220 protein-coding genes, 2 tRNA genes, 5 pseudogenes and 1 riboswitch (2 of these 228 only partly in view) are annotated in these 222853 nt (G+C 72.6%); of the genes and pseudogenes, 120 read left to right on the top strand and 107 right to left on the bottom strand.

Going from position 1 to position 222853, the window contains the following annotated elements; all coding sequences use genetic code 11:
- Positions 1-44: the end of a PTS fructose transporter subunit IIABC gene (locus tag RM590_RS10850; RefSeq protein WP_311704253.1), read on the top strand. The gene continues 1972 nt to the left of window position 1, outside the view; 44 of the gene's 2016 nt are visible here — the last part of the coding sequence; its start codon lies off the left edge, out of view; it ends in the stop codon at positions 42-44.
- Positions 45-83: 39 nt separating this feature from the next.
- On the opposite strand, the gene RM590_RS10855 is transcribed toward RM590_RS10850, so the two are convergent.
- Positions 84-1175: a P1 family peptidase gene (locus RM590_RS10855; RefSeq protein ID WP_311704254.1), complete on the bottom strand. Its 1092-nt coding sequence runs from the start codon at positions 1173-1175 to the stop codon at positions 84-86.
- Between the two features lie 89 nt (positions 1176-1264).
- Between RM590_RS10855 and RM590_RS10860 the strand changes: the two genes are divergently transcribed.
- On the top strand, positions 1265-1954 hold the full coding sequence (locus RM590_RS10860; RefSeq protein WP_311704255.1) for an AMP-binding protein: 690 nt from the start codon (positions 1265-1267) through the stop codon (positions 1952-1954).
- 61 nt (positions 1955-2015) lie between these two features.
- Here RM590_RS10860 and mscL read toward each other — a convergent pair whose 3' ends face one another.
- The 5 genes from mscL to RM590_RS10885 all read right to left on the bottom strand — a co-directional run bounded on the left by mscL (position 2016) and on the right by RM590_RS10885 (position 6203).
- Positions 2016-2558, bottom strand: coding sequence for a large conductance mechanosensitive channel protein MscL (gene mscL / locus RM590_RS10865; protein ID WP_394813857.1), 543 nt, complete (start codon positions 2556-2558; stop codon positions 2016-2018).
- A gap of 108 nt (positions 2559-2666) precedes the next feature.
- A complete protein-coding gene (locus tag RM590_RS10870) occupies positions 2667-3158 on the bottom strand; it encodes an RcpC/CpaB family pilus assembly protein (protein WP_311704256.1) in 492 nt (163 codons plus the stop codon).
- A 222-nt stretch (positions 3159-3380) separates the two neighbouring features.
- A complete protein-coding gene (locus RM590_RS10875) occupies positions 3381-4223 on the bottom strand; it encodes an S-methyl-5'-thioadenosine phosphorylase (RefSeq protein ID WP_311704257.1) in 843 nt (280 codons plus the stop codon).
- A complete protein-coding gene (locus RM590_RS10880) occupies positions 4220-4552 on the bottom strand; it encodes an FmdB family zinc ribbon protein (protein WP_311704258.1) in 333 nt (110 codons plus the stop codon). The genes RM590_RS10875 and RM590_RS10880 overlap by 4 nt, the downstream gene beginning before the upstream one ends.
- Before the next feature lie 82 nt (positions 4553-4634).
- A complete protein-coding gene (locus tag RM590_RS10885) occupies positions 4635-6203 on the bottom strand; it encodes a potassium/proton antiporter (protein ID WP_311704259.1) in 1569 nt (522 codons plus the stop codon).
- A 133-nt stretch (positions 6204-6336) separates the two neighbouring features.
- Between RM590_RS10885 and RM590_RS10890 the strand changes: the two genes are divergently transcribed.
- On the top strand, positions 6337-9036 hold the full coding sequence (locus RM590_RS10890) for a penicillin acylase family protein (RefSeq protein ID WP_311704260.1): 2700 nt from the start codon (positions 6337-6339) through the stop codon (positions 9034-9036).
- Here the strand turns inward: RM590_RS10890 and RM590_RS10895 are convergent.
- Positions 9005-9568 carry a 5-formyltetrahydrofolate cyclo-ligase gene (locus RM590_RS10895; RefSeq protein ID WP_394813858.1) on the bottom strand — a complete coding sequence of 188 codons (564 nt, stop codon included), beginning with the start codon at positions 9566-9568 and terminating at the stop codon, positions 9005-9007. The two genes, RM590_RS10890 and RM590_RS10895, sit on opposite strands and share 32 nt — an antisense overlap.
- Positions 9569-9727: 159 nt before the next feature.
- On the opposite strand from RM590_RS10895, the gene galU reads away from it, so the two are divergent.
- From galU to RM590_RS10930, 7 genes are all read left to right on the top strand, one after another.
- A complete protein-coding gene (gene galU, locus RM590_RS10900; protein WP_311704262.1) occupies positions 9728-10639 on the top strand; it encodes a UTP--glucose-1-phosphate uridylyltransferase GalU in 912 nt (303 codons plus the stop codon).
- The gene (gene glp, locus RM590_RS10905) at positions 10632-11894 is read left to right on the top strand and encodes a molybdotransferase-like divisome protein Glp (RefSeq protein ID WP_311704263.1); all 1263 of its coding nucleotides are present in this window, start codon (positions 10632-10634) and stop codon (positions 11892-11894) included. Before galU ends, glp begins: the two co-directional genes overlap by 8 nt.
- 22 nt (positions 11895-11916) lie before the next feature.
- Positions 11917-12396 carry a cyclic pyranopterin monophosphate synthase MoaC gene (gene moaC / locus RM590_RS10910; protein WP_311704264.1) on the top strand — a complete coding sequence of 160 codons (480 nt, stop codon included), beginning with the start codon at positions 11917-11919 and terminating at the stop codon, positions 12394-12396.
- The gene (locus tag RM590_RS10915; protein WP_311704265.1) at positions 12393-12878 is read left to right on the top strand and encodes a MogA/MoaB family molybdenum cofactor biosynthesis protein; all 486 of its coding nucleotides are present in this window, start codon (positions 12393-12395) and stop codon (positions 12876-12878) included. The genes moaC and RM590_RS10915 overlap by 4 nt, the downstream gene beginning before the upstream one ends.
- A 17-nt stretch (positions 12879-12895) precedes the next feature.
- Positions 12896-13495, top strand: coding sequence for a GNAT family N-acetyltransferase (locus tag RM590_RS10920; RefSeq protein WP_311704570.1), 600 nt, complete (start codon positions 12896-12898; stop codon positions 13493-13495).
- 117 nt (positions 13496-13612) lie between these two features.
- The gene (gene sepX / locus RM590_RS10925; protein WP_311704266.1) at positions 13613-14482 is read left to right on the top strand and encodes a divisome protein SepX/GlpR; all 870 of its coding nucleotides are present in this window, start codon (positions 13613-13615) and stop codon (positions 14480-14482) included.
- 68 nt (positions 14483-14550) lie between these two features.
- A tRNA-Ala gene (locus RM590_RS10930) sits at positions 14551-14624 on the top strand.
- A 91-nt stretch (positions 14625-14715) separates the two neighbouring features.
- Here the strand turns inward: RM590_RS10930 and RM590_RS10935 are convergent.
- The 4 genes from RM590_RS10935 to RM590_RS10950 are packed head-to-tail and all read right to left on the bottom strand — an operon-like array spanning position 14716 to position 20161.
- Complete coding sequence (locus RM590_RS10935) at positions 14716-17058, bottom strand: glycoside hydrolase family 3 N-terminal domain-containing protein (protein WP_311704267.1); 2343 nt, start codon at positions 17056-17058, stop codon at positions 14716-14718.
- Between the two features lie 39 nt (positions 17059-17097).
- Positions 17098-17970, bottom strand: a complete 873-nt coding sequence (locus RM590_RS10940) for a carbohydrate ABC transporter permease (RefSeq protein ID WP_311704268.1) — start codon at positions 17968-17970, stop codon at positions 17098-17100.
- Positions 17967-18812 (bottom strand): carbohydrate ABC transporter permease, encoded by an 846-nt coding sequence (locus RM590_RS10945; RefSeq protein WP_311704571.1) that lies wholly within the window; start codon positions 18810-18812, stop codon positions 17967-17969. The genes RM590_RS10940 and RM590_RS10945 overlap by 4 nt, the downstream gene beginning before the upstream one ends.
- Before the next feature lie 53 nt (positions 18813-18865).
- Positions 18866-20161, bottom strand: coding sequence for an extracellular solute-binding protein (locus tag RM590_RS10950; RefSeq protein WP_311704269.1), 1296 nt, complete (start codon positions 20159-20161; stop codon positions 18866-18868).
- Between the two features lie 172 nt (positions 20162-20333).
- Between RM590_RS10950 and RM590_RS10955 the strand changes: the two genes are divergently transcribed.
- Positions 20334-21398: a LacI family DNA-binding transcriptional regulator gene (locus RM590_RS10955; RefSeq protein ID WP_311704270.1), complete on the top strand. Its 1065-nt coding sequence runs from the start codon at positions 20334-20336 to the stop codon at positions 21396-21398.
- Positions 21399-21434: 36 nt separating this feature from the next.
- Here the strand turns inward: RM590_RS10955 and RM590_RS10960 are convergent, their stop codons facing one another.
- Complete coding sequence (locus RM590_RS10960) at positions 21435-22178, bottom strand: DUF4232 domain-containing protein (protein ID WP_311704271.1); 744 nt, start codon at positions 22176-22178, stop codon at positions 21435-21437.
- Positions 22179-22400: 222 nt separating this feature from the next.
- Here RM590_RS10960 and RM590_RS10965 point away from each other — a divergent pair, with 222 nt between their 5' ends.
- Entirely contained in the window at positions 22401-23486 is a 1086-nt protein-coding gene (locus RM590_RS10965) for a helix-turn-helix domain-containing protein (RefSeq protein WP_394813846.1), read from the top strand.
- Between the two features lie 77 nt (positions 23487-23563).
- Here the strand turns inward: RM590_RS10965 and RM590_RS10970 are convergent, their stop codons facing one another.
- Positions 23564-23989 carry an ankyrin repeat domain-containing protein gene (locus RM590_RS10970; protein ID WP_311704273.1) on the bottom strand — a complete coding sequence of 142 codons (426 nt, stop codon included), beginning with the start codon at positions 23987-23989 and terminating at the stop codon, positions 23564-23566.
- 150 nt (positions 23990-24139) lie between these two features.
- Here RM590_RS10970 and RM590_RS10975 point away from each other — a divergent pair, with 150 nt between their 5' ends.
- Positions 24140-25276 carry an endo-1,4-beta-xylanase gene (locus RM590_RS10975; RefSeq protein WP_311704274.1) on the top strand — a complete coding sequence of 379 codons (1137 nt, stop codon included), beginning with the start codon at positions 24140-24142 and terminating at the stop codon, positions 25274-25276.
- A 35-nt stretch (positions 25277-25311) separates the two neighbouring features.
- On the opposite strand, the gene RM590_RS10980 is transcribed toward RM590_RS10975, so the two are convergent.
- Positions 25312-26463: an MFS transporter gene (locus RM590_RS10980; protein WP_311704275.1), complete on the bottom strand. Its 1152-nt coding sequence runs from the start codon at positions 26461-26463 to the stop codon at positions 25312-25314.
- A gap of 97 nt (positions 26464-26560) precedes the next feature.
- On the opposite strand from RM590_RS10980, the gene RM590_RS10985 reads away from it, so the two are divergent.
- Together RM590_RS10985 and RM590_RS10990 are read left to right on the top strand one after the other, a co-directional pair.
- Positions 26561-27454: a LysR family transcriptional regulator gene (locus RM590_RS10985; RefSeq protein WP_311704276.1), complete on the top strand. Its 894-nt coding sequence runs from the start codon at positions 26561-26563 to the stop codon at positions 27452-27454.
- Positions 27455-27595: 141 nt separating this feature from the next.
- A complete protein-coding gene (locus tag RM590_RS10990; protein WP_311704277.1) occupies positions 27596-28339 on the top strand; it encodes a vWA domain-containing protein in 744 nt (247 codons plus the stop codon).
- Position 28340: 1 nt separating this feature from the next.
- Here the strand turns inward: RM590_RS10990 and RM590_RS10995 are convergent, their stop codons facing one another.
- Complete coding sequence (locus tag RM590_RS10995) at positions 28341-29738, bottom strand: FG-GAP and VCBS repeat-containing protein (RefSeq protein ID WP_311704278.1); 1398 nt, start codon at positions 29736-29738, stop codon at positions 28341-28343.
- 80 nt (positions 29739-29818) lie between these two features.
- Positions 29819-30220, bottom strand: coding sequence for a redox-sensitive transcriptional activator SoxR (gene soxR / locus RM590_RS11000; protein WP_311704279.1), 402 nt, complete (start codon positions 30218-30220; stop codon positions 29819-29821).
- 81 nt (positions 30221-30301) lie between these two features.
- Here soxR and RM590_RS11005 point away from each other — a divergent pair, with 81 nt between their 5' ends.
- Positions 30302-31372 (top strand): nitroreductase/quinone reductase family protein, encoded by a 1071-nt coding sequence (locus tag RM590_RS11005; RefSeq protein ID WP_311704280.1) that lies wholly within the window; start codon positions 30302-30304, stop codon positions 31370-31372.
- Between the two features lie 29 nt (positions 31373-31401).
- Here RM590_RS11005 and trxA read toward each other — a convergent pair whose 3' ends face one another.
- Together trxA and RM590_RS11015 are read right to left on the bottom strand one after the other, a co-directional pair.
- Positions 31402-31731, bottom strand: a complete 330-nt coding sequence (trxA, locus tag RM590_RS11010; protein ID WP_311704281.1) for a thioredoxin — start codon at positions 31729-31731, stop codon at positions 31402-31404.
- Positions 31732-31764: 33 nt separating this feature from the next.
- Positions 31765-32202, bottom strand: a complete 438-nt coding sequence (locus RM590_RS11015; RefSeq protein ID WP_311704282.1) for a MerR family transcriptional regulator — start codon at positions 32200-32202, stop codon at positions 31765-31767.
- Between the two features lie 177 nt (positions 32203-32379).
- Here RM590_RS11015 and RM590_RS11020 point away from each other — a divergent pair, with 177 nt between their 5' ends.
- On the top strand, positions 32380-33498 hold the full coding sequence (locus RM590_RS11020) for an acyltransferase family protein (protein WP_311704283.1): 1119 nt from the start codon (positions 32380-32382) through the stop codon (positions 33496-33498).
- On the opposite strand, the gene RM590_RS11025 is transcribed toward RM590_RS11020, so the two are convergent.
- Both RM590_RS11025 and RM590_RS11030 read right to left on the bottom strand, forming a co-directional pair.
- Complete coding sequence (locus RM590_RS11025; protein WP_311704284.1) at positions 33447-34349, bottom strand: SMP-30/gluconolactonase/LRE family protein; 903 nt, start codon at positions 34347-34349, stop codon at positions 33447-33449. The genes RM590_RS11020 and RM590_RS11025 overlap by 52 nt on opposite strands.
- A gap of 82 nt (positions 34350-34431) precedes the next feature.
- Positions 34432-35076, bottom strand: a complete 645-nt coding sequence (locus RM590_RS11030; protein ID WP_311704285.1) for a TetR/AcrR family transcriptional regulator — start codon at positions 35074-35076, stop codon at positions 34432-34434.
- A 145-nt stretch (positions 35077-35221) separates the two neighbouring features.
- Between RM590_RS11030 and abc-f the strand changes: the two genes are divergently transcribed.
- On the top strand, positions 35222-36835 hold the full coding sequence (gene abc-f / locus RM590_RS11035) for a ribosomal protection-like ABC-F family protein (RefSeq protein WP_311704286.1): 1614 nt from the start codon (positions 35222-35224) through the stop codon (positions 36833-36835).
- A 14-nt stretch (positions 36836-36849) separates the two neighbouring features.
- Positions 36850-37506 (top strand): annotated as a pseudogene (locus tag RM590_RS11040) (Vgb family protein); the annotation flags it as partial.
- 1 nt (position 37507) lies between these two features.
- On the opposite strand, the gene RM590_RS11045 reads toward RM590_RS11040, so the two are convergent.
- Positions 37508-38110, bottom strand: coding sequence for an ArsR/SmtB family transcription factor (locus RM590_RS11045; RefSeq protein WP_311704287.1), 603 nt, complete (start codon positions 38108-38110; stop codon positions 37508-37510).
- Between the two features lie 129 nt (positions 38111-38239).
- On the opposite strand from RM590_RS11045, the gene RM590_RS11050 reads away from it, so the two are divergent.
- Positions 38240-38950 carry a hypothetical protein gene (locus tag RM590_RS11050; RefSeq protein ID WP_311704288.1) on the top strand — a complete coding sequence of 237 codons (711 nt, stop codon included), beginning with the start codon at positions 38240-38242 and terminating at the stop codon, positions 38948-38950.
- A gap of 47 nt (positions 38951-38997) precedes the next feature.
- On the opposite strand, the gene RM590_RS11055 is transcribed toward RM590_RS11050, so the two are convergent.
- Both RM590_RS11055 and RM590_RS11060 read right to left on the bottom strand, forming a co-directional pair.
- Positions 38998-39507 carry an HIT family protein gene (locus RM590_RS11055; RefSeq protein ID WP_311704289.1) on the bottom strand — a complete coding sequence of 170 codons (510 nt, stop codon included), beginning with the start codon at positions 39505-39507 and terminating at the stop codon, positions 38998-39000.
- The gene (locus tag RM590_RS11060; RefSeq protein WP_311704290.1) at positions 39467-39835 is read right to left on the bottom strand and encodes a MazG nucleotide pyrophosphohydrolase domain-containing protein; all 369 of its coding nucleotides are present in this window, start codon (positions 39833-39835) and stop codon (positions 39467-39469) included. Before RM590_RS11060 ends, RM590_RS11055 begins: the two co-directional genes overlap by 41 nt.
- Before the next feature lie 733 nt (positions 39836-40568).
- Between RM590_RS11060 and RM590_RS11065 the strand changes: the two are divergent.
- Positions 40569-40964, top strand: a pseudogene (locus RM590_RS11065) (LuxR C-terminal-related transcriptional regulator); the annotation flags it as partial.
- 77 nt (positions 40965-41041) lie between these two features.
- Here RM590_RS11065 and RM590_RS11070 read toward each other — a convergent pair.
- From RM590_RS11070 to RM590_RS11085, 4 genes are all read right to left on the bottom strand, one after another.
- Entirely contained in the window at positions 41042-41965 is a 924-nt protein-coding gene (locus tag RM590_RS11070) for a S1 family peptidase (protein WP_311704291.1), read from the bottom strand.
- 404 nt (positions 41966-42369) lie between these two features.
- Positions 42370-42654, bottom strand: a complete 285-nt coding sequence (locus RM590_RS11075; protein ID WP_311704292.1) for a SelT/SelW/SelH family protein — start codon at positions 42652-42654, stop codon at positions 42370-42372.
- Positions 42655-42660: 6 nt separating this feature from the next.
- Positions 42661-43056: a DUF2752 domain-containing protein gene (locus RM590_RS11080; protein WP_394813847.1), complete on the bottom strand. Its 396-nt coding sequence runs from the start codon at positions 43054-43056 to the stop codon at positions 42661-42663.
- A gap of 6 nt (positions 43057-43062) precedes the next feature.
- Complete coding sequence (locus RM590_RS11085) at positions 43063-43542, bottom strand: TM2 domain-containing protein (RefSeq protein WP_311704294.1); 480 nt, start codon at positions 43540-43542, stop codon at positions 43063-43065.
- 186 nt (positions 43543-43728) lie between these two features.
- Here RM590_RS11085 and RM590_RS11090 point away from each other — a divergent pair.
- Positions 43729-44717: pseudogene (locus RM590_RS11090) on the top strand (phosphotriesterase family protein).
- A gap of 13 nt (positions 44718-44730) precedes the next feature.
- Here the strand turns inward: RM590_RS11090 and RM590_RS11095 are convergent.
- From RM590_RS11095 to RM590_RS11110, 4 genes are all read right to left on the bottom strand, one after another.
- On the bottom strand, positions 44731-45522 hold the full coding sequence (locus RM590_RS11095; protein WP_311704295.1) for a phosphotransferase: 792 nt from the start codon (positions 45520-45522) through the stop codon (positions 44731-44733).
- Positions 45523-45565: 43 nt separating this feature from the next.
- Positions 45566-46144: a DUF2264 domain-containing protein gene (locus tag RM590_RS11100; RefSeq protein WP_311704572.1), complete on the bottom strand. Its 579-nt coding sequence runs from the start codon at positions 46142-46144 to the stop codon at positions 45566-45568.
- Positions 46145-46231: 87 nt separating this feature from the next.
- Positions 46232-47350 carry an ADP-ribosylglycohydrolase family protein gene (locus tag RM590_RS11105; protein WP_311704296.1) on the bottom strand — a complete coding sequence of 373 codons (1119 nt, stop codon included), beginning with the start codon at positions 47348-47350 and terminating at the stop codon, positions 46232-46234.
- Positions 47347-49953 (bottom strand): bifunctional FO biosynthesis protein CofGH, encoded by a 2607-nt coding sequence (locus tag RM590_RS11110; RefSeq protein ID WP_311704297.1) that lies wholly within the window; start codon positions 49951-49953, stop codon positions 47347-47349. The genes RM590_RS11105 and RM590_RS11110 overlap by 4 nt, the downstream gene beginning before the upstream one ends.
- Before the next feature lie 123 nt (positions 49954-50076).
- Here RM590_RS11110 and RM590_RS11115 point away from each other — a divergent pair, with 123 nt between their 5' ends.
- The 6 genes from RM590_RS11115 to RM590_RS11140 all read left to right on the top strand — a co-directional run bounded on the left by RM590_RS11115 (position 50077) and on the right by RM590_RS11140 (position 57109).
- Complete coding sequence (locus RM590_RS11115) at positions 50077-51585, top strand: CehA/McbA family metallohydrolase (protein ID WP_311704298.1); 1509 nt, start codon at positions 50077-50079, stop codon at positions 51583-51585.
- A 50-nt stretch (positions 51586-51635) separates the two neighbouring features.
- Positions 51636-54566, top strand: coding sequence for an AfsR/SARP family transcriptional regulator (locus RM590_RS11120; protein WP_311704299.1), 2931 nt, complete (start codon positions 51636-51638; stop codon positions 54564-54566).
- Between the two features lie 186 nt (positions 54567-54752).
- Positions 54753-55061 carry a hypothetical protein gene (locus tag RM590_RS11125; RefSeq protein ID WP_311704300.1) on the top strand — a complete coding sequence of 103 codons (309 nt, stop codon included), beginning with the start codon at positions 54753-54755 and terminating at the stop codon, positions 55059-55061.
- Between the two features lie 180 nt (positions 55062-55241).
- The gene (locus tag RM590_RS11130; protein ID WP_311704301.1) at positions 55242-55397 is read left to right on the top strand and encodes a hypothetical protein; all 156 of its coding nucleotides are present in this window, start codon (positions 55242-55244) and stop codon (positions 55395-55397) included.
- A 333-nt stretch (positions 55398-55730) separates the two neighbouring features.
- A complete protein-coding gene (locus RM590_RS11135) occupies positions 55731-56474 on the top strand; it encodes an SDR family NAD(P)-dependent oxidoreductase (RefSeq protein ID WP_311704302.1) in 744 nt (247 codons plus the stop codon).
- A gap of 167 nt (positions 56475-56641) precedes the next feature.
- Positions 56642-57109 carry a hypothetical protein gene (locus tag RM590_RS11140; RefSeq protein WP_311704303.1) on the top strand — a complete coding sequence of 156 codons (468 nt, stop codon included), beginning with the start codon at positions 56642-56644 and terminating at the stop codon, positions 57107-57109.
- A 70-nt stretch (positions 57110-57179) separates the two neighbouring features.
- Here RM590_RS11140 and RM590_RS11145 read toward each other — a convergent pair whose 3' ends face one another.
- Positions 57180-58967, bottom strand: coding sequence for an endonuclease/exonuclease/phosphatase family protein (locus RM590_RS11145; protein WP_311704304.1), 1788 nt, complete (start codon positions 58965-58967; stop codon positions 57180-57182).
- A gap of 120 nt (positions 58968-59087) precedes the next feature.
- Here RM590_RS11145 and RM590_RS11150 point away from each other — a divergent pair, with 120 nt between their 5' ends.
- The gene (locus tag RM590_RS11150) at positions 59088-59705 is read left to right on the top strand and encodes a hypothetical protein (protein WP_311704305.1); all 618 of its coding nucleotides are present in this window, start codon (positions 59088-59090) and stop codon (positions 59703-59705) included.
- 342 nt (positions 59706-60047) lie between these two features.
- Positions 60048-62873 (top strand): AfsR/SARP family transcriptional regulator, encoded by a 2826-nt coding sequence (locus RM590_RS11155; RefSeq protein WP_311704306.1) that lies wholly within the window; start codon positions 60048-60050, stop codon positions 62871-62873.
- Positions 62874-63179: 306 nt separating this feature from the next.
- On the opposite strand, the gene RM590_RS11160 is transcribed toward RM590_RS11155, so the two are convergent.
- Entirely contained in the window at positions 63180-65522 is a 2343-nt protein-coding gene (locus tag RM590_RS11160) for a serine/threonine-protein kinase (RefSeq protein ID WP_311704307.1), read from the bottom strand.
- 274 nt (positions 65523-65796) lie between these two features.
- Here RM590_RS11160 and RM590_RS11165 point away from each other — a divergent pair, with 274 nt between their 5' ends.
- Both RM590_RS11165 and RM590_RS11170 read left to right on the top strand, forming a co-directional pair.
- Positions 65797-66447 carry a TetR/AcrR family transcriptional regulator gene (locus tag RM590_RS11165; protein ID WP_311704308.1) on the top strand — a complete coding sequence of 217 codons (651 nt, stop codon included), beginning with the start codon at positions 65797-65799 and terminating at the stop codon, positions 66445-66447.
- Positions 66448-66546: 99 nt separating this feature from the next.
- Complete coding sequence (locus tag RM590_RS11170) at positions 66547-67683, top strand: flavin-containing monooxygenase (RefSeq protein WP_394813848.1); 1137 nt, start codon at positions 66547-66549, stop codon at positions 67681-67683.
- Between the two features lie 206 nt (positions 67684-67889).
- Here RM590_RS11170 and RM590_RS11175 read toward each other — a convergent pair whose 3' ends face one another.
- Together RM590_RS11175 and RM590_RS11180 are read right to left on the bottom strand one after the other, a co-directional pair.
- Positions 67890-68369, bottom strand: a complete 480-nt coding sequence (locus RM590_RS11175; RefSeq protein WP_311704310.1) for an ATP-binding protein — start codon at positions 68367-68369, stop codon at positions 67890-67892.
- Between the two features lie 186 nt (positions 68370-68555).
- Complete coding sequence (locus tag RM590_RS11180; RefSeq protein WP_311704311.1) at positions 68556-68930, bottom strand: STAS domain-containing protein; 375 nt, start codon at positions 68928-68930, stop codon at positions 68556-68558.
- A gap of 225 nt (positions 68931-69155) precedes the next feature.
- Here RM590_RS11180 and RM590_RS11185 point away from each other — a divergent pair, with 225 nt between their 5' ends.
- Positions 69156-69716, top strand: coding sequence for a sigma-70 family RNA polymerase sigma factor (locus tag RM590_RS11185; RefSeq protein ID WP_311704312.1), 561 nt, complete (start codon positions 69156-69158; stop codon positions 69714-69716).
- Positions 69713-71068 (top strand): zf-HC2 domain-containing protein, encoded by a 1356-nt coding sequence (locus RM590_RS11190; RefSeq protein ID WP_311704313.1) that lies wholly within the window; start codon positions 69713-69715, stop codon positions 71066-71068. The genes RM590_RS11185 and RM590_RS11190 overlap by 4 nt, the downstream gene beginning before the upstream one ends.
- Before the next feature lies 1 nt (position 71069).
- Here RM590_RS11190 and purU read toward each other — a convergent pair whose 3' ends face one another.
- The 4 genes from purU to RM590_RS11210 all read right to left on the bottom strand — a co-directional run bounded on the left by purU (position 71070) and on the right by RM590_RS11210 (position 75500).
- Positions 71070-71942: a formyltetrahydrofolate deformylase gene (gene purU, locus RM590_RS11195; RefSeq protein ID WP_311704314.1), complete on the bottom strand. Its 873-nt coding sequence runs from the start codon at positions 71940-71942 to the stop codon at positions 71070-71072.
- Positions 71943-71966: 24 nt separating this feature from the next.
- Entirely contained in the window at positions 71967-72413 is a 447-nt protein-coding gene (locus RM590_RS11200) for an SCO4402 family protein (protein WP_311704315.1), read from the bottom strand.
- Between the two features lie 50 nt (positions 72414-72463).
- The gene (locus RM590_RS11205) at positions 72464-73984 is read right to left on the bottom strand and encodes a hypothetical protein (RefSeq protein WP_311704316.1); all 1521 of its coding nucleotides are present in this window, start codon (positions 73982-73984) and stop codon (positions 72464-72466) included.
- A 97-nt stretch (positions 73985-74081) separates the two neighbouring features.
- Positions 74082-75500 (bottom strand): transcriptional regulator, encoded by a 1419-nt coding sequence (locus RM590_RS11210; RefSeq protein WP_311704317.1) that lies wholly within the window; start codon positions 75498-75500, stop codon positions 74082-74084.
- 185 nt (positions 75501-75685) lie between these two features.
- Here RM590_RS11210 and RM590_RS11215 point away from each other — a divergent pair, with 185 nt between their 5' ends.
- Positions 75686-76354, top strand: coding sequence for a bifunctional DNA primase/polymerase (locus tag RM590_RS11215; protein ID WP_311704318.1), 669 nt, complete (start codon positions 75686-75688; stop codon positions 76352-76354).
- Between the two features lie 43 nt (positions 76355-76397).
- On the opposite strand, the gene RM590_RS11220 is transcribed toward RM590_RS11215, so the two are convergent.
- From RM590_RS11220 to RM590_RS11230, 3 genes are all read right to left on the bottom strand, one after another.
- Positions 76398-77207, bottom strand: a complete 810-nt coding sequence (locus tag RM590_RS11220; RefSeq protein WP_311704319.1) for a hypothetical protein — start codon at positions 77205-77207, stop codon at positions 76398-76400.
- A gap of 94 nt (positions 77208-77301) precedes the next feature.
- Complete coding sequence (locus tag RM590_RS11225) at positions 77302-78156, bottom strand: alpha/beta fold hydrolase (RefSeq protein ID WP_311704320.1); 855 nt, start codon at positions 78154-78156, stop codon at positions 77302-77304.
- A gap of 245 nt (positions 78157-78401) precedes the next feature.
- Positions 78402-79094, bottom strand: coding sequence for a metal-dependent transcriptional regulator (locus tag RM590_RS11230; protein WP_311704321.1), 693 nt, complete (start codon positions 79092-79094; stop codon positions 78402-78404).
- Between the two features lie 181 nt (positions 79095-79275).
- On the opposite strand from RM590_RS11230, the gene RM590_RS11235 reads away from it, so the two are divergent.
- Complete coding sequence (locus RM590_RS11235) at positions 79276-80031, top strand: SIS domain-containing protein (protein ID WP_311704322.1); 756 nt, start codon at positions 79276-79278, stop codon at positions 80029-80031.
- A gap of 50 nt (positions 80032-80081) precedes the next feature.
- On the opposite strand, the gene RM590_RS11240 is transcribed toward RM590_RS11235, so the two are convergent.
- Positions 80082-81458: a PAS domain-containing protein gene (locus RM590_RS11240; RefSeq protein WP_311704323.1), complete on the bottom strand. Its 1377-nt coding sequence runs from the start codon at positions 81456-81458 to the stop codon at positions 80082-80084.
- A gap of 381 nt (positions 81459-81839) precedes the next feature.
- Positions 81840-82463 (bottom strand): pyridoxamine 5'-phosphate oxidase, encoded by a 624-nt coding sequence (pdxH, locus tag RM590_RS11245; RefSeq protein WP_311704573.1) that lies wholly within the window; start codon positions 82461-82463, stop codon positions 81840-81842.
- Between the two features lie 192 nt (positions 82464-82655).
- Between pdxH and RM590_RS11250 the strand changes: the two genes are divergently transcribed.
- The 13 genes and pseudogenes from RM590_RS11250 (at position 82656) to RM590_RS11310 (ending at position 95618) form a co-directional block, all read left to right on the top strand.
- Entirely contained in the window at positions 82656-83744 is a 1089-nt protein-coding gene (locus RM590_RS11250; RefSeq protein WP_311704324.1) for a citrate synthase 2, read from the top strand.
- An 11-nt stretch (positions 83745-83755) separates the two neighbouring features.
- Positions 83756-84613, top strand: coding sequence for a PhzF family phenazine biosynthesis protein (locus tag RM590_RS11255; protein WP_311704325.1), 858 nt, complete (start codon positions 83756-83758; stop codon positions 84611-84613).
- 43 nt (positions 84614-84656) lie between these two features.
- A pseudogene (locus tag RM590_RS11260) lies at positions 84657-85670 on the top strand (AAA family ATPase); the annotation flags it as partial.
- Positions 85671-85798: 128 nt separating this feature from the next.
- Complete coding sequence (locus RM590_RS11265) at positions 85799-89287, top strand: phage tail protein (protein WP_311704583.1); 3489 nt, start codon at positions 85799-85801, stop codon at positions 89285-89287.
- Between the two features lie 17 nt (positions 89288-89304).
- Positions 89305-90570 carry a hypothetical protein gene (locus tag RM590_RS11270; protein WP_311704326.1) on the top strand — a complete coding sequence of 422 codons (1266 nt, stop codon included), beginning with the start codon at positions 89305-89307 and terminating at the stop codon, positions 90568-90570.
- A gap of 291 nt (positions 90571-90861) precedes the next feature.
- Entirely contained in the window at positions 90862-91362 is a 501-nt protein-coding gene (locus RM590_RS11275; RefSeq protein ID WP_311704327.1) for a hypothetical protein, read from the top strand.
- Positions 91359-92012, top strand: a complete 654-nt coding sequence (locus tag RM590_RS11280; protein WP_311704328.1) for a hypothetical protein — start codon at positions 91359-91361, stop codon at positions 92010-92012. The genes RM590_RS11275 and RM590_RS11280 overlap by 4 nt, the downstream gene beginning before the upstream one ends.
- Before the next feature lie 24 nt (positions 92013-92036).
- The gene (locus RM590_RS11285; protein ID WP_311704329.1) at positions 92037-93131 is read left to right on the top strand and encodes an IS630 family transposase; all 1095 of its coding nucleotides are present in this window, start codon (positions 92037-92039) and stop codon (positions 93129-93131) included.
- A gap of 131 nt (positions 93132-93262) precedes the next feature.
- Positions 93263-93433: a hypothetical protein gene (locus RM590_RS11290; RefSeq protein ID WP_311704330.1), complete on the top strand. Its 171-nt coding sequence runs from the start codon at positions 93263-93265 to the stop codon at positions 93431-93433.
- A gap of 185 nt (positions 93434-93618) precedes the next feature.
- Positions 93619-94062 carry a HEAT repeat domain-containing protein gene (locus RM590_RS11295; RefSeq protein WP_311704331.1) on the top strand — a complete coding sequence of 148 codons (444 nt, stop codon included), beginning with the start codon at positions 93619-93621 and terminating at the stop codon, positions 94060-94062.
- Entirely contained in the window at positions 94059-94706 is a 648-nt protein-coding gene (locus tag RM590_RS11300) for a hypothetical protein (protein WP_311704332.1), read from the top strand. The genes RM590_RS11295 and RM590_RS11300 overlap by 4 nt, the downstream gene beginning before the upstream one ends.
- The gene (locus tag RM590_RS11305; RefSeq protein WP_311704333.1) at positions 94703-95056 is read left to right on the top strand and encodes a hypothetical protein; all 354 of its coding nucleotides are present in this window, start codon (positions 94703-94705) and stop codon (positions 95054-95056) included. The genes RM590_RS11300 and RM590_RS11305 overlap by 4 nt, the downstream gene beginning before the upstream one ends.
- Entirely contained in the window at positions 95049-95618 is a 570-nt protein-coding gene (locus RM590_RS11310; protein WP_311704584.1) for a hypothetical protein, read from the top strand. The genes RM590_RS11305 and RM590_RS11310 overlap by 8 nt, the downstream gene beginning before the upstream one ends.
- Positions 95619-95632: 14 nt before the next feature.
- Here RM590_RS11310 and RM590_RS11315 read toward each other — a convergent pair.
- From RM590_RS11315 to RM590_RS11345, 7 genes and pseudogenes are all read right to left on the bottom strand, one after another.
- Positions 95633-96477, bottom strand: a pseudogene (locus RM590_RS11315) (IS982 family transposase); the annotation flags it as partial.
- A gap of 66 nt (positions 96478-96543) precedes the next feature.
- Positions 96544-98091: a sodium:solute symporter family protein gene (locus RM590_RS11320; protein WP_311704334.1), complete on the bottom strand. Its 1548-nt coding sequence runs from the start codon at positions 98089-98091 to the stop codon at positions 96544-96546.
- A 23-nt stretch (positions 98092-98114) separates the two neighbouring features.
- The gene (locus tag RM590_RS11325; protein WP_311704574.1) at positions 98115-99374 is read right to left on the bottom strand and encodes a glucarate dehydratase family protein; all 1260 of its coding nucleotides are present in this window, start codon (positions 99372-99374) and stop codon (positions 98115-98117) included.
- 202 nt (positions 99375-99576) lie between these two features.
- The gene (locus RM590_RS11330) at positions 99577-100446 is read right to left on the bottom strand and encodes a 3-hydroxybutyryl-CoA dehydrogenase (protein ID WP_311704335.1); all 870 of its coding nucleotides are present in this window, start codon (positions 100444-100446) and stop codon (positions 99577-99579) included.
- Positions 100443-101441 carry a 3-oxoacyl-ACP synthase III family protein gene (locus tag RM590_RS11335; protein WP_311704336.1) on the bottom strand — a complete coding sequence of 333 codons (999 nt, stop codon included), beginning with the start codon at positions 101439-101441 and terminating at the stop codon, positions 100443-100445. The genes RM590_RS11330 and RM590_RS11335 overlap by 4 nt, the downstream gene beginning before the upstream one ends.
- Positions 101442-101525: 84 nt before the next feature.
- Positions 101526-102851 carry a crotonyl-CoA carboxylase/reductase gene (gene ccrA, locus RM590_RS11340; RefSeq protein ID WP_311704337.1) on the bottom strand — a complete coding sequence of 442 codons (1326 nt, stop codon included), beginning with the start codon at positions 102849-102851 and terminating at the stop codon, positions 101526-101528.
- Positions 102852-103102: 251 nt separating this feature from the next.
- Positions 103103-105925, bottom strand: a complete 2823-nt coding sequence (locus RM590_RS11345; RefSeq protein WP_311704338.1) for an FAD-binding and (Fe-S)-binding domain-containing protein — start codon at positions 105923-105925, stop codon at positions 103103-103105.
- Between the two features lie 218 nt (positions 105926-106143).
- On the opposite strand from RM590_RS11345, the gene RM590_RS11350 reads away from it, so the two are divergent.
- The 7 genes from RM590_RS11350 to serC all read left to right on the top strand — a co-directional run bounded on the left by RM590_RS11350 (position 106144) and on the right by serC (position 112729).
- On the top strand, positions 106144-107679 hold the full coding sequence (locus tag RM590_RS11350) for a sensor histidine kinase (RefSeq protein WP_311704339.1): 1536 nt from the start codon (positions 106144-106146) through the stop codon (positions 107677-107679).
- Positions 107676-108104: a roadblock/LC7 domain-containing protein gene (locus tag RM590_RS11355; protein WP_311704340.1), complete on the top strand. Its 429-nt coding sequence runs from the start codon at positions 107676-107678 to the stop codon at positions 108102-108104. The genes RM590_RS11350 and RM590_RS11355 overlap by 4 nt, the downstream gene beginning before the upstream one ends.
- Complete coding sequence (locus RM590_RS11360; RefSeq protein WP_311704341.1) at positions 108101-108457, top strand: DUF742 domain-containing protein; 357 nt, start codon at positions 108101-108103, stop codon at positions 108455-108457. Before RM590_RS11355 ends, RM590_RS11360 begins: the two co-directional genes overlap by 4 nt.
- Positions 108438-109049 carry a GTP-binding protein gene (locus RM590_RS11365; RefSeq protein ID WP_311704342.1) on the top strand — a complete coding sequence of 204 codons (612 nt, stop codon included), beginning with the start codon at positions 108438-108440 and terminating at the stop codon, positions 109047-109049. The genes RM590_RS11360 and RM590_RS11365 overlap by 20 nt, the downstream gene beginning before the upstream one ends.
- Positions 109046-110296 carry a cytochrome P450 gene (locus RM590_RS11370; RefSeq protein WP_311704343.1) on the top strand — a complete coding sequence of 417 codons (1251 nt, stop codon included), beginning with the start codon at positions 109046-109048 and terminating at the stop codon, positions 110294-110296. Before RM590_RS11365 ends, RM590_RS11370 begins: the two co-directional genes overlap by 4 nt.
- Positions 110297-110309: 13 nt before the next feature.
- Entirely contained in the window at positions 110310-111530 is a 1221-nt protein-coding gene (locus RM590_RS11375) for a cytochrome P450 family protein (protein WP_311704344.1), read from the top strand.
- An 80-nt stretch (positions 111531-111610) separates the two neighbouring features.
- Positions 111611-112729 carry a phosphoserine transaminase gene (serC, locus tag RM590_RS11380; RefSeq protein WP_311704345.1) on the top strand — a complete coding sequence of 373 codons (1119 nt, stop codon included), beginning with the start codon at positions 111611-111613 and terminating at the stop codon, positions 112727-112729.
- Positions 112730-112814: 85 nt separating this feature from the next.
- Here the strand turns inward: serC and RM590_RS11385 are convergent, their stop codons facing one another.
- Both RM590_RS11385 and RM590_RS11390 read right to left on the bottom strand, forming a co-directional pair.
- The gene (locus RM590_RS11385) at positions 112815-113648 is read right to left on the bottom strand and encodes an ABC transporter permease (protein WP_311704346.1); all 834 of its coding nucleotides are present in this window, start codon (positions 113646-113648) and stop codon (positions 112815-112817) included.
- A complete protein-coding gene (locus RM590_RS11390; RefSeq protein ID WP_311704347.1) occupies positions 113645-114625 on the bottom strand; it encodes an ATP-binding cassette domain-containing protein in 981 nt (326 codons plus the stop codon). Before RM590_RS11390 ends, RM590_RS11385 begins: the two co-directional genes overlap by 4 nt.
- Positions 114626-114711: 86 nt before the next feature.
- Here RM590_RS11390 and RM590_RS11395 point away from each other — a divergent pair, with 86 nt between their 5' ends.
- Positions 114712-115479 (top strand): TetR/AcrR family transcriptional regulator, encoded by a 768-nt coding sequence (locus RM590_RS11395; RefSeq protein WP_311704348.1) that lies wholly within the window; start codon positions 114712-114714, stop codon positions 115477-115479.
- On the opposite strand, the gene RM590_RS11400 is transcribed toward RM590_RS11395, so the two are convergent.
- Entirely contained in the window at positions 115442-117472 is a 2031-nt protein-coding gene (locus tag RM590_RS11400; protein ID WP_311704349.1) for a TetM/TetW/TetO/TetS family tetracycline resistance ribosomal protection protein, read from the bottom strand. The two genes, RM590_RS11395 and RM590_RS11400, sit on opposite strands and share 38 nt — an antisense overlap.
- Before the next feature lie 408 nt (positions 117473-117880).
- Between RM590_RS11400 and RM590_RS11405 the strand changes: the two genes are divergently transcribed.
- The 12 genes from RM590_RS11405 to RM590_RS11460 all read left to right on the top strand — a co-directional run bounded on the left by RM590_RS11405 (position 117881) and on the right by RM590_RS11460 (position 125011).
- Complete coding sequence (locus tag RM590_RS11405; protein ID WP_311704350.1) at positions 117881-119110, top strand: helix-turn-helix domain-containing protein; 1230 nt, start codon at positions 117881-117883, stop codon at positions 119108-119110.
- Between the two features lie 148 nt (positions 119111-119258).
- Positions 119259-119600, top strand: a complete 342-nt coding sequence (locus RM590_RS11410; protein WP_311704351.1) for a hypothetical protein — start codon at positions 119259-119261, stop codon at positions 119598-119600.
- A complete protein-coding gene (locus tag RM590_RS11415) occupies positions 119597-119818 on the top strand; it encodes a hypothetical protein (protein WP_311704352.1) in 222 nt (73 codons plus the stop codon). Before RM590_RS11410 ends, RM590_RS11415 begins: the two co-directional genes overlap by 4 nt.
- A 254-nt stretch (positions 119819-120072) precedes the next feature.
- Positions 120073-120390, top strand: coding sequence for a hypothetical protein (locus tag RM590_RS11420; RefSeq protein ID WP_311704353.1), 318 nt, complete (start codon positions 120073-120075; stop codon positions 120388-120390).
- A complete protein-coding gene (locus RM590_RS11425) occupies positions 120387-121622 on the top strand; it encodes a WXG100 family type VII secretion target (RefSeq protein WP_311704354.1) in 1236 nt (411 codons plus the stop codon). The genes RM590_RS11420 and RM590_RS11425 overlap by 4 nt, the downstream gene beginning before the upstream one ends.
- Complete coding sequence (locus RM590_RS11430; RefSeq protein ID WP_311704355.1) at positions 121619-122206, top strand: hypothetical protein; 588 nt, start codon at positions 121619-121621, stop codon at positions 122204-122206. The genes RM590_RS11425 and RM590_RS11430 overlap by 4 nt, the downstream gene beginning before the upstream one ends.
- Positions 122206-122841 carry a hypothetical protein gene (locus tag RM590_RS11435; RefSeq protein ID WP_311704356.1) on the top strand — a complete coding sequence of 212 codons (636 nt, stop codon included), beginning with the start codon at positions 122206-122208 and terminating at the stop codon, positions 122839-122841. The genes RM590_RS11430 and RM590_RS11435 overlap by 1 nt, the downstream gene beginning before the upstream one ends.
- Positions 122820-123338, top strand: a complete 519-nt coding sequence (locus tag RM590_RS11440; protein WP_311704357.1) for a hypothetical protein — start codon at positions 122820-122822, stop codon at positions 123336-123338. The genes RM590_RS11435 and RM590_RS11440 overlap by 22 nt, the downstream gene beginning before the upstream one ends.
- 29 nt (positions 123339-123367) lie before the next feature.
- Positions 123368-123583 carry a hypothetical protein gene (locus RM590_RS11445; RefSeq protein WP_311704358.1) on the top strand — a complete coding sequence of 72 codons (216 nt, stop codon included), beginning with the start codon at positions 123368-123370 and terminating at the stop codon, positions 123581-123583.
- A gap of 219 nt (positions 123584-123802) precedes the next feature.
- Complete coding sequence (locus RM590_RS11450; RefSeq protein ID WP_311704359.1) at positions 123803-123952, top strand: hypothetical protein; 150 nt, start codon at positions 123803-123805, stop codon at positions 123950-123952.
- Complete coding sequence (locus RM590_RS11455; RefSeq protein ID WP_311704360.1) at positions 123952-124575, top strand: hypothetical protein; 624 nt, start codon at positions 123952-123954, stop codon at positions 124573-124575. The genes RM590_RS11450 and RM590_RS11455 overlap by 1 nt, the downstream gene beginning before the upstream one ends.
- Positions 124562-125011: a hypothetical protein gene (locus tag RM590_RS11460; RefSeq protein ID WP_311704361.1), complete on the top strand. Its 450-nt coding sequence runs from the start codon at positions 124562-124564 to the stop codon at positions 125009-125011. The genes RM590_RS11455 and RM590_RS11460 overlap by 14 nt, the downstream gene beginning before the upstream one ends.
- 12 nt (positions 125012-125023) lie before the next feature.
- Here the strand turns inward: RM590_RS11460 and RM590_RS11465 are convergent, their stop codons facing one another.
- Genes RM590_RS11465 through RM590_RS11480 form a run of 4 tightly spaced genes read right to left on the bottom strand, consistent with a single transcriptional unit; the run spans position 125024 to position 128662 of the window.
- The gene (locus tag RM590_RS11465) at positions 125024-125665 is read right to left on the bottom strand and encodes a response regulator transcription factor (RefSeq protein WP_311704362.1); all 642 of its coding nucleotides are present in this window, start codon (positions 125663-125665) and stop codon (positions 125024-125026) included.
- On the bottom strand, positions 125658-126989 hold the full coding sequence (locus RM590_RS11470) for a sensor histidine kinase (protein ID WP_394813849.1): 1332 nt from the start codon (positions 126987-126989) through the stop codon (positions 125658-125660). The genes RM590_RS11465 and RM590_RS11470 overlap by 8 nt, the downstream gene beginning before the upstream one ends.
- Before the next feature lie 18 nt (positions 126990-127007).
- Positions 127008-127760 (bottom strand): ABC transporter permease, encoded by a 753-nt coding sequence (locus RM590_RS11475; protein WP_311704364.1) that lies wholly within the window; start codon positions 127758-127760, stop codon positions 127008-127010.
- Complete coding sequence (locus tag RM590_RS11480; RefSeq protein ID WP_311704365.1) at positions 127757-128662, bottom strand: ABC transporter ATP-binding protein; 906 nt, start codon at positions 128660-128662, stop codon at positions 127757-127759. Before RM590_RS11480 ends, RM590_RS11475 begins: the two co-directional genes overlap by 4 nt.
- A 434-nt stretch (positions 128663-129096) precedes the next feature.
- On the opposite strand from RM590_RS11480, the gene RM590_RS11485 reads away from it, so the two are divergent.
- The 4 genes from RM590_RS11485 to RM590_RS11500 all read left to right on the top strand — a co-directional run bounded on the left by RM590_RS11485 (position 129097) and on the right by RM590_RS11500 (position 131567).
- Positions 129097-129264, top strand: coding sequence for a hypothetical protein (locus RM590_RS11485; RefSeq protein WP_311704366.1), 168 nt, complete (start codon positions 129097-129099; stop codon positions 129262-129264).
- Between the two features lie 110 nt (positions 129265-129374).
- Complete coding sequence (locus tag RM590_RS11490; RefSeq protein WP_311704367.1) at positions 129375-130496, top strand: WXG100 family type VII secretion target; 1122 nt, start codon at positions 129375-129377, stop codon at positions 130494-130496.
- Complete coding sequence (locus tag RM590_RS11495; RefSeq protein WP_311704368.1) at positions 130493-131131, top strand: hypothetical protein; 639 nt, start codon at positions 130493-130495, stop codon at positions 131129-131131. Before RM590_RS11490 ends, RM590_RS11495 begins: the two co-directional genes overlap by 4 nt.
- Entirely contained in the window at positions 131118-131567 is a 450-nt protein-coding gene (locus RM590_RS11500; protein WP_311704369.1) for a hypothetical protein, read from the top strand. The genes RM590_RS11495 and RM590_RS11500 overlap by 14 nt, the downstream gene beginning before the upstream one ends.
- Positions 131568-131586: 19 nt before the next feature.
- Here RM590_RS11500 and RM590_RS11505 read toward each other — a convergent pair whose 3' ends face one another.
- On the bottom strand, positions 131587-132621 hold the full coding sequence (locus RM590_RS11505; protein ID WP_311704370.1) for a hypothetical protein: 1035 nt from the start codon (positions 132619-132621) through the stop codon (positions 131587-131589).
- Positions 132622-132782: 161 nt separating this feature from the next.
- On the opposite strand from RM590_RS11505, the gene RM590_RS11510 reads away from it, so the two are divergent.
- Positions 132783-133319 (top strand): hypothetical protein, encoded by a 537-nt coding sequence (locus RM590_RS11510; protein ID WP_311704371.1) that lies wholly within the window; start codon positions 132783-132785, stop codon positions 133317-133319.
- Positions 133320-133413: 94 nt separating this feature from the next.
- On the top strand, positions 133414-134409 hold the full coding sequence (locus RM590_RS11515) for an aldo/keto reductase (RefSeq protein WP_311704372.1): 996 nt from the start codon (positions 133414-133416) through the stop codon (positions 134407-134409).
- Between the two features lie 121 nt (positions 134410-134530).
- Here RM590_RS11515 and thpR read toward each other — a convergent pair whose 3' ends face one another.
- Positions 134531-135052, bottom strand: coding sequence for an RNA 2',3'-cyclic phosphodiesterase (gene thpR, locus RM590_RS11520; protein WP_311704373.1), 522 nt, complete (start codon positions 135050-135052; stop codon positions 134531-134533).
- 35 nt (positions 135053-135087) lie between these two features.
- Between thpR and RM590_RS11525 the strand changes: the two genes are divergently transcribed.
- The gene (locus RM590_RS11525) at positions 135088-135603 is read left to right on the top strand and encodes a GNAT family N-acetyltransferase (RefSeq protein WP_311704374.1); all 516 of its coding nucleotides are present in this window, start codon (positions 135088-135090) and stop codon (positions 135601-135603) included.
- On the opposite strand, the gene RM590_RS11530 is transcribed toward RM590_RS11525, so the two are convergent.
- Positions 135593-136927: an MFS transporter gene (locus tag RM590_RS11530; protein ID WP_311704375.1), complete on the bottom strand. Its 1335-nt coding sequence runs from the start codon at positions 136925-136927 to the stop codon at positions 135593-135595. The two genes, RM590_RS11525 and RM590_RS11530, sit on opposite strands and share 11 nt — an antisense overlap.
- An 81-nt stretch (positions 136928-137008) precedes the next feature.
- On the bottom strand, positions 137009-137452 hold the full coding sequence (locus tag RM590_RS11535) for a MarR family winged helix-turn-helix transcriptional regulator (protein WP_311704376.1): 444 nt from the start codon (positions 137450-137452) through the stop codon (positions 137009-137011).
- A gap of 119 nt (positions 137453-137571) precedes the next feature.
- Here RM590_RS11535 and RM590_RS11540 point away from each other — a divergent pair, with 119 nt between their 5' ends.
- Positions 137572-137850 (top strand): DUF2530 domain-containing protein, encoded by a 279-nt coding sequence (locus RM590_RS11540; RefSeq protein WP_311704377.1) that lies wholly within the window; start codon positions 137572-137574, stop codon positions 137848-137850.
- 76 nt (positions 137851-137926) lie between these two features.
- Here RM590_RS11540 and RM590_RS11545 read toward each other — a convergent pair whose 3' ends face one another.
- Both RM590_RS11545 and RM590_RS11550 read right to left on the bottom strand, forming a co-directional pair.
- Complete coding sequence (locus RM590_RS11545; RefSeq protein ID WP_394813850.1) at positions 137927-138763, bottom strand: endo alpha-1,4 polygalactosaminidase; 837 nt, start codon at positions 138761-138763, stop codon at positions 137927-137929.
- The gene (locus RM590_RS11550) at positions 138751-141912 is read right to left on the bottom strand and encodes a sacsin N-terminal ATP-binding-like domain-containing protein (RefSeq protein WP_311704378.1); all 3162 of its coding nucleotides are present in this window, start codon (positions 141910-141912) and stop codon (positions 138751-138753) included. The genes RM590_RS11545 and RM590_RS11550 overlap by 13 nt, the downstream gene beginning before the upstream one ends.
- A gap of 382 nt (positions 141913-142294) precedes the next feature.
- Between RM590_RS11550 and RM590_RS11555 the strand changes: the two genes are divergently transcribed.
- Positions 142295-143152, top strand: a complete 858-nt coding sequence (locus RM590_RS11555; RefSeq protein ID WP_311704576.1) for a sulfite exporter TauE/SafE family protein — start codon at positions 142295-142297, stop codon at positions 143150-143152.
- Between the two features lies 1 nt (position 143153).
- On the opposite strand, the gene RM590_RS11560 is transcribed toward RM590_RS11555, so the two are convergent.
- On the bottom strand, positions 143154-143903 hold the full coding sequence (locus tag RM590_RS11560; protein ID WP_311704379.1) for a DUF3027 domain-containing protein: 750 nt from the start codon (positions 143901-143903) through the stop codon (positions 143154-143156).
- A 264-nt stretch (positions 143904-144167) separates the two neighbouring features.
- Between RM590_RS11560 and RM590_RS11565 the strand changes: the two genes are divergently transcribed.
- The 4 genes from RM590_RS11565 to RM590_RS11580 are packed head-to-tail and all read left to right on the top strand — an operon-like array spanning position 144168 to position 147677.
- Positions 144168-145565 carry an MFS transporter gene (locus RM590_RS11565; protein ID WP_311704380.1) on the top strand — a complete coding sequence of 466 codons (1398 nt, stop codon included), beginning with the start codon at positions 144168-144170 and terminating at the stop codon, positions 145563-145565.
- Between the two features lie 28 nt (positions 145566-145593).
- Positions 145594-146175 (top strand): hypothetical protein, encoded by a 582-nt coding sequence (locus tag RM590_RS11570; RefSeq protein ID WP_311704381.1) that lies wholly within the window; start codon positions 145594-145596, stop codon positions 146173-146175.
- Positions 146159-146848: a futalosine hydrolase gene (locus RM590_RS11575; protein WP_394813851.1), complete on the top strand. Its 690-nt coding sequence runs from the start codon at positions 146159-146161 to the stop codon at positions 146846-146848. Before RM590_RS11570 ends, RM590_RS11575 begins: the two co-directional genes overlap by 17 nt.
- Positions 146841-147677: a 1,4-dihydroxy-6-naphthoate synthase gene (locus tag RM590_RS11580; protein WP_311704382.1), complete on the top strand. Its 837-nt coding sequence runs from the start codon at positions 146841-146843 to the stop codon at positions 147675-147677. Before RM590_RS11575 ends, RM590_RS11580 begins: the two co-directional genes overlap by 8 nt.
- Before the next feature lie 13 nt (positions 147678-147690).
- Here RM590_RS11580 and RM590_RS11585 read toward each other — a convergent pair whose 3' ends face one another.
- A complete protein-coding gene (locus RM590_RS11585) occupies positions 147691-148074 on the bottom strand; it encodes a cold-shock protein (RefSeq protein ID WP_311704383.1) in 384 nt (127 codons plus the stop codon).
- Between the two features lie 140 nt (positions 148075-148214).
- Between RM590_RS11585 and RM590_RS11590 the strand changes: the two genes are divergently transcribed.
- A complete protein-coding gene (locus RM590_RS11590) occupies positions 148215-148511 on the top strand; it encodes a hypothetical protein (protein ID WP_311704384.1) in 297 nt (98 codons plus the stop codon).
- Here the strand turns inward: RM590_RS11590 and RM590_RS11595 are convergent.
- Entirely contained in the window at positions 148472-149125 is a 654-nt protein-coding gene (locus RM590_RS11595) for an HAD family hydrolase (RefSeq protein ID WP_311704385.1), read from the bottom strand. The genes RM590_RS11590 and RM590_RS11595 overlap by 40 nt on opposite strands.
- An 82-nt stretch (positions 149126-149207) precedes the next feature.
- Here RM590_RS11595 and RM590_RS11600 point away from each other — a divergent pair, with 82 nt between their 5' ends.
- The 4 genes from RM590_RS11600 to RM590_RS11615 are packed head-to-tail and all read left to right on the top strand — an operon-like array spanning position 149208 to position 153080.
- Positions 149208-150248 carry a FecCD family ABC transporter permease gene (locus RM590_RS11600; RefSeq protein WP_311704386.1) on the top strand — a complete coding sequence of 347 codons (1041 nt, stop codon included), beginning with the start codon at positions 149208-149210 and terminating at the stop codon, positions 150246-150248.
- Positions 150245-151297, top strand: a complete 1053-nt coding sequence (locus RM590_RS11605) for a FecCD family ABC transporter permease (protein ID WP_311704387.1) — start codon at positions 150245-150247, stop codon at positions 151295-151297. Before RM590_RS11600 ends, RM590_RS11605 begins: the two co-directional genes overlap by 4 nt.
- Positions 151294-152115, top strand: a complete 822-nt coding sequence (locus RM590_RS11610) for an ABC transporter ATP-binding protein (RefSeq protein WP_311704388.1) — start codon at positions 151294-151296, stop codon at positions 152113-152115. Before RM590_RS11605 ends, RM590_RS11610 begins: the two co-directional genes overlap by 4 nt.
- A complete protein-coding gene (locus RM590_RS11615) occupies positions 152112-153080 on the top strand; it encodes an ABC transporter substrate-binding protein (RefSeq protein WP_311704389.1) in 969 nt (322 codons plus the stop codon). The genes RM590_RS11610 and RM590_RS11615 overlap by 4 nt, the downstream gene beginning before the upstream one ends.
- Positions 153081-153141: 61 nt before the next feature.
- Here the strand turns inward: RM590_RS11615 and pstS (RM590_RS11620) are convergent, their stop codons facing one another.
- The 6 genes from pstS (RM590_RS11620) to RM590_RS11645 all read right to left on the bottom strand — a co-directional run bounded on the left by pstS (RM590_RS11620) (position 153142) and on the right by RM590_RS11645 (position 159342).
- Positions 153142-154218: a phosphate ABC transporter substrate-binding protein PstS gene (gene pstS / locus RM590_RS11620; RefSeq protein WP_311704390.1), complete on the bottom strand. Its 1077-nt coding sequence runs from the start codon at positions 154216-154218 to the stop codon at positions 153142-153144.
- 18 nt (positions 154219-154236) lie between these two features.
- Positions 154237-155016 (bottom strand): phosphate ABC transporter ATP-binding protein PstB, encoded by a 780-nt coding sequence (pstB, locus tag RM590_RS11625; protein ID WP_311704391.1) that lies wholly within the window; start codon positions 155014-155016, stop codon positions 154237-154239.
- A 38-nt stretch (positions 155017-155054) separates the two neighbouring features.
- Positions 155055-156137 carry a phosphate ABC transporter permease PstA gene (gene pstA / locus RM590_RS11630; protein WP_311704392.1) on the bottom strand — a complete coding sequence of 361 codons (1083 nt, stop codon included), beginning with the start codon at positions 156135-156137 and terminating at the stop codon, positions 155055-155057.
- Positions 156137-157108 (bottom strand): phosphate ABC transporter permease subunit PstC, encoded by a 972-nt coding sequence (gene pstC / locus RM590_RS11635; RefSeq protein ID WP_311704393.1) that lies wholly within the window; start codon positions 157106-157108, stop codon positions 156137-156139. The genes pstA and pstC overlap by 1 nt, the downstream gene beginning before the upstream one ends.
- Positions 157109-157226: 118 nt before the next feature.
- Entirely contained in the window at positions 157227-158342 is a 1116-nt protein-coding gene (gene pstS, locus RM590_RS11640) for a phosphate ABC transporter substrate-binding protein PstS (protein ID WP_311704394.1), read from the bottom strand.
- A 241-nt stretch (positions 158343-158583) separates the two neighbouring features.
- Positions 158584-159342 (bottom strand): response regulator transcription factor, encoded by a 759-nt coding sequence (locus RM590_RS11645; protein ID WP_311704395.1) that lies wholly within the window; start codon positions 159340-159342, stop codon positions 158584-158586.
- 600 nt (positions 159343-159942) lie between these two features.
- On the opposite strand from RM590_RS11645, the gene RM590_RS11650 reads away from it, so the two are divergent.
- Positions 159943-160893: a hypothetical protein gene (locus tag RM590_RS11650; protein ID WP_311704396.1), complete on the top strand. Its 951-nt coding sequence runs from the start codon at positions 159943-159945 to the stop codon at positions 160891-160893.
- 51 nt (positions 160894-160944) lie between these two features.
- On the opposite strand, the gene RM590_RS11655 is transcribed toward RM590_RS11650, so the two are convergent.
- Together RM590_RS11655 and RM590_RS11660 are read right to left on the bottom strand one after the other, a co-directional pair.
- Positions 160945-161181, bottom strand: coding sequence for a DUF397 domain-containing protein (locus RM590_RS11655; protein WP_311704397.1), 237 nt, complete (start codon positions 161179-161181; stop codon positions 160945-160947).
- A 9-nt stretch (positions 161182-161190) separates the two neighbouring features.
- The gene (locus tag RM590_RS11660) at positions 161191-162045 is read right to left on the bottom strand and encodes a helix-turn-helix domain-containing protein (protein ID WP_311704398.1); all 855 of its coding nucleotides are present in this window, start codon (positions 162043-162045) and stop codon (positions 161191-161193) included.
- 205 nt (positions 162046-162250) lie between these two features.
- Between RM590_RS11660 and RM590_RS11665 the strand changes: the two genes are divergently transcribed.
- Together RM590_RS11665 and RM590_RS11670 are read left to right on the top strand one after the other, a co-directional pair.
- Complete coding sequence (locus tag RM590_RS11665; RefSeq protein ID WP_311704399.1) at positions 162251-164635, top strand: helicase-associated domain-containing protein; 2385 nt, start codon at positions 162251-162253, stop codon at positions 164633-164635.
- Positions 164636-164685: 50 nt separating this feature from the next.
- Positions 164686-165591 carry an aminoglycoside phosphotransferase family protein gene (locus tag RM590_RS11670; RefSeq protein WP_311704400.1) on the top strand — a complete coding sequence of 302 codons (906 nt, stop codon included), beginning with the start codon at positions 164686-164688 and terminating at the stop codon, positions 165589-165591.
- On the opposite strand, the gene RM590_RS11675 is transcribed toward RM590_RS11670, so the two are convergent.
- Together RM590_RS11675 and RM590_RS11680 are read right to left on the bottom strand one after the other, a co-directional pair.
- On the bottom strand, positions 165584-165928 hold the full coding sequence (locus tag RM590_RS11675; protein WP_311704401.1) for a type II toxin-antitoxin system PemK/MazF family toxin: 345 nt from the start codon (positions 165926-165928) through the stop codon (positions 165584-165586). The two genes, RM590_RS11670 and RM590_RS11675, sit on opposite strands and share 8 nt — an antisense overlap.
- A complete protein-coding gene (locus RM590_RS11680; protein ID WP_311704402.1) occupies positions 165925-166203 on the bottom strand; it encodes a hypothetical protein in 279 nt (92 codons plus the stop codon). The genes RM590_RS11675 and RM590_RS11680 overlap by 4 nt, the downstream gene beginning before the upstream one ends.
- A 179-nt stretch (positions 166204-166382) precedes the next feature.
- On the opposite strand from RM590_RS11680, the gene RM590_RS11685 reads away from it, so the two are divergent.
- On the top strand, positions 166383-166997 hold the full coding sequence (locus tag RM590_RS11685; RefSeq protein WP_311704403.1) for a Uma2 family endonuclease: 615 nt from the start codon (positions 166383-166385) through the stop codon (positions 166995-166997).
- 63 nt (positions 166998-167060) lie between these two features.
- Entirely contained in the window at positions 167061-168722 is a 1662-nt protein-coding gene (locus RM590_RS11690; protein WP_311704404.1) for a DNA repair helicase XPB, read from the top strand.
- On the opposite strand, the gene RM590_RS11695 is transcribed toward RM590_RS11690, so the two are convergent.
- The gene (locus RM590_RS11695) at positions 168662-168886 is read right to left on the bottom strand and encodes a hypothetical protein (protein ID WP_311704405.1); all 225 of its coding nucleotides are present in this window, start codon (positions 168884-168886) and stop codon (positions 168662-168664) included. The genes RM590_RS11690 and RM590_RS11695 overlap by 61 nt on opposite strands.
- Positions 168887-169067: 181 nt before the next feature.
- Between RM590_RS11695 and RM590_RS11700 the strand changes: the two genes are divergently transcribed.
- Both RM590_RS11700 and RM590_RS11705 read left to right on the top strand, forming a co-directional pair.
- Positions 169068-169403: a CU044_2847 family protein gene (locus tag RM590_RS11700; RefSeq protein ID WP_311704406.1), complete on the top strand. Its 336-nt coding sequence runs from the start codon at positions 169068-169070 to the stop codon at positions 169401-169403.
- A gap of 20 nt (positions 169404-169423) precedes the next feature.
- Positions 169424-173500 carry an nSTAND1 domain-containing NTPase gene (locus tag RM590_RS11705; RefSeq protein ID WP_311704407.1) on the top strand — a complete coding sequence of 1359 codons (4077 nt, stop codon included), beginning with the start codon at positions 169424-169426 and terminating at the stop codon, positions 173498-173500.
- Between the two features lie 42 nt (positions 173501-173542).
- Here RM590_RS11705 and RM590_RS11710 read toward each other — a convergent pair whose 3' ends face one another.
- A complete protein-coding gene (locus tag RM590_RS11710; RefSeq protein WP_311704408.1) occupies positions 173543-174481 on the bottom strand; it encodes an aldo/keto reductase in 939 nt (312 codons plus the stop codon).
- A 46-nt stretch (positions 174482-174527) separates the two neighbouring features.
- Here RM590_RS11710 and pdxR point away from each other — a divergent pair, with 46 nt between their 5' ends.
- Positions 174528-175940 (top strand): MocR-like pyridoxine biosynthesis transcription factor PdxR, encoded by a 1413-nt coding sequence (gene pdxR, locus RM590_RS11715; RefSeq protein WP_311704409.1) that lies wholly within the window; start codon positions 174528-174530, stop codon positions 175938-175940.
- On the opposite strand, the gene RM590_RS11720 is transcribed toward pdxR, so the two are convergent.
- Genes RM590_RS11720 through RM590_RS11730 form a run of 3 tightly spaced genes read right to left on the bottom strand, consistent with a single transcriptional unit; the run spans position 175937 to position 176522 of the window.
- A complete protein-coding gene (locus RM590_RS11720) occupies positions 175937-176152 on the bottom strand; it encodes a hypothetical protein (protein ID WP_311704410.1) in 216 nt (71 codons plus the stop codon). The two genes, pdxR and RM590_RS11720, sit on opposite strands and share 4 nt — an antisense overlap.
- 26 nt (positions 176153-176178) lie before the next feature.
- Positions 176179-176319, bottom strand: a complete 141-nt coding sequence (locus tag RM590_RS11725; RefSeq protein WP_311704411.1) for a hypothetical protein — start codon at positions 176317-176319, stop codon at positions 176179-176181.
- Positions 176316-176522: a hypothetical protein gene (locus tag RM590_RS11730; protein ID WP_311704412.1), complete on the bottom strand. Its 207-nt coding sequence runs from the start codon at positions 176520-176522 to the stop codon at positions 176316-176318. The genes RM590_RS11725 and RM590_RS11730 overlap by 4 nt, the downstream gene beginning before the upstream one ends.
- Before the next feature lie 122 nt (positions 176523-176644).
- On the opposite strand from RM590_RS11730, the gene RM590_RS11735 reads away from it, so the two are divergent.
- From RM590_RS11735 to RM590_RS11755, 5 genes are all read left to right on the top strand, one after another.
- Positions 176645-177478, top strand: a complete 834-nt coding sequence (locus RM590_RS11735; RefSeq protein ID WP_311704413.1) for a helix-turn-helix domain-containing protein — start codon at positions 176645-176647, stop codon at positions 177476-177478.
- On the top strand, positions 177475-177684 hold the full coding sequence (locus RM590_RS11740; RefSeq protein ID WP_311704414.1) for a DUF397 domain-containing protein: 210 nt from the start codon (positions 177475-177477) through the stop codon (positions 177682-177684). The genes RM590_RS11735 and RM590_RS11740 overlap by 4 nt, the downstream gene beginning before the upstream one ends.
- Positions 177685-177781: 97 nt before the next feature.
- Positions 177782-177913, top strand: coding sequence for a hypothetical protein (locus RM590_RS11745; RefSeq protein ID WP_311704415.1), 132 nt, complete (start codon positions 177782-177784; stop codon positions 177911-177913).
- On the top strand, positions 177910-179034 hold the full coding sequence (locus RM590_RS11750; protein WP_311704416.1) for a methyltransferase domain-containing protein: 1125 nt from the start codon (positions 177910-177912) through the stop codon (positions 179032-179034). The genes RM590_RS11745 and RM590_RS11750 overlap by 4 nt, the downstream gene beginning before the upstream one ends.
- A gap of 246 nt (positions 179035-179280) precedes the next feature.
- On the top strand, positions 179281-181329 hold the full coding sequence (locus RM590_RS11755; RefSeq protein WP_311704417.1) for a HelD family protein: 2049 nt from the start codon (positions 179281-179283) through the stop codon (positions 181327-181329).
- 4 nt (positions 181330-181333) lie between these two features.
- Here the strand turns inward: RM590_RS11755 and RM590_RS11760 are convergent, their stop codons facing one another.
- From RM590_RS11760 to RM590_RS11770, 3 genes are all read right to left on the bottom strand, one after another.
- Positions 181334-181675, bottom strand: a complete 342-nt coding sequence (locus RM590_RS11760; RefSeq protein WP_311704418.1) for a hypothetical protein — start codon at positions 181673-181675, stop codon at positions 181334-181336.
- Positions 181676-181758: 83 nt separating this feature from the next.
- On the bottom strand, positions 181759-182028 hold the full coding sequence (locus tag RM590_RS11765) for a type II toxin-antitoxin system RelE family toxin (protein WP_311704419.1): 270 nt from the start codon (positions 182026-182028) through the stop codon (positions 181759-181761).
- Complete coding sequence (locus RM590_RS11770) at positions 182025-182297, bottom strand: type II toxin-antitoxin system Phd/YefM family antitoxin (protein WP_311704420.1); 273 nt, start codon at positions 182295-182297, stop codon at positions 182025-182027. The genes RM590_RS11765 and RM590_RS11770 overlap by 4 nt, the downstream gene beginning before the upstream one ends.
- 67 nt (positions 182298-182364) lie before the next feature.
- Between RM590_RS11770 and RM590_RS11775 the strand changes: the two genes are divergently transcribed.
- Positions 182365-182976: an HD domain-containing protein gene (locus tag RM590_RS11775; protein ID WP_311704421.1), complete on the top strand. Its 612-nt coding sequence runs from the start codon at positions 182365-182367 to the stop codon at positions 182974-182976.
- Between the two features lie 22 nt (positions 182977-182998).
- Here the strand turns inward: RM590_RS11775 and RM590_RS11780 are convergent, their stop codons facing one another.
- The 3 genes from RM590_RS11780 to RM590_RS11790 all read right to left on the bottom strand — a co-directional run bounded on the left by RM590_RS11780 (position 182999) and on the right by RM590_RS11790 (position 185659).
- On the bottom strand, positions 182999-184222 hold the full coding sequence (locus RM590_RS11780; RefSeq protein ID WP_311704578.1) for a Cmx/CmrA family chloramphenicol efflux MFS transporter: 1224 nt from the start codon (positions 184220-184222) through the stop codon (positions 182999-183001).
- Positions 184223-184343: 121 nt separating this feature from the next.
- Positions 184344-185126, bottom strand: coding sequence for an aminoglycoside phosphotransferase family protein (locus RM590_RS11785; protein ID WP_311704422.1), 783 nt, complete (start codon positions 185124-185126; stop codon positions 184344-184346).
- A 248-nt stretch (positions 185127-185374) separates the two neighbouring features.
- Complete coding sequence (locus RM590_RS11790) at positions 185375-185659, bottom strand: helix-turn-helix domain-containing protein (RefSeq protein WP_311704423.1); 285 nt, start codon at positions 185657-185659, stop codon at positions 185375-185377.
- A 40-nt stretch (positions 185660-185699) separates the two neighbouring features.
- On the opposite strand from RM590_RS11790, the gene map reads away from it, so the two are divergent.
- Positions 185700-186467 (top strand): type I methionyl aminopeptidase, encoded by a 768-nt coding sequence (gene map, locus RM590_RS11795; protein WP_311704424.1) that lies wholly within the window; start codon positions 185700-185702, stop codon positions 186465-186467.
- Between the two features lie 3 nt (positions 186468-186470).
- On the opposite strand, the gene RM590_RS11800 is transcribed toward map, so the two are convergent.
- On the bottom strand, positions 186471-187883 hold the full coding sequence (locus RM590_RS11800; protein ID WP_311704425.1) for an MFS transporter: 1413 nt from the start codon (positions 187881-187883) through the stop codon (positions 186471-186473).
- A 107-nt stretch (positions 187884-187990) separates the two neighbouring features.
- Here RM590_RS11800 and RM590_RS11805 point away from each other — a divergent pair, with 107 nt between their 5' ends.
- Complete coding sequence (locus tag RM590_RS11805; protein ID WP_311704426.1) at positions 187991-188590, top strand: TetR/AcrR family transcriptional regulator; 600 nt, start codon at positions 187991-187993, stop codon at positions 188588-188590.
- 163 nt (positions 188591-188753) lie between these two features.
- Positions 188754-190052 carry an outer membrane protein assembly factor BamB family protein gene (locus RM590_RS11810; RefSeq protein WP_311704427.1) on the top strand — a complete coding sequence of 433 codons (1299 nt, stop codon included), beginning with the start codon at positions 188754-188756 and terminating at the stop codon, positions 190050-190052.
- Positions 190053-190063: 11 nt separating this feature from the next.
- On the opposite strand, the gene RM590_RS11815 is transcribed toward RM590_RS11810, so the two are convergent.
- Positions 190064-190324, bottom strand: a complete 261-nt coding sequence (locus RM590_RS11815) for a DUF4031 domain-containing protein (RefSeq protein ID WP_311704428.1) — start codon at positions 190322-190324, stop codon at positions 190064-190066.
- A complete protein-coding gene (locus RM590_RS11820) occupies positions 190321-190686 on the bottom strand; it encodes a hypothetical protein (RefSeq protein WP_311704429.1) in 366 nt (121 codons plus the stop codon). Before RM590_RS11820 ends, RM590_RS11815 begins: the two co-directional genes overlap by 4 nt.
- 211 nt (positions 190687-190897) lie before the next feature.
- Between RM590_RS11820 and RM590_RS11825 the strand changes: the two genes are divergently transcribed.
- The 3 genes from RM590_RS11825 to RM590_RS11835 all read left to right on the top strand — a co-directional run bounded on the left by RM590_RS11825 (position 190898) and on the right by RM590_RS11835 (position 193598).
- On the top strand, positions 190898-191737 hold the full coding sequence (locus RM590_RS11825) for a MurR/RpiR family transcriptional regulator (protein ID WP_394813852.1): 840 nt from the start codon (positions 190898-190900) through the stop codon (positions 191735-191737).
- A 24-nt stretch (positions 191738-191761) separates the two neighbouring features.
- Positions 191762-192670 (top strand): N-acetylmuramic acid 6-phosphate etherase, encoded by a 909-nt coding sequence (gene murQ, locus RM590_RS11830; RefSeq protein WP_311704431.1) that lies wholly within the window; start codon positions 191762-191764, stop codon positions 192668-192670.
- 286 nt (positions 192671-192956) lie between these two features.
- On the top strand, positions 192957-193598 hold the full coding sequence (locus tag RM590_RS11835; protein ID WP_311704432.1) for a phosphotransferase family protein: 642 nt from the start codon (positions 192957-192959) through the stop codon (positions 193596-193598).
- A gap of 129 nt (positions 193599-193727) precedes the next feature.
- Here the strand turns inward: RM590_RS11835 and RM590_RS11840 are convergent, their stop codons facing one another.
- The 5 genes from RM590_RS11840 to thrC all read right to left on the bottom strand — a co-directional run bounded on the left by RM590_RS11840 (position 193728) and on the right by thrC (position 198410).
- The gene (locus RM590_RS11840) at positions 193728-194186 is read right to left on the bottom strand and encodes a hypothetical protein (RefSeq protein ID WP_311704433.1); all 459 of its coding nucleotides are present in this window, start codon (positions 194184-194186) and stop codon (positions 193728-193730) included.
- A 101-nt stretch (positions 194187-194287) separates the two neighbouring features.
- The gene (gene groL, locus RM590_RS11845; RefSeq protein ID WP_311704434.1) at positions 194288-195916 is read right to left on the bottom strand and encodes a chaperonin GroEL; all 1629 of its coding nucleotides are present in this window, start codon (positions 195914-195916) and stop codon (positions 194288-194290) included.
- 285 nt (positions 195917-196201) lie between these two features.
- Positions 196202-196405 carry a cold-shock protein gene (locus tag RM590_RS11850; protein ID WP_010035953.1) on the bottom strand — a complete coding sequence of 68 codons (204 nt, stop codon included), beginning with the start codon at positions 196403-196405 and terminating at the stop codon, positions 196202-196204.
- A 434-nt stretch (positions 196406-196839) separates the two neighbouring features.
- Complete coding sequence (locus RM590_RS11855; RefSeq protein WP_311704435.1) at positions 196840-197115, bottom strand: MoaD/ThiS family protein; 276 nt, start codon at positions 197113-197115, stop codon at positions 196840-196842.
- The gene (gene thrC / locus RM590_RS11860; protein WP_311704436.1) at positions 197112-198410 is read right to left on the bottom strand and encodes a threonine synthase; all 1299 of its coding nucleotides are present in this window, start codon (positions 198408-198410) and stop codon (positions 197112-197114) included. The genes RM590_RS11855 and thrC overlap by 4 nt, the downstream gene beginning before the upstream one ends.
- Before the next feature lie 15 nt (positions 198411-198425).
- A riboswitch (SAM riboswitch) is annotated at positions 198426-198565 on the bottom strand.
- Positions 198566-198795: 230 nt separating this feature from the next.
- Here thrC and RM590_RS11865 point away from each other — a divergent pair.
- Positions 198796-199761, top strand: a complete 966-nt coding sequence (locus RM590_RS11865; RefSeq protein WP_311704437.1) for a glucosyl-3-phosphoglycerate synthase — start codon at positions 198796-198798, stop codon at positions 199759-199761.
- Positions 199762-199874: 113 nt separating this feature from the next.
- Complete coding sequence (locus RM590_RS11870; protein WP_311704438.1) at positions 199875-201350, top strand: alpha,alpha-trehalose-phosphate synthase (UDP-forming); 1476 nt, start codon at positions 199875-199877, stop codon at positions 201348-201350.
- Positions 201351-201446: 96 nt separating this feature from the next.
- On the opposite strand, the gene otsB is transcribed toward RM590_RS11870, so the two are convergent.
- From otsB to RM590_RS11885, 3 genes are read right to left on the bottom strand one after another with little or no spacing between them, the layout of a single operon-like run.
- Positions 201447-202274: a trehalose-phosphatase gene (gene otsB, locus RM590_RS11875; protein ID WP_394813853.1), complete on the bottom strand. Its 828-nt coding sequence runs from the start codon at positions 202272-202274 to the stop codon at positions 201447-201449.
- Between the two features lie 10 nt (positions 202275-202284).
- Positions 202285-202548, bottom strand: coding sequence for a DUF3263 domain-containing protein (locus RM590_RS11880; protein WP_311704440.1), 264 nt, complete (start codon positions 202546-202548; stop codon positions 202285-202287).
- Positions 202549-202601: 53 nt separating this feature from the next.
- The gene (locus RM590_RS11885) at positions 202602-203891 is read right to left on the bottom strand and encodes an ABC transporter substrate-binding protein (protein ID WP_311704441.1); all 1290 of its coding nucleotides are present in this window, start codon (positions 203889-203891) and stop codon (positions 202602-202604) included.
- A 196-nt stretch (positions 203892-204087) separates the two neighbouring features.
- Here RM590_RS11885 and RM590_RS11890 point away from each other — a divergent pair, with 196 nt between their 5' ends.
- Genes RM590_RS11890 through RM590_RS11905 form a run of 4 tightly spaced genes read left to right on the top strand, consistent with a single transcriptional unit; the run spans position 204088 to position 208021 of the window.
- A complete protein-coding gene (locus tag RM590_RS11890) occupies positions 204088-205041 on the top strand; it encodes an SIS domain-containing protein (RefSeq protein WP_311704442.1) in 954 nt (317 codons plus the stop codon).
- Positions 205042-205083: 42 nt separating this feature from the next.
- Positions 205084-206043 (top strand): ROK family protein, encoded by a 960-nt coding sequence (locus tag RM590_RS11895; protein WP_311704443.1) that lies wholly within the window; start codon positions 205084-205086, stop codon positions 206041-206043.
- The gene (gene nagA, locus RM590_RS11900; protein WP_311704444.1) at positions 206040-207182 is read left to right on the top strand and encodes an N-acetylglucosamine-6-phosphate deacetylase; all 1143 of its coding nucleotides are present in this window, start codon (positions 206040-206042) and stop codon (positions 207180-207182) included. The genes RM590_RS11895 and nagA overlap by 4 nt, the downstream gene beginning before the upstream one ends.
- Complete coding sequence (locus tag RM590_RS11905) at positions 207179-208021, top strand: class II fructose-bisphosphate aldolase (RefSeq protein ID WP_311704445.1); 843 nt, start codon at positions 207179-207181, stop codon at positions 208019-208021. The genes nagA and RM590_RS11905 overlap by 4 nt, the downstream gene beginning before the upstream one ends.
- Here RM590_RS11905 and RM590_RS11910 read toward each other — a convergent pair.
- Together RM590_RS11910 and cdgB are read right to left on the bottom strand one after the other, a co-directional pair.
- Complete coding sequence (locus tag RM590_RS11910) at positions 208018-208944, bottom strand: carbohydrate-binding protein (protein ID WP_311704446.1); 927 nt, start codon at positions 208942-208944, stop codon at positions 208018-208020. The genes RM590_RS11905 and RM590_RS11910 overlap by 4 nt on opposite strands.
- Before the next feature lie 121 nt (positions 208945-209065).
- Positions 209066-210676 (bottom strand): diguanylate cyclase CdgB, encoded by a 1611-nt coding sequence (gene cdgB / locus RM590_RS11915; RefSeq protein ID WP_311704447.1) that lies wholly within the window; start codon positions 210674-210676, stop codon positions 209066-209068.
- 622 nt (positions 210677-211298) lie between these two features.
- Here cdgB and RM590_RS11920 point away from each other — a divergent pair.
- Positions 211299-211883, top strand: a complete 585-nt coding sequence (locus tag RM590_RS11920) for a flavin reductase family protein (protein WP_394813854.1) — start codon at positions 211299-211301, stop codon at positions 211881-211883.
- Positions 211884-212017: 134 nt separating this feature from the next.
- Here RM590_RS11920 and arfB read toward each other — a convergent pair whose 3' ends face one another.
- Positions 212018-212464 carry an alternative ribosome rescue aminoacyl-tRNA hydrolase ArfB gene (gene arfB, locus RM590_RS11925; protein ID WP_311704449.1) on the bottom strand — a complete coding sequence of 149 codons (447 nt, stop codon included), beginning with the start codon at positions 212462-212464 and terminating at the stop codon, positions 212018-212020.
- 143 nt (positions 212465-212607) lie between these two features.
- On the opposite strand from arfB, the gene RM590_RS11930 reads away from it, so the two are divergent.
- Both RM590_RS11930 and RM590_RS11935 read left to right on the top strand, forming a co-directional pair.
- Positions 212608-213183 carry a TerD family protein gene (locus RM590_RS11930; protein ID WP_311704450.1) on the top strand — a complete coding sequence of 192 codons (576 nt, stop codon included), beginning with the start codon at positions 212608-212610 and terminating at the stop codon, positions 213181-213183.
- Between the two features lie 130 nt (positions 213184-213313).
- Positions 213314-214120, top strand: a complete 807-nt coding sequence (locus RM590_RS11935) for an SDR family NAD(P)-dependent oxidoreductase (protein ID WP_311704451.1) — start codon at positions 213314-213316, stop codon at positions 214118-214120.
- A gap of 7 nt (positions 214121-214127) precedes the next feature.
- Here RM590_RS11935 and RM590_RS11940 read toward each other — a convergent pair whose 3' ends face one another.
- A complete protein-coding gene (locus RM590_RS11940) occupies positions 214128-214796 on the bottom strand; it encodes a pentapeptide repeat-containing protein (protein WP_311704452.1) in 669 nt (222 codons plus the stop codon).
- 137 nt (positions 214797-214933) lie between these two features.
- On the opposite strand from RM590_RS11940, the gene RM590_RS11945 reads away from it, so the two are divergent.
- On the top strand, positions 214934-215938 hold the full coding sequence (locus RM590_RS11945; RefSeq protein WP_311704453.1) for a zinc-binding dehydrogenase: 1005 nt from the start codon (positions 214934-214936) through the stop codon (positions 215936-215938).
- 24 nt (positions 215939-215962) lie between these two features.
- On the opposite strand, the gene RM590_RS11950 is transcribed toward RM590_RS11945, so the two are convergent.
- Both RM590_RS11950 and RM590_RS11955 read right to left on the bottom strand, forming a co-directional pair.
- Entirely contained in the window at positions 215963-218098 is a 2136-nt protein-coding gene (locus tag RM590_RS11950; protein WP_311704454.1) for an alpha-galactosidase, read from the bottom strand.
- Positions 218099-218184: 86 nt separating this feature from the next.
- Positions 218185-218258, bottom strand: a tRNA-Thr gene (locus RM590_RS11955).
- A gap of 251 nt (positions 218259-218509) precedes the next feature.
- Between RM590_RS11955 and RM590_RS11960 the strand changes: the two genes are divergently transcribed.
- From RM590_RS11960 to RM590_RS11970, 3 genes are all read left to right on the top strand, one after another.
- Positions 218510-219643 (top strand): ABC transporter ATP-binding protein, encoded by a 1134-nt coding sequence (locus RM590_RS11960; RefSeq protein WP_311704455.1) that lies wholly within the window; start codon positions 218510-218512, stop codon positions 219641-219643.
- A 208-nt stretch (positions 219644-219851) separates the two neighbouring features.
- On the top strand, positions 219852-220253 hold the full coding sequence (locus RM590_RS11965) for a hypothetical protein (RefSeq protein WP_311704456.1): 402 nt from the start codon (positions 219852-219854) through the stop codon (positions 220251-220253).
- A 181-nt stretch (positions 220254-220434) separates the two neighbouring features.
- Positions 220435-221160, top strand: coding sequence for a nucleotidyltransferase family protein (locus tag RM590_RS11970; RefSeq protein WP_311704457.1), 726 nt, complete (start codon positions 220435-220437; stop codon positions 221158-221160).
- A gap of 19 nt (positions 221161-221179) precedes the next feature.
- On the opposite strand, the gene RM590_RS11975 is transcribed toward RM590_RS11970, so the two are convergent.
- Both RM590_RS11975 and RM590_RS11980 read right to left on the bottom strand, forming a co-directional pair.
- Complete coding sequence (locus RM590_RS11975; protein WP_311704458.1) at positions 221180-222295, bottom strand: CU044_5270 family protein; 1116 nt, start codon at positions 222293-222295, stop codon at positions 221180-221182.
- Positions 222292-222853, bottom strand: partial view of an RNA polymerase sigma factor gene (locus RM590_RS11980; protein ID WP_311704459.1) — the 3' portion only. 53 nt of this gene lie beyond the right edge of the window; the window shows 562 of its 615 coding nt (coding positions 54-615); its start codon lies beyond the right edge, outside the window — the gene reads right to left on this strand; it ends in the stop codon at positions 222292-222294. Before RM590_RS11980 ends, RM590_RS11975 begins: the two co-directional genes overlap by 4 nt.

The raw sequence follows: 222853 nt of genomic DNA on the forward strand, positions 1-222853 counted from the left end.
CGGCCGCCGCGCTTGCCGGTCCCCCGGCCGCGACGCGAGGATGAGATCGCCGGTGCCCCCGGACGCGCGAGGCCGCTCCGGGGTCACCGGTCGCCGTACAGGTCCCGGTAGGCCGGGAACACCCCGCCCGGCGTGTCCACGCTCTCGGCCGCCAGCACGCCCTTGACGACCGCGCGGGCCAGCACGTCCGCGCCCGCCGTCAGCAGCTCGTTGAACGCGAGCGCCGACTCCACCGGAGTGGGGCCCGACGGCCCCGGCCGCCCGCCCGTGGCCAGCGCGAACACCGTGTCGCCGTCAGTCATCAGATGCGCCGGCCGGACCGCGCGCGCCAGCCCGTCGTGCGCCGTCCCCGCCAGCTTCTGCGCCTGCGCCGGGGACAGCGCCGCGTCGGTGGCCACCACGGCCAGCGTCGTGTTCAACGGGGGCCGCTCGGCCGTGACCGCCCTGCGTACCGTCTCCCGCCGCGCGGCGGCCAGCCGGCGGACGGCCTCGGCGTGCCGCTCCGGCTCCGGCGGCACCCGGCCCGGCCCCGCGCCGAAGAGCGCGCCCGAGGCGGGATCCACCGGCGAACCGCCCGCGTTGACCGCGGTCAGCGCGGCGACCGTCACCCCGGAGGGCAGGACCGCGCTGGCCGTGCCGACCCCGCCCTTGAACCCCCCGGCCTTGGCGCCCGTGCCGGCCCCGACGTTCCCCTCGGGGATCGCCGCGCCCGGGCCCCGGGCCGCCGCGTCCTCGGCCGCCGCCCGGCCCAGCGCGGCACCGGGCCGCGCCCGCCAGTCGCCACCCCGGCCGAGGTCGAACAGGACGGCCGCCGGCACGATGGGCACCACCTGCGCCGGATCCGGCCCGATCCGGAAGCCCCGGCCGCGCTCCTCCAGCCAGCCGACCACGCCGGAGGCGGAGTCGAGCCCGAACGCGCTGCCGCCGGTGAGCACGACGGCGTCGATGTGCTCCACCAGGTTCCGCGGGTCGAGCACGTCGGTCTCCCGCGTGCCCGGGCCGCCGCCGCGCACGTCCACCGCCGCCACCGCCCCGCCGCCGTCCGGCGTCAGGACCACCGTCACCCCGGTCAGCCAGCCGTCCCCGACGCGCTGGGCGTGCCCGACGCGCAGTCCCGCGACATCTGTGAGCGCGTCGAGCGGCCCCGCACGGCCGGGCGATATGTCGTCGTCCATGACACATGCGTACCACGCGTCCCCGGCGAACCGCCCACGTACAGCGGACGTTTATCGTTCGTCAATCGCCGGCGGCAAAGCTGCGGGGCATGGCGGGAGATCACGGCGGCCCGGGAGATCACGGCGGCCGGTACGGCGGCTTCGGACCGGCCGATGTGCTCAGCCACGCGCAACTGCTGCGCGAGGGCGAGCGCGCGGCCGGTGCCCTGGCCCGTCTCGGCGTGCGCGCGGGCGATCCGCTGCCCGTGCTGCTGCCGATGTGTCTGGAGTCCGTGGTGGTGACGCTGGCGTGCGTCCGCCTGTCCGTGCTGCGCGTCTCGCTGACGCTGGGGACCCACCCCCGGCTGCTGCGCGAGCGTATCCGCGGCTCGGGGGCGCGGGTCGTGGTCACCGCGGACTCCTGCCAGGCCGACGGCCGGGCCATCGGGGTGAAGGCCGCGCTGGACCGGGCGCTGACCGGCTGCCCCGAGGTGGAGACGGTGCTGGTCGTGCCGCAGCTCGCCCGGCCCGTGCCCTGGCACCCCGGCCGCGACCGGTGGTGGCACGAGGCGCTGGCCGCCGGGACGCTGCCGCCGCGGCCGTATCCTGGCCAGATGGACAACGACTCGCGACCCGGCCGGCCGCAGCCCGACCCGCTGCGCGGTCTGGTCTTCGACGACCCGCTGGAGCGCGGGTCGTCCGACGACTCCGACCAGGGCTGGGGCGAGGTGCCCCCGGAGGACCCCGGCTCGGCCGATGTGGCCCGCTTCCTCCACGAGAAGCCGCCCCACCACCTCTGAGTCCGGGACCACCAGCTCCGAGCCCACCACCTCTTGGCCCGCCGCCGCAGCGGCGGGCGGATCAGGCACCGTCGGCGGGCCTGTCCAGGGAGGTCTCCGGCGGGCCGGAGCGCTGGGCACCCACCGCCACGGCGCCGTTCCCGCCGGTGCGCTGCGCGATCAGCTCGTCCCGGATCTCGGCGAGCAGATCGAGCTCGGTCATCGTGGGCGGCTGCGCCGGGGCCTTCGCCTCCCGGCGGGCCATGTACCGGGTGATCGGCAGAATCATCAGGAAGTAGACGACGGCGGCCGTGATCAGGAAGGTCAGCGAGGCGCTGAGCACCGAGCCCCAGCGGATCGGGATGCCGTCCACGACCTGGCCCGCCTCGTTCACCGAGCAGGGGCCGCGCAGGCAGGACTCGTAGGCGTCCAGGTCCTGGGTGCCGAAGGCGCCCACCACCGGGTTGATAATGCCCTCCACCACGGAGTTCACGATGTTGGTGAACGCGGTGCCGACCACGACGGCGACGGCCAGCTCCACCACGTTCCCCCGCATGAGGAACTCCCGGAATCCCCCCAGCGTCTCCTTGACCCCCGCCACGACGCCCTTCCGCTCCTCCGCCACCGCTCCGCCTCTCACCGACTCCGCACTGCCTGAGCCGCTCACGCTGCAACAGGAGCCGAGGAGCTGTCCAATCCGGCGACCACCTTCCGGGGAACGGCGTGACGACCGTCACCATCGGGCCACCGCCAGCTCGGCCGTCGCGGCGGCTCCGGCCAATTCGGCGGCGGTCGCCGGGGACACGGAGAGGACCAGCAGAGCGCCCCCGGTGCCGTCCCCCGGCTCGGCCCGCTTGCCGTCCGGCACCTCGGCGACCCGGGCCCGCCGCGCCACGACCGACGCCGGCCCGGCGGCCTCGCCCTCCGGGGCGGCGCGGGCGGCCAGCACGTCCACCCGGTCCCCGGGCCGCAGCAGCCGCACCGCGGCGGCGTCGGCGATCCGGACCGGGGCGAGCACCCGCTCCGCGGGATCCGCCCGGCCGGCCGCCGGGCCCTCCCGGGCCGCCGGCGCCGCGGCCACCGGATCGTCGGGCTCACCACGGGGCACGAGGACGGCGGCGGCCACGACGGCGAGAGCGGCGGCCAGCACCCGGCGCCGCCGCCGCAGCGCCCGCCGCAGCCGGTGCCGCCCGCCGCGCGGGCGTACCGGCGCGAAGCCGGGCACGGTCGGCCGAGCGGACGGGGACGAAGAGAGAGGCGCGGCCGACGAGGCCGCCCCGGGAACACGAGGAGTGACGACGCGATTCATGGGACCACCGTGCCCGCTCGCGCCGAATCCCGCTGGGCCCTGTGGACAACCCGGCCATTGTGGAAAACTCCGTCACCCGCCACGGTGACAGCAACCACGCGGACAAGCCCGGCCGACGAGCCGAGCGAAACCGGAAAGCTACGGCAGCGCGATCCCCGGATCCTGGCCGTTCAGCGCGGTGGCGCACAGGCACTCGCGGTCCTTGGGCAGCCGCCCGACCACGTCGAACAGCACGTCACGCAGCCGCCCGACGTTCTCCGCGAAGACCTCCAGCACCTCGGTGTGCGAGACGCCCTCGCCGATCTCCGCCCCCGCGTCCAGGTCCGTGACCAGCGCCAGGGAGGTGTAGCAGAGCTCCAGCTCGCGGGCGAGGATCGCCTCCGGGTGCCCGGTCATCCCGACCACCGACCAGCCCTGCGCGGCGTGCCAGCGCGACTCGGCCCGGGTGGAGAACCGCGGCCCCTCGATCACGCACATCGTGCCGCCGTCGACCGCGTCCCAGCCGCGCTCACGCGCGGTCGCGAGCGCCGCCGCGCGCCCCTCCGGGCAGTACGGGTCGGCGAACGAGACGTGCACGACGTTCGGCTGCTGGCCGTCCCCCCGCGGCACGCCGTCGAAGTACGTCTGGGTCCTGCCCTTGGTGCGGTCCACGAGCTGGTCGGGCACCAGCAGCGCGCCAGGGCCGTACTCGGGACGCAGCCCGCCCACCGCGCACGGCCCCAGGACCTGCCGCACGCCGAGCGAGCGCAGCGCCCAGAGGTTGGCGCGGTAGTTGATGCGGTGCGGGGGCAGGTGATGGCCCCGGCCGTGCCGGGGCAGGAACGCGACCCGCCGGCCGGCCACCTCGCCGAGGAACAGCGAGTCGCTCGGCGGGCCATAGGGGGTGTCGACCGTGAATTCGGCCACATCGTCCAGGAACGAGTAGAACCCGGATCCCCCGATCACCCCTATGTCGGCCCCGGAGTCCGACCCCGCGCTCATGCGGCCGAGGCCGCGGCGCTGGACGAGGACGACGAGGTGGACGACGAGGACGAGGCGGACGACGAGTCGCCCTTCTTCTCGCTCCCGCCGGACTTGTCACCCGAGGACGCGGACGTCTTCGCGGACGAGGCGGGGCTGCTGGAAGAGGAGCTGTTCCGGCTGTCGTTGCGGTAGAAGCCGGAGCCCTTGAACACGATGCCGACCGCCGAGAACACCTTCTTCAGCCGGCCCTGGCACGCGGGGCACTCAGTCAGGGCGTCATCGCTGAACTTCTGCACCACTTCGAGACCTTCGTGGCACTCGGTGCACTGATACTGGTACGTCGGCACGTCATCCTCCTGGCACTCATGGTCATGGAGTGCTAACGACGGTCCATCGTGCAACATTCCGTGCCCCGAAGTCCACTGCCCCTCACTCCCACGCCCGCCGCAGCCCCGTGCTGCCGCCCCCGCCCCCCAGCCAGCCGGCCAGCTTGCCGCCGCGCCCGACGGCGATCAGCCGCCGTTCCACCGCGTCCCGCACCGCGTCGGTGGCCACCACCAGCAGCTCGTCGCCGTGCCGCAGGACGGTGTCCGGCTGCGGCACGAAGCTGTTGCCGTCGCGGACCACCAGCGTGACGGCCGCCTGGGCGGGCAGCCGCAGCTCGCGGACCTCCACGCCGTGCATGCGCGAGGCGCCCGGGATCGTCACGGCCAGCAGATGGCCGCCGAGCCGCTCCAGCGGCGCCGACTCGATCTCGACGTCCACGGCCTGCTCGCCGTCGGCCAGCCGCAGCCGCCGGGCCAGCCAGGGCAGCGTCGGCCCCTGCGCCAGGGTGAAGATCACCACCAGCACGAAGACGACGCTGAAGATCCGGTCGCTGTCCTCGACCCCGCCCACCACCGGGATGATCGCCAGCACGATGGGCACGGCGCCGCGCAGCCCCGCCCACGACAGCAGCGCCTGCTCCTGCCACGGCCTGCGGAACGGCAGCATGCACACCAGCACCGACAGCGGCCGGGCCACCAGCGTGAGCACGCCGCCGACCAGCAGCGCCGGGCCGACGTCGTTCCCCAGCGAACCGGGATCGACCAGCAGCCCGAGCAGCACGAACATCCCGATCTGCGCCACCCACGCCACCGCGTCCGCGAAGCCGCGGGTGGCCGGCCGGTGCGGCAGCCGCGCGTTGCCCAGGATCACGGCGGCCACGTACACCGCGAGGAACCCGCTGCCGTGCAGCAGCGCGCCCCCGGCGTAGGCGAGCACGGCCAGCGCCAGGACGGCGATGGGGTAGAGCCCGGAGGCGGGCAGCGCCACCTGCCGCAGCCCCAGCTCCCCGAGGCGGCCGACGACGAGCCCCACCACCAGCCCGATGGCCAGCTCGATCGCCATCTCGCCGAGCAGCACATACCAGTGCCCGCCCAGGTGGTCGGTGCCGGAGAAGGCCACCACGAGGATCACCACGGGCGCGTCGTTGAAGCCGGACTCCGCCTCCAGCACGCCGGTGAGCCGGCGCGGCAGCGGCACCCGGCGCAGCACCGAGAAGACCGCGGCCGCGTCCGTGGAGGACACCACCGCGCCCATCACCAGCGCCGGTTCCCAGGCGAGCCCCACCAGGTAGTGCGCCGCCGTCGCCGTCACGCCCACGCTGATGCCGACGCCCACGGTGGCCAGCACCGCGGCGGCCGGGATCGCCGGCCGGATGTCCCGCCACCGCGTGCCGAGGCCGCCCTCGGCGAGGATCACGACGAGCGCGGCGTAGCCGAGGACCTGGGTCAGCTCCGCGTCGTCGAACTCGATGCCCAGGCCGTCCCGGCCGAGCGCCATGCCGATGGCGAGATAGAGGAGCAGGGAGGGCAGCCCGCTGCGAGAGATCAGCCGGACCGCGGCGACCGCCACGAGCAGAACCAGGGCACCGGCGAGCAGCAGCTCGTTGAGGCGGTCGACAGTCAGGGGCGCGGTCCTCTCTGCGGGAACGGCTGCACGGTACAGCCACGGCAATTCGCTGCCTTTGCGCCGAATTTACCATCCTATGAACAGCGCGGCCCGGCCGTGTGACTCCCCGTAGGCTCACCTCAGTGGCCGTATGTCTATGGTTGCCTCCTACCGCTCAGCTGCCCTGTGAAGGACAGAGATGCCCGCCAAGAAGCCCAGGCGACGCGGTCGTCTGATCGTGATCGCTCTCGTTCTGCTGCTCGTGGCCGGACTCGGCTACGGCGCTTACTGGAGCGTCAGTACCGTGCGGGCGTCCTTCCCGCAGGTCTCGGGGGAGATCGCGATCGACGGCCTGTCCGCTCCCGTCACCGTCATGCGCGACGGCAACGGCATCCCGCAGCTCTACGCCGACTCCGCCGGTGACCTCTTCCGCGCCCAGGGCTACGTCCACGCCCAGGACCGCTTCTGGGAGATGGACGTGCGCCGCCACATGACGTCGGGCCGGCTGTCGGAGATGTTCGGCGAGGACCAGGTGGAGACCGACGCCTTCCTGCGCACCCTCGGCTGGCACGACGTGGCGCAGGAGGAGTTCGACAACCTGCTCTCCGACGAGACCCGGGCCTATCTCCAGGCGTACGCGGACGGCGTCAACGCCTACTTGGCGGAGCACAGCGGCGAGGAGATCTCCGTCGAATACGCCGCCCTCGGCTTCGTCAACGACTACGAGCCGGCGGAGTGGACCCCGGTGGACTCCGTCGCCTGGCTGAAGGCGATGGCCTGGGACCTGCGGGGCAACATGCAGGAGGAGATCGACCGTTCCCTCCTGGCCGCGCGGCTGAGCCCGGAGGAGATCGAGGAGCTCTACCCGCCCTACCCCTACGACCGCAACAACCCCATCGTGCAGCAGCCCGGCGGCAGCGAGTCGCCCCCCGGGCAGACCCTGCCCGACGGCGCGGACGACGCCCTGGAGGGCGCCTCGACCCAACTGGCCCAGGTCGCCGAGACGCTGGACTCCATCCCCGCCCTGCTCGGCACGAACGGCAGCGGCATCGGCTCCAACTCCTGGGTGGTGCACGGGGATTACACGACCACCGGCAAGCCGCTGCTGGCCAACGACCCGCACCTGTCGCCCTCGCTGCCCGGCGTCTGGTACCAGATGGGCCTGCACTGCAACGAGGTCACGCCGGAATGTCCGTTCGCGGTCTCGGGGTTCACGTTCGCCGGCATGCCCGGCGTCATAATCGGTCACAACGAGCACATCTCCTGGGGCCTGACCAACCTCGGCGCGGACGTGACCGATCTGCGCCTGGAAAAGCTCGACGACGGCAACTATCTGCGCGACGGTGAGCAAGTCCCGTACGAGACGCGGACCGAGACGATCAATGTGGCCGGCGGCGAGCCCCGCGAGATCACCGTCCGCCGCACGGAGAACGGCCCGATCATCTCCGACCGCGAGGAGGAGTACGCCGACGTCGGCGACAGCGCCCCGGTCGACTCCTCCGCCCCCGACCGCGGCGAGGGCTACGCCGTCTCGCTGAGCTGGACCGCCCTGGAGCCGTCCCGCACGATGGACGCCCTCTTCTCGCTGAACGCGGCCACCGACTGGGACCAGTTCCGCGCCGCCGCCCAGGACTTCGCCGTCCCCTCGCAGAACCTGATCTACGCCGACACCGAGGGCAACATCGGCTACCAGGCCCCCGGCCTCATCCCCGTCCGCAACCAGGGCGACGGCCGCTACCCCAGCCCCGGCTGGGACTCCGCCTACGACTGGGACGGCTACGTCCCGCAGGACGCGCTGCCCTGGGAGCTCAACCCGGACCGCGGCTACATCGTCACCGCCAACCAGGCCGTCATCGACGAGGACTCCTACGACTACACGCTGACCGACGACTGGAGCTACGGCACCCGCAGCCAGCGCATCGAGGACCTCATCCGGGCCACGATCGAGGACGGCGGCAAGATCTCGATGGGCGACATGCAGTCCATCCAGTTGGACAACAGCAACGAGATGGCCAAGATCCTCGTGCCGTACCTGCTGCGCATCGACATCGACGACCCCTACGTCCGCGAGGCGCAGGAGCTGCTGGAGGGCTGGGACTACACCCAGGACGCCGACTCGGCCGCCGCCGCCTACTACAACGCCGTCTGGCGCAACCTGCTCCAGCTCACGTTCGGCAACAAGCTGCCCAAGGAGGTCCGCGTCGAGGGCCAGTGCCTGCGCGTGCCCCCGGCCGACGAGTCCCAGCCCCTGGAGAACCCGGACGGCGAGGCCCGGCTGATCACCGAGTGCGGCGAACGTTCCCCCGAGACCGCCCAGCCGGACGGCGGCGACCGGTGGTTCGAGGTCGTGCGCGGCATCCTGGAGGACCCGGACAACGAGTGGTGGCGCGCGCCGGCCACCGACGCCCAGCCCGCCGCCGACAACCGCGACGAGCTGCTGGCCCGCGCCCTGCGCGACGCCCGCTGGGAGCTGACCGCCGAACTCGGCAAGGACATCGACACCTGGAGCTGGGGCCGCCTGCACCGGCTGATGCTCAACAACCAGACGCTGGGCACCGAGGGCCCCGGTCCCGTGCAGTGGCTGCTCAACCGCGGCCCGTGGAACCTGGCGGGCGGCACCGACGCGGTGGACGCCACCGGCTGGAACGCGGCCGGCGGTTACGACATCACCTGGGTCCCGTCGATGCGCATGATCGTCAGCCTGGACAACTTCGACGAGTCCCAGTGGATCAACCTGTCGGGCGCCTCGGGCCACGCCTACCACGCCAACTACACGGACCAGACCGACCTGTGGGCGAACGGCGAGTACCTGCCATGGGTCCACACCCGCGCGGCCGTCGAGGAGCGGGCGGAGAACACCCTGACCCTCACTCCGGCGGGCGCTCCCGGGAGCTCGTGAACCGGTGCACGCCCTCGGGCGTGACCGCGGCGTGCACCGGCCGGTCGTGCGGCTCGGCCGGCAGCTCGTCGACCACCTCGTGCCCGTACACCAGCGCCACCAGCGCGGGCTCGGCGCGGGCGGCGGCCAGCCGGGCCAGCACCCGGTCGTAACTGCCGCCGCCGCGGCCCATCCGCGTCCCGCGCCGGTCCACGGCCAGCCCGGGCAGCAGCACCACGGCGGCCTCGGCCACCACCGCGGCCCCCAGCCGGCGGCCGTTCGGCTCCAGCAGCCGGGTCCGGCCGCCGCGCTCGGACTCCACCAGCCGCCCGGCGCCCTCGTACGCGGCCCAGTCCAGGTCGTCGTCGTCCAGCAGGACCGGCAGCAGCACCCGCACGCCCCGCTCGCGCAGGACGTTCAGCAGCCGCAGCGTGCCCGGCTCCCGGCCGACCGAGACATACGCGGCGACCGTGTCGGCCCCGGCCAGTTCCGGCAGCTCCAGCGCCCGTTCCGCCAGCGCCTCGGCGGCCTGCGCCACCTCGTCGTCCGCCATCGCGGCCCGCACCGCGAGCAAGTCGCGCCTGACTTCCCGCTTAAGTGTCGCCAAGTCATCCACGCTCGCCGTTCACTCCTTTCGTGCCCATCTCTCCCATAACACGACTCACATCGCCAGTACTCGGTGGCCGCAGCCCGGATGGATAAAGTGACCGACATGACGTCACCACGCCCCCGGATCAGCAAGGCTGTGATTCCCGTCGCCGGGCTCGGCACACGGTTCCTGCCCGCCACCAAGGCCACTCCCAAGGAGATGCTGCCGGTCGTCGACCAACCCGCGATCCAGTATGTGGTCGAGGAGGCGACAGCCGCCGGGCTCACCGACGTGCTCATGATCACCGGCCGGAACAAGCGCCCGGTCGAGGACCACTTCGACCGCAACTACGAGCTGGAGGACGCCCTGCGCCGCAAGGGCGACTCCGAGCGCCTGTCCCGCGTCCAGCAGTCCACCGCCCTCGCCACCATCCACTACGTCCGCCAGGGTGACCCCAAGGGCCTGGGCCACGCCGTCCAGTGCGCCGAGCCGCACGTGGGCGACCAGCCGTTCGCCGTACTCCTCGGCGACGACCTCATCGACCCCCGCGACCCCCTGCTCACCAGGATGATCGACGCCCAGGCCGAGCACGGCGGCAGCATCGTCGCCCTGATGGAGGTCGACCCCGAGCAGATCCACCTCTACGGCGCGGCCTCCGTGGAGCCCGTGGCCGACGGCGTCATGCGCGTCACCGGCCTGGTCGAGAAGCCCGACCCTGCCGACGCCCCGAGCAACCTGGCGATCATCGGCCGCTACGTCCTGGACCCGGGCGTGTTCGAGGTGCTGGGCAAGACCCCGCCCGGGCGCGGCGGCGAGATCCAGCTCACCGACGCCCTCCAGACGATGGCCGGCGACTCGTCGGTCGGCGGCCCGGTCTACGGCGTCGTCTTCAAGGGCCGCCGCTACGACACCGGCGACCGCGGCGACTACCTGCGCTCCATCGTCCGCCTCGCCTGCGAACGCCCCGACCTCGGCCCGGAGTTCCGGTCCTGGCTGCGGAGTTACGTCAGCGAGGAGATGCCGCACCTTGACTGACGTCTGGTCGGTGGACGAGCACCGGGACGACGTGCTGCGCGCCGTCCGCCCGCTCGACCCCATCGAGCTCCCGCTCCTGGACGCCGCCGGCTGCGTCCTGGTCGAGGACGTCATCGTGCCCGCCCCGCTGCCCCCGTTCGACAACAGCTCGATGGACGGCTACGCGGTGCGCACCGCCGACGTGGAGTCCGCGTCGGAACGTTTCCCCGCCGTGCTCACCGTCGTCGGCGACATCGCCGCCGGCAGCGGCGAGCTGCCCGTCGTCGGCCCCGGCGAGGCCGCGCGCATCATGACCGGCGCCCCGCTGCCCCCCGGCGCCCAGGCCGTCGTGCCCGTCGAGTGGACCGACGGCGGCACCGGCGCCGGCCCCGCCGACGCCATGACCGGCCGCGACCACGGCCCGGAGGTCCGCGTCCACCGCCCCGCGCGCGCCGGCGCGCACATCCGCGCGCGCGGCAGCGACGCGGCGGCCGGCTCCGTCGCGGTGCCCGCCGGAACGATCCTCGGCCCGCCGCAGCTCGGCCTGCTCGCCGCGATCGGCCGCGCCACCGCCCCGGTGCGTCCCCGCCCGCGCGTCGTCGTGCTGTCCACCGGCAGCGAGCTGGCCGCCCCCGGCGAGCGGCTCGAGCCCGGCCAGATCCACGACGCCAACGGGTACATGCTCACCGCCGCCGCCCGCGACGCCGGGGCCGTCGCCTACCGCGTCGCGGCCGTCGCCGACGACGCCGCCACGCTGCGGGCCACGCTGGAGGACCAGCTCGTCCGCGCTGACCTCGTCGTCACCAGCGGCGGCGTCAGCGTCGGCGCCTACGACGTCGTGAAGGAAGCCCTCGCCGGCCGGGCCGAGTTCCGCAGGCTGGCCATGCAGCCGGGCAAGCCCCAGGGCTTCGGCCTGCTCGGCCCGGCGCGCACGCCGCTGTTCGCCCTCCCCGGGAACCCGGTGAGCGCCTACGTCTCGTTCGAGCTGTTCGTCCGCCCCGCGCTGCGCGCGCTGGCCGGCCACGGCGAGGACGCGCTGCACCGGCCGCGCACCACCGCCCGCCTGGTGACCGACGCCCCGCTCGCCTCCCCCGCCGGGAAACGCCAGTACCTGCGCGGTTCGTACTCCCCGGCCGACCGCACCGTCCGCCCCGTCGGCGGCCCGAGCTCCCACCTGGTCGCCGCGCTCGCCCGCGCCGACGCGTTGATCGAGATCCCCGAAACGGTCACCGAGGCCGCCGCCGGGGCCGAGCTGACGGTGGTGCTGCTGGGCTGAGCGAGGGGTACCGTAGCTCCTCATGAGCACCCCGCACCTCACGCATCTCGACGCCACCGGGGCCGCCCGAATGGTCGATGTGTCGGGCAAGGACGTCACCACGCGCACCGCCAGGGCCACCGGCCGGGTGCTCGTCGCCCCCCGCGTCGTGGAGTTGCTGCGCGGCGAGGGCATGCCCAAGGGGGACGCGCTGGCCACCGCTCGGATCGCCGGGATCATGGGCGCCAAACGCACCCCGGACCTGGTCCCCCTCTGCCACCCGCTGCCGCTCTCCGGCGTCACGGTGGACCTCGCGGTCACCGACGACGCCGTGGAGATCACGGCCACGGTCCGCACCACCGGCCGCACCGGCGTGGAGATGGAGGCGCTGACGGCCGTCGGCGTCGCCGCGCTGACCGTGGTCGACATGGTCAAGGCCGTGGACAAGGCCGCCGTCATCACCGACGTCCGCGTCGAGGAGAAGACCGGCGGCGCCTCCGGGGACTGGAGCCGGGCCGGATGACCGCCGCCTACCGGGCGCTGGCCATCACCGCCTCCAACCGCGCCGCCGCCGGCGTCTACGCCGACACCACCGGCCCGCTGCTGGTGGCCGCCCTGGACGAGCTCGGCTTCGAGGCCGACGGCCCCCGCGTCGTGCCGGACGGCGAACCGGTCGAGGCGGCACTGCGCGAGGCCGTCGCGGCGGGCTACGACGCCGTGCTGACCACCGGCGGCACCGGCATCTCCCCCACCGACCGCACGCCCGAGATGACGCGCCGCGTACTGGACTACGAGGTGCCCGGCATCCCGGAGGCCATCCGCGCCGCCGGCCTGGTCAAGGTGCCCACGGCCGCGCTCTCGCGCGGCGTGGCCGGCGTCGCGGGCCGCACCCTCATCGTCAACCTCCCCGGTTCCACCGGCGGGGTCAAGGACGGCCTGACCGTGCTCCGGCCGCTCCTGCGCCACGCCGTGGACCAGCTTCACGGCGGCGATCACCGGCCGTGAACGCGCATCCGTGGTCCGTGGAGCTGGCGGACGGCGACGTCACCCTGCGGCCCATCCGGCAACGCGACCACCGCGCGTGGCGCGAGGTCAACCAGCGCAACCGCGACTGGCTGCGCCCCTGGGAGGCCACCATCCCACCGCCCCCTCCGGGCCACCTCCCGCCGCGGCGGCCCACGTTCCGGCAGATGGTCCGGCACCTGCGCGGCGAGGCGCAGGCGGGCCGGATGCTGCCGTTCGTCGTCGTCCACCGGGGCCGGCTCGCCGGCCAGCTCACGGTGGCGGGCATCACCTGGGGGTCGATGTGCTCGGCCCACATCGGCTACTGGATCGACCGCGCGGTGGCGGGCCAGGGCGTTATGCCGACGGCCGTGGCGCTGGCCACGGACCACTGTTTCCGCACCCTCGGCCTGCACCGCGTGGAGATCTGCATTCGCCCGGAGAACGGGCCGAGCCGGCGTGTGGTGGAAAAACTGGGATTCCGTGAGGAAGGCGTGCGCCCGCGCTATCTGCATATCGACGGCGCCTGGCGTGACCACCTGGTCTTCGCCCTGACGGCGGAGGAAGTGCCGCAGGGACTGCTGCCCCGCTGGCACCGGCACCGCGCCCCTCAGAAATGAAATACCTGTTCGAATCTTGGTAACAATACGAAGAAATACCTGGGGAGACGTCTTGATCGTGCGACACACCGCGCAATTTGGCAGATGGACTCAACGGAACCCCTCTACGGTGTGAGCGTGAGCAGCAGTGGCCTCATCTTCGCAATGATCGTCGGGGCCTGGGCCGCCTATCTCGTGCCGATGTGGCTCCGCAGACAGGACGAGCTCAACGAGGCCCGCCCGACGGAGCGCTTCAGCACCGCCATCCGGCTGCTGACGCGCGGCAAACGCGCGTCGGCGGCCCCGGCGGCCGACGACGAGGAGCCGGCCGAGCCCGAGGCGGCGGCCCCGGACGTCTCCGCCGATGTCCGGGACTTCGCCGAGCCCGTCACCACGCCCAAGCCGGCCGCCACCCCGAACCCCCGTGCCAAGGTCCTGGCACGGCGCCGCCGCACCACGATGGCGCTTCTCCTCGCCTTCACGCTCGGCGGCATCTTCGCCCTCACCGCCGGCCCCGGCTTCCTGTGGCTGCCCGCGCTGCCGGCCGTGCTGCTCCTCGCCTACGTCGGGCACGTCCGCCGGCGGGAGCGCCGCCGCTACGCCGTCGCCCTGGACCGCCGTCGCGCGGAGGAGGCGGCCCGCCGCCTGCGGGAGCGCACGCAGAAGAGCGCGGAGGCCGTTCCGGAGAAGCCCGCCCAGGCCGTCGTGGAGCAGACGGACCACGCCGAGTGGGTCGACCAGCAGCGCCGCCGCCCCCGCCCCCACGAGGACGACCAGGAAAGCTGGGACCCCGCCCCTGTCCCGCTGCCCACCTACGTGAACGCCCCCGTGGCCCCCCGCACCACACGCGGCGTGGACCTGGAGTCCCCCGACACCTGGAGCGCGGCCCGCTCCACGACGGCGGGCACGCCCCCGGCCCCCCGCAAGGAGCAGCCGAAGGGCCCGCAGCGGACCCCGCTCTTCGACCAGTACGCGGACGAGGACCACCGCAGGGCGGCGGGCGAGTAACCCCCTTAAGCCCCGGGGAACAGATTTCGGCCCGCAGCCTCTCGGGTGCTACAGTTTCCGAGTCGCAAGGGCCTGTAGCGCAGCCTGGTAGCGCATCTCGTTCGCAACGAGGGGGTCAGGGGTTCAAATCCCCTCAGGTCCACCGGCAGGGCCGTTCACGAGACCAGGTGGAACGGACAAACGGGATCCCGTCCGATCATTCCGATCGGGCGGGATCTCGGCGTTTCCGGGGTTCAGGCGCGACGGACCTCCGCGGGGGTGGTCATCACACGGGCGCCCTCGATGACGCGTGGGCCAGTGCCGGTGATCTCGAAGCGGGTGGTGAGGGGGAGGTCCTCGGCGGAGTGGCCGACGGCGAGGGTGAAGGTGCCGGGTTCGACGATGCGGTGGTGGTCGAGGCCGGTGAACGAGGTGCGGTCGGCGTGGAGGTGGAAGGTGACGTGGCAGCTTTCGCCGGGGGCGAGGCGGACGCGGGCGTAGCCGACGAGTTCGCGGACGGGGCGGGTGACTTGCGCGACCTCGTCGGACAGGTAGAGCTGGACGACGTCCTCGCCCTCGCGTGAACCGGTGTTGCGGACGAGGAGGGTGGCGGTGAGGGTGCCGTCGGCGGGGATGGAAGCGGCGGAGAGGGCCAGGTCCTCGAAGGCGAACGTGGTGTACGAGCCGCCATGGCCAAGAGGGTAGAGGGGGGTGGGGTCCAGGCTGGATATGCCCTCGCTGAAGCGGCCCAGGGGTGGGGCAAGGTAGGTGCCGGGCTGGCCGCCGGGGTCGCGAGGGATGCCGACCGGCAGGTGGCCGCTCGGGTTGACGCGGCCCGAGAGCACGCTGGCGATGGCCGGGCCGCCCTCCTCGCCGGGGAGGAACGCCTGCACGACGGCGGTGCAGCGGTCGGCGTACGGCCCGAGGGCGTAGGGGCGGCCGGAGACGGCGACGAGGACGGTCGGGGTGCCGGTCGCGAGGACGGCCTCGACGAGCTGCGCCTGGGCGCCGGGAAGGGAGAGATCCGGGGCGTCGCAGCCCTCGCCCGAGGTGCCGCGGCCGAAGAGGCTCGCCAGGTCGCCGACGCAGAGGACACAGAGGTCGGCGGCGCGGGCGGCTTCCACCGCGGCCGGGATGCCGGAGGTGTCGGGGTCGCGGACGGGGACGCCCGGGGCGTACTCGATCCGGGTGTCCGGGAGTTCGGAGTGCAGCGCCGTCCTGAGGGAGTCGACGCGGATGCCGGTGCCGTGCTCCTCGTAGCGGGACAGCACGTGGTTGGGGAAGGAGTAGCAGCCGAGGAAGGTGCGGGGGTCGTCGGCGCAGGGGCCGAGCAGGGCGACGTGGGCGGGGGGAGCCGTGAGAGGAAGCGTGTCGTGGGGGTTGGCGAGGAGGATCACGGACTTCTCCGCGATCCGGCGGGCGAGGGCGCGGTTGGCCGGGGAGTCGAGATCGGGTTCGGGATCGGGGCCGCGATCGATGCCGGGCTCAGGGATGGGTCGCCAGTCGGGGTCGAGGAGGCCGAGTTGGGTCTTCTGGGTGAGGACGCGGCGGGCGGCGCGCTCGATCAGCGCGTCGGAGACGTCGGCGTCACGCAGGCGGGCGTAGGCGTCGGTGGCGGGGAGTTCGATGTCGATGCCGGCGTGGAGGGCGAGGGCGCCCGAGCTCGCGCGGTCGGGGCTGACGCGGTGCGTCATGTCGAGGAAGGCGATGGCCCAGTAGTCCGAGACGACCGTGCCGGTGAAGCCCCATTCCTCGCGGAGGGTGGTGGTGAGGAGCTGGGCGTGGGCGGCGGCGGGACGGCCGTCGATGTCGGAGTAGGAGTTCATCACGGAGCCCGCGCCGCCCTCGCGGATCGCCATCTCGAACGGCGGCAGGATGACGTCGGCGAACTCGCGCGGCCCGATGGGCACGGGCGCGTGGTTGCGGCCGGCGCGGGCCGCGGAGTAGCCGGCGAAGTGCTTGAGGGTGGCGATGATCCCGCTGGACTGCAGCCCGCGCACGTAGGCGGTGCCGAGCGTGGCGACGAGGTACGGGTCCTCGCCCATGGTCTCCTCGACCCGGCCCCAGCGGTAGTCCCGGACGACATCGAGCACCGGCGAGAGGCCCTGGTGAACGCCGACGGCGCGCATGTCGCGGCCGATGGCCTCGGCCATGGCCTGGACCAGATCGGGTGAGAAGGTCGCGGCCCAGGCGAGGGGGGCGGGGTAGACCGTGGCGCCAAGGGTGGTGAAGCCGGTGAGGCACTCCTCGTGGACGATGGCGGGGATGCCGAGGCGGGTGGCGAAGGTGAGGTGCCGCTGGCGGGCGCGCAGCCGGGCGACCCCGGCGGCCGGGGTGACCGGCTCGCTGCCGAAGACGCGCGTGAGGTGGCCGAGGCCGTGGGCGGTGGCCTCCTCGAAGGTGCGACGGCCGGCGGTGAAGGCGTGCTCCAGCGGCGCGATCTCGCCCCTTCCGGGCCCGGCGGTGGTGTCGGTCGAGGACCACCAGTGGCTGCCGAGCTGGGCGAGCTTCTCCTCTCGGGTCATGGCGGCGAGGAGGGCCTCGACCCGCTCGTGGGTGGGGAGGAGGGGATCGCGCCACAGGGCGGGCTCGGGCATGGGAGGGGTGCTCCTTCGAAGGCGACGGGAGAGGAGAGGTCACTTGCTGAAGCCGGCGGTGAGGCCGGAGACCAGGTGGCGGCGGGCGACGGCGTACGCGGCGAGCATCGGCAGGACCGACAGCACGACCGAGGCCAGCAGGGCGGGGACGTCGGCGGAGAACTCTCCCTCGAAGGCCCACAAGGACAGCGGCAGGACACGGTTGTCCTGGGACTGGGTGAGGACGAGGGGGAAGAGGAAGCCGTTCCACACCTGGAGCGCGTTGTACACGCCGACCGTCACCAGGGCGGGGCGGGTCAGCGGCAACGCCAGGCTCCACAGCGTGCGCCACTCCCCCGCGCCGTCCATCCGCATCGACTCGAACAGCTCGCGCGGCACGTCGCGGAGGAAGTTCACCAGGATGAGGACGGTGAGGGGGATGGCGAAGGCTATCGACGGCAGGGCGATCGCCACGAGGGTGTCGTAGAGCTGGAGCTCGACGATGAGGTAGTAGACGGGGATGATCGCCGCCTGGAGGGGGATGGCGATGCCGAGCAGGATCGCGCGGAAGAGGTTGACGGCGAACCGGGTGCGGCTGCGGACGACGACGTACGCCGCCATCAGCGAGACGGCGAGGGTGACGGCGACCGCTGCGGTGGTGACGAGGACGCTGTTGAGCAAGTAGTGGGCGTAGTCGGCTTCCAGGACGCGCTGGTAGGCGTCGAGGGTGGGGCGGGAGGGGAGGGAGAGCGGGTTCTCCGTGAAGTAGTCCTCGCGGGGGCGGAGGCTGGTGACGACGATGTAGTAGATGGGGAGGATGATGACCGCCAGCCACAGCCAGCCGCCGAGCGCGCCGAGGACGTTGTAGCGCCCGTTCGGCCGGTTCGGCTTGCCGACCCGGCCAACCCCACGGGCGCGGCTGACCCGGTTCATACGCCCTCCCGTTGGCTTTCCATGCGGCTGGCGCCGGTGAAGCGGTTGAGGCCGAGGGCGACGGCGAGGCCGACGGCGGCCAGGACGAGGGCGATGACGCTGGCTCTGCCCATCTCGTACGAGCGGAAGCCCGTCAGGTACATGTCCAGCGGTAGCACGCGGGTGGCGTCGCCCGGCCCGCCGCCCGTCAGCACGAAGATGAGGTCGAAATAGGTCAGCGAGCCGACGATCATCAGCGTGGAGGAGGTCACCATCGTGTACTTGAGCTGCGGCAGCGTGATCCGCCAGAACTGCGTCCACGCGCCCGCGCCGTCGATCCGCGCCGCCTCGTACAGCTCGGCCGGGATCTGGCGGACGCCCGCCTGGTAGATCAGCGCGTGGAACGGGATGAACGACCAGCCGATCACGAAGACCACGACGTAGAGGGCGAGGTCGGGATCGCCCAGCCAGTCCCTCGCCAGCGCGTCGATGCCGAGTGCCGTGCCCGCGCCGAAATTCGGGTCGGCCAGGGCCTGGAAGGAGATGGCGATGCCGGCGGAGCTGAACAGGAGCGGCAGGAAGTACAGGATGGACAGCAGCGCACGGTACCGCTGCCGGCCGGCCGTGAAGACGCCGAGGAGCAGGGAGATCGGCGCCTGGAAGAGGAAGGAGAGCGCGGTGAGCTTCACGGTGAGCCAGACCGCCTCGCGGGTGACGGGGTCGTCGATCGCCTCGCGCCAGTTGTCCAGCCCGGTCCAGGTGGGGTCGTTCAGGCCGTCCCAGGACATGAACGACAGCACCACGACGCCGAGCAGTGGCAGCACGGCGAAGAGGCCGAAGAGGAGCAGGGCGGGCGCCGCCATCCACGGTGTGGGGCCGACGGCGGCGCCCTCCGCGCTCCTCGTGCGCCTCCCCTTCACAGCGTCGCGTCCATGGCCGAGGAGAAGTCCTCGGGTGTGATCTCGCCGAGGAACAGCTTGCTGAGGTTGGTCAGCAGCTCCTGAGCCTGCGCGGGCGGCAGGGCCTGGTCCCAGGAGAGCTGGAAGTGGTCCGCGTCGCGCACCATGCCGTAGACGAACTCCAGGTAGTCGGCGTCGTCGTGCTCGGCGATGCGGTCCTCCAGGCCCGCGACGGGCGGCACGGTGCCGTTGTCGAGCAGCGCGTCGATGTGCTCGTCGTTGAAGAGCTCCTCGTTCAGGTACTCGGTGGCGGTCTCCTGGGACTGGGCGGGCGCGTCGGCGGAGACGGACCAGTAGTTGGAGGGGTTGCCGACGATGTTCGACGGGTCGCCCGCGCCGCCCTCGATGAGCGGGAAGGTGGTGTAGCCGAGGTCGCCGTCGGCGACGAAGTCGGGTGCGTCGTTGACGAAGGTCGGGTAGACCCAGCTCCCCTGGAGGAGCATCGCCGCCGTTCCGGTGTGGACGAGGGCGGCGTCGGCGCCGCCGTCGGCGGTCACGGAGGCGAAGCCGTCGCCGAACGCCCCGGCGTCGACCAGTTCCCTGATGCGGGTGGTGGCCTCGAGGATCGCGGGGTCGGACCAGGCGCCGGGCTCGCCGTCCAGCACGCGCTGGAACACCTCGGGCCCGCCGATCCGGTCGGTCAGGTACTGGATGTACATCAGCTCGGGCCACACGCTCTGCCCGGCCAGCCCGATGGGGGTGACGCCGGTGTCCTGGAGGGCGCCGACGGCGTCGAGCAGTTCCTCCCATGTGGTGGGGGGCTCCACCCCGGCGTCGGCCAGCAGTTGCTCGTTGTAGTAGAGGATGACGGGCTGACTCTGGTTGTTGGGGACGGCGTACGTCCGGCCGTCGATGACGCCGCTCGCGGCGACGGACGGCAGCACGCGGTCCATGACGTCGCTGGTGTCGGCGGTGATGTCGGTGACCCGGCCGCCCTCGGCGTAGTCGGCGAGCGTGCCGCCGGCCCAGGAGAAGATGAGCGTGGGCGCGTTGCCGGCGCCGACGGCCGTGCGGATCTTCTCCTTGTAGGCGTCGTTGGCGTACCACTCGACGCTGATCCGCTGGTCGGGGTGGCCCTCGTTCCAGGCGTCGAACGAGGCGCGGAACGGCGCTTCCGAGCCGCCGGTCAACGCCCATGCGGTGGCGCCGCCGTCGCGCTCGCCGCCGGGCTCGGAGCCGCAGGCGCTCAGCGCCGCCGCGGAGATGACAGCGGCCAGGGCCGCGAGCGTTCTTCCGGTCTTCCTCAGCTTCATCGGGTGAGTCCCTTCTCGACCGACGGGGAAGCCGACAGCGTCAACGAAAAAGTTTCTCGCTGTTTACTGAACGGGCTCGAAACGTAGGGGCGCGAAATCCCGCTGTCAATGGATCGTGCAGCACCTGACAGCGCGAAACTGTTTCGTTGAACGACGTGTACAGTGGCGTTCCATGGCGGGAACGATCAGCGGACGCGCGACCCTGGAGGCGGTCGCGCGCGCGGCGGGGGTCTCCAAGGCCACCGTGTCCAAGGTCCTCAACGGGCGCCCCGGCGTCTCGGCCGAGACGCGCGCCCACGTGCAGCGGGTGCTGCGCGGCGTCGGCTACACCCCGACCACGGGACCGCGCGATTCCGCGCCGCGGTTGGGGGCGGTGCAAGCCGTCTTCAGCCAGCTCTTCGGCCCGTACTCGATGCACATCCTGGACGGTGTGCTGGCGGGCGCCCGGGACCTGGGCGTCGAGGTGGTCACCAGCGTGCTGCGGCCACGCGCCGGAGCGCAGGCGACCACGGAACCGGCCTCGCCCGGCGTCGCGTGGATCGAGGAACTCAGCGCCCGCGGACGGGCCGGGCTGATCGTCGTGACCTCCGAGCTCGCCCCGGAGGAGATCGCCGCCTGCGACCGCCTGGGACTCGGTTTGGTCGTGGTCGATCCGCGCAATCCACTCGACGAGAACGTCGTCAGTGTGGGGGCCACGAACTGGGCCGGCGGCGTGCAGGCGACCGAGCACCTGCTCTCACTCGGCCACCGCCGCATCGCCTACGCTGGCGGGCCCGACCGCTCCGTCCCGGCCCGCGAGCGGCTGCACGGCTACCGCGAGGCGCTGGAGACCGCGGGCATCGCGGTCGATCCGGCGCTGACGCTGCACGACGACTTCGCCGCCGACGCCGGGCGGCGCATGGCCGAGATCCTGCTGGACCGGGACGACCCGCCGACCGCCGTTTTCGCGGGCAGCGACCTCATCGCCATGGGCGTCTTCCAGGCCGCCCGCGCCCGGGGCCTGACCGTGCCCGCCGACCTCAGCGTCGTCGGCTTCGACGACACCTACGGGGCGCCATGGACCGATCCGCCCCTGACCACCATCAACCAGCCGCTGCTGGACATGGGCCGGGTGGCCACCCGCACCGTCCTGCAGCTCGCGCGCGGCGAGACGCCCGACTCCCACCACGTCCAGCTCGCGACCCGCCTGGTGGTCAGGGAATCGACGGCACCGCCCCCGCCGCCCCGCCGGGCCTGAGGACCGGCGGGGCGGCGGGGGCGGGGGCGGTTGAGGTCACCAGACGAGGGCGTCGTCGGGGGCGGGCAGCCAGTAGGTGACGGAGAGATCCGCGTCGACGTAGGCCTCGCCGCCGGGGAGGGGAACGTCCTCCATGTCCCCGACGGCGCTCTGGTCGGCGCCGGAGAACTGGACGCCGAGCGAGGTGGCCGTGTAGCCCTCCGCCTCGTCCCCGGAGAGAACGACAGCGGCGTAGGCGGACTCGCCCGGTGCGATCGCGGTCACGGCCTGGGGCGCGCTCTCGGTGATCCACGGGGCCGGTGAATGTGCGTCGCCGAACCGGAGGTAGGGCCCGTACCAGGCGAAGCACGTCTCGGATCCGGTGTTGGTGACGGTGAGCAGGAGGTGGTTGATCGGGCGCTCGACCGCGGTCACGGTCAGGTCGGTGTCCGAGCCGTCGCAGGGGACCGCGTCCTCTTCCGTGGTCCCGGCTCCGCCTTCGGTCGTTCCCTGCTGACCGGTGTCCGTGTCCTCGGTTTCCGTGTCCTCGGCGCCCGTGTCCTCGGCGCCCGTGTCCTCGGTGTCCGTGTCCTCGGTGTCCGCGTCGGTCGGTTCGTCCCCCGCGCCGCCGGCCGTCGACGTCTCCTGGCCCTCGTCCTGGGTGGCGTCGGGTGCCTGGCTCGCCGAGTCCTGTGCGCCGCGCGCCGGTTCGTCGTCCTGGCAGGCGGTGAGCGACAGCGCGGCGAGGGCCGCGGCGGCGACGGCGGTGCTGGTGCGGCGGCGGAAGGAGAACGAGGTCATGGTGTGCTGCTTTCCGTGTGTGCTGGTGGTGGTCCCTCAGCCGGGCCATCGGCTCCGGTCGGCGGAGCGGCCCTCGGGATGACCTCAGCCTGTGCCGGATTCCGTCCCAACCACCACGGCGGCAGGCGCATTCGGGGGGGCCGGGACATTCGAACCGCCCGTGACCTGGGATGCTGTTTTCCGCCTCGAATGGCCGAATGGGACAGCGAGATGGGGGAAACGATGGGGGCGGGTCCTGAGATCGCAGACGTCGCGTCCCTTCTCAGGGAGTTGAAGAGCCGTTCGGGGATGAGCTACGGCACGCTCGCCAAGCGGTTGCACATGAGCGCCTCGACGCTGCACCGGTACTGCAAGGGGGAGGGGCTGCCGCCCGAGTTCTCGACGGTGGAGCGGTTCGCGCGGCTGTGCAAGGCGACGCCGGAGGAGCTGATGGAGCTTCACCGGCGGTGGATCGCCGCCGACGCGGCACGCGAACGGGCGCGCAGGCCGCCCTCCGCCGTGGCGTCCGAGCCGGGCGTCGCGGTGCCCGGGCCGCCGCCACCGCGGAAGGGGCCGCGACGGCGGCGGGTGGCCGCCCTCGGCGGTGCGGTGGCCGTCGCCTTCGCCGTCGCTCTCGCGGTCAACCTCCTGCCCGGCGATGGCACCGGGGAGGGCGACACGGGCGCCGCCGACGTCCGCGACGACGGCGGGTCGCCCGCGCCGTTCGCGGTGACGACCAGGCCGCACGCGATGGACCCGTGCGAATTCGGCTTCCTTGTCGACGCGCCCACCACCGAGGTACCGCCGCCGCCGTTCGCGCAGGAAGCTCCCGGCTGGGTGCGCGCGCTGGACGCGGTCGTCGCCGACGAGCAGCTCATCGAACTCACCATCCAGGGAACGGAGAACCGGACGGTCGTCCTGCAGGACATGCACGTCCGGGTCGTGGAGATGGCCGAGCCGCTGCCGTGGAACCTGTACGGGGGCTACAGCGCCTGCGGCGGCGGCCCCGTCGAAACCGCCGAGTTCGCCGTGGACCTGGACGCGGCCGCCCCGGAAGTCACCGCCGGACAGGGCCAGGACGACTTCCCGCTCTGGGTGGACGAGGCCGAGCCCCTGGTGCTGTACGTGAACGCGGGCGTCGCCGAGCACGACGTGACGTGGTATCTCGAACTCACCTGGTCGAGCGGCGACGAAACGGGCACGCTGCGCGTCGACAACGGCGGAGAGCCCTTCCGCCTCAGCGCCTCGACCGGGCAGACGCGCTGGTCCTACGTGATCGGCGGCACCGAGTGGTTCGATCCCGGGACGGCCTACGACGCGGAGCAGTGAGCAGGTGACGCTCGCGCGTGGGTGGTTGCCGGACGCGGACCCGACTCCCGCGTGAGGAAGTCCGGTGGTCTCCGGGCTCAGCGCGTGGGGCCCGCGCCGGGGAGGGATGAAGGCTCCGCCGGAGGGAGGGTGGGGCAGGGGTCCGGTACGGGGCTGCCCCGTTTGCGGGCCATGTGGGCTTCGAGCAGGCGGACCGCCAGGCCGTGGCCGGCGTGGAAGGCCATCAGGCGAGGGATGGTGCCGTCCGCGCCGGGGAGTTCGGGGTCGGCGCCGTAGGCGAGCAGCACCGCGGTGCACGAGGCTTCCAGGGGTTTGCCCGACTGCGTCGCACCGTCCGCCTCCACGTCGATCGCGTGGCGGAGCAACGTCATGTCTCCCCACAGCTCATCGGGGTCGGTGCCGGTGTCCAACAAGCGGGTCAGCTCGTCCAGTTGGCCCCGTTCCACGGCGAGGTGCGCGGGCGACATCCCGTGGTTGGCCCATGCGGGGACTTCGCACTCCATGCGGTCATTGAAGCAGGCAAGCGCCGGTTCGTCGGAGAAGTGCGTGCACACCCGTTGACGCCCCGGCTCCGCTGCCCTTAGCGTCCGTGATCAACCTTTCGGAAACCTTCCGGAAATTTTCGGGACAGCAGATCAGATGAGAGACCTTCGATGAGATCCGTTCGCTTTGTCACCGTCGCGCTCGCCGCCTCCGCCCTGGCTCTGCCTCTCGCCGCCATACCGGCCTCGGCCGAGCCGCAGGCCGAGCCGCAGGCCGCGCCGCACTCCAACGCCAAGTTCGACCGCCTGCGCTGGGCCGCCCCCGAGGGGTTCTACGTGGGGACCGCCGTGGCCGGTGGGGGGCATCACCTGGAGCAGGACTACCCGGACCCGTTCACCTACGACCGGGAGTACCGGCGGATCCTGGCCAACCAGTTCAGCTCCGTGTCCCCCGAGAACCAGATGAAGTGGGAGTTCATCCACCCCGAGCAGGACCAGTACAACTTCGAGGCGGCCGACGCCATCGTCGACTTCGCCGAGCGTCACAGGCAGGTCGTGCGCGGGCACACGCTCCTGTGGCACAGCCAGAACCCGGAGTGGCTGGAGCAGGGCGACTTCACCGACGAGGAGCTGCGCGCCATCCTGCGGGACCACATCACCACCGTCGTCGGCCGCTACGCCGGGCGCATCCAGCAGTGGGACGTGGCGAACGAGATCTTCAACGAGCAGGGGCAGTTGCGCACCCAGGACAACATCTGGATCCGCGAGCTGGGGCCGGGCATCGTCGCGGACGCGTTCCGCTGGGCGCACCAGGCCGACCCCGAGGCGCTGCTGTTCTTCAACGACTACGGCGTGGAGAGCGACAACGCCAAGAGCGACGCCTACTACGCCCTCACCCAGGACCTGATGGCGCAGGGGGTGCCCGTGCACGGGTTCTCCGTGCAGGCCCACCTGAGCACGCGTTACGGCTTCCCGGGCGACCTGGAGCAGAACCTGCGCCGGTTCGACGAGCTGGGTCTGGAAACGGCCGTGACCGAGTTGGACGTGCGCATGGACCTGCCGGAGAGCGGCGTGCCCACCGACGCCCAGCTTCGGCAGCAGGCCGACTACTACCAGCGGGCGCTGGATGCCTGCCTGGCGGTGGAGGACTGCAACTCGTTCACGATCTGGGGCTTCACCGACAAGTACTCCTGGGTCCCGGTGTTCTTCGAGGGACAGGGTTCGGCCACGATCATGACCGAGGACTTCGACCGCAAGCCGGCCTTCTTCGCCCTCCAGTCCGCCCTGCGCGAGGCGCGGAACGACTGAGCGGGAGCTGACGGGATCCCGTCCGGCCGGTCCGGTCAGGCGGGATCCCGTCGCGTGGCGAGTACCGGCAGCAGGGCGGCGGCCGCGAGTGCGCCGCCCAGCCACAGGGGGGCGCCCGTTCCCGACAGTTCGGCCGCCCGGCCGCCCAGGAACGCGCCCGTGCCGATCGCCGCGTTGAACACCCCGGCGAACAGCGCGGAAGCCGCCTCCCGCGCGTGCGGGGCCGCGGCCATCATCCAGTTCTGCATCGTGACCGAGACCCCGCCGTAGGCCAGGCCCCACACCACCACCAGGGGCGCGGCGGCGGTCGGTTCCAGCAGCAGGACCGTCGCCGCGAGGACCGTGGTGATCGCCAGGAGCGTCCGGCGCGGGTCGCGTGCCGCGGCCGTGCCGCCGAGGAAGTTGCCCGCGATGCCGGCGGCCCCGTAGACCAGCAGCAGCGCGCCGATCGCCGACGCCCCCAGCCCGTCGGCTCGTTCCAGCACCGGGCGGATATAGGTGTACGCGGCGAAGTGCCCGGTGACCAGCAGCGAGATCACCAGCAGCCCGGTCACCACCGCCGGTGTCCGCAGCAGCGCGGTGAGCGCGCGCAGCCGCACCGGTTCCCTCGGGGGCAGCGGCGGCAGGGTCCGGGCCAGCGCGCCCGCCACGACCAGGGCCAGCGCTCCGGCGGCGCCGAACGAGGCGCGCCAGCCGGCCAGTTCGCCCATGAACGTGCCGGCCGGCACGCCCAGGACCGAGGCCACCGCGATGCCGCTGAAGATCAGCGCGGTGGACCGCCCCACGCGTTCCCGTGGGACCAGGTCGGCGGCCAGTCCCGCCGCGATCGCCCACACGCCGCCGATGCACACCCCCACCAGGACCCGGGCGGCCAGCAGGACCGGGAGTGCGGGGGCCAGCGCGGACAGCACGTTGGCCGCCGCGAGCAGCACCATCAGCGCCACCAGCACGGTCCGCCGGTCCGTCCGCCGGGCGGCGGGCGGCAGCAGCGGCGCGGCGAGGGCCGCGACGAGCCCCGGAACGGTGACGGCCAGGCCGGCCAGGCCGTCGGAGACGCCGAGTCCGTCGGCGACCGGCGTGAGCAGTCCCACGGGCAGCATCTCCGAGGTGACAACGCAGAAGGTGGCCGCCGCGACGGCCAGGACGGCGGCCGGGACGCGGGTGTGGGCCAGGGAGGTATCGGGCATGCCCTCAGCCTCGGCGGCGCGGTGACCGGGAACAACGCCGGACTTCTCATCCTTGAATGAGCTGGGCTCATCGATCGGTGCGGAACCGGGAGGCGGCGTGGGCGGGCTGGAGATCCGCGAGATCGAGTGTTTCCTCGCGCTCGCCGAGGAGTTGCACTTCGGTCGCGCAGGCGAGCGGCTGTATGTCTCGGGGACCCGCGTCAGTCAGTTGCTGAGCGCGCTGGAACGGCGCATCGGCGCGCGGCTCGTCGAACGCACCAGCCGCCGCGTCGCGTTGACGCCGCTGGGCGAGCGTTTCCTGGCCGAGCTGCGGCCCGCCTACGCGGCGCTGCGCGAGACCATCGAGGCCGCCCGCGCGGCGGCTCGCGGAATTTCCGGAAAGTTGCGGATCGGCTTCCAGGGCACGTCGGACGAACGGCTGTTGCGCGCCATCGCGGCCTTCGAGTCCGCGCACCCCGGCGTCACCACGGAGGTGAGCGAGATCCCGCTCGCCGACCCGTTCGGGCCGCTGCGGCGCGGAGAGGTGGACGCGGCGGTCGTGCTGCTGCCGATGGCGGAGCCCGACCTGGTGCTGGGGCCGGTCTTCCCTCCGCAACGACAGACGCTGGCCGTCTCGGTGCGCCATCCGTTCGCCGGCCGGGAGGCGCTGACCGCGGACGACATCGCGGTCACCGACGCGGCCATGATCGCCCCGGACCTCCCGGCCCCGGAGTACTGGCGGCGGGCCCAGGCCCCCACGAACAGGCCGGGCCCCCGCGTCCGCACCCTCCAGGAGGGCCTGGGGCTGGTCGCCGCGCAGCGCGGCGTGATGCTGCTGTGCCGGCCCACGGCGGAGTATCACGGCCGCTGGGACATCGCCTTCGTGCCCGTCACCGGGCTGCCCGACTCGATGCTGGGCCTGGTGACGCGCCGCGACCACGCCGAGGCGCCGCACCTCCGCGCGTTCACCCGGACCGTGCGGGAGCTGACCGGGGGCCGGGTGGGGGTGTGAACCGGGCCCCCCGACTCCGCCGAATCATTCGTGAACGGACGGCACGTCCTGGTCAACTGCCCGTGAATCCGGGGGATCGTGGCGACGGTGGGCGTATCGTGCAGATGTTCCGTTCGCATGTGATCGTCTGGGGAGAGCGATATGACTGGGAACGACTTCGGGGGACGTTCGGCCATCAGTCTGGAGAAGGTGCAGCAGACCGCTCCGGGGCTGGTCAACCTGTACAAGGCCGCGCGGACCTCGCTGGAGAAGTCGGGGCTGTCGGGGCAGCGTGCCGCCGTTTATCTCGTGCTGGACCGGTCCGGCAGCATGAGCGACCACTACCGACACGGCACGGTGCAGCATCTGGCCGAGCAGGCGCTGGGGTTGTCGGCGCACCTGGACGACGACGGGTCGGTGCCCGTCGTCTTCTTCTCCACCGAGGTGCACGGCATCGCCGAGCTGGGGCTGGGCGACTACGCGGGACGGATCGCCGCGCTGCACGCGGGATATGGGCACATGGGCCGCACCAACTACCACCTCGCCATGCAGGCCGTGATCGACCACTACACGGCGTCGGGGGCCACCGATCCGGCGCTGGTGATCTTCCAGACGGATGGCGGCCCCACCTCGCGTTCCGCCGCCGAGCAGGTGCTGTGCGAGGCCGCGAAGCTGCCGATCTTCTGGCAGTTCCTCGGGTTCGGGGACCCGAACAGCAAGCAGTTCAACTTCCTGCGCAAGCTCGACGAACTGCCCGTCCCGCACCGGCGGATCGTGGACAACGCCGGGTTCTTCCCGGTGGGCCCGGCGCCCCGGGACGTGCCGGACGGGGTGCTCTACGAGGCGCTGACGGCCGAGTTCCCGCAGTGGCTCTCGGCCGCCCGCGCCGCGGGGGTGCTGAAGTGACCTACTGAAGGATGCCGTCCACCGCGAGGTGGTCGGCCAACTCCGTCGCGCCGGTGGTGGTGATGCCGCCGGCGCTGCCGGGGAGCCGTACGGAGGGATCGTTCAGGTCGGCCGCGATGTACAGGTCGGCGTAGCCGTCGCGGTTGGTGTCACGCAGGCGCACGTGGCTTCCGAAGCCGTCGTAGCTCTGGGTGGTGCCCGGCACCCCTGGTGTCGAGCGCTCGAACGAGGTCGAGCGGGCGCCGGTGAGGCCGTTGCTCCCGCCCCGGAAGAGATGCACGAAGCCGACGTCCTCGTAGGGCCCGATGTCCTCGCAATACGCGCTGACGGCCAGGTCCTGGTAACCGTCGCCGTTGACGTCACCGGCCGAGACGCTGTAGCCGAAGCCGTCGCCCGCCTCGGGAGTACCGGCCACGTGGGCCGTGCCCTGCGTGAGGCGGGTCGCGGTGGAGGGCCCGCCGGAACCGCCGTACCAGAGGCTCACCTTGCCCTGCCAGTCCGCCCAGCCGAACGAACCGATGGCGGTGTCGCCATAGCCGTCCCTGTTGAAGTCGGCGATTACGCCATCGTTGCCGGTGGCCCGCTGGTCGTGATCGATACGCAGCGCCGGGCCGGAGCGCAGCCTCGAACCGCCGTGGACGTACCAGGCGTCGGTCACCGAGTGGTCGCCGCCGTCGTAGGCCGTGGCGCCGATGATGACCAGGTCCGTCGACGCGTCCCGGTTGACCTTGCCCGCGATCAGGCGCTCGGCCCAGAAGCTGGCGCCGTCCAGGTAGCGGTCGTGCCGGGTGACGGAGCCGAGCACGCCGGAGGTGGTGATGCGGCCCCGGTAGACCCACGTCTCGGACCCGTTGATCGCGGCGAGGTCCGGCCTGCCGTCGCCGTTGAAGTCGCCCGCGGCCAGGTCTTCGCCGAAGGTGCCCCAGGCCATGGGCTCCCGGTTGGGGATGCTGGTGCCGCCGGACAGACCGGTCGAGCTGCCCCACAGGACCTGGACCCAGCCCTGCTGCGTCCGGTCGGCGATCCGCTCCCCCGGGGAGGCGACGGCCAGGTCGGCGTAGCCGTCCCTGTTGAAGTCGGCGGCGGCCCGGACCTCGCCGAACCGGTCGTCGCTCTCGTTCTCGCCGGGGACACCGGGGCTCTGCTGGTGGATGACCTGCGTCCTGGTGCCGGGGCCGGACGCGGTGCCGAAGGTGATCCGCACGGCGCCGGCACCGCCGGCCTGGTCCGACCAGCCGAGGTGGGCGGCGTAGTCGCGGTAGCCGTCGCCGTTGAAGTCGTCGGCGTGGGCCGCCGGGGCCGCGACGGCGGAGGTGGCCGGCAGGACGGGCAGTAAGCCCGACACGGCGGCGGCAGCGGCCCCGAGGACCACCGCCGACCGGAACGTGCGTCTTCGCATCGTGCGTCCTCCGGGAAAAGGAGGTGGGTGACGGCCGTTAAGACTCCGAGTTGATCAACAAGGTTGTACGGCCGCCGAATTCAGGAGACCAGCGCGCAGCCGTCGAACGAGAGGCAGCCACAGCCGGCGCACCGGGCGAAGCGGGCCCGGGTGCGTTCCAACTGCTCGATGCGCGCGTTCAGCCGGTCGCCCCAGCAGTGCGCCGCCCTGGCCCAGACCTCCTCGGTGGGCGCGGCGTTCTCCGGGAGCAGGGCCAGCACGTCGCCGATCGCGGAGAGCGGCATGCCCAGCTCCTGCGAGGCGCGGATGAAGGCGACGCGGCGCAGGGTCTCGCGGCGGTAGCGGCGCTGGTTCCCGCTGGTGCGGCGGCTGCTGATCAGGCCCCGCCGTTCGTAGAAACGGAGGGCCGACGCCGCGATTCCGGTGCGGACGGCCAGCTCACCGATGGTGAGCTCCTCGTCCGCCGGGCGCGATGCTGTCACCCCACCAACCTAGCTTGACCTGAACCATGGTTGACGTTCGAGACTGCCGAAGCGGCGGGGGCGGAGAGCGAGGAGTTGAGCATGAGCACGGTACGGCATGGCACGTTGCCCGACATCACGCGTCCCGGGGTCGGCGCCGTGCTGGTCGGCGAGGGGTCCGGGGCGGACGGGGCGGGCGCCGGCGCGGTGGTCGCCGCGCTGGCGAACGGGCCCTGGCCGGCGGGGCTGCTGGCGTTCGGCGTCCTGCGCACCGGCGACGGCGAACGGGAACTGACCTATGGCCAGTGGACCGACGCGGAGGCCGGGCGGGCGTTCATGGAGCGGTTCACCGCCGCCGAGCAGACGGCGTACGAGCTGTATCGCAGCGGCGCGCGGGAGCACGCGCCGGCGCCCGGGTGCGTGGTGGTGGTCGCGGTGGAGTTCGACGGCCCGGATCGGGAGCGGCAACAGCGGTGGGTGGACGCGGTGTTCGAGGCGCTGGACGCGGAGGCGGAGGCGGAGCCGCATCCGGGCGGCATATCGGCGCATTTCCATGTGAGCGCCGACGGCACCCGCGTGCTCAACTACGCGGAGTGGACGGATGAGGAAGCGCACCGCGCCGCCCTGGCGAGCCCCGCCGACTCGCCCGCCTGGCGCCGGGTCCGGGACTTTCCGGGCGTGGTGGCCGGCGAGGTCACGCGCTACCGCCCGGTCGAGACCGTCGAGACCGTCGAGGCGGAGGACGAGGCGCTGGACAGCCCGACCGACTGGGTGGCCGCCCACGTCCGCCGCTACGTCGAAACGGACGGCCGCGAGGGGCACCTCTACCAGGGCTGGCCGACGCTGCTGCTGACCACCCGGGGCCGGAAGTCGGGCAAGCGACGCCGCACCGCGCTGATCTACGGGCGGGACGGCGACCGTTATCTGCTGGTCGGCTCGAACGCCGGGGCGCCGAGCCACCCCGCCTGGTACCTCAACCTGCTGGCGCACGCCGAGGCCGAGGTCCAGGTCGGGGCCGAGAAGTTCACCGCGCGGGCCCGCACCGCCACCGCCGAGGAGAAGGCGGCGCTGTGGGGGCGGATGACGGAGATCTTCCCGCTCTACGACACGTACCGGACGCGGACCGAACGGGACATCCCGCTGGTGATCGTCGAACGCGTCCCGGCGGGCTGAACGCGGACGCCTTCGCGGGGTGGGCCCGGTCAGGCGAGGCCGAGGTCCTGGACCAGGCGCGCCTTGGAGCGGGCGCCGACCAGGGAGCGCACCGGCTCGCCGCCGCGGAAGAGCATCAGGGTGGGCATGGACAGCACGGAGTAGGCGGCGGTCGTCTCGGGGTTGTGATCCACATTGAGGCTCACGACCTTGAGCTCCCCCGCGCGCTCCCGCGCGAGATCCGCCAGCACGGGGGCGACCATGCGGCAGGGCGGGCACCAGTCGGCGGTGAAGTCGACCAGGACGGGCAGGGACGAGGTGAGCACCTCGTCGGCGAACGTGGCATCGGTGATCTTGGCCAGGCCGGTGGTGGTCGGCATGGGTGTGGGCTCCTTGCGGGGAGGGACCGGCGGTCAGCCGGTCCGGCCGATGGGTCCGGCGCCGTGCGGCGCGAGCTCGCAGCGGGGCTCCGGCACAGCGGCGGGGGCAGGCGTCCCCGCGCCGGTCTCGGCGCGGGTCAGCCGCTCCCGCACGGTGTCCCGGACGGCCTGCAACTGCGCGATGCAGGCGTCCAGTTCGGCGAGCTTGCGGCGGTAGACGTCGAGCGAGGCAGGGCAGGCGTCGCCGCTCGGATGGCCGGCCCGCAGGCACTCCACGAAGGGTCGTGTCTCCTCCAGCCCGAACCCGGAGTCCTGGAGCGTGCGGATCTGCCGCAGCAGCCGCAGGTCGTCCTCGCCGTAGACGCGATGGCCGTTCGGACCGCGCCGCGCGGTGAGCAGGCCCCGGGACTCGTAGTAGCGCAGCGCGCGCGTGGTGGTGCCGGCCCGCGCGGCCAGTTCTCCGATACGCATCGGCACTCCTCACTCCTCCGGGACCGGCTGTCCGTCCTCGTCGTCATCGACGCTACGCCCTGACGCCGACGTCAACGCCAGTCCGCCGGCGCCGCTGCCGCGAGGCGTTAACATACCGCGTACCTACTGAGTATGTATCGCGTATGTATGCCCATCTCGGGACTCCGGAGGAGCACCATGCCCACCCAGTGCGACCAGCGGACGGCACACCGTGAGCCCCGCTGGGACAACCTGCGCTATCTGGCCGGCACCCTGGTCATCTGCATGCACGCGGCGGACACGATCACCGACCGCGACGGGCTGCGCTGGCTGCACATCGCCACCTGGGCGCTGCGCGTTCCGCTGCTCGCCGTGCTGGCCGGGTACTTCAGCCACGCGGCACCACTGACCGGGCGGCGGGCGTGGCGGCTGGTCGAGTCGATCGTCGTGCCGTACCTGCTCTGCCTCGGGCTGCACACCGTGGAGATCGCGCTCATGTCCCGGGCCCGGTGGACGCTTCCGCTCCCCGGCCCGGCGTGGACGCTGTGGTTCTTGCTGTCCCTGCTCACCTGGCGTGCGGCGCTGCCGTGGCTGGCCCGGCTGCGGCACCCGCTGGCCGTGTCGGTGGGGGCGGCGCTGCTGGCGGGCTATGTCCCGGTCATCGGGCTGGAGTTCTCACTGTCCCGGACGCTGGCCTTCCTGCCGTTCTTCCTGCTCGGCTGGCGGCTGCGGCAGGGCCTGTTCGCCCCGGCGCTGCGGGCGGACTGGACCCGCCGGGCCGCGTGGGGCGTGCTGGTCGGCGCGTTCGTCCTGGCGTGGTGCGCGCGGAACGCCGTGGATCTGGAGGCGCTGAAGATGCGCGGCCCCTATGGCGCGGGCGACCCGCTGGAGTCGCCGTGGGCCTGGACGGTGCGGGCCGCCGTCCTCGGCTGCGGGATGGCCGTGGCGCTCAGCGCCGTCCGGCTGGTGCCGACGCGCCGGATCCCGTTCGTGACGACGCTGGGCGCGGGCGGGCTGTCCATGTACCTGCTGCACCCGTTCGTCCTGCGGCCCATCGAGGCGGCGCGGGGCGTCGACTGGGCGCGGTCCTGGGGCGAACAGGCCCTGCTGCTCGCGCTGTCGGCGGCGCTGGCCGCGGTGCTGGCAGCGCCGCCGGTGCGCCGCCTGGCCCGGCCGCTGATTCAGCCGCGGCTGTCGCGGGCCGTGGCGGGCGCCGTCGCCTTCGACGTCCGGCGGCGCGGTCAGCGGCGCGGTCAGCGGCGCGGTCAGCGGCGCGGCAGCGGCGGGAGGCCGGTCACGCTCATGACAAGAGAGTAGAGCGTGGTGGTGGCGGTGATGAAGAGGCGGTTGCGCCGAGGGCCGCCGAAGCGGATGTTGGCGACCGTGCGCGGCACGCGGATGCGGCCCAGCAGCGTGCCGTCCGGGTCGTAGCAGTGCACGCCGTCGTCCAGGGCGGCGGCCCACAGCCGGCCGCGGTCGTCGAGGCGGATGTTGTCGAAGCTGCTCGTCCGGCAGGTGGCGAAGATCTCGCCGTCGCTCAGGGTGCCGTTCTCGCGCACGTCGAAGACGCGGATGTGGCCGGCGCGGCTGTCGGACACGAACAGCTTGCGCTCGTCGGCGGAGAACACCAGGCCGTTGGGCCCGCGGAACCCGTCGGCGACCAGCCGCACCTCGCCGTCGGCGGGATCGACGCGGTAGACGTTGCAGGCGCCGATCTCGCTCTCCGCGCGGTGGCCCTCGTAGTCGCTGGCGATGCCGAAGTCCGGGTCGGAGAACCAGACCGAGCCGTCCGAGTGCACGGCCGCGTCGTTCGGGCTGTTGAGCCGCTTGCTGCCGAAACGGTCGGCGAGCACGGTGAGGGAGCCGTCGTGCTCGGTGCGGGTGATGCGGCGGCTGCCCTGCTCACAGGTGATCAGGCGGCCCCGGCCGTCCAGGGTGTTGCCGTTGGGGTGCCCGGCGGGCGAGCGGAAGACGCCGACCGCGCCGGTGGTCTCGTCCCAGCGCAGCAGGCGGTCGTTGGGGATGTCGCTCCACAGGAGGTACCGGCCGGCCGGCACATAGAGGGGGCCCTCCGACCAGCGGCAGCCCTCGTACAGCGTCTCCAACTGCCGGTCGCCCGCGCCGCACAGGCCCGTCCTGAACCGCTCGTCGAGAACCTCGTACACCATGCGCGCTCCTCGTTCCGTCCTGGCCCCGGCGCGACGGTCTCCGCCGCGGGCGCGACGAGTGGACACCAGGAACGCGGCCGGGTCAACCAGGCGCGGCCGTGAACGCCCCGGCGCGGGCCGCCGCGAGCGCGCCGGCCGCGGCCCGCTCGGCCGTCGCCGCATCCGCCCCCTCGCCGGTGATGAACAGCCGGTAGTACAGCGGGGCCACGGCCATGCGCACCACCTCCTCCGGGTCGGTGCCCGGGGGCAGCTCGCCGCGGTCCACGGCTCGGGAGACCACGGCGGCCGCGGCCCGCTGGCGGCCGGTGAGGAACGCGTGCAGCGCCCGGCCCGCGGCCGGGTCGCGCACGGCCGCGGCCACCAGGGCGCGGGCGACCGGGGCGGTGGCGGCACCGGTGAACCCCGACACCACCTCGGCCGTGATCGCGCGCAGATCGCCGTCAGCCGTTCCGGTGTCGGGCACGGGCCAGGGCTCGTCGCGGGCCAGGTCGAGCGCGTCGGCCGCGAGCGCGGCGGGCGATCCCCAGCGGCGGTAGACCGTCGTCCGGTGCACCCCGGACCGGGCGGCGACGCCGTCCACGGTCAGGCGGTCGAAGCCCTTCTCGGCGAGTTCGGCCAGGGTCGCGCGCCGCACGGCCTCCCGGGTGCGGGCGGTCCGGCCGCCGGGGCGGGCGCTGCCGGGCCGTCGCGACGGGGGCAATTCGGTGGCGTTCGTCGTGTCCTCCATGACATCATGTAGCCTAATGCAACAGCGTCGCGTTTAGCGCGCGAGGCACGGCGGACAGGACAGGACAAGAGGAGCGCGGCAGTCATGGAGCGAGCACGGTCTTTCGCGATGCCGAACCGTTCATCCCTTGCTCCGGAGGCCGCCCTTGTCCGCCCAGCTTGTTCTGAAGGACGTCACCAAGTCCTACGCCGGCCGGCTCGTTCTTGATCACATCTCGCTGACCGTCGCGCCCGGCTCGCGCGTCGGGATCGTCGGGGAGAACGGCTCCGGCAAGTCCACGCTGCTGCGCCTGATCGCCGGGGCCGCCGCGCCCGACGACGGCACCGTCACCGTGGCCGCGCCCGGCGGCATCGGCCATCTCGGGCAGACCCTCGACCTGCCGAACGACCACACCGTGCGCGGCGCCCTGGACACGGCGCTCGCGGAGCTGCGCGCGATGGAGCGGCGCCTGCGGGAACTGGAGGCCGTCCTCGCCGCGGGCGACCCCGCCGGCGACGTGCTCGTCGCGTATGGCGACCTGCTCAACGCCTTTGAGGCGCGCGGCGGTTACGAGGCCGACGCCCGCGCGGACAAGGCCCTGCACGCGCTCGGCCTCGGCGGGCTGCCCGCCGACCGCCGCCTGGGCGACCTGTCCGGCGGGGAACGGGCCCGGCTGGGCCTGGCCTGTCTGCTGACGTCCGCCCCGGAGCTGATGCTGCTCGACGAGCCCACCAACCACCTGGACGCCGCCGCCCTGACCTGGCTGGAGGACCGGCTGCGCGCGCACCGGGGGACGGTGGTCGCCGTCTCCCACGACCGGACCTTCCTGGAACGGGTCACCACCGCCGTCGTCGAGGTCGCGGACGGCGCGGTCACCCGCTACGGCGACGGCTACGCGGGCTTCCTCGCCGGGCATGCGGCGGCCCGGCAGCGGTGGGAGCAGGCGTACGCCGACTGGTGCGGGCAGATCGAGGAGGCGGAGCGGTACGCCGCGACCACCGCGCACCGGGTGGCGCCCGGCCGGGCCATGAAGGACGGCAACAAGATGGCCTACGACCGCAGCGGCGGGCGCGTGCAGAACTCGGTCGCCGGCCGCGTGCGGCAGGCCCGGGAACGACTGCGGCGGCTGCGCCGGGATCCGGTGCCCAAGCCGCCCGAACCGCTGCGCTTCGGCGGCGGCTTCGGCACAGCCGGCGCGCCGAAGGGGACGCTCGCCGAGCTGACGGAGGTCCGGGTCGGCGACCGGCTGCGGATCGCGGACTTCGGCATCGCGGCCGGGGAGCGCCTGCTGATCACGGGCTCCAACGGCGCCGGGAAGTCGACATTTCTGCGGCTGCTCGCGGGCGAGCTCGCGCCCGACTCCGGCACCGTGCGGCGACGGGGCCGCGCCGGCTGGCTGCCGCAGGACCCGGCGCCCGGCGATCCGGCCCGTTCGCTGCTGGCCGCCTTCGCCGCGGGCCGCGCGGGCTGCGAGGAGGAGCACCGCGAACGGCTGCTGTCCCTGGGTCTGTTCCACGCGGAGGCGCTGGACACGCGGGTGGGCGAGCTGTCGGTCGGGCAGCGGCAACGGCTGGCCCTCGCCCGGCTGCTGACCGAGGAAACCGACCTGCTGCTGCTCGACGAGCCGACCAACCACCTCTCCCCCGCCCTGGTGGAGGAGCTGGAACGGGCGCTGGAGGCGTACTCCGGCGCGCTCGTCGTGGTGTCGCACGATCGCGCGCTGTGCGGCCGGTTCGCCGGCGGGCGGCTGCGCCTGGAGAAGGGAGAACCGGTCCGATGACCCAATACCCGGTCGAGATCGAGGAGATCAGGGTGGCCGACCGCGCGGCCGGCCCGTATGCCATCACCACCGGGCCGGACGGGGCGCTGTGGTTCGCCGAGATGAACGCGAACCAGGTGGGCCGCGTCAGCACGGCGGGCGAGATCACCGAGTATCCGCTGCCGGTGCCGGGCGCGTTCCCCTCGGGGATCACGGCGGGGGCGGATGGCGCGCTGTGGTTCACCATGAATCAGGCGGACGCCGTCGGGCGGATCACCGTGTCCGGTGAGGTCACGGTCTTCCCGCTGCCGACGGAGGGCGCCGCTCCGGTCGGGATCGCGGCGGGGGCGGACGGCACGGTGTGGTTCACCGAGATCGGCGCGGGTGCGATCGGACGGATCACCCCGGCCGGAGAGATCACCGAGGTGCCGCTGGCCGACCGCCGGGCGCGCCCGCACGCGGTGGCGGTGGACGCGGCGGGCGACTGCTGGTTCACCGAGTGGGGCGGCAACCGCGTCGGCCGGCTGGCCGCCGGCGGCGGCGAGCCGGTGAGCCACGACCTGCCGACTCCGTCCGCCGAGCCGCACGGCCTGGTCCAGGGGCCGGACGGCGCGATCTGGGCGGCGCTGGAGATCGGCACGCTGGCCCGGCTGTCCGGCCCGGGCGCGGGGCCCCGCCCGGGCGCCCGGTGACTCATTCGACCGAGACCCCGAACCAGCGCAGCGCCACCGGCCTGGCGCTGGGCGCCGCGTCCTCCGGGCCCCGGGAGAAGCGGGCGAGCAGCTCCAGATAGGCGTCGTGGAAGGCGTCCAGCTCCTCCCGGGTGAGGTGGCTGAGGCTGCGCGAACCGCGCAGAAAGGCGTCAGGCTCCGCCTCGTTCGCCAGATAGCGCCGGGCCAGCTCCAGGTCCTCGGCCATCCGCATCCGGTCCAGGGTGGAGACGACCGCGCGCTCGCCGTCGGTCAGCTCCTCCAGCGCGGGCCGGCGCACGTCCAGCCCCCGGACCGCCCGCCACCAGCGCTCGCGTCCGCCGGCGCGCTCGGGAATGTCCTCGATGAAGCCGCCGCGCTCCAGCCTCCGCAGGTGGTAGCTGAGGGTGCCCGTGTTCTCGTCGAGGGCCGCGGCCAGCGTCGTGGAGGTCGCCGGGCCGGAGACGCCGAGGTGGCGCAGGATCCGCTGGCGCAGGGGGTGGGCCAGCGCCTTGAGGGCCGTGGGATCGCTGACGGTCCGCCGCTCCTCGCCCCCCGGCTCCGCCGATTCGGCCGGCTGCCCCGGCTCGTCCCGCTGCTCGCTCATACCCGCACCTTACCGCGCTTTCTTTGCAGAGAAAAGCATGCAGAGCTTTACATGCAGAGGAATGTCTGCAATGCTTCCGGCGGGAGGCGATCGCCTCCCGCCCAGCCACCAGCAGGGGGATGTCCGTCAATGCCTTCACACACTCGCGGCCCGCGCCGCGCCCGCCGCCTCACCGCCGCGCTGTTCGCGCTCGCCCTCGGGGCCGGCGCCGCCCCGGCCGCCCACGCCCACGCCACAGCCGAGGAGCCGGTCCCGGACACCTGGGCCTGCCCGGCGGTCGAGGAGCTTCCCGAGGGCGCCGATCCCGGCGAGTGGCGCTGCGAGGTGATGACCGCGGTCGGGCGGCTGGACCTCGGCCGCGCCGGACTCGCGATCGACGAGCCCATGACCCTGACCTTCGCCGAGGGCCGGCTGGACGGTGAGTTCGCCCAGGTCTTCGGGGAGTTGGACGCCGCTCCGCTGCGGGTGCCGGGGACGCCGCTGACCCTGACTCCGCGGTATGGCGGGTTCTCCGACTTCGAGTCGGACGAGGAGCGGCGGGGTGAGCTGTCGCTGACGTTCGCGCTCGCGGGTCCGCTGGTGCCGCCCGGCTGTTCCATAGGCACCGACGCGCGCCCGGTCCATCTGGTGCTGAAGGAGACCACCGGTCCGGCCGTCGTCTCGGAGGATCCCCTGGTGGTGACGTTCGGCGTCGAGGACAACGCCTTCGCCGTTCCCCGGACTTCGGGCTGCGGTCGCCTGGGCCCGCTGCTGGACGCGGTCCTCGGGCTGCCCTCCCCGGCCGGGGAGAACGGGATCGCGCTGGACGCCGAGGTGACCCTGCTGCCCTACGGCTCCTGAGGGCGGCGGCCGGCCGGGGTGCCGGGACGGCCGGCGCGCGCCACGCGTCAGCCCTCGCGGGCCAGCGCTTCCCGCAGGCGGGCCGCCAGCCCCGCGCTCTCCTCGGGCGACCGGGCCAGCACCCCGTGCTCGGTCATCAGGGCGTGGTACTGCTGCCGCTCATAGGGCACGCCAGGCGGCAGTCCGGCGATGTGCCAGTGCAGATGCGCGTTGCCCTGCTGGCTGCCCAGCGACAGCAGATAGGTCCGCTCCGGCGCCAGCACCTCCTCCACGGCCAGCGCCACCCGGCGCACCACTCCCATCAGCCGCAGATACGCGTCCTCGTCCAACTCCCGGACGACGTGCTCCACATGTGCCTTCGGCGCGACCAGGACCTTCCCCGGCAGGGTGGGCCACCGGTCCAGAAAGGCGATGTGGTCGGCGTCCTCGAAGACCGTCTCGTGGCGGTAGTCGGGATCCCCGGCGAGGAACGCGCAGACGAAGCAGGGGCCCGTCCGCACCTTCTCCTCGTACGCCTCAAGATCGAACCCCACCCGCTCCGGCCCGCCCATCACCATCGCCGCCCTCTCTCCTCGTCCTGATCGCCGTCTCCAGCTCGTCCATCGTCCGCACGAAGGCCGCTTCGAGATCCACCCCGTAGCGGTGCGCCAGGATCAGCACCGACCACAGACAGTCGGCGAGCTCGTGCTCCAGCGCCGCCCGGCCGCCGGGCATGTCGCGGGCTCCCTCCTCCGCCATCACCAGCTTCGCCAGATCGCCCACGTCCCCGACGAAGCCCAGCATGAACTCCTCCCGCGTCCATACCCGGCCGCGCTCGCGCAAGTTCAGCTCGTCATAGAGGTCGTGGACGCGCTGGGCGCGCTCGGTGAGGGCGTCGAGATCCATGCGGCCGACGCTATCCCCGGGCCGGTGGCCCGCGTAGTACCTGAGGGGGACCCGGGGAAATCCTCACCGGTGGGGGCGACCGGGACGCCGGGCGCGGCCTAGCGTTCGGCGTGTGACCCAGTCCGCCCAGAATCCCAGCCTCCGCACCGAACTCCGCCTCGTCCGCGCCGGGTTCAACGGCCTGCGCGAGGACCTGTTCACCGGGGCGTTCGCCTTCCGACCGCTGCCGCCACTGCCCGGCACCTGGCCACTGCTGCGGCGGCTCCCCGAGCCGGGCAGGGCGTACGCGCGCTGGCTGCCGCATGTGGCCGTCGTGACCTTGGGGATCGTCCTGATGATCACGGCGGCGGCCGAGTTGGGCCGGTACGCCGAACCGGCCACCCGGCTGAACGCGCTCACCGTCGGTGTCCCGGTGGTTCTCGTCATCTTCCGCCCGGTGGGCGCCTGGTGGCTGTCCCTCGCGGGCTTCCTGATCGTGGCGAACTTCGGCATCTCGGAGAACTGGCCCTGGCTGATCAGCGCCCTGTGCTCGCACACGCTGGTGATGGCCATGGTCGCGGCCCGGACCCGGCCCCGGGCGGCGGCCGAGATGTGGCTGATCACCACGGCGGCGACGCTCGCGGTGCCCAACCCCGGCAGGGGATATGGCGACAGCTCCCCGTACATGATCGTCCCCTCCGGCCTGGTGCTGCTCACCGTCGCCCTGGTGCGCGGCTGGCTCGACTCGCGGCACGAGGTCGTCTACCAGGCGCTGCGCGGCGGGGCCTCCGGCTTCCTGCTGAAGGACGCCTCCGCCCGCCAACTCGCCGAGGGCGTCCGCGTGGTGGCGGCCGGCGAGGCGTTGCTGGCGCCCACGGTCGCCAAGCGGTCGATCACCGAGTTCGCCCGGCTGGACGGCGGGCCCCGGCCGCCGGCCCGGCAGCGGCTGGGCGATCTGACGGAGCGGGAGACGGAGGTGCTGGCGCTCATCGCCCAGGGCCTGTCGAACGCCGAGATCGCCGCCCGGTTGGTGGTCGCGGAGTCCACGATCAAGACCCATGTGAGCCGCGTGCTGGTGAAGCTGGACCTGCGCGACCGCACCCAGGCGGCGGTCTTCGCCTATGAGGCGCGGCTGGTGACCCCGTCCTGAGCCAGCACGGCAACGTCCCCGCCCGGAGACGTTCCGGGCGGGGACGAGGGGTCACCGGCCAGTGGAGACCGGGAGGATCAGGGGAGCGTCACCCCGTAGGCGCTCGCCGCCTCCACCACCGGCTGGAAGAAGGTCGTGCCGCCGGAGGAGCAGTTGCCGCTGCCGCCGGAGGTCAGGCCGAGACCGGTGCTACCGGACCACAGCGGGCCACCGCTGTCGCCGGGCTCGGCACAGATGTTGGTCCGGATGAGCCCGTACACGATGCCGTCGGGGCCGTAGTCCACCGTCCAGTTCAGCCCGGTGACGCTGCCGCAGTGCACGCCGGTCGTGCTGCCGCTGCGGCAGGCGGACTGCCCGACCACCGGGTTGGCGAACGAGGTGATGGTCCCGCCGCCCAGCACCGTGCTCGGCACGGACGACGGCCGCGGGTCGTACTGCACGAGGCCGAAGTCGTTGCCCGGGAAGCTCGACCCGGCCGTGAAGCCGATCCAGCTCGCTCCGTCGTGCCACAGCGGGTAGGGCGGCGTGGGCCCGTACGGGTCCGCCGTGCAGTGCCCGGCGGTCAGGAAGTAGTAGGTGCTTCCGGACCGGACGTTGAAGCCCAGGGAGCAACGCCAGCCGACGTCGGCGTAGACGGCGTCGCCGCCCTGGAGGTACGTCTCGAACGTGCCCTCGGTGCGCTCGATCGTCAGCGCGCCGGCGAGCGAGCCCGCGCTGCTTCTGATCTTGGCGATCTCGGACCGGGAGACGGTCTCGTCGGCGAGGACGAGGACCGAGTTCGACTCGGCGTCGACGGCCCAGGCGGTGCCGCCGACATCGGCGGCGTCCACCGCCTGGCTGGCCTCCGTCAACTGCGCGGTGCTGAACGTGTCGGCGGAGTCGGCCGCCTGGGCGACGCCCGGCACGAAGAGGGCCGACAGGGCCGACAGTCCGGCGGCCACGGCCAGGGCCCGTAAGCTCCGGGCCAGCCGCCCGCGGGGGTTGGTGCGCTGCGTACTCACTTGCTGCCTCCAGAAGGATTCGTCGATCCGGTGGATGAGCCGATCGTGAGGTGCGCGAAGCGTGGACGACGCGCACAGAATGCACATGCCCACGACAAGCACTGCACCGAATCCTCCCATCGCCGCCGTCATTTCCTAGCGCGCGATCCGGCCACTCCTTGCACGGAGCGTCAGCGCCCGGGTGCGGGGTGTCGCGATCGGTCGCGGTGGCGAACCGCCTCCGCCGCCGGGCCTGCGGCCCGCGCGGCAGGCGGAGTTCGCGGACGCGATCCGCGGCCGGGGAGCCACCGCGCCACTCCGGGCCCAGTTGCCCCGGCCGCCCCCCGACACGCTCCGCTGCCGGTCCGTCACGGATCAGCGCCACGCCGGGCGATGGCCTGAAGTACGCGGCCTCGGAGGCGGGTTCAGCCCTCGCTGTGGCCCAGGCTCCGGCCCGGGGCCACCCGGTCGCGAACGAGGCGCTTGACGGCGGCCGGTTCGGGGAAGCCCTGGGTCCGCCGGTCCCACACCACCTCGTCGTCGACGCTCACCACGAACACGCCGCCGGTGCCGGGCACCAGGGACACCTGGGCGAGCTCCTTCTCGAACGTGCCCAGCAGTTCCTGCGCCAGCCAGGACGCCCGGGGCAGCCAGCGGCACTGCGTGCAGTACTCGATCCGCACCGTCGGCGAAGGTGGAGAAAAGGTCATGGTCGATCATCCCAGCGCGTTGCGCAGCACGGCCCAGGCCACGGCGCTGCCCAGCAGCGCGGCGGACCCGCGGCGGCCGAACCGCGGGCGGTAACGCCGACCGCGCAGGCCCTCGTACAGCCAGCGTCCGCCCACCCACAGGACCAGCGGAACGCCGAGGAGCAGCAGGTACGCGTTGTCCTGGAACGCGGCAGCCAGGTCGCCGTGCAGCATGTCGTAGGTCATCCGGGTGCCGCCGCACGCCGGACAGTCCAGTCCGGTGGCCCAGTTGAAGGGGCAGCGCGGCAGCAACCGGCCGCCCTCATGGGGGTTGGTGCGCCACAGATAGGCGGCACCCGCCCCGCCCGCCGCCAGCGCGGCCAGCGGCGGGAGGGCGGGGTGGGACATCCGCCGGGGCGTCATCCCGGGTCAACTGCTCTTGAGAACGAGGCCCTGGGCGTCGGTGCGGTCCTCGCTCACCAGGAACATGATGCCGTCGATGAGCGCCCAGATACCCAGGCCGCCACAGGTGAAGAGCTGCGCGAGGGCCATGCCGGTGTGGCCGGTGTACCAGCGGCCGGCACCGAAGCTGCCCAGCAGGATCTGGAGCACACCCGCGACGATCTTGGACTTCCCGGAGTATGGCCGCCCCAGCCGGTCGTAGCCGAACGGCGCGTTGGGGTCCGGCGGGTAGCCGCCGGGACCGGGCGGCGGGTAGCCGCCCGGGCCGGGCTGGCCGGGCTGCGGGTAGCCACCGGGCCCCGGCTGACCGGGCTGGCCCGGGTAGCCGTAGCCGGGCTGACCCGGCTGACCGGGCTGGCCGTAGGCGGGCTGCCCCGGCTGACCGGACGCCGGCGGCTGCTGGCCGGGCTGCTGCGGCTGGCTCTGGTAGGGATTCTGGTCGGACATGGTCCCCCCGTGGGGCGTGGATGAGCGGTCTGGCTGCGCCTGTCAGGGGCTGACAGGCACCCGACATACTGCCAGGAGGTGCCGTCTTCCGGACTGCCAGGGCGGAAGTTCGTATCGGAGCGGGCGCCCGGCGAGACGACGGGCACGCTGCCGGACGCCTCCCCAGCGCCACGTAGCCTCGGATCCATGAGCTCCGCCGTGATCAGGACCGTGCTCGGCGACATAGCGGCGACCGAGCTGGGCGTGTGCGACGCCCACGACCATCTCTTCCTCGCCTCCCCGCTGTTGGCCGGTCAGGAGCTGGACGACCCCGCGGCGGCCGTGGCCGAGGCCCGGGCGTTCGCCGAACTCGGCGGGCGGGCCGTGGCGCAGTGGACGCCGTTCGGCATGGGCCGGCGGGCCGGCCGGCTGGCCGAAGTGTCCCGCGCCGCCGGGGTACAAGTGATCGCGGCGACCGTGCTGCACCAGGCGCGGCACTACGCCCCGGCGCTGCTGATGGGGGCACCTCCCTGGGGGCACCTCCCGGACGAAGTCAGGGGGAGGAGTCTGGGGGAGGGTGCGGGACCGGCTCGCCGAACTGTTCGTGGCGGAACTGACCCGGGGCATGCGCACCGACGACGACCCCGACGGCCCGGCGGGCGCGGCCCGGGCCGGGATGATCAAGGTGGCGGGCGCGTTCCACGGCCTCGACGCGCACGCCCGGCACGTCATGTCGGCCGCGGCGGAGGCGCATCACGCGACGGGCGCGCCGATCGGCGTGCACCTGGAGGGCGGCACGGCCGCCACGGACACGATCGAGCTGCTGTGCGGAACGCTGGGTGTGCCGCCGGAGCGCGTGATCCTGGGCCATCTGAACCGTTCGCCGGACACCCAGGTGCACCGGCAGGCCGCCGAGGCGGGCGTGTTCCTGGCGTTCGACGGGCCCTCGCGCGCCCATCACGCCAGCGACTGGCGGCTGATGGACTCGCTGGCGGCGCTAGGGCCACGGCGGGCAGTTGCTGCTGGGCGGCGACACCACGACCGCCGCCGCGCGGTCGGTGGACGGCGAGGGCCCCGGCCTGCCGTTTCTGCTGCGGGGCCTGCGCCCGTGCGTCGAGCGGGAGTTGGGGGCCGAGGTGGCGACGGCGGCGTTCGTCACCAACCCGGCCCGGGCGTTCGCGGTGAAGTGGCAGTAGGCGGCCCGGAGACTCAGCCGAGGAGGGCGCGGGTGAACAACTCCGCGCGTTCCTCGGCATATTCCGCGTCACCGCGCCACGCGTCGCCGTGGCCCTCCTCCCACAGCCGCGCCCACGGCAGCGTCCCGCGCCGCGACTGCTCCCGGAGGAAGTCGTGCATGGAGCGCGAGCGGACGCCCAGCAGCGGCACGAGCGCCCGCCGGTCGGCCTCGTCGTCCAGGCCATAGGCGTCGGCGAACAGGCGCAGCCGCGCGGCGGCGTCCGGATCGGGCCGCTGGTACGCCGCGTTGGCCGACAGCGGCGCGAAGCCGCGCACGGCGTAGGCGATGTCCCACAGGCGGGTGCCGGGGCCGGCCGCGTCCCAGTCGATGAACGTCCAGGTGTCGGTGGCGTCGTCGATCACCAGGTTCCACGGGGCGAGGTCGTGGTGCGCGATGATCTCGTCGCCGTCGGCCGGGATGAGGACGTTCCAGCGGGCGTCGGGCGGCGGCGTGAAGCCGGCCACGGCGTCGTGGAAGTCGCGGATGAGCCGGGCGACGCGGGCGAGCCGTTCGTCGGGGGCCATCAGCGGGAACCGCTCGGGCCACACCGTGGCGCCGGGCGCGAACGTCAGCACCTCCCGGCCCTGTTCGTCGATGCCCAGCGGGCGGGGCGCGGCCGGGTAGCCGGCCTCGTGCAGGTGGGTGAGCAGGGCGTGCACGGACGGCGTCCACGGCCCGGCGGGGCGGCGCACGGTGTCACCGGCGCGCACCACCCCGGCGTTGGCGTTGCCGCCGGTCAGCGGCTGTTCGGTGGTGTTTTTCACGCGCGGAATGATGCCTCGGGGCCGCCGTCCGCTCACCCCCTTTTTACGCCGAGTGCCCGGCGAGCCGCACCGTGTCGGTGGTGCCGTCCGGCCAGGACACCGTGACGCCCTCCGCCGTGAACTCCCAGTCCGGGGCGGGCGGCAGCGTTCCGTCCGGGATCACGCCGAGGAACAGCGCGACGGCGTGCGCCGGGCCGGTCCCCTCGTAGACGGGGGTGGCGCTGTGCCGGCCGAACGCGTTGGCGCCCTCGGCGCGGTGCGGCGTCACCGTGCCGGTGCCGGGCCGCGCCACCAGCGCGCTGGTCAGCCCGGGCGGCAGCGGCATGGCGTCGAAGAGGGCGCCGGTCCACAGCGGTGCGGCGGCGGCGAACCGGTGGACGAGGGAACGGCCCTGGTGCAGCGGGGAGCCGTTCCCCGCGACGAGGTGCGCGGCGTCGGCGAGGAAGAGGCGCAGCCGCTCGCGGTAGCGGTCGGCCAGGCCCGGTTCGGCGTCCGCGCCCGAGACGCGGCAGTACCACAGCGGGTAGAAGTGCATCGCCCAGCCGTTGTAGTGGTCGAAGTTCCGCTCGCCGCCGTCGGTGTACCAGCCGTCGCCCCGGTACCAGGCGTCGGTGGCGGCGATGGCGTACGCGGGGTGAGGCCGGAGTCGTCGGCGGGGATGGTCACGTGGGGGTCGCCTTTCTCACGTCTCGGACCACGCACGGTCCGGTCAGGCGCGGGGGTAGCGCTCCAGCCAGACGCGGGCGGAGTCGCCGGGCCCGTGCAGGGCCGGGCCCTGGGTCATCTCCATCGCGAAGTCGTCGGCCAGTTCCAGGATGGTCGCCCGCCCCTCCAGCTCCGCCAGCCAGGCGGGCGGGAGGGCCGTTTCGCCGTGCAGCGCGCCCAGCAGGTTGCCGCAGATGGAGCCGGTGGAGTCGGAGTCGCCGCCGTGGTTCACGGCGAGCAGCAGGCCGTGCCGCATGTCCTCCGCCACCAGCGCGCAGTACACGCCGATGGCCAGCGCCTCCTCCGCCGTCCAGCCCTCGCCCAGCGACTCGACCCGCTCGGGGCTCGGCATGCCCTGCCGGACCGTGCCCAGCGCCCTCTTCAGCGCCTCCGTCGTCTCGTCGTGGCCCGGCCGGGACTGGAGCTGCACCAGCGCCTTCTGCACCGCCGCGTCCAGATCGTCGCCGCGCACCAGCGCGTGCACGATCGCGGCGAACGCGCCCGCCGCCAGGATTCCGGTGGGGTGGCCGTGCGTCTGCGCCGCGCACTCCACGCCCAACTGGAACACCAACTGCGGCTCCCAGCCGACCAGCAGCCCGAACGGCGCGGAGCGCATCACCGTGCCGCAGCCCTTGGAGTCGGGGTTCTTCGGCTTCTCGACCGTGCCCATCACCGCGTCGCCGAGCCCGCTCAGACAGGCCCGGCCCGGCGCCCGCTGCGCGTACAGCCACTCCTGGCGGGCCAGCCAGCCGTCGCCCGGCCGCCGTTCGTCCGGCCCCCACTCGCGCTGCGTGGTGAACCACCGGCGGTACGCGGCGTGCACGTCCGTCGGCGGATGCCACGCGCCGGTGTCCCGCCGCACATGGGCCCGGATCAGCCCGTCGACCGTGAACATCGTCATCTGCGTGTCGTCCGTGATCGCCCCGCGCCGCCCGTAGGCCGGCACGTAGTCGGTCACGCCGTCGGGACCGTGCGCCTCCCGGATCGCGGCCAGCGAGTCGAACTCGATGCCCGCGCCCAGCGCGTCCCCGATCGCCCCGCCGAGCAGACAGCCCCGGACCCGGCTGCGGAAGTCCTGCTGCTCCGCGCGCCCCCACAGCGCGCCGCCGACCGGCGCGGTCATGCCCCGGCCCCCGATCCGATGACCGGCAGCAGCCGGGGCAGTTGACCGTCGGCGGCCAGGGCCCGCTCGCCGCGCTCGGCGGTGACCTCGCCGTAGGTGGTGGTGCGCAGCCGGGACGGCCGGCCGGCGGCCTCGGCGATGGCGCGCAGGTCGGCCACCGAGCGGTAGGAGCCGTAAGTGGAGCCCGCCATCCGGGAGATGGTCTCCTCCATCAGTGTGCCGCCCAGGTCGTTGGCGCCGGAGCGCAGCATCTCGGCGGCGCCCTCGGTGCCCAGCTTCACCCAGCTCGTCTGGATGTTGGTGATGTGCGGGTGGAGCAGCAGCCGGGCCATGGCCGTGACCGCGCGGTTGTCGCGGGGGGTGGGCCCGGGGCGGGCGATGCCCGCCAGATAGACGGGGGCGTTGGTGTGGATGAACGGCAGCGTCACGAACTCGGTGAACCCGGCCACACCCTTCTCCTCGTTGCCCCGCTGGATCGCGGCCAGCGTCCGCAGGTGTCCCAGCCAGTGCCGGGGCTGGTCCACGTGCCCGTACATCATGGTGGAGGAGGACCGCAGGCCCAGCTCGTGCGCCGTGGTGACGACCTCGGTCCAGGTGGCGGCCGGCAGCTTGCCCTTGGTCAGCACCCAGCGGACCTCGTCGTCCAGGATCTCCGCGGCCGTGCCGGGGATGGTGTCGAGCCCGGCCTCCCGCGCGGCCGTCAGCCAGTCGGTGATCGACATCCCGGTGCGGGTCGCGCCGTTGACGACCTCCATCGGGGAGAACGCGTGGACGTGGATCTCCGGCACCCGCTCCTTCACGGCGCGGACGATGTCGAAGTAGGCGTCGCCCGGCAGGTCGGGGTGGATGCCGCCCTGCATGCAGACCTCGACCGCGCCCACGTCCCACGCCTGCGCGGCGCGCTCGGCGACCTGGTCCAGGGAGAGGGTGTAGGCGTCGGCGTCGGTGCGGCGCTGGGCGAAGGCGCAGAACCGGCAGCCGGTGTAGCAGACGTTGGTGAAGTTGATGTTGCGCGTGACGATGTAGGTCACGGTCTCGCCCACCACGGAACGGCGCAGGTCGTCCGCGACGCGGCAGAGCGCGTCCAGCGCGGGCCCGTCGGCGTGCAGCAGCGCCAGCGCCTGGCCGTCGGTGAGCTTCGTCGGATCGTCGGCGGCCACCGAGAGTGCCTCGCGCACGTCGCCGTCCAGACGCTCCGGGACCATGCCGGGCGCGGCCAGGTCGCGCAGCTCCTCCCAGTCGCCGTACACCTCGTCGAAGTCGTCGCGCCGGTCGCCGGTGCGGCCCGTGGTGTCGATGGAACGGTGCAGGTCCGTGCGGCCGGCGGCGGTCAGCGGCTCGTCCGGCTCCTGCCAGGGCAGCCCGCGCGGGATCGCGTCCTCGCGGGCCAGCCCGGTGTCCGGGTCGGCCAGCGCGGTGACGTGCGGCAGCAGCCTGGGGTCCAGCCAGGGCTCGCCGCGCTTGATGAACTCCGGGTAGATCGTGAGCCGTTCGCGCAGGGTGAAGCCGGCCGCGGCGGTGCGCGCGGCCAGCTCGTCGATGTGCGGCCAGGGCCGCTCCGGGTTGACGTGATCCGGGGTGAGCGGGGAGACGCCGCCCCAGTCGTCGATGCCGGCGCGGATGAGCAGCGCGTACTCCTCGTCGACCAGGTTGGGCGGCGCCTGGACGCGGGCCGCCGGGCCGAGCAGCAGCCGGGTCACGGCGACGGCCGCCGCCAGCTCGGCCAGCTCCGCGTCGGGCATGCCGCGCATGGCCGTGTCGGGCTTGGCGCGGAAGTTCTGCACGATGACTTCCTGAACGCCCCGGTAGGCGCGGGCCACCTTGCGCATCGCGAAGATGGACTCGGCGCGCTCCTCGAAGGTCTCGCCGATGCCGATGAGCAGGCCGGTGGTGAACGGCACGCTGGAACGGCCGGCGTCCTCCAGCACCCGCAGCCGCACGGTGGGCTCCTTGTCGGGCGAGCCGTAATGCGGGCCGCCCGGCTCCGACCACAGCCGCGTCGCCGTCGTCTCCAGCATCATGCCCATGGAGGGCGCCACCGGCTTCAGCCGCTGGAAGTCGGTCCAGGACAGCACGCCCGGGTTGAGGTGCGGCAGCAGGCCGGTCTCCTCCAGCACGCGAACCGCCATCGCCCGCACATAGGCGAGGGTGTCGTCGTAGCCGGCCGCGTTCAGCCACTCACGCGCCTCCGGCCAGCGGTCCTCCGGCTTGTCCCCCAGCGTGAACAGGGCCTCCTTGCAGCCCATTTCGGCGCCCCGGCGGGCGATGTCCAGCACCTCGTCCGGCGACAGGAACATCCCATGGCCGCCCGCCCGCAGCTTGCCCGGCACCGTGACGAAGGTGCAGTAGTGGCAGCGGTCCCGGCACAGCCGGGTGAGCGGGATGAACACCTTCTTCGAGTACGTGATCACACCGGGCCGGCCGGCGGCCTCCAGGCCGGCGTCCCGCACCCGGGCCGCCGCTCCGGCCAGCCGCTCCAGATCGGCGTCCCGGGCCTGGAGCAGCACGGCTGCCTCCGCCACGTCCAGGGCCACCCCGTCCGCGGCGCGGCGCAGCGCGCGCCGCATCGCGTTGGCAGTCGGTACCTGCGCGCTCGTCGTCATTCCACGAGCATAAGAGGGAGCCGAACAGGCGAACACGGCGTCGCCAGCCGTGTACCCGCTCCTTCCTCGTGTTTCTCCCGGACGCCAGCCGCCGATGTGACGGTGGCCACGTCGGACAGCGGCGTGAACCGACGCGAAGTGCTCCGGCTCGGCGCCGCGACGGGCGGGGCCACGGCGATTACCCTGGCGCCGGTGGAATTCGCGCAGGCCCAGGGAACTTCCGGCGACGGCACCGGGACACGCACCGTGCGCGGCCATCTGGCCACCGGCGCACCGGACTTCGTCTATCTGCCCGTCGAAGTGCCGGTCGGCGTACGGCGGATCGCCGTCTCCTACACCTACGACCGGCCGCGGGTCCCGGCCGGCACCCCCGGGAACGCGCTGGACATCGGCGTCTTCGACGAGCGCGGCACCGACCTGCCGGGCCGGGGCTTCCGCGGCTGGTCGGGCGGCTTCCGCACCGAGTTCGCGATCTCGGCCGAGGAGGCGACGCCCGGCTATCTCGCCGGCCCGGTGAACGCGGGCACCTGGCACATCGTTCTCGGCCCCTACACCGTGGCGCCCCAGGGCCTGGACTACGAGGTGACCATCACCCTCGACGCGGGCCCGGCCGGGACGACGCCGCGGCCGGTGTACCCGCCGGAGCGGGCCGCCGGGCGCGGCCGGGCCTGGTACCGGGGCGACTGCCACCTGCACACCGTGTACTCCGACGGCGCCCGCACCCCGGCCGAGGTGGCGGCGGCGGCCCGCGCGGCCGGGCTGGACTTCATCGTCACCACCGAGCACAACACCAGCTCCGGGCACGGCGCGTGGGGCGGCCTGTGGGGCGACGACCTGCTGGTGCTGTGCGGCGAGGAGGTGACCACGCGCAACGGCCACTACCTGGCGCTCGGCATCGACCCCGGCACGTTCGTCGACTGGCGCTACCGGGTCCGCGACGACGCGTACGCCCGTTACGCGCGCCGGATCCACCGGGCCGGCGGGCTGGTGGTCCCGGCGCACGCCCACGCGACGTGCATCGGCTGCTCCTGGAGGTTCGGCTTCCGGGAGGCCGACGCCGTCGAACTGTGGAACGGCCCCTGGACCCCGGAGGACGAGCTGGCGCTGGCCAGTTGGGAGACGCTGCTGCGCGACGGCCGGGCCTGGCTGCCGGCCATGGGCAACAGCGACGCGCACCGGGAGCCGCAGGCCGTCGGCCTGCCGCAGACGGTGGTGCTGGCCGACGACCTGACGCGGCGCGCGATCCTGGACGGCATCGCCGCCGGCCGCAGCTACCTCGCCGAATCCGCCGACGTCGAGCTGGACTTCACCGTCAGCGACGAACACGGCCGGCACGCCGGCATCGGCGAACGGCTCGACGCCCCGGCCGACGCGAAGGTCACGGTACGGCTCGCGGCCTCCGGCGTGCCCGACGGCGTCGTCCGGCTGATCTCCGACCAGGGCGTGATGCGCGGTGAGCGATTGCCCGCCGACGGCCGGGGAACCGTCACGTGGCGGACCACCGTCTCCAACGTCGCACACGTACGGGCGGAGATCCGGCACGCGCCCGCCGACGGAGGCGCGTCCGGACTGCCAGGACCGATGGCCGCGATGACGAATCCGGTCTTTCTCGGGGGCAGCCAGGACCGATAGACTTCAACGTTCGCCCCATACGTTGAAGAGGCAAGAAGACAGAGGACACCATGGTCGTTGGTGAGGGGACCACGGGGGGACACACGCCTACCTTGCACTTCGCCGTGCTGGGACCGGTACGCGCCTGGCACGGAGACCGCCCGCTGCCGTCCGGTTCCCCTCAACAACGGGCCCTGCTCGCCGCCCTGTTGCTGCGCGGCGGACGCACGGCCACCGCGCAGGAGCTCGTCGACGCGCTGTGGGGCGACGAGCCGCCGCAGCAGGCGCTGGCGGCGCTGCGCACCTACGCGTCCCGGCTGCGGAAGGCGTTCGCGCCGCGCACCGGGGTGCTGGTCACCGAGATGGGCGGGTACGCGCTGCGGCTCGGCCCGTTCGACGAGCTGGACGTGGACACCGTCGGCAAGCTGTCGGCGGCGGCCGAGAAGTCCACCGCGACCGGCGAGTTGATGCGGGCGCACGAGCTGTACGGCAAGGCCCTGGAGCTGTGGGACGGCGAGGCGCTGGGCGGCGTGCCCGGCCCGGAGGCCGAGCTCCAGCACGCCCGGCTGGCCGAACAGCGGCTCGTTCTCCAGGAGTTGCGCCTGGACGTGGGCCTTCAGGCGGGGCTGCACGCCGAGTCGGTGTCGGAGCTGACCGCCCTGACGACCCAGCACCCGCTGCGGGAGCGGCTGCGCGAGCTGCTGATGCTCGCGCTGTACCGCAGCGGGCGGCAGGCCGAGGCGCTGGCCGTCTACGCGGACGCGCGGAAGCTGCTGATCGACGAGCTGGGCGTGGAGCCGCGGGCGGAGCTGTCGGATCTTCAGCAGCGGATTCTGAACGCGGACGCGTCGCTGAGTCAGGGGGGCCAGCAGTCGGCCGCCCAGGCGGCCATCGTGCGGCCCGCCCAGTTGCCCGCCACCGTCCCGGACTTCACGGGGCGCGCCGCGTTCGTCGCGGAGCTGGGCGCCCAACTGGCCGCGGCGGGCGGCCGGGTGATGGCCGTCTCCGCGGTGGCCGGCATCGGCGGGGTGGGCAAGACCACGCTGGCCGTGCAGGTCGCGCACGCCGCACGCGAGCACTTCCCGGACGGACAGCTCTACGTGGACCTGTACGGCGCGGGCTCGGCCCCGGCCGACCCGGGGGCCGTGCTGGCCGCGTTCCTGCGCGCGCTGGGCACCCCCGACGCGTCGATCCCGGAGGGCATCGACGAGCGGGCCGCGCTCTACCGTTCGCTGCTCGACGGCCGCCGCGTGCTGACCCTGCTGGACAACGCCCGGGACGCCGCGCAGGTCCGGCACCTGCTGCCGGGCACCCCGGGCTGCGCCACGCTGATCACCAGCCGGGTGCGCATGGTGGACCTGGCCGGGGCGCACTTGGTGGACCTCGACGTGATGAGCCCCGAGGAGGCGCTCACCCTCTTCACCCGCATCGTCGGCCCGGAGCGGGTCAACGCCGAACGGGACGCCGCGATGGACGTCGTGGCGGCCTGCGGGTTCCTGCCGCTGGCCATCCGGATCGCCGCCTCCCGGCTGGCCGCCCGCCGCACCTGGACCGTGACCGTGCTGGCGCGCAAGCTCAGCGACGAGCGCGGCCGGCTGGACGAGCTCCAGGCCGGCGACCAGGCGGTCAAGGCCACCTTCGAGCTCGGCTACGGCCAACTGGAGCGTGAACAGGCCCGCGCCTTCCGCCTGCTGGGCCTGGCCGACGGCCCCGACATCTCCCTGCCGGCCGCCGCCGCCCTGCTCGACCGGTCCCCGGCCACGACCGAATTCCTGCTGGAATCCCTCGTCGACACCTCCCTGCTGGAGTCCGCCGCGCCGGGCCGTTACCGATTCCACGACCTGGTGCGGCTGTTCGCCCGCTCCTGCGCAGAGCGTGACGAGCAGCCCCCGCCGGAGCGGGAGGCCGCCCGGTCCCGGCTGCTTGACTTCTACCTGGCGACGGCGGCCCGGGTGTACGAGATGCAGCGGCCGGGCGACCGGCTCACCGCGCATCTGCACGCGACGCAGTACCCGGCCCTGGAGTTCCCCACGACGGCGTCGGCCGTCGAGTGGCTGTTCACCGAGGCCGACTGCATCCTGGCCTGTGTGCGCAACTCGCCGCTGGGGCCGCAGTTCGGCAAGGCGGCGGACCTGCTGCTGGTCGCGCGGGACCTGTCGGAGTCGGGCGCGTTCTCCCTCCAGTTCGAGCGCGCGGCCAAGGAGACGCTGTCCACCGCGCAGAAGGCGGAGGACGCGCGCACGGAGGGCCGGGCCCACATCGCGCTGGCCCAGGCGGACAGTCACGCGGGACGGTTCGACTCCTCGGAGAACCACGGGCGGCACGCGTTCCTGCTCGGCGTGGTAGCGGACGACCCGGTCAGCCGCTGCCACGCGGCCAACGAGCGCGGCATCGTCGCCCTCTACCAGGGCCAGCACGAGGACGCGGAGGCCCATCTGACGCGGGCCCTGGAGGAGTTCCGCGCGGACGGGAACCGGCCGGGGGAGGCCAGCGTCCTGGGGAACCTCTCCCATGTGAACCTGATGCTCGGCCGCACGGACAACGCCGTCCGCCTCGCCGATCAGTGCATGGAGATCCTGCGGTCGCTCGGCTCCGACCTCCGGCTGGCCAACGGCCAGTACGCCCTCGGCCGCGCCCTTGCCGAGGACGGCCAGCACGAGTCGGCCATCAGCCAGTTCACGCTCTCGCTTGCCACCTTCCGCTCCCACCGCCAGCGCCTCTGGGAGGGCATGACCCTCTTCCGCATGGCCGCCACCCACGTCGCCATGCGCGACGCGGCCCAGGCCGCGACGCTCGCGGAGCAGGCCCTCGCCCAGCTTCGCAACGTCGGCGGCCCCTGGCGCCGCGCCAACGTCCTCGTCGTCCTCGGCCGGGCGCTGGCCGACATCGGGCAGGCCGGGCGCGCGCAGGCGTGCTGGCAGGAGGCACTGCGCACATACGAGGAGCAGGGCAGCGCGGAAGCCGCCGATGTCCGCAACCTTCTGGGCTCCCAGACCGTCTGAGCCTGCAACGGCCACGGGTTCCGGACCGGGGCCGACTCATTCATGGATCGTTTATCGCGGCATGCCACGCTCGGGCGCACCACATCGCCCCTCAAGGGGGTGATGGCGAGGCGGCGTCCGCCCGTGGACCACGGGGGAGTGAGCGGGCGGGCCTGCCGTCCTTTCGGTAAGAAACGGGAGTTGATTGTGAGCGAGAGCCAGTCCAAGGACCCGCACGGGGGCACGTCGGCCGCCAAGGACGGCAAGCCGGACGTCAAGCCACTGGGCGACAGCTGGTCCACCAGCGAACCCGCCACGGCGGACGGCAAGCCCATAACGAAACCGCTCAGCGACAGCTGGTCCACCAGCGAGCCCGCCGTCAAGCCGCTGGGCGACAGCTGGTCCACCAGCGAACCCGCCACGGCGGACAGCAAGCCCACCAAGAAGAAGCCCACCGCCACGCCCCTCGGCGACAGCTGGTCCACCAGCGAACCGGCGGACGGCGAACCGAGCTAGACAGACCGGATCGGACCCGACCCCACCGGCTGTAGCGGCCCGCACGCCGTTGCAGCCGGTTCTTGCTGCGCGAGTTGGGAATCCTAAGGGGATGGAGACGCGCCGGGTCCGTCAGCCGCAACCCCGTCCCGACCGCTCCACGCCCACGGCAAGTGCCACGTGACGTCCTGAGGAGTACCCATGTCCAAAACCCGGAAGATACTCATGGTCTGCGCCGCCGCCCTCGCGCTCGGCCTGGGGTCGACGCCCGCGCTCGCGGCCTCCGACACCGATGTCGCCCCGGCGGCCTCCCTGCCGGGCGACAGTTGGTCGAGCTCCGCGCCGCTGGGCCGGTGAGAGTCCGCCCGTCCGGAGCCGGGCGAGCCCGCAAGGGCCCGCCCATCGGCGTTTATCGCTCGTTTATTGCTCTCTGTCATGCTCATAAGCACCGACCGCACAGGGGTGCGCGGTTGGTCTCCCTCGGGCTGTTCGGCGGTAACGGGGGAGCCGCCGAACAGGCCCGGAGTCGGTGGTCGGCTCGGGCGGCGTGGAGGGGGCGTCGTCCGGGCCGGTGACCGACCCGTTGCCCGGGTGGCCGGAGAGCAGCCGGTGGGGGCCGGCGGCCCCGGCCGCCCGGGTGGAGTCGGCGACCGGCTGACGCCCGGGCCGGGGCCCGGCTACGGTGGCGCCATGACAGCGCTCAAGGGCAAGTCGGCCGTGGTGACCGGGGGTTCGCGGGGGATCGGGCGGGCGGTGGTCGAGCGCCTGGCGCGCGACGGCGCGCGGGTCGTGTTCAGTTACGCCTCCAACGCCGCGGCGGCCGAGGACGTCGAGCGGACGGTCGGCCTCGCGGGCGGCGAGGCCCGGGGCGTGGCCGCGGACTTCACCGAACAGGGCGCCGCCGAGCGGCTGATGGAAACGGCCATGACCCTGCTGGGCGGGCTGGACATCCTGGTCAACAACGCGGCGCTGGCGTTCACGCCGACCCCCTTCGCCCAGCTCACCGACGAGCAGTTCGACCAGGTGATGGGCACCAACGCGCGGTCACCGTTCCATACGATGCGCTATGCCGCCCGGCACATGGGCGACGGCGGCCGGATCATCAACATCTCGACGCTCAACACCGTGCGCCCCTCCCCCGGCATCGCCGCCTACGCGGCCAGCAAGGGCGCGCTGGAGCAGCTCACCGCCGTCGCCGCGATGGAGCTGGGCGCGCGCGGCATCACCGTCAACACCGTGTCCCCGGGCGCCACCGACACCGAGCTGCTGCGCGGCACCAATCCCGCCGCCGCGCTGGAGCGGCTGCCCGCCCGCACCCCGCTGCGGCGGCTGGGGGAACCGGCCGACGTGGCCGACGTGGTGGCCTTCCTGGCCGGTCCCGACGGCCGGTGGCTGACCGCGCAGAATGTGCGCGCCACCGGCGGTCTGGCTTGAATCCGCCGACGAGACGCCCTTTGAACAACCTCGCTTTTGAAAAGCGCGGGGAATCGCAAATCCCCGTGCGACGGTCGCACACAACCACCGCCCGCGGGAACGAGTTTCCGCCGGGGGCGCCCGGGTAATCTCCCACCCCGGAAGCGGATCGAGGGGGCCGGGCAGAGGTGTACACCAATACCGAGCCGGTGCGGATAAGAACCGGCCGTGCCGATGGCACACAGTTCGACGGAATCGCCGAGCCGGGCACGTGCCTGATCGACGAGAACCGGATTCTGCGGTTGTTCAGCGTCGTCCACCCGGACGGCCATGTCGACAACTACCATCTGGAGCACCGGGGTTCCGACTCCTATGAGCGGTTCGAGGCGGTCGCCCGGGTGGCCGGGCTCCTGGGCCTGATGATGGTGGACGGGAAGCTGATCCCCACCCGGGGCGCGGGCCGCCCGCAGCGTTTCGCGGTGTTCGCCGCGAAGCACGGGCTGCACGCCGAGTTGCCGCGGTGGCTGACGAGCCGGGTGCGGGGCGCGCTGCGGCCCGGCGAGTACGGGTATTTCCATACCGCGGCCAACTCGCTGGCCTTTCCCGACACCATCCGGCTGGGCCCGGACACCGGCCTCGCCCCGTTCGGTGAGTGAACGCCGACCGGTCGCCTCAATTCCCCGGAATCAACGCGGAATGGCCGGGGTGACAAAATCCGCCCGGCCGTCAGTCGAGATAGACCGTGACGGCCAGCGGCAGATGGTCGGAGGCCGCCGAGTCCAGCAGCCGGAAGTCGCCGAACGCGATTCCCGCCGCGCCGAAGATCCAGTCCACGCGGCGCGGCGGGGAGGTGGCCGTGTCCCGGTCCGGGTCGCCGATCTCGTCCTGGGCGCTGCGCAGCCCGGCCGCCTCGACGGCGTCGATCTCCCCCGTTCCGGGCCGCGCGTTGAGGTCCCCGGCCAGCACGGTGTGCCGGCCGTCGCCGGTGCCGCGCAGCAGCGGCTCCAGTTGGGCCTGCCGCGCGTCCGGGGAGTCGCCGCCGTCCAGGTGGGTGCCGACGATCCGGGCCTCCTCGCCGTCCGTCAGCCGCACGGTGACGGACGCGTAGGAGCGGTCCATGTCGCCGCCCGCCCGCGGCAGTCCGACAGTCTCGGAGTCGACGACGGGCAGGCTGGTCAGGATGAGGTTGCCGAACTGCCGGTCGGCGGCCGGCGCCCACACGGCCGTCACGTCCAGCCGCCGTTCCAGCCAGTGCGCCAGGTCCAGGCCGCCCGCGCCCGGCCAGCCGCGCGGCACCTCCTGGAGCACCACGACCTGGGCGCCGGAGCCCCGGATGACTTCCAGCAGCGCCTCCGGCGCCAACTCGCCCTCGCCGTCCACCGCGTGATGCACGTTCCAGCTCAGCAGCCGGTACATGCCGCCCGCGGTGTCCTCGGGCAGCGGCGCGGGCCCGCCGCGCAGCGCGTTGGCCAACTGCGGCACGGCCAGCAGCAGGGTGGCCAGGACCACCGGCGTCCAGGCGTGGCCCAGCCGGCGCGGCGCCGCGCCCCGGGTGGCCGCCCAGGCCAGGCCCAGCGCGGCCAGCACGCACAGCGGCCCGGCCAGGAAGCGCAGGTGGAACGCGAGCACCAGCAGCCCGTAGCCGAGCGCCGCGCCCGCGGCAGCCAGGGCGAGATCGAGCAGCGCGCCGCGGCCGGTGCGCAGCCGGGGCATGGCCAGCAGCCGGCGCAGCGCGGCGGGCAGCGCGGCAAGCGCCAGTGCGGCGGCGGGCGCGGCGAGGTCGGGCAGCAGCGTGAACGCGACGGCGGCGGTCAGCAGCGCGGCCGGCGGCGCCCACGGCGGCAGCGGCAGCGACAGCGCGGCCACGCCGAGGACCGAACCTGCCGCGATCGCCAGCCCCGCGGCGACCGACCAGCCGGCCTCCGCCGCCACGAACGCGGGCGAGGCGAACAGGACGGCGTACAGCGCCAGCGCGGGCCCCAGCAGCGCCAGCTCCACGCCGCCGCCCCCGGCGCCCTCCCCCGGCCGCCGGTACAGCTCCCGGGCACCCGCGGCGAGCGGCGCGGCCAGGAGCAGGGCCCACAGCCAGCCGGCCACTCCGCCGTGCCACACCGGGTCCAGCAGGTCCAGCCGCAGCCGCAGCGCCACATCGGCGGCCACCGCCAGCGCCAGCGCGCGGGCCGCGCGCCCGGGCCCGTTGCCCGAGGTGGCGGCGCAGGCACGGACGGTCAGCAGCAGGGCGGCCAGCGCGACCCCGGCGGCGAGCGCCGTCACGGGAACGGTCCGGGCGGCGGGCAGTTGCACGACCAGGCGCGCGAGGGCGAGCACGCCGAGCGCGGCGGGCAGCGCGCGCCGGGGTCCCAGCCACCACACCAGGGGCCCGGCGGGCGCGGCGGCCAGCAGCGCGAACACGGCGCCGGCGACGGATCCGGAGGTGCCCGCGAGCCGCAGCAGCTCCAGGGTGACCAGCGTGGTCACGGCGGTGAGCAGGGGCAGCGTGCGCGTGGGGGTCATGGCCGGTGAGGTTAGTGCCCGCAAGCGGGCCGCCGCCGTTCGGGGTGCGGGCCGGGACCGGGGCACGTAGCGTCGGAAGACGAGCCGGAATACGAACAGCCACACCGAGGGAGGCTCGATATGTGGCGTAACGCGCTTGGATCCGTGCTCGCCGCCATCGCCGCCGCAGCGGCCATCGCCAGTGTGTTCTTCGACTGGTACGGCAGCCGCGACGGACGGCATTTCAAGTGGACGGAGCTGTTCACGGGCGACGGCATCACCGCGGACAACGCGAATCTCATCACCGGGATGTTCCTGCCCATGCTGGTCGTCGCCGCGCTGGCGGTGGCGGCGATCCTGTTGCGCTCGCGGCTGCTGATGCTGCTCGCCGGGATCCTGACGCTGGGCTTCACGATCCTGTGGATGGTGCGGCAGTACCAGGTCGCGGACAACCTGACGATCGGCCAGGGCGGACTGAAGTGGCCCGTCGCCGCCGCGCTGGCGGCCGGGACGCTGCTGCTGATCACCGCAGCGGGGATGGCCGGCCGGCACATCGCGGAACGCCGGGCCGAGGTCGCACCCGCCGCGCCCGCGGCACCCGGACGCCGGGAGTACGAGGGCGCCGAACCGCGTGAGGAGGTGGGCGAGGTGCGCCGCGGCCCCTGGCCGAGGGACCGTGAGGCGCCACCGCCGCCGGAGGGCGAGGCCGAGCCCCGGCCCCGGCACCGGCACCGGCGGCACCGCCGCGACGCCGCGTAACGGCACCGCGCGCGGCACTAGGCCCTGTCCGGCCGGTCTGGCCGGGCCCTTGACTCCCCCAGCTAACGCTGGGAGGTGCCCCCATCGCTACGGCACCTCGCTGCTCCCCCAGACTCCGTCCGGGGGACCCCCATCGACCGACCGGACAGGACCTGGCAGGCGGGGGAGGCGGATACTTGCATGCCGCCTCCCCCGCCCAACGGCGCGTGGGTTCAGTCGCACCGGCCGTACGCCTCGGGGGAACGCACTGGCTTTATAGGCTGGCGGCACCGGCTGAAATCGTGCTGACACGCCACTGAACCCAGGGGCCGCGGCGCGGGGAGGGAGAGAAGCGCGTTGGACGTGGAATTTCGTCTCCTGGGCGCGGTGGGCGTCTGGCGGGGGGAACACCGGCTGGGGCCGGTGACCGCCCAGCAGCGCACCGTTCTGGCCTTGCTCCTGCTCGATCCCGGCCGGGCCGTGCCGGTCGACCGGCTGATCACCGCCTTATGGGGCGACCGGCCGCCCGTCTCCGCGCGCAACTCCGTGCAGGGCTGCGTCTCCCGGCTGCGCCGCACCCTCACCGAGTCCGGGACCGACGCCGAACTGACCACCTCCGCCCAGGGATACCGCCTGCGGGTGGACCGCGACCGGGTGGACCTGCACCGCTTCCGCGACCTGGTCCGGCTGGCCCAGCGCGAGGAGCCCACGCGCGGCCATGAACTGCTCGGCCAGGCCCTGGAGTTGTGGCGGGGCGCGGCGCTCGCCGAGGTCGCCGGCCGCTGGCTGCCCGAGACCGTGGCGCCCGGCCTGGAGGAGGAACGGCTGGCCGCGCACGAGGAGCGCGCCGTGCAGGACCTGCACCTGGGCCGGCCCCAGAACGCCGCCGCCGACCTGTCGGCCCTGGTCGCCGCGCACCCGCTGCGGGAGCGGGCCGTCGGCATCCTGCTGATGTCGCTGCACCAGACCGGTCGGCGGGCCGAGGCGCTGGCGCTGTTCCGGCGGGTGCGGCAGCAGTTCGTCGAGGAGCTGGGCATCGAGCCCGGCGAGGAGTTGCAGCGCGCGCACCAGGCGATCCTGAACGGCGGCGACCCCGCCCGCACGGTCCCGCGGCAGTCGCCCCCGGCCCCCGTCGCCGCGCCGCCCGCCGCCCCCGCCACACCCGCCGTGCCGCGCCAGCTCCCGCCGGACATCGAGCACTTCACCAGCCGCGCCTACGAACTGGAGATTCTGGACGCGCTCGCCCGCAAGGACCGGGTGGGCGGCTCGGGCGCCCCGGTCGTCTGCGTCATCGCGGGCACCGGCGGGGTGGGCAAGACCGCGCTCGCGGTGCACTGGGCCCACCGGGCCCGCGACCGTTACCCGGACGGCCAGCTCTATTTGAACCTGCGCGGGTTCGGGCCGACCGACTCCGCCGTCCCGCCGGCCGACGCGGTGCGCGTCTTCCTGGACACGCTCCAGGTGCCGGCCAGCCGGATACCGGCCGCGTTCGAGGCCCAAGTCGGCCTGTTCCGCGGTCTGCTGGCCGACCGCCGGATGCTGATCCTGCTCGACAACGCGCGCGACTCCGACCAGGTCCGCCCCCTGCTGCCCACCTCCCCCGGCTCCCTGGTCCTGGTGACCAGCCGGAACGAGCTCACCGGCCTCGCCGTGACCGACGGCGCCCACCAGCTCACGCTGGACCTGCTCTCCGCCGCCGAGTCCCGCGAGCTGCTGGACCGCCGCCTCGGGCCGGGCGCGTTCCCCGGCGAGCAGGGCTCGATGGACGACATCATCGCCCTGTGCGCGGGCCTGCCGCTGGCCCTGGCCATCGTGGCGGCCCGGGCCACCACGCAGCCCGCGCTGCCCCTGTCCACGCTGCCCGGCGACGCCTACGGCTCCGGGGACAGCCTGGACGTGTTCGACAGCGGGGACCCCAGCACGGACGTCCGCACGGTCTTCTCCTGGTCCTACCGGGCGCTCAGCCCGGAGGCGGCCCGGCTGTTCCGGCTGCTCGGCCTGGCCGAGAGCCCCGATCTGACCATGGCCGCCATCGCCAGCCTGGCCGGGGAGCCGCTCGCCGTGGCGCGCCGGCTGCTGACCGAGCTGGTCCGCGCCCATCTGGTCGGGCAGCGGTCCCCGGGCCACTACGCCTCCCACGACCTGCTGTGGGCCTACGCCCTGGAGCTGACGCTCGACCAGGACCCGAAGGAGGAGCGGCGGGCCGCGCTGCACCGCCTCCTCGACCACTACCTGCACAGCGCAGTCCCCGGCGACGACCTGCTCAACCCGAACGTCACGGCGCCGATCATGCCCGCCCCCGCCCAGCCGCACGTCACCGTCACGCCACTGCACGACGCGGCGCAGGCCCGGGCCTGGTACGCCGACCAGCTCCCCGCGCTGCTGGCGGCCGTCCGGCAGGCGGCGCATCTGGGGTTCGACGCCCACGCGGCCCAACTCGCCCACGCCAGCCGCGCGTTCCTCTTCCAGGAGGGGCACGCACAGCACCAGGTCACCACGCACCGGATCGCGCTGGACGCGGCGCGCCGGCTGTTCGACCTGCCCGCGCAGGCACTCTCCCACCTCGGCCTGGGCCAGGCGTACCACCGGCTGGGCCAGTTCGACGAGACCGAGGCCCATCTGCTGGCGGCGCTGCGCCTCTACGAACAGCTCGACGACAAGACCGGGCAGGGCAGGACGCACTCCCATCTCGGCCATCTGCGGGACCAGCAGGGCCGGCGGCGGGAGGGGCTGGTGCACGTCACGCAGGCGCTGATCCTGCACCGCGCCTCCGGCCACCGCGCGGGCCAGGCGCAGGCACTGAACAACATCGGCTGGTTCCACGCGGCACTCGGCGCCCATGAGGAGGCGCTGCGCTACTGCGAGAAGGCGCTGGCGATGCAGCAGGAGCTCGGCAACGCCAACGGCCATGCCGCCGCGCTCGACAGCCTCGGCTATGTCCACCACCACCTCGGCCACCACGAGCGGGCCATCGGCTACTACGAACGCGCCCTGGACTGGCGCCGGGGCCGGGAGCGGGTGAGCGAGGCCGAGACACTGGCCCGCCTGGCCGAGGCCCAACTCGCGGCCGGCCGCCGGGAGGAGTGCCTCACCACGCTGCGCCAGTCACTGAGACTGTTCACGGAGGTGGCCCACCCGGGCGCGGAAACGGTCACCGCAAGGCTGGCCGAGCTGACCGCGGACGACTGAACGCCCCGCAAGGAGCACGGGGAACTCGCCCCGCAAGGGGCGCGAGGAACTGCGCGACCAGCCACAAACGACCCGCACCTTCACGCCGGGCGAGGCAGCCCCCCAAGGGGCGCGGGGCTGTGACATCGTGCGGCTCCGCCGCGTGGGCGCGACCAGCCACTGACGGCCGTCACGTTCGCGACCAGGGCCGCACATCAGGGGCGCGGGACCGTGACATCGTGCGGCTCCGCCGCGTGGGCGCGACAAGCCACCTACGGCCCGCACCATCCGCGACGGCCGTACCAGCGAAGCGCCAGCGCGGTAGCGTCAGTTCGCCTGCCGCGTCCCCCGCGCCGCGTCGAGGGCGTAGACGCAGTGGTCCTTGCTACAGGCGAAGACCATGCCGTCGGCCGCCGCCGGGGTACCGGTGATCGCGCCGCCCGTCTCCAGCTTCCAGGTCAGCCGCCCGCTGACGGCGTCCAGCGTGTAGAGGCAGTGGTCCTCGGAGCCGAAGTGCAGCCGGCCCTGGGTGACCACCGGCGAGCCCACGATCGACTCGCCCGCCGCGAACCGCCAGCGCGGGGTGCCGCTGACCGCGTCCAGCGTGTACATCGCGGTGCCGCTGCCCAGGTGCACCAGCCCGTCGGCCACCACCACCGGCTCGACCGACTGCCGGGCCTCGGTGGCGATCCGCCAGCGGTCGTCGCCGGTCGCCACGTCCAGCGCGTAGACCGTGCCCAGGTAGTCCGTGAAGTAGACCCCGGCGGAACGGGTGCTGGGCGACTGGTAGGTCGCCGGGCACAGGATCGCCGCCGGGGCGTCGAACCGCCAGCGCTCGGCGCCGCTCGCCGCGTCCAGGGCCAGCACCCGGGACCCGGCGCAGACGTACACCGCGCCGTCGTCCGTGGGCGTGACCCGCACCGGAACGCCACCCGTCACCGAGGTGTCGCCGACCGGGTACCGCCACATCTCGGAGCCGGTGCGCGCCTCCAGCGCGTAGAGCTGCCCCTCGCCCCACGCGTAGACAACGCCGCCGTGCACCACGGGCGCCGCGTCATGGGTCTCGAAGTCGGCCTGCGCGCCGGACAGCTCCCACAGCCGCTCGCCGGTGCCCGACTCCCACGCCTGCACCCCGCCGCCCCGGGTGGCGGTGATGACGGTGCCGCGCTCGGCGCGCAGCGCGTAGATCCAGGTGTCGGTGGGCACCCGCCAGCGGTCCGAGCCGTCGGTGGAGTCCAGCGCGTACAGGCTGGGGCCGTCGGAGGCGAGCACCCGGCCGCCGGTGACCGCCATCGACCAGGCGACCTCGCGCGTCTTGAACTGCCGCCGCCCGCTGGCCACATCGAGGGCGTGCACCTCGAACGACGTGACGTACAGCAGACCGTCCCGCACGGTGGGCGAACCCCACAGGTCGTTGTTCATCCGGAAGCGCCAGGGCCGCCAGCGCGCCGGGTCGGCCGTGTGGTGCCGCTGCCCGGGGTGCGCCGTGGACGGGCTGACGATGGGCGAGGCGGCGGCCCCGGTGGGCGGGCGCGCCCAGTCCGGCGAGTGCGGCACGAGGTGGTCGCCCGGCGCGGCGGGCTCGCCGCGCTGCGGGCCGGGGCCGACCGGCATCCCGGAGCCGGGCAGCCGCACCGGGTCGTCCGTCGTCCCCGACGGCTGCGGGGCCGGGATGGGCGGCGGCAGCGACGGCGGGGCGGACGGCATCGGCGGCGCCACCGAGGGCGCCGAGACCCCGGCGTGCTGCGCCTCGGGCGCGGGGGTCGGCGTCTGCGGGCTGCGGCCGCGGCGCCGCTCGATCATGGCGACGGCGGCGGGCGGCAGCCACGCCGAGGCGCTGCCGGTGTCGTCGCTCGCGGCGAACAGGTGCGGGGCCAACTGCGCCTGGAGATCGGACGGGGTGGGCCGGTCCTCCGGCTTGTGCACCATCAGCGACTCGATCAACGGGCGCAGCTCGTCCGGGAGTCCGGACAGGTCGGGGCGCTCGCGCAGCAGCATGAAGACGGTCTCGACCGGGTTCGCCCCGTGGTAGGGCGGGTGGCCGGTGGCGGCGAAGACGAGGGTGGAGGCGAGCGAGAAGATGTCGCTCGCGCCGTTGACACTGCGGGAGTCCCGGGCCTGCTCGGGCGACATGTACGCCGGGGTGCCGACGGCGACGTTCGTCATGGTGAGGCGGGTGTTGGACACCCCGGAGGCGATGCCGAAGTCGATGACGCGCGGCCCGTCCTCGACGACCAGCACGTTCGACGGCTTGAGGTCGCGGTGCACCAGGCCAGCGCCGTGGATGGACTGCAACGCCTCGGCGATGCCGGCCGCTAGCCAGCGCACGGCCTGCGCGGGCAGCGGCCCGCACTCGGCGACGATCTCCTCCATGGACGGCGCCGGCACATAGGCGGTGGCCAGCCAGGGCACGGCGGCGCGCGGATCGGCGTCGACCACGGCCGCGGTGTAGAAGCCGCTGACGGCGCGGGCGGCCTCCACCTCGCGCGTGAACCGGACCCGGAAAAGCTGATCCTCGGCGAGCTCGCTGCGCACCGTCTTGATCGCGACGCGACGGCCGGACGCCGAACGGGCCAAGTACACCAGCCCCATGCCCCCGGCGCCCAGCCGGCCGAGCACCTCGAACGGCCCGATCCGCCGCGGATCGTGCTGGGTCAGCTGCTCCACCATGTGCTTGACACCTCCCCGTACGGGCGCTGCTTCGCCGCCCCGTGCAGCATCTCATTGCCACGCGGTACCGCGGACCTCCGAGACGATTCTTCCCCCCGGGGCTGACAGTGGCGAACCCGGGGCCTGGATTGAGCGAAATGTTCGTGTTGCCCCCACCAGCACTGCCTTTCCCCGGCCGCGCCCCCCGGTACGCAAAGAGGCGCGCGGAAGTTCCCGACCCCCGATCGGATGCGATCAAATCGCGCCTTGATCACGCGTCGATAAGCTGACTGGCATGACAGGACAGGTGACAACCGTTGACGGCCGCATCGCCGGCCGGCGCGGCCAGGCAACGCGGCAGAAGCTTCTGGACTGCCTCGGCAAAATGCTGGGGACATCTCCCTACCGGGACGTCAGAGTCATCGACGTGGCCCGTAAAGCAGGCACCTCACCTGCGACTTTCTATCAATACTTCCCCGATGTCGAGGCCGCGGTCCTGGAGATCGCGGAGGGGACCGTGAAGGAGAGTGCCGAGCTCTCCCAGTTGGTGGCCGACCGCTCCTGGGCCGGCAAGGCGGGCCGGGAGACGGCCGAGGAGCTGGTCGACGGCTTCCTCGGGTTCTGGCGGAAACATGACGCCATCCTGCGCGTCATCGACCTCGGCGCGGCCGAGGGCGACCGCCGGTTCGTGCGGATCAGGACGCGCGTGCAGGGCGCTCTCGTCAAGCCGCTGGCCGAGTCGATCGAGGGCCTGCGGGCCAAGGGCCGGCCATCCGGACAGGACGTGTCCCCGGCCGCGGTGGCGGGCTCCCTCGTCACGATGCTGGCGGCGGTCTCCGCACAGCCGAAGAGCCTTCAGGCGCTGGGCGCCAAGCAGGCCGATCTGAAGCCCGCGCTGGCGCAGTTGGTGCACCTGGGCGTCACCGGCCGCAAGCCCGTCAAGTAACGAACGGCGCGCCGCCGCCCGGTTCCTGTCGCCGGACGGCGCGTCGCCCTGCGCGATCGGCCGCCACCCTGCCGGGCCGGGGGCCGCCCCCGTATGCTCATGAACATGCCCATTCCGCCTGTGCACATCATCGGAGCCGGACCCGGGGGGCTCGCCACCGCCGCCGCGCTCGCCGACCGCGGCATACGGGCCGTGGTGCTGGACAAGTCCGGTGACGTGGGCGCCTCCTGGCGCGGGCACTACGACCGGCTGCGCCTGCACACCACCCGCCGCTGGTCCTCGCTGCCCGGCATGCCGATACCCCGCTCCGCGGGGCGCTGGGTGCGCCGCGACGACTTCGTGCGGTACCTGGAGGCGTACGCGCGTTACCACCGCGTGGATCTGGCGGCGGGTGTGGAGGTCTCCCGCGTCGACCGGCCCGGCCCCGACGACGACTGGGTGCTGCACGCCAACGGCGGCCGGCAGTTGCACGCCTCCGCGGTGGTGGTGGCGACCGGCTACAACCACACGCCGCACGTGCCCGACTGGCCGGGCCGCGACACGTTCACCGGCGAACTGCTGCACGCGGGCGCCTACCGCGAGCCGAGCCGTTACGCGGGGCGGGACGTCCTCGTCGTCGGCGCCGGGAACACCGGCTCCGAGATAGCCGCCGACCTCGCGGCGGGCGGCGCCGCCCGGGTCCGGCTGGCGGTGCGCACCACGCCGCACATCCTGCGCCGCGCCACGCTCGGCTGGCCCTCCCAGGCCAGCGCGATCCTCTGCCGCCGGCTGCCCGTCCGGCTGGTGGACCGGCTGGCCCGGCCAGTGGAGCGGATGCTGCCGGACCTGACCGAGTACGGCCTGCCCCGCCCCGAAACCGGCCTCTACTCCCGGGTGCGCGAGGGCGCCATTCCCGTGCTGGACGTGGGCCTGATCCGCGCGGTGCGCCAGCGGAAGGTCGAACCGGTCGGCGCGGTGGTGTCGTTCGACGGCGGCAAGGTGACGCTCGCGGACGGGGAGACCATCAGCCCCGAGGTGGTCATCGCCGCCACCGGCTACCGGCGCGGACTGGAACCGCTGGTCGGCCATCTCGGCGTCCTGGACGGCCGGGGCCGCCCGCTGGTGCACGGCCGCGACACCCATCCCGCCGCCCCCGGGCTCTACTTCACCGGCTACGCCAACCCCATCAGCGGCGCCCTGCGCGAACTCGCCCGCGACGCGCCCCGGATCGCCACCGCCATCACCCGGCGGCTCTGAAGCACCCGGCGGCTCTGAACCAGCACCCGGCCGCGAGGAAGGGCGCCCCTCCCCGCATGGGGAGGGGGCCCCGAACCGGGTGATCCGCACTCGCCGAGGCAACGGCCTCGACGTCCCCTCGCAACGCATCACCCTTCTCCCGCCGGTCCGGCCTCCAACGGCCCGGACGGGACCCTCCCTTAGGGTGATCAAGCAAACACGTCTCGTCAATACCCGGCCGCGACCCTGCTCCCCCGCTCCGATGTCTGATCACCGGCCGGCGGCGGCCCGGGCGGCGCGCAGTCCAGCTCGCACCAGACGCGCTTGCCCGCCCCCTCGGCCTGCCAGCCCCAGCGGTCGGCCAGCACCTCCACCAGCTCCAGCCCGCGCCCGCCCGTGTCCTCGCCCTCCGCGCGCCGGGGCCGCGGCGCGCGGCTGCTGTCGTCCACGACCTCCAGCCGCACCGGAACGTTCCTCCCCCGCGGCGGCACGCGCGCGGTCAGCCGCAGCACGGCCGGGCGGCCGGTGTGCACCACCGCGTTCGTCACCAGCTCGGAGACGAGCAGCACCAGGGTGTCCGTCTGCGCCTCGTCCGGACGGACCGGGAACGGCCGTCCGCTCGCCAGCTCCGCCCGCACCCACCTGCGAGCCCGCCCCACTTCCGTGGGCTCGGGGGCGAGCTCCAACTGCTTCTCCTGCTCCTGCACCGTTCACACCATCCGAACCGGGCGGACAAATCCCCTCACACCGAGGCACAACCCCGGCTGGGGACAGCATGATTGACGGGCGAGTCGGACAACAAGTGCTTCAGGAATATTCCGGCGCAAAGGAGTAAGCGCACGCCAAACTGTGCGACACCCGGGCGGCCCGCTCGAACAGTACTAAGGGTCCACTCAGGCGGACAGCGCGGTGCTCGCGCCGCCCGCGGCGGAGGCCAGATCGGGGTAGCAGTCGAACAGCCGTCGCACGCCCAGCGCGGCCAGCACCCGGTTCACATGGGAGCCGTCCTCCGCGCCCCGGGCCGGCAGAATCAGCCGCAGCTCCCCGGCGCACGAGCGCAGCAGCCGGCGCGCGGCCACCAGCACGCCCACCCCGCTCGAATCGCAGAACAGCACCTCGGACAGGTCGAGCACCACCCGTCGGCGCCCGTCCGCCACCGCCTCGTGCACGTGCTGGCGAACGGTCGGCGAGGTCGCCATGTCCAGCTCACCGACGACGCGCAGCACGATCCACTCCCCCCGCTGCTCTGCCGCCACCTTCAACGCCACGGGTCCGGGCCCTTCCCTCGTCCGTATTCGGCGTGCCTGTCCGCACGAAAAACCGATTCCCTCTCCCCGGCCTGCCCACTTTCCGGGCGGTCACGCGTCCCGGCCCTCAAGGGGCGCGGATCGACGTGCGGGGGCGCGCGCGAACAGCACCGCACACTACATTTGACGTACGCACGGCGCCGAAGGTTGTCGCAAGGGGATACGCGAGCGGGAATTGGGGGCCGCATGGCGCACGAGACGCCACCGCACTGGGACCGGAGCATGCGTGACCGGCTCCAGCGCGGGGAGGCGGCGGCCCTCGCCGAGCTCTACGACCGGTTCGCCTCGCTGGCCTACGGCATAGCCCAGCGCGTTCTCGACGACGAGGAGGACACCGGCCGGGTGACGCGCGAGGTGTTCAGCCGCATCTGGGAGTCGCCGCGCGACTTCGACCCGGACCGGGGCCCGATGCGGACGTGGATCGCCGCCGAGGCCCACCGGCTGGCCGTCGAACGGCTGCGGCTGCGCACCGGCCCGGACAGCGGGACCCCGGCGGAGCAGGCCGAGCAGGTCCGCGCGGCGTCCACCGCCGCCCGGGCCGACTACATCGTCACCGCCATGCCCGCCCCGCTGCGCGACGCGCTCGAACTCACCCGGTTCCAGCGCCAGGACTACCGGCAGATGGCCGACCGCCTGGGCATCACCGAGGCCGAGGCCCGCCGCCGGCTGCGCCTCGGCCTCCAGTTGCTCTCGTCGGCCGCCCGGTACACCAGCGACCCCGAGGACGCCGCGCAGGAGGACGCGTGAGACATCCGCGCCACGACGGCGGCGGTCCGGCGAGCCCCGAACAGTCGGGTGCCCGGACGGCCGGCGCGTCCCGGGTGCCGCCCCCGCGCGGCCGCGGGGTGACCACCGCCGGCCCACGGGAGGTGAACGAGCCGATGAACACGCCCCAGGAGCGGCCCGACCATCAGGAGCTGATGTCGCTGCTCGGCGCCTGGGCACTGGCCGCCTGCTCGGCCGAGGAGGCCGAGCGCGTCGAGGACCACCTCAACGAGTGCGGCCCCTGCGCCGAGGAGGCGCTGCGGCTGCGGGACGCCGCGCTCCTGCTGGAACCGCAGCGCAGTCTCGACCTCGATCCGGCCCTGCGGGCCAAGGTGCTGGCGGGCTGCCTCTCCCGCCGCCCGGCGCGGCTGCCCGTGCCGTCCTGGGCGGCGCCGTTCGACGCGGAGGCGGCCCGGCTCGACGCGCTGCTGAACGACATGGCCGAGGACGAGTGGTACGCGCCGGTCGAGCTGCGCTGGTTCGCCGACGGCCGCTGGACGGGCCGGGACACCACCGTGGCCGGCGTCCTGGACCACCTGCTCGCCGTGGACGGGTTGCTGGCCCGGGCCGTCGGGCTGCCCGATCCGCTCGGCGACGGCCCCGGTCCGGAGACCGAGAAGGACGACGAGGACGACGGGGACGGAGACGACGCGGGGGACGACGGCCCGGTGGCCCGCACCCTGCGCCGCTGGCTCACGGCGTGCGGCGACCCGGCCGGCCCCCGGCGCTCCTGGCTGCCCTGGCGCGAGCAGACCCGGGCGCTGGTGCGCGCCGCGGCCGAACGGGGCGGCCGGGCCGGCGAACGGACGCTGCCGCGCTCGCTGTTCCCGGACCCCGGCCGGTTCCCGGGCCGCGGCGGTGAACTGCCGCTGTCCGACGCGTTCCTGGACCGCGCGTTCGCCTGCTGGATACACGCCGAGGACATCGCCGGCGCGGTGGAGTACCCCTACGAGCCGCCGATGGGCCAGCACCTGCGGCAGTTGGTGGACCTCGCCGCGCGCCGGCTGCCCGGCAGCATCGCCGACCGGCGGCGGGCCGGGCTGGCCGTCTCGCCCGCCCGGCTGACCACGGCCGGTCACCCCGGCCGGACGCTGCACCTGGAGGTGGAGGGCGCGGGCGGCGGCCACTGGTACATCCCGATCGACTCGCCCGTGGCGGCCGTCACCCGCAGCCAGGCCCGGGAGGCGGTGGCCCATGTGGCGCTGGACGACGTGGTGTTCTGCCAGCTCGCGGCGGGCCGGGTGACCCCGGAGGAGGCCGCCTCCGGCGTGGAGGGCGACCCGGCGCTCATACACGACGTGCTGTGCGCCGCCGCCGACCTCTCCCGGCTGTGACTCAGTCGAAGACGACGGTGCGGCGGCCGTTGAGCAGCACCCGGCGCTCGCTGTGCCACTTCACGGCGCGCGCCAGGGCCTGGCACTCCACGTCCCGGCCCACGGCCACCAACTGCCGCGGGGTGAGTTCGTGCCCGACGCGTTCCACTTCCTGCTCGATGATCGGGCCCTCGTCCAGCTCGGCCGTCACATAGTGCGCGGTGGCACCGATCAGCTTCACGCCCCGGGCGTGCGCCTGGTGGTAGGGCCGGGCGCCCTTGAAGCTCGGCAGGAACGAGTGGTGGATGTTGATGATCCGGCCCGGCAGCCGCTTGCACAGGTCGTCCGAGATGACCTGCATGTAGCGGGCGAGCACGACCAGTTCCACGTCCTCGTCCTCCACGATGCGCAGCAGCCGCGCCTCGGCCTCCGCCTTGGTGTCGGCGGTGACGGGGATGTGGTGGAACGGGATGCCGTAGGAGGCGGACAGCTCGGCGAAGTCCGTGTGGTTGGAGACGACGGCCGCGATCTCGACGGGCAGGGCGCCAATACGGGTGCGGAACAGCAGGTCGTTGAGGCAGTGCCCGAACTTGCTCACCATCAGCAGCACGCGCATTTTCTCGTCGCCGCGGTGGAGCTGCCAGTCCATCTGGAACGTGTCACCCACGGCGGCGAAGCTCGCACGCAGCTTCTCCAGGGTGACCGGCTCCACGGCCGTGAAGTGCACCCGCATGAAGAAGAGACCGGTGTCCCGGTCGCCGAACTGCTGGCTGTCCTCGATGTTGCAGCCGGTCATGAACAGATAGCTGGACACCGCGTGCACGATGCCGGGCTTGTCCGGGCAGGACAGCGTGAGCACGTACTGCTCGGTCCGCTCAGGGTGGTCGGTGGTCATGGTGCCCAGCGTGGCACACCCGGCTCACACGGTGCCCAGCGCCTCGGCCAGGGCGTCCAGGGTGCCGGGCGGCGTGTCGGGGTCCTCCCCGTCGTTGGCCGCGAGCCGGACGTGCGCCTCGCGCGCCGCGCGCACGGCCTCCGGCCAGCCGTGGTGCTGGAGGTAGTCCGTCACCGGGGCGTCGGCGCCGACCTGGTGCATGATCCGCAGCACGCGCAGCACGGCGACGTCCACCAGCGCGGCCTCCTGGCTGTCCCGGAAGACGGTGCCGACGTACTTCTCCGCCGACCAGTTGTCCAGCCAGGTGTCCTCGACGAGCCGGTAGACGGCGTCGGTGACGTCGCCGTAGCCGGGAACGCCGGCCACCCAGCAGTTCTGGTGGAACACGGGGTCGGAGAGCATATGCAGCGCCGAGCGCACATTGGCGCGCCAGCGCCACCATGGCATGTCGTTGAGCGGCATGCCTGCCATGGTGGGGGAACGGCGGGCGTGACGGGAAGACTTTTCGGGACTCTGCGCGGTCACAGCTCGGTCGCCGCCCGCTCGGGGAGGCCGTGTTCCCTGGCCAGTGGGTTCCACAAGTCGGCTGCTCGTTCCTTCGCCTCGGTGGCCCGGCCGCTGGCCGCGTCGCCCTGGGAGGCGCGTTCGGTGTGACGAGCCTCACCGCCCCGGCACACGCCGGGGTCGTTCTTCGCCTGGTCCGCCCACGCCGCGTAGTGCTCGTCCGCCTCGGCGGAGGCCCGCCACGCCTCGGTGAGGGCCTGGGCGAGGTCGTCGGCTCCCGGGAGCTGGTCCAGGGACAGCGTCTCCAGCCGGGTCACCAGCCCGTTGCGCTGCTCGGCGGCGGCGCGCAGGTCCTCGGCCGCGCGGTTCAGGTGCCGGCAGGAGCGGATGCCGGCGACGGCGTCGATGACGGAGTCGCGGCTGTTGTTGCTGTCCTCCAGCAACGCGGACAGCGCCTCCGCCTGCTCGGCCGCGGCGTCGGCATCGCCCTCGGGGGCGCCGCCGGCCTCCGGCTCGGTGTCCTCCTCGGTCGCCGGGGCGCTGCTGGCGGTCTCCCGGGGGTCGCCGCCGCCGTCCCCGCCGCCGCTGAGGGCGGCGCCGGCGATCAGCCCGATGACCGCGCAGCCGACGACGACGGCCACCGCGATCGCCACGGGGGAACGCCGTCGTCCGCGGTCGCCGCCTCCGGCGCGGTGGCCGCTGCCCCCGGCGCGGTGACCGCCGCCGTCCGCGCCGTAGTGGTCGGCGCTGTCCCGGAAGAGGCTCTGGAAGTCGTCGGACACCGGGGCCATGGCCTGGGTCTCGGCGATGTCGGGTCTGGCATGGGGTCTGGCGTGCCCGGGCCCGCGCCGCACGCGCAACTGCGTCGTCGTCTCGGAGTCGGCGGGCCCGGTGTCCCGCACGGGCGGGATGAGCTGGGTCGCGCCCTCGGAATCGGCGGGCCCGGTGTCCCGCACGGGCGGGATGAGCTGGGTGGCGTCCTCGTTGTTCCCGGGTGCCGAGCCGGGCCGGGGCGGCGTGGGCTGGTGGGGCAGCGCCCGGATCTGGGTGGTGGTCTCCACGAGCGGGATCAGCTCGGTGGCGGCCTCCTCCGCGGGGGCGGGTGGCGGCGCGGCGGGCATCGCGGGCGTGGCCTGCCTCGGCAGCTCCCCGGCGACGGGGCGCTCGGCGGCGCCGAAGCCGGACGGGGCGGGCGCCGCGGACGGGGCGGGCGGCGGGCTCTGCGGTCCGGCGAAGCCGGGCGCCGCGGGCGGCGCGGGGGGCATGGCCGGGGGCGCGGCCGGCCCGGCGAAGCCGCCCGCCGCCGGGGGCGCCGGCGGCGCCTGAGGCGGCGCGGCCGGGCCCCCGGCCGGCAGAGACGTGCCCCCGGGCTGCTGGGCGTCGGGGCCCCACGGCTGGCCCCAGGGCTGGCCGGGAGGCGGGGCCGCGATCGTCCGGTCCGGCTTGGCGTCGGCCCGGGGGTCCCAGGGCTCGCCGCCGCCGGACGGCAGTATCACGCCCTCTCGGGGCTCGTTGTCCCCTCCGCTGTGGCTGGTCACCCGGGGCTCCTCGTCGCTCGAACGCCGTTCGCCGGGCCACGCTACCGGCTCCACAGGAGCCTCGTGGCGCCACCTCCCGGCCGTCAAGTCCGCCAGGTCACCCGCCGGCCGCCTCCAATTGAAGCTGCCACCGCTCGGTGAACTCCCGCACCAGGGGCTCGTTCCGGTGCGGTTCGAGGCGTTTTCTGAAGTCCGCGAAGTACTCCTCGGCACGCCCCGAACGCAGCCCGCTCAGCAACGAGCCCGCCTCGCCCGCCGTGTGGCACGCCTCGTCCACGCCGCCCTCCTGCAACTGCCCGGTGGCCAGCAGCAGCAGTCCTATCGCGCGGCGCCGTGCCCGGGCCTCGGGGTGGCCGGCCAGCGCCTCGGACGCCCGCTTCTGCACGGCCCGGCCCTGGCCCAGGTCCCGGTGGCAGTGCGCCAGTTCGTCCGCGAGGTACGCGCCGTCGAAGTGGGCGACCCACGGCGGGTCGTCGTCCCGCTCCGCGTCGGCGCCCTCCAGCGCGCCCAGCGCCCCGGCCGCCGCGCGGCGACAGCTCTCACGGTCGCCGAGCTGCGCGTGGCCGCGCGCCTCCGCCGCCAGGAACAGCGCCCCGGCGCGCGGCGTGGCCACCCCGCGCGAGCCCTCCTGCGCGGCCCGGGCGAGCTGGATCACCTCGCGCGGATTGCCCAGTTCGGCCGCGAGATGGCTCATTCCGGCCGCCAGCACATAGCCGCCGAACGCGCGGTCGCCGGCCGCCTGGGCGAGCCGGAGGGCCTGGATGTAGTAGCGCTGGGCGAGGCCGGGCAGGCCGCTGTCCACCGCCATGTACCCGGCGAGCTCGGTCAGCCGGGCCGCGGCGCCGAACAACTCCCGGCCCACCGTGTCCTGGTAGGAGCCGGCGAGCAGGCCGGCCACCACGCTGTTGAGGTAGTGCACCACCACCGGGCGCACATGGCCCGCGCCCCAGCGCCGGTCGAGATCGACCAGCGCGGCGGTGGTCGCCCGCACGGCCGCCACGTCGGCGGCGCCGACCCGGGGGCCCGAGGTGCGGGCCACCTCGGCGTCGGGCGGGGTGATCAGCCAGTCCCGGCTGGGCTCCACCAGCGCGGCGGGCGCCACGTGCGAGCCGCCGGTGGCGTACGGGTGCTGGCTCTCGCCGCTCTCGCGTCTGACGACGTCGGAGTGGAACAGCTCCATGGCCTGCTCCAGGCAGTCGCCGAGGTCGGCGGCGAAGTGCAGGCCGACGGACGAGGTCAACTGCCGGGCGGTGCCCATGCCGATCTCGTCGACCGTCACCGGCCTGCCCAGCTTGCGACCCAGCGCCTCGGCGATGACGTCCGGCGCCCGGCCGCGCGGCTGCTGGCCGCGGATCCAGCGCGCCACGGACGTCTTGTCGTAGCGGAAGTCGAGACCGTGTTCCGCCGCGCACATGTTGACGCGGCGCGCCAGTCCGGCGTTGGAGCAGCCCGCTTCCCGGATGAGGGACAGCAGGCGCTCGTTCGGCTGGCGGGCGATCAGTGGTCTGGCAGTCATCAGCGGCTCCCTTGCTGACGGGCCGTGGGCCTGGCGGATTGGCTCTGACCCGGCAGATCACTGCCCGTCAGATGCCGGATCCATCCCGTATGCCCTGTCAGTGCACCGATGCGCCCCGCGTGCGGGCGGCGCCCGGGGTACCGATGACGGCGCGGCCGTAACCCATGCGGAGCAGTTGAGTTGTCATGGGCGTGGAAGAGACGAGCGGAGTCATCGCGGGAGTCGGCGCCCCGCCCATCCCCGCCCAACAGGGTGGAATCCTGCTGGAATCCGCCCTGCGATACGTCAGGGAACGGCAGTGGGACGTGCTCCCCGGAGCATGGCTGGAGATCGACAACGGAGCCATGCGCTGTTCGTGCGCCGATTTCCGGTGTGATGCGCCGGGCGCGCACCCCCTGCGCCGGGACTGGTCCGTGCTCACCTCGGGCAGCGCGATGATGATCCGACGGCTGTGGTCGCGTGAGCCCCGGGCCTCGATCCTGCTGCCGACCGGGCGGGCGTTCGACGTGCTGGAGGTGCCGGAGCCGGCGGGCTGTCTGGCGCTGGCCCGGATGGCGCGCACGGGCGTCGAGCCGGGCCCGGTGGCGGTCACGCCGGGCGGCAGGATGCAGTTCTTCGTGCTGCCCGGGAGCACGGCGGGCACGGACGAACTGGTGCGGCGGCTCGGCTGGTCCACGGCGGCGCTCGACCTGACGCCGCTCGGCGAGGGCTGCTTCGTGGCCGCGCCGCCGACCCGGCTGGGCCGGGGCGGCGTGGTGCGCTGGGTGAACGAGCCGACCCCGGCGAACCGCTGGCTGCCGGACGCGGCCGAGCTGATCACCCCGCTCGCCTACGCCTGCGCCCAGGAGAAGTGACCGGCCGCCCCCCGGGATCCCGGGGGGCGGCCGGGCGCGGCGCTCAGACCGACGCGAAGTCGCCGGTGCGGAAGTCCGCGACGTCCAGGACCAGGTCGGCCGGGGGCTCCTCGAACTCGACCGGCTCGTTGAACTGGCTCAGCTCCATCTCCATCTGCATGCCGTCGGACTCGCCGCTCAGCAGGAGCGGATAGGGCTCGCCCTCGGCGGCGACCAGGATCGTGGTGGTCTCCCCGGCGGAGTCGGTCCCGGTGATGGCGACGACCGGAACGCCGTTGTGCTCCGTCGGCCCCTCCGCCGCCGTCATCTCGTCACCGGAGTCGTCCCCCAGGTCGGCGAAGAGATCGTCGAGCGAGCAGGCGCCGGCCATCTGGGCCATCTCCGGGTCGCTGGTGGAGCCGTACAGATAGCTGCCGTCCAGCAGGCTGACGAGCGCGGGGTCGGCGGTCCCCATGCCGTTCGTCCAGAACTCGCTGTCCGGCTTCATCCAGACTTCCTCGCCGTCGCGCATGAGGATCTCCACAGAGCCCATGCCGGGCTGGGTGATCGTCCCCTCGCAGGACCCGGCGCGGTCCAGGTGCAGGTCCATGCCGAAGGCCGCGGTGTCGCCGAGCATGGTCATCCGCACCGAGTCGGCCGACAGAAGCGCCTCCTGGGCGCGGTCCGAGATCTCCTGGGGCGTCAGGCCCTCCAGCGAGCCCGCGTCGCCGCCGCCCTCGCCGCCGCCCGAGCTCTCGCTCTCCGTGCCCCCGCCGGGCTCCTCGAACGGCGAGGTGCCGTCGCCCCCGCCACAGGCGGCCGTCAGTGCCACCAGCCCCGCGACCGCCACGGCCGCGCGCATCCGGCGTGCCATCGATGCCATCGTGCATCCCCCTTGTGAACATGTCCCCGATTTCCGCCGTCATCATCGCACAGCGATGCGACAACGCCCCGGCCGCTGCCGGAGGTCAGCGGGACGCCAGGGCGTCGCCCAGGAAGGAGCCGACGATCTCCCGCCATTCATCGGGGCGTTCGAGGTGAACGAGGTGACCGGCGTCCGGAACGTCCGCGTACCGGCCCCGGGGCAGGACGCGCACCATCTCCTGGGCCTCCGCGCGGCCCAGTTCGCCGTTCAGGCCGCGCACGACCAGCGCGGGGCAGCGCACCAGGACCAGTTCGTCCCAGTGCGCGTCGCGCACCCAGCCCTCGCGGGCCGCGAGCATCTGGCGGCGGGAGAACCCGGGGCGCCAGCCGTCGGCCCGCTCGGCCATCACCTCGGCGAAGAACTCGCCGCGCACCGGCCGGGGGCCATCCAGCGTGGGGTCCTCCTCGCCGAACCAGCGCCGGACATCGGCGAGCGAGGCGAACGGCAGCGGCCAGGAGGCGAGCCACTTGCCCCACTCGCGCCGCGACCGGGCGCCGAGCGCGGCGGCCCGCATGTCGCAGATCACCACGGCGCGCACGAGTTCGGGCCGCCGGGCGGCGAGCTGCCAGGCGGTCAGCGCGCCCATGGCGTGGCCGATCAGCACGACGGGCGCCAGGCCCAACTGCACCACCGCGGCCGCCGCGTCGGCGACGAAGGCGTCGCGGTCGAACGGGCCGGCCGCCGGCTTGTCGCTGCGGCCGTGGCCGCGCTGGTCGAGGGCGACGGCGCGGAAGCCGCGTTCGCCGAGCCAGCGGGCGGTGCCGGCCCAGTGCGCGGCGCGCCCCAGCAGGCCGTGGAGGAGCAGCACGGCGGGCCGAGCCCCCGTCGGCGGCTCGGCGAACTCCCATGCCGCGAGCCGGATTCCCCCCTGTCCGACCACGTCGAAACGCCGCACCATGCGTGCCTGCCCCCTTCCCCGGCCCCGGTCCCGCACCGCATATCAGGGGCCACGATATCGAATGCCAGTTCGAACATGGCGCGAATACCGCGCGCCGACCCCCGTTTCGAGTGACAGAAGGAGACAGAAGCTACGAGAAGGGGTGACCGCCCCGGAGGGCCCGGGGCCCCGCGGCGGTCACCGGGGTGGGTGCGGGCCGGCCACCCGGGGCGGCCGGCCCACCCGGTCTCCGCGCGCCACGCGCCTCACCCCTTGGCGACGAACACGTGCATGGCCACGTCGTGCGCCAGCTCGGCCGCCTCGCCCCCGCTGCCGACCTGCACCGCGCCACCCGGCCCCGCGGTCACGCTCACCGAGGCGCCCGGCTGCACGCCGGCCCGGCGCAGCGTCTGCATCACCGCGGGGTCCGTCTGGATCGGCTCGCCGATGCGCCGGACGACGACCGTCTTCCCGCCGTCCGCGTCGAGGTCGGCCAGCGCGACCATGCCCTCGCCGAGGAACGGGTCCGGGTCGCCCTTCTCGCCCAGCTCGGCCAGGCCGGGAATCGGGTTTCCATAGGGGGACTCGGTGGGGTGGTTCAGCAGCTCCAGGACGCGGCGCTCGACCGCGTCACTCATGACGTGCTCCCAGCGGCAGGCCTCCGCGTGCACCTGCTCCCACTCCAGGCCGATCACGTCGACCAGGAGACACTCCGCGAGGCGGTGCTTGCGCATCACCCGCTGGGCCAGCCGCCGTCCCTCGTCGGTCAGCTCCAGATGCCGGTCCCCGGCGATGGTCAGCAGGCCGTCCCGCTCCATCCGGGCGACCGTCTGGCTGACCGTGGGACCGCTCTGCTCCAGCCGCTCGGCAATGCGGGCACGCATCGGGACCACCCCTTCCTCCTCCAGCTCCAGGATGGTGCGGAGGTACATCTCGGTGGTGTCGATGAGTCCGGACATAAGTGCCCCTAGATATCTCGTGCGGTGGCCCTGCTCCAATTCTGACGCACCGCGCCGACAACGGATCCCGTTACGGGCGACCGGATGCCCGCGTATTGACATCGCAGTGGTCTGGACCACTACGGTGGCCCCAGCGGAAACGCCTCCGCCCCGTCACGGTCAGCAAGGGGACGCACCACACATGAGCGAGAGCACGCTCGCCGGCCAGTTCTTCGACGCCGCCATCGGCCTGCTGCGCGACGCCCGGGAGAGCCAGGCGGCGGCCATCGCCGGCGCCGCCGACCTGATCGCCGGCACCGTCACGGCCGGCGGCAAGCTGTTCGCCTACGGCGCGGGACACTCCTCCCTCCCGGCGCAGGACCTGGTCTACCGGGCCGGTGGCCTGGCCCTGGTCAACCTGCTCACGGTGCCCGGCACCACCGGCGTCGACGTGACCCCGGCCACCCTCGGCAGCGCCCTCGAACACGTCGGCGGCCTGGCCGCGGCCACCCTCGACAGCAGCCCGGCCGCCGCCGGCGACCTGCTGATCGTCATCTCCCTGTCCGGGCGGAACACGCTGCCGGTGGAGCTGGCCCGGCACGCGCGGCAGCGCGGGCTCACCGTGCTCGGCGTCACCTCCGTCGCCTACGCCACGGCGACCGTCTCCCGGCACCCCTCCGGCACGTTCCTCAAGGACCACTGCGACCTCGTCCTGGACAGCGGCATCCCGGTCGGCGACGCGACCCTCACCGGCGAGGGGATCGGCGCGCCCTTCGCGCCCGCCTCCACGGTGGTGACCTGCGCGCTGCTCCAGGCCGCCGTCGCCGAGGCCGCCGGCCGGCTGGCGGCCGGCGGCACCGAGCCGCCCCTGCTGCGCTCCGCCAACGTGGACGGCGGCGGCGAGTGGAACGAACGCGTCTTCGCCGAGCACGCCGACCGGATCCTTTGGCGACGCTGACTCCGGCGGCGCTGACTCCTGCGGCGCTGACCGGCACCCGCCGCGGCGGCTCAGCACGCCCCGGCCAGCCGGCCCATGTCCACGGCCGCGGCCACCCGCAGCGCCACGTCCTCGCCGTACGCCGCGTCGGCCCGGTCGAACGGGCGCCGTCCCGCCCCGCGCAGGAACGTCACCACCCCCAGTCCGCGGCCCCGGCTGCGCAGCACCACGCACAGCGCGTGCTCCGCCTCCTTGGGCCAGCGGTGCTCCACCGCCCACCCCGACCGCGCCACACCTCCCGTCGCGCGCACCGGCACGCCGCGTTCCAGCGCCTGGAGCGCGGGGTGGCCGGGCCGGTAGCGCACCGCCACCCCGGGCGGCGCGGCCGCCCCGGGGAACGTGCCCGGGCTCTCCGCGATCCGCACCAGCCCGGGCGCCTTCCCGGCGATGTCGAGCAGCGCGTGCTCGGCGAACCCGGCCAGCGCGTAGTGCAGATGGAGCACCGCGGCCTCCATCGGGTCCTGGCACTCGCCGGCGGCCCGCGCCGCGCGGCTCAACTGCCCGTCGCGGAACGCCCGGCGCGCGGCGTCCCGGGCCACCCGTCTGGAGCGGGTGACGTCCTGGAACACCCAGGCCACCCCGAGCGGCGCCGGCTCACTGGTCAGCGGCGTGCCCAGCCGCAGGAAGCCGCTGAGCAGGCAGCGGCGCGGCCCCCCGGCCGGCGGCGCCGGCACGCCGAACCCGTCGTCGTCCGAGCCGTCGTCCAGCAGCGTCAGCCACAGCTCGACCGGCACGTCCGGCGCCTGGCCGGCCAGCGTGTGCTCCAGCGCGCTCTCCAGTTCCTCGATCCCCGGGCCGAAAAACTCCGCCAGCGGCTCGCCGAGCATGTCCACGGCCGTCACGCCGAGCGCCCGCGCGGCCTGCTCGTTGGCCGCGACCGTGCGCAGGTCGGCGTCGGTGATCAGCACCGCCCAGGAGGAGTCGGCGAGCAGCGCCTCGCTCAGCGCCAGGTTCCGTTCGAGGTCGAGCTGGGCGTGCACCTCGCTGAACGCGCAGTACACGCCGGTGGGGTGGCCGTCCGCGCCGCGCACGGCGGTGGTCTGCGCCCGGACCAGCACGCGGCCGCCGTCCCGCCGCAGCAGGGGGAACTCCTGCGCCTGGCGCGCGTCCGCGCCGGCCTCCGGCCGCAGCACGCCGAGCAGTTGGTCGCGGACGTCGGCCGCGTCGGCGTCCCGCACGGCCCAGCCGCCGAGCCCGTCGCGGCCCACGGCCTGCTCCCGGGACCAGCCGAGCAACTGCTCGGCCCGGCGGTTCCAGTGGGTCACCCGGCCGCCGGTGTCCACGGCGAACAGGGCGGCGTCCATGCCGTCGAGCAGGGCCGACAGCAGGCGGTCATCGGATACGAGGTGCGAAGCGAGGTGCGCGGACTGAGTCTCGGAAGTGGTCACCTGATACCCCCAGCACAGGAGAATGAGCGCCGGTCGCGTGCGCCGGACCATTCAACTGCATGGTGACGTCCGTCACATAGGGATTCATCCAATCTCGTTGCCGCACCGAAATTCGGTTGTGGTGTCCCCGGGGCCCCGCCTAACGTACGGGGTACACGAGAAGGGAGGTGGTTCGGCAGATGTATGACAACCGGACGCGTGAGGTGACTGCGGCCTAGCGGTCGCGTCCCACGTGGCGCCGGCACCGCCGGCCAATCCCATGCAGTCACCCGATCCGCGGGCCGCCGGTAACGTCCGGCCGGCTCCCCGGCGGGCGCCCACCGCGCCCCCTGGGGAACCAGGCCCGCGGATCGCTTTTTTATGCCCTGCCGCCGCCCCGGCTCAGGGGCACAGCCGCTCGACGGCCCAGCCGCCGGCCTCGCGCACATAGCGCAGCCGGTCGTGCAGCCGGTTCTCCCGGCCCTGCCAGAACTCCAGCGACTCGGGCACCACCCGGTAGCCGCCCCACTGCGGCGGCGCCGGCACGTCCTCGCCCTCCGGGTAGCGCTCCGCCAGCTCCGCGTACATCTGGTCCAGCCGGTCCCGCGAGGCGACCGTGGACGACTGCTCGCTGGCCCACGCCCCGAGCTGGGAACCGTGCGGCCGGGTGCGGAAGTACGCGGCGGTCTCGGCCCGCCCGGTGCGCTCGACCGAGCCCGAGACGATCACCTGCCGGGCGATGGGGTGCCAGGGGAAGAGCAGCGACGCGAACGGGTTCGCCTCGATCTCCTGGCCCTTGCGGGAGCCGTAGTTGGTGAAGAAGACGAAGCCCCGCCGGTCGAACTGCTTCAGCAGGACCGTGCGCGAGCTGGGCCGGCCGCCGGGGGTGGCGGTGGCGACCACCATCGCGTTCGGCTCGTGGAGCCCGCCGGCCACGGCCTCGGCGAACCAGCGCTCGAACTGCTCGAACGGGTCGGCGGCGAGGTCCTTCTCGTCGAGCCCGGCGTCGCGGTACCGGGCGCGCATCGAGGCGGGATCGAGCTGAGGGCTGGGGAGGCTGTCGGCGTTCTCGGCGTGGGACACGCGCCATATCTTGCAACATACGGCTGACAGTGGTGGACGCAGCGCGATATTGCCCCGAGCTCTGCGGCTCGCGGACACCCACCGTTAAGGTGACCGCCTGACTTACCGCGCTTACCGTGCACAAGGAGCAAGCTGATGTCCGATTTCGTGCCTGGGCTCGAAGGTGTCGTCGCGTTCGAGACAGAGATCGCCGAGCCGGACCGCGAGGGGGGCGCGCTGCGGTACCGGGGCGTGGACATCGAGGAGCTGGTGGGGCACGTGCCGTTCGAGCAGGTGTGGGGCCTGCTCGTCGACGGCTCCTTCACCCCCGGGCTGCCGCCCGCCGAGCCGTTCCCGATCCCGGTCCACTCCGGCGATGTGCGCGTCGACGTGCAGTCCGCGCTGGCGCTGCTGTCGCCCGTGTGGGGGCTGCGCCCGCTGCTCGACATCGACGTCGCGCAGGCGCGCGAGGATCTGGCGCGCGCCGCCGTCATGGCGCTCAGCTTCGTCGCGCAGTCCGCGCGCGGGGCCGGGCTGCCGATGGTGCCGCAGCGCGAGATCGACAAGGCCGACGGCATCACCGAGCGCTTCCTGCGCCGCTGGCGCGGCGAGCCCGACCCCCGGCACGTGGCCGCGCTCGACGCGTACTGGACGTCCGCGGCCGAACACGGCATGAACGCCTCGACGTTCACCGCCCGCGTCATCGCCTCCACCGGCGCCGACGTGGCCGCCGCGCTCTCCGGCGCGGTCGGCGCGATGTCCGGGCCGCTGCACGGCGGCGCGCCCTCGCGGGTGCTCGGCATGATCGAGGAGATCGAGCGCACCGGCGACGCCGAGGGCTATGTCCGCCGCGCGCTGAACGCGGGCGAGCGCCTGATGGGCTTCGGGCACCGCGTCTACCGCGCCGAGGACCCCCGGGCGCGCGTGCTGCGGCGCACGGCGCGCGAGCTGGGCGCGCCGCGGTTCGAGATCGCCGAGGCGCTGGAACGGGCCGCGCTGGCCGAGCTGCGGGAGCGCCGCCCGGACCGGGTGCTGGCCACCAACGTGGAGTTCTGGGCGGCGATCGTGCTGGACTTCGCCGAGGTGCCGGCGGCCATGTTCACCGCGATGTTCACCTGCGCGCGGACGGCGGGCTGGTCGGCCCACATCCTGGAGCAGAAGCGCACGGGCCGGCTGATCCGCCCCTCGGCCCGCTACGTGGGACCGCCCGCGCGCGCCCCCCGGGATGTCACCGGGCACGCGTAGTCTCGCCAGATGTGAACCACACGTTTTTCATCGCCGACGTCTTCACCGAGCGCGCCTTCGGCGGCAACCAGCTCGCCGTCCTCCCCGACGCCCGGGGCCTGTCGACGGACCAGATGCAGGACATCGCCCGGGAGTTCGGGTTCTCCGAGACGAGCTTCGTGCTGCCGCCCGAGGACCCCGCCCACACCGCCCGCGTGCGGATCTTCACCCCCCGGGCGGAGCTGCCGTTCGCGGGCCACCCCACGGTGGGCACCGCCGCGGTGCTCACCGCCCGGCGCGGGGTGGCCGGGCCGCGGCTGCTCTTCGAGGAGGGCGTCGGCGTGGTCGCCGTCGACGTCTCCGGCAGCCATGCCCGGCTGACGCTCACCGCCCCCTACGAGACGCCCGGCCACGCCCCGGACCGGGCGGCGGTGGCGGCGGCGCTGTCGCTGTCCGGGACGGACATTCTGGACTGCTGGTTCGGGGGCGTCGGCCTGCGCTTCTGCTATGTGCGGCTGACCGGCCCCGAGGCCGTGGACCGCGCCGTGCCGCGCGGCACCCTCGGTGACGCCTGGGCCGACACGCTGTACGTCTTCGCCGGCGAGCACCGCGACGGCGGCCGGGTGTACTCCCGCTGCCTGATCCCCGACCACCCCGAGGATCCGGCCACCGGCTCGGCCTCGGCCGGTCTGGTGGCGGCGCTCTGGCACCACGAGCCGCACCCCGACGGGACCCGCACGCTGCGCGTCGAGCAGGGCGTGGCGATGGGCCGCCCCAGCGACATCGAGGCCACGGCGACGGTGGAGAACGGCCGCCTGGCGTCGGTCTCGGTCGGCGGCCACTCGGTGATCGTCGCCGAGGGCACGCTGTCCGTGCCGGAGAGCGCCTAGCTAGGACTGACGAGCCGACGAGCCACACCGGGAGGGGGACACCATGGACACGCCCGACACCGACGCGCTGCCCGCCGCCACCGCCGCCGTGCTGGCCAGGCTCGACGCCCACGCCGCCGACGACACCGACCCGCCCCCGATCCCCGCGCCCCGGGGCCCGTTGGCCGCCGTCGCCGCCTGCTTCGACCTCACCGAGTTCGAACGCGCCGTCCTCCTCCTGGCGGCGGCCGCCGAACTCGACGCCACCACCGGGCCTCGCTGCGCCGCGGCCGCTGGCGACTGCGAACGCCCGCACCCCACCTTCTCCCTCGCCCTCGCCGCCCTCCCCGAGCCGCACCGGAGCGCCCTCACCCCGGTCGCCCCCCTGCGCCGCTGGCGCCTGATCGAACTCGACGACGAGACCCGGCTCACCACCACCCGGCTCCGCGTCGACGAACGCGTCCTCCACCTCATCGCCGGCACCCCCTACCTCGACAGCCGCCTCCACGGCCTGCTGCGCCGCACCGCCGCCCCCGCCGAGGCCGAACTCCCCGACGCCTACCGGCGCGCCGCCGACGCCGTCGCCGACGCCTGGACCACCGCCGGGGCCGGCGAACCACCGCTCGTCGAACTCGTCGGCGGCGGCCCCCAGAGCCGCGCCGAACTCGCCGCCGCCGCGGCCCGCCGCGCCGGCGACGACCTCGACGCCACCGAGCTGGACTGGCGGGCCGGCCTCGTCGAGGCCCGCATCGGCCTCGACGAACTGGGCCGGCGCATCGAACCCCAGGCCACCTGGGACGAACTCGTCTTCCCCGAGGGCCAGCTGACCATCCTCCGGGAGATCGTCGCGCACGTCAGGCAACGCGGCACCGTCTACCAGGAGTGGGGCTTCGAGTCCGTGCTGCGCCGCGGCCTCGGCGTGACCGCCCTGTTCGCCGGCGGCTCAGGCACCGGCAAGACGCTCGCCGCCGAGGTCCTGGCCAACGAACTCGGCCTCGACCTCTTCGTCATCGACCTCTCGCAGGTCGTCAGCAAGTGCATCGGCGAGACCGAGAAGAACCTCCGCCGCGTCTTCGACGCCGCCGAACGCGGCGGCGCGCTGCTGCTGTTCGACGAGGCCGACGCCCTCCCGTCCAGGCACCCCACGCCCTCGGCACCCTGCGCGCCGGCCGCGACCTGGGCGCGGTCAGCCTCCCCCACGAGCCGATGGAACGCGAGGCCGAGGCCGGCGCACACTCCGTCGAAGCCGATGTGGCCCCGACCCCGGCCGTCACCCCCGGCTGGCTCCGCTACGCCACCGTCGACGCCGACCGCGACCGGACCGAACGCCTCGACCCCGCCACCCTCGTCGACCGCCTCACCGCCGACATCATCCGCTCGCTGCGCGGCGACCCGACCGACGCCTCGGGTCGCGTCCGCCTCCAGCTCGCCCGCTTCTCACCCGAGGTCGAGCAGTCGGTGCTCGACCGCCTCGAACAGCGGCTGCCCACCCCCGACTGGGAACGCGTCATCGACCTCGTCGACGACGTCGAGGAGAACGGCTCCCTCGGCCCCGGTGTCTCCCGGGCCCCGGAGCCCATCGAGGACTTCATCGAGCAGTGGCACCGCGACCGGGAGCGGGAGGAACAGGCCGAACGCGACGACCGCGAACGGGACGAGGCGGTCGGCGAGGACGCCGAGCAACGCGAGGAGCAGGCGGAGGAACCGACCCCCGTCCCGAAACCCGAGCCCGAACGCGAACCGGAGCCTGATCCCGACCCCGCCCCCACCCGGGTGCCGCCATCACCCACCGCGGCGCCCCAGCCCGTGCCCGAGCCCGATCCCGCCGACCCGGCGCCTCCCGCGCCATCCCAGGCGGAGCCGGCTCCCGCACCCGCCCCGGAACCGGCGGCCGAGGCTCCCGTGGCCGCGCCGGCCCCGGTCCCCGCCGCCCGAGCGGCTGGCGGGGGCGGGGGCGGCGCGCCGGCGGGCGGCGGTGGACCGGCCACCGCCAAGAGGGAGGCTCCGCCGCCGGACGTCTCCCGGGCCGCTCCCGAGGCGGCGCTGGCGACCACGGGCGGCCTGAAGCCCCACCAGATGGCGCAGACCCTCCGCGGCGTCGACTCGGCCGTGGGCAACACGGTCGGCCAGGAGCGGACCGCTCTCGAGGAGTCCCCGCCGTCCATGGAACGGCCATCCCGTGCTCCGCAGACCCTCCAGGGCGATCCGACCGTCTCGCCGCCCGGTGAGTACACCGGCGACAAGGTCGAGAAACTGGACGCGCCGGCCGGCGAGACCCCCGAGGTGGAGGGCGACCAGGGCCCGACCGGTGAGACGCCCGGCGAGGACATGGAGCCGCCCGGCTTCTTCGAGACGGTCGGCGGGGTCATCGGCGGCCTCATGGGCGCCGTCGGTATCGATCTCGGCGGCCTCACCGACGCCCTTGGATCCCTCCCCACGACCGACGACGGGCTGACGGACGCGAAGGTCGGCCGCGCCGCCCCGGTACCGCTCGAAGACGACACCGACCCGGAGCGGACCGACGAGCAGCAGAGCGAACTCAAGGACAAAAGCACGGAGTTGAAGACCCAGGGCCGTCAGGACGCGGCCCAGCCGATGGGGGAGGACCAGATCTTCCCCACCGTGCCCGGCGAGACGCTGACCGGCGCGGTCGCCGGCGGCAAGGGCCAGGATCCACAACAGCAGGGCGGCGCGGCCGGCGGGCCGGCCAGCTCCCAACTCCCCGCCGACGTCCTCGGGGCCGTCGCCGAGCACGAGCAGGGACCGCAGATCCAGGCGGCGTTCGGCCAGGGCCAGGAGCGGATGCTCACCGAGAAAACCGCCAAGGACGAGGGCTTCCAGACCTCGCAGGCCGAGCACGACCAGCGGGTCCAGGCCGAGATCGAAGCCAACAGCAGCGAGCAGGAGAGCGTTCGCACCGGCGCGGCCACCGAGGTGGAGGACGCCCGCCAGCAGTGGCAGCAGGAGCAGGACGAACAACTCGCCGAGGTCGAGGAGGAGAGCGGCGCCGAGAACGAGCGGGTCCAGGGCGAGATCGAGGACAAGAAGACCGAGCCCGACGAGGAGGTGGAGACACAGACGGAGGATGAGAACGAACGGATCCAGACCACCAAGACCGAGGCCGAGGAGGAAGCCCAGAACACGCGCGACGAGGGCGAGGAGGAGTCGGGCAACTGGCTCAGCGAGGCGATCGACTGGATCAAGGAGCAGTTCAACAGGCTCAAGAACGCCATCGTCGACGTCTTCAACGCCGCGCGCGAGGCCGTCGTCGTCATCACCGAGGAGTTCAAGCAGACCGTCTTCGACCTGATCGACGCGGCGCGCACCTTCATCGTCACCGCGATCGACGTCTTCGCCGACATCCTGATCGGCCAGGGCGACATCCTCCTCGCCGGCTTCCCCGAGCTCCGGGACAAGTGGCGCGACACCATCAACGGCGCGCGCGACGCGGCGATCGACACGGTGAACGACCTCGCGGACGGCCTGAAGGAGCGGATCGGCTCCTTCCTCGACGACCTGGCCGCCGGCCTCACCGCCCTGCTCGACGTGCTGGAGGCCGGCCTGTTGGCCGCGGTGGACGTCGTCGAGGGCGTCGTCACCACGGCCATGGAGATCGCCGGCGGACTCCTCAGCGCCTACGGCGACCTGGCCGTGATCGCGGTCGACATCATGGCCGACCCCGGCGGCTGGATCGGCAAACTCGGCGCCTCGGCGGAGGACGGCGCCAAGAACCACCTCTTCAACGAGATCCAGAAGGGCGTCAAGCAGTGGGTCGCCGAGAAGATCCAGGAGATCCTCGGCCTCGACCAGGAGACCTTCCAGCTCCTCATCAACGGCGGCATGACCGCGGAGGAGATGGTCGAGATGGCCTGGGAGGCGGCCCTCCCCCAACTCCCGGTCATCATCGGCGAGCTGGTCATCACCAAGGTCGTCGCCAAGCTGATCCCCGGCGCCGGCTGGATCCTGGCCATCCTTGACGCCATCCAGACGGCGATCGGCACGCTGGGCGCGATCCTGCGCGCCTTCCAACTCGTGTTGGCCTTCCTGAAGGCGGTCAAGGGCGGCGGCGCCGGCAAACAGTTCGCCGTGGCCGTCGCGGCCGGCGTGGTGGCCCTTCTGGAGCTCATCTACCAGGCCCTGGTCAGCGGCATTGCCAAGTACATGGGCAAGGTGACCGGCCGCCTCAAGTCCCGCGCCAACGGCATGAAGCGCGACGGCGGTCCGAACGGCCGCGACGAACAGGACCGCCGCGAGACGGACCGCACCCAGCAGCAGGTCCGCCACGCCGAACAAACCATGCGGACCCCGCCCCCACCCACCCGCCCTCGCCCCCTCGCCGCCCAGAACCGCCCCGTCCCACCGAACGCCGTTCAGAGAACGAGCCGACCAATCGCCGTCGCGAGGACGAGGAAACCCCGCAACCACGCCGAACCTCACCGCGCCGCCCCCGCCCGGCCCCGCGCCGCCCGCGCCGGTCGCCAGAGGACCGGGCGCGCCAACGCGACCGCGCGACGGTGCGCGAAACCCTGGACCGCGTCCGCCGCCAGAACCGCCGCCGCGACGACCGCGACCGTCGTCGTGACGATGACCGGACCCGCCCCCGCGACCGCGCGCGTCCCCCAGGCCCCGATCGGAACCGCGGGAGACCACGCGACACCGTTCGTACCCGCGACGAGAACCGCCGCCGCCCTCTGAACAACGACGCCCGCCGCATGCGGGACGCCTACACGCGCCGCCGGGACCGGCTGCGGGAGCATCAACGCACCCGCGAGCAGCAGCGAAGGCGAGAGCGCGATGCCCGTCGCCAGCGGGAGAACTCCCCAGCGTCGAAGGACGATCGCCTGCGTCGCGTCGTCGCGCGGATCCGCCGCAGGATCACGCGCATGCTGAGAGCCGGAGTCCGGGGAGGGATCCTCCGCGGCGCGTTGGCGGCCATGCGGGTGTGGTACCGCCTCAGTCAGTTGGCCGTGCAAGGAGCGGATCGGTTCCAGATTCACGCTCGCCTCAATCCCGGCACGGTGGTGGTCGGCGGCGTGACCGTGGGAGAAGAGGAGATCCTTCGTTTCGTCCGGCAGGTGGCGAGTGAGATACTGGAAGCCGACAAAACCCGTCGCGGCGCGGATGACATTGGCAGACGGCAGCGCACCGAAAAACGGGTCATGAACCAGGCGACGGGCACCGTGGAGGACGTTCCGGTGTATCCGCTGCGCCGCGGCGTGAGTCTTGCCTCGTTGCTGCGGTACGCGAAGGACCGCTTGCCGTACCAGCCCGGTTCGAAAGAGATTATTTCTCTTCCCGGGGGCCAGGAGGTGCGGCGTCAGCAGTGGTGGAAGCCGATTCGTGAGCTTCCGCCCGAGGTGAACAAGCTTGTCTATGAGATGCGGGACCGAAAAAGAGTGGGGGCGCCCCTCAAGTACGACGAGCTGGCGCAACTGCTCAAGGCGGCTGGCCAGGGCGGAAAGTTCAGGGCCAGGTTGCTTGCCAGGCAGATCCAGCGCGCGATGCGGGGGCGGCCGGTGCGCGGTCCCGGTGCGACTCATGCCGCGTTCCACGCCGTCTTGATGGTGGTGCAGGAAGGACACCGCGATCCGGGATCTTCTCCTCTGGTGACCTCTGCCATGGCCATGCAGATTATGGCTCGAACGGGTGACGTCGACCAGAGCCTTGGGATATTCCGCCTGGGTTCAGCGGTTCTCAGCCTGGTATGTTCAGGCTTACCGACTATGTGGAACGCGAGGGGCGCGGGCAGGCGCTTCTGGGGCCGAATGGCCAGCCCGTCGGGCCAGGGCGGGAGGCGGAGGAGTGGCGGCGCCTGGTGGAGCGCGGGCGAGGCGTTCGGCGAGCGGCCGCAGGCAGAGACACGGCGTATGAGAACGCGCAGGAGCGCCGGCCGGCAAGCGAGATTCGACAACTCATGGAAGGGGTGGCCAGCGAAGCAGCGAGAAGCGCGAGTCAGATGGATCACGCCGAGCAGGTGATGAGGCGGGAGGTACAGATCATTGAGACGTGGGCGCGAGTACTCGACATCAAAGTGACGGTCGAAACGGAGAGTGAGAAGAAGCGTGAACTCTTCCGGATCATTCGTACGCGGATGCATCAGATCAGGCCTATGGCATTCCGGCGGCGGAGATAGCGCAGGCGCAGCAGAGAGCGGACGGCGGGTGACATCGGTGGATTTTCGATCCAGAAGGTACCTTCTTGAACCTCGTGCCAACGCCGAGGACGTGGCCGCTGTTGCTCGGACCCTCCGCTGGCCGCTGATAGGTGAGATGCCGGAAAACGCGGATCGACTGGAATCCCATGAAGTGATCTGGGGTAAGAGCGGTGATTTGACACTGCACTACCAGGAGGATGTGCTGACTCGTAGCCCGGCTGCTTTCGTCACGGGGGAGGATCAACGCCGCGTCCAGGTTGCGTCGCGGATTCTGGAGCAACGGCTCAAGCCGGCAACGACTGAAGAACTCCTTGAAGCGGCAGAGGCCGTGCGCCCCTCTCCGGCTGACTATATGCTCGCCATTTTGCGTCTGGGTCTCGGTGCTCCAGTCGATTTTGATCAGCGCTTTTTTGATCAGGTACGAAACGCCATGCGCGACACGGAGACTGGTGTCCGGTACGCGGCAGTCTGGGCGACCTCCTATGTCGAGTGGCCGCAGTACGAACCACTGCTTGTTCGGGCTTCAGAGCACGACCCTTCCGAGAAGGTCCGCGGCGATGCGGCGGTCGTGCTCGCCGCCTATCGGTCACTCCATGAGGAGGGCGATGGATCATGACCCGCTACGCCGACATACCCAAGCCCATCAGGTCCGGGATCGTCATCGTCGATCCGCAGCGCGGCACGCCCCAACGCATCATCGTCCTTCAGTTCAACCCCGACAGCCTGGAGCGGACGCTCGCCCTGCAGACGGCCGGTGCCGAGGGCGCCGGGGATCGGACCGAGGCGTTGCGGCTCAAGAGGCCGGCCGTCGAGACGTGGAAGTTCACGGCCGAGATCGATGCCGCCCGTCAGCGCCCTGAGATACAGGAACAGGCGCGCGGTGTGAACGTCGACGTCGGAGCGAGGAGCGCTCAGGAGGTGACATGTATCAAACAATGCCCTTCAGTCAACGTGGGGGTGTGGGGCATCGGGCAGGCCGAGTACGACGAGCGTAAAGAGGCCGGAGCGTTACTCCCTGGCCAGACGAGACCGTGGTATCACTATGGCGGGAGGCAGGGTCCGCAGGGATTTCGTGATGATGTGATCGAAAATATCGTGCAGTCGCTCTCGTTGAACGGACTCCTGCTGGAAGACGGACTCGAAGAGGTGACGTACGAGAGTCTGCGCCGAAAGTTCCGCGAAATGCTGACTGATCCAGGGGTGGGGGCGCCAAATATTCAGCACCGACGAGCTCTAGTGTTGCGTGAAGCCGTTTGCGTGACTTGAGCTGGTCGATCTCGTTGGTGGTGCGTGAAGCTTTCTTCTGAACAGGTCGCTGAGTTACGGGCGTTGGCGGGTAGTCGTGATGTGCCGGCGGTCTTGGCGTTGAGGGCGCGAATCGTGTTGTGGGCTGGCGAGGGTCGGCGACGGAAGGACATCGCCGAGTGGGCGGGGGTATCGGCTCCGACCGTCGACCGGTGGAAAAGGCGGTATGCCGAACTCGGGCTGGCCGGACTGGAGGAACACAAGCGCGGTGCTCCACGTGTGCAGGTTCCGCCCCGAGTGCGTGGCCGGGTGATCGCGCTGACCAGGATGTCCCCGCCGATGGAGACGGGACTGTCGCACTGGTCGACCCGGAGCCTGGCCGCGTATCTCAAGCGATCCGAGGGCATTTCGGTGTCCTGGCACTACATTGCTCGCGTTTGGCGGGAGGAGAACCTTCAGCCGCACCGCTCGGGCACGTTCAAGATCTCCAAAGACCCGGCTTTCGCGGAGAAGGTCGCCGATGTCGTCGGACTGTATCTGGATCCGCCCGGGGGTGCCGTGGTGCTCTCGGTGGACGAGAAGACGCAGGTCCAGGCTCTGGATCGGACCCAGCCCGTCCTGCCGGTCACGTTCGCCGCGACGGAGAAGCGGACCGCTGATTATGTTCGTCACGGCATCACGAACCTCTTCGCCGCCTTGAACGTCGGCACGGGTGAAGTGGTCGGCGAGTGCCACCCGGTGCGGGATACCGGGAACTTCCTGGCGTTCTTGAAGAACGCGGTGAAGCCTCATGCGGGCAAGGAGATCCATGTCGTCCTGGACAATCTCTCGATCCACACCGCCCCCGCGGTCCGGGAGTGGCTGGACGAGAATCCTCATGTCCACTTCCACTTCACCCCGATCGGCTCGTCCTGGCTCAACCAGATCGAGATCCGGTTCGGGATCATCACCCGCCAGTCGATCCGCCGAGGCACGTTCCCCAGCGTCGCCGCACTGGTCACCCAGATCCGCAACTACATCGACGCCTGGAACATCAACGCCAAGCCGTTCACCTGGACGGCCACCACCAACGAGATCCTGGCGAAGGTCCGCCTCGCCCAACGCAACGTCAAGAAACTCGTCGCCAACAACTCGAAGTAGCCACAACGGCATCACGCGACACTAGACAGGAGCGACGCCAGGTCGCTAACGACAGGAGGAGGGAACGGCAGGGCATTTTGGGGAGGAATGAGCGGAGGACTCGCGGGAAAGAAGGCAACAGGGTTACCACGGTGCGGCGCTACGTGAGCGGCGTGGAGCTTGCCGAGCGTGATATACGCTATATTCAGGCGTGGTTGAATGAATTCACGGTTGAAATATCCGACGATGTGACTCCGGCTCAAGCGAAGGAAATGGTTTTTCGGCACATCGAGGAACAAGTTATGTCCACCTACGGGCTTTGACTTCAGGATGAGTGGAAGGAGAGGGAGGGCGAGTGGGGTCGGTAGTCGTGTATAGAAGTCGAAGGTACGTCTTTCGGCGTCGAGAGCTCGGTCTGCAGGCTTGCGAGCGAATCTCTGAGTGGCGTGGATGGGCTGGGCGTGGGCTTCGTGGCGGGGATGGAAAATCGAGGGAAGGTGTTTGGAGGGTGGATGGCGAGACGAGTTTCCATTGCGTGGAAGACGTAGTCTCTGGTGAGACCTGCTGCTTCTTCCGGGGGCGAGACCGAACTGCGGTCGACGACTCTTATCGGTCGATCGAAGGGGAGGTGGACGCCTGGTCCCATCCTGAGTTGCTTCAAGAGATCTACAGCGACATCCCCGCCCTTGAAAAAGTTGGTGCGATCTTCCGTTTCGGCATTGGGGCCCCTCCGGAGTTCGATCAAGACTATTTTGAAGCATTCTCTATTGCGCTGCGTGATGAAAACCCGATGATCCGTGCTGCCGTCGTGCGGACGGCCTCCTATATGGAATGGCCTGATCTTCTTCGCGATTTGCGTACATCCGCCGTGAACGACTCTGATATGCGAGTTCGAGGGGAGGCGCGGAAGGTGATCGAAGCATTCGAGCGCGTAGGGATTCGTGAATCGTGACCCGCTACGCCGACATACCGAAACCCATCAGGTCCGGGATTGTGATCGTCGATCCGCAGCGCGGTACGCCCCAGCGCGTCATCCTCCGGTTCAACCCTGACAGCCTGGAGCGGGCGCTCGCCCCGCGGGCGGCTGGGGTGGAGGGTGCCGGGGATCGGACCGAGGCGTTGCGGCTGAAGGGGCCGGCCGTCGAGACGTGGAAGTTCACGGCGGAGATCGATGCCACCGACCAGTTGGATGTGGCGGCGCTCGAGGGGATTCATCCGCAGCTGGCCACGCTGGAGATGCTGGTGAACCCGACCTCCGTCCAGCTCAGGAACCTGGAGGCCCTCGCCGCGGCCGGGACGCTCGAGATCACGCCGATCGAGGCGCCGTTGACCCTCTTCACCTGGGGGAACAAGCGCGTGCTGCCGGTCCGCCTCACCGAGGTCGCGATCACCGAGGACGCCTTCGACGTCGATCTCAACCCGATCAGGGCGAGCCTGTCCATCGGGCTGCGCGTGCTGACCGTCAGTGATCTGCCCACCGGGCACCGCGGCTACGAGCTGTATCTCGCGCACCTCGCGCAGAAGGAGAGGCTGGCGGCCACCGTGGCCAACGGCCGGCTCGCCGCGCTCGGGCTCAATGGAGGGGGAGTCCTGTGACCGACGACCGCTTGCTCGACACGGCCCTGCCCGCCGTCACCAACTACCCACGCTCCAGCCGGTATCACGGCGTGGAGACCGCCGTGCACACCACAGCCGACGGGCGGGAGGTGCCGTATCTCAAGCGGAGGCTGATCCCCAAGGAACCAGCCGACGACACCATCGAGAACGTCCCGCACACCGTCAGCGTCGGCGAGCGGCTCGATCTCCTGGCCCACCACTACTTCGGCACCGCCGCCCCGTGGTGGCGCATCGCCGACGCCAATGCCATCGTCGACCAGCGGGAGTTGACGGACACCCGGGGGGAGCGGATCAGCATTCCCCTTCCCGGAGGGGGTCCGCATGGTTGACGAACCGGTCCGGCGCGGGCCCATTCACCTCACGCTGCGCATGGGGGCGGGGATCGCGCGCCCCGTGCCGCGCGAGGTGACGGACGCGCTGCTGTCCGCGCAGGTCACCATGAGCGCGGGCGAACGCAGCGGGTTCCAGCTGTCCTTCGACCTGTCGAAGCGCGGCGTCATCAACACCCGCCTGCTGCCGGACGGGTTCTTCGACCCCAGGACCAGGGTCGTTCTCTCCACCACCATCCAGGGCACGCCCACCGTGCTCATGGACGGGGTCCTGATCCGGCAGGAGGTCGGGATCAGCAACCAGCCCGGGCAGTCCACCCTCACCGTCACCGGCGAGGACCTGACCGTGCTGATGGACCTGGAGGAGCGGCAGGGCGTGCCGTTCCCGTCCAGGGGGCCGGCGGCCCGCGTCTCGCACATCCTCTCGCGGCCCGAGTACGCCCGGTACGGAATAACCCCGCAGGTGATGCCGGAGCTGATCACCCAGATGCCGGTGCCCACCCGGCGCATCGACTTCCAGACGGGCACCGGCCTCGCCCGCATCACCGATCCAGATGAATGAGTCCGATGTCTTCGGTGGTCATACGCGATCAGCGAGCGTTTGACGGGGCGTCGGTCGTCCAGTTGTGCCAGATGGCGACGGCCAGGGCCAGCAGGCGTTGTCCGGTGCGTGCGAACACGCCGGCCTGGGTTCCGCCGCCGTGCTGTTCGAGGCCGAGCCGGCCCTTGAGTGTGTCGGTGATCGCCTCGATCCACCGCCCAGCCCGGGCGATCTTCCCGTGCCGCGTGAGGTTCGTCCCCCCGGTCTGGCCTCACGGGGTGGGCGCCGAGCCGTTCGGTGACGAACGCTTCGAACTCGCGCCCGGCGAAGCCCCTGTCGGCCAGGATCACCTGGCCGGTGCGGATGAGATGGTGGTCGCGTCCAGCAGCGCGGTCATCACCCCCCGCTCCCCGATCTCGGGATGGGCCGGGCACCAGGTCACCGGCATGCCCTCGGCCGTGGTCACCAGGCAGAGCCGCAAGCCCCAGAAGAACCGGGAGTGGCTGCGGCAGTAGCCGTAGCCAGCATGTCCGGCCAGGTCCGAGCGGTGGAGCCGATCAGCCGCAGGCCGTCGTGCCAGGTCGGTACCTGCCGGGCCAGGGCTTCGATCACCGAGGAGATCAGCGCTCCGGCGGCGTTGAGGCGCTTGGTGTGGCCGGACCGCTGGGGCAGGTAGCGGAACAGACGCCCCCGCCGGGCATGGACGAAGCGGGTCCAGTGCCGGGCGGAGGGGAATCCGAGCAGGACCTGTGCGACGGCCAGGCACAGCAGTTCCGCGTCCGACAGTTTCGGGGGTCGCCCGGTCCGGCGAGAACGGGGCCACATGGTCGTCAACGAACACGTACAGTACCGTCAGAAGGGCGCCCGGATTCGTCATCACACACGAGCCAACGGACGCCCTTCGCCATAGTCGCGGCCAGCACAATCATCGGACTCATTCATCTAGCTAGGTGGCCGGGACGGAGTCCTCCGTGTCCTCCGCGTTCTCCTTGGCCAGGGACCGGGCGGCCGGGGCCGAGCCCGTGTCGTCCGGGTCGGTGTTGAGGGAGTCGATGAGCCGGTCGCGTTCCTCGTTGCCCTCCGGCTTGAGCAGGCCGAGCCCTATATAGAGGACAAGCGAGGTGAGGAGCGGCAGGCCGACGATGGCCGCCTGGGTGGCGTCCTCGACGATGTACCGGACCACGTACCAGACCGCCAGGCCGCCGGCCCATGAAGTGATCGCGGCGGTCGGCCCGTTGCGGCGGAACCAGGGCAGCAGGCCGAGCATCAGCGGGATGGAGATCGGGCCCATGGTGGCCGCCACCAGCTCGACGACGGTGTCCAGCACGAACCCCTCGCCGCCGGTGGCGATCGCGATCGTCATGCTGACCGACACGAACAGCACCGTGGTGACCCGGGCGAACGTGAGCTGCGCGCGCTCGGACAGCTCCCGGACGCGGGGCGTGATCACCGGGGCGATGTCGCGGGTGATCACGGCGGTGATGACGTTGGAGTCGGAGGCGACCATCGCCATCGTGTGGGAAAAGAACCCGGCGAGCATCAGGCCGATCAGCCCGGCCGGCAGCAGCTCCTTGGACAGCGCGATGTACGACTCCTCGCCGTTGGACAGCCCCGGCACGATCAGCGGCGCGGCGATCATCGGCAGGAAGAGGATGAGCGGCCAGATCAGCCACAGCGCGCTGGACAGCAGGGCGGAGCGGCGGGCGGCGGAGCCGGACGGCGAGGCCATGTAGCGCTGCGCCAGGTTCCACATGCCGCCGTTGTACTCGAAGGTCTTGACGAACAGGAACGCGATGATCAGCCAGGTGGTGACGGATCCGGCGACCGGGTCGCCGCGACCGTCGGGCAGGTCGCCCCACATGGAGAAGGGGAAGTCCGCGCCGAGTTCGGCCATGACGGCGATCAGCATCGCGATGCCGGCGACGGCCTGGATGACGAACTGGCCCATGTCGGTGAGGACATCGGCCCACAGCCCGCCGACCGCCATGTAGGCCATGGTGGCGATGCCGGTGAAGATGATGCCCCACTCCAGCGGGATGTCCGCGAAGCCCTGCAACAGCACGGATATCGCGACCCACTTGGCGGCGATGTCCACGACCTTGAGGGCGGCGCCGCTGTAGGCGAGGACCTGCTGGGTGGGCAGGTTGTAGCGGCGGGCGAGGTATTCGAGCGGGGACTTGACGTCGTGCTTGGCGCGCAGCCGGTTCCAGCGGGCGGCGAAGAGGAACGCGCCGACGCCGACGCCCAGCCCGATCGTGAGCGGCCACCAGAAGTAGACGGTGATTCCGTCGTTGTAGGCGACGGCTGCGAAGGCGACGAACATCACCGCGCTGTAGCCCGACATGTGGTGCGAGATGCCGGACAGCCACCAGGGGATCTTGCCCCGCGCGGTGAAGAAGTCGGCCACGCTGTGAACGCGGTTCTTCGACCACCAGCCGATGGCTACCACCACGAGGAAGTAACCAGCGACCACGATCCAGTCCAACGCGGACATCGCGGCTCCTAAAGGGGAGGGGATTACCAGTGGGCGCGTTTCGGCGTGAACTCCGGGTCGAAGCGGCGCATGTACGCGGTGTCGTCGCGCCGCCTGATGCCGCAGGAGAGGTACTGCTCGTGCATGACGGCCAGGGCGTCCCGGTCAAGCTCGATGCCGAGGCCGGGCCCGTCGGGCACCGGCACGGCGCCGTCGACGAAGCGCAGCGCGCCGGGAGCGATGACGTCCTGGCCGTCCTGCCAGGGGGTGTGGGTGTCGCAGGCGTGGGTGATGTTGGGGGTGGCGGAGGCGAGGTGGGTCATGGCGGCCAGGCTGATGCCGAGGTGGCTGTTGGAGTGCATGGACAGCTCCAGGCCGAACGTGGCGCACAGCGCGGCCACTTGAGTGGAGCGCAGCAGCCCGCCCCAGTAGTGGTGGTCGGTGAGGAGCACGCCGATCGCGCGCCGCGCGATGGCGGGCGGCAGATGGTCGTGGGTGACCACGCACATGTTGGTGGCCAGCGGCATCGGCACCTCGGCGGCGACCTCGGCCATGCCCTCGATGTCGGGCGCGGGGTCCTCCAGGTACTCCAGCACGCCGTCCAGCGCCTTGCCGATGCGCATCGAAGTGGCGGGCGTCCAGGCGGCGTTGGGGTCGATGCGCAGCGGCAGGCCGGGGAACGCGTCGCGCAGCGCGAACACCGCCTCGGCCTCCTGGTCGGGGGGCAGGACGCCGCCCTTGAGCTTGATGGAGCCGAAGCCGTACTCCTCGATGAACAGCCGGGCCTGGGCGACGATGCCCTCGGGGTCGAGCGCGGCGCCGAAGCGGTCCTCCTCGGCGCCGGGGTGGCCGGCCCACTTGTAGAAGAGGTAGGCGCTGTAGGGGACGGAATCCCGGACCGGGCCGCCGAGCAGATCGGCCACGCGCAGTCCGGCGGCCTTGCCGCGGATGTCGAGGCAGGCGACCTCGAACGGGGAGAAGACGGCGTCCACGGTCTTCTGGTTGGAGCCGGCCCCGGTGAGGCCGTGCTGGTCGGTGACGACGTTGGCACCGACGGAGGCGGCGACGCGGGCGTACAGGTCGTGGTGGGCGTGGACACTGGCCCCGGTCAGCTCGGTGGCGGCGGCCCGCAGGCGTTCCAGGTGGGAGAGGTCGCCATAGGTCTCGCCCAGCCCGCTGACCCCTTCGTCGGTGACGACCTCGACGACCGTGCGCAGCGCCCAGGGCTCGTGCACGCCCATGGCGTTCAGCAGCGGGGGATCACGGAAGGCGACGGGGGTGAGATGGATCTCGCGTATGCGCATGGCCCAGCCGTTCATATATTTGAACAAAGGACATTCTCATGAACAGACTTCGTCACCATAGGAGCGCCCCCCAGGCGCGTCAAGACTCTGAACCGCCTCGCCTCCGCCCGCCCGGGCACAACGCGAACCGGCCGTCCGGATGTCTCCGGGCGGCCGGTGAAGGCGCGGCGTCGCTGCCGCGAACAGCTCAGTTGTGGGGCCGTCAGCCGTACGCGTAGAAGCCCTGCCCGGTCTTGCGGCCCAGCAGGTTGCCCTCGACCATGCGCACCAGCAGCGGCGGCGGTGCCAGGTGCGGCTCGCGGAACTCGGCGTACAGCGCCTCGGCCACGGACAGGATGATGTCCAGGCCGATCATGTCGGCCAGCTCCAGCGGCCCCATCGGATGCGAACAGCCCGAGCGCATGCCCCGGTCGATCACCGCGGGCTCGGCGAACCCGGACTCGGCCATGCGGATCGCCGAGATCACATACGGGACCAGCAGCGCGTTGACCACGAACCCGGCGCGGTCCGGGGAACGGACCACCTCCTTGCCGAGCGTGCCCATCACGAACGCCTCCATGCGGGCGGTGACGGCGGCGTCGGTCAGCAGCGAGCCGGTGATCTCCACCAGCGGCAGGATCGGCACCGGGCTGAAGAAGTGCGCGCCGAGCACCTGGCCCGGCCGGTTGGTGGCCCGGGCCAGCCGCATGACCGGGATCGAGGAGGTGTTGGAGGCGAGGATCGCCTCGGGGTCCTTGAGGACCTTGTCCAGGACGCCGAAGAGGTCCGCCTTGGCGGCCTCGTCCTCCCGGATGGACTCGATGACGAGCTGACGGTCGGCCAGCCCCTCCAGGTCGGTGGTGAACGAGATGCGCGCCAGCGCCGCGTCCCGCTCCGCCTCGGTGACCTTCCCCCGGCGCAGCGCCTTGCCGAGCGAGGCGGCGATCCGCTCCCGGCCGCGCTTCGCCGACGCCTCGCCGGTCACCGCGACCCGGACGTCGAGCCCCGCCTTGGCGCACACCTCGGCGATGCCCGAGCCCATGAGACCGCAGCCGACGATCCCCACCCGGTCGACGGCGGCCGGCGCCGTCATGCCGCGCCCACCCAGCGCATCAGGCCGGCGCCGATGGACATGCCGCCGCCGAAGGTGCCGATCAGGACCAGCTCGCCCTCCTTGAGGTGGCCGGCGCGGTTGGCCTCGTCGAGGGTGAGGGCGGCCGAGGCGCTGCCCACGTTCCCGTACCGCTCCAGGGTGCGGTGGGTGTGCGCGCCCGCCAGCCCGGCGCGGTTGACCATCTCGGTGAGCAGCACGCCGTTGGGCTGGTGCGGAACGAAGTGCTGGACGTCCGACAGCGCGACGCCGTTGCGGGCGCATATCTTGTCGGCGACCGGCGGGAAGTTCTCCATCACGAAGTCGCGGACGTCGCGGCCCTCCATGCGGAAGAAGTGACCGCCCGCGGCGATCGTCTCCGGCGAGGTGGGCACGCGGCTGCCGCCCGCCTCCACCCGGATCAGGTTGTGCTTGTCGCCGCGGCTGCCCAGCTCGAAGTCCAGGAAGCCCAGGCCCTCGGGGGCGGCGCCCACGACGGCGGCGCCCGCGCCGTCGCCCAGGAGGACGGCGGTGCGGCGGTCGGAGAAGTCCAGGATGCGGGAGTAGACGTCGGCGGCCACCACCAGGGCGTGCGAGCCGGGGCGGTGCGCGACCAGGCTGTTGGCCAGGGCGAGGCCGTAGACGAAGCCGCTGCACACGACGTTGATGTCCAGGCAGGCGGCCGAGTCGGCGCCGAGCGCGCGCTGCACGTGGTAGGCAGTGGGCGGCTGCGGGGAGTCGGGGGTGGAGGTGGAGACGATGAGGTAGTCGATCCGGTCCGCCGTCAGGCCCGCGCGCTCCAGCGCGCCGGTGGCGGCGTGCACGGCCAGGTCGGAGGTCGCCTCGTGGTCCGCCGCGTAACGGCGGCCGGCTATCTGCGTCTTCTTCTCGATCCACTCCTCCGGCACGTCCACCCGCGCGGCCACCTCGCCGTTGGTGACATGCCGTTCGGGCACATACGAGCCCGTACCGAGGATCCCGATGGTCTGCTGCGTCATGAACTCTGACCTTCCGTGAGGCTTCCGTGAGACTTCCGTGAGCTGGAGATTTCTCAGTGGCCGGCGGGGCGCTCGCGGGGCCGGTCAGAGCTTCCGCAGGGGGTTGAGACGCGCGGCGCCGATCTTCTCGCGCAACTCCGGGTCGGTGACCCCGAGTCCCTCCCGCGGAGCCATGCACAGGACGCCGATCTTCCCCATGTGCTGGTTGGTCTGGACGAGCCGGGCGGCCTCGCCCGTCTCCGCCAGCGAATGGACCCCGGACAGGATGGGGGACACCTTGCCGAGGCCGAAGAGCCGGCTGCACTCCGCCTGTTCGTGCAGGTTGGCGGCGTGGCAGCCGAGGATGCGCTTGGAGTTCATCCACAGGTAGCGGTTGTCGTACTCGTGCGTGTAGCCGGTGCTGGAGCCGCAGGTGACGACGGTGCCGCCGCGGCGCACGACGAAGACGGAGATGCCGAACGTGGCGCGGCCGACGTAGTCGAAGACGACGTGCGGGTCCTCGCCCACCTCACGGCGGATGATCTTGCCCAGTCGCTTGCCCTGCTCGATGGTCTTCTCCGGCGTGGGGTCGCCGTCCAGGCCGATCTCCGCGCGGTTGACTACGGCCTCGCAGCCCAGCGCGCGGGCCGCCGCCGCCTTGGCCTCGGAGCTGACGACGCCGACCGGGATGCCGCCGGCGCTGCGCACCATCTGCACGGCGAACGCGCCGAGTCCACCGGTGGCGCCCCAGACCAGGACGATGTCGCCCAGCTTGATGCGGGCGCCCTTGTCTCCGATGAGCATCCGGTAGGAGGTGGACGCGGTCAGCATGTTGCTGCCCGCCTCCTCCCAGGTGAGGTGCGCCGGCTTGGCGATGAGCTGGCTCGCCTTGACCACCGCGTAGTGGGCGAGGCCGCCGAAGTTGGTCTCGTAGCCCCAGGCGCGCTGGTTCTCGCTGACCATGCTGTCGGCGTGCGTGGCCGGCTCGTGGTCGTCCACCTGGATGCAGGAGACGACGACGTGGTCGCCGGTCCCCCACCGGCTCACGCCGGCGCCCGCGCGGACGACGACGCCCGCCGCGTCGGAGCCGATGACCTGGTAGGGCCGGTCGTGCCGGGCCGCGAAGCCGCCCAGCCTGGCGTACCGCTTCAGGAAGTTGAACGTCGGCAGCGGTTCGAACGTCGCGGACCAGACCGTATTGAAGTTGATCGAGGAGGCCATGACCGCGACGAGTACCTCGTCGGGCGCGAGCTCGGGCATGGGAACCTTGCCGACCCGGATCGACTTCCGCACGTCCTTGTCGGCGACTCCGTCGAACATCCCGACATCGGCGGCGCTGATATGCGCGGCGATATATTCGTCGGGCACGGGGTGACGGTTCAGTTCCTCGGGTGTCGCGCCCGAGAGCAAAGCTTCAGCCAGCGAATCCATGGCAACTCTCTTTCTTTCTCTCGGGCATGCTTCGACTATTGCCCGGCCCGCACGACAGTGTCAAGGGTGAGCAACCCCACTGACGTGGGACGAGAGACGTTGAGGAGGCCATTGTGCGGCGGATTTAGCGCACCTTCAGGAATGCCTTTATGAATTCATGCAGCGCCCCTTTAGCGCGGCTTTAGATTCCCCTCGGAAAGTGCCTTCTCGATCATGCCGCGAGCCGGGTCCGACGCAAAGTGCCGCGGCGTTCACAGTGCCTCGGCCAGGACTTCGGCGAAGTGCCGGGCCCGGTGGCCGCCGAGCTGCTCCAACTGGGTGCGGCACGAGTAGCCGTCGGCCAGCAGCACCGCGTGGGGCGCGGCGGCGCGGACGGCGGGCAGCAACTGGTCCTCGGCGCAGGCGACCGACACCTCGTAATGCCCCTTCTCGAAGCCGAAGTTGCCCGCCAGGCCGCAGCAGCCCCCGGACAGCTCGCCGGTCAGGCCCGCCCGTTCCCGCAGCCGGCGGTCCGCGGCGTCGCCGAGCACGGCGTGCTGGTGGCAGTGCGTCTGCCCGGCGACGGTCCGGCTCAGGCGCGGCGGCTCCCAATCCGGCGCGAGCTCCTCCAGCGTCTCGGCGAACGTCCGTACCCGGCCCGCCAGTTCGGCGGCGCGCGGGTCGTCGGGCAGCAGCTCGGGCAGATCCGTGCGCAGCGCGGCGGCGCACGGCGGCTCCAGCACCGTGACGGGCAGCCCGGCCGGCACCCGCGCCAGCGTGCGGCGCAGCACCGCGCGCGCCTGGTCGAGCTGGCCGGTGGAGACATAGGTCAGCCCGCAGCACACGGACTTGGGGGGCAGCGCGGCGCGCAGGCCCGCGGCGGCCAGCACCCGGACCGCGGCGCTGCCCGCCTCGGGGGCGAGGTGGTTGGTGAAGGTGTCGGGGAACAGCACCACGTTCGGCTCGCCCGGGCCCGCCAGCGCGGCCCCCTCGGCGCGCCACCACGCGGTGAACGGCCGCCGGGGCAGCGGCGGGATGGCGCGTTCCGGCGCGATGCCGCCGGCCCGTTTGGCGAGCGCCGCCAGCGGCGGCACCCGGACCGCCGCGTTGGCCAGCGGCGCCAGCCGCAGCGCGGCGGCCAGGCCGAGCCAGCGCGGCAGCCGGCCCATCGCGTAGTGCGCGGCGGGGCGGCGGCGCCCGGCGTAGTGGTGGTGCAGGAACTCGGCCTTGTAGGTGGCCATGTCGACGCCGACCGGGCAGTCGCTGCGGCAGCCCTTGCAGGACAGGCACAGGTCCAGCGCGTCGAACACCTCCGGCGCGCGCCAGCCGCCGGTGATCACCTCGCCGGTCAGCATCTCGTGCAGCAGCCGGGCACGGCCCCGGGTGGAGTGCTTCTCGTCGCCGGTGGCCCGGAAGGAGGGGCACATGACGCCCGCGCCCGTGCCCGTCTCCCGGCACTTGGCGACGCCCACGCAACGGCGCACGGCGGCGGTGAAATCGCCGCCGTCCTGCGGGTAGGCGAACGCGACGGGCACCGGCTCCCCCGGCAGCCCGGCGAAGCGGAGGTGGTCGTCCAGCCGGGCGGGGTGGGCCAGCACGCCCGGGTTCAACTTCCGGTCCGGGTCCCACAGGTCCTTGAACCGGCCGAAGACGCCCACGAGTTCGTCCCCGTACATGCGGGGCAGCAGCTCCGCACGGGCCAGCCCGTCGCCGTGCTCGCCGGACAGCGAGCCGCCGTGCGCGACCACCAGCTCGGCCAGTTCGGCGGAGAACTCCCGGAACCGCGCGACGCCCGCCCCGGTCAGCAGGTCGAAGTCGATGCGGACATGGATGCAGCCGTCCCCGAAGTGCCCGTACGGCATGCCGCGCAGCCCGTGGTCCCGCAACAGCCCCCGGAACTCCCGCAGATACGCGCCCAGCCGGGCCGGCGGCACCGCGCAGTCCTCCCAGCCGGGCCACGCCTCGCCGCCGTCCGGCAGCCGGGTGGCGAGCCCGGAGGCGTCCTCGCGGATCCGCCACAGCGCGCGCTGCGCCAGCGGGTCGGCGAGCACCGCGTCGCCGGTGGTGCCGTCGGCCGCGGCCCGGCACAGCGCGGCGGCGGCCGCCTCCGCCTCGCCGGTGTCCGCCCCGCCCATCTCCACGAACAGCCAGGCCGCGCCGGGCGGCAGGGCCGCCCGCGCCGCCTCGCCGACCAGGTCGGCGGCCATGCCCTCGACCGTCAGCGGCCCGTGCGCCAGCAGCCCGGCCGCCGCGTCGGCCGCGACGGACTCGTCCGGGTAGCCGAGAACGGCCAGCGCCCGCGCCGCCGGGGCCGCCACCAGCCGCACGGTCGCCTCGGTGACGACGCCGAGCGTGCCCTCCCCGCCGATGAAGGCGCGCGCCCAGTCCCGGCCCTTCTCCGGCAGCAGCTCGTCCAGGGCGTAGCCGGAGATGCGGCGCGGCAGCTCGGGGAACCCGGTGCGCAGCAGGGCCAGTTCGCCGGTCACCAGCTCCTCGACGGCGGCCCTCAGCGGCTCCGGCACGCCGTCGCCGCCGCGCGCGAGGCGGGCGCGGTCGCCGCGGTAGGTGAGGACGTCCAGCTCGCGCACGTTGTCGGCGGTGGTGCCCCAGGCCACGGAGTGCGCGCCGCAGGAGTTGTTGCCGATCATGCCGCCGATCGTGCAGCGGCCGTGCGTGGAGGGGTCCGGGCCGAACGTCAGCCCGTGGTGCGTGGCCGCGGCCCGCAGGTCGTCCAGGACCACGCCGGGCTGCACTGCCGCGGTGCGGGCGCCGGGGTCCAGGGACACGATCCGGTTCATGTGGCGGGTGAAGTCGAGCACCACCCCGGTGCCGGTGGCCTGTCCGGCGATGCTCGTGCCGCCGCCGCGGGGCACCACGGGCGTGCCGTGGGCGCGGCAGACGGCGAGGGCCGCGGCCACGTCGGCCGCGTCGTGCGGCGCCACCACCCCGACCGGAACGCGCCGGTAGTTGGAGGCGTCCATGGTGACCAGCGCCCGGCTGGCCGCGTCGAACTCCACCTCGCCGGCGACGGACGCGCGCAGCGCCGCCGCCAGTTCACTCACGTATCCCGTACCTGATGCCGTGCCTGATCCCATGACCGACAGCCTGCACCGTTTCGCCGTCGCCCGCGCGCTGGGCGCACCGGCCACGCAATGTTCGTTCTTGCACGGTAATGCGCAGAAGCAACATCGTTCTCTATCACAGCCTTTGCCTACGAGCGCAATAACGCCCCTATAGTGTTGCGGAATTGACAGTTCACCCCGCGTTCCTCCGTGCTCCCCGTCCCTACAGTGTCCAAGAGGTACCCCGGCTTATGACGGAGCGTCCCCCCCTGCGGCAGTCGCTGCTCGCTCTCCTCATCTCCGTAAGCGTTACAGGATTGGCCTGGTTGGGGGCGGTTTACGCGGCCCCCGAGTCGTTCCGCAGAGAAATCGCCTGGGGCGCGGGCGCCGCCGCCCTGCTGCTGACCACCGCCGTGGTGACCGCGACCCGGGCGCTGGGCACCGGCGCCGTGCTGCGCGACCGGATCGCCGAGCTGGAGGCCGAGACCGCGCGGTTCGCCGACGAGACCGTGCCCGCGCTGACCGAGCGGCTGCGCGAGGGCCTGTCGGCCGACAGCGCGCTGGCCGCCGTCGAGCAGCCCGGGAGCGAGGCCCTGCGCCGCGTGCTGCGCACCCACGCCGCCGAGGTCCGCCGGGGCGAGGCGGCCAAGTCGGCCGCACTGGCGGCCAGCGCCAACGCCGCCGGCCGCATGCAGGCCCTGGCCACCAGCATGCTCGCCGACCTGCGCGAGATGGAGCACCGGCACGGCGACGAGACCGTGCTCGGCGACCTGCTGCACCTCGACCACCGCACCGCCCAGGCCGGGCGGCTCGCCGACAGCATCGCCGTGCTCACCGGCGCCCGCTCCGGCCGCCGCTGGGCCAAGCCGATCGTGATGGAGAGCATCCTGCGCGGCGCCATGGGCCGCATCGCCGGCTACCAGCGCGTCCGGCTGCACTCGGCCGTCGACGTCGCCATCGCCGGGCACGCCGCCGAGGGCGTCATGCACGCCCTGGCCGAACTCCTGGACAACGCCGCCAACTTCTCGCCGCCCACCGCCGAGGTCCACGTCTACGCGGAGGAGGTGCCGGCCGGCGTCATCCTCACGGTCGAGGACAGCGGTCTGGTGATGAGCGAGGTCGCGCTGCGCCGCGCCGAACGCGCCGTCTCCGGCGAGTCGCTGGACCTGAGCGCGCTGTCCGGCACCCGGCTCGGCCTGGCCGTCGTCGGCTGCCTCGCCCGCAAGTACGGGCTGAAGGTGTCCTTCCGGCCCTCCGCCCGCGGCGGCACCGGCGCGCTGCTGATGATCCCGCAGGACCTCGTCAGCCGCCCGCGGCCCACCGCCGTGCCGGCCCCCGAGCCCGCCGCCCGCGTCCCGGCCCAGGGCCGCGGCAAGGCCCCGGAGCCGGCGGGGGAGCCCACGCCCGAGAGCGAGACGCCGACCGGGACCGGGCCCGAGCCGGAGAACGAGTCCGAGAACGAACGCGAGGCCGAGCACAAGGAAGAACGCGAGAACGAGACCGCCGAGGCGCCGCCCGCCACCGCCGACCACTCCCCCGCTGCCGACGACGACCTCGTCGAGTACAGCGACAGCGGACTGCCCAAGCGCCGCCGCGGGCGCACCCTCGCCGGCGCCCATCCGCAGGGCACCCCCAAGCCGCCGCGGCCAGCGTCGTCCGCGGCTCATTCACCGGCGGAATCCGCCGCCCGATTCGGCGCCTTCCGCAGCGCCGTCCGGGGCCGGGGCGACACTCCGCCACAGGCACCCGCAACGCCGACTTCCCACCCGGAGGACGACACCCCATGACCGCATCCACCACGGGGGCATCGCTCAACTGGCTCCTGGAGAGCCTGCTGGCGCGCACGCCGGGCGCCCGGCACGCGCTCGTGCTCTCCCGCGACGGTCTCAAGCTCTGCCGCACCCCGGAGCTGTCCGAGGACCAGGCCGACCAGTTGGCCGCCATCTCGGCGGGGATCCAGAGCCTGTCCCACGGCGCGTCCATGGAGTTCGGCGACGGCACGGGCGGGGTTCGCCAGTCCATGACCGAGTTCTACGGCGGAATCCTGTTCATCGTGGAGGCCGGCGACGGAGCCCACCTCGCGATCGTCGCCGAGGACACCGCCGACGTCGGCCTCATCGGGCACAACATGAACGAACTCGTCGAGCAGCTCGGGGAATACCTCAGCGCCCCGCCCCGGCAGGAGTTCGCCGAAGGCGGCGGCACGGCATGAGCCGCCCGGGCCGGGACGACGAACCAGACCGGCTGTACACGCTCACGGGGGGCCGCAGCCGCGCCGAGACGGACGCCTTCGACCTGGTCACGCTGGTGGTGAGCGAGTGCGAGCCCGCCCCCGGCATGCAGTCCGAACACGCCCGGATCCTGCGCATGTGCACCAGCCCGACGGCCGTGGTGGAGATCGCCGCCGACCTCCGCCTGCCCGTTTCCATCGTGCGGATCCTGCTCGGCGACCTGCTCGCCCTGGGCCGGATCACCGCACGCCACCCGCGCACCGCCGCGAGCGCGGCAGACCTACCCGACATCGACCTCCTTGAGCAGGTACTCGTTGGACTCCGCAACCTCTGACCGCCCGGCCGCCCGCACCCCGCTGGGCCGGGCCACGAGCAACGGCCTGAAGATCGTGGTCGTCGGCGGCTTCGGCGTCGGCAAGACCACCATGGTCCGCTCGGTCAGCGACATCCGCCCGCTGAACACCGAGGAGATCATGACGCAGGCGGGCCAGGGCATCGACGACCCCTCCGCCGTGCGCGGCAAGACCTCCACCACCGTCGCGTTCGACTTCGGGCGCATCAGCCTGAACGAGCAGACCGTGCTCTACCTCTTCGGCGCCCCCGGCCAGGAACGGTTCTGGTTCCTGTGGGACCGCCTCTTCGCCGGCACCCTGGGCGCGGTCGTCCTGGTGGACACCCGGCGGCTGGCCGACTCCTGGTACGCAATCGACCGGCTGGAGCACCACGGCACGCCGTTCATCGTCGCCCGCAACGACTTCGGCGGGCCGGCCCACACCACCGAGCAGGTCCGCGAGGCCCTCGACCTGCCCGAGCACATCCCGCTGATCGACTGCGACGCCCGCTCGCGCCGTTCCAGCAAGCTCGTGCTGATCACCCTCGTGGAACACCTCCACTCCCTCTCCGCCGCCCGGGAGCCCGCATCGTGACGACCGCCAAGCCCCAGCAGGCCCCCACCGCCGCGCCCGGCGCGGTGCCGCTGAGCGGACCCCGGTTCCACACCGACCCGGCCCGGCTCTACCGGGAGATGCGGCAGGAGCACGGCCCGGTGGTCCCCGTCGTGCTGCCCGGCGACATCCCGGCCTGGCTCGTCGTCGGCTACCGCGAACTCCACCACGTCACCGGGGACACCACCCTGTTCACCCGCGACATGGGCCTGTGGAACCAGTGGCCGAACATCCCCGACGACTGGCCGCTGCTGCCCATGGTCAACCGCCGCCAGCCGTCGATCTACTACACCGTCGGCGCGGAGCACCAGCGGCACGTCGACATGGTGGTGCCCGCGCTCGAAGCCGTCGACCCGTTCGAGCTGCGCCGGCACGCCGAGGAGATCGCCGACGCGCTCATCGACGCGTTCTGCGGCCAGGGCGAGGCCGAACTCATCACCGGCTACGCCAAGTTGCTGCCGATCCTGGTGCTGGGCCGCATCATCGGCTTCCCCGACTCCGAGGGCCCCGAGCTGACCCGGGCCATCAACGCGCTGGCCGACGGCGGCGAGGACGCCATCGCCGCCCACCGCTACGTCCAGGACGCGATGAGCCGGCTGCTGGCGGCCAAACGCGCCGCCCCGGGCGCCGACGTCGCCTCCCGCATGCTGGCCTGCCCCGGGTTCACCGACGAGGAGTACATCCTCGACCTCACGGCCATCACCGCCGCCGGCCACCTGCCCACCTCGGACTGGATCGGCAACTCGCTGCGCCTGATGCTCACCGACGACCGCTTCGCCGCCTCGCTGTCCGGCGGCCGGCACAGCGTCGGCGAGGCCATGAACGAGGTGCTGTGGGAGGACACCCCCACCCAGATCCTGGCCGGCCGCTGGGCCTCCCGGGACACCTCGCTGGGCGGCCAGCGCGTCCAGGCCGGGGACATGCTGCTGCTCGGCCTCCAGGGCGCCCACGGCGACCCGGGGATCCAGGGCGAGGGCCAGGCCACCACCGGTGGCAACAACGCCCACTTCTCGTTCAGCCACGGCGAGTTCCGCTGCCCGTTCCCGGCGCAGGAGATCGCCGAGGTGATCGCCCGCACCGGCATCGAGGTGCTGCTCGACCGGCTGCCGGACATCGACCTGGCCGACCCGTCGCAAACGCTCACCCGGCGGCCGTCCCCGTTCCTGCGCGGTATGACGGCCCTGCCGGTCCGGTTCACCCCGACCTCCGCCCTAGGCAGCGCACGATGACAGGAGTGACGTTATGACCTGCCCCGTCGTCCGGCTCGACCCGCTGGTCGGCGACCGGCCCGGCGAGACCCGCCGGCTCACCGGGATCGCCCCGCTGGCGCGCGTCGAACTGCCCGGCGAGGTGACGGTGTGGACCGTCACCAAGCACGCCGAGGCCCGCCGGCTGCTCACCGACCCCCGGCTGGTGAAGGACATCAACCAGTGGGACCTGTGGCAGCGCGGCGTGGTCACCCGCCAGTGGCCGCTCATCGGGATGGTCGACGCCGGCCGCAGCATGTTCACCGTGGACGGCGCCGAGCACCGCCGGCTGCGGGCCAAGACCGCCCAGGCCATCACCGCGCGGCGCGTCACCGGCATGACCCCCTATATCGAGTCCGTCACCGCCCGGCTGCTGGACGAGCTGGCCCGGGCGGGCTCGGGCGGCCGGCCCGTGGACCTCAAGGCCGTCTTCGCGCTGCCGCTGCCGATGGCCGTGGTCAGCGAGCTGATGGGCGTGGACCACGCCGAACACCCCCGGCTGCACCGCCTCTACAAGGCGTTCTTCAGCATGCTGACGCCGCAGGACGAGCGGCTGGCGGTCATCGGGGAACTGGACGAGTTCTTCACGAAGATGGTCGCCGACAAGAAGGCCCACCCCGGCGACGACCTCACCAGCGCGCTGATCCTGGCCGACGAGGGCGGCGAGCCGCTGACCGACGAGGAGGTCGTCGGCAACCTCAAGGCGATGGTCGCCGCCGGGCACGAGACCACCATCAGCCTCATCACCCACGCGGTGCGCGCCCTGCTCAACAACCCCGACCAGCTCGGCCTGGTCCGCTCCGGCGCCATCCCCTGGGAGACGGTGGTCGAGGAGACGCTGCGCTGGAGCACGCCCGCCTCGCACCTGCTGATGCGGTTCGCCACCGAGGACATCCAGGTCGGCGACACGGTGATAACCAAGGGCGAGGGGCTGGTCATCTCCTACAGCGCCATCGGCTGGGACGCCGACCAGCACGGCCCGACGGCCGACCGTTTCGACATCACCCGGCCGGTGCCGATCCGGCACATCAGCTTCGGCCACGGGCCGCACATCTGCCCGGGCGCCTCGCTGTCCCGGCTGGAGGCCCGGATCGCGCTGCCCGCCCTGTTCGAGCGCTTCCCCGGCCTGACCCTGGCGGTGCCGGACTCCGAGCTGCGCAATATGCCCATCGTCACGCAGAACGACCTGGCGGAACTGCCCGTTCTGCTGGGCTGACGTTCCCCGGGCATCCACGGGGTGTCCACGTCACGAGCCGGATGTGCGGTTTCGGCGTCCGAGGGACTACGCTCCGGCTCGTGGCCGATATCCAGATTCCCGCTGACATCAAGCCCGCCGACGGCCGGTTCGGATCGGGCCCCTCCAAGGTGCGCACCGAGGCGCTCGCCGCCCTGGCCGCGACCGGCAGTTCCCTGCTCGGCACCTCCCACCGCCAGGCCCCGGTCAAGAACCTGGTGGGCAGGGTCCGGGAGGGCGTGCGCGAGCTGTTCTCGCTGCCCGACGGGTACGAGGTCATCCTCGGCAACGGCGGCTCCACCGCGTTCTGGGACGTCGCGACGCACGGGCTGATCGAGGCCAAGTCGCAGCACCTGTCCTTCGGCGAGTTCTCCTCGAAGTTCGCCAAGGCCGCCAGCAAGGCGCCGTGGCTGGACGAGCCCACGATCGTCTCCGCCAACCCGGGCAGCCACCCCGTGCCCCGCGCGGAGCGCGGCGTGGACACGTACGGCCTCACCCACAACGAGACCTCCACCGGCGTGGCCGCGCCGGTCCGCCGCGTCCCCGGCGCGGACGAGGGCTCGCTGGTACTGGTGGACGCCACCTCAGGCGCGGGCGGGCTGCCGGTGGACATCGCCGAGACCGACGTCTACTACTTCGCCCCGCAGAAGTCGTTCGCCGCCGACGGCGGCCTGTGGATCGGGGTGTTCTCCCCGGCCGCCCTGGAGCGCGCGGACCGGATCGCCGCCTCCGGGCGCCACATCCCCGAGTTCTTCTCGCTCCCCACGGCGATCGACAACTCCCGGAAGAACCAGACCTACAACACCCCGGCGCTGGCCACCCTGTTCCTGCTGGCCGACCAGCTCGACTGGATCAACGGCCAGGGCGGCCTGTCCTGGGCCGTCGAGCGCACGGCCGACTCCGCCGCGCGGCTGTACGGCTGGGCGGACAAGTCGGAGGTCGCCACCCCCTTCGTGACCGAGCCGGAGCAGCGCTCCCAGGTCGTCGGCACCATCGACTTCGCCGACGCGGTGGACGCCGCGGCGGTCGCCAAGGCGCTGCGCGCGAACGGCATCGTGGACACCGAGCCCTACCGCAAGCTCGGCCGCAACCAGCTCCGCGTCGCGATGTTCCCGGCGGTGGACCCGGCGGACGTCGAGGCCCTGACGCGCTGCGTCGACTATGTGATCGAGCGCCTCTGACGGCGCGTCCTCGACACGAACGGAACGGGCCCGGCGCGCCTGAGGCCCTGTCCGGCCGATCTTGCCGGGCCCGTTCCGTCGTCTGTCACCTGCCGAGGGCCTGGTACCGGCGCACGGCCAGCGGCAGGAAGACCGCGGTGATGACCAGGGGCCAGACGACGGCCATCAGCATCGCGTTCTCCTCGATCCAGCTCCCCCCGGTGGGCAGCGGGTTGCCGTAGAGGTCGCGGATCGCGTTGGCCGTCGCGGAGACCGGGTTCCACATGGCGATCGTGCCCAGCCAGTCCGGCATCATCGTCGGCGGCGTGAAGACGGACGAGATCATGCCGAACGGGAACGCGACGGCGAACAGGTTGCCCGCGGTCTCCTGGTTCGGCGTCAGCAGGCCGAGGTAGACGCCGATCCAGATCAGCGCGAACCGCAGCAGGAGCAGCAGCAGGAACGCGTACAGCGTCGCCGCCACCGAGCCGTCCGAACGCCAGCCGACGACCAGGGCGATGGCCGCCATCACGGCGAGGTCGAGCGCCGCGTGCAGCACGTCGGAGACGCCCCGGCCGGTGACGACGGCCGAGGGGGCCATCGGCATCGAACGGAACCGGTCGGTGACCCCGCGCTCCTTCTCCACGACCACGGCCATGGCAGTGTTCATGAAGCCGAAGGCCATCGTCATGGCGAACATGCCGGGCAGCGCGTAGTCCTCGTAGTCCATACCGTCGCCCACGTCCATCGCGCTGCCGAAGACGTAGACGAACAGCAGCACGGAGACGATGGGGAAGCCGAGCTGCCAGGCGATCATGGACGGCTGCTTGACCAGATGGGTCAACTCCCGCCGGACGATGGTCCAGCAGTCCGCGACCGCCCAGTACATCCGCCGCTCCGGGCCGTCCCGGTCGAGCGTGGGGGGTGTCGTCGTGCTCATTCCGCGCTTGCCTCGCTTCCGTTCCCCTTCTCCTTGCCCGTCAGCCGCAGGAAGACCTCGTCCAGCGTGGGCCGGCGCAGCCCGATGTCCGCGACGCTCGCGCCGGCGTCCTGCAACGTCCGGGCCACCTCGGTCAGCGCGGCCACCCCGTCGGCGACGGGCGCGTGCACGCTGAGCCGTTCCTCGTCGGTCTCCGGGCCGACCCCGCGCGTCACCCGGGCCACGGCCTTGACCGCGACCGGCAGATCGGCCGGGTCGGACAGGACGACCTCGATGCGGTCCCCGCCCACGGCCCCCTTGAGCCCGGCCGGGGTGTCCTCGGTGATCTTCCGGCCGTGGTCGATGACGACGATGCGGTCGGAGAGCTTGTCCGCCTCGTCCAGATAATGCGTGGTGAGCAGGACCGTCGTGCCGACCGCCGTGAGACCGCGCACCGCGTCCCACACCTCGCTGCGCCCCCGCGGGTCGAGCCCGGTCGTCGGCTCGTCCAGGAACAGCACCTCGGGCGCCAGGATCATGCTGGCCGCCAGGTCCAGCCGCCGCCGCATGCCGCCGCTGAACGTCTTGACCTGCTTGTCGGCCGCCTCCACCAGGCTGAACTGCGCCAGCAGTTCCTCGGCCCGCCGCGCCGCCGCGGCCTTGTCGAGGTGGAAGAGCCGGGCGAACATGCGCAGGTTCTGCCGGGCGGTGAGGATCTCGTCCACCGCCGCGTTCTGCCCCGTCATGCCTATCCGGCGCCGCACCTTGCGCGGCTCGCGCCGCACGTCGTGGCCGCCCACCTCGGCCCGGCCCCCGTCGGCGCGCAGCAGCGTGGACAGGATTCGCACCGAGGTGGTCTTCCCTGCGCCATTGGGCCCGAGCAGCCCGCACACCGTGCCGCGCCGCACGGCCAGGTCCAGGCCGTCGAGGGCGACCTTGTCCCCGTATCGCTTGCGCAGTCCCTCGGCGACGACCGAGTACTCGGAATCGCGCGCCATGCCATCCCCTCCAAACTGGGTACACCGTACCCTGAAGAGCGTACACCGTACCCAGAAAGTGTCGAGCCCTTAGGATGGCCAGCACCATGACCACGGCACACAGCGGAAGCGGCGACATCAGCCGCAGCCTTGAGCTCATGTGGCAGGGCCGGGAGCGCCCCAGCCGAGGCCCCAAGCCCGGGCTCACCCTGGAGCGCATCGTCGCCGCCGCCGTGGACCTCGCCGACCGGGAGGGTCTGGCGGCGCTGTCCATGCGCAAGGTCGCCGCCGAGCTGGGCGTGGGCACGATGTCCCTTTACCGCTACGTCCCCGGCAAGGGCGAGCTGCTTGACCTGATGCTCGACCACGTCATCGCGCCCGGCCCGGACCTGGAGGAGCACCGGGGCAAGGACTGGCGCACCACGATGCGGGTGGTCGCCGAGGGCACCTACAGCCTCTACCTGGACCACCCCTGGCTCCTCCAGGTCAACCAGTCCCGCCCGCTGCTCGGCCCCAACGCCCTGCTCGGCTTCGACTTCGCGCTCGCCGCCCTGGAGGGACTGGACCTCACCGGCCAGGAGAAGATCGGCGTCATCATGGCCGTCGACTCCTACACGACGGGGATCGCGCGGCACTATGTGCTCCTTCGGCAGGCCAACGAGGAATCAGGTCTCACCGACGAGGAGTTCTGGGCGGCCCAGGCCCCCCTCATGGAAACGGCGCTGGCCAGCGGCTGCTATCCGCACGTCTTCGCCCTCCCCGACGACACGTTCAGCGCGACCCCCGAGGAGATGGTCGAGTTCGGGCTGGCCCGCGTGCTCGACGGCATCGAGGCGTTCATCGAGGCCAAGTCCCGGCCCAACGCGTCTGGTTGACCGCCGCCACGCCCCCGGCCAGGCTGCGATTGGACAAGAAGCGCAGGTACTCCTCGCGGTTGAGCGGGTTCCCGTCGAACCGCTCGCGCCGCGGGAACGCGCCGCGCACCGGCCGGTCGCGCCCCGGCCGCGACCACAGCGCCCCCTCGCCATGGGTCAGCCCGGGCAGCGCCGCCGTCAGCCGCGGCACCGTCCGGGCCGGCAGCTCCGCGCCGATCAGCCAGACCGACCCGTTCTCCACCGACCGGGTGACGTCCGCCCCCAGCGCGGTCAGCTCGCCGACGACGCCGCTGAGCGCGTCCTCCGGCACCTCGATCTCCAGCGCCTGGCACGGCTCGTACACTCGGGTGCCGGCTGCCCGCAGCGCGCGCAGCAGCACCATCGGCGTGACCCCGCGGAAGTCGGCGGCCACGCTCGACGGGGCGTCGTAGCCCACCTCGATCAGCGTGACGGTGCAGTCGGCCACCTCCCAGCCGTACAGGCCCTGTTCGAGCGCGCGCAGCGCGGACTCCTCGATCGCCCGGTGGAACGCGCGCGGCAGCGCGCCCCATTCGACGTCCCGCTCGAAACGGATCCCGGCGCCGGTGGCGGCCGGTTCGACGCGCAGCCCGACCGTGGCCCAGAAGTCGTGGCCGCCCCGGCGATCCATCGCGATCAGCGCCTCGCCCGCCGCCAGCGGCCGTTCGACATAGACGGGAGTGATCGGCTCGAACTCCGCCTCGACGCCGAAGTCCCGCCACAGCCGTTCCCCGATGACCTCGCGCTGCACCGCGCCGTACAGCAGCACCGAGGTGCCGCCGCCCCCGGCGGGCCGGGTCCGGATGAACGGGTCCTCGTCGGCCAGGCTCGTCAGCGCCGCGTGCAGCCGGATCTCCTCCCCGGACCGCCGGGGCCGCACCACGGTCTCCAGGCTCGGCGGGGAGAAGTGCTGACGCTGCTCGGCCGCGCCGCCCAGCCGGTCGCCCACCCGGATCGCGGGCAGCCCGCGCAGCCTCGCGATGCTGCCGGCCACCAACCGGCGCTCGGCGGGCGGCCGTTGCGGCGCGGTGAGGATATCGAGCCGGGAGATCCGCCCGGTGAACGCGGCTGCCGCGCCGCTCGGCTCCCGCCGGGTGAACGTGACGCGCTGCCGCTCCCGCACCTGCCCGGAGAACAGCCGGAGATACGCGATCTTGTCGCCGCCGTCGGACCGTTCGATGGCGAAGACGGTGCCACGCGCCTCCCCGCCGGGGTCGGCGGCGGGCGGGCGCAGCCAGGCCCGGATCCCCTCGGTGAGCTGCCGCGCGCCCTCCCCGGTGAGCGCGGACCCGAAGAAGACGGGGTGCACGAGCCCGGCGGCGGTCTGCGCGGCGAGCAGTTCCCCGACCTCCGCCGCCGAGGGCGGCGCTCCGTCGACGAGCCGCGCCAGCAGGTCGTCATCGCACTCGGCGAGCACCTCGGCGACCTCCCCCCGCACCCCGGCCGCCGCCAGCGACCGCCCGACGGCCCGCGCGTGCGGGGTGCCCGCGTCGACCACGGTGCTCAACGGAACGACCCGCGGCGCGAGCCGCCGGCGGATGTCGGCGAGCAGGCTCTCGTAACGGGCCCCCATCCGGTCGATCTTGTTGACGAAGATCACCGTCGGCAGCCGCAGCCGGGCCAGGGACTTCATCAGCACCCTGGTCTGCGCCTGCACCCCCTCGACGGCCGACAGCACGAGCACCGCGCCGTCCAGCACGGACAGGGCGCGCTCGACCTCCGCGATGAAATCGGGGTGGCCGGGGGTGTCGACGAGGTTGACCTGCAGATCCCCCACGGCGAACGCGGCGACAGCCGAACGAATGGTGATCCCACGCTCGCGCTCCAGCTCCCCGGCATCCGTCCGGGTGCTGCCGGCATCCACACTCCCCAGCTCGGAGATGGCACCGTTGTCGAAGAGCAGCCGCTCGGTGAGGCTGGTCTTACCTGCGTCGATGTGGGCAAGAATGCCAAGATTCAAGGTCTGGTCGGGCACAGAGGTCCTCGGAAGTCAGGGAAGGGGAACACAGCAGCTCGACTACTCCGAGGCAACGCCGCATCTCTCTCTCCCTCGCTCCGTGAACCGACGTCAGAACGGCACGGAGGCTACCCCACCCGGCCCGCCCCGGCACGGCATTTCCCAGCCTCGCCGCGCCCGCCACCGCGCGGCCCGGACGGTCCGGGCCAGCTGCTGGCGCTGGGGCGCGCCGCCGGACTGGATTCCCCGTGGAAGGCTGGACAGATCCGCATCAGCCTCAATCTCGGGGACGGCAAGGCGTTAGCCAGCGGACGTACCCGGCACCGGAGCCGGGCGCCTAAAGGTGAACTCACGCGCCAACCACCGCAATCGGACATGCGGGCATACCCTGGCAGCAAGAGCAGCGCTACGCGCCGGGGAGCGATGATGACTGATGGTGATCTTCCTGCGGAGTTGACGCCGGGTGAGCGCATCCGCGACATGCGCGAACGCCGGGGCATGTCGCGCCCGGTACTCGCCGGGCTGGTGGGCCGATCGGCGGACTGGCTGAAGAAAATCGAGAACGGCGATCGGGAGATCCGGTCCCTGCCCATGCTGATCCGGCTCGCCGAAGTGCTTCGCGTGGGCGACCTCTCCCAGTTGACCGGCAGCGACATGCCGATGCCCGTCGACGCCTGGGGCAAGCTCTCCCATCCCGGAGTCACCAGGCTGCGCGAAGCCATGCACTTCTCTTTGCTGCGTTCGTCCGATGTCGAGCCGACGAACGTCGACGAGTTGGCGGGGCGGGTCCGGCAGGCGTGGACGACGTGGCACTCCTCCACACACCAGCGCTCCGAGGTGGCCGCCCTCCTGCCCCCCCTCCTCACCGACTGCCACTCGGTCGCGCGGTCGAGCGAAGGCGCGGACAGGCGGCGGGCCTTCGCCACGATGGCCGAGGCGTATGCCCTGGCCCAGCAGTACGCCGCACACACCACCGAGCCGGAGTTGTACTGGCTCACGGTGGACCGGGCGCGGATGGCCGCCGAGCAGTCGGACGATCCGGTCGCGCTCGCCGCCGCCGCCTGGATCGTGGGCAACGGCCTCCGCGAGAGCGGGCACACCGAGGAGGCGCTGCGACTGGTCTCGGAGGCGGTGGATTCGCTGCGCCCTCGACTCGACTCCGGGCCGCACATTCTGCGCGGCACCTATGGCGCCCTGTGCCTCCACGCCGCGATCACATCCGCCAAGGAGGGCCGCGAGGGCGACGCCTGGCGCTGGTGGGACGAGGCGGACCGAACCGCCAAGCGGATGCCCGATTACGCACATCCGTGGACGATGTTCGGCCGGGGCAACGTCTCCGTTCACGCCGTATCGATCGGCGTCGATCTGCGAACTCCCGGCGCCGCGCTCAAGCAGGCCGAGGCCACCGTCCCGGAATCCATTCCCTCGGTCGAGCGCCGCTCCCGGCTGTACCTGGATGCCGCACGCGCTCAATGGGCCCGCAAGGAACACTCCGGCGCGTTGCAGTACCTCAACGTCGCGTTCAAGCTGTCACCGGAAGCGGTGCGTTACGTCCCATCCGGGCGCGCGCTCGCCCAGGACCTCGCCCGGAAGTCGACCGGCGCCCTGCGAGCCGAGGCCGTGGCCCTGGCCGAAGCCGTCGGCGTCGCGCCGTAGGGCCATCTCAGCCCTCGTGCGGCAGGGGGACAGTGTGTCCCCCTCGCCACCCGGCGGCGCCCCTACAGTCGGTCATCGTTCCGTTACAGGACCCCCGCGACGGTTGGCGCCGTCCGGGGGCGTGGCCAACGCTGTCGGGAGCGTCAACGTGCCGAACCCTATCGTCCATTTTTGCGATCCGGCCGAGGCCGAGCAGTTGAATCCGGACCGCTGCTGCCGACTCTGCACCCGCCCGGGGGACTTCGGTCGCATCGACCCGGCGGCCCCGCACTCCGGCCTGTGCCCGGCCTGCCGGGCCGCCGCGCGGCCGACGCGGGCCGGGCTTGAGCGGGCCGTGGTCCTCGTCGCCGGCCAGACCCTGGCCGCCGCCGAGGCCCTACCGCTGTCGCGGGCGACCCCGGAGGAACTGACGTTCCACCTCTGCTCCCTCAAGCGCAGCCTCACCAGCGTCCTGCAACTCCTCGAACCGGCCGAGGCGGTGATCCCGTGACCGGCGTCCTGATATCCATCGAGATCGACGCGGCCACCGTCCGCCGCGGCGACCAACTCACGATCGGCGGCCAGATCTTCACCGTCGCGGACATGACCGCCCTCCCCCGCAACGGCAAACGCCTGCACTTCACCACCGGCGATTCCCTCACGCTCCGGCCCACCACGATCCTGTGGGCCGCACGGCGCGTGAACCCCCGCAGGCTTCGGGGCAGATGACCCGGAAGCGGACAGCCTCACGTGCGTGAGCCGGGCGAGTCGGCCCTGAGTTCCCGGCGACCCCTCATGACCCATGTGACTCCCCTCACACAACCCCGGATATCTCTCGATCAGTGAGTAATCAGTCCACTACGGTTGGGTCAACCAGGCGGTCTGGGAGGGGACTTGGGCCGTCGGCACGTTCCCGACGCCCGGGCAGCGCCGCCCGCGTCGCGTTCGCGCCATTCGAGATTCAAGGGGGAGGGGACCCTCGCATGGCTGCAAGCGATCTGTATCTCGACTATGACAACCTGCGCGCCACCCGGGACAACATCAGAAACATCGCCGAGTTGATGGAACGGCCCTGCCGCGCCCTCGCCGAGGCGGAGGGATCGGCGATGGGGGTGACCCGGCTCGTCAACCGCATGGATGACTTCAGTGACGAGTGGGAGTACGGCATAGGCCAGCTCGGCGAGTTCGCCGACGCCGCCGCCAACGCCCTCGATGAGGTCGTCCGCGCGTTCCAGGGCATCGACGAGGGACTGGAGGAGTCCCTGAACGGCAGCGGCTCGGGTGGAGCGATAGCCGTATGAGCTGGTCCATTCCCGTCGCGCCCTCGCCTGAGCAGGAAGCCGACTACCCCGCCCTGGGCTTCGTGCCCTGCCCCGGCGACCACCCCACCGCCAGCCGCGTCGCCCAGGACATGCGCCAGACCGCCACCACCCTGGGCGACATCGTCTACATGCTCAACTCCTCCGCCGGCACCAGCGAATGGCGCGGCCGGGCCGCCGACGCCTTCCGCGAGAGCTTCGACGACGACTTCCGCCCCAAGGTCGAAAAAGCCCGCGACTCCTTCTCCCGCGCCGCCGGCGCACTGGAGGACTGGGCCGACCACATGCTCGAAGCCCAACAAGACGCCCGCAACCTCGAAGCAGAAGCCCAAGAGGCCCAACGCGCCCTCGCCGCACTGCCGGAGCTCATTCCCGTCAACCCCTTCGCCCCACCCGACGAAGAACCAGACGAAGCGGCCCAAGCCGAACGCGCCCAGCTCGAACGCGACCACGAACAGGCACAGCAGCACCTCGACGACATCCGCAGCCGCGCCAGCACGCTCGCCATCGACTACACCGAATACGGCGAAACAATCGCCGACCGCCTCAACGAAGCCGGCGACATCGCCCCCAACAAACCCGGCTGGCTCTCCAGCATCGGCGACGCCATCGGCGACATGCTCGACACCCTCCAGGACATCGCCACCGACGTCCTCCACAACATCGGCAACTGGATCCGCGAACACGCCCAATCCCTGGCCAACATCGGCGACTTGCTGTCAGCCATAAGCACACTGTTCGGGACGCTGGAGTGGGTCTTCGCTATCGGGGCAATCCCACCACCGCTGACACCCCTGCTGGGTCCCGCCGCACTTGCGATGGAGGCGCTGTCACTTGCTTTCAATCTTGGGGCATTTGCCGCGCATGGAACTGCCCGCCTCGCGGGGGCAGAAGTCTCCGGGCGCACACTGACACAAGATGCCTTGGGCTCTCTCCCCTTTGTGGGCACGATCGGGAGAGGAAGCAGGTTCGCCGCCGCGATAGGGAGCAGCGCTGCGGCCGACGGGCTAGCGGATGCAGCGCAGCTGGACAGCCTGCTGGCCACCGTCGAAGACCCATCGGCCTTCGGATACCTCAAGCCGCAAGATCTGAGGCAGGCTGCGCTGTCCTTCGGTCCTCTGGGGTTGAACGGGGGCGCTCTGTGGGTCGGGTTCGAGAATGCCTGGAACGCGGAGCTCCAGGAGCCCCGCCAAGAGACCGAGGAGAGTCGATGACCGTCACAGGAGATCAGGATATCGTCGCGCGCTTCGACGGTTCGGATCGTGTCGCCGTCCATAGCCGCGACCCCTTCAGGGTTATGGCCATTGCCCATGAACTCGGCTACTCCCTGCAACACTTCAGGTTCACCACGGGCGGCACCCCGAGTCGCATGATCTTCGTGCGGGACGACAGCCCGACAGCCAGGCATCGCGCGGCGTGGACCGACTACTACATCCAATCCCTGGGCTCCTGGCGCGCAGGATGCTGGCCTCCCAATGTGCCGCCATCGGCCATCGACCCGGAAAAGGCCGCAGGATTACGTCTCGCTGTCCATCTGCATGAGAAGTACCGTCTAGTACCACCCATGCTGGTCCTGGGTGCATTGTGCGCTGGATCACCGCTACTGGCCTGGAATGCATGGGGCAGCACCGTGCCCGTGGCCATCTTCCTTGCGCTGTTCGCCCTTTCCGGGTTCGCACTGCTGTGGCTTCCCGGCTACAGCCGTAAGGTATACACCCGGTACCTGGCTGATCTGGAGCGTTTCGATCAGGAGCAACGGTTCTACCCACCCAACACGGAGCAAGGGAGGCCTGCTTGATGCTCGTCCACTTCGACGTTCCGCTGGGATTTTCCAGCATGCCCATGGGCATGAGCATGGAGCAGAGCCAGCTCTATCTCCGGGAGCGTCTTCGCGATGCGGGAGAGATGGCCGCCGAAATCGAACCGCAGGCAGCGCGGCGGATCCATGACATCTCGCATCTCCTCAACCAGGCCGGTGTCATCTACGCGGGCGGAAGCCTGGGAAGAGTCGGCGATCAGCCCTCCGTGGCCACACTGCTGATCACAGCTCAGAATTTCTCCTACGGCTCCGACACCAGAATCGCCGCCGAGGGGGCCATGCTCGCCTTCACCGCCGCCCGTGGCAAGGACTGGACCGGGCAGGTCTACGACCTCCCCTGCGGGCCCGCCGCCCTGGCCATGGGAATACGCGCACAGCCTCTTCCACCGCCGGAGGAATCGGCTGATCCCGCCTACGCTCCGGTAGCAGAGTTACATGCCTTCGTCCCGGTCCCCGACCACGCCACCGCGGCCGACCAGTACATGCTGACGGCAACGTTCACGACGCCTAGCGTCCAGCACTGGGAGGTCTACATGCCACCCATGGTCGAGTTGCTGCGTAGCATCACCTTCGAAGAGCAAGCCAAGGCGACATGCCCCTCGACAAGTTCGTGATCCAGGACAAGGCCGCGCGCAAGGTCGCCCGGGCCAACCCCCATGACCGGCCGCTCTTGACCTTTCAGGCCACAGCCGGCGCGATGCGGTGGCTGGGGGAAGTCGGGGAATGGTTCTCCCAGGTGGTCTGGCTGATCACCTTTCCCACCCAGCGCCTCTTCACCATCGCCCTTACCGAGCACTCCGTCGTCTTCATCCGCACCGGCCGCATATTCACCAGAATCAAGAACATCAAGTATGTGATCCCCCGTGCGCAGGCGGCGACGCTGGTGCATGACGTGAAGATCGACCCGCTTGGCGACACGTGGTTCGCCTTCAAGTTCCCGCGGAAGAGGCGGCTGAGGCGACTCACCGTCGACGGCGAATGGGACCAGGAGTTGCACTATTTCCTGGCGGCCCTCGGCCATAAACCGCCGATGGCTAGGCGAACGCACCGTTTCCCCCTCCTTCTTGCCGTTCCGGAGCAAGTGCCGCAGCCCCAGCACCGCCCCGCGTGAAACGCCGACGAGGAAGAGCGACAGGAGCGATGACGCAGCAAATCCAGGATCACAGCACTGTCGCGCGATTCGACGGGTCAAGCCCGGCCGAATTCACCGTGGCGGGATCCTCCCCGGCAAAGATCGCGGCCATTGCACATGAATTCGGTTACACACTCACCAAGTATGAGTTGGCTTTCCGCGGGCCGTCCGTTCTGGCATTCGAACGTGACGACCGCACGGAAGCCCGACACCGTGCGGCGTGAACGCAGTACTACTGCCAGAACACGGGCACGTGGTGGTCGGGGTGCTGGACGCCGAACGCGCCGGAGGGATGGATCACTCCAGAGAAGGCCGCCAATATCCGCCTTGGGCTGCATCTTGGCCGCAACAACGGAGCAGCATTCATCAGGCCACTAAGCGTCGTTATCAGCGGCGGCGCGCTCTATACTGCCTGGGCATTACGCGACTTTGTTCTGGCGGTGGTGCTCCTCATCCTAGTCGTCGGCCTCTCCGCACTGAGCATGCTGCGGCTGCCCAAGTACGCACAGGCGAAGCGAGCCGAGTACTTGGCGAAACTGGAACGCTTCGACCAGCAACAGATCTACCCGGCCGGCCATGAGGGGAGTCCCTGATGCACACCTACTTCGATGTCCCGGACTTCTTCACCGGCTTCCCCGTCGGCATGACGGCCGAGGAGACGTACGCCTACGCGCACACGTACATCGATTCCCTGAAGCCGGAAGGCGAGGAAGCCGAGCAACGGATTCTACGCGAGATCCGTGGCTTATCCGAAATCCTGATGCAAACGGGAGCCCTCTACGCGGGCGCCGCGGTGCAGGTGATCGGCAATGAACCCTCGCTGGCGACGCTGACCGTCACCGTCCAGGGGTTCCGGTACGGCGACGACGCCCGGATCGCTGCCGAGGGGGCCATGCACAGCCTCATTGCGGCCCGAGGCCGGGAGTGGACGGGCCAAGTCCGCGACCTGCCCTGCGGCCCCGCGGCAATCGTGACGGGCACCCGCGCCCACCGCGTTCCAGCCGACGAGACGACCCAGCTCCCCGTTGCTGAACTCCAGGCGTTCGTCCCCGTTCCGGAACACCAGACACTTCCGCAACAATGCATGCTCACGGTCACGTTCACCACCCCCAGCATCCGCCACTGGCAGGCATACATGCCGTCCGTGGTGCGCCTGCTTCGCAGCATCACGTTCACGACAACGGCGAGTGAGGAGAGGCCTCATGCCCTTTCGTAAGGAAGACATCCAGGCCGCAGCCTGGAGGATGATCGCCCAGGCGAATCCAACCGACCGGCCGCTGGTGACCTTCGTGGCAACCACCGGGCGAACCGGATGGCTTGGGGAAGTTGGCGGGTTACTGTCCGGAGTCGTGGCAACGCTCACTCTCTTCAGCCGACGGATGTACACCATCACCCTCACCGAGCAGGCCGTTGTATTTATCAAGACCGGCCAATTCACCACCGACCTCAAGTACATCAAGTGGGCGATTCCACGGGCCCAGGCGGCGGCCTCGGTCGGCGAGGTGCGCATCGATCCCTTGCGAGACAGGTGGATCGCCTTCACACTGCCCGGAAAGCGAAAGCCGAACCGCCTCACCGCCGACCGCCAATTCGACGGCGAGATGCGATACTTCGTCTCGATGCTGACGAACCCCAGCCAGATGGGCAGATGAAAGCCCGGGCCATCAGCCCCGGCCAAGGATTCCCTGGTCGTATCCGGCCGCGACGGCGGCGGCTCGGTCTTTGGCGCCCAACTTGCGGTAGATGTGCGTGAGATGGGTCTTGACGGTGGCCTCGCTGATGAAGAGCTCGGCCGCGATCTCGCGGTTGGATGTGCCTCGGGCGACCAGGGCGAGGATCTCGCGCTCGCGGGCCGAGAGGGTTTCGTCGGCGGGCGCGGCCGGGTCGCGTATGGCGCTGACCAGCCGGGAGGCGACAGCCGGGGAGAGGACGGTATGCCCCTCGGCCGCTGCCCGCACGGCCGCCAGGATCTCGTCGAGGGGCGCGTCCTTGAGGAGGTAGCCGGTCGCGCCCGCCTCGATCGCGGGAAGCGTGTCGGTGTCCGTGGAGTACGTGGTGAGGACGAGGACCCGGGAACGCGGGCCGCGGCGCGCGAGTTCGGCGATGGCCTCCACACCGCTGCCACCGGGCATGCGCAGGTCCATCAGGACGACATCCGGCTGGAGTTGGAGAGCCAGGTCGACGGCCTCGGCGCCGCCGGATGCCTCCCCGATCACGGTGAAGCCGGGGGCCGCGGCGAACATGCCGCGCAGCCCGTCCCGTACGACGGGATGGTCGTCGACGATCAGCAGGGTGATGTCACTCATGACGCACCAACGGTACGCGGACGGAGATCGCGGTTCCCTCGCCAGGTGAGGATTCCACGGCGACGGCCCCGGCCAGCCGTTCGGCGCGGGCGCGCATGCCGGCGAGTCCGAAGCCGGCGGCGTGGGTGCGGGCGGGGAGCGCGGCCGGGTCGAAGCCCTGGCCGTCGTCGCGGATGTCCAGGGTGACCTCGTCGCCCATGAAGGAGAGGGTGACGCCGGCCCGGGTCGCACCGGAGTGGCGTTCGGTGTTGGCCAGAGCCTCCTGGGCGATGCGCAGAAGGGTGGCGGCGACCTCGTCGTGGAGGGGCTCCTGGGTGCCGGTGGTGGTGAATCGGGCGGTGATGCCCGTGCGTTTGGACCAGACGGCCAGAGTCTTCTGCAACGCGTCGGGGAGCAGGTCGTGCTCCAGGGCGACCGGGCTGAGGTTGTGCACGGAGTGGCGGGCCTCGCCAAGGCTGCGCCGGGCGAGGTCGACGGCACGCCGCAGGTGAACGCGGGCCTGTGCGGAGTCGGCGGTGCCGAGAGCGGCCTGGAGCTGGGTGATGATCCCGGTCAGGCCCTGGGCGATGGTGTCGTGGATCTCGGCGGCGAGCCGGCGCCGCTCGTCGGCGACGCCCGCCTCGCGGGCCTGGAGGAGGAGTTGGGCCTGAAGGGCGGAGTTCTCGGCGAGCGCCTGCTCCAGGCGGGCGTTCGCGCGGGCGAGTTCGGTGATGGTCGCGGCGCGTTCGGCGGCCTTCTCGGTCTCCCTGGCGCTGAGCTGGAAGAAGACGAGGGCGAGACCGGCGTTGACGGTGAACAGGCCGCCGAAGGCGATCCACTGGAGGGTGGATGAAGGCGGCAGCCCGCCGGACTGGGAGCCGGCCACGGGGACGGCGACGGCGAGCAGTCCGGCCCGGGTGACGGCGGGCCGGGGTGGCAGCAGGTGGACGGCGTCGAAGTAGCCGACGCAGGCGTGAACGGCGAAGAGAGGATTGAGCCAGGTCAGCGCGTAGCCGAGCGCGGTGCGGAGGAGAAAGTAGCTGGTGGAGGCGGCGCTGGGGGCGCCGGGGACGGGAACGGACCGGGTGGCCTGGACCGTGGCGGCCGCGCCGGTCGGCAAGTGAGCGGCGGCGGGGCGGACAGCGGCCAGGAGGGCGCGCTGGTGGACGGTCCACCACAACTGGAGGGCGAGACAGGCCACGATCAGGACGCCGGCGGCGACCCGCGACGAGCCGGTCATGAACTCTTCGGCCGAGCTGCCGGCGAGGACCGTGGCGAGGGCGAGGAGAAGGTACGGGCCCCAGCGATAGAACTGCTGCCAGCGTTCCTCGACTGTCATCGTCATCTCGTTACGCGCTCTCCGTCACTCCCAGCGGAACCAGCGGACCGCCGTCGCCGTCAGCACGACTGTCCACAGCGCCATCACTCCGAGCGCGAACCAGCCGGGCCGGACGCCGCCCGCGGCTTCGTCGAGCGCCTGGGAGGCGGCACCGTACGGGGTGAACTGGATGATCTGCCGCAGCGTATCGGGCATGGCCTGGACCGGGATGTAGACACCTGCGGTGAAGATGGTCGGGAAGAAGGCGGCCGTGCCGACCGCGGTGGCGGTCTTCTGGGTACGGGACACCGCGCAGACCGCCGCGCCGAGGGCGAGGCCGCAGGCCGCGGCGAGCAGCAGGGCCAGTGTGTAACCAGGGATGTTCCCGGGCAGAGCGACGTCGAACGCCAGTCGGCCGACCGTGATCACGAGGACGGCGGAGACGAGTGCTGCCGCGGCGTGCAGGGCCAGTTGGGCGGTGAGGAGGGCGGCCGGGCGGACCGGAGTGGTGGACATCCGGCGCAGGATGCCGCACTCCCGGTATCCGGCGAGGACCGGCGGCATGGCCTGGAGCCCGGCCATGATCAGGGCGAAGAGGACTGATACGGGAACGTAGACGTCGATCACGCGGCGGCCGCCGTCGAGGTCGGCGGAGGGCTCGCGGAAGGATGGGACGAGACCGAGAATCACCAGGAGTATGGTCGGTGCGGCCATCACCCAGAACAGGGCGCCAGGTTCGCGGGTGAAGAGCCGGGCCTCGGTGCGCAGGACGGCGCGGGTGGCGGTGGCGCGGGTCATGGCTGGTCGGTTCCCGTCAGGTCGAGGTAGGCGTCGTCGAGGGTCGCGTCGGTGACGCGCAGGCCCCGTGCGGTGACGGCGCGGCGGGCCAGCAGCGAGATGAAGGCGTCGACGGTGGCGTCGGTGCCGGTCACAACGGTCCGCCCGTCCGCGGATGTCACGGTCAACGCGCCGGGAAGGGCGAGGAGTTCGGCCTGTTCCAGCGGGGTGTCGGCGGCGAAGGCGACGGTCCGGGAGGCGGCCGTCCCGTCGATGAGCCCGGCGGGGGTGTCGACGGCGGTGACCCGGCCCTTGTCGATCACCGCGATCCGGTCGCAGAGGCGCTGGGCCTCCTCCATGAAGTGCGTGACGAGCACGACGGCCACGCCGTCGGCCCGAATGTCTTCGAGGAGCTCCCAGGTATCGCGCCGGGCGCGCGGGTCGAGCCCGGTGGTGAGCTCGTCAAGGACGACGGCGCGCGGGTTGCCCACGAGGGCGAGCGCGATCAACAGCCGCTGTCGCATCCCTCCGGACAGCTTGCCGAACCGGGTTCGCAACTGCCCTTCGAGACCCAGCCGCTCGACGAGGACACGCCAGTCCGCCGGCCGCTCGTAAAAGGAGGCATACAGGTCGAGCGCCTCGCCGGCGGTCAGCTTCGGCTGGAGCTCGCTCCGCTGGAGCTGGACGCCGAGCAGCCGGGTGACTTCCTCGTGCCGGGCCACAGGATCGAGCCCCGCTACCCGTACGAGTCCCGCGTCAGGGGCACGCAGGCCCGCGACGCACTCGACGGTTGTGGTCTTGCCGGCGCCGTTGGGCCCGAGGATTCCGAAGATCTCCCCCTCGTCGACGGTGAAGGAAACACCGTCAACGGCCCTCCTGCCGCCGTAGGACTTGCGCAGGTCCTGAACTTCGATCACGGGCATGCCGCAAGGATCGCGGGGGCGGGCGGCGTGGGGTATCGGCCATCACGCTCGGCCTGCGATCAACCGATCGGTTGATGGTGGTCCGCATGACACCCCCGCTCAATGTGACTCACGTCACACATCCCTGGACATCTCTCGATTGCCGAGCAAACACTCCACTACGGTGGAATCAACAGCTCGGCTTAGGGGGGAACTTGAGCCGCGGAGAGATTTTTCTGGACGCCCGGGTATCACCAACCCGCGTCGCGTCCGCATCGACCGGACCAAGGGGGAGGGACCCTCGCATGCCTGTATCTGATTTGTATCTCGACTATGACAACCTGCGTTCTGCCCGCGATAACGTCAGGAATATCGCCGAGTTGATGGAACGGCCCTGCCGCGCCCTCGCGGAAGCCGAGGGGTCGGCGATGGGGGTCGCTCGACTGGTGAATCGTATGGATGACTTCAGCGGCGAGTGGGAGTACGGCATAGGCCAGCTCGGCGAGTTCGCCGACGCCGCCGCCAACGCCCTCGACGAGGTCGTCCGCGCGTTCCAGGGCATCGACGAGGGACTGGAGGAGTCCCTCCACGACGCCAACCTGGGTGGGGCGATAGCCGTATGAGCTGGTCCATTCCCGTCGCGCCCTCGCCTGAGCAGGAAGCCGACTACCCCGCCCTGGGCTTCGTGCCCTGCCCCGGCGACCACCCCACCGCCAGCCGCGTCGCCCAGGACATGCGCCAGACCGCCACCACCCTGGGCGACATCGTCTACATGCTCAACTCCTCGGCCGGGACGAGCGAATGGCGCGGCCGGGCCGCCGACGCCTTCCGGGAGAGCTTCGACGACGACTTCCGCCCCAAGGTCGAAAAAGCCCGCGACTCCTTCTCCCGCGCCGCCGGCGCGCTGGAGGACTGGGCCGACCACATGCTCGAAGCCCAACAAGACGCCCGCAACCTCGAAGCAGAAGCCCAAGAGGCCCAACGCGCCCTCGCCGCACTGCCGGAGCTCATTCCCGTCAACCCCTTCGCCCCACCCGACGAAGAACCAGACGAAGCGGCCCAAGCCGAACGCGCCCAGCTCGAACGCGACCACGAACAGGCACAGCAGCACCTCGACGACATCCGCAGCCGCGCCAGCACCCTGGCCATCGACTACACCGAATACGGCGAAACAATCGCCGACCGCCTCAACGAAGCCGGCGACATCGCCCCCAACAAACCCGGCTGGCTCTCCAGCATCGGCGACGCCATCGGCGACATGCTCGACACCCTCCAGGACATCGCCACCGACGTCCTCCACAACATCGGCAACTGGATCCGCGAACGCGCCGCCGACCTGGTGAAATTCGCCGACGTGCTGCTCACCTTCGCCAGTGTCTATTCAAAGATCGCCAGGGTGCTGGACGCGGTGGCCCGCATGATTCCGCTGCCGCAGGCCCGTCTCTATCTCGACGCGGTTTCCAAGGGGCTTCGGATGTCCGCGTTGACGCTGCGGATCACCGCGGGGCTGGCCTACGGCGCGGCTGAATGGGGCGGCGCCGATGTCGATTACCCCTGGGAGGATCTGGAGTTTCCCTGGGACGCCTCGTTCTGGGAAGGCAGTTACGACACCCGCCCCATGGAAATGGACGGATTTCAGTTCCAGGGCGGCGCGATCGAGCCCACCACCGGCGAGTCCCAGGACGTACAGTTCGCACCCGCACAGACCTCGCGAGCCGGCCTGGCGGGCGCCGTGAACGCCGATGACGCGCGGTACCTCGGGTTGAACGATCCGCCGCCCACCGCCATCGCCCTCCCGAACGCGCCGCTCCAGCAGAGTTTCGACAGCGCCTGGAACGCGGGTGAGGCCGCATGATGTCGGCGCGTTTCGAAGTGTCCGACGGCTTCCGGGCACTGCCGCTGGGGATGAGCGCCGACGAGGCGCTCACCTATGTACGGCAACGGATCGGCAACCCCGAGTTCGGCGCGGAGGAGGTGGACCGCAAGGTCATCGGGGTGGTCCACACCCTGTCCCGGGGACTTCGCGCCGCCGGAACCCTCTATGTGGGCGGCGCGCAGCGGATCATCAACGGCGAGCGCTCGCTGGCGACCCTGCTGGTGGCCGCGCAGAAGTTCGCCTACGGCGACGACCGCGCCGTCGCGGCCGAGGGCGCCATGCAGGCGCTCGTCGCGGCCCGTGGCAAGGGCTGGACGGGCAGCGTGTACGACCTGCCCTGCGGCCCCGGCGCGGTGGTGATGGGCGGGCACGAGCACCCCATCCCGCCACTGGAATCCGGCAAGCCCACCCTCAACCTGCCCATGGCGGAACTGATGGCGTTCGTCCCCGTACCGGACGACCCCTCGCTGTCCCATCAGTACATGCTCACGGCCACGTTCACCACCCCGAGCATCCGCCACTGGGAGGCGTACATGCCCGCCATGGTGAGGCTGCTGCGCAGCATCACGTTCACGTCGACCGCGAGTGAGGAGAGGCACCGTGGCCCTGAGTAAGGAGAGCATTCAAGCGGAGGCCTGGCGGATGATCGCCCAGGCCAATCCGACCGACCGGCCGCTGGTCACCTTCGTGGCCACCACCGGGCGCATGGCCTGGCTGACCAACCTGGGCGGCTTCTTCTCCGCGGTGCTCGACACGTTCACGCTGCTCACCCAGCGGAAATACACGATCACCCTCACCGAGCAGGCCGTGGTGTTCATCCGGACCGGCCAGGTCACCTTCAAACTGAAGAACATCACCTGGGTGATTCCGTGGTCCCAGGCGGCGGCCTCGCTCGGCGAGGTGCGGATCGACCCGATGCGGGACCGCTGGATCACGTTCAAGCTCCCCGGCAGGCGGACGGCCAACCGCCTCACCGCCGACCGCCAATTCGACGGCGAGATGCGCTACTTCGTCTCGATGCTGACGAACCCCGGCCAGATGGGCGGGTGAACGCCCCCGTTCACTCCGTTCACCCCTTCTTCTTTCCGCTCACCGACAGATACCGCACGCCGAGAATGATCAGGACGCCGACGATCAGCGTGCTCGCTGTGCCGGTGGAGATGCCCTCGTCGTCCTCCTCGTCGCGCCCGCCCGCGGCGTCGGAGTCGGAGTCGGAGTCGGACTCCTCCTCCGGAGGCGAACTCTCGCGGGCACTCTCCGGCAGCAACTCACCGGCCAGTTCCACCGGTTCGACCTCGCTGTTCTCGTCCTCGCCGCCGAACATCAGCGTCCTGCCGTCCGGCGTGAACGTCACCGATTCACCCTGCATCGGGCCGCCGGGGATCACCCTGCGGTCGATCGGCTCCGGCGTGCCGTCCGGCGTCCAGCGGTACATCTGCGCCGTGAAGTAGCCGCGCAGCATCAGGCGCGTGCCGTCCGGGGAGAACGCGCCGTCCGTCACCCACACGTCGATGTCGGCCACCCGCTGGAACGCGTTGACGCCCGCCTCCGTCAACTGCGCCGGGCCTGCGTACAGCGCGCCGCCGCCGTCCTCCTTCTTGCTCGCGATGTAGACCCGGCCCGTCTCCGGGTGGACCATCAGCGCCTCGGCGTCGCGCGGGCCGTCGTCGTACGTCGCCGTGTACACCGTGGGCGTCACCGTGGCGTCGGCCAGGGTCTCCGGCTCGGGAATGCGGTAGATCCACACCTCCGACCAGCCGCCGTCGTAGTTGTCGCCGATGTCGCCGATGTAGAGGTCGCCCTCCGGGCCCAGGGAGATGGCCTCCAGGTCGCGGCCCTCGACGCCGGCCAGCGTCACGGTCGCCAGCGTGTCGCCCGTCGTGCCGTCGATGGCGTAGATGTTGGGGGCGGTGTCCTGGTCGTTGTGCGTCCAGTACACGTCGGCGTGGCGGTGGCTGGCCTGGAGCCCGCTCGACTCGGTGATGCGCGGGTCGTTGATGTGGAACGCCGGGGGCGCGTCGGCGGCGGCGGGCGCGGCGACGGACAGCGGCGCGAGCAGCGCGCCCGCGAGTACCGCCCCGGTGAGCGTGGGCCAAGTGGGCATGCTCCCAAGCCTGCCACCCCGGGCGCCAACCGAGAGACGGCGCTCGAGATGGGGAGTTCCTGAGCCCAGGAAGCGAGCATTCCGCAGAGATAAGATCTGCATAAGAGGCATAGCGGTCAAGCACGTTGCGGCCGGGATTCAGCCATCCTTACGTTCTGCCCATGAGTGGATACGGTCAAAACTATTCCGCACCGGCTGCGGCGCCTGCGGGGGGCGCCGTAGCCGACGCGTTCCCCAAGCAGCCCATCATCGCCGGGATTGCCGGCGCCGCGCTGGCGTTCCTGGGTTCGTTCCTCGCCTGGACCACCGTCGAGGGCGCCGAGGGAGGCATGTCCGCCGGGTCGGAAACGGTCGGCGGCATGGACGGCGACGGCATGTTCACGCTGATCACCGCTCTGCTGGCCATCGGGCTGTTCGCGTTCGGCCTGGTCAAGCGGAACGCCATGGCGGCGGCGGGGGCCGCGGTGCCCGCGCTGATCGCGCTCGTCTTCGCCGTTCTCAACGTGCTCGACCCCGAGCGGCTGGCCCGCACCTACGTCGAGGACGAGGCCGGTGGTCAACTGACCGGCGAGGACCTGGACATGGTCATGGAGAGCTTCGAGTTCTCCACGGCCTTCGGCCTCTACGTCGTCCTCGTCGGCGCCCTCGTCGCCGTCGGCGCGGGCGTCTTCGCCGGGGTGAAGGGCCGCTCGGCATAACCAACCCCACATAACGCGGATGAGGCCGCGACGTCCCCGTGGACGTCGCGGCCTCTCTTGCCTGGAGCGCACTCCACGGCGTTGGCTGGCACCCATGAAGTACACACAGCTCGGACGCACGGGTCTCAAGGTCAGCCGACTGGTCCTGGGGACCATGAACTTCGGGCCGTTCACCGACGAGGCGGACGCCCACCTCATCATGGACGCGGCGCTTGACGAGGGAATCAACTTCTTCGACACCGCCAACGTCTACGGCTGGGGCGAGAACAAGGGCCGCACCGAGGAGATCATCGGCACCTGGTTCGCCCAGGGCGGCGAGCGCCGCGACAAGGTGGTGCTGGCCACCAAGGTGAACGGGAACATGGCGGGCGACGGCCCGGCCTGGCCGAATCACGACAAGCTGTCCGCGGTGAACATCCGCCGTGCCGTGGACGCCAGCCTCAAGCGGCTTCAGACGGACTACATCGACCTGTACCAGTTCCACCACGTCGATCGGGACACGCCGTGGGAGGAGATCTGGCAGGCCATCGACGTTCTGGTGCAGCAGGGCAAGATCCTCTACGCCGGCTCGTCGAATTTCGCCGGCTGGCACATCGCCCAGGCCAACGAGGCCGCCGCCCGGCGCAACTCCCTCGGGCTGGTCAGCGAGCAGTGCCTGTACAACCTGGCCGAGCGCCGGGCCGAGATGGAGGTCATCCCGGCCGCCCAGGGCTACGGCCTGGGCGTCATCCCGTGGTCGCCGCTGCACGGCGGGCTGCTCGGCGGCGCCATCCGCAAGGAGCGCGAGGGCGGCTCGGGCCGCAGCGCGGGCGGCCGCGCGGCGGAGGTGCTGGCCGACCCCGCGCAGCGGGCGCAGATCCAGGCGTACGAGGACCTGGCCGACAAGCACGGCCTGGCCCCCGGCGAGCTGGCCCTCGCCTGGCTGCTGACCCGGCCCGGGGTGACCGGGCCGATCGTCGGGCCGCGGGTGCGCGAGCAGATCGACTCGGCGGTGCGCGCGGTGGAGCTCGACCTCGGCGAGGACGTGCTGTCCGCGCTGGACGAGATCTTCCCGGGCCCGGGCCAGTCCCCGGAGGCGTTCGCCTGGTAGGCGGGAACGAGCGGACCCCGGCCGCGGCGCTATCCGAGCACCGCGGCCAGGGCCACCACCGCGAGCAGCACGACAAAGCCGGTGGTGACGATGCGCGAGCGGGTCTTGGCGTTCACGGTACTTACGGTACGCCCAGCGGCCAGGCGGCCTGCGACGTGTACCGGTGGTCGTCCTCGCTGCGCATCAGGACCAGTGCCCGCGCCGTCCAGCCGGTGCCGGCGAAGCCGGCGAGCGCGGCGGTCCAGGGGGTGAGCGGGGGCTCGCCCCGGCCCCGGGCCAGCGTGAGGTGCGGGCGGTACTCGTCGTGCGTGCCGACGCCCGGGCCCACGGCGGTGGCGAGGCTGACCAGGTCGGCCGTGGCGCCCCCGACCCCGGCCCACAGCACGCGGTCGCCGAACGTCCCGCAGCCGGTGAGCCGCAACGGGAACGGCTCGTGCGTGAGCGCCGCCTCGGCCAGCCGCGCGTACAGCCCGGGCAGTTGCCCGGGGTCCGTCTCGCCGTAGAAGGCGAGCGTGATGTGCCAGCCGTCGGGCTCGGCCCAGCGCAGCCGGTCGGCCTCGGGCAGCGCGCGCGACTCCCGCACGGCAGTTTCGAGTTCGGCCACCGCCTCGGGCGGTGGCAGTACAGCGGCGAACAGTCTCATCCGCACCTCCCCCGACACGTTCTAGCATGAGCCGCATGAAGATCAGACAGGGCGGAACGGACGACCTTCCCGTGATACTCGGGATGCTCGACGGCGCGGTGGAATGGCTGGTGGCCCGCGGCCGCACCGGGCAGTGGGGCACGGAGCCCTGGTCGGCCCGGCCGAAGGCCGTGGAGCGGGTCGGGGAGATCGTGGCGTCCGGCACCCCGTGGCTGGCCGAGATCGACGGCGTACCGGCGGGCACGATGACGCTGACCCCGGACCCGACGCCCTATGTGGCCCCGGCCGACGAGCCCGAGGTGTACGTCCACCTGCTGGTCACCGACCGCCGCTTCGCGGGCCTCGGCGTGGGCGCGGCGCTGCTGGCGCACGCCGTGGCCGAGACCCGCCGACAGGGCATCGAGCTGCTGCGCGTCGACTGCTACGCGGGGGACGACGGCCGGCTCGTGGAGTACTACAAGAGCCAGGGCTTCACCTCCACCGAGCGCGTCCTGGTCGGCGACTGGCCGGGGCAGGTGCTGGCCCAGCGCGTGCCGCCTGTCACGCCGTAGCGGTCAGCTCCTCCGGGTCGCGTGGCACCAGTGCCACGCCGCGCCGGCCGGCTCGCAGGCTGATGCGCAGCCGCAGGCCGCCTATCCGGGCGAGCACCAGCGCGACGCCGACGGCCGCGGTGGCGCACACGAGGCCGCCGGCCAGCAGTCCGATCCGGGCGCCGTACGTGTCGGAGAGCCAGCCCATCAACGGCCCGCCGAACGGGGTGCCGCCCACGAAGACCATCATCATCAGGCTGATCACCCGGCCGCGCATGGCCGGGTCGCTGTGGAGCTGTATCCCGGCGTTCGCGGTGACCTGGAACGTCATGGCCACCACGCCGACCACCGGCATCAGCAGGGCGAAGATCAGGAACGTGGGCGCCGCCGCGGCGATCATCAGCAGCACGCCGAACAGCACGGCCGCGGCCACCGTGAACCGCATCCGCCTGCTGCCGCGCCGCGCGGCCAGCAGCGCGCCGGCCACCGAGCCGATCGCCATCAGCGAGTTCAGCAGGCCGTAGGTGCCCGCGTCGGCGTGGAAGACCTGGTCGGTGAAGGCCACCAGCCAGATCGGGAAGTTGTAGCCGAAGGTGCCGACGAACCCGAGCAGCACGATGGGCCACAGCAGGTCCGGGCGGCTGCCGACGTACCGCAGCCCCTCGCGCAACTGCCCCTTGCCGCGCGGCGCCCGTTCGACCGGGGACAGCTCGGAGGTGCGCATCAGCAGCAGGCCGGTGATCGGGGCCATGAACGACAGCCCGTTGGCGAGGAAGGCCCAGCCGACGCCGACGGAGGTGATCACGACGCCCGCGACGGCGGGGCCGATCAGCCGCGCGGACTGGAAGTTGGCGGAGTTGAGGGAGACGGCGTTGCGCAGCAGGCCCGGGCCGACCATCTCGGAGACGAACGCCTGGCGGGCCGGATTATCCACGACGGTCGCCAGGCCGACGACGAGGGCCAGCGCGTAGACGTGGTACGCGTGAACGCTGCCGCTGAACGTCAACGCGGCGAGCGTCAGTCCGCTGAGGCCCAGCACCACCTGGGTGCCGATCATCAGCTTGCGCTTGTCGAAGCGGTCGGCGAGGACGCCGCCGTAGAGGCCGAAGAGGAGCATCGGCAGGAACTGGAGCGCCAGCGTGATGCCGACGGCCGCGGCGGAGCCGGTCAGTTCGTGCACGAGCCAGTCCTGGGCGATGCGCTGCATCCAGGTCCCGATGTTGGACACCGACGAGCCCAGGAAGTGGATCCGGTAGTTGCGGACGCGGAAGGAACTGAAGGTGGATGTCTTGTCGGTCGTGGTCAGGGATGCGGGTGCGGAGTCTGCTCCGGGTCCCGGACTCAAGGGAAACACTCCTTCGTGCGGTCTGTGCTGTCTCTCGCGGTGGGCGCGGCGGGCGCGCGGCGGCGCGCCCGGGAGAAGCGCCTAGAGGTGCGCGAGCTTGTGCAGCACCGGCGCCGCGGCGCGCAGCGCTGCCCACTCCTCCTCGTCGAGCTCGCCGACGAGCTGGGCCAGCCAGGCGTTCCGCTGGCCGCGGCTCGCCTCCAGCATCTCCTCGGCCTGGTCGGTGGCGGCGACGACCTTCTGCCGCCGGTCCTGGGGGTGTGGTTCGAGCCCGACGAGGCCCCGGTCCTGGAGCAGCGCGATGATGCGGGTCATCGACGGCGGCTGAACGTGCTCCTTGCGGGCCAGCTCCCCCGGGGTCATGGGGCCGCAGCGGGCGAGGGTGCCCAGCGCGGACAGCTCGGCGAGGCTCAGGGTCCGGTCCGCACTGAGGTGGCGCAGACGGCGCGAGAGCCGCAGCACGCCGATGCGCAGTGTGTTGACCGCGTCGGCGTCGTCCGGGCCGTCCAGCATCGCGTTGGGCATGGGCACCACCCTCTGGCTCATTAGCTTGCCTAACGAAATATAGGACGATCGTCGGCCGATGTACATTCCCCGGGGGCCATTCGAGTGATGCGTGAGACACCCCCAGGTAGGCTGCGGGCATGCGCCTCGGTGAGTGGACCAACGGAAAACGGGAGGCACCCGAGCCCCTTGAGGGCAACGTGGTGGCCACCGTTCTCGTCGGCACCATCGCCTGGGCCGCGCTGTTCGTGGTCCAGTTGCCCTTCTACTCCTGGTACGCCGACCACGACCACACCTGGTGGCTCTGGACCTGCCTGACCGGCGCCGGCCTCGGCGTCTTCGGCCTGTGGTACGTCCGCCGCCGCGAGGCCGCGATCCAGGCGGCGCGGGCCCGGCAAGACCGGCCGGACAGGGCCTGATCGAAGAGATCCAGGTCGTACATGGCGCGCGGCGCCGAGAGGTCGCAGGGCTCGGTGATCTGCGCCCGGCGCGGCGTCAGGGGCACGTCTCCCGCCAGGCGTCCAGGTCGAGGTTCTTGGCGAGCGAGCTGAGGCCCAGGGGGGTGGTGACCGGGCAGAACTCCTCGGGGGACAGGGCGTATTCGACGTGGAATACGGCCTTGCCCGCCTCGATGAACGGGGTCAGCGCCTCGCACTCGCCGAACTCGGCGCACTCCTCGTTAACGGCGAAGTCGAACTCGTCGACCAGCTCGGGTATTTGCGGCATGTCGTTCTTCAGGCCCACCGACAGGCCGCGTTCATGGGCGAGTTCGGCGATCATGCGGTTGTAGGCGAGCTGGTCGGCGGCCGTCAGGGGGAAGCCGGTCTCGTTCAGGTGGCCGTCGAGGAGGTCGGGTTCGACGGCATCGAAGCCCTTGTCGGCGCACATGTCGAAACGCTCGGCCATCAGCGGGCGCAGCGCGTCCAACCGGCGGATGTCCAGCCAGCGTTCGCCCTCCCAGCCGTTGCCCTCGCCGAGCAGTCCGGCGGGGAACGCGTCCCGGTCGGGGCGGAAGTCCTCCCAGGCGCCGGCGTTGATGTAGCAGATGACGCGGACGTCGCGCGCGCGCAGCGCGGCCACGTCCTCGGCGGTCGACTCGAAGCCGTCGATGTCGTACACCGGGACGTCGACGGTGAGGTCGAGCGGGCCGCTGAGCTGCCACTGCCAGTCGGTGCCGGGCGCGGGCCGCCACAGTTCCGGCTCGGCCTCGGTTTCGGCCTCGGTTTCGGCCGACTCCTCCGGCACCGGAGGGGAGGCGGCGGAGCCGGAGCAGGCGGTCAGCGCCAGCAGCGACACGGCGGCCAGGGCCCCGCGTGCCGTCAGTCGAACCACCGGGCGGTCTCCAGCTCGTCCGCCCGCGAGGGGTCCTCCAGCAGGGCGGCCAGCTCGAACCGGCGCGGCCACTGCCCGGTGGCCCAGGCCAGCCCGGCGGCCAGCCCCTCGACGGTCGCCGCGTGCAGCGTGCCGTCGGCGCTGAGGCGCCAGTCCAACTCGACGGCGGAGATGACCAGTTCGTCGTGCTCCACATAGGTGGCGGGCGTTCCCTCGCCGAGCAGCGCGCGGGCCGCCGCGGGCACCTCCCGCTCGGTACCGGAGGCGGGCGGCTCGGCCGGCAGGGCGGCGCCGAGCGGGCGCACGTCGAGCACGGCCGCCAGGGCGGCGGCCCGGTCCGGCGGCACCGGCAGCAGCGCGCGTCCGGTGGCCAGCGGCAGCAGGTCGGGAGCGTCGGCGACCAGGGCGTCACCGGCGGCCACCACGGTCGGCACGCCGTCCACCACGGCCCGCAGCTCGTCGGGGAGCGTCACGTCGTCCGGGTCCAGCTCGGCCAGCAGGGCGTACAGGCCGTGCAGTTGGGCCGAGGTCACCGGGCGGTCGGGGTCGGCGAGGCGGGCCAGCAGGTCGGCCGCGCCGCCCGGCTCGGCGAGCAGCGCGCGGGCGGTGGTGCGCACCCCGAGCGCGTGCAGCACCTCCTCGTCGACGTCCGCCGTGTCCGCGTCCTCGTACAGGTGGGCGAGCAGCGGGTCGCCGTCCGCCGCGCGCAGACCGGCCGGGCGGCGGCCGTCCAGGATGGGCGCGCCGCGCAGCCACCAGGCCGTGTACGAACGGGCGCGCTCGATCGTGCCGTCGGGCATCCGGACGCGGACGGCGGCGGTCAGCGCCGTGCGGAACGGCGGCCGGGCGAGCAGCCCGAGCACCTGGGGCCAGGCGTCGTCGGCGACGAGCTCCAGGTCGCGGACGGCCAGCACCTCGGCGGCGACGGGCGGCAGCGCGGCGTCGGGCAGCGCGTCGAGCGTGTCCTCGCACCACACGTCCACCGCGTCCAGCAGGCCGATGTCGTCGGGCTCGGCGAAGTCGGCGTCGCGCGGCTCCAGTTCGTCCGGGTCCAGGACCACGTCGGTGGCCCGTATCAGCGCGAAGTCGCCCTGCACGCCCACCGCGGTGAGCGGCTGTTCGCCCCAGCGGGCGGCCAGCTCCGGGTCGCAGGCGGCGAGTTCACCCTCGCGGATGATCCGCTGGAACACGCTGTCCGGGTAGACCAGCTCCCCCGCCGGGGTCAGCTCGCCGTCCTCGTCGGGCAGCGCGAGGGCGGCCAGCCACGGCTCGTCGCCCGGCCGCAGCCCGGCGTCGCGGACCAGCGCGAGGACCGTCTCGGCCAGCTCGGCGGCCGGGATGGCGTCCTCGTCCCACACCTCGACGTCACCGGAGGCGGCGACGGCCGCCCGCACCTGCGAGGTGGCGAGCACCGCGCGGGGCGTGGCAGGGGCGGCACCCAGCTTCTCCAGCAGCGGGTGGGCGGCATCCGGGTGGGCGACCTTCAGCCCGAGCCGGTCCAGCTCGGCCGGGTCGGTGCCGGGCACCGGCAGCAGCACGCGGCGCGGGCCGATGGTGGTGCGGCCGCCCCCGGCGGCCGCGCCCCCGTTGCCGGGGGGACCCTCACTGGCCAGCGGAACGGGCAGTCCGGTCAGCAGCTCGGGGTCCACACCGGCCAGCGACTCGTACAGCCGCCACCACCAGCTCGGCGGGCGCTCGACGCCGGCCAGCCGGTCGATGATCTCGCCGAGCGAGACGCGGGCCACCTCCAGCACCCGCAGCTCGGCGCGGCGCTCCAGCCCGGCGGGCAGCAGCACCGGGAACAGCTCGGCCAGCACGGCGACGGTGTCCGCGCCGGCGCGTTCCACGAGCTCGGCCTCGGTGGGGCGCAGCGCGACGGGCACCTCGGCCTCGGGCTCGTCGGTGCCGGGGGCCGCCGCGGCGCTGGGCAGGAACGCGGTGGTGGGCAGCCGGTCGAGCAGCAACGCCCGCAGCCGGCCGTCGAGTTCGCCCCGGCCCAGCGGCCCGGGCACCAGGCTCAGCGTCTCCTCGGTCACCGGCCGCCAGTCGGCGAGCAGCGCGGTGAAGGCGTCGGCGGCGCGGGCGAGGAGGAAGTCGGTCAGCGGGCCCGGCGCGACATGGCGGCGGGTGGGCTCCAGCGGGAAGGTGGCGATGAGCAGGGCGGGCAGGCCGAGCGCGTCGTCGGTGGGGGTTGGCGCGTGCACCACGGGCGCGCTGGGCGGCGGGGCCGGGGCGCCCTCGGCGTCCACCGGAACGGCCCAGGTCACCGACCAGTGACGGCGTTCCCGTTCCTCCAGCGGCCGGTCGGCCAGCAGCTCGGGGTCGGCCTCGCCGTTGGCGGTCGACACCCGCCAGCGGGTGGAACGGACCGCGCTGCCGGCCGGCCCGGGCTCCTCGGTGATCTGGGTGTAGGGCCCGAACTGGCGGCGCGTCAGGGTCCGCGGCACGCCCGCCACCTCGACGGTGACCTCGTCGAGGCCCGGCAGCGTGAGCAGCAGCGTGTCGTCCACCGCGTCCAGCAGCCGGGCCGCCAGGTCCTCGGCCGCCGCGTCGCGCAGCGGCAGGATGACGGCGGTGTCATAGCCCTCGGGGACCTCGGCCCCGGCCAGCGGCAGCGGCAGCCGCAGCAGCGGAACGGCGTGCCGCTGGCCGGCCCGGCGGTCCAGCTCGGCGAGCAGCCGCGGGGTGTCGGCGGCGGCGGCGCGGGCGAGTTCGCCGGCCTCGGTCAGCGACCAGCGCACCCCGCCGGCCCGGCCGGTGATGGCGGGCTCGTCGCTGACGGTGAGGACGGCGGCGAAGCCGACGCCGAACCGGCCGACGCCGCCCTCCGCGTCCCGCTTGGCGGAGGCGCGCAGCGTGGACAGCGACTCCACGCCCGCCGCGTCCACCGGCGCCCCGGTGTTGGCTGCGGTCAGCACCCCGTCGGCCAGCGTGAGCCGCAGCCGGCCGGGCAGCCCGGCGCGGGCGGCGGCGTCGGCGGCGTTCTGCGCGAGCTCGACGACCAGCCGGTCGCGGTAGCCGCCTCTGGCCAGGTCCTCCTCGGCGTTGGCGTCCTCCCGGAAGCGCGCCGGGGAGCCGGTCCACGCGGTGAGGACGCCGTGCCGCAACCGCTGGGTGTCGAACGGGTCGTCGCTGCTGTCGGTGGTCACGGGAGCGACAGTACCGGGTGCGGGCGCGCGCGACGCCGCCTCGGGCGGCGCCCCGGCTAATGGGAGGCGAACGGGCCGCCGCCGATGCTACGTTCGGCCGTCGATGACCGACATATCGCTCCTGCTCGTGGCGGGTGCGGCGGTGTTCGCGGGGTCGGCGGTGCAGAGCGGGCCGGGGTCCGTCTTCAAAGGGGGCGTCCGGCCACCCGCGGCGTCTGGCGCGTGCGATCGCAAGGCGCCGGATCGCAGCTCGTACTTGGTCGTACTCGCGCGATTCGGCAACGCAGCGAGCGTGCGTGCCTGGGGGTACCTCCCGCTTGCGGGGGAGCGTCGCGGGTAGGGCGGCCTCTTTGAAGACGGGCCCCAGCTCGGCCTGGGCCTGATCGCCGCGCCCGTCGTCGCGTTCGCCGCACCGGAACTGCTGCCCGGTGCCCTGGTGGTCACCTCGATGACGCTGCCGACGCTCACCGTTATCACCGAGTGGCGGCACATCCACTGGCGCGGCCTGGCCTGGGGGCTGCCCGCCCGGGTGCCGGGCGCGCTGGCCGGGGCGTGGCTGGTGAGGGTGCTCGGGCCGCGCGCGCTGGGCGCGGTGGTGGGCGTGATGGTGCTGCTGGCGACGGCGGCCTCGCTGTGGTCGGCGCGGGTGCGCATCCGCCCGGCGTCGCTGCTGACGGCGGGCGCCGTGTCGGGGCTGACGGGCACGGCCACGTCCATCGGCGGGCCGCCGCTCGCGCTGCTCTACCAGCACGAGCCGGCCGCCCGGGTGCGGGCCACGCTGGGCGCGTTCTTCTTCTTCGGCGCGGCGATCTCGCTGGCCGCGCTGGCGCTGGCGGGCGAACTGGACGGCGAGCAGATCCGGGCCGGGCTGCTGCTGACGCCGTTCGTGCTGGCCGGGTTCCTGGCGGGAAGGCCGCTGCGCACGCGGTTGGGTCCTGCCCGGTCGGTCTTGTCGGATCAGTCCGCGTCGTCAGACGCGGTGCGCCCCCAGGCCCTTGGGGGCCTGGGAGGTACCCCCCGCAAGGCGCCGGATCGCCACTCGTACTTGGCCGTACTTGGGCGATTCGGCTGGGGGCACCTCCCAGCGTTAGCTGGGGGAGCAGCGAGGTGCCGTGTATGGCGGCGCGGGCCCGGCAAGACCGGCTGGGCAGGACCCCCGGGCGCGGGCCCGGCGCGCGGCGCGCTGCTGGCGACGGTGGCCGCCTCCGGGGCCGCCCTGATCCTGCGCTCGCTGGCGTGAACTAAAGCGGGTCGGCGCCCATGTGGTCGATCACCGGCGGCGCCGGCGGCTGCGGCTCGGGCATCACGGCGGCCTCGGAGTGGCCGCCGCAGCCGTAGGACAGCGAGACCACGTGCCCGTCCGCCGGGGAGTACTCGTTGGCGCACACGCCGAACGCCTGCCGCAGCGCCCCCGCCATCGGCACCAGGAAGCCGCAGCTCACGCAACTGGCCGGGGCCGCTTGGGCCATCGGCGTCTCGGCGCCCCAGCCCTCCGCCCAGCGGTCGGCGGCGTCCTCCGTCCCGAACCAGGACAGCACCCGGCGGCGGCCCAGCCCCACTTCGTTCAGGACATCGGTGATCCCGCCGCGCTCGGCGGCCTCGGCCTCGGGCGCCTCGGCCAGGAACCCGGGCGCCAGCCGCGCGTCGTCCGGCTCGGTGGGCAGCAGGTCGCCGGGGCCCAGGTCGCCCGGGCGCAGCCGCTCGCTCCACGGCACCCACTCGGGCGCCAGCAGCGCGTCCGGGCCGGGGGTGAGCGCGACTTCGTCGACGGTGACGTAACGGGCCCGGGCGGCGCGGGCGACGGTGACGGACCAGCGCCAGCCGGGGTAGCCGGGGTCCTCGCTGGCGAACAGGTGGGTGACCAGCCGGTCCCCCTCGGCCACCGCGCCGAGGTAGGAACCCAGCGGCTGCGGGTACGCGGCCTCGGCCGCGGCCTCGCGGGCAAGGTCCACCGCCTCGGCACACAGCCGGTCCGGGGTTCGGCTTCGCATCCCAGCACTCACAAGAATTCACTCCTACGCCGTCGTCGGTGCGGGCGCCTGGTGGCGATCGGAGCCGACGGAGCGGACACTGGACCGCTACGACGTCGCGCTGAACGAGGCAAGGCGCACCGTTGGCCCACGCTACCGCACGCCCCGGGCGGCGGGTGCGTGGGCCGCGACGCTCCCGGGACGGCGCCGCGCGCGCCGTAAACCCCTGTAAAGGGGACGCGAGAAGCAGGAACCGGGCAAGGTTCTGGCCTTAGGCTTGCAGCCGTGGCCGCAGGCAGCTCCTCCGACACCAAGAGCGGGTCCGGCTCCGGGGTCTTCCACCGGGCGGTCCGCGCGACGGGCCGTGCCCTGCCCGCGGTGCCGCTGGCCGTCGGCCGCCGCATCCGGCGCGTCACCCACGCCCACGGCGCCGGCGAGTCCGGGCTGGCGAAGCTGATCGAGCTGCACGCGGTGCACTCCGCGGGCGACATGCTCATCACGATGGCGCTGGCATCCACCATCTTCTTCTCGGTGCCCACCGACGAGGCCCGCGGCCGGGTGGCGCTGTATCTCGCCATCACCATGGCCCCGTTCGTCCTCCTGGCCCCGGTGATCGGCCCGCTGCTGGACCGGCTGCCGCACGGCCGCCGCGCGGCCATGGCGGCGGCGCTGCTCGCCCGGGGCGGGCTGGCCCTGGTCATCGCGGCGGCCGTGGTCTCCGGGGGGCTGGAGCTGTATCCGGCGGCGCTGGGCGTGATGGTGTGCTCCAAGGCGTACAACATCGTGCGCGCCGCGGTCGTCCCCCGGCTGCTGCCGTCCCGCATCTCCCTGGTGAAGGCGAACGCCCGCATCACCCTGACCGGCCTCATCTCCGCCGGCGCCGCCGCGCCGGTCGGCCTCGGGCTGAACGCGATCGGCGAGCGGTGGCCGCTGTACGGGGCGTGCGTGGTCACCGTCGTCGGCGCGTTCCTCTCCTTCCGGCTGCCGCACCAGGTGGACCTGGCGCGCGGCGAGCGCACCGTGCACCTGGCGGAGCTGGCCGAGGCCAGGCGCGCCAAGTCCCGGGACCGGGACGAGGGGCGGCGCGGGGTGCTGCGGGGCGTGGACTCGCCGGTGTTCAAGGCGCTGATCGCGAACGCGTCGCTGCGGGCGCTGTCGGGTTTCCTGCTGTTCTTCATGGCGTTCCTGCTGCGCAGCGAGTCGCTGCCGGGGCTGACCGCCGCGTTCTCCCTGGGCGTGGTGGGGGTGGCGGCCGGCACGGGGAACGCCCTGGGGAACCTGCTGGGGAACTGGCTGCGCGACCGCGCCCCGGAGCGGATCCTGCTGGTGGTGCTGCTGCTGGCGCTCGCGTGCACGGTGACGGCGGCGGTCAGCTATCTGACGGTGACGGTGGTCGCGGTGTGCGCGGCGGCGGGCATCTGCCAGGCGCTGGGGAAGCTGTCGCTGGACGCGATGATCCAGCGGGACGTGCCCGAGGTGGTGCGTACGTCCGCGTTCGCCCGTTCGGAGACCTCGTTGCAGATGGCGTGGGTGGCGGGCGGCGCGATCGGGATCGGGCTGCCGCTGGAGGGCACGCTGGGCATGGCGGTCGCGGCCGGGATCGTGGCGGCCGGCGCGCTGCCGTCCCTGGGCAGTCTGCTGTCCGCGGCGCGGCGCGGCACGCCGCACCCCCGCGTCAGATGACCGGCGGCCTGCGGGTTAACCTGCCCGCATGACTGCGTTCGCCACGAAGCGGGGCCGCCGGGCCGTCCGTACCACCTTCGCCGCCGGCACTGTTTCGCTGTCGCTCCTCGCGCTGTCGGGGTGCCAGGAGCCCAGTCCGAACGCGCACTTCACGCTCGGTTCGGCCACCTCCTCGCGGGAGACCGCGGACGACTGCTACGCGCACGGCGAGGACCTGAGTGTCGACCGGGTCCGGGAGTGCCTGGACAGCGACGAGGACGTGCCGGTCTTCACCACGCAGGCCGGGGACACGTTCCGCATCGGGGTGGACCCGGAGATCGCGGACACCGGCTGGCTGCTGTTCTTCAACGGCCTGCTGTACGACGCGAATCCCTTCACCACCACCTATCAGACGTTCGACGTCGACGAGATCCAGCAGCGGGACCGCGACCGGAACCAGACCCCGGGCACGCTGCCCGAGGCGAGCGACATCCGGGTCGTCGTCGCCCAGGTGGGCGAGGACTACGACGCGGAGGAGATCTGGTCCTCCTCGTCCCAGGAGCAGTACGAGGAGCGGCTGTTCGGCTCCTTCGAGGGCGTGTGGAACGCCGATCTTGAGCCCGAGGACTGACGACGGCCCGCCGCTGCGGGTCCTGGTGGTCACCGCCGTCCCGCCCGAGCGCGACGCGGTGGTGAACGGCCTGAACGCGGCGCCCGCCTGGCTGGTGACCGAGGTCCTGGCCGCGGGCGTGGGGCCCGCCGCCGCGGCGGCCGGGACGGCCACCGCGCTGGCGCTCGCGCCCGAGCCCCACGACCTGGTGATAGCCGCCGGCATCGGTGGCGGCTTCGCGCCGGCCGCCGGCGTCGGCGGCACGGTCGTCGCCTCCTCGATCGTGGCCGCCGATCTGGGCGCCCAGACTTCCGACGGCTTCCTCGACGTGGCCGAACTCGGCTTCGGCGTCGCCGCCCACGAACCGCCCGAGGGCCTCGCCCGGGCGGTCGCCACCGCCACCGGCGCCGCCCTCGGCCCGGTGCTGACCGTGAGCACCGTCACCGGCACCGCCGAGCGCGCGGCCGAGCTGGCGAAGCGGCACCCGGGGGCGGCGGCGGAGGCCATGGAGGGGTTCGGGGTGGCGACGGCCGCGGCGCCGGCCGGTGTTCCGGTGCTGGAGATCCGCTGCGTGTCCAACGCCGTGGGCCCCCGGGACCGCGCGGCCTGGCGCATCCCCGCCGCGCTGCGGGCGCTGACCGACGCGTTCGCCGCGCTGCCGCCCGTACTCGACACCTGGAGGGACCGTGGCTGACGCGCTGCGCATCTCGTACTCGCCGTGCCCCAACGACACGTTCGTCTTCCACGCCTGGGCGCACGGCCTGCTGCCCGGGGCGCCGCCGGTGGAGGTGGACTTCGCGGACATCGACATCACCAACGGCCTGGCCGAGCGCGGCGAGGGCGACATCCTCAAGGTGTCCTACGCGGTGCTGCCCTGGGTCCTGGACGAGTACGCGTTGCTGCCCTGCGGCGGCGCGCTGGGCCGGGGCTGCGGGCCGCTGGTCCTGACCCGGGACGCGGCCGGGCCGGCGAGCCTGGCGGGGAAGACGGTGGCGGTGCCGGGCGAACGGTCCACCGCCTACCTGCTGTTCCGCCTGTGGACGGCCGAGCACGTGCCGGGCGGGGTCGGCGAGGTGCGGGTGCTGCCGTTCCACGAGATCATGCCCGCGGTGCGCGACGGCCTCGTGGACGCCGGACTGGTCATCCACGAGGCGCGGTTCACGTATCAGCGGTACGGGCTGCACCGGCTGGCCGACCTGGGCGAGTTCTGGGAGGGGACCACGGGGCACCCGATCCCGCTGGGCGCCATCATCGCGAAGCGGTCGCTGGGCGCCGAGCGGCTGGCCGCGATCACGGACGCGATCACGGCCTCCGTCCGGCACGCCTGGGCGGACCCGGCGGCGAGCCGGGCCTATGTGCTGGAGCACGCCCAGGAGATGGACCCCGAGGTCGCGGACGCCCATATCGGCCTGTATGTCAACGAGTTCACCGCGGATCTGGGCGAGGCGGGGTACGCCGCGATACGGGAGCTGCTGACGCGCGCGGCCGACGAGGGGCTGGTGCCCGCGGTCTCGGGAATCTAGTCCGGTGCCCGGCTCAGACGTCGAGCTGGTCGGCGACGGCGCGCAGCATGCCGGCGATCTTCCGGCCGCTCTGCCGGTCCGGGTAGCGGCCCCGTTCGAGCTGCTGGGACACGCCGTCCAGAAGCGTCGTCAGATCCTGGACGATCGAGGCCAGCTCGTCGGGCTTGCGCCGCTGCGCGGCGGCGACGGACGGCACCGGGTCGAGCAGCGTGACCGACAGCGCCTGGTCGCCGCGCTGACCGGCCACCACGCCGAACTCGACGCGCTGTCCGGGCCGCAGGGCCTCGACCCCGCTGGGCAACGCTGAGGAGTGCACGAAGACATCGCCGCCGTCGTCACGGGAAAGGAAGCCGAAGCCCTTCTCGCTGTTGAACCACTTGACCTTGCCGGTAGGCACGTGTCCTCGTTCCTCGCACTCGTCCATAACAATGAGGCGGGCCACCCGACCCGCCACGTCCCAGGCTAATCGCCCTCGGCCCGGTGACAAGATGCCGCCGGGCCGTTTCGGAGGATCACTGCCCCCGGCGCGCGGCGAGTATGCGCGCCTGCGACCCTGGAGGGGTGAGTGACAGGAGCCCGGCGAGCCCGGGAGACGTGCTGGTGCGGGTGGGCGCGGTCGTGTTCGGCGTCGGCGCGCTGGCCACGATGGTGACCGTGATCCCGCTGTTCATCGGGGCCGACCCGCTGCCGACCGCCGCGTATGTCGTGTCGATGCTGATGGGCGTCGGCTTCGCCATCGCGGCGGCCGGGCTGCTGCGTTCCGTCGCGCACCAGCGGCGGGTGGCCCGGGCGGGTCAGACGGGCCGGACGGCGGGGGCCGCCTCGGCGAGGTAGCTCTCCAGCCAGGCCGGGAAGCCGGTCAGGTCGGGCAGCACCACGTCCGCGCCCGCGGCGTTCAGTTCCGCCGCGGCGCAGGGACCGGTGGCCACGGCGACGGACACCGCGCCGGCGGCCTTCGCGCCGCGCACGTCGCCCACGTGGTCGCCGACGTACACCGCGGCCTCGTGCGCGCGCAGCGCCTCGGCCTTGGCCTCGGCCCACAGGGAGCCGATGACGGCGTCCGGCTCGAACCCGAGGTGCTCCATGTGGAGCTTCGCGTTGGGCTGGTACTTGGCGGTGACGACGATGGACCGGCCGCCGTGGCCGGTGACCGCGGCCATCGCCTCCCGGGCGCCGGGCAGCGCGGTGGTGGCGCGGATCGCGTGGGTCACATAGATCTCGCGGTAGCGGTCGCCGACGGCCGGTATGCGGTCGGCGGGGAACCAGTACGCCAGCTCCTCCTCCAGCGGCGGCCCGAGGCGGGTGACGACCAGCTCGGCGTCGATGAACACCCCCGTCTCCGTGGACAGTGCCTCCATGGCGGTCCTGATGCCTGGCCGGGAGTCGATGAGCGTCATGTCGAGGTCGAATCCAACGGTCAGCGTGGGCGTCTGGGGAGAAAACGGCATAGGGCCATTGTGCCTGGAGCACATGCGTACACTTAGGCTCGCCTTACCTAAGCCCCGCCCGAAGTGACCGACCGAGGAACGCATGTCCGCCGCCGCTCCCCCGCTTCCGCACGCCCAGCGCGGCGCCCCGGCCGCCACCCGGCGGCTCGGCTGGCTGTGCGCGGCGGGCGCCGCGGTGGCCGTCGCGGTGGTGCTGAGTCTGGCGCTCGGCAGCCGCTCGCTGTCCCTGGACGAGCTGTGGCGGGCGTTCTTCACCGGCGGCGAGGGCCCCGGCACGGAGGTCGTCCGCGAGATGCGGGTGCCGCGCACGCTGGTCGGACTGATGGTCGGCGCGGCGCTGGGCCTGGCGGGCGCGGTGATGCAGGGCCTGACGCGCAACCCCATCGCGGAGCCCGGGATCCTGGGCGTCAGCCAGGGCGCGGCGGTCGCCGTGGTGCTGGCCATCGCCTACGCCGGGGCGCACGCGCTGACCGACTACGTCTGGTACGCGTTCGCCGGTGCCGGCCTGGCGGGGGTGGCCGTCTACGCCGTCGCGGCGCGCGGCCGGGGCGGGGCGACGCCGGTGAAACTGGCGCTGTCGGGCGCCGCGATCAACGCGCTCCTCGTCTCGGTGACGATGGGCGTGCTGACCACGCGGTCGGCCACGCTGGACGAGTTCCGGTTCTGGCAGATCGGCTCGCTGTCGGGGCGGGACGCCGAAATCGCCGGGCAGATCTGGCCGTTCCTGCTGGTCGGCACGGTGCTGGTGCTCGCGGCGGCGCGCGGCCTGGACGCGCTGGCGCTGGGCGAGGACGTGGCGCGGGGCCTCGGGCAGAACGTGGCGCTGGTGCGGATCACCGGCGGCCTGGGCGCCACGGTGCTGACCGGCGCCGGGGTCGCGGCCACCGGCCCGATCGCCTTTGTGGGCCTGGCCGTTCCGCACCTGGCGCGGGCGCTGGTGGGCGGCGGCCACCGCTGGCTGCTGCCGATGTGCGCGCTGCTCGGGCCGGTGGTGCTGCTCGTCTCCGACGTGCTGGGCCGGCTGGTCTTCCCGCCCTCGGAGGTGCCGGCCGGGGTGATGACGGCGCTGGTCGGCGTGCCGTTCCTGGTGTTCCTGGTGCGCCGTTCGGGAGTTCGCGCATGACCGCTACGACGTCGGCCGGCTATGCCGTCGCGCGGGGACGGCGTGCGTCGTTCCTGGTGCACCGGCGGGCCTCGGTGGTCGCCGGGGTGCTGGCGCTCGCGCTGCTCGGGGCGTGCCTGGCCGCGCTGTGTCTGGGCGAGTCACCGGCCGCGCCGGACCAGGCGATACGCGTGGTGTTCGGGCTGTCCTCCAGCGAGGAGTTCGTGGTGGGGGCGCTGCGGCTGCCGCGGCTGACCGTCGGGCTGCTGGTGGGCGCCGCGCTCGGGGTGGCCGGGGCGCTGATCCAGACCGTGGCGCGCAACCCGCTGGCCAGCCCCGACATCATCGGCGTCACCCATGGCGCCGCCGCCGTCACCGTCGGCGCGATGACCTACGGCCTGGCCTCGGCGGCCGTGCTGCCGTACTGGTCGGTCGCGGGCGGGCTGGCCGCCGCCGGGCTGGTGTACGTCTTCGCCTGGCGCGGCGGGCTGCACGCGGCACGTTTCGTGCTCATCGGCATCGGCTTCGCCGTCGCGCTGCGCTCGATCACCCAGCTCTTCCTCACCAAGGGCGACTACCAGGTCGCCCAGCAGGCCACCGTGTGGATGACCGGCTCGCTCAACGGGCGCGGCTACACGGAGGCCGAACCGCTCGCCTGGGCGCTGCTGTTGCTGCTGCCCGCCGTGCTGTGGGCCGCCCGCGCGCAGCGGTCGGTGGTGCTGGACGACGACACCGCGACCGCGCTGGGCGTCCGGCTGGGCCCGGTGCGGCTCGGCCTGGCCACCCTGGGCGTGCTGCTCGCCGCGCTGGCGACGGGCGCGGCCGGGCCGGTGGACTTCGTGGCGCTGCTCGCGCCGCAGATCGCGCGGCGGCTGACCCGGACCGCGCAGATCCCGCTGCTGTGCTCGGCGCTGGCCGGCGCGTTCATCACCGTGGCGGCGGACGTGCTGGCGCGGACGCTGTTCTCCCCCACCGAGCTGCCGGTGGGCGTGGTCACCGCCGCGGTCGGCGCGCCGTACCTGCTGTGGCTGATCGTCAACAACCGCTCCTCCGGAGGCCGCTCCTCATGACTTCCCGGCTCGGCGCCCGCGGGCTGACCCTCGGCTACGACGACGCGCGGACCGTCGTCGAGGGCTTGGACCTGGAGATCCCGGACGGTCAGGTGACCGTCATCGTGGGCCCCAACGCGTGCGGCAAGTCCACCACGCTGCGGGCGCTGGGGCGGCTGCTGAAGCCCCGCGGCGGCTCGGTGCTGCTGGACGGTCAGGAGCTGGCGCGGATCCCGACCCGGCGCATCGCGCAGGCGATCGGGCTGCTGCCGCAGTCGCCGGTGGCGCCCGAGGCGATCACCGTGGCCGACCTCGTCTCGCGCGGCCGGCAGCCGCACCAGCGCTGGTGGCAGCAGTGGTCCCAGGAGGACGAGCGGGCCGTGACCGAGGCGATGGCGCGCACCGATGTGACGGAGCTGGCCGACCGGCCGGTGGACGAGCTGTCCGGCGGTCAGCGGCAGCGGGTGTGGATCGCGATGGCGCTGGCCCAGGAGACGGACCTGCTGCTGCTGGACGAGCCGACGACGTTCCTCGACATCGCCCACCAGGTCGATGTGCTCAATCTGGTCAGGCAGTTGGAGCGGACGGTGGTCACCGTGCTGCACGACCTGAACCAGGCCGCCCGGTACGCCGACTTCCTGGTGGCCATGAAGAACGGCCGGATCGTGGCCCGCGGCCGGCCCGGGGACATCGTCACGGCCGACCTGGTCGCCGAGGTGTTCGGCCTGGTCGCCGTGGTCGTCCCCGACCCGGTCACGGGCTCCCCGCTCGTCGTCCCCGGCGCGCCCGTCCCGGCCCCGGGCGCATCCCCCGAGAAAGAAGAGGCAACACCACAATGAACCGCCGTATCACCGCCGCGGCCGCCTTCGCGCTGACCGCCGCGCTCACCCTCGCCGCCTGCGGAGACGACTCCGACAGCGGTGGCGACACCGGCAGCGGATCGGGCGAGGGCGGCACCCGCACCGTGCAGACGGCGATGGGCCCGGTGGAGGTGCCGGAGAACCCCGAGCGCGTCGTCGTGCTGGACACCGGCGAGCTGGACACCGCGATCACGCTGGGCATCACGCCGGTCGGCGCGGTGGAGACGGACACCGGGACGATGTTCCTGGACTACCTGCCGCAGGACCAGTTGGAGGGCATCGAGAACGTCGGCGCCATCACCCAGCCCAACCTGGAGGCGATCAACGAGCTGAACCCGGACCTGATCATCGGCAGCAAGATCCGCGACGAGCAGCGCTACGACGAGCTGTCGCAGATCGCCCCCACCGTCTTCACCGAGACGGTCGGCGCGCCCTGGCAGGAGAACTTCCTGCTGCACGCCGAGGCGCTGGGCAAGTCCGAGGAGGCCGCGGCCGTCGTCGAGGAGTACGAGGCGCACGTCGCCGAGGTGACCGAGGCGATCGGCGGCCCGGAGGCCGCGGCCGGGACCGAGGTCAGCATGCTGCGCTTCATCGAGGGCGGCAACACCCGGCTGTACGGCGAGGAGAACTTCATCGGCACGATCCTGTCGGACGTCGGCCTCGGCCGCCCGGCGATCACCCAGGAGGCCGAGAACGGCTTCGCGGTCGAGGTGAGCCCCGAGCAGGTCGACCAGGCCGACGGCGACATCATCTTCTACACCTCGTACGGCTCCACCGAGGGCTCGGGCGAGGACGAGGCGGTCGGCGGCCCGCTGTGGGACGACCTGACGGCCGTGCAGAACGAGCGTGCCTTCCGCGTCAACGACCAGCTCTGGTTCCTGGGCATCGGCTACACCGCGGCCGACCAGATCCTGGACGAGCTCCAGCAGCACCTCGCGGGCTGAACCCTCAAGTCCCTTCGGGGGAGGCGCCGTTGAATCGACGGCGCCTCCCCCGGCGGCGTTCCTACCGGGAGTCGATCCGCTGGATCTCCTCGATCACGCGGTCCTTCAGCTCCAGGTTCATCGGGGCGTAGCCGAGGTCGCCCGCGGCGGCGTCGGCCGTGGCGTCCGTCAGCGTCCAGGTCCAGAAGTCCCGCAGCAGCGCGGCCGTTTCGTCGTCGTAGCCGCACTCGTAGGCGAAGATCCAGTTGGCGCCGGTGATGGGGTAGCCCGCGCCGCCGATGTCGTCGATGGAGAACTGGAAGTCGTCGGGGATCTCGGCCTCCTCGGAGGCGGCCGTGGTGGCGTCCAGCGTCGGCTCGACGGCGACGCCGTCCTCGTTGACGATCCGCGCGGTGGCCAGGTCGTTGCTCAGCGCGTAGGACTGGTTGACGTAGCCGAGGCCGCCGGAGTTCTCGCCGACGGCGCGCGCGACGCCCTCGTTGCCGTCCCCGCCCAGCGTGTCGGGGTGCCAGTCGATGTCCGTGCCCTCGGCGTACTCATCGCCCCAGAACGGGACTTCGGTGGTGAGGTAGCGGGAGAAGACATAGGTGGTGCCGGAGCCGTCCGAGCGGTGCACGGGCCGGATCTCCTCGGCGGGCAGGTCCAGGCCCGGGTTGAGCTCGGCGATGGCCGGGTCGTCGTAACGCGTGATCCGGCGGTCGTAGATCCGCGCGAGCACGTCGGCGGTGAGGACCAGACCGTCCAGCGCGTCGTCGTTCAGGGCGACGACCACCGCGCCGAAAACCACCGGGAACTGCACGGCCGGGCAGCCCCGGACATCGCCCGCGATCGCCAGCTCGCTGCCCTGGAGGTAGCGCTCGGAGGAGCCGAAGTCCACGGTGTCGGACAGGAATTGCTCGATCCCGCCGCCCGATCCGACCGCCCGGTAGTCGATCGTGGCGCGGGTCTCGACGTGGGTGCTGTAGTAGGCCGTCCACTCGTCGAACAGCGGCGCGGGGAACGTGGCCCCGGACCCCGTGAGCTGGCCTGAGAGCGTGCCCCGGGTGACGGCGGACCCGTCGTCGGTCCCGGAGCAGCCGCCGAGGAGGAGGACGGCCGCCGCGGCGGGCGCGGCGGCCCTCACGAGCCGGTTCCGCATGGTGCCGGGCTCCTCGCCTCAGCCGAAGCGGCCGGAGACGTAGTCCTCGGTGGCCTGGTTGGCCGGGTTGGTGAATATCTTCGTGGTGGCGTCGATCTCCACCAGCCCGCCGGGCTCGCCGATCGCCTTCAGGTTGAAGAAGCCGGTGACGTCGCTGACCCGCTGCGCCTGCTGCATGTTGTGGGTCACGATGACGATGGTGTACTGCTCCTTCAGCTCCGTGATCAGGTCCTCGATGGCCTGGGTGGAGATCGGGTCCAGCGCGGAGCACGGCTCGTCCATCAGCAGCACGTCGGGCGCCACCGCGATGGCGCGGGCGATGCACAGGCGCTGCTGCTGGCCGCCGGACAGGCCGGAACCGGGCCGGCTCAGCCGGTCCTTGACCTCTTCCCAGAGGTTCGCCGAGCGCAGCGACCGCTCCACGAGCTCGTCGAGGTCGGCGCGCTTCATGCGCTTGTTGTTCAGCTTCACCCCGGCCGCCACGTTGTCGTAGATCGACATGGTGGGGAACGGGTTGGGCCGCTGGAACACCATCCCGATGTGCCGGCGGACGCCCACCGGGTCCACGTTCGCGCCGTACAGGTCCTGGTTGTCCATCAGGACCTTGCCCTCGACGCGCGCCTTGGGCACCAGCTCGTGCATGCGGTTGAGGGTGCGCAGGAACGTGGACTTGCCGCAGCCCGACGGGCCGATCAGGGCGGTGACGGACCGGGGCTCGATCGTCATCGACACGCCCTGCACGGCGAGGAACTTGTCGTAGTAGATGTCGAGGCCCTTGACCTCGATGCGCTTGGCCACTGTGCTTCGCTTCCTTTTCCGGGTCCGGTGGGGGGCCGCTAGCTACGGGTCTTCGGGGCGAACAGGCGGGCGATGAGCCGTGCCACGAGGTTGAGCGCCATGACAATGAGGATCAGCGTCAGCGCCGCGGACCAGGCGCGGTCGTAGAACGCCTCCCTGGCGAAGCCGGGCGCGGTGGAGTACTGGGTGTAGGAGAAGACGGAGAGCGTCGCCATCCGGTCGTCGAACGGGTCGAAGTTGTCCGCCCGGGTGATGCCGACCGTGATGAGCAGCGGGGCCGTCTCGCCGATGACGCGGGCGATGGCCAGCGTGACGCCGGTGGCGATGCCGGCCAGCGCGGTCGGCAGGACGACCTTGACGATCGTGCGCCACTTCGGCACGGCCAGCGCGTACGACGCCTCGCGCAGCTCGTTCGGCACGAGCTTGAGCATCTCCTCCGCGGAGCGCACGACCACGGGGATCATCAGCACGCTGAGCGCGACCGAGCCCATGAAGCCCATGCGGATACCGGGGCCGTAGAACAGCTCGAACAGCGCGTAGACGAAGAGGCCCGCCACGATCGAGGGAATGCCGGTCATCACGTCGACGAAGAACGTGATGGCGCGGGCGAGCCGGCCCCGGCCGTACTCGATCAGGTAGATCGCGGTCATCAGGCCGATGGGCACCGACATCAGCGCGGCGATGCCGGTGATGATCAGGGTGCCCATGAGCGCGTGGTGGGCGCCGCCGCCCTCGTCGATGACGCCGAGCATCGAGTTGTTGAAGAAGTCGGCGTCGAACCGCTCCAGGCCGTTGTCGATGACGGTCTGGATCACCGATATCAGCGGCAGCAGCGCCAGCAGGAACGCCGAGGTCACCACGGCTGTGACAAACCGGTCGAAGGCCCCCCGCGCGCCCTCGACCCGGCGGGCCCAGGTGTAGATGACGGCCGTGTAGCCGACCGCGGCCAGGATGCCGCACAGCGCGGCGCCGGCGCCGGCCAGATAGAGCGCGCCGCCGGCCAGCACGAACGCCAGCAGCGTGAGCGGCGCGGCCCGGCGCGGCAGCGAACCGTGCGTCAGCGGCATCTCGTTGAGCAGGGCCGCCGGGTCCTTGTCCAGGGAGGTGGTCGGAGTGGACATCAGTTGGCTCCCGAGAAGTCGCGACGCCGGTTGATCACCGCGCGGGCCCCCATGTTGACCAGGAGCGTGACGGCGAAGAGGACGAGGCCGGAGGCGATCAGCGTGTTCACGTCGAGCCCGGACGCCTCGGGGAAGGACAGCGCGATGTTCGCCGCGATCGTCGACGGGTTGTCGCTGCTGATCAGGTCGAACGAGACCGTCTCCCGGTTCGCGGACAGGACGATGGCCACCGCCATCGTCTCGCCCAGCGCGCGGCCGAGGCCGAGCATCAGTCCGCCGACGATGCTGGAGCGGCCGAACGGGAGGACCGACATGCGGATCATTTCCCAGCGGGTCGCGCCCAGCGCCAGGGACGCCTCCTCGTGCAGCCGGGGTGTCTGGAGGAACGCCTCCCGGATCACGGCGGTGGCGATCGGCAGGATCATGACGGCGAGCACGATGGTGGCGACCAGCATGGTGCGGCCGGTCGCCGAGGCGGGCCCGTCGAAGAAGGGGATGAAGCCGAGGTTGTCGGCCAGCCACTCGGTGGGCCCGACGGTCAGCGGCGCCAGCTCGAAGAAGCCCCACAGGCCGAAGATGATGCTGGGCACCGCGGCCAGCAGGTCGATCAGGTAGCCCAGCAGGGAGGCCATGCGGCGCGGCGCGTAGTGCGTGATGAACAGCGCGATCGCCACTGCCAGCGGGGAGGCGATCAGCAGCGCGAAGAACGCCGACAGCAGGGTGCCGAAGAGGACCGGCCAGATGTAGAGGACGATGCCGTCGCCGCCGTCGATCCGGTCGGAGTCGGCCGTCAGCGCGGGCCATGCCTCGGCGACCAGGAACGCCGCGACGCCGGCGAGGATCGCGAGGATCAGCACGCCCGCGCCGACCGCGGAGCCGGCGAAGAGGCGGTCCCCCAGCCGCTGCGGCGCTCCCCGGGTGCGCGTGCTCTCGTTGCTGGGAGGCCGCGTGCTCTCTTTGGTGGGAGGCACTGTCTCTTCCCTTCTCAATGACGGATGGTGAGGCCGGTTTCGGGTGATGGGCGGGAAGCCCCAAGGTCCGGGCGGCCTCCGTGCGGAGGCCGCCCGGACCGGACGGGGGCCGGGTGGCTCAGCCCGCGGAGATGGCGTCGACGGCGGCCTGGAACTCGGTCCGCAGCGTCTCGGACAGCGGAGCCGAACCGGCGGACTCGGCGGCGGCGGCCTGGCCCTCCTCGCTGATCATGTAGGTGAGGTACCCGCGCACCAGCTCGGCCTTGGCCTCGTCGTCGTAGGTGGCGCAGGCCATCGCGTAGGACACCAGGACGATCGGGTACGTGCCGGCCTCGGTGGTGTCCCGGGCCAGGTCGTAGGCGAAGTCGTACTGCCCCCGGCCCTCGACGCGCTCGGAGACCTCCAGCACGGCGGCGGCGGCCTCCGGCGAGTAGGAGACGAACTCCTCGCCCACGCCGACCGCGACGGTGCCGAGGTCGCCGGCCTGGCTGGCGTCGGCGTAGCCGATGGTGCCGTCGCCGCCGGAGACGGCCTGGACGACACCGGAGGTGCCGTTGGCGGCCTCACCGCCGGAGACCGGCCACTCGTCGCTGACCTCGTGCGGCCAGGCGTCGGGGGCGGTGGCGGACAGGTACTCGACGAAGTTCTCGGTGGTACCCGAGGGGTCGGAGCGGTTGACCGGGGTGATCGGGGTGTCCGGCAGCTCCACATCGGGGTTGTCGGCGGCGATCGCCTCGTCGTTCCAGGTGGTGATCTCCTGGTTGAAGATCCCCGCGATGGTCGCCGGGCTCATGTTGAGCGAGTCGACGCCCTCCAGGTTGAAGATCACCGCGACCGGCGAGACGTACACCGGGATCTCGACGACCTCCCCGCAGCGCTCCGTCGCGGCGGACAGCTCGCCCTCCTCGTCGTCCAGGTAGGCGTCGGTGCCGCCGAAGTCGGTGCCGCCCTGGACGAACTGCTCACGGCCGCCGCCCGAGCCGACCGGGTCGTAGTTGACCGTGACGCCCGGCTGAAGGGCGTTGAAACCGGCCTGCCAAGCGGCCTGCGCGGCCTCCTGGGAGCTGGCGCCCGCACCGGAGATGGTGCCGGACAGCTCCGCCGACCCCTCGCCGCCGTTGCCGCCGGTGTCCCCGCCGCCGTTGCCTTCCTCGTTGTCGCTACTGCAGGCCGTGACCAGGGCCAGGGCGGACACCGCGGCTATCGCGGCGCTCTTCGCGCGCCAGTTGCGCATGGCCGATGCTCCTTGTTCATGCCCAGCCGGTCCGGCCGGGTTCAGAGGACTTGAACGTGTCGGTCAGAACGTAGGAGTGGGCGGCGAAGCAGCGAGAACCAGAAGGTGAACAGAAACGTAGGTTCGCTGGAACCGACAGTTTCACAAAAAGTGTTGGAATCGTTAAGGAACGAAGCTCCCGAGAGAGATCGGGAACGCCCACCGGCCCGGTGGCGCTCCACCGGGCCCGGGCGCGGTCTGATCAGCTCGCGGGCGGCACCAGGCGGTAGCCGACTCCCCGCACGGTCTGGATGATCTCGGGGTGGTGCGGGTCGTCGCCGAGGCGCTCCCGCAGGCGCCGAATGTGAACGGTGATGGTGTTGGAACGGCGGGCACCCTCGCCCCACAGCTCCGCACGAATCCGGTCACGCGTGATGACCTTCTCGGCGTTCAGCATAAGCAGGTGCAGCAGCTGGAACTCACGCAGCGGCAGCCGCGCGGTGGGCACCCCGTGCATCCGCACCTCGTACGTGCTGGGGTCCAGCGTCAGCGGCCCGCAGACCAGCGGCTGGTCCCAGCCGCGGTTCCCCCGGTCGGCCAGGCTGAGCAACTGTGCCACCTCGCGCGGCCGGTAGGGGCGCGCCACACAGGCGCTCGCGCCGGCGGCGAGCGCCGGGCCGACCTGCGCGGTGTCGTCCGGGCCGACGCCCAGCACCACCGGGATGGACAGCCGCCGCCGCACCAGGCGCAGCACGGTCGCGCCGTCGATGACGGGCAGGTCGGCCGAGACGAGCAGCACATCGGGCTTGCGCAGCCCGGCCTCCAGCAGGGCGGCGGCGCCGTCCCCGCAATGCACCACCGACACCTGATACTTGGCGAGCTGGGCGGTCAGCCCCTGCCGGATGCGCTCGTCGGCGTCCGCGAGCAGCACCACGGGGTTCGACCCGAGCGGTATCCGCGCCTGCCCGGGCACCTCCGGGTCGGTCGCCGGGAGCATGCCGTCGTCCACGTCGTCGTCCATTCCGCCACCCGGGAAAGGTCGTCTCGGCTGCGTCGTGCTCAACCAGGCGCCCATGGCGCTCTCCCTCGCTGTCGATGTCGGCAGTGAAGAACGCGGTGCGGTCTTCAGGCCCGGGCCGTGGCGGTGCGCGTGCCGCGTCGGGCCGTGTTGAAAGTCGTCAGGGCGGTGACCATGCTCCGGCTCCCGGGAAGCGTGAATGCGGTGTCCGACTGGGACGTTCACCATGTAACGAGCCGTGGGTAGCGGGTTGTACGGCGTTCGGTGAACCCCCGATGAACAACGGCGTTCTCTCAGGTTTTGACCACGAAAGCCCGCCGTAAGGGGGCGCGCCCCCAAGGGGCGCGGGGCTGTGACATCGTGCGGCTCCGCCGCGTGGGCGCGACCAGCCAGTGACGGCCCGCACGTTGGCGACCGAAGCGAGGCGCTCACCGCATCGCGACCGGCCGGATCGGGGCCACGGTTCGCGCCCCGTCAGGGGCGCGGGGAACTGCGCGATCAACCCCAGACGGCCCGCACTTTCCTGACCCAGGCCGTAACCCCAACCGCCACACCCGCGGAGCGCATAGCATTCGGGGCACAAGCCGAAGCAGGGGCAGTGGTGTGGGAATCGAAGGCGAACAGCTCGTATTCGACTATCTGAGCCGGGTCGGCGATCTGGCGCACGGCACCAGCATGTCCGCGGCGGAGCGGGCGTCTCTGGTGAACAAGCTGCGGGACGAGATCGGCCGGCAGCGGGCGGCGGCGGGCGGCGCCGAGAGCCGTGCGTCGGTGCGGCGGATCCTGGGGAAGATGGGGCGGCCCGAGGACGTGGTGGCCGCTGCCGCCGGGAATCCCGCGCGGCCGGCCGAGCCGGCGCCCATGCCGCGCCCCCGGCCGGCGGAACGGCCCGTGGAGCGACCGGCGGAGCGCCAGGCGGAACGGCCCGTGGCGGCCCCGCCCCCGGCCGGGCCCGAAGTGCCGCTGGCCGGACCGGCGTTGACGGACGACGACGACACGTTCTGGCCGGACGGCCGGATCGGGCGGTTCGTCGGTGGCATCGAGGTGCCCGCGATGCTGCGGCCCCCCACCGGGCCGAGCGAGGCCGAGGCCGACGCGGAGGCCGGGGAGGAAGGAGAAGAGGAAGAGGCACCCGTCGAGGCCGCCCCGGCGAAGGCGCCCGCGCGGCGGACCCGCGTCCTGAAGTCCGCGCTGAGCGGCAAGCGCGTCGGCGGCCCGGTCGAACTGGCGGGCGTCGCCCTGCTGTTGGCGGGCACCGTCGTGGGCTCGATCTATGTGCTGGGGCTGGGCTGGCTGCTCGCCTACTGGTCGCCCCGGCTCAGCCGCCGCCAGGCGCAGTGGGCGACGTTCGGCATGCCGAGCCTGGTGGGCGGCGGCTATCTGCTGTGGCTGCTCGGCCGGGCGGGCGGCTACTGGGGCGCGACGCTCGAAGAGGGCGACGCCGAGGCCGCGTTCGCCGACCACTGGCCCTGGCTGGTGCGGGGCGCGGCCCTGGCCAGCGCGGCGTTCCTGCTGTACCGGGCCCGCCGGCCCCGGCCCCCGGCCGGGGAGTGACCCGACCGCGCCACCGCGGCGGGCCCGCGTTCATCGGGCCCGTCGTCTCGTTCACTCGCGCCGGGCGGCGGTCAGGCGGTCGAGGCGGCCGGCCTTCACCTCACCGAGCAGCGCGGCGAGCCGGGCCGCGCTGGTCAGCACGGCGGACCGCGGCGCGTCGGACTCCCGTAACAGGACCCCCGCGCCGCACCGGGCCAGCTCCACGCAGTTCTCCCCGCCGCCCCCGGAGTAGGAGGAGCGCTGCCACCGGACGGGGCGCAGCACGGTCGCGCCGAGCGGTGCGGGCATCGTCGCCTCTCACAGTTCTCTCGCGATGTGGTGAACGAGCTGCCGGGACTCCTCCGCGTCGAGCGAGACCTTGCGGGCGCGGGCGAAGAACGAGCGGTACGCGAGGAGGTCGGCCTCGGCGTCCAGGAACACGCCGCCGATGGCCGTGTCGATCTGGATGGTGTCGAGCTGCGGCACCACGCCGGTCGTGTAGAAGACGGGCTGCACGGCCTCGAAGAAGTCCTCGTTGGTGAACGGGACCACGCGCACCGTCACGTTCGGCCGCTCGGAGGCCGCCATGAGGTAGTCGAGCTGTCGGCGCATGACCGCCCGGCCGCCGAACCGCATGCGCAGCGCCGCCTCGTGGATGAAGACATCGAACGGCGGCGGGTCGTCCCGCTCCAGGACAACCTTTCGCCGCATGCGGAACTCGGTGCGGGTGTCGATCTCCTCTGGGGGCAGCTCCGGCAGCGCGCCGCGGAAGAGCGCGCGGGCGTAGTCCTCGATCTGGAGCAGGCCCGGCATGGTCACGGTCTGCATGATCTGCATGGCCACGAGATGGTGTTCCAGCTCCGCCACATTGAGCGCGCCCGGTGTAAGGATGCCACGGTACTCGTCCCACCAAAATTGCCCGCGATGCTCTCGCGCGATCGCGCAGAGGGCGTCCAACAGGGCTTGGTCGGAACAGGAGTAGAAGGTTGCCAGCTTCCTGATGCGCTCCTCGCTGACGCCGATCCGGCCCGACTCTATGTGGCTGATCTTCCCCTGGTCGGTGCCGAGCATCCCCGCGGCTTCCCGGGCCGTTCTGCCGGCGCGCTCCCGCAGTTTTCTCAACTCCGCGCCCAGGCGCGCTTGTCGGGCGGTCGGATTCTCCCTCGGCGGCATCGCGTATTCGGTCCTTCCATCGGCTGGTCCCCGAGTCTGCCGCGCGCTCACCCCCTGAGTCCACTCGCCTACACACGCACGCAATCGCACATATGCCACGGTGCAAGGTTGCCCCGCGGGCGCGCCGCTCCTTTGTGTGGAGTTCAACGTGGCGTCGCGCGACGTCCCGTGCGCCCCGCGCCCCCCTGCCGGTACCGTTGGTCGGATGACCGGCACCAGCCCCCGCACCCTCGCCGACGAGCTGCGCTCCCGCTCCGACGCGGAGCTGGCCGGGCTGCTGCGCACCCGGGCCGACCTGCTCTCGCCGCTGCCCGGCGACCTCTCGCAGCTCGCCACCCGCGCCGGGACGCGGACCTCCGTCCTGCGCGCCCTGGAGCGGCTGGATACGTTCACCCTCCAGACCGCCGAGGCGCTGGCCGTCGCCCCCCAGCCCTGCCCGTTCCCCGTGCTGGCCGGGCTGCTGCCCGGCGGCGAGCACCGGCTGCCCGAGGCGGTCGCCGGCCTGCGCGCCCGCGCCCTGCTGTGGGGGAAGCCGGAGTCCCTGCGGCTGGTGCGCACCGCGCGCGAACTCCTCGCCCCGGCCGCCGCCCGGGCCAGCGGCACCGGCCTCGGCCCCACGCTCGCCGAGACGGCCGCGGGCATCTCCCCCAGCCGCATGCAGGACCTGCTCACCCGGGCCGGGCTGCCGCCCACCCACGACCCGGTGAGCGCGCTGAACGCCCTGACCGCGCTGTTCGCCGACGCGCCCCGGCTGGCCGCCCTGCTCGACGAGGCGCCCAAGGCGGCGCGCGACGTGCTGGACCGGCTCACCTGGGGCCCGCCCTACGGCGAGGTGACGGCCCAGCCCGGCCCGCATGTGCGCTGGCTGCTGGACCGCGGCCTGCTGATGCCCACCGCGCCGGGCACCGTTGTCCTGCCGCGCGAGGTCGCGCTGCACCTGCGCGGCGGCCGGGCGCACCGCGAGCTGCGCCCGGATCCGCCCGAGCTGACTGTGGCCGCGCGGTTCGACGCGCCGACCGTGGACGCCGCCGCGGCGGGCGCGGCCTACACGGCGCTGACCCGCGTCGAGGAGCTGCTGACCGCCTGGGAGAACGAGACGCCCACCGTGCTGCGCTCCGGCGGGCTCGCGGTGCGCGACCTCAAGCGGCTGGCCGTCACCCTGGACGTGCCCGAGCCCGAGGCCGCGTTCTGGCTCGAACTCGCCTACGCCGCCGGCCTGCTGGCCTCGGACGGCGCGGCCGACGAGCGGTTCGCGCCGACCCCGGAGTACGACGCCTGGCTGGGCCGGCCGCCCGCGCTGCGCTGGCTGCGGCTGGCCACCGCGTGGCTGGCCACCACCCGCGTTCCCGGCCTGGTCGGCACCCGCGACGGCAAGGGCCGGCTGCTGGCCGCGCTCGGTCCCGGCCTGGACCGGGGACCGGCCGCCGAACTGCGGCTGCGCACGCTGCGGCTGCTGGCCACGCTGCCACCGGGCCACGCCCCCGGGCCCGCCGCCGTCCAGGCCCGCCTGGACTGGGAGCTGCCGCGCCGCCTGCCCGCCCAGCCGCGCGCCGAGTTGTGCGCGGCGGCGCTCGCCGAGGCCGAGCGCCTCGGCGTCACCGGGCGCGGCGCGCCGGCCTCGTACGCCCGGCCGCTGCTGACCGAGCCGCCCGGTTCCGCGGAGGCGGCCGGGCTGCTGGCGCCGCTGCTGCCGGAGCCGCTGGACCACTTCCTCGTCCAGGCCGATCTGACCGCCGTCGCCCCCGGGCCGCTGGAGCGGGAGCTGCGGGCGGCCATGGCGCTGGCCGCCGACATCGAGTCGCGGGGCGCCGCCACCGTCTACCGATTCACGCCCGAGTCGGTGCGCCGCGCCCTGGACGCCGGCTGGACCGCCGCCGAGCTGCACGACTTCCTCGCCGCCCGGTCCCGGACGCCCGTTCCGCAGCCGCTCAGCTACCTGGTGGACGACGTGGCCCGGCGGCACGGCCGGCTGCGCGTCGGCGCCGCGGGCAGCTATCTGCGCTGCGACGACGAGGCGCTGCTCACCCAGGTGCTGGCCGACCGCCGCGCCGAGAGCCTGCGGCTGCGCCGCCTCGCGCCGACCGTGCTCGTCTCCGACTCACCGCCGGGCATCCTGCTGGAGCGGCTGCGGGAGTTCGGCCTCGCGCCCGCCGCCGAGGGCGCCGAGGGCGCGGTGGTCACGCTGCGCCCCGAGCCGCACCGCACCCCGCTGCGCACGGCGCCCGAGCCGGCCCCGGACACCCCGCCCACCGCCGACGACGGGCTGCTGGCCGCCGCGGTGCGCGCCATCCGCGCCGGCGACCACGCGGCGGGCGCCGGCCCGCGCGCGCCGGGGGCGCGCGTGCAGCAGCCGGCCGGGCCGCCGCCGCGCACCCCGGCCGCCGCCACGCTCACCACCCTTCAGGCGGCGGCCCGTTCCGGCTCGCCGGTGTGGATCGGCTACGTCGGCGCGGACGGCGTCGCGACCCAGCGGGTCCTCGCGCCGGTCCGCGTCGAGGGCGGCTTCGTCACCGCGTTCGACCACACGGCGGACGAGGTGCGGACGTATCCCCTGCACCGGATCACGGGCGCGGCGGAGCTGTCGGAGTAGGCGAAGCTGTCGGAGTTCCGGGAGCTGTCGGAGTAGGGGGAGGCACCCACATGATCACCATTCCGCGCGAACTGGCCGACGCGCACGCCCAGTACAACGGCGACGCCGGCCGGGCCTGGATCGCGGCCCTGCCCGGGCTGGCCGAGCGCATGCTGGACCGGTGGGGCCTGCGCCCGGCCGGCCCGGTCCGCAGCGGCGTGGTCGCGCTCGTCCTGCCGGTGACCGACGCGGACGGGCGGCGGGCGGCGTTGAAGCTCCAGCCGGCGGACGACGAGACCGGCGGCGAGCCGCTGGCGCTGCGCGCCTGGAACGGGAACGGCGCGGTGCGGCTCCTCGCGCACGACCCGGACTCCGGCTCGCTCCTGCTGGAGGCGCTGGACCCCGACCACTCCCTGGACGGCATCCCGGACACCCTCACCGCCCTCCGCCCGCTGACCGAACTGCTCGGCCGCCTGTCCGCGACCCCGCCGCCCCCCGGTCTGCGCCACCTGCGGGACATGGCGCACCGGATGGTGGCGCGGACCCCCGACGCCCTGCCCCGCCTCGCCCGCGACGACGAACGCCGCCTGCTGGCGGACTGCGCCGCGGCCACCCGCGAACTGCTGACGGAACCGGGCGAGGCGCTGCTGCACTGGGACCTGCACTACCAGAACGTCCTGGCCCCGCTCCCCGGCACCGAGCGCGGCGAGCCCTGGCTGGCGATCGACCCCAAGCCCCTGGTCGGCGACGTGGGCTTCGAACTGCTGCCCGCCATCCACAACCGCTTCGACCCCGACGAGACGCTGCGCCGCTTCGACCTGATGACGGGGATCCTGTCCCTGGACCGCGCCCGCGCCAAGGGCTGGACCCTGGCCCGCGTCCTCCAGAACTGCCTCTGGTCCCTCACCGACGGCGACTCGGCCCTGCCCCCCGTCCAGAAATCCGTCGCCGAGGCGCTGCTCACCCAGCTCAGTTGAGTTCGAGCACGTCACGGACCCGCATCTCGACGGCGCGCAGTTCGGCGGGAGCCAGCAGGCCCATCAGCCGACGCAGCCTCGGCTTGCCCACCGTGTGCAGCTCGGTGCAGTTGACGTACGACTCGGCGTACTTCTTCAGCCCGCTCTCGGGTCCCACCGGCACGTGAGTCTCCTGCGGTCCCGGTGTTCCCATGATCAGGACGACGGTGACTCCCGCGAGCCGACGCGAGATCCGGTTCGCGGTGAGGACCACAGCGGGGTGCGGGCCGATCTGCGCGGGGAACGCGCAGGCCCACACCTGGCCTCGCAGCGGCGGCAGGCTGGTGGGCGGCCTCACCACTCGGCCTGGTCGGCCGCCGCCAGGTCGGCCTCCGTCACCAGCGCGTCCGTCACCGGGAGCGGGGGCTCGGCGTCGGCGTAGAACTCCGCGATGCGCTGCGCGGCCTGGATCTGACGGGCCTCCCGGTGCAGGAGCCGGATCGCCTCGCGCAGCGCCTGCGAGGTGGTTTCGAGGCCCAGCATCTGCATGGTCTCCCGCAGATCCGCCCAGTCCTGAGCGGACAACCTGACCTGTGCCGGTGCAGTGCCGGCCGTCTCCGCCGGGTGTCCCACGTCCCGCCTCCCGCGTCGCGTCTTACAGCCGCAATACAGCATAGCCCGGCCGGGAAGGCGAGCGAGCCGAACCGGGCCGCCGTGTTCCGCGTCAACCCGGAAACGCCCCGCTCACCGGTACGGCGGACGTATCGTCGTCATCAAGACTGCGGACCGCGCACACGTCCACACTCGGAGCCATGGGAGCAGTGATGACCGCCGAACGGCAGGAACAGGCCACAGCGGAGAACTGGATGTTCCCGCCGGAGGACGGCTGGACCTACCACCAGGTCAGGGACCTGGAGCTGCCCTTCGACTGGGAACTTGTGGACGGAATGATCGTGCCCCGAGGCATGACGAAGCTGTGGCACAACAGTGTGCGGGATGGATTCCTCGTCAATCTGCGTCAGGCACGTCGCGATCCATACGCCGTGGTCAGTGAACAGTGCGTCCTGGTCGACGAGCAGAACCCCCCCAAACCAGACGTGGTCGTCTTCGACAAGACGGGCCTGACGTACTTCGATCTCGAATGCGTCCCCGTGGCCGCGGTGTCCCTCATCATCGAGGTGGTCTCGCCCGGCTCCCGGCAGGACGACCGGGTTCGCAAGCCCGCCCTGTACGCCCAGGCCAAGGTGCCCTACTACTGGCGCGTCGAACGCGAGCGCGACGACCAGATCGCGGTGCACGAGTTCTGGTACCACGCGAGGCTGAAGGAGTACGCCCCGCCGCCCGAGAACTGGCTTCACCGCGACAAGCTGGTCACGGAGAAGCCGTTCCCCGTGGAGATCGATCTCCGGGCCCTGACCGATTTCTGAGCGCATCCGGCAGACTGGAGTCTTGGCCAGATTCCGGCGGGCGGCGACAGGAGAGACGCGAGCGTGAGTGGGCCCCTCATCGTGCAGAGCGACAAGACGCTGCTGCTGGAAGTCGATCACGAGCAGGCGGAGGACTGCCGGCGGGCCATCGCGCCGTTCGCCGAGCTGGAGCGGGCGCCGGAGCACATCCACACCTACCGGGTGACGCCGCTCGGCCTGTGGAACGCGCGGGCCGCCGGGCATGACGCCGAGCAGGTCGTGGACGCCCTCGTGACGTACTCGCGCTACCCGGTGCCGCAGGCCCTGCTCGTCGACGTCGCCGAGACCATGGCCCGTTACGGACGGCTCACCCTCGTCAAGCACCCGGCGCACGGCCTGGTGCTCCAGGCCACCGACCGCATGGTGCTGGAGGAGGTGCTGCGGTCCAAGCGGATCAAGCCGCTGGTCGGCGCGCGCATCGACCCCGACACCGTCATCGTGCATCCCTCCGAGCGCGGCCAGATCAAGCAGTCGCTGCTCAAGCTGGGCTGGCCGGCCGAGGACCTGGCCGGCTATGTGGACGGCGAGGCGCACCCCATCGACCTGCGGCAGGAGGGCTGGCACCTGCGCCCGTACCAGGAGCAGGCGGTGGCCGGTTTCTGGCACGGCGGCTCGGGCGTCGTCGTGCTGCCCTGCGGCGCGGGCAAGACGCTGGTCGGCGCGGGCGCCATGGCCACCGCGCGGTCGACCACGCTGATCCTGGTCACCAACACCGTCTCGGCCCGGCAGTGGAAGTCGGAGCTGGTGCGCCGCACCTCGCTGACCGAGGACGAGATCGGCGAGTACAGCGGCACCCGCAAGGAGATCCGCCCGGTCACCATCGCCACCTACCAGGTGCTGACCACGCGGCGGAAGGGGATCTACCCGCACCTGGAGCTGTTCGACTCCCGGGACTGGGGCCTGATCATCTACGACGAGGTGCATCTGCTGCCCGCGCCGGTCTTCAAGTTCACCGCCGATCTCCAGGCCCGCCGCCGGCTCGGCCTGACCGCGACGCTGGTCCGGGAGGACGGCCGCGAGTCGGACGTGTTCTCACTCATCGGCCCCAAGCGCTTCGACGCGCCCTGGAAGGAGATCGAGGCGCAGGGCTACATCGCGCCCGCCGACTGCGTGGAGGTGCGCGTCGACCTCACCGAGTCCGAGCGGCTGGCGTACGCGATGGCCGAGCCGGAGGAGCGGTACCGGTTCTGCGCCACCACCGACTCCAAGCGCCGCGTCACCGAGGCACTGGTCCGCCGCCACGAGGGCGAGCAGACGCTGGTCATCGGCCAGTACATCGACCAGCTCGACGAGCTCGGCCGACAGCTCGGCGCGCCCGTGATCAAGGGCGAGACGAGCAACGCGCAGCGGGAGAAGCTGTTCGACGCCTTCCGCGCCGGGGAGCTGTCCGTCCTGGTGGTCTCCAAGGTGGCGAACTTCTCCATCGACCTCCCGGAGGCGACCGTCGCCATCCAGGTGTCGGGCACGTTCGGCTCGCGCCAGGAGGAGGCGCAGCGGCTCGGCCGCGTCCTGCGGCCGAAGGCGGACGGACACGAGGCCCGGTTCTACTCGGTGGTCGCGCGGGACACGATCGACCAGGAGTTCGCCGCGCACCGGCAGCGTTTCCTGGCCGAGCAGGGCTACGCCTACCGGATCGTGGACGCGGGCGAACTGCTCGCGGCGGGCGAGGAGATGGACGACGCGTAACGCGGCGCCTCCTCCTCCACCCGGCCCAGCACGACCACCTCGAACGCGGCGCTCGCCATGACGCCGACCGCGCGCAGCGCGGTCCCCAGCAGATGCACGGTGCCGGCCACGGCGGAGGTGTGGGTGGAGCTGACGCCGGCCGGGTGAACAGTCGCGGTACTCATGCCTCCAGGCTGCCTCCGCCCACCCCCACCCGGCATCGGCCCCCGGACCGATCACGGCCCCTCCGCCCCTCCGCCCTGCGGGCGAGAACCCCCTAGGGAAACGGGCCACCCGGATCAGGGTTGGCGCGACGCACGGGCGGTAAGCATTCCGGCACGCGGGGGCGTGAGCGGAGGGGGAGCGATGCGCAATCTGGCACGGGTGCCGTTGGACGGCGGGGGCGCGATCCTCTTCGAGGCGGACCCCGACCTCACGGGACCGGTGAAGGCCGGCCGCGTCGGGGAGGCCGTGCGCGATCTGCCGCACACGCTGCGCGGCGCGCTGGCCCCGGTGCGGGACACGGCGCGCACGGTGCTGGAGCAGCTGCGGGAGGCCGGCCCGGACGAGGTCGAGGTGGAGTTCGGGGTGGACTTGTCGGCGGAGGCCGGAGTCGTCGTCACCAAGAGCCAGGCCGCGGTTCACCTGAAGGTGCGCGTGCTGTGGCGGAGCGGCGAGCCGACGACCGGGGACGCCGGCTGACACTTCCGAGGGGGGCGGAGATGGACGGAGCTGACGGCCGTTCGCCGCTGGCGGCGGCCACGGTCCAGGTCATCGGCCGGGACGGCGGGGTGGCCGGGGCGGGGTTTCTGGCCGCCGGAGGCGTCGTGTTGACGTGCGCGCATGTGGTGCGCGCGGCCGGGATCGGCCCCGGCGGTGAACTGACGCTCGCCTTCCCGGGGTTACCGGGTGCGCCGCGCCTGCCGGGCACGGTGCTGGCGGAGGGCTGGCGGTCGCGGGACGCGGAAGATGTCGCGGTGGTGCGGCTGGCCGGGGCGCCGCCGGGGGTCGCGCCCCTGGCGCTGGGTGCGGCGCGCGGGTGCCGGGGCCACCGGGTGGCGTCGTTCGGCTTCCCCGCCCAGGCCCCGCCCGGTGGGCACTTCGGCTACGGGGAGGCCGGCGACCTGCTCGGCGGGGACGGCCTCCTCCAGTTGTCCCGGGCCAACGACCTGACGACCGGCTTCAGCGGCGGCGCGGTCGTGGACGAGGTGACCGGCCTGGTGATCGGGATGGTGACGTCGATCGCCGCACCGGACCCGCATCTGAAGGGCCAGGACATCGCGTACGCGACCCCGGCGGAGGTGCTGCGGGAGGTCTGGCCCGAGCTGACCGAGCGGCGGGTGACTCCGTACCGGGGCCTGGAGCCGTTCACGGCCGAGCACGCCGAGTGGTTCAACGGCCGGGCGGCGGCGGTGGAGAAGGTGCTGACCGGGCTGGACGGACAGGGCCGGGTGCTGCTGCTGGGCCCCTCGGGCTCGGGCAAGTCGTCGCTGATCCAGGCGGGCGTGCTGCCGAAGCTGGCCGGGGGACGGCTGCCGGGCGGCGACCGGTGGCTGCCGGTGCTGGCCCGCCCCGGGCGGGATCTGCCCGCGGAACTGGCGCGCGCCGGGCTGCCCGGCGCCGCGACCGACGGCGTCGTCGCGGCGGCGGAACGCCGACTGGCGGCCGAACCCGGCCGCCGGCGCGTGCTGTTGGTCATCGACCAGTTGGAGGAGCTGCTCACCCAGCCGGACGCCGCCGCGGTGGCCTGGGCCGCGGACCAGCTCGCGGCGGCGATCCGCGCCCGGTCCGTGCTGCGCGTCGTCATGGTGCTGCGCGACGACTTCTATCCCCGGCTCGCGGCCCTGGCTCCGGAGTTGCTGGAGGCCGCGGAGCCGGGCGTGGTCCATGTCCCGGCACTGCTGACCGCGGACGAGCTGCGCGACATCATCGTGCGGCCCGCACACGCGGCGGGCGCCCGTTTCGAGGACGGTCTGGCGGAACGGATCATCGCCGATCTCATGGCGGAACGGCAGACGCCGGTGACCGTGCTGCCGCTGCTTGAGGTAACCCTGACCCAGCTCTGGGAGGACCGCCGCGACGGCCGTCTCACGCACGCCACCTACCACCGCAACGGCGCGGTCACCGGCGCGCTGAACGCCTGGTGCGACACCGCCCTGGCGGACCTGCCCGCCGCGCACCGGCCCCTCGCCCAGCGCACCCTGACCGCGCTGGTGCGCCCGGCGGACGAGGCCCAGGCCATTCCCGCCACCCGCCGTCAGGTCCCCCTCGACGACCTGCGGGCACTGGCCGGCGAGGGGCCGTTCGACGAGGTGCTGGCCGCGCTGGCCCGCCACCGGATCGTCATCACCCGCGCCGGCCGGGACGGAGGCCCGCCGACCGCCGAGCTGATGCACGACGCCCTCATCCGCGACTGGCACGAGCTGCGCGACTGGATCGCCGCCGACCACCAGTTCCAGGCGTGGCTGCTGCGCGCGGGCGACCGGCACGCGAACTGGCAGCGCAGCGGCCTGCCCGGCGACCTGCTGGACGGCACCGACCTCGACGCGGGCCTGGCCTGGTCGCGGCAGCGCGGCCTGCCCGACGCGATCGCCGCGTTCGTGGCCGCGAGCCACCAGCGGCAACGGGCGGCGGCTCGCCGCACCCGGCGGCTCAACGCGGTGCTGGCCTGCCTGCTGGTGCTGGCCCTCGCGGCGGCCGGGCTGGCGTTCTGGCAGCAGGAGCGGGCCGTCTCCGCCCGCCAGGACGCCGAGGCGGAACGGGAGATCGCCCAGTCCCGGGAGCTCGCCGCCCAGTCGGCGGCGCTGCTGGAGACCGACCCCGACCTCGCCTCACTGCTGGCCGTCCAGGCGTATCGGACGCACCCCACCGAGGAGGCGATCGAGAGCCTCTACACGGCGGCCGGCCTGCCCCTCCGCGCCATCTGGGACGACCCCATCGCGAGCACGGAGTCGGTGGCGTTCAGCCCGGACGGCACCTTGCTGGCCACCGGGGACTGGGAGGGCGAAGTCCGGGTGTTCGACGCCGCGACCGGGGAGTCGGGGCGCGCCTTCGGCGAGGGCGGCCGGATCTACCAGATCGCGTTCAGCCCGGACGGCACCACGCTCGCCGCGGCGGACTACGACAAGGTGCGGCTGTTGGACGTCGACACCGGCGAGGAACGCAGCCCCCTGGAGGGCGAGGAGTTCGCCGACGTGTACGCCGTCGCGTTCAGCCCGGACGGCAGCACGCTCGCCGGGGCCGGCCCGGACGGAACGGTACGCCTGTGGGAGCCGGCCACCGGCGACATCCGCCGTACCCTCGGCCACGGCACGGTCCTGCACTCGGTGGCGTACAGCCCCGACGGCACCGTCCTCGTCACCGGCGACGCCGAGGGGACGGTCAGCCTGTGGGACGCGGCGACCGGCACCTTGTCCGGCACGCTCACGGGCCATACCGGCACGGTGAACGCGGTGGCGTTCAGCCCGGACGGCAGCGTGCTGGCCACCGCCGGGGACGACGGGGCCGTACGGCTGTGGGACCTCGGCGCCGGTGCGCCCTCGGACACCCTCTTCGGCGAGGGCGGCCCCGTGACGTGGGTGGCGTTCAGCCCGGACGGCAGCACACTCGCCACCAGCCACCGCGACCGGTTCGTGCGTCTGTGGGACGTCGGCACGGGCAACGTGCGACAGGTCCTGCCCCACGGAGAGAGTTCGGCGACGTTCAGCCCCGACGGCACCACGCTCGCCGCCGGCGGCCCCGAGGAGACACTGCGGTTGTGGAACGTCGCCGGCGGGAGCACTGTTCTGACCGGCCACAGCGAAAACGTGCAGTCGGTGGCGTTCAGCCCCGACGGCGCCCTCCTGGCCACCGGCAGCGATGACAGCACGGTGCGATTGTGGGACCCCGCGACCGGCGAGGCCCGCGAGACCCTGACCTCTCCGGATCCGGGCGCCATCACGGAGATCGCGTTCAGCCCGGACGGAACCACCCTCGCCGCCGGAGGGATGGACGGCCTGGTGCGGTTGTGGGACACCGGGACGGGTGAGATCCGCGGCACCCTCTCCGCCGACACCGACGCGGTGTCCGCGCTGGCCTACAGCCCCGACGGCAGCACCCTCGCGACCGCCGGCCGGGACGGGGTGAAGCTGTGGGACACCGCGACCGGTGACACCCGCGACGTTCTCACCGACGAGGGCGACGGCGGTGGGGTCCGTTCGCTGGCGTTCAGCCCGGACGGCACCACCCTCGCGACCGGCGGCTGGGACGGGGTGAAGCTGTGGGAGATCACGACCGGTGAAGTGGCCGACACCCTGGCCGGAATGAACTCGCTCTACTGGGTCGCGTTCAGCCCGGACGGCACCACCCTGGCCGTCGTCGAGCAGGATCTCCCCGGCAGCAGCGGCCTCGGCGGGGACGCGACCCTGCGGCTGTGGGACCTCGCGTCGGGCGAGACGAGGGACATCCACAACAGCGGCACCCAGCGGGTGAGCAGAGCGGCCTTCAGTCCCGATGGCCACACCCTGGCCACCGTCGGCTCGGACGGCCCGGTACGGCTGTGGGACGTCCGGACACTGGAACTGCGCGACACCCTCATCGGCCACACCGATCTCGTGACCTCGCTGGCGTACAGCCCCGACGGCACCTTCCTGGCCACCGCCGGCTGGGACTTGACCGTCCGGCTGTGGCGCGAGATGGCCCTCCCCGCCCCGGAGGAGGCGATCACCCACATCTGTGGTGTCCTCGGCCGGGATCTGACCTCGGCCGAACGAGCCGCCTACCTGCCGGACCAGTCGGCCGAGCCGGTCTGCGGCGGGTGACGCCACCACCGCTCCGGACCTGCGCGCGGCCGTCCTCCGGGATCACACCGCGGAGTCCAGACGTTCCCGCTGCTCCGCGGTCAGCTCAAGCGACACCCCCGCGATCGCCTCGTCCAGTTGCCCGACCGAGCTGACGCCGATGATCGGCGTGGTGGCCGGGGTCCCGGTCAGCCATGCCAACACCACCTGGTTGCGGTTCGTGCCGGTCTCGGTGGCTATCTCGTCGAGCGCCGCGAGGCGGCGGGTGGTGCCGGGGTGGTCGTACTCCGCCGGCAGGGGCTTGTCCGCGCGGGTGTAGCGGCCGCTCAACAGCGGTGTGTACGCCCACAGTTCCATGTCGGGGTGGTGCTCCAGGTAGTGGCTCACCTCGTCGGTGACCGCGCCGAACCGGTGGGCCACGGTGGGGCGGGTCCCGGGGAGCGGTTGCAGGTACGTGTGGTGCTGCTGCACCGCGGTGAAGCCGGTCCGGCCGTGGGTCGCCGCGATCTGCCGGGCCCGTTCGATCTGCCAGACCGGGTAGTTGGAGCAGCCGAGGCGGCCGGCTGTGCCCGCGGACACCAGCTCGTCGAAGGCGGCGACCGTCTCCTCCAGCGGTGTGGCCGGATCGGGCATGTGGGCCCAGAACAGCTCCACATGGTCGGTGCCGAGGCGGCGGAGACTGCCCTCGATCCCCTTCTTGATGACCCCGGCCGCCAGGCCCTCGGCCTTCTCCGGGAATCGCCCGGCCTCGGTGGGCTCGCAGCCGACCTTGGTGCTGAGCTTGACGCGGTCACGGACGCCCGGCCGGCTCGCCAGCCAGCGCCCGAGCAACGCCTCGCTCTGCCCGCCGAAGCCGGTCGGGTCTTCCCAGAACGCGTAGCAGTTGGCGGTGTCGATCCAGACGCCTCCGGCGTCCACGAAACGGTCCAGGATCTCAAACGACCGCTGTTCGTCCGTAGCCGTGCCGAACAGCATGGCTCCCAGAACCAGGTTGTCAATCATGTCCCTCACGGTAGGCGGATTCGGATCGGCGGTACGCTCCAATCCTGTGGCTGTTTCCCAGACCAATCTCGCGTGGGCGACGCTGCTCGACCTCGGCCCGCCGGAACGCGGCCGGCGCCGCCTGAACGATCGCCTGGCTCACGCGCTGCGCACCGCGATCCGCGACGGCCGGCTGGCGGAGGGCGCCGCCGTGCCGCCGAGCCGGGCGCTCGCCGAGGAACTCGGCTGTTCCCGCTGGGTCGTGACGGAGGCGTACGGCCAACTCATCGCCGAGGGCTACCTCGCCGCCCGGGTCGGTTCCGCCACGCGTGTGTCATGGTCACCGGAGACGCCGCAGCCGCAGCCGCACGCCCCGAGCGCACCCGCGCGGCCCTCGATCCGGTACGACCTCGCGCCCGGCCTGCCCGATCTGCGCGCCTTCCCGCGCCGCCGCTGGGCGGACGCCGTGCGGGCGGTCACCGGCTCGGCCGTCCACTACGACCTCGGCCTGCCCGACCCCGCCGGGCACGCGGTGCTGCGCGGCACCGTCGCCCAGTACCTGCGGCGCTCGCGCGGCGCGGACGCGGGCGCCGCGTCCGTGTCCGTGTGCGCGGGCGTCACCGACGGCCTGGTGCGCACGTGCCGGGCGCTGCGCGCCCGGGGGATCGCCGACCTGGGGACGGAAGACCCGGGCTGGGGGCGGCTGCGGGACGCCGCGACGAGCGCCGGCCTGCGTGTGCACCCGGTGCCCGTGGACCACGACGGCCTCCGCGTCGACGACCTCGCGCGAACGCCCGCCCGGGCCGTCGTCGTCAGCGCGGCCCACCAGTTCCCCACCGGCACCGTGCTGTCCCCGGCCCGCCGGGCAGGACTGGTGCGCTGGGCCCGCGAGGTGGACGGCTTCGTCATCGAGGACGACTACGACGCCGAGTTCCGCTACGACCGGCACCCGGTCGCCGTCATGCAGGGCATGGATTCGAGCCGCGTCTTCCTCCTCGGCTCGGTCAGCAAGACGCTGTCGCCGGCCCTCGGCCTGGGCTGGCTGGTCGCGTCACCCGCGCTGATCCCGGCGCTCCGGGCGGCCAATCCCGTCGCCGCCGCGCCACCCGTGCTGGACCAGCTCGCGCTGGCCACCTTCATCGACCGCGGCTGGTACGACGCCCATCTGCGCGCGGCGCGGCGGCGGTTCCGCTCCCGCCGCGACCTGCTGGTACGGACGCTGGGCGCCCAGGTGCCGGAGGGCCGGGTCGCCGGCACCGCCGCCGGGCTGCACATCCTGCTCCACCTGCCGGACGGCACCGACACCCGCGGCACGGTCCGGGCCGCGGCCGCCACCGGGCTGCGGCTCGTGGACCTCGACGACTACCGCGCGCATGGGCCGGGTGAACGCGCGCTCGTCCTCGGCTACGGCAACATCACCGACACCGAGATCCCCCCGGCCGTCGCGCTCCTCCGCAAGGCGTTGCGCTCGGAGCGCTAACGGAGCGGCGGCCAGCGCCGCAGGCGCCAGCGTGCGTCGATGCGGCGGCCGGCCCACAGCGTGGTCCGGGGCTTGAGCGTCAGCGTCTCCCCCGAGGCGAACACCAGCCGCTTGCCGCCGCCGGGCAACGCGACCATGTCCAGAACGGGAAAGACCTGGCCGCCGATCATGATCTGGTCCCCGCGCAGCACCGATCCCGCGTGTATCTCCACCGAAACGACCACCTCGGACACCCGCGTCACCGCCCCTCGAGATGCGCGCGGATCCGCTCGTTCAACTCGGCGAGCTGCGCGGTCAGATCCTCGATGACCACCTCCGGAGGCGGCGGCACCTCCTCGGGCCGGTCCTCCTCCTCCGGCTCGATCACCGTCCCGGTCACCGCAGCCCCTCCCGCAGCGCGGCGGCCAGCCGCCGGGCGGTCTCCACGTTGCAGCGCCCCAACTCCACCAGCGTGTACGTGCACACATCCGGAGCCGTCACCGCGTCCAGCCCCAGCGAGGGCAACGTGATCCCCCGGGCCGCGAGCGCCTCGCGCAACTCCCGCAACGCCAACTCGACGGCACTTGGCCTGTGTTCGGTCATCGGTCGCCACCATCCTTCCTTCGTGTCTTTGTGTGACGAAGTGCTCACAGCCTGACGCCTGGACGGCTACGGTGACAGCCTCTGAAAGACGCAACAGCACTGGCACGGAGGTGTGGTGAGCTGTGGTCAACAAGAAACCGCTCGATCCCAAGGAGTCGCCCGCCGCGTTCTGCGGTGCGCAGATGCGCGCCAAACGCGAGGAGGCCGGGCTGACGCTGGATGTCCTGGGCATGCGGGTGTTCACCGGGCCCAGCTACTTGGCCCAGCTTGAACGCGCGGAGCGGAAGCTCCAGCCCGACCTGGGCCGCCTGCTGGACAAGGAGTTCAATACCGGCACCTTCTTCCACGACCTGGCGTGGGCGATCAAACGGGCGTCGCGGCACGCCGAGTACTTCGCGCAGGTGGCGGAGCTGGAGAAGGTGGCCGAGTCCATCCTTGAGTACTCGTCCGTCGTCGTCCCCGGCATGATGCAGACGGAAGGCTACGCCCGGGCGGTCATCGAAGCAGCAAACCCCTTCGGCCCGGCGGACCGGGTGAACGAGCTGGTCAGCGCCCGCATGGAGCGCGCCCACCGGTTCCGGGAGACGGGCAGGCCCTGGTACTGGGCGGTGCTGCCCGAGGCCGTCATCCGTTCCCAGTTCGGCGGCCCGGCCGTAATGCGCGAGCAACTGCTGCATCTGGCCACGGCGATGCAGGAGCAGCGGGCCATGATCCAGATCTTTCCGCTGGCCTCGCCGGTCCCCTCTCCGCTGACGGAGACGCTCCGGATCATGGACTTCCCCGATGCCCCACCGATCGTCTACTTCGAGACCTCATACGCGGGGACGCTCATCGACGATCCGACGATAATCGCCAAACAGCGCCGCGCCTACGATTGGCAGCGGGCCGCCGCGCTCTCGCCGGACGCGTCGCTCGACCTGATCGAATCGGTAGCGAAGGACCTCAACGAGCCATGACCCCAGACTTGAGCGCCGCCACCTGGCGCACCTCCAGCTACAGCAACGGCGACGGCGGCAACTGCGTCGAGGTCGCCGACGGCGTTCCCGGAGTCATCCCCGTCCGCGACACCAAGAATCGATCCGCAGCAGCACTCTTGATCCCCACCACCGCCTGGACTCCGTTCATCGAGGCCACGAAGAACGGAACATTCCCCGCGCATTGAGCAGCGCTCAACGCGCATCTGCTCTCTGCCGTGCGCCCCCCACGCCTCGGTACCGTCACGTGAGTACGCAGGTCAGGACGGAGAGGAAGGCGGAAGGATGGCAGGCCAGGAGGGCGGAAAGCACGAGGGGCCCAAGGCACCGCTGGTGCCCATGCCGTTGCCAACGCCGCATCCGGATGGCAACACGCCTGCGGGCGGCGGGACACATCGCAAGGACGACAAGAAGTGAGAACGAGCGCGTCGGCCGTCTCCGGGTGGCGGGATGCGGCCCGGGCCGTGCCGCGCGCGGCTTTTCTGCCTGAGCGTGTGTGGCCATTCGACCAGGGCGGCGGTCGGCACCGCTTTGTGGACCGCGCGGCCGACCCCGATGCCTGGCACGCGGCCGCCGAGGCAGACGTGCCGATCACCACACAGTGGGACGACGGTCGGCACAACGGTGACGCCCCCGGAGACCTCCCGACATCTTCGGCGTCCCAGCCAAGTCTGGTGCTGAGGATGCTGGACATGCTGGACGCTCATCGTGCCGAGCGCGTTCTCGAAGTGGGCACCGGCACAGGCTGGAACGCCGCTCTGCTCGCGCACGCGCTGGGGGACGAGGCAGTCACCAGCGTGGAGGTCGACGCGACCGTCGCGGCCAGGGCCCGCCGGGCCTTGGCCGCGGTGGGGCTGGGCCCCCGGGTGGTGACCGGGGATGGAAATGCCGGGTGGCCACCCGGCGCGCCCTACGACCGGATGATCGCGACGTACGGACTGCGCCGCATCCCCTGGGCCTGGGTGGAGCAGATGAGGCCCGGCGGGGTGATCGTCGTGCCGTGGGGCACACCGTGGAGTCCGGCGGACGCGCTGGTCCGCTTGGTCGTCGCCGAGGATGGTGCGTCGGCGAGCGGCCAATTCGCGGATGATTTGGTGCAGTTCATGAAGGCACGGAGCCAGCGCCACACGGTGGAGCACGCGACGTACGTGTCCGGGCCCTGGCCCCACGGCGCCGACGAAAGCGCCACCGCTCTGGGGCCGGAGGTTATGACCGGCGGCTCTTACGATCCGGCGCTGTTCGTTCTCGGCCTGCTGGTCCGGCAGTGCGCGCTGGCCGTCGGCACCCAGGATGACGGCACCACCGTGGCCTGGCTGTACGGCCTGGGCGGCGATGCGTCGTGGGCCGCGGTGGGCTGGCGCTCGGGGACGGACGGCGGAGAGGTGTATCAGCACGGGCCGCGGCGCCTGTGGAGCGAGGCCGAGGCGGCTCTGGGGTGGTGGCGTCGCCGGGGGGAGCCAGGCCCCGGCCGTTTTGGGCTCACCATCTCCCGAGAGGGCGAGCACATCTGGCTGGACACCGGCGTCCCGCTCCCGTGACGCGGAAGCGTCAAACCGGCCCGGCGCTGTTCATCCCCACCACCGCCTGGGCCCCGTTCGTCGAGGCCGCGAAGGGCGGGGCCTTCACGGCTCGTAATTGATTTGCGCCCCGGCGCGTGCACGCCTAGGCTCGCGTGCTTCCCCCTCCTCCCGGGCCGCCGTTCGTCGCGTGCGCGGGGTTGGAGCCGACCGGTCGGCAACCGGTCGGCGTGCTCCCTGACCCCGTCGTATCCCGGAGGCCCCGCCGTGTCCGCCCGTTCCCCTCTCGACGACGAACGTGACCACCTCGCCGCGTCCCGCGCGGCCCTGCGCGCCATGCGGGCCGATGCCGAGGCCCTGGACATCCGGGATGTCACGGCGAACTGGGTCAACGCCGAGGTGCTGGCCTCGGAGATCGGGCTGCGCATCAAGTCGCTGGCCGACCTGGCGGGGACGCCGTTGTTCTTCGGGCGGCTCGACTACTCGGAGGCGCTGGACGAGGACGGCGAGGCCGGGCACCGGTTCTACATCGGGCGGCGGCATGTGCACGACGCCGACGGGGACCCGATGGTGATCGACTGGCGCGCGCCGGTGTCGCAGCCGTTCTACCGGGCGTCCAAGCAGGACCCGCAGGGGGTGGAGCTGCGCCGCCGGTTCGGGTACGAGGGCGGCGAGCTGACCGCGTACGAGGACGAGCGCCTCTCCGATCCGGCGGAAGAGGCGAAGACCAGTGCCCTTCTCCAGCGCGAGATCGAACGGCCGCGCGTCGGGCCCATGCGGGACATCGTGGCGACGATCCAGCCGGAGCAGGACGAGATCGTGCGTTCGCCGCTGTCCGGGACGGTGTGTGTGCAGGGCGCGCCGGGCACCGGGAAGACCGCAGTGGGTCTGCACCGTGTGGCGTATCTGCTCTATTCCCACCGGGAGCGGCTGGCGCGCAGCGGCACGCTGGTCATCGGGCCGAACCGCTCGTTCCTGCGTTACATCGAGCAAGTGCTCCCGGCACTGGGTGAGTTGGAGGTCAAGCAGGCCACCGTGGACGAGCTGGTGGCGCACGTCGAGGTGCGGGGCGTGGACGGCGCGGCGGCGGCCGGGATCAAGGGTGACGCGCGGATGGCGGAGGTGCTGCGGCGGGCGGTGCGGTCGGGGGTGCGGATGCCCACCGAGGGGCTGGTGGTGGTGCGCGGCTCCCGGCACTGGCGCGTTCCGGTGTATGAACTGGAGGAGATCGTCCGGGAGTTGGCGGGCCGGGACATGCGGTACGGGTCGGCGCGGGAGGCGTTGCCGCAGCGGATCGCGCACGCCGTTCTGGTGCGCATGGAGGCGGCGGGCGAGGCGCCGGACGACCGGGTGCAGAACGCGGTGGCGCGCACGCCGGCGGTCAAGGCGGTGGTGAAGGAGTGCTGGCCGCTGGTGGATCCGGCGAAGCTGGTGCTGCGGCTGCTGTCGGACGGCGACTTCCTGGCCGAGCACGCCGAGGGGATCCTCACGCCGGAGGAGCAGAAGGAGATCCTGTGGGAGCGGCCGGCCCGGAGCGTGAAGTCGGCGCGCTGGTCGGCGGCGGACGCGGTGCTGATCGACGAGGCGCGGGATCTGGTGGAGCGGACCGGTTCGCTGGGGCATGTGGTGCTGGACGAGGCGCAGGACCTGTCGCCGATGCAGTACCGGGCGGTGGGGCGCAGGTGCAGCACCGGTTCGGCGACGATCCTCGGCGACATCGCGCAGGGCACGACGCCCTGGGCGACGGAGAGCTGGGCGGCGGCGCTGGCCCATCTGGGGAAGACCGACGCGGTGGTGGAGGAGCTGACGCAGGGCTTCCGCGTGCCGCGCGAGGTGATCGCGTACGCGTCGCGGCTGCTCCCGGCGATAGCGCCGGAGCTGTCGGAGGCGACGTCGGTCCGGGAGGCGGCCGGGTCGCTGGAAGTGCGGCTGGCGGCGCCGGGCGGGCTGGACGCGGCGGTGGTGGCGGCGTGCCGGGAGGCGCTGGAGCGCGAGGGGTCGATCGGCCTGATCGCGGCGGACGCGCGGGTGCCGGCGCTGGCCGGGGCGCTGGCGGAGGCGGGACTCACGCATCTGGCGCCGGGTCAGGAGACGTCGGCCGACGCGCGGCTGACGCTGGTGCCCGCGTCGTTGGCCAAGGGTCTGGAGTACGACTACGTGGTGCTGGACGACCCGGCGGCGGTGGTGGACGGCGAGCCGGACGAGCGGACCGGACTGCGCCGGCTGTATGTGGCGCTGACCCGGGCGGTGTCCGGACTCACGGTGGTGCACGCGGCGCCGCTGCCGGACCTGCTGGCGACGGCCGCCGCGGCCTGATCCGTCAGCGCACTTCGATCCGGGTGTTGAGGGCGACGCCCGAGCCGGGAACGTAGCCGTGGCACGGGCCGATCGACGAGCTGGTGCTCTCGGTCGGGCTGACCGTGACCCAGGGGCCCTCGTAGGTGCCGATGTAATTCGGGTACGACGGGTTCGGGTAGGTGTCGTAGCAGTCGGCGACCGCCCGGAAGGTGAAGTCGCCGGCCCCGGCCGGGCACGTCACCTGGCCCCAGCCGATCTGACAGTCGGCGGGATCGGCCACCGCACCGGGCGCGAACACCACCCCGCCACCGAACGCGGTCGCCGCCGCCAGTGCCACACCGGTCATGATCCGTGCACCACGCATCACGCGCCTCCTTTTGGTCGAAAACCGACGCCAGAGTGATATCGAACGCGTTCGAAGGCAAGTCCCCGGACGTGGCGAGAAGTTCACCGTCGACGGTAGACGTCGCGCCGGTTGCCGACGCGCACGACGAGGACGACGAGATCGCCGTTGTCCACCGAGTAAGCGACGCGGTAAACCCCCACCCGGAGCCGGTAAAGCCCCTCATGACCGGCCAGTTTCTTGACGTCGACGTCCTCGCGGTACGGGTCGTCGCCGAGTGCTGTCAACGCGGCCAGGATGCGCATTGCGTCGGGCTGGGAAATGACCCGGAGCTGCCGCCGGGCCGCAGTGGTGAAGCGGAAGGCGTATTTCATGCGGCAGTCTGGTCCCGGCCGCCGTCCTCGCCGAACAGATCGGCCAGCAACTCGCCCAGTCCGACAGTCTCCTCACCGCGGTGGGCCTCGGCTTCACGGGCGAGAAGCTCGTCCGCGGCGTCCTCCAGCGCCTCGTACTCGTGGATGGGCACCAGCGCCGCCACAGGAGTGCCGTTCCGGGTGATGACCGTGGCGTCGCCGCTCTCCGCCCGGTCGATGAGTGCGGACAGCCGGGCGCGGGCTTCTCGAACACTGATGGTGTCAGCCATGAGGCCAAGTGTACACACGCACGCGTACACAAGGGCGGTGTCCACGCGCCCGGGCGACAATGGCCGCATGGCCGCTGACCACGACACCCTGCTCGCCGGATTCGCCGCGCTCGCCGGGCCGGGGGCCCGGGATGTGGGGGAAGAGCTGCTGGCGCGGTGGGGCGAGCCGCACCGGCACTATCACAACGTCGCGCACCTCGCCGCCGTGCTGGAACGGCTGGAGCCGCTGCGGGAGTACGCCGACGATCCGGTCGCGGTCGCTCTGGCGGCCTGGTTCCACGACGCCGTCTACGACCCGTACGCCTCGGACAACGAGGAGCAGTCCGCCGCGCTCGCCGAGCAGCTGCTGCCGCCCGGGCCCCGGCGGGCGGAGGTGGCGCGGCTGGTGCGGCTCACCGCCGGGCACGACCCGGCCGACGGCGACCGGAACGGCGCGGCGCTGTGCGACGCCGACCTCGGCGTGCTGGCGGAGCCGCCCGCGCGGTACGCGGCGTACGCGGCGGCCGTCCGCCAGGAGTACGGCTTCGTGTCGGACGAGGACTTCCGCGCGGGCCGGGCCGAGGTGCTGCGCCGGCTGCTGGTGCTGCCCCGGCTGTTCCGCACGCCGTACGGGGCCGAACACTGGGAGGCCACCGCCCGGTTCAACATGCACGGCGAGCTGGGCCTGCTGACCGGCTGACCCGGCCCGCGCCGTCGGCCGTTCACCCGTCCCGGGAACCGGCCTCCACCAGCGAGCCGGCGCGCGGCGGGTTCGTGGCGACCACCAGCGCCGGGCGGCCGGTGGCCCGGGACTGGAGCCAGGCGCCGACCAGCGCGGCGAGGACCAGCCCGGCGCCGAGCCAGGCGGTCCACGCGTAGCCGAGCCCGGCGCTGATCACCAGGCCGCCGGCCCAGGGGCCGACGGTGTTGCCGGTGTTGAACGCGGAGGTGGCGGTGGCACCGGCCAGGGTGGGCGCGCCGGCGCCGGCGACGTTGAAGATGCGGGCGTTCAGGCCGGGCGCGCACAGGAACGCGGCCAGGCCGAGCAGCGCGGACAGCGTCACGGTGGCGACGGCGTTGTGGGCGGTGACGGCGACCAGGGCCAGCACGGCGGCGGAGGCGGCCAGGCCGGTGTAGAGGGTGCCGAACATGTGCGCGTCGGCGAGCCGGCCGCCGAGGATCGTGCCGGTCAGCGCGCCGACGCCGTACAGCACCAGCACGACGGGCACCCAGCCCTCGCCGAGGCCGGTGACGTCGGTGAGCAGCGGGGCCAGGTAGGAGAAGAAGCAGAACGTGCCGGCCGCGAACAGCGCGGTGGTGGCCATGGCCAGCCACACCTGCCCGTCCCGGTAGACGCGCAACTCCTCGCGCAGCGGGGTCCGTTCGGCCGCCGAGCCGGGCTCGGTGCGGGGCACGAAGGCCAGCACGCCGACCAGCCCGGCGGCGGTCATCAGGGCCACCGCCCAGAACGCCGCGCGCCAGCCGAGGCTCTGCCCGAGGACGGCGCCGCCGGGCACCCCGGCGATGTTGGCGATGCTGAGTCCGCCGATCATGACGGCCATGGCGCGGGCCCGGGCGTCCACCGGCACCAGCGAGATCGCGACGGCGGCGCCCACGGCCCAGAAGCCGGCGCACGCCAGCGCGCTCACCACCCGGCAGACGAACAACACCCCATACCCCGGCGCGAGCGCCCCCACCACATGCCCGAGGCCGAAGACGGCGAGCAGGCCGACGAGCGTCTGCCGCCGGGGCAGCCGCTGGGTGGCGGCGGCGAGCACGGGGGCGCCCACGACCATGCCGATGGCGAACGCGGATATGAGCAGACCCGCGGTGGGGATCGACACGTCCAGGTCGTCGGCGACTTCGGGCAGCAGCCCGGACAGCATGAACTCCGAGGTCCCGAGGGCGAAGACGGCGGCGCCGAGGACGTAGACGGCAATGGGCAGGCGTGTGGAAGAGAGAGCGGGCACGACCCGCACAACGAGTCGGGTCCTAAACGCATTCCCCGCGTTCCCGACCGAAATCGCCTTGACAGTTGACCGAAACCGGGCCGTCACCCGGCGGCCACTACGCGAAGAGGTACCGGTGCGCGGTGCTCCACGCGACCCTGTCGTCCAGCTCCCGCAGATAGCCCTCCGCCGCCCAGGTGGCCTGCGGCTCCCGGCCCGCCGCGGCGAGGCGGCGGCACAGGTCGGCCGTTCCCCGCTGGACCTCGATGACGGCGTCGACCAGGCCGTCCGCCGAGGCCAGGCCATACGCGGCGCGGAAACGTTCCAGGCGGCCGCGCCGGTCGGGCGGGGCCGGGTACCGCAGCCAGCGCACGGCCTCGGCGTCGTCCCGGAAGGGGGCGGTGTACTCCAGCGCGTAGGCCACGTCGTGCAGCGGCGGCGCCGGCCGGGCGTAGTCCCAGTCGATGAGACCCACCGGGCGGCCGTCCCGCCAGACCACGTTCCACGGACCGAAGTCGCCGTGGCAGACGACCTCGCCGTCACCCGGCGCGCCGGGCCCGGTGACCCAGACGGCGCCGGGCGGCGGCACGAAGCCGGCGACCGCGTCGTGGTACTCGCGCAGCAGCCGGGCGAACGCGGTCAGCCCCGCGTCGTCCACCACGGGCGCCCACCCGGCGGGGCCCGCCTCCCCGGGGATGTGACTCAGCACCTCGCGCCCCTGCTCGTCGATCCCCAACACCCGTGGCGCGTAAGGGAATCCGACGGCCGCCAGATGGTCGAGCAGCGCGTGGACCGCGGGCGTCCACGGCTGCACCGGCCGCCGAACGGTGTCCCCGATCCGCACAACACGCCGGTGCGGCTGGTCCTGGAACACCTCGTCGACCGAAAGGTCACCAGTCATGCGCGAAATGGTGGCAGACACGCCGGAGCCCCGGCCATCGCTTTACGACGGCGGCACCCCATCAGGGGCGCGGGGCCGTGACATCGTGCGGCTCCGCCGCGTGGGCGCGACCGGCCACGGACGACCCGCGCGCTCGCGACGGCCGCGCCCCATAAGGGGCGCGGGGAACTGCGCGACCAGCCACGCACGGCCCGCACATTCGCGACGGAGGCGCCCACAAGAGACACGGGGCCGCGGAGCGCCGAAGCTCAGGCCGAAAGCACCTGCACCTGTTCCTCCCGACCGACATCGCCCGCCGCGCACGCCGCGGCCAGCTCGTCCAGGGACACCTCCAGGGCGGCGGCCAGCGCCGCCACCGTGAAGAAGGCCGGAGTCGGCGCCCGCCCGGTCTCAATCTTGCGGAGCGTCTCCGCGGACACCCCCGCCGCCGCGGCGACCTCCACCATGCTGCGCTCGCCCCGCGCCTCGCGCAGCAGCGCGCCGAACCGCTCTCCGCGCTGCCGTTCCCACGGGGTCAAAGGAGTTCTCACCATGCCCGTGATACTAATACCGGTATAAGAATTGGAGGGAAACATGGTGGAGATCAAGACCGACGCGGCACTGGACGCGATGCGGGAGGCCGGTCGTGTCGTGGCCCGGGCACTGGCCGCCGCCCGGGAGGCGGCCAGGGTCGGGGTGTCCCTGCGCGAGCTGGACGAGGCGGCCCGCACCGTGCTGGCCAAGGCCGGGGCCCGCTCGCCGTTCCTCGGCTACCGGCCGTCCTTCGCGCCCACCCCCTTCCCGGCGGTGATCTGCACCTCGGTCAACGACGCGGTGGTGCACGGCATCCCCACCGACTACCGGCTGCGCGACGGCGACCTGGTCAGCGTGGACTGCGGCGCGGAGCTGGACGGCTGGACCGGGGACGCCGCCATCAGCTTCACCGTCGGCACCCCCCGGCCCGCCGACCTGGACCTGATCGACGCCACCCAGCGGGCCCTCGACGCCGGCATCGCCGCCGCCACCGTCGGCCACCGCCTCGGGGACATCGCCCACGCCATCGACACCGTCGCCAGGGCGGCCCGCTGCGGGATGCCCGCCGACTTCGGCGGCCATGGCATCGGCCGCCGCATGCACGAGGACCCCCACGTGCCCAACCGGGGACGCCCCGGCCGTGGCTTCCCCCTGCGCCACGGCCTGACCCTGGCGATCGAGCCGATGTTCATGGCCGGGGGACGCGACGCCTACCGCACGGGGACCGACGGCTGGACCCTGCTCACGGTCGACGGCAGCCGGGCGGCCCACATCGAGCACACGATCGCCATCACCGAGGAGGGTCCCCGCGTCCTGACGCTGCCCTGAGTCTCAGCGCCGACGCGGGAAGACGGCGATGAGCAGCGCGCCGAGCAGGACCAGGCCCGCGTTGGCCGCGACGGCGAGGCGCACGCCGGACAGGACGGCGTCGGGGGTGTCGGCGCCGAGCGCGGTGGTGCGGGCGGTCACGATCGTGCTCATGACCGGGATGCCGAGGGTGATGCCGACCTGCTGGGTCATCGTGGCGAGGCCGGTGGCCAGGCCCTGTTCGGAGTCGGGGAGGCCGGAGGTGGCGGTGATCATGAACCCGACGATGACGAGCATGTTGCCCACGCCGCCGATGAACGTGGCCGCCAGCAGCAGCCAGATCCACCCATTGGCATTCCCGAGGGCGATCAGCGACAGCGTGGCGGCGGCCTGGACCACGCCCCCGGTGACGATCGTGGCGCGAGTGCCGAGGCGGCCGGCGGCCCGGCCGCCGAGGGTGCCGCCGACGACGGTGCCGATGCCGAGCACGCCGAAGGACAGGCCGGTGGCCAGGGCGGAGTGGCCCAGCACCTCCTGGAGGTAGAGGGTCAGCAGGAAGACCAGCGAGGTCTCGGTGACGAACGCGATGAGACCGGCGGTGTTGCCCCAGATGACGCTCGGGCGGCGGAGGATGCGAACGGGCACCAGCGGCGCGGGGGAGCGCTTCTCGATGTGCCAGAAGACGACGAGCGCCGCGGCGCCCGCGCCCAGCGCGGTCAGCGTGCCGGGCGCCGTCCAGCCGGCCTCGCCCGCCCGGGTCAGCCCGTAGACGAGCGCGAGCAGCCCGCCGGTGACGGTGATGGCGCCGGGCACGTCGAGGCGGGGGCGGTCGGCGGGCCGGGAGTCGGTGAGCGCGCCGGGGGCGAGGATGAGCACGGCGGCGGCCACGGGGACGTTGATGAGGAACGCCCAGCGCCAGGAGAGCAGGTCGGTGAGCAGGCCGCCCAGGACGGCGCCGGCCGTGAACCCGGCGGACATCAGCGCCCCGTTGAGCCCGAGCGCGCGCTCCCGCAGCGGGCCCTCGCGGAAGGCGGTGGTCAGCAGCGACAGCCCGGCGGGGGTGACGGCGGCGGTGGCCAGGCCCTGGAGGACGCGGGCGGTCAGCAGCACCTCGGGCGAGGTGGCCAGCCCGCCGAGCGCGGAGGAGGCGCCGAGCAGCGCCATGCCCGCCAGGAAGAGCCGCTTGCGGCCGAAGAGGTCGGCGATCCGGCCGAAGAGGAGGGTGAACCCGGCGGCCGTGAGCGCGAACGCGGTGGCGATCCACTGCAACGAGCCCAGGGAGAAGTCCAGGCCCGCACCGACGACCGGCAGGGCCACGTTGAGGATGGAGAAGTCCACGGCGATCATGAACTGCGCGCCGAGGAGGAGGGTGAGAACGAGCCGCTGGCGGCCGGTGAGCCGGTCCCGCGCGGGGCGGACGGCGGTCGGGGTGGACATCGGGCGTCCCTTCCGGGGAGCGAGAACTAACGGGACCAGAGACCCGTTAGCCTGAACGGGGACGACCGTAGCAGAGCATCAGCGCTAAAGGGAACTGGAGACCCGTTATGACCGAACCCGGAACCGTGCGACCCGGCGGGCGCACCGCGCGGGTGCGGGCGGCCGTGCTCGAAGCCGCCGGGGACGCCCTGGCCGAGCGGGGCTTCCCGCATCTCGACCTCGCCGATGTGGCGCGCCGCGCCGGGGTGGGCAAGACGACCGTCTACCGCCGCTGGGGCACCACCACCGCGCTGGTCGCCGACCTGCTGGCGGACATGGCCGAGCAGTCGCTGCCGCGCACCGAGACCGGCTCCCTGCTCGACGACCTCCGGGCCAACGCGCAGCTCGTGCGCCGCACGCTCGCCGACCCCCGGCAGGGCGCGCTGTTCAAGGCGGTCATCGCCGCCGCCACCTGTGACGAACGGGCCGCCGAGGCGCTGCACCGCTTCTACGCGATCCGGGTGGACGAGTGGGCGCCCTGCGTCGAACAGGCCGTGGCACGCGGCGAGTTGCCCGAGGGAACCGATCCGGGCGAGGTGATCCGCGCCGTCTCGGCGCCGCTGTACTACCGGCTGCTGGCCGGCGGTCAGCCGCTGGACGAGGCGGCGGCCGAGCGCGCGGCCGGGGCCGCCGCGGCGGCGGCCCGGGCCGGCGCCTACGCCCGTTGACGCCGCGTCAACTTCCCTCTACCACAGTGTGCGGACGCGAATCGCCGCCACCCCCGGCGCCGGGCGAACGCCGCGTCTGCTGTACGGTGACGGCCTTCACTCGGGGGTAACTCACCGCCGCAATGCGGTAGTTCAGTAACATTCACACTGAGAGAGGGCCACAATGGCCACACATACACGGGGATTCTTCACACGCCGGTGCGTCGCGCTGGCAATCGCCACCACCGGGGGACTGCTGCTCGCCGGCTGCGGGGGCGGCGACTCGGACGGCGGCGACGGCAACGGCGGCGACGCCCCGGACAACGCGCTGACCGAGCTGTGGCAGAGCGAACCGACGCCGGGGGCCAACGAGGACGGGGTGGCGTCCACCGCGCTGTGGGCCACCGAGAGCACGGTCGCCGAGGTCACCGACGGCGGAGTGCGGAGCCTGGACGCCGCCGGCGGCGAGGTCCGCTGGGAGCTCACGGCACCGTCGGGCGTGGGCGAGGTGTGCGCCGTGTCGCCCACCACGAACGCCGAGGGCATCGGCGCGGTCATGTACAACGCGGCGCCCGGCGAGGACAGTTGCGGCATCCTGGCGGTGGTGGACTCGGACGCCGAGGGCGCCGAGCCGCTGTGGACCCAGGACCTGACGCCCGAGGACGGCCTGATCTCGTTCGTCGGCGTGACGGTCGCGGACGACGTCGTCTCGGTCAGCCTGGGCGGCAAGGACATGCACCAGTTCACGGTCGCGGGCGAGGAGCTCCCGCCGCCCACGGTGCCCGGCGGCACCGACTGCCAGGACGGCGCCCGCTGGGCGGCCGGGGGGAACTACCTGGTGGCCGTCGCCCAGTGCGACATCTTCGAGGAGGTCTACCAGTTCACGGCGTTCGACGCGGCCAGCCGCAGTGAGCTGTGGACCCTCCCGGAGATGCCGCTGGAGTACGAGGGCGTGGCCGAGGTCATACCCGGCGGCGAGCACCTGACCGTGCTGACCACGGCCGGCCAGCTCGTGACGTTCGACGAGAACGGCGAGGTGCTGTCCGAGATCGTCGAGGAGGTCGAGGGCGGCGAGATCGACCTCATGTTCGGCCCGCAGTGGGCCTCCGTCCAAGGCCAGGTGATGTTCGCGTTCGAACTCGCCAGCGATGACCGCCTGGGCTTCGACCTGACCACCGGCTCCGAGCTGTGGCGCGAGGCGTTCCCCGCGCCCACCACGCTCGGCGGCGGCGACGGCCGGGTCCTCGCGGTGTACGGCGAGGAGGCCGGCGCCGAGGCGGAGTGGTACCAGCACGTGGCGGCGCTGGACCCGCAGGAGGGCGCGCAGACGCTGGTGGGCGTGCTGCCCCGGATCGAGGGCGCGTCGTTCACCTCGCCGTCGACCCTCTCCGTGCTGGGCTCCACCCTCTATGTGACCTATGAGGTCGAGGGCGAGACCGGCGAGGTCACGATGCGGACCGCCGCGTACGAGCTGCCTGCCTGATCCTGGCGGGCTCAGCGGCGCTTGGGCCGGCGCAGGCCGGCCTCGCGCAGCCGGCGCACCAGCTCCCTGCTGCCGACCTCCACCGCGCCCAGCGCGACGGCGTCCCGGTAACGCTCCTCGGGCACGTCGTAGTGGTCCCGGTCGAAGGCGCGCGGCGGGGAGCCCAACCGGGCGGCGAAATCGTGCAGTTCGGCGAAGGACACGTCGCTCGCCAGGTGCGACCACAGCCGCCCGTGCCCGGGCCACGCGGGCGGGTCGATGTACACGGTCACCGGCGCGCCCCGGCCAGCGAGCCGACGGCGGCCACGGGGCGCCCGGTGACGCCGCACACCCAGTGCGGGTCCTCGCCGAGCTCCGGCTCGACGTCCAGCGCGTGGAACTCCTCCTCGGCGCACAACGGGCACAGCGGCCAGCGCCCGCGCGTGGCCAGCAGCGCGTCCTGGATGTCCTGGGCCAGCAGCCCGGTGACGAAAACCGCCCCCGCCGGCCACTGGTCGCACCACCAGCGGCGGTGCGAAACTGCCTTCTCCAGCATGGAGACTTCCTCCGGGCCGGCCACCCCGTCCGCCGCGAGATCGGCCAGTACCAGGGCCCTCCCCCGATGCAGGGCCTCTTCCGAAGTGGGCTGTTCCATACCGACCATTGGACCAGAGTTCTGGCGGTTTGCCGACCCGCCCGGCCACCTGGGAGGGCTTGACGGACATCTCTTCCGAAAATACGTTTCAGACGTGAGGAATGCCATGAAGGAAAATTTCGTCCGGCGGACCGGCAGACCCCGACCCGTCGCCGTGGCGCCCCGACCCGCTCCTCCCGAGCCGGGCGCGCTCGCCGCGAAGGTGCGAACCATGGCGCCTTCCATGACCCGTTCCATGCAGCGCGTCGCCGAGACGGTCGCCGGTGACCCGGCCGGCTGCGCCGCGCTCACCGTCACCGGCCTCGCCGAGCGCACCGGCACCAGCGAGGCCACCGTCGTGCGCACCGCCCGGCTGCTGGGCTACCCCGGCTACCGCGACCTGCGGCTGGCCCTGGCCGGCCTCGCCGCGCAGCAGGCGTCCGGCGCAGCCCCCGCCGTCACCGCCGACATCTCGGTGGACGACCCGATGAGCGAGGTCGTCGCCAAGCTCACCCAGGACGAACGGCAGACCCTCGCCGACACCGCGGGCGCCCTCGACCTGGCCCAGTTGGAGGCGTCCGTCGGCGCGCTGGTCTCCGCCCGCCGCATCGACGTCTACGGCACCGGCGCCTCCTCCCTGGTCGCCCAGGACCTGGCGCAGAAGCTGCTGCGCATCGGGCTCATCGCCCACGCGCACGCGGACCCGCACCTGGCCGTCACCAACGCCGTTCAGCTCCGCACCGGCGACGTCGCCGTGGCCATCACCCACTCCGGCCGCACGGTGGACGTCATCGAGCCGCTCCAGGCGGCGTTCGACCACGGGGCCACCACCATCGCCGTCACCGGGCGGCCCGACGGCGAGGTGACGCAGTACGCCGACCACGTGCTCACCACCTCCACGGCCCGCGAGAGCGAGCTGCGGCCGGCCGCGATGTCCAGCCGCACCAGTCAACTGCTGGTGGTGGACTGCCTGTTCATAGGCGTCGCGCAGCGCACTTACGAGAGGGCGGCGCCCGCGCTGCACGCCAGTTACGAGGCCCTGGCCCACCGTCACTCGCCACGTGAACGCTAATCACCCACCGGAGAGCCGCTCCCGATGTCCACCGAGTTCGATTCGCTGACGACCGAGGCGTACCGCCCGGAGCTGGCCGAGATCGACCAGCGCTCCACGCTCGACATCGCCCGCACGATGAACGCCGAGGACGCCCTGGTCCCCGGCGCCGTCGCCACCCAGTTGCCGCGCATCGCCGCCGCCATCGACGCGGCGGCGGAACGGATGGCGCGCGGCGGCCGGCTGCTCTACCTGGGCGCGGGCACGGCCGGGCGGCTGGGCGTGCTGGACGCCAGCGAGTGCCCGCCCACGTTCAACACCGCGCCCGGCGAGGTCATCGGCCTCATCGCGGGCGGCCCGGACGCCATGGTGACGGCCGTGGAGGGCGCGGAGGACAGCGACCGGCTGGCGGCGGCGGACCTGGCGGCGCTGGGGGTGACGGCGGACGACGTCGTCGTCGGCGTCTCCGCCTCCGGCCGCACGCCCTACGCGGTCGGCGCCGTCCAACACGCCCGCGCGCTGGGCGCGTTGACCATCGGTGTGTCCTGCAACGCGGACTCGCCGCTGGCGGCGGCGGCCGAGCACGGCATCGAGATCGTGGTGGGTCCCGAGCTGATCACCGGCTCGACCCGGCTGAAAGCCGGTACCGCCCAGAAGCTGGTGCTCAACATGATCTCGACCATCAGCATGATCCGACTTGGCAAGACATACGGGAATCTGATGGTCGACGTCCGCGCCTCCAACGAGAAACTACGCGCCCGCTCCCGGCGCATCGTCCAGCTCGCCACCGGCGCGCCCGACGACGTGATCGAATCCGCGCTCACCGCCACCGGCGGCGAGGTCAAGCACGCGATCCTCACCATCCTGGGCGGCGTGGACGCGCCGACCGCCGGCCGCCTGCTGACCGAATCGCGCGGACACCTGCGCGCCGCGCTGACGGCGGCCCGCTCATGAGCACCGCCGAGATACACCGCTGCCTGGCCGCGGCGGGCCGGACCCCGGACGAGCTGGCCGGGCACGAGCCGCTGTCCGGCGGCACCTACAACACGATCCACCGCGTCCGGCTGACCGACGGCACCCGCCTGGTGCTGAAGCTGCCGCCGTCCAGGGACGTGCCCGCGCTGACGTACGAACGCAACATCCTGCGCGGCGAGGTCGCGTTCTACCGCGCCGCGGCGGACGTCGGCGTACCGGCGCCCGCCGTGGTGGCCGCCGACGACGACTTCGTGCTGATGACCGAGTGCCCGGGCACCGGCTGGCACGAGGCCCCGCCGCCCGCCGCCGACCGGGACCGGCTGCGCCACGAGCTGGGCGCGCTCACCGCGCGGCTGCACACGGTCACCGGCCCGCGCTTCGGCTACCCGGCGGCGCGATACCGGCCGGTGCCGACTGGCCCACGGCGTTCACCGCGATGATGGACGCCCTGCTGGCGGACGCCGACCGCTTCGCCGTCCACCTGCCCGTGCCCGCGGCGCGCCTGCGCGAACTGACCGGCGCCGCCACCCCGGCACTGGCCGAGGTCACGGTGCCGGTGCTGGTCCACTTCGACCTCTGGGACGGCAACGTTCTGCTGCACGAGGGCCGCGTCAGCGCCCTCATCGACGGCGAACGGATGTTCTGGGGCGACCCGTTGGCCGAGCTGACCTCGCTCAACCTGCTGGGCATGCCCGACGACGACCCCGCCCTGCTCGCGGGCTACGGCACGACCACCTTCGACGACGCGGCCCACACCCGGATGGCGCTCTACCGCTGCTACCTCAACCTGATCATGCTGATCGAGGCCACACCCCGGGGCTACGGACAGGACCGGCACGCCTGGCTGGACGAACACGTGGCCCCCGCGCTGCTCGCGGACGTGGAACTACTGGAAAAACTCCGCTAGGCCGAGCCGAGGGCCAGCGGCCCTTAAGGGGCGCGGGGCCGTGACCTTGAGCGGCTCCGCCGCGTGGGCGCGACCAGCCACGTACGGCCGGCACGTGCGCGACCACAGCCCCAAGCGGAGCGCGTCGCGCTACGCGCGCCTCGTCGCGTCGTAAACCGCCGCCGTGGTCACGCCGTAGGCCATGTGCGGCACCACGTCCGACAGCCAGGCCCCCGCACTCCACGTGCCGGGCCGCGTCACGCCCAGCGCGGTGGCCGGTACATCGCTGCCCGCCATGACCGCGGCGCCGAGCAGTGGCCCGGCGAGGGCGGGCGGCGGGCCGTCGGCGCGTGCCCGGGCCAGCCCGTAGACGGCGCCCGCGCCCAGGCCCGTGAGAACGCCGAGCAGCGCGCCCGCGGCCTGCTCGCGGTTCGGGGCGCGTTCGTCGCCGTCCGGGTCGAGGCCGGCCCGGCGCGCGAGGCGGTCGGCGACCCGTTCCGGCATGGTGCTGGCCGGCCGGCCGCGGATCAGCATGTCGCCGTAGGTCACGGCGTTGAGGGCGATGGTGCCGGCCGCGCCGGCCAGCAGCCCTCTGGCGAGTGGACGCATGACTCCCGGAGTACCCGCCGGGGGCGCGGGCGAACGCGAAGGGGCGGCACCCCGTGCGGGATGCCGCCCCTTGCACCCTGCTGGCAGGGACGCGGATGGACTCAGAAGTCCATGCCACCGCCCATGCCACCGGCCGCGTCGCCGGCGCCGGCGGCGGCCTTCTCCGGCTTGTCGGCGATGACGGCCTCGGTGGTCAGGAAGAGCGCCGCGATGGAGGCGGCGTTCTGCAGCGCGGAGCGCGTGACCTTGGCCGGGTCGATGATGCCGTTGGCCAGCATGTCGACGTACTCACCGGTCGCGGCGTTCAGGCCGTGACCCGGGGTGAGGTTCCGCACCTTCTCGACCACGACGCCGCCCTCGAGGCCGGCGTTGACCGCGATCTGCTTCAGCGGGGCCTCCAGGGCCAGCCGCACCGCGGCGGCACCCGTGGCCTCGTCGCCCTCCAGCTCCAGCTTGTCGAAGACGCTGGACGCCTGGAGCAGGGCCACGCCACCACCGGCGACGATGCCCTCCTCGACGGCGGCCTTGGCGTTGCGCACCGCGTCCTCGATGCGGTGCTTGCGCTCCTTCAGCTCCACCTCGGTGGCGGCACCGGCCTTGATGACGGCCACGCCGCCGGCCAGCTTCGCGAGGCGCTCCTGGAGCTTCTCGCGGTCGTAGTCCGAGTCGGAGGCCTCGATCTCGGCGCGGATCTGGTTGACCCGGCCCTGGACCTGGTCGCTGTCGCCCGCACCGTCGACGATGGTCGTCTCGTCCTTGGTGATGACGACCTTGCGGGCCCGGCCCAGCAGGTCGAGGGTCGCGTTCTCCAGCTTGAGGCCGACCTCCTCGGAGATGACCTGGCCGCCGGTGAGGATCGCGATGTCACCCAGCATCGCCTTGCGGCGGTCGCCGAAGCCCGGGGCCTTGACGGCGACGGACTTGAAGGTGCCACGGATCTTGTTGACGACGAGGGTGGACAGCGCCTCGCCCTCCACGTCCTCGGCGATGATCAGCAGCGGCTTGCCCGACTGCATGACCTTCTCCAGCAGCGGAAGGAGGTCCTTCACGTTGCTGACCTTGGAGTTGACGATGAGGATGTACGGGTCCTCGAGCTCGGCCTCCATGCGCTCCATGTCGGTCGCGAAGTACGCCGAGATGTAGCCCTTGTCGAAGCGCATGCCCTCGGTGAGCTCCAGCTCCAGCCCGAAGGTCTGCGACTCCTCGACGGTGATGACGCCTTCCTTGCCGACCTTGTCCATGGCCTCGGCGATCAGCTCGCCGATCTGGGTGTCACCGGCGGAGATGGAGGCGGTGGAGGCGATCTGCTCCTTGGTCTCGACCTCCTTGGCCTGGTTCAGCAGGGCCTCGGAGACCTTCTCGACCGCGGCCTCGATGCCCCGCTTGAGGGCCATCGGGTTGGCGCCGGCGGCCACGTTGCGCAGGCCCTCGCGGACCAGCGCCTGCGCCAGCACGGTCGCCGTGGTCGTGCCGTCACCGGCCACGTCGTCCGTCTTCTTGGCTACTTCCTTGACGAGCTCGGCGCCGATCTTCTCGTAGGAGTCCTCGAGCTCGATCTCCTTGGCGATCGACACACCGTCGTTGGTGATCGTGGGGGCGCCCCACTTCTTCTCCAGCACGACATTCCGGCCCTTGGGGCCGAGCGTGACCTTGACGGCGTCAGCGAGCTGGTTCATCCCGCGCTCAAGGCCGCGCCGCGCCTCCTCGTTGAACGCGATGATCTTGGCCATGTGAAGTGGTCCTCCCAGGACTGGGGTGGATTGCTCCGGACCGCGCTGGCGCCCGCGACGGACGGCCCCGGGACCCGGCGGCTCCTTGCTCCGCCGGCCTCGTGACCTCACCGAACCGGTCCTTGCTGTCACTCTCACCTTCAGAGTGCTAACGCCCATGATTAGCACTCTGGCCATGAGAGTGCAAGCAGACAGGGGCGGCGCCGGCGCGGAACCGGGCACGCGTCAGGGCTCGCACCCGGCTGGGTGCGAGCCCTGTTCGGAGGTCGCGGTGCGGTCGGCGATTCAGGCGCTCACTCGGACCATGTCGGCCTGTGGACCCTTCTGTCCCTGCGAGATCTCGAACTCGACCCGCTGTCCCTCTTCCAGAGTGCGGTAGCCGTCCATCTGAATCGCGCTGTAGTGGACGAACACGTCCGCACCACCGTCTACCGCGATGAAGCCGTAGCCCTTCTCCGCGTTGAACCACTTGACGGTGCCCTGAGCCATTCCTAACTCCCCATTTTGCTGGCCCTTTCACGAGACCGCACTTCGCGGACCCGGGTCAGACCTCTCAGACCCCACCCCCGGGCGGTCGGGGGGTGTGCGCCGGAACGCGTCGACCGCCGCTGAATGTATCTGGACGGACGCCCAGTGCAACAGGCCATTCGGCAGAGAATTCTTGACGGATCAGAACGGGCAAATACCGCACAAGAGTAGAAAGTTGAATGTTTCTCCGCACCCCAAAAGTGCCAACCCGACAATTGGTGCACCGATTCGGCGCATATTCTTGGCGGCAAGTGTCGTGAATTCACATGCGGAGCACACTGCTGAACGCCGGGGAAACGCTCATGCTGAAGGGGACACGCTCACTCTAGCGCCCGGGAACGCGCGGCCGCCCCGAACCCGAGAAGGCGCGGGGCGGTCGTAACGGAAACGGAATGTCAGCCTCCGGCGACCGCCGGGATGATCGAGACGCCGGCGCCGTCGGGCGTCGCAGTGCCCAGCCCATCGGCGAAACGGACGTCGTCGTCGTTCACGTAAACGTTCACGAAACGGCGCAGCCTGCCCTCGTCGTCCAGCACCCGCGCGGAGATGCCCTGGTGGTTCCGCTCCAGGTCGGCCAGCACCTCGGCGAGCGTCCCGCCCTCGGCGGAGACCTCGGCCTGACCGCCGGTGTAGGTACGGAGGATGGTCGGGATTCGGACAGTAACGCTCATGATGCGAGGCCAGCCTCTCGGAACGAGTCCAGGTTCGGACGGATGATCGCGGACGGACCGGTGGTCGGTTCCACCGCGTCCAGGGTCTTGAGGCCGTCGCCGGTGTTCAGGACGACCGTGGTCAGCGTGGGGTCGAGCACGCCGGCCTCGATCAGCTTGCGGGTCACCCCCACGGTCACCCCGCCCGCGGTCTCGGCGAAGATCCCCTCGGTGCGGGCGAGCAGCTTGATGGCGTCCACGACCTGCTCGTCCGACACGTCCTCGACCGCGCCGCCGGTGCGCCGCGCGATGTCCAGCACATAGGGGCCGTCGGCCGGGTTCCCGATGGCCAGCGACTTGGCGATGGTCTCGGGGCGCACCGGCCGGACCACGTCGTGGCCGGCCTTGTACGCCTGCGCCACGGGCGAGCAGCCGGTCGCCTGGGCGCCGAAGATCTTGTAGGGGCGGTCCTCGACCAGACCGGTCGCGATCAGCTCCTTCAGCCCCTTGTCGATCTTGGTGAGCTGGGAGCCGGAGGCGATCGGGACGACGAGCTGGTCCGGCAGCCGCCAGCCGAGCTGCTCGCAGATCTCGTAGGCCAGCGTCTTGGAGCCCTCCGCGTAGTACGGGCGGAGGTTCACGTTGACGAAGCCCCAGCCCTCCCCGGCGGGGTCGCCGATGAGCTCGCTGCAGAAGCGGTTGACATCGTCGTAGGTGCCCTCGATGCCGACGACGTCGCCGCCGTACACCGCGGCCATGACGACCTTGGGCTGCTCCAGGTCGTGCGGGATGAAGACGCAGGCCCGCAGGCCCGCGCGGGCCGCGGCGGCGCCGACGGCGCCGGCCAGGTTCCCCGTGGAGGAGCAGGAGAGCGTGGTGAAGCCGAAGGCACGGGCGGCCTCGACGGCGTTGGCGACGACCCGGTCCTTGAAGGAGTGGGTCGGGTTGCCCGAGTCGTCCTTCACGTACAGGCCGCCGGTGACGCCCAGCTCGGCGGCCAGCCGGTCGGCCTTGACCAGCGGCGTCCAGCCGGGGTTCATGTTCGGCTTGCCGGCCACGTCGGCGGGCACGGGCAGCAACGGGGCGTAACGCCAGATGTTCGCGGGGCCCGCCTCGATGCGGCGACGCAGGCCCTCGGGGTCGCCCGCCGGCAGATCGTAGGCGATCTCCAGCGGGCCGAAACAGGACTCGCACGCGAAGGCCGGAGTGAGCGGGAAGCGCTCCCCGCACTCCCGGCAGGAGAGCGCCACGGCGGGGCCGAGATCGACGGCCGGGGTGGCGTTGCGTGCGGACGCGGTGACTGTTGGCACAGACATGGGTACGAGGCCCTCTCCTCATCTTCCCCGCGACGCCTCTCGCCGCAGGCCGGAATTGGCACCTTCCCCACCGGGAGCCTCGCGTCGTCACGAGATCCGGCGGAAGGGTTGCCGGGGCTTCAACGGGCCGTTCCCTCTGCCCCTCTGGATGAGCGGTATGCAGTTGTCGGCAGGTGTTCCCGATATGCGGAGGACACCTGCGCTGTTCGAGACTGTAACGGACGGCCCGCACAATGGCCCGGGCCGTCCGATCCGCGAGACGCCTTTGGCCGATTCGGAAGAATCGCCGAAGAAACCTGGTCCCGACGGGTTCGGACTCCACCAGGAAGGGGCAGTACGGCCATACGGATGTAAATGTGGCCGAATGCGAACAGGAGCGACATTCGTGCTGGATGAGGCAGAGGAGTGGCTGGGCCGCCGGTCCTGGGACGCCGCCGACCGCCCGCTGCCGCAGCTCATGCGCGCGAAGCGCGCGGCGGGTGCGGCCGGGAGCATCAGCGTGGTTCTCCCCGCGCTGAACGAGGAGGCTACCGTCGGTGCCATCGTGGAAACGCTCCGGCGTGACCTGATGGAGGACGTGCCACTGATCGATGAGCTGATGGTGGTGGACTCCGGCTCCACCGACCGCACCTCGGAGGTCGCCGCCGCGGCGGGGGCCAAGGTGGTGCACCGCGACGAGATCCTGCCGCGGGTGCCATCCGTTCCGGGCAAGGGCGAAGTGCTGTGGCGGTCCCTGCTGGCCGCCAGCGGCGAGATCATCTGTTTCGTGGACGCGGACCTGCGGGACTTCGACTCGCGGTTCGTCTCCGGCATCGTCGGGCCCCTGCTCACCGAGACCGGCGTGCAACTGGTCAAGGCGATGTACGACCGGCCCCTCGGGGACAACCCGTCCGGCGCCAAGCAGGGCGGCCGGGTCACCGAGCTGGTCGCCCGCCCCCTGCTGAACCTGCACTGGCCGCTGCTGGCCGGCGTGGTGCAGCCGCTGGGCGGCGAGTACGCGGCCCGCCGTTCGCTGCTGGAGCGGCTGCCGTTCCCGGTGGGCTACGGCGTGGAGCTGGGCATGCTCATCGACACCCTCAACCTGGTCGGCCTCGACGCCGTGGGCCAGGTCGACGTCGGCGTGCGCAAGCACCGACACCAGGACGGGCAGGCCCTGGGCCGGATGGCGGCCGCGATCATGCGCACCGCGCAGAGCCGGCTGCCCGGCTCGGTGCTGCCCATCCGGCTGGGCCTGACCCAGTTCGAGCGCACCGAGGAGGGCGGGTTCACCGCGCTCACCCACCCGATCAACGCGGAGGAGCGCCCGCCCATGGCGACCATCCCCGAGTACACGGCGCGGCAGGCGGCGTAGTCGTTGTCCGAGCGCGTCACCGCCCCGGTTTCACCGCCACCCGACGGTGTGAAACCGGGGCGGTGTGATGGGGCCCACGTTTCGCGAGTGCCGCGATTGGCAAGCCTCCGCGCGTGACTGCCACCGAGCACTCCGCCGAGCACCCCCCGGGGCCCGACACCGAGGGTCAGGTCCTCGTCGCGTCCAACCGCGGCCCGGTGAGCTTCACCCTGGGCGAGGACGGCTCGCTCACCGCGCGGCGCGGGGGCGGCGGCCTGGTCACCGGCCTCAGCGCCCTCCGCCCCGGCACCGGCACCTGGATCTGCGCCGCGCTGGGCGAGGGCGACCGGGCGGCCGTGGCCCGCTTCGGGTCCCGACTGGACCCGGCCGACACGGGCGGCCAGGCGGTGCGGATGCTGGACATCCCCGCCGGGACGTTCGAGGCCGCGTACAACGGCGTGGCCAACTCCGTTCTGTGGTTCATCCATCACCTGCTGTACCAGACCCCGTTCGAGCCGGTCTTCGACGCCGCCTTCGAGGCGCAGTGGAGCGAGTACGCGGCGTACAACGCGGCCTTCGCCGACGCGCTCACCGAGGACGCCGCCCCCGGCTCGGCCGTGCTCGTGCAGGACTACCACCTGTCGCTGGTGCCCGGGCTGCTGCGCGAGCGGCGCCCGGACCTGCGGGTGGGGCACTTCTCGCACACGCCGTGGGCGCCGCCCGAGCTGTTCCGGGTGCTGCCGGACGCGATCGCCCGGCGGGTGCTGCTCGGCATCCTGGGCGCGGACCGCGCGGCGTTCCTCACCCGGCGCTGGGCGCGCGCGTTCGCCGCCTGCTGCGCCGACGTGCTGGGCGCGGAGATGTCGGAGGCGGACGGCCTCACGGTCACGCACGGCGGCCGGACCACGCGGCTGGGCGTGCACGGGCTGGGGGCCGACGCGGAGTTCCTGCGGGAACGGGCGTTCCGGCCGGATGTGGACGAGCGGCTGGCCGCGCTGCGCGCGCAGGTCGGCGACCGGCGGACGATCGTGCGGGTGGACCGCACCGAGCTGTCGAAGAACATCGTGCGGGGCCTGCTGGCCTACCGTCGGCTGCTGACCGACCGGCCGCAGTGGCGGGGGCGGGTGACGCACGTCGCGTTCGCCTACCCCTCGCGGCAGGACCTGGCGGTCTACCGGGAGTACACGGCCGAGGTGTCGCGGGTGGCCGAGGAGATCAACGCGGCGTTCGGCACGGAGGGCTGGACGCCGGTGGTGCTGCATGTGAAGGACGACTTCGCGCGTTCGCTGGCGGCCTATCGCATGGCGGACGTCGCCCTGGTGAACCCGATCCGCGACGGGATGAACCTGGTCGCCAAGGAGGTGCCGGTCGTCTCCGAGCGGGGATGCGCGCTGGTACTCTCCCGGGAGGCGGGGGCCGCGGCCGAGCTGGGCGAGGACGCGCTTCTGGTCAACCCGTACGACATCGCCGGCACGGCGGAGGCGCTGCACCGGGCGCTGTCGATGGACGCGGACGAGCGGGATCGCCGCACGAAGCGGCTGTCCGCGGCGGCGACGGCGCTGCCGCCGCAGACGTGGTTCTTGGAGCAGCTCGCCGCGTTGCGCGGCTGAAGCCGTTGGCTGGGACTGCCGTCGCGTATATGCCGGTCGTTCGTGGCTGGTCGCGCCCACGCGGCGGAGCCGCACAATGTCACCGCCTCGCGCCCCTTATGGGGCCCGCAGGTGGTCGGCCAGGGTGGCCAGAAGGTGGGCGACGCCTTCGGGGCCGTTGACCGTGATGTCGGTGGCTGCGGCCAGTTCCTGGACTTCGGTGCTGCCGCTGCACACCCGCAGGCCGGCCACGCCCGTGTCGCGGAGTTCGGCGACCGCCTCGAACGCGGCCAGGTCGCCCAGGTCGTCGCCCGCGTACAGCACCGAGCCGACGCCCGACTCCCGGGCCAGTGCGGTCAGGGCCGCGCCCTTGTCCATGCCCGGCGGGCGCAGCTCCAGCACCAGGCGGCCCGGCTCCAGGGCGAGGCGGTGCCGGGCGGCGAGCGCGGCCAGTGGGTCGCGCAGCGCGGCGAACGCGCCGACCGGGTCGGGTGCGCGGCGGGTGTGGACAGCCAGCGCGCCGCCCTTGTCCTCGATGAACGCCCCGGTGCCGGTGACCAGCGCGGGCAGCTCGGCGCGCGCGGCGGCGACGCCCTCGTGCGGCGGCGGGGTGCGCAGCTCCCCGGTGGCCGCGTCCCAGCGCTCCGCGCCATATGCGCCCAGCACGGTGAGGCCCGCCAGCTCGGGGTGGCCCGCGAAGCCGCCGAGGCGGACGGCCACTTCGGCGGGGCGGCCGGTGATGACGGCGACGACGGCCACCCGCCCGGCGAGCCGGGCCAGCGCGGGCACCGCGTCGGGGTGCGGCCTGGCCTGCTCGGGGTCGGCCACGATGGGGGCCAGGGTGCCGTCGAAGTCGACGGCGATCAGGGCTCGTTCCGGCTGGTCGAGAAGTGCCGTGAGGCCGGCGCGGCCGGCGTCCGTCGAGGGTACGGGGAGGCTGCCCATGTACATGACTTTACCGGCGCCGGCGGCGCGCCTCGCGCACCCGGCGCAGGCGGTTGACCATGACCGGGTCGTGGGCGAGGGCGAGGGGATCGTCCAGCAGGGCGTTGAGCAACTGGTAGTAGCGCGTGGGCGAGATGCCGAGGCGCTCGCGGATGGCCCGCTCCTTCGTGCCGGGGCCCGGCCACGCGCGGCGCTCGACGGCGAGGACGGCGCGGTCCCGGTCGCTGAGACCGTCCGCGCCGTCTCCCGCGGCGTGCTCCGGCTGGCTGGTCATCCGGGTCAGTGTAAGCGGCGCCTCGGACACCGCCCGGCGGCCCGGAACGGGCGTCAGGCCTCCGCGTCCCGGTCGGCCTCCTCGGCCGCGCTCTGGAGCCGGCCGAGGATGTCGGCGACGTCGCTGCCCTCGCGCACGGTGTTGCCGATCTCCCGGGAGATGTCCAGGGCGACGGTGTTCCAGGAGACCTTGCCGGAGGGGAAGAACGTGGCGCTCGGCAGCTCGTCGATGAAGGGCCGCAGGCGCTGGTGGTTCGGGGAGTCCGAGACGGCCATGGCCTGGCTGGTGGGGGTGGAGATCGGCAGGAGCTGGTTCTCGTCGGCGAAGCCGCTGACGTTCTCGTAGCCGCCGGAGAACGCCCAGTTGAGGAAGGTGCCTATCTGCTCGCGCTTGCCGTGCTGGTTGAAGGCGAGCAGCCAGGACGCCTCGCCCACGGTGGACAGGCTGGCGCCGCGGCGGCCGGGCACGGTCCCGGTGCCGGCGTCGAGCCCCGCCGCCTCGCACAGCGGCAGCAGCATCGGGTCGGCGGTGAGCATGCCGACGCGGCCGGAGACGAACTGCTCGTACAGGTCGTGGCGGCCGGTCTCCTCCGGCTTGGCCTCGCCGGTCAGGCCCTGGCCGGTCAGCTCGTCGCGCAGCCAGGTGAACGTCTCGACGTTGGCCGGGGATTCGATGGTGTAGCTGCCCGCCGCGTCGGTGAGGTGCCCGCCGCCGGCGAGCATCCACAGCACCGCCTCGACGTGCGAGTCGGAGTGGCCGAAGGGCAGGCCGAACGGGATGGGCACGTCCGCCGTGCGCAGCGCGCTGGCCGCGTCGAGCAGTTCGTTCCAGCTCTGCGGCGGGGAGTCGGGGTCGAGCCCGGCCTGGTCGAAGAGGGCCTTGTTGTAGAAGAGCCGCTGGATGATGGCGAAGACGGGCATGGCGTACTGGATGCGCCGCACCTCGCCCGCCGCGGCGACGGCGGGTATGAAGTCGCTCTGGACGGGCACGTTGAGCACGTCGTTGGCGCTGTAGAGCTGGCCCTGGGTGGCGAACTCGGCGAACGACGCGAGCTGCGCGAGGTCCGGCGCGTCGCCCTCCGCGACCAGCCGGGCGGCCTCCTCGGTGGCCTCCGCGAAGGGGACGAGGGTGACGGTCACCTGGATGTCGGGGTGTTCCGCGTTGAAGTCGGCGACCAGCTCCTCCCAGTAGCGCTGGGAGCTGCCGTCGTCGGTGAGTTCGGCGGCGAGCATCCGCAAGTGGCCGTCGCCGCCGCCCGATCCGCCACATGCCGTGGTCGTTGCCGAGAGGCCGATGGCGCTGGTGAGACCTGCCGTCAGGCCCATGAACCGCCGACGTCGCACGTTGACTTCCCCTTTGTGTCCTGATTGCTGCGTTTTCGGGTGTGCACCCGCGCCCCCGGTGGCACCCAAAAGTCAGAGTCTGCCCTGCCGAGGGCCGTCACAGCATCCCCACCAGTGGTATCGCTTTAACAACAGCCCCTGTGCGCCACGCCCTTACCCCCTATTCGGGACCGAATCGACCGGCGAGGAGCCGTACATGTCTCCCAATACGTCCAAAACCTCCCACACCGCACGGGAGATCGCCACCCAGCCGGAGTGCTGGCTGCGGGCCGCCGACGACGTCCGCGGCGTGCGCGCCGCGGGGTTCGCCGCCGCGCTGCCGCGGCCCGGCGAGCGGGTGGCGGTGACCGGCTGCGGCACCTCGTGGTTCATGGCGCAGGCGTACGCGGCGCTGCGCGAGGCGGCCGGGCAGGGCGAGACGGACGCGCATCCGGCCTCCGAGTTCCCGGTGGGGCGCGGCTACGACCGGGTGGTGGCCATCACCCGGTCCGGGACGACGACCGAAGTGCTGGAGCTGCTGGGCGTGTTGCGGCAGCGGCGGCCGGACACCCCGGTGCTGGCGCTGACCGCCGACCCGGCCGCGCCGGTGCTGCGGGCGGCGCCGCATGTGGCGGTGCTGGACTACGCGGACGAGGAGTCGGTGGTCCAGACGCGGTTCGCGACGAGCGCGCTGGCGTTCCTGCGGGCCGGTCTGGAGGCGGCGGGGGCGCTGCCGCCCGGGGTGGGCACGGTGGCCGGGGCGGCGGCGGACGCGGCGGCCGGGCTGGGCGACGAACTGCCGCAGGAGGCGCTGACGGCCGGGCAGTGGACGTTCCTGGGCCGGGGCTGGACGTATGGGCTGGCGCTGGAGGCGGCGCTGAAGATGCGGGAGGCGGCGGGCGTCTGGACGGAGGCGTATCCGGCGATGGAGTACCGGCACGGGCCCGTCTCGATCGCGGGGCCGGGGCGGGTGGTGTGGCTGTTCGGCGCGGCGCCGGAGGGGCTGGCGGAGGACGTGCGGCGCGCGGGCGGGCTGCTGGTGACGGCGCCGGGTGTGGATCCGATGGCGGATCTGGTGCGCGTGCAGCGGCTCGCGGTGGCGGTGGCGGTGGCCCGCGGGCTGGATCCGGACCGGCCCCGTCATCTGACGCGCTCGGTGATCCTTCCGTAGTGGACTAGACCTCTTCCCCCGTCTCGGGCGAGACTGGCGCGTGTGAGTCTCCAGGAGAACTACGTGATCGCCCTCGACGTGGGCGGCACCGTGCTGAAAGCCGCACTGACCGGGCGGGACAACAAGGCGCTGTACCAGGCGCGCCGGCCCACGCCGGGGGCCGGTGACCCGGCCGCCGTGGTGGCCGGAATCCTGGACTTCGCCGACGAGTTGCGCGGCGCGGGGCTGGACCGCTTCGGCCGCCCGCCGGCCGCCGCCGGGGTCGCCGTGCCCGGGATCGTGGACGAACGGGCGGGCGTCGCGGTCTACTCGGCCAACCTCGGCTGGCGGGACGTGCCCCTGCGCCGGATGGTGAGCGAACGGCTCGACGGCGTGCCCGTCGCGCTGGGCCACGACGTGCGCGCCGGTGGGCTGGCCGAGGGGCGGCTGGGCGCCGCGGCGGGCGAGGCCCGTTTCCTGTTCGTCGCGCTGGGCACCGGCATCTCCGGGGCCATCGGGATCGAGGGCCGGGTGGAGCCCGGCGCGCGCGGCGGCGCGGGTGATCTCGGACACGTCGTGATCCGGCCGGGCGGCGCCCGCTGCGGCTGCGGCCAGCGCGGCTGCCTGGAGACGGTGGCCTCGGCCGCCGCCGTCGGCCGCGCCTGGGCCGCCGCCTCCGGCACGCCGGGCGCCACCGCCGCCGACGCGGCCCGCGCGGTGGCCGACGGCGACCCGCGCGCGGTGTCGCTGTGGCGGGAGGCCGTGGACGGCCTGGCCGACGGCCTGCTCACCGCGATCACCCTGCTCGACCCGGCGACCGTCATAGTCGGCGGCGGGCTCGCCGAGGCGGGCGAGACGCTCCTCGCGCCGCTGCACGCCGCCCTCGCGGCGAAGGCCACGTACCAGCGGCTCCCCACCATCGTGCCGGCGGCGCTCGGAGACGCCGCCGGCTGCCTGGGCGCGGGCCTGCTCGCCTGGGACCACACCACGCTCCCTACCCACGCGGAGGTTTCCCCGTCATGAAGCGCACCGTGCTCACCGGCGCGAACGTGGTCCGGCCCACCGGAGTCGTCGAGGACGGCCGGGTGACGGTCGAGGGCACCCGGATCGCCGGGGACCGCCGCGAAGAGCCGGACGGCGTCGCCGAGTTGGACCTCACCGGCCACTGGGTCGTGCCCGGCTTCGTCGATCTGCATGTGCACGGCGGCGGCGGCGCCTCGTTCTCGGCCGGCTCGGCGGAGGAGGCGCTGCGCGCCATCGGGACCCACCGCGCGCACGGCACCACGACCATGGTGGCCTCCACCGTCACCGGCGACCTGGGCGAGCTGGGCGTCCAGGCGGGCGTGCTGTCCGAGCTGGTGGAGCAGGGCGAACTGGCCGGCATCCACTTCGAGGGCCCGTTCATCGCCGCCAACCGGTGCGGCGCGCACGACCCCGGCCTGCTGCGCGACCCCGACCCGGCCGCGGTGCGCAAGCTGCTCGACGCGGCGCGCGGCGCGGCCCGGATGCTGACGCTCGCGCCCGAACTCCCCGGCGGCATCGAGTCGGTGCGGCTGCTGCGCGACAACGGCGTGATCGCGGCGGTCGGCCACACCGACGCCACCTACGAGGTGACGCGGCGGGCCATCGAGGCCGGCGCGACCGTGGCCACCCACCTGTTCAACGCGATGCCGCCGCTGGCCCACCGCTCCCCCGGGCCGATCGCGGCGCTGCTGGAGGACGAGCGGATCACCCTTGAGCTGATCGACGACGGCACCCATCTGCACCCGTCCGTGCTCCAGTTGGCCTTCCGCACGGCCGGCGGTGACCGCGTGGCGCTCATCACCGACGCCATGGGCGCGGCCGGGATGGGCGACGGCCTGTATCCGCTGGGGCCGCTCAAGGTCGAGGTGTCCGGCGGCGTCGCCCGGCTCGCCGAGGGCGGGGCCATCGCCGGCTCCACCCTCACCCTGGACCGCGCCTTCCACCGCGCCGTCACGGTGGACGGGCTGCCGGTGACCGAGGTGGTCCGGGCGCTGTCCGCCACCCCCGCCCGGCTGCTGGGCGCCGACGACCGCGTGGGCTCGATCGAGGAGGGCAAGGACGCCGATCTCGTGGTCCTGGACGGGGAGTTCGGGCTCGTGGGCGTCATGCGCAAGGGCGAGTGGCTGGTGCGGCCGTGACCCTGGTGGCCTGCGCCGAGCTGCTGCGAGACGCCGGCGCCGCGGGCCGCGCCCTGGCCGCGTTCAACGTGATCACGCTGGAGCACGCGCAGGCGGTGGCGGCGGGCGCGGACGCGGCCGGCGCGCCTGCCGTCCTCCAGGTCTCGCAAAACGCGGTGGCGCACCACGGCGGGCGGCTCGCGCCGCTGGCCGCGGCGCTCACGGCGCTGGCGCGCGAGGCCCGCGCGCCGCTCGCGCTGCACCTGGACCATGTCACGAGCGAGGCGCTGCTGCGCGCGGCGCCCGCGGCGGGGTTCGGCTCGGTGATGTTCGACGCCTCGGCGCTGCCGTACGCGGAGAACGTCCGCGCCACCGCCGCCGCCGTGCGCTTCGGCCATCGGCACGGACTGCTGGTGGAGGCCGAGCTGGGCCGGATCGGCGGCAAGCCCGGGGACGCCCACACCCCCGGCGTGCGCACCGATCCGGCGGAGGCCGCGGGCTTCGTCGGGGACACGGGCGTGGACGCGCTGGCGGTGGCGGTGGGCAGCAGCCACGCCATGACGGAACGGACCGCCGCCCTGGACCACGGGCTGATAGCCAGGCTGCGGACGGCGGTCGGGGTGCCGCTGGTGTTACACGGCTCCTCCGGCGTGCCCGACGGGGAGCTGCGCCGGGGGGTGGCGGCCGGCCTCACCAAGATCAATGTGGGCACCGCGCTGAACGCCGCGCTGACCCGCGCCGTGCGGGCCCACCTCGCGGCCGACCCGGACGGCGTGGACCCCCGCCGCTACCTCGCGGCGGGCCGGACGGCGATGACGGCGACGGTGGTGCGCTTCCTGCGGGCGCTGGCCACTGGCTAGGACTGGTCGCGGTCCTCGGTGATGTACATCTGGTCGATGATCACGTCACAGGAGCTGGTGCAGGTGAACTGAACGGTGTTCGCCCCCTCCTTCAGCTCCACCTGGTTGTAGGTGCTGACCCAGCTCGAATCCCACTGGTCGCTGCCGGTGGCGTAGTCCTTCATGTTCACCGGGTCGGTGCGCGGGGTGCCGTTCACCGCGAACGACATGCCCTGGCCCTCGGTGACGGTCGAGTATCCGGTGTACAGGCGGTACAGGCCGGGCTCGCCCGTGAAGTCGAACGTCCAGGTGACGGTGGAGCCCGGCGCGCCCTGGATGGCGATGTAGGAGCCGTCCGCCGAGCGGGCGCCGCCTATCTCGGAGGCCACGGCGGCGCCGTTGCCCAACTGGAGGTCGGTGAGCTCGGCCGCGGGCAGCTCGCCCGGGTCCGGCTCCTCATCGGTGGGGTCGTCCGACGGGTCGTCGGTCGGCTCCTCGCCGCCGCCGTCGCCGCCGTCGTCCGTGGGCTCGGTGGTGGAGCCGCCGCCCGCCTCGGGGTCGTTCTCGTCGCCGCTGAACAGGATCGCCGCGCCGACGCCCAGCACCACGGCGACGACGACGGCGATGGCGCCGATCAGCAGCCCGTTGCGCCGGGGCTCGGGAGCGGGCCGGCGGCGGTCGGGCGGGCCGCCGTAGGGCGGGGTGCCGCCGGGCTGGGTCTCGGGCGCGGCGTAGTACGCGTCCGGGCGCGGCGGCTGGGCGGGCGGCTGACGGTGGCCCTGCTGGCCGCCGAAGGTCCGCTCCCCCACCGGGCGGACCTGGTTGTACGAGGGCTGCCGCGGCCCCTGCGGCGCCTGCGCCTGGCCGTTCTCCGGTCGATAGAGGTAGGCGAAGGGGTCGTCGCCCTCGTCGGGCGTGCCCTGGCCCGTGTGCCCCGCGCTCATCGACTGCCGCTCCTTACATACCGCTGATACTGCGATTCCCCCACCTGCCGTACGGGCGCGAGCCTACCCCGTTCGGACGACAGCGCCGACCGTCCGGCGCCGGGCCCGGCCGGGCGCGCGGTCAGCCCGCCCGGCGCCTGCCCTGGGACCGGGAGCGCTTCTCCACGTACATGCGCTGGTCGGCCGACTCCAGCACCTCCTCGGTCGTCATCCCGCACGCCGCCCACCCGATGCCGAAGCTCGCGCCGACCCGGACCGAACGGCCCTCGACGCGGATCGGCGGGATGATCCCGTTCCGCAGCCGGACCGCCAGGTCGGACGCCTCGGCCGGGCCGAGCCCCTCGGCCAGCACGACGAACTCGTCGCCGCCGAGCCGGGCGACCGTGTCGTTGTCCCGGACGCCCTGCTCCAGGCGGCGGGCGACCTCGACGAGCACGGCATCGCCACATACATGGCCGAACCGGTCGTTGATGGACTTGAAGCCGTCCAGATCACAGAAGAGAACGGCCAGTCCCTTGCCGTCGCCGCCGGGAGCCTCCGGCGTGTAGACGTGCTCGTGGAGGTCGTAGGGCCGCGGCGGGGGCGTGCCCAGGCCCTCGAACGCGTCGGTGATCCGGCCGCCGGCCGGGACCGAGTCCCGCCCGTAGCGGTCCGGCGGGGTGTCGCAGATCCGGCCGCCGAGCCGGGCGCGCAGCTCCGCGCTGTTGGGCAGCCCGGTCAGCGAGTCGTGGCTGGCGCGGTGGGCGAGCGCCAGCTCGTGGCGCTTGCGCTCCTCGATGTCCTCGACGTGGGTGAGCTGGACCTGCGGCCCGTCGGCGGCGTCGGCGACCACCGAGTTCCGCAGGGAGACCCAGACGTAGGAGCCGTCGCGCCGGGCCAGCCGCAGCTCGGCGCGTCCGCCCTCGGCCGAGGTGCGCAGCAGCACGCCGGTGTCCTCGGGGTGCACCAGGTCGGCGAAGCTGTAGCGGCGCAGCACCGCGCCGGGTCGGCCGAGCAGTCGGCACAGCGCGTCGTTGACCTTGATGAGGCGGCCGTTGTTGTCGCCGCCGACCTCGGCGATGGCCATGCCGCTGGGCGCGTACTCGAACGCCTGCCGGAAGCTCTCCTCGCTGGCCCGCAGCGCCTGCTGCTCGCGCTCCAGCCGGATGAGGGCCCGCTGCATGTTCCCCCGGAGGCGGGCGTTGCTGATGGCTATGGCGGCCTGGGAGGCGTAGAGCTGGAGCGCCTCGCAGCCCCAGGCGCCGGGGCGGCGGCCGTTGCGCGGGCGGTCCACCTCCAGCACGGCGAGCAGCTCGCCGTCCGAGGCGTACATGGGGGCGAAGAGCCGGTCCATGGGGTGCCACTCCTCGGGGTAACGAGGCGCGGGCCCGGTGGTGTGCCACTGCGGAACGTCGTCGTGGTCGAGGACCCAGCCCTCGGTGTAGGGGATGAACCTCAGCTCGCCCCAGCGCGTCCCCATGGCCAGGCGCCGCTCCCAGGACTCCCGGGAGCCGGTGCGGCCGGCGATGGCGGCCTCGGCCTTGTCGTTGCCCGCGACGGCGGCGACGAGGAGGTCTCCGTCGGGTCTCACGAGGTTGACGGCGGCGAGCTCGAAGCCCAGCGCGGCCACGGCGCCGTCGGCGATGGTCTGGAGGGTGTCCGCCATGCTGCGGGCGGTGTTGAGCTGAGCGACGACCTGGTGCAGCTCCCGCAGTGAGGCGAGGCGCACATAGGGCTCCGTCTCCGTTTCCATCACTCCCCCGGGCGCGGAATGCACGTGCAGATACACAGGCCACTGAATCACAATGAGCTGCCCACTAGGTACACAGGGTCAGCAATTAGTCGCCTACTGTGACTCATGTCACACTGCGGAAGGGGTCGGTCGCGGGTCGTACGACGTCCTGCCTCGGAGGTTTTGGCGTTTCCGGTCGGATCAGCCCAGGACGTCAGACGGGGTGCCCCCCCCCAGGCCCTTGGGGGCCTGGGAGGTACCCCCAGCAAGGCGCCGGATCACAGCTCATACGCATGGGGGCACCTCCCGGACGAAGTCTGGGGGAGTATTCGCGCGATTCGGCTGGGGGCGCCTCCCTGGGGGCACCTCCCGGTGTTAGCTGGGGGAGTTAGCCGGGGGAGTCGTGGGCCCGGGCGGGGACTCCAGAGAGGCCCTAGGGCCGGTATCGAGTTCCCGGTCGGATCAGCCCGCGGCGTCAGACGCGGTGCATCGCAAGGCACCGGATCGCAGCTCATACCCGGCCGTATTCGCGCGATTCGGCTGGGGGCACCTCCCAGACGGAGTCTGGGGGAGCGGCGAGGTGCCGTGACTGGCGTCGCGGGCCCGGGCGGGAACTCGATACAGGCCCTAGTCCTCTGGCCCGATGCGCGGGCGGGGGTGCGGCGCTTACCGTTTTGGCGTGTCCCTACCAGCGCAGCAGACCCAGCCCTTCCCGCATCCTGAGGGGGTGAGCGAGGAGGAGTTCCGCGGCGCCATGGCCCGGCTCGCGGCCGGCGTGGTGCTGGTGACGGCCCACGACGAGGAGGACGGGCCGCGCGGGGCGGCGGCCGGGATGACGGCGACGGCGTTCCTGTCCGTGTCGCTGGACCCCCCGCTGGTGCTGGTGAGCGTGCGCGAGGGCTCGCGGATGGACGAGCTGCTGGAGCGCCAGCCGCTGTGGGCGGCGTCGGTGCTGGCCGAGGACCACCGGGCGACGGCCGGACGGTTCGCGATGAAGGGACGGCTCAGCGACCGGCTGCTCTTCCAGGACGTGCCGCACGTGCTCGGGGAGGTCACCGGGGCGCCGCTGCTGAAGGGCGCGCTGGCGACCGTGGAGTGCCGGACCGAGCAGCGGGTGGCGGCCGGCGATCACACGCTGGTGATCGGCCGGGTCCTGCGCGCCGCGCTCCCGGCGTCCGCGGGCGGTCCCCTCCTGTACTTCCGGGGCGGCTACCGGCGGCTGGGATAGGTCCTGTCCGGTCGGTCGATTGGGGTCCCGCTGGGGGCACCTCCCTGGGGGCACCTCCCAGCGTTAGCTGGGGGAGTTAGCTGGGGGAGTTAGCCGGGGGAGTCAAGGGCCCGGCCAGACCGGCCGGACAGGGCCTAATCCAGGCCCTGCGGGCGGCCGCGGCCGCGGCCGCGCTTCACCTCGGAGCGGCGGCGCTTGTCCGCCAGCCGGCGCTCGGTGACCCCGCGCGGCACCCGCCGCGGCTTGCGCGGCCGGGGCGGCGGCGCGGACGCCTCCGCCAGCAGCGCGGCCAGCCGCCGGGCGGCCGTCTCGCGGTTCCGCCACTGGGAGCGGTGCTCGCTCGCCCGCACGGTCACCACCCCGTCGCTCAGGCGCTCGGCCAGCCGCTCCAGGGCCCGTTCCTTCCAGACCTCGGGCAGCGCGTGCGTGGCGGCGAGGTCGAAGAGCACCTCGACCCGGGTGTCGCTGGTGTTGACGTGCTGGCCACCCGGCCCGGAGGAGCGTGAGAAACGCCACCGGAGCTCGGACTCCGGCACGGAGACCGAGCCGCGAATGACATACGGACCGGACATGCGTTCCATGGTCCCCTGCCCCGCCCGGCCGCGCACGCCGGTTTTTTCGGCACGAACCGCGTGGAACCTGCCAACCCCTCGACATCGTTGGGGACAGTGAGAGTAACGTCATCGCAAAGGCGACCCTGAGCGAAACGAATAAGGGGATCTACATGGGTGTGAGCCTGTCCAAGGGTGGCAACGTCTCGCTGAGCAAGGAGGCGCCGGGCCTGACCGCCGTCACCGTCGGCCTCGGCTGGGACGTCCGCACCACCACGGGTGCCGACTTCGACCTGGACGCGAGCGCCTTGGGGGTGAACTCGAGCGGCAAGATCGTCTCGGACCAGCACTTCGTCTTCTACAACAACCTGGCGACGCCGGACGGGACGATCCAGCACACCGGGGACAACCTGACGGGTGAGGGCGAGGGCGACGACGAGCAGATCAAGGTGAACCTGGCCGGCCTGCCGGCCGAGGTCGACAAGATCGTGTTCCCGGTGTCGATCCACGACGCCGACAACCGCGGGCAGAACTTCGGCCAGGTCCGCAACGCGTTCATCCGCGTGCTGAACCAGGCGGGCGGCGCCGAGATCGCCCGCTACGACCTGACCGAGGATGCCTCCACGGAGACCGCCATGGTCTTCGGCGAGCTCTACCGCAGCGGCGCGGAGTGGAAGTTCCGCGCGGTCGGCCAGGGCTACGCCTCCGGCCTGGCGGGCATCGCGCAGGACTTCGGTGTGAACGTCTGAGCGGTCACGGCACGGCGGAAGCCGGTGGTCCCCGTCCGGGGCCACCGGCTTCCGTGCGTCCGGCGCGGTTTGGAGCCAGCGGGGCAGGGAGGCAATTGCAAGACGTCGCGTCTCGAATTACGCTGCGGGCATGCGAACCATCCTGATCACCGGGTCGTCCGACGGCCTCGGGCGGTATCTGGCGCTGCGCCTGGCCGAGCGCGGCGACCGCGTCATCGTCCACGGGCGCAGCGCCGAGCGGGCGGCACAGGTGCGGGAGGAGATCCAGCGGGCCACCGGGGCGGCCGACCGCGCCGATGTGCTGCTGGCCGACTTCGCCGAGCTGCGGCAGGTGGACCGGCTCGCCGACGAGGTGCTGGCCCGCCACGACCGGCTGGACGTCCTGGTGAACAACGCGGGCATCGGCGGCGCCCCGCACGCCGGGCGCGAGCTGAGCCGGGACGGCGTCGAGCTGCGGTTCGCGGTCAACTACCTGGCCGGCTACCGCCTGACGGAGCGGCTGCTGCCGCTGCTGCGCGCCTCCGCGCCGGCCCGCGTCGTCAACGTGGCCTCCGTCGGCCAGCAGGCCATCGACTTCGACGATCCGATGCTGGAGCGCGGCCACACCGTGATGGGCGCCTACGCGCAGAGCAAGCTGGCCCAGATCATGTACACCTTCGACCTCGCCGAGCGGCTCGACGGCGCCCTGGTCAACGCGCTGCACCCCGCCACGTTCATGGACACCACCATGGTCCGCGAGGGCGGCATCGCCCCCTGGAACACCGTCGAGACGGGCGCCCGCGCGGTGCTGCGCCTGATCGACGACGCCGATCCGGGCACCGGCGGCTACTTCGACGGCGAGCGCCCCGCCCGCGCCGACGAGCAGGCGTACGACCGTCAAGCGCGGCGCCGGCTCACCGAGCTGTCCGACACCCTCATCGCCCGCGCCCTCGGCTGAGCCCGCGCTACCGGCTCTCCACGCGCACCCCCAGCTCGGCGGCGAACAGCGGTGCCAGATCCAGCAGTTGGCCCGGGCTGATCACCGCGCCGGACAGCCGGTCCACGCCCCGGGCCAGCTCCAGCCTGACCGCGCCGCGCAGGTCCACGTCCTTCAGCGTCGCCGCCGAGAGGTCCGCGCCGCGCACGTCGCAGTCCTCGAACGACACCCGCTCGCACCGCGCCCCGCCGAGGTCCGGCTCCACCAGCACACAGCCCACGAAGGCCACGTCCACCAGCCGGGACTGCCGCAGGTTGAGATAGTCGATCTTCCCGCCGCGCACCACCACGCGGGTCAGCGTGGCCCCGCTGAGCTGCACCCCGCCCAGCCGCGCCTCGGAGATCTCGACGTCCCGCAACTGCGCGTCCGCCAGGTCCGTGCCCACGCCGCGCACCCCGGCCAGCACGGTGTCCATGATCCGGGCCCGTTTCAGCCGGGCCTCGTCCAGCACGCACTGCCGCAGCGCGCAGTCCATGAAACGCGCCCCCGACGCCTGGGTCCCCGTCAGATCCAGGCCGTCGAACTCAACGCCGTCGTAATCCCCTTCCGCCTCCAGCTCCGCCCCGTCGAACGCCCGCAGCTCGGGCAGGGTGAACACCGGGGGCCGCGGCGCCTTCACCGCGTTCCGTTCCGCCATGGCGCCATCCTGCCGCGCACCACTGACAACGCCCCCCGGCCGGCGCCACCCACGTTTGACTTCAAGTGGACTTGAAGTTGCACGCTGGGTCCAGCCCAGCGCGCCGACCACGGCGCCCGTTCCCCGGGGAGACGCCCATGCACGCCATCCGCCTGCACACCTTCGGCCCGCCCGAGAACCTGCGGTACGAGGAGGTGCCCGACCCCGAGCCCGGCCCCGGGCAGGTCCGCATCGCCGTCGCCGCCGCGGGCGTGCACGTGGTGGACACCGCGCTGCGCGCCGGACCGGTCGGCGGCCGTTTCCCCACGCCCGAACTGCCCACCATCCCGGGCCGGGAGGTGGCCGGCACGATCGACGCGGTCGGCGAGGGCGTGGCCGTGTCCTGGCTGGGCCGGCGGGTCGTCGCGCACCTCGGCATGGTGCCCGGCGGCTACGCGGAACGCGCCGTCACCGCCGTCGCCAACCTGCACCCGCTGCCCGACGAGGTGTCCGAGGACCAGGCCGTCGCCATGGTCGGCACCGGCCGGATGACGATGGGCATCCTCCGCTTCACCGAGCTCGGCCCCGGCGACACCGTGCTGGTCCTGGCCGCGGCCGGCGGCATCGGGGGGCTGCTCGTGCAGTACGCCAAGCACCGGGGCGCGACCGTCATCGGCGCCGCCGGCGGCCCGGCCAAGGCCGACGCCGTCCGGGGCCTGGGCGCCGATCTCGCCGTCGACTACGCCCAGGAGGGCTGGGCGGACCGCGTGCGCGCCGCGTACGGCGACCGCCCCCTCAGCCATGTCTTCGAGGGCGTCGGCGGCGAGCTCGGGGTGACCGCGATGCGCCTGCTGGCGCCGGGCGGTGTCCACCTCACCTACGGCTACGTCTCCGCCGGCATCGGCCACGGCGAGCAGGCCGCCCTGCCCGAGAAGGAGCTGGCCGAACGCGAGATCGTCTCGCAGTCGGTCCTCGGCCCGCCGCTGTTCGAGAAGATCGGCGGGCCGGAGAACCTGCGGGTGCTGGAGGAGGAGTCCCTCGCCCACGTGGCCGCGGGCACCCTGACGCCGCTGGTCCACCACTTCCCGCTCGCCGACGCGGCCGCGGCCCACCGCGCGCTGGAGAGCCGGGCCACCATCGGCAAGGTCGTTCTCATCCCCTAGACGTTCCCCCGGGGAACACCGCACTCAGACGCGGACCGCCTCGATCAGCACCAGTCGTTCCGGGAACTGGATCGGGGCCCGGACGCCCACCTTCTCCAGTACCCGGCCCGGCAGCGTGACGCCCTCGGCCCACCAGGCGAGGGCGTCCCAGGCCGGGCGCCGCACATCGCCCGGCGGCAGCGGCCGCACGCGGTAGTCCCCGTCCGGGTCCAGCCCGGGCAGCCGGACCAGGCCGGGCGGGGAGGCCACGCTCGTGGCCACCTGCGCCAGCGTGTAAACGGCGCGCGCGCCGTCGCTCGCCACCACGCCGTGCACCCACAGCGCCGGATCGGGGTGGTCGCCGCGCACCACGGTCCCGGTGTGCAGCAACGGCCGCAGCTCCTTGTAGAGCTTGATCCACTCGCCGAGCGCGGCACGGTCCGCCTCGCTCGCCCGGGTCAGGTCCCACTCGATCCCGAAGTGGCCGAACAGCGCCGTCCCGGCCCGGAAGCCCAGCGTGTGCGTCCGGCCGGTGGTGTGCGCCTCCGGGGCGCCCACGTGCGAGCCGAGCAGCTCCGGCGGGAGCAGCAGCCCCGTCCAGCGCTGGATCCGCTGCCGCTCCAGCGCGTCGATGCAGTCGCTGGTCCACACCCGGTCGGTGCGCTCCAGGATGCCGAGGTCCACCCGGCCGCCGCCCGAGGAGCAGGACTCGATCTCCAGCCGGGGGTGCCGGGCCCGCAGCTCGTCCAGCAGCCGGTACACGGCGTGCGTCTGCGCGTGCACGCCGGCCTGCCCGGTGGGGCTGTGCCCGGCCTCCACCAGGTCGCGGTTGTGGTCCCACTTGAGATAGGTGAGGGCGTACTCGGTGACCAGCGCGTCGAGCCGTTCCAGGATGTACGCGTACGCCTCCGGGTGGCCGAGGTCCAGCACCTGCTGGTGGCGGGACTCCGGCGGCAGCCGGTCGCCGGTCGCCAGGATCCACTCGGGGTGGCTGCGGGCCAGGTCGGAGTTGGGGTTGACCATCTCCGGCTCCACCCACAGGCCGAATTCGAGCCCGTGCTTGCGCACGTGGTCGACCAGCGGGTGCAGCCCGTCCGGCCACACCTCCTCGTCCACGTACCAGTCGCCCAGGCCCGCGTGGTCGTCGCGCCGGCCGCGGAACCAGCCGTCGTCCAGCACGAACCGCTCGGCCCCCACCTCGGCGGCCAGGTCCGCCAGTTCCTTGAGCTTGGCGAGGTCGTGGTTGAAGTACACGGCCTCCCAGACGTTCAGCGTCACCGGGCGGGCCGAACGCGGGTGGCTCTCGCGCCCCCGCAGATACCCGTGGAACCGCGCCGCCAGCTCGTCCAGGCCCGTGCGCCCGTAAGCGCCGTAGACCCAGGGCGTGGTGTACGCCTCGTCGGGCCCGAGGGCGATCTCGCCCGCCAGCAGCAGCTCGCCGCCGCCGAGCAGCGAGACGCCGGCGTGGGTGCGTTCGGCCAGCGAGCGCTGGTTCCCGCTCCAGGCCACGTGCAGGCCCCAGACCTCGCCGGAACGGAAGCCGAAGCCGCGCTCCCCGGCGACGTGAACGGTGGCCGCGTCGGTGCCGGTGCGGCCCTTGCGGTTCTCCCGCAGATGCGTGCCGATGGTGAACTCGTGCCGCTGCGGGGTCCGTTCCCGCAGGTGCCGGCCGGTCATGTCGAGCAGCTCGGTGGCCCGCTCGGGCACCGGCAGGGTGAGCAGCACGCCGGACAGCGAGAACGGCGCCGTGCCCGCCTCGGCCTGGCTGGTGACCGTGGCGCGCTGGCGCACCAGCCCGGACTCGGTCAGCTCGATCTCGATCCGCAGTTCCAGCTCGGCGCGGACGTCCTCGGCGGTGACGGTCACCGCCCGGTCCGCCGTTTCGAGGGAGGTGACGGCGAAGGCGGTGGAGAAGTCGGCGCCGGCCCGGTGGCCGGTCAGGCCGGGGGTGCCCAGCCACCCGGCGGAGTGCTCGGGCAGCACGCCGACCGGCACGACGACATCGACGTTGTTGGAGGCAACCTGCGGCACCCCGGCCCGCGTGAGAGCGGCGAGGGCGCCCTGGGACAGCTCGCCCAGATCCTCGCCCCAGTGCACGACTCGCGGCAGCCCGTTGCCCGTACAGTCCAGCACGAGACTGGTCCCCGCGGCACGGAGGTGGAGGAAGGTCTCGTCGCGCATCTGAGATCCCCTGATCGATCCTGTTGAGACTTGCGCGATATTTCTATGTTCGCGCACCGGCTCAGTCAACACCGGGGGAGGGGCGGAGCCGCCTGTCGGACTCGAACCGACGACCTGCTGTTTACAAGACAGCTGCTCTGGCCAACTGAGCTAAGGCGGCGGGCACTCACGGCCTCTACCGGCCGCGACGGCCGCTCCAGCCTACACGGGCGCGATCAGCGGGTCGGCCGGTTTTCGCCCCGGCGGCCACCGGCCGTGAAGATGATCTTGCGATGAGTTTTTTTCCTCACCGGCTACTGACTTTCGCGGGTGTTTCGAGTTAGGTTCACTCCGCGTCCATATACATGGCCGTAACACCTTCCTACTCGGATCGTCCGGCACGTTCCTGCCGGTAGAAGGAGAAGTGACGTCATGGCTACGGTCACCTACGACAAGGCCACCCGGGTCTACCCCGGCTCGGAGGTCCCCGCCGTCGACCAGCTCGACATCCAGATCGCGGACGGCGAGTTCCTCGTTCTGGTCGGCCCCTCCGGCTGTGGAAAGTCCACCTCCCTGCGCATGCTCGCGGGCCTGGAGGACGTCAACGGCGGCGCCATCCGCATCGGTGACCGCGATGTCACCCACCTCCCGCCGAAGGACCGGGACATCGCGATGGTGTTCCAGAACTACGCGCTGTACCCGCACATGACCGTCGCGCAGAACATGGGCTTCGCGCTCAAGATCGCCGGCGTCAACAAGGCGGACATCCGCAAGAAGGTCGAGGAGGCCGCCAAGATCCTCGACCTCACCGAGTACCTGGACCGCAAGCCGAAGGCCCTCTCCGGTGGTCAGCGGCAGCGTGTCGCCATGGGTCGCGCCATCGTGCGCGAGCCGCAGGTCTTCCTCATGGACGAGCCGCTGTCCAACCTGGACGCCAAGCTCCGTGTCCAGACCCGTACCCAGATCGCCGGCCTCCAGCGGCGCCTGGGCGTCACCACCGTCTACGTCACCCACGACCAGGTCGAGGCCATGACGATGGGTGACCGGGTCGCGGTCCTCAAGGACGGCCTGCTCCAGCAGGTGGACAGCCCGCGCAACATGTACGACAAGCCGGCCAACCTCTTCGTCGCGGGCTTCATCGGCTCCCCGGCCATGAACCTGGTCGAGGTCCCGATCACCGACGGCGGCGTGAAGTTCGGCAACAGCGTGGTGCCCGTCGAGCGCACCGCCCTGACCGAGGCGCAGAACAAGGGCGACACCCACGTGGTCGTCGGCTGCCGCCCCGAGCACTTCGCCGTGGTCAACGGCAGCGGCGAGGCCGGCGGCCTGGCCAAGGCCGACGAGAAGCAGGCGGCGGGCCTCGCGGTCACCGTCAACGTCGTCGAGGAGACCGGCGCCGACGCCTACGTCTACGGCACCGCCGAGATCGGCGGCGACGTGAAGGACCTCGTCATCCGCGTCGACAGCCGCGACGTCCCGGAGAAGGGCTCCAAGCTGAACGTCGTGCCGAAGCCGGGCGAGACCCACGTGTTCGCCGCCGGCTCCGGTGAGCGCCTGAGCGACTGAGCCCCGCCGGGCCTCGGGGAACCGGGCGCCCGGAACGGCCAACGGGCCGGGTTTCCGCACACGTTGCGGAAACCCGGCCCTTCGCACGTCAACCGCCGGATTCGAATATCGGTGACTCCATCACCCGGGAGGGTGGCCCAATGTCACCAAATCACTACCCCTCGCTACGATTCAGCAAGCCCCTCACCGTCTCGCGAGGAAGAGTCACGTGAATCAGGCACTCCTTTCCATCGGCAGAAGTCTCGCCGTCGCCCTCCCGGTCGTCCTGGTGCTGTCCGGGACGCTGGCCGTCACCCGCGTGCCGTGGGTCGCCGCCCCGTCCGAGGCCCAGATGCTCACCGCCTCCGCCGAGCAGAAGCAGCAGGCGCCGCAGGACGTCCTGAAGGACCGGCTGGTCACCACGCTCCGCCAGCAGGACCCGTCCACCGCCCTGACCGGCCTCCAGGAGGCCGTCACCCGCGAGCCCTCCCTCGCACCCCACTGCGCCGAGATCGCGCGGGCGCTGGGCGAGGCGGCGGTGGAGAAGTACGGCAGCGCCCAGCGCGCCCAGCAGCACGCGCGCCCGGTGTGCGACACCGCGTACGCGTCGGGCGTGGCCGCGGCCAACTGACCGGGGCGGAAGCCGGACGACGCGCCCCGGCCCGGACGGCCCGAAGGCAGATCCACGATGAGGTCCTGTCCGGTCGGTCGATGGGGGTTCCCCTGGGGGAGTCAGCTGGGGGAGCAGCGAGGTGCCGTAGCTGGCGGCGCGGGCCCGGCAAGATCGGCCGGACAGGGCCTAGGCTTCGGGTATGACCGCAGCTCCGCACGACGCCCCGCAGCCCACGCAGGCCGTGGTCCTGGCCGGCGGCCAGGGTTCGCGGCTCCGGCCGTACACCGACGACCGGCCGAAGCCGATGGTGGAGATCCCTGGCACGGGCGTGCCGATCATCGGCCACCAGCTCACCTGGCTCGCCGCGGAGGGCGTCACCGACGCCGTCATCTCCTGCGGACACCTCGCCGAGGTGCTTCAGGAGTGGCTGGACTCCACCGAGTTGCCCCTGCGCGTCACCACCGTCGTGGAGAGCGAGCCGCTGGGCCGGGGCGGCGGCCTGAAGTACGCCGCCGCCGCGCTGCCCCGCCCCGACGAGCCGTGGTTCGCCACCAACGGCGACATCTGGACCCGTTTCTCACTGCACGAGATGGCCGCGTTCCACGACGAGCGCGACGCCCTCGCCACCCTGGCGCTGGCCCGGCCCCGGATCCCCTGGGGCGCCGTGGACACCGACGAGTTCGGCCATGTCCTCGACTTCATCGAGGCACCGCCCTCGCCCTACCTGATCAACGCCGGCGTCTACGTCTTCGCGGCCGAGTTCACCAAGCTGCTGCCGGACCGCGGCGACCACGAGCGCACCACGTTCCCCCGGCTGGCAAGGGAACGCCGCCTGGCCGGCTTCCCGTTGCCGCAGCGCGCCTACTGGCGGGCCATCGACACCGCGAAGGACCTGGCACAGGCGGCGAAGGACCTGGCGGGCTGAGGCCGAGTCCGTCCCGTCGTCACCGAATCCCCGACACCGCCGGGAGGCCGTCGACGACGATCCGTTCGGTGATGGCGAGATCGGTGAAGACGGTGCCCTCGGGGTGGAAGTGGCCGTCCTCGATCTCCACCGCCCGGGAGCCCAGGTGCGCGCCCGTGCTCTCCTCGAAGACGTACGTCATCTCGTAGCCGAGGTCGGCGCCGACCCGGCTGACGGCGACGCCCTCCCGGCCCACCGCGTCGGTGCCCGCGCCCACGGTCACGCCGGGGATCCGGTCCATCGCCAGGAACAGCGCCTCGCTCAGGTCCGGCGGCAGGAGGGAGTCCTCGAAGATCCCGCCGATGGTCTCGAACGCCCACTGGTCGGCCTGGTCCTCGGAGTCGGCTTGGCCGTTCTCCTCGTAGATCTGCCCCAGCAGCGCGTCCGGATCGGTCGTCAGCTCCCGGAGGTAGTCGTAGGAGGGCTGTCGCAGATTCGCCGGGAACTCCCCGCCGACGCCCGGCACATGATCGGGGTCCGGCACGGCCTCCGCGATCGGGTACCCGTCCCCGTCCCGCACGATGAGGGACTCGCCGTTCACCTCGCCGTCCACCTCGCCCGCCACCATCGGCCAATCCGGCGTCACCACCCGCAGCCCGTCCGGGGCCAGCTCCGAGTTCACGTACCAGCCCTCGCCGCCGTCCGGAGACAGCCACTGCTCGAACTCGTACGGGCCGTGCTCGACGCGTTCCACGTTGTCCCCGTTGTTGGGCGCGCCCCCCATGTCGCGCGTCACGGATCCGGCCGTGTAGATGAACTGATCGTCCCCGACCTCCACTTCGGGCACCGCCGCGGCGGCGGCGGCGAGCCGGGCCAGGGTGGACCCGGAGGCGGCGGCCGTGCCCCCGCCGTCCCCGGCGCGGGCGAACGTCACGGCGGCCACGATGACCGCGGCGGTCGCCACGGGCACCGAGACCAGCACCATGCGGCGGCGGAAGGAGGGGGCGACGGAGGTCTTCGTCATCTCGCGCATCAGATGCTCCTCAAGCAGCAGACGGCGGTCGGCGGGGAGCTCCGGCGCACCCGGGTCGGGCAGCAGCCGGGCCAGCTCTCCGAGGCCGGGGTCCTCGCCCCGGCGCCAGGGGGAACGGATCATGGGTGCCTCTCCACACTCGACCGGACCGCCAGAACCCGGCGGCCACCCGGTGCTTGTCCGCGCGGGGCCAGCGGTTCCCCGCGCAACTCCTCCTCGGTGAGCCGGCGCAGCTTCGCCCTGGCCCGGAACAGCCGGGACCGGACCGTCCCCACGCGCACGCCGAGCGCCGCCGCCGCCTCCGCATAGCCGAGGCCGGACCAGACGCAGAGCATGAACACCTCCCGCTCGCCCTCCCGCAGGCGCTCCAACGCGGCCTTGGCGGCGGCCAGTTGCTGCTGGTCGGCCAGCCGGCCGACCAGCTCGTCGGCGAAGTCGGGCAACGCGTCCCGCGCCGGGAGCCGGGCCATGGCCCGCTCATGACGGCGCTTGGAACGCGTCGTGTTGCGCAGCACGTTGACCGCGATGCCCATCAGCCACGGGCGAGGGGTGTCGCCCTCGTTCCGCAGCCGGCCCCGCAGCCGCCACGCCTCCAGAAAGGTCAGGGACACGACGTCCTCGGCCAGGCCGGGATCGCCCGTGGCCCGCACCGCGTATCCGTAGACGAGCTGTGCGTAGGAG

This window comes from Streptomyces litchfieldiae, from assembly GCF_031845365.1.
Taxonomy (GTDB): Bacteria; Actinomycetota; Actinomycetes; order Streptomycetales; family Streptomycetaceae; genus Streptomyces; species Streptomyces litchfieldiae.

Bases quoted from the DNA above. Each gene is read 5' to 3' on its own strand.
- RM590_RS11850 (WP_010035953.1), bottom strand. From the start codon at position 196,405: ATGGCTCAGGGCACCGTCAAGTGGTTCAACGCGGAGAAGGGCTACGGC.
- RM590_RS11215 (WP_311704318.1), top strand. From the start codon at position 75,686: ATGGGCGTGGAAGAGACGAGCGGAGTCATCGCGGGAGTCGGCGCCCCG.
- RM590_RS11330 (WP_311704335.1), bottom strand. From the start codon at position 100,446: ATGACGGCGCCGGCCGCCGTCGACCGGGTGGGGATCGTCGGCTGCGGT.
- RM590_RS11355 (WP_311704340.1), top strand. From the start codon at position 107,676: ATGACCGCATCCACCACGGGGGCATCGCTCAACTGGCTCCTGGAGAGC.
- RM590_RS11740 (WP_311704414.1), top strand. From the start codon at position 177,475: ATGACCCCAGACTTGAGCGCCGCCACCTGGCGCACCTCCAGCTACAGC.
- RM590_RS11760 (WP_311704418.1), bottom strand. From the start codon at position 181,675: ATGCGTGGTGCACGGATCATGACCGGTGTGGCACTGGCGGCGGCGACC.
- RM590_RS11055 (WP_311704289.1), bottom strand. From the start codon at position 39,507: ATGGTGATGGGCGGGCCGGAGCGGGTGGGGTTCGATCTTGAGGCGTAC.
- RM590_RS11085 (WP_311704294.1), bottom strand. From the start codon at position 43,542: ATGTCCGACCAGAATCCCTACCAGAGCCAGCCGCAGCAGCCCGGCCAG.
- RM590_RS11515 (WP_311704372.1), top strand. From the start codon at position 133,414: ATGAAGTACACACAGCTCGGACGCACGGGTCTCAAGGTCAGCCGACTG.
- RM590_RS11220 (WP_311704319.1), bottom strand. From the start codon at position 77,207: ATGGCACGCCGGATGCGCGCGGCCGTGGCGGTCGCGGGGCTGGTGGCA.
- RM590_RS11910 (WP_311704446.1), bottom strand. From the start codon at position 208,944: ATGAGCGCGGGGCACACGGGCCAGGGCACGCCCGACGAGGGCGACGAC.
- RM590_RS11005 (WP_311704280.1), top strand. From the start codon at position 30,302: ATGAGCACGGTACGGCATGGCACGTTGCCCGACATCACGCGTCCCGGG.
- RM590_RS11430 (WP_311704355.1), top strand. From the start codon at position 121,619: ATGACCGTCACAGGAGATCAGGATATCGTCGCGCGCTTCGACGGTTCG.
- groL (WP_311704434.1), bottom strand. From the start codon at position 195,916: ATGGCCAAGATCATCGCGTTCAACGAGGAGGCGCGGCGCGGCCTTGAG.
- map (WP_311704424.1), top strand. From the start codon at position 185,700: ATGGTGGAGATCAAGACCGACGCGGCACTGGACGCGATGCGGGAGGCC.
- RM590_RS11025 (WP_311704284.1), bottom strand. From the start codon at position 34,349: ATGGTGTACGAGGTTCTCGACGAGCGGTTCAGGACGGGCCTGTGCGGC.
- RM590_RS11200 (WP_311704315.1), bottom strand. From the start codon at position 72,413: ATGGCAGGCATGCCGCTCAACGACATGCCATGGTGGCGCTGGCGCGCC.
- RM590_RS11280 (WP_311704328.1), top strand. From the start codon at position 91,359: ATGACCCGCTACGCCGACATACCCAAGCCCATCAGGTCCGGGATCGTC.
- RM590_RS11540 (WP_311704377.1), top strand. From the start codon at position 137,572: ATGCGCCTCGGTGAGTGGACCAACGGAAAACGGGAGGCACCCGAGCCC.
- RM590_RS11695 (WP_311704405.1), bottom strand. From the start codon at position 168,886: ATGAGTACCGCGACTGTTCACCCGGCCGGCGTCAGCTCCACCCACACC.
- RM590_RS10935 (WP_311704267.1), bottom strand. From the start codon at position 17,058: ATGCCCGAGCCCGCCCTGTGGCGCGATCCCCTCCTCCCCACCCACGAG.
- RM590_RS10960 (WP_311704271.1), bottom strand. From the start codon at position 22,178: ATGACCTCGTTCTCCTTCCGCCGCCGCACCAGCACCGCCGTCGCCGCC.
- RM590_RS11570 (WP_311704381.1), top strand. From the start codon at position 145,594: ATGACTGCGTTCGCCACGAAGCGGGGCCGCCGGGCCGTCCGTACCACC.
- RM590_RS11610 (WP_311704388.1), top strand. From the start codon at position 151,294: ATGACTTCCCGGCTCGGCGCCCGCGGGCTGACCCTCGGCTACGACGAC.
- trxA (WP_311704281.1), bottom strand. From the start codon at position 31,731: ATGCCGACCACCACCGGCCTGGCCAAGATCACCGATGCCACGTTCGCC.
- RM590_RS11950 (WP_311704454.1), bottom strand. From the start codon at position 218,098: ATGCGCGACGAGACCTTCCTCCACCTCCGTGCCGCGGGGACCAGTCTC.
- RM590_RS11170 (WP_394813848.1), top strand. From the start codon at position 66,547: ATGAACATGCCCATTCCGCCTGTGCACATCATCGGAGCCGGACCCGGG.
- RM590_RS11615 (WP_311704389.1), top strand. From the start codon at position 152,112: ATGAACCGCCGTATCACCGCCGCGGCCGCCTTCGCGCTGACCGCCGCG.
- RM590_RS11375 (WP_311704344.1), top strand. From the start codon at position 110,310: ATGACCTGCCCCGTCGTCCGGCTCGACCCGCTGGTCGGCGACCGGCCC.
- RM590_RS11480 (WP_311704365.1), bottom strand. From the start codon at position 128,662: ATGCCCGTGATCGAAGTTCAGGACCTGCGCAAGTCCTACGGCGGCAGG.
- RM590_RS11395 (WP_311704348.1), top strand. From the start codon at position 114,712: ATGACCACGGCACACAGCGGAAGCGGCGACATCAGCCGCAGCCTTGAG.
- purU (WP_311704314.1), bottom strand. From the start codon at position 71,942: ATGACCACCGACCACCCTGAGCGGACCGAGCAGTACGTGCTCACGCTG.
- RM590_RS11120 (WP_311704299.1), top strand. From the start codon at position 51,636: ATGGTCGTTGGTGAGGGGACCACGGGGGGACACACGCCTACCTTGCAC.
- RM590_RS11020 (WP_311704283.1), top strand. From the start codon at position 32,380: ATGCCCACCCAGTGCGACCAGCGGACGGCACACCGTGAGCCCCGCTGG.
- RM590_RS11390 (WP_311704347.1), bottom strand. From the start codon at position 114,625: ATGGCGCGCGATTCCGAGTACTCGGTCGTCGCCGAGGGACTGCGCAAG.
- RM590_RS11660 (WP_311704398.1), bottom strand. From the start codon at position 162,045: ATGCCGCCGAGGGAGAATCCGACCGCCCGACAAGCGCGCCTGGGCGCG.
- RM590_RS10955 (WP_311704270.1), top strand. From the start codon at position 20,334: ATGGCGGGAACGATCAGCGGACGCGCGACCCTGGAGGCGGTCGCGCGC.
- RM590_RS11665 (WP_311704399.1), top strand. From the start codon at position 162,251: ATGACCGGCACCAGCCCCCGCACCCTCGCCGACGAGCTGCGCTCCCGC.
- RM590_RS11935 (WP_311704451.1), top strand. From the start codon at position 213,314: ATGCGAACCATCCTGATCACCGGGTCGTCCGACGGCCTCGGGCGGTAT.
- RM590_RS11655 (WP_311704397.1), bottom strand. From the start codon at position 161,181: ATGCCCGCACCGCTCGGCGCGACCGTGCTGCGCCCCGTCCGGTGGCAG.
- RM590_RS11880 (WP_311704440.1), bottom strand. From the start codon at position 202,548: ATGACCAGCCAGCCGGAGCACGCCGCGGGAGACGGCGCGGACGGTCTC.
- RM590_RS11185 (WP_311704312.1), top strand. From the start codon at position 69,156: ATGGCGCACGAGACGCCACCGCACTGGGACCGGAGCATGCGTGACCGG.
- RM590_RS11045 (WP_311704287.1), bottom strand. From the start codon at position 38,110: ATGAGCGAGCAGCGGGACGAGCCGGGGCAGCCGGCCGAATCGGCGGAG.
- RM590_RS11160 (WP_311704307.1), bottom strand. From the start codon at position 65,522: ATGGTGGAGCAGCTGACCCAGCACGATCCGCGGCGGATCGGGCCGTTC.
- RM590_RS11460 (WP_311704361.1), top strand. From the start codon at position 124,562: ATGCCCTTTCGTAAGGAAGACATCCAGGCCGCAGCCTGGAGGATGATC.
- RM590_RS11405 (WP_311704350.1), top strand. From the start codon at position 117,881: ATGACTGATGGTGATCTTCCTGCGGAGTTGACGCCGGGTGAGCGCATC.
- RM590_RS11810 (WP_311704427.1), top strand. From the start codon at position 188,754: ATGGCCACACATACACGGGGATTCTTCACACGCCGGTGCGTCGCGCTG.
- RM590_RS11050 (WP_311704288.1), top strand. From the start codon at position 38,240: ATGCCTTCACACACTCGCGGCCCGCGCCGCGCCCGCCGCCTCACCGCC.
- RM590_RS11130 (WP_311704301.1), top strand. From the start codon at position 55,242: ATGTCCAAAACCCGGAAGATACTCATGGTCTGCGCCGCCGCCCTCGCG.
- RM590_RS11490 (WP_311704367.1), top strand. From the start codon at position 129,375: ATGCGCCAGACCGCCACCACCCTGGGCGACATCGTCTACATGCTCAAC.
- RM590_RS11605 (WP_311704387.1), top strand. From the start codon at position 150,245: ATGACCGCTACGACGTCGGCCGGCTATGCCGTCGCGCGGGGACGGCGT.
- RM590_RS11930 (WP_311704450.1), top strand. From the start codon at position 212,608: ATGGGTGTGAGCCTGTCCAAGGGTGGCAACGTCTCGCTGAGCAAGGAG.
- RM590_RS11920 (WP_394813854.1), top strand. From the start codon at position 211,299: ATGCGCGGGCGGGGGTGCGGCGCTTACCGTTTTGGCGTGTCCCTACCA.
- RM590_RS11790 (WP_311704423.1), bottom strand. From the start codon at position 185,659: ATGGTGAGAACTCCTTTGACCCCGTGGGAACGGCAGCGCGGAGAGCGG.
- RM590_RS11855 (WP_311704435.1), bottom strand. From the start codon at position 197,115: ATGAGCGTTACTGTCCGAATCCCGACCATCCTCCGTACCTACACCGGC.
- RM590_RS10980 (WP_311704275.1), bottom strand. From the start codon at position 26,463: ATGCCCGATACCTCCCTGGCCCACACCCGCGTCCCGGCCGCCGTCCTG.
- ccrA (WP_311704337.1), bottom strand. From the start codon at position 102,851: ATGGATTCGCTGGCTGAAGCTTTGCTCTCGGGCGCGACACCCGAGGAA.
- RM590_RS11745 (WP_311704415.1), top strand. From the start codon at position 177,782: ATGGCAGGCCAGGAGGGCGGAAAGCACGAGGGGCCCAAGGCACCGCTG.
- RM590_RS11270 (WP_311704326.1), top strand. From the start codon at position 89,305: ATGCGGGACGCCTACACGCGCCGCCGGGACCGGCTGCGGGAGCATCAA.
- RM590_RS11225 (WP_311704320.1), bottom strand. From the start codon at position 78,156: ATGGTGCGGCGTTTCGACGTGGTCGGACAGGGGGGAATCCGGCTCGCG.
- RM590_RS11135 (WP_311704302.1), top strand. From the start codon at position 55,731: ATGACAGCGCTCAAGGGCAAGTCGGCCGTGGTGACCGGGGGTTCGCGG.
- RM590_RS10950 (WP_311704269.1), bottom strand. From the start codon at position 20,161: ATGAAGCTGAGGAAGACCGGAAGAACGCTCGCGGCCCTGGCCGCTGTC.
- otsB (WP_394813853.1), bottom strand. From the start codon at position 202,274: ATGGGCAGCCTCCCCGTACCCTCGACGGACGCCGGCCGCGCCGGCCTC.
- RM590_RS11495 (WP_311704368.1), top strand. From the start codon at position 130,493: ATGATGTCGGCGCGTTTCGAAGTGTCCGACGGCTTCCGGGCACTGCCG.
- RM590_RS11770 (WP_311704420.1), bottom strand. From the start codon at position 182,297: ATGGCTGACACCATCAGTGTTCGAGAAGCCCGCGCCCGGCTGTCCGCA.
- RM590_RS10875 (WP_311704257.1), bottom strand. From the start codon at position 4,223: ATGAGCGCGGGGTCGGACTCCGGGGCCGACATAGGGGTGATCGGGGGA.
- RM590_RS11265 (WP_311704583.1), top strand. From the start codon at position 85,799: ATGGAACGCGAGGCCGAGGCCGGCGCACACTCCGTCGAAGCCGATGTG.
- RM590_RS11840 (WP_311704433.1), bottom strand. From the start codon at position 194,186: ATGCGTCCACTCGCCAGAGGGCTGCTGGCCGGCGCGGCCGGCACCATC.
- RM590_RS11670 (WP_311704400.1), top strand. From the start codon at position 164,686: ATGATCACCATTCCGCGCGAACTGGCCGACGCGCACGCCCAGTACAAC.
- RM590_RS10970 (WP_311704273.1), bottom strand. From the start codon at position 23,989: ATGGAGTGCGAAGTCCCCGCATGGGCCAACCACGGGATGTCGCCCGCG.
- RM590_RS11105 (WP_311704296.1), bottom strand. From the start codon at position 47,350: ATGACCGCGCCGGTCGGCGGCGCGCTGTGGGGGCGCGCGGAGCAGCAG.
- RM590_RS11275 (WP_311704327.1), top strand. From the start codon at position 90,862: ATGCCGGAAAACGCGGATCGACTGGAATCCCATGAAGTGATCTGGGGT.
- thpR (WP_311704373.1), bottom strand. From the start codon at position 135,052: ATGAGACTGTTCGCCGCTGTACTGCCACCGCCCGAGGCGGTGGCCGAA.
- pstS (WP_311704390.1), bottom strand. From the start codon at position 154,218: ATGCGGAACCGGCTCGTGAGGGCCGCCGCGCCCGCCGCGGCGGCCGTC.
- RM590_RS11595 (WP_311704385.1), bottom strand. From the start codon at position 149,125: ATGCCGTTTTCTCCCCAGACGCCCACGCTGACCGTTGGATTCGACCTC.
- arfB (WP_311704449.1), bottom strand. From the start codon at position 212,464: ATGGAACGCATGTCCGGTCCGTATGTCATTCGCGGCTCGGTCTCCGTG.
- nagA (WP_311704444.1), top strand. From the start codon at position 206,040: ATGAAGCGCACCGTGCTCACCGGCGCGAACGTGGTCCGGCCCACCGGA.
- RM590_RS11030 (WP_311704285.1), bottom strand. From the start codon at position 35,076: ATGGAGGACACGACGAACGCCACCGAATTGCCCCCGTCGCGACGGCCC.
- RM590_RS11890 (WP_311704442.1), top strand. From the start codon at position 204,088: ATGTCTCCCAATACGTCCAAAACCTCCCACACCGCACGGGAGATCGCC.
- RM590_RS11150 (WP_311704305.1), top strand. From the start codon at position 59,088: ATGTGGCGTAACGCGCTTGGATCCGTGCTCGCCGCCATCGCCGCCGCA.
- RM590_RS11470 (WP_394813849.1), bottom strand. From the start codon at position 126,989: ATGACGATGACAGTCGAGGAACGCTGGCAGCAGTTCTATCGCTGGGGC.
- RM590_RS11435 (WP_311704356.1), top strand. From the start codon at position 122,206: ATGCTCGTCCACTTCGACGTTCCGCTGGGATTTTCCAGCATGCCCATG.
- RM590_RS11465 (WP_311704362.1), bottom strand. From the start codon at position 125,665: ATGAGTGACATCACCCTGCTGATCGTCGACGACCATCCCGTCGTACGG.
- cdgB (WP_311704447.1), bottom strand. From the start codon at position 210,676: ATGGAAACGGAGACGGAGCCCTATGTGCGCCTCGCCTCACTGCGGGAG.
- RM590_RS11235 (WP_311704322.1), top strand. From the start codon at position 79,276: ATGAGCGAGAGCACGCTCGCCGGCCAGTTCTTCGACGCCGCCATCGGC.
- RM590_RS11785 (WP_311704422.1), bottom strand. From the start codon at position 185,126: ATGACTGGTGACCTTTCGGTCGACGAGGTGTTCCAGGACCAGCCGCAC.
- RM590_RS11015 (WP_311704282.1), bottom strand. From the start codon at position 32,202: ATGCGTATCGGAGAACTGGCCGCGCGGGCCGGCACCACCACGCGCGCG.
- RM590_RS11820 (WP_311704429.1), bottom strand. From the start codon at position 190,686: ATGGAACAGCCCACTTCGGAAGAGGCCCTGCATCGGGGGAGGGCCCTG.
- RM590_RS11600 (WP_311704386.1), top strand. From the start codon at position 149,208: ATGTCCGCCGCCGCTCCCCCGCTTCCGCACGCCCAGCGCGGCGCCCCG.
- RM590_RS11590 (WP_311704384.1), top strand. From the start codon at position 148,215: ATGCGCGCCTGCGACCCTGGAGGGGTGAGTGACAGGAGCCCGGCGAGC.
- RM590_RS11385 (WP_311704346.1), bottom strand. From the start codon at position 113,648: ATGAGCACGACGACACCCCCCACGCTCGACCGGGACGGCCCGGAGCGG.
- RM590_RS11250 (WP_311704324.1), top strand. From the start codon at position 82,656: ATGTCCGATTTCGTGCCTGGGCTCGAAGGTGTCGTCGCGTTCGAGACA.
- RM590_RS10945 (WP_311704571.1), bottom strand. From the start codon at position 18,812: ATGGCGGCGCCCGCCCTGCTCCTCTTCGGCCTCTTCGCCGTGCTGCCA.
- RM590_RS11825 (WP_394813852.1), top strand. From the start codon at position 190,898: ATGGCGCCTTCCATGACCCGTTCCATGCAGCGCGTCGCCGAGACGGTC.
- murQ (WP_311704431.1), top strand. From the start codon at position 191,762: ATGTCCACCGAGTTCGATTCGCTGACGACCGAGGCGTACCGCCCGGAG.
- RM590_RS10975 (WP_311704274.1), top strand. From the start codon at position 24,140: ATGAGATCCGTTCGCTTTGTCACCGTCGCGCTCGCCGCCTCCGCCCTG.
- RM590_RS11960 (WP_311704455.1), top strand. From the start codon at position 218,510: ATGGCTACGGTCACCTACGACAAGGCCACCCGGGTCTACCCCGGCTCG.
- RM590_RS10915 (WP_311704265.1), top strand. From the start codon at position 12,393: ATGACCGCCGCCTACCGGGCGCTGGCCATCACCGCCTCCAACCGCGCC.
- RM590_RS11510 (WP_311704371.1), top strand. From the start codon at position 132,783: ATGAGTGGATACGGTCAAAACTATTCCGCACCGGCTGCGGCGCCTGCG.
- RM590_RS11700 (WP_311704406.1), top strand. From the start codon at position 169,068: ATGCGCAATCTGGCACGGGTGCCGTTGGACGGCGGGGGCGCGATCCTC.
- RM590_RS11060 (WP_311704290.1), bottom strand. From the start codon at position 39,835: ATGGATCTCGACGCCCTCACCGAGCGCGCCCAGCGCGTCCACGACCTC.
- RM590_RS11345 (WP_311704338.1), bottom strand. From the start codon at position 105,925: ATGGGATCAGGCACGGCATCAGGTACGGGATACGTGAGTGAACTGGCG.
- RM590_RS11455 (WP_311704360.1), top strand. From the start codon at position 123,952: ATGCACACCTACTTCGATGTCCCGGACTTCTTCACCGGCTTCCCCGTC.
- RM590_RS11335 (WP_311704336.1), bottom strand. From the start codon at position 101,441: ATGACGCAGCAGACCATCGGGATCCTCGGTACGGGCTCGTATGTGCCC.
- RM590_RS11360 (WP_311704341.1), top strand. From the start codon at position 108,101: ATGAGCCGCCCGGGCCGGGACGACGAACCAGACCGGCTGTACACGCTC.
- RM590_RS10855 (WP_311704254.1), bottom strand. From the start codon at position 1,175: ATGGACGACGACATATCGCCCGGCCGTGCGGGGCCGCTCGACGCGCTC.
- moaC (WP_311704264.1), top strand. From the start codon at position 11,917: ATGAGCACCCCGCACCTCACGCATCTCGACGCCACCGGGGCCGCCCGA.
- RM590_RS11075 (WP_311704292.1), bottom strand. From the start codon at position 42,654: ATGACCTTTTCTCCACCTTCGCCGACGGTGCGGATCGAGTACTGCACG.
- RM590_RS11320 (WP_311704334.1), bottom strand. From the start codon at position 98,091: ATGTCCGCGTTGGACTGGATCGTGGTCGCTGGTTACTTCCTCGTGGTG.
- RM590_RS11350 (WP_311704339.1), top strand. From the start codon at position 106,144: ATGACGGAGCGTCCCCCCCTGCGGCAGTCGCTGCTCGCTCTCCTCATC.
- RM590_RS11505 (WP_311704370.1), bottom strand. From the start codon at position 132,621: ATGCCCACTTGGCCCACGCTCACCGGGGCGGTACTCGCGGGCGCGCTG.
- RM590_RS10895 (WP_394813858.1), bottom strand. From the start codon at position 9,568: ATGGCGGACGACGAGGTGGCGCAGGCCGCCGAGGCGCTGGCGGAACGG.
- RM590_RS11230 (WP_311704321.1), bottom strand. From the start codon at position 79,094: ATGTCCGGACTCATCGACACCACCGAGATGTACCTCCGCACCATCCTG.
- galU (WP_311704262.1), top strand. From the start codon at position 9,728: ATGACGTCACCACGCCCCCGGATCAGCAAGGCTGTGATTCCCGTCGCC.
- RM590_RS11800 (WP_311704425.1), bottom strand. From the start codon at position 187,883: ATGTCCACCCCGACCGCCGTCCGCCCCGCGCGGGACCGGCTCACCGGC.
- RM590_RS11710 (WP_311704408.1), bottom strand. From the start codon at position 174,481: ATGATTGACAACCTGGTTCTGGGAGCCATGCTGTTCGGCACGGCTACG.
- RM590_RS11210 (WP_311704317.1), bottom strand. From the start codon at position 75,500: ATGACTGCCAGACCACTGATCGCCCGCCAGCCGAACGAGCGCCTGCTG.
- RM590_RS11940 (WP_311704452.1), bottom strand. From the start codon at position 214,796: ATGGCGGAACGGAACGCGGTGAAGGCGCCGCGGCCCCCGGTGTTCACC.
- RM590_RS11685 (WP_311704403.1), top strand. From the start codon at position 166,383: ATGGGAGCAGTGATGACCGCCGAACGGCAGGAACAGGCCACAGCGGAG.
- RM590_RS11560 (WP_311704379.1), bottom strand. From the start codon at position 143,903: ATGCGAAGCCGAACCCCGGACCGGCTGTGTGCCGAGGCGGTGGACCTT.
- RM590_RS11145 (WP_311704304.1), bottom strand. From the start codon at position 58,967: ATGACCCCCACGCGCACGCTGCCCCTGCTCACCGCCGTGACCACGCTG.
- RM590_RS11970 (WP_311704457.1), top strand. From the start codon at position 220,435: ATGACCGCAGCTCCGCACGACGCCCCGCAGCCCACGCAGGCCGTGGTC.
- RM590_RS10965 (WP_394813846.1), top strand. From the start codon at position 22,401: ATGGGGGCGGGTCCTGAGATCGCAGACGTCGCGTCCCTTCTCAGGGAG.
- pdxH (WP_311704573.1), bottom strand. From the start codon at position 82,463: ATGCGCGCCCGGTACCGCGACGCCGGGCTCGACGAGAAGGACCTCGCC.
- RM590_RS11475 (WP_311704364.1), bottom strand. From the start codon at position 127,760: ATGACCCGCGCCACCGCCACCCGCGCCGTCCTGCGCACCGAGGCCCGG.
- RM590_RS11525 (WP_311704374.1), top strand. From the start codon at position 135,088: ATGAAGATCAGACAGGGCGGAACGGACGACCTTCCCGTGATACTCGGG.
- RM590_RS10990 (WP_311704277.1), top strand. From the start codon at position 27,596: ATGACTGGGAACGACTTCGGGGGACGTTCGGCCATCAGTCTGGAGAAG.
- RM590_RS11645 (WP_311704395.1), bottom strand. From the start codon at position 159,342: ATGGACGACGACGTGGACGACGGCATGCTCCCGGCGACCGACCCGGAG.
- RM590_RS11440 (WP_311704357.1), top strand. From the start codon at position 122,820: ATGCCCCTCGACAAGTTCGTGATCCAGGACAAGGCCGCGCGCAAGGTC.
- RM590_RS11535 (WP_311704376.1), bottom strand. From the start codon at position 137,452: ATGCCCAACGCGATGCTGGACGGCCCGGACGACGCCGACGCGGTCAAC.
- RM590_RS10940 (WP_311704268.1), bottom strand. From the start codon at position 17,970: ATGAACCGGGTCAGCCGCGCCCGTGGGGTTGGCCGGGTCGGCAAGCCG.
- RM590_RS11705 (WP_311704407.1), top strand. From the start codon at position 169,424: ATGGACGGAGCTGACGGCCGTTCGCCGCTGGCGGCGGCCACGGTCCAG.
- RM590_RS11945 (WP_311704453.1), top strand. From the start codon at position 214,934: ATGCACGCCATCCGCCTGCACACCTTCGGCCCGCCCGAGAACCTGCGG.
- RM590_RS11445 (WP_311704358.1), top strand. From the start codon at position 123,368: ATGACGCAGCAAATCCAGGATCACAGCACTGTCGCGCGATTCGACGGG.
- RM590_RS11485 (WP_311704366.1), top strand. From the start codon at position 129,097: ATGGATGACTTCAGCGGCGAGTGGGAGTACGGCATAGGCCAGCTCGGC.
- RM590_RS11080 (WP_394813847.1), bottom strand. From the start codon at position 43,056: ATGACGCCCCGGCGGATGTCCCACCCCGCCCTCCCGCCGCTGGCCGCG.
- pstA (WP_311704392.1), bottom strand. From the start codon at position 156,137: ATGTCCACTCCGACCACCTCCCTGGACAAGGACCCGGCGGCCCTGCTC.
- RM590_RS11310 (WP_311704584.1), top strand. From the start codon at position 95,049: ATGGTTGACGAACCGGTCCGGCGCGGGCCCATTCACCTCACGCTGCGC.
- RM590_RS10860 (WP_311704255.1), top strand. From the start codon at position 1,265: ATGGCGGGAGATCACGGCGGCCCGGGAGATCACGGCGGCCGGTACGGC.
- RM590_RS11420 (WP_311704353.1), top strand. From the start codon at position 120,073: ATGGCTGCAAGCGATCTGTATCTCGACTATGACAACCTGCGCGCCACC.
- pstS (WP_311704394.1), bottom strand. From the start codon at position 158,342: ATGCGCAACTGGCGCGCGAAGAGCGCCGCGATAGCCGCGGTGTCCGCC.
- thrC (WP_311704436.1), bottom strand. From the start codon at position 198,410: ATGTCTGTGCCAACAGTCACCGCGTCCGCACGCAACGCCACCCCGGCC.
- RM590_RS11425 (WP_311704354.1), top strand. From the start codon at position 120,387: ATGAGCTGGTCCATTCCCGTCGCGCCCTCGCCTGAGCAGGAAGCCGAC.
- RM590_RS11325 (WP_311704574.1), bottom strand. From the start codon at position 99,374: ATGCGCATACGCGAGATCCATCTCACCCCCGTCGCCTTCCGTGATCCC.
- RM590_RS10890 (WP_311704260.1), top strand. From the start codon at position 6,337: ATGCCCGCCAAGAAGCCCAGGCGACGCGGTCGTCTGATCGTGATCGCT.
- RM590_RS11805 (WP_311704426.1), top strand. From the start codon at position 187,991: ATGACCGAACCCGGAACCGTGCGACCCGGCGGGCGCACCGCGCGGGTG.
- RM590_RS11110 (WP_311704297.1), bottom strand. From the start codon at position 49,953: ATGACGACGAGCGCGCAGGTACCGACTGCCAACGCGATGCGGCGCGCG.
- RM590_RS11765 (WP_311704419.1), bottom strand. From the start codon at position 182,028: ATGAAATACGCCTTCCGCTTCACCACTGCGGCCCGGCGGCAGCTCCGG.
- RM590_RS11775 (WP_311704421.1), top strand. From the start codon at position 182,365: ATGGCCGCTGACCACGACACCCTGCTCGCCGGATTCGCCGCGCTCGCC.
- RM590_RS11975 (WP_311704458.1), bottom strand. From the start codon at position 222,295: ATGATCCGTTCCCCCTGGCGCCGGGGCGAGGACCCCGGCCTCGGAGAG.
- RM590_RS11730 (WP_311704412.1), bottom strand. From the start codon at position 176,522: ATGACCGAACACAGGCCAAGTGCCGTCGAGTTGGCGTTGCGGGAGTTG.
- RM590_RS10995 (WP_311704278.1), bottom strand. From the start codon at position 29,738: ATGCGAAGACGCACGTTCCGGTCGGCGGTGGTCCTCGGGGCCGCTGCC.
- RM590_RS11165 (WP_311704308.1), top strand. From the start codon at position 65,797: ATGACAGGACAGGTGACAACCGTTGACGGCCGCATCGCCGGCCGGCGC.